Raw genomic sequence first — 227,256 nt, forward strand, 5'->3', positions numbered from 1 at the left:
CTCCGCTGCGTCCGCCGGCCCGGTGGGCGCCGCCGGGGTGGTCGCCCTCGACGGTTTCCGCGCGCACCCGGACGTCCCGCTGCGGGCGGCGGCGAGCGGCCCCCGGACCGGGCGGCGCGGGACGGGCTCGGACGGCGGCTCGTCGTTCTTCGCGGCCGGGGCGGTCGGGTCGTCGTGCGGCAGCGGCAGCGGCGGGTGCGGCAGCGGGTCGTCGTGCGGCGGCGGTGGCGGGGGTTGTGGCGGTGGCGGCGGTTCCTAGGCCGGCGGGCGGCGCGCTCCTACGCTGACCGGCATGGCGTTCCTGTGGTGGTACGGACCGGCGCTCGTGCTCGCGGTCCTGCTGGGCCTGGTGCTCAAGCGGGTCACCGGCGCGGACCCGGGGCGAGCGCTGACCTTCGAGGAGGTCGGCTACCTCGGCGGCGGGCCGGTGCGGGCGGCGGAGGTCGCGGTCGCGGCGCTGGTGGCGGAGAACCGGGCCAGGGTGTCCGGCGCGACCGCCGCCGCGGTGCCCGGAACCGGGACGGCGCCGTCGACCGACCTCCAGGCGTTCCTGCTGGCCCGGCTGGGCGAGCCGCGCGACCTCGACGGGCTGCTGGCCGCCGCCGCGACGAGCCCGCCCGCGCGGCGGCTGGGCCGGGACCTGGTCGCGAGCGGTCTGCTGGTGGCCCCGCGACGGCGGCTGCGGCGGGCGGTGCTGGCCGTGCTGCCGGTGGCGGCCCTCGCGGTCGTCGCCGCGCCGACCGCTCCGGGCGGCTGGGTGGCGGCCACCGCCCTGTCGGCCGCGGGGCTGTGCGCGGTGCTGCTGCTGCTGGGTCCGCCGCCGGTGCTCACCCGGCGCGGCGCGCGGGCCCACGCCGCGGCGACCGCGGGGCTGGCCCCGGTCGACCCGGCCGAGGTGACGGCCCGCTACGGGCTGGTCCGCGACGCGGCCCGGCCGCAGCCGCGACCGGGCCCGGCGCGGGCGCAGACGGCGGTGTTCGACGGCGTCGCGATGGAACCGATCGGCCACCCCGAGCGGTCCGAAGGGGCAGCCCCGCGACGTCGGCGGCGGGTGGCGGCCGTGGAACCGCGACGATGGAGCAGGCGCAACGGGTGGCTGGTCGCCGGCGGGTGGCTCGCCGGCGGGTGGCTGGCTTCGCAGTGGTTGGAGGGGGATGACGGTGGCGACTTCGCGGACGCCGACTTCGGCGGGTTCGGCGGCTGACCCGCGGCCCGAGGAGCACGGGTTCCTGGTGGCCGGGCCGGGGCGGGCCGCCGAGGTGGCGATCGTCTCGCTGGTCGAGGCGGGCGCGGTGCGCATCTCCCGCGAGGGCAAGGTGAGCGCCGTGCGCGCGGTCGGGCGGGCGTGGTCGCCGCTGCAGTCCTTCGTGCTGCGCGCCGCGCCCCGGTCGCTGGGCGACCTCGTGGTGGCGGCGGCGGACAGCCCGGAGGCCGGGGCGATGCGGCAGGACCTGGTCGAGCGCGGGTTCGCGCGGCCCCTGCGCCGCCGCCGGCTGCTGCGCTGGGCGTCACTGGCGGTGTTCGCGACCGTGTTCGGCGTGCTGTTCACCGTGGGCGACCGCCTGCGCTTCGAGCACGCCGCGGGCGCGTTCCTGGCGGGCCTGCTGCTGGTCGTGGTGATCAGCCGCGCGGGACGGCCGCTGACCGGGGCGGGGCGCGCGGCGGTGAAGCGGCTCGGGGCGGTCGCCACCACCGCGGACCGGGTGGCGCTGGTCGCCCACCACGGCCTGCTGGGCAAGGTGGGCCGCCTGCGGGTGTGGCAGGTGCTGGGCATGGCCCCCGCCGCCGCGGCGACGCTCAGGCGCCGGTCCCAGGGCGGCGGTGGCTCGTCCTGCGGCAGCTGTTCCGGCTCCTCGTGCGGCGGTGACGGCGGCGGCGGTGACGGTGGTGGCGGGTGCGGCGGCGGTGGCGGCGGCGACTGACGGGCGCCGCGGTGGTCGGTGAACCGGTGGTGGAGAGGGGTGGCTGGGCGGTGGACGGGCTCGGTGTGGGCATCGGCTGGCGGCCGGAGATCGACCTGACGGTGGAGCGGCTCGACGTGGACTTCGTCGAGGTGGTGGCGGAGAACCTGCACGTCGACCACCTGCCGGAGTCGGTGCTGCTGCTCAGGGAGCGGGGCGTGCCGGTGCTGCCGCACGCCGTGTCGCTGTCGCTGGGCGGCGCGGAGCCGGTGGACCGCGAGCGGGTGGCCCACCTCGGGGCGCTGGCGCAGGCCCTGGGCGCGCCGCTGGTCAGCGACCACGTGTGCTTCGTGCGCGCCGGCGGGCTGGACTCGGGGCACCTGATGCCGGTGCCCCGCACCCGGGAGGCGCTGGACGTGCTGGTGGCCAACGTGCGGGTGGCGCAGGCGGACCTGCCGGTGCCGCTGGCGCTGGAGAACGTGGCCGCGCTGCTGGAGTGGCCGGGCGGCGAGCTGACCGAGGGGCGCTTCCTGGCGGAGCTGGTCGAGCGGACCGGCTGCCTGCTGCTGGTGGACGTGGCGAACCTGTACGCCAACGCCCGCAACCTGGGCACCGACGTCGGCCGGTTCCTCGACGAGATCCCCTTGGAGCGCCTGGCCTACGTGCACGTGGCGGGCGGTGTCGAGCACCAGGGCCTCTACCACGACACGCACGCCCACGCGGTGCCGCCGGAGGTGCTCGACGTCCTGGCCCGGCTCAGGGAGCGGGTCGACCCGCCGGGCGTGCTGCTGGAGCGCGACGACGACTACCCGGCCGACGCCGAGCTGGCCGGCGAGCTGGCCGCGATCCGGGCGGTGCTGGCGTGACGCGGCCGCAGCGCGACCGGCTCGCGGCGGCGCAGGCGGAGCTGCTGCGCGCGCTGCTGGGCGACGGCGAGCCGCCGGCGGGCTTCGACCCGGACCGGCTGCGGGTGGAGGCGCGGGCGCTGCTGAACAAGCGGCGCGGCATCGTGGCGGCCCTGCGGCCGGAGGTGGCGGACGCGCTGGGCGAGCGGTTCCGCCCGCTGTTCGACGGCTACGCCCGCGCGCACCCGCGCCGGGCGGGCAGCCGGGCCCGGGAGGACGCCGCCGCGTTCGCCGAGTGGGCCGTGGCGCGGGGCGAGCTGCCGCCGCCGCGCAAGCCCCGCTGGTGGCGGCGGCGGCCGGGCGCGTGAGGCGGCCGGGCGCGTGAGGCGACCGGGCGCGTGAGGCGACCGACGCGCTCGGCCCGGGGGGCGCGCGCACGGGCCGCCGACCGCGGGAGGAGCCCCGGAACACCGTCCGCCTTCCGTACCAACGACAAACGCAGCGTTACTCCGTCGTGACTCGAACGGGCGGTAAACAACCCTCAATGAGATGCTGCCCTCACTCGGAGGGGTGGATAGCGTCGAAGCCATCGGGGGGCTTCGTCACTTCCGGTTAACCGCTGCCGCCGCGAGTCCCGACCTGCCTTCCGCCTGCGCGATCCACAGCGCGCACCACCGGAATTGGGGAGGAACCTGTGCTGACACCCGGACGACGCGGCGCGTGGGTAGCGGCCGCGTCAGCCGTCGGGCTGGTCGTCTCGGTGGCCGGCGGCGCCACCGCCGAGCCCCGGTCACCCGACGACCGCACCACCGCCGGCCCGCCGAGGACGGTCACGCTGATCACCGGCGACCGCGTCCACCTCGACGGCGACCGCCTCGGCTCGGTGACCGGGGCGCCGGGCCGCGACCGCGGCGCCTTCCAGACCTTCCGGCGGGACGGCCGGCTGCACGTCGTCCCGCGCGACGCGGTGCGCCCGCTCGCGGAGGGCAGGCTCGACCTGCGGCTGTTCGACGTGACCGGCCTGGTCGAGGCCGGCTACGACGACGCCCGCCGGGACAGCGTGCCGCTGATCGTCACCGGGACCGGCGCGCGCGCCGCGGCCGGCGCCCTGGCCACCCGGGACCTGCCCGCGGTCGACGCGGTCGCCGCGCGGGTGCCCAAGACCGGGGCGTCCGGGGTGTTCGACACCCTGGTCGCCGACCCGGGCGTGGCGAAGGTCTGGCTCGACGGCGTGCGCCGGACCAGCCTGGACCGCAGCACCGCGCAGATCGGCGCGCCCGCCGCGTGGTCGGCCGGCTACACCGGCGAGGGCGTCGAGGTCGCCGTGCTCGACGGCGGCGTGGACGGCGAGCACCCCGACCTCGCGGGCCGGGAGGTCGCGGAGCGGAACTTCACCGAGGACCCCGACGCCTCCGACCTCGACGGCCACGGCACGCACGTGGCCGCGACCATCGCGAGCGGGCACCCCCGCTACCGGGGCGTCGCGCCGGGCGCGCGGATCCTGGACGGCAAGGTGTGCGTGCAGGGCGGCTGCGCCGAGTCCTGGATCCTGGCCGGGATGCAGTGGGCCGCCGACCAGGGCGCCGACATCGTCAACCTCAGCCTCGGCGGCAGCGACCAGCCCGAGGTCGACCCGCTGGAGGCGGCGGTCGACCGGCTCTCCGCCGAGACCGGCGTGCTGTTCGTCGTCGCGGCGGGCAACTCCGGCCGCCCCGGCACGGTCAACTCGCCCAGCACCGCCGACGCCGCGCTGAGCGTCGGCGCGGTCGAGCGGGACGACCGGATCGCGCCGTTCTCCAGCCGCGGCCCGCGCGCCGGGGACGGCGGCGTCAAGCCTGACGTGACCGCGCCGGGCGTGGGCATCGCCGCGGCGAAGGCGAGCAAGGGCACCATCGGCGAGCCGGTGGACCCGACGCACGTGGCGCTGTCGGGCACCTCCATGGCCACCCCGCACGTGGCCGGCGCGGCGGCGCTGCTCGCCCAGCAGCACCCGGACTGGACCGGCGCGCAGCTCAAGGCGGCGCTGGTCGCCTCGGCCCGCCCCAACCCCGACCTGACCGCGCTGGACCAGGGCGCGGGGCGGGTGGACCTGGCCAGGGCCGTCACCACCACCCTGACCACCGACCCGGTGAGCGTCGCGCTGGGCACCCAGGCGTGGCCGCACGACGACGACCTGCCGGTGACCGGGAAGCTCACCTACCGCAACACGGGCGCGCAGGCGCAGGCGCTGGAGCTGTCGGCGCAGGCGCAGGGCCCGGACGGCAGGCCCGCGCCGGCCGGCCTGCTCACCGTGGCGCCGAGCCGGATCACCGTCCCGGCGGGCGGCACGGCCGAGGTCACCGTCACCGGCGACACCAGGGCGGGCACGCTCGACGGCGTGTACCCGGGCGCCGTCGTGGCCTCGAACGGGCTGCGCACGCCCGTCAGCATCGGCCGCGAGGTGGAGAGCTACGACACCTCGTTCAAGTACACCGACTTCGGCGGCCGGCCGGCGCAGCGGGCGTCCACGCTGGTGATCGGCCTGAGCAACGACGTGATCGCCTTCCCCCGCATCACCGGCGGCGCCGCGACGCAGCGGCTGCCCAAGGGGGACTACCTGGTGCTCAACAGCGTGGACGGCGGCGACGGCCGGACCGCCCTGCTGCCGCAGCCGCTGCTGAGGGTCGACGCCGCGACCGTCGTGGACGCCGACGCTCGGGCCGCGAAACCGGTGCGGGTCACCTTCCCCGACCCGGACGCGGTGGAGACCTCCGGCGACATCACGCTGAGCCTGACCCGCGGCGACCGGCGGATCAGCGCGGGCAACGTGTTCCTCGGCGGGTTCGGCGACCGGGTGGCGACCGCGCACCTGGGCCCGGCGCTGCCCGCCGGGGAGCTGAGCACGCTGGTGCACGCCCACGCCACCGGCGCGCCGATCGGCCGGACCCCGGTGAACTACCGGGTGGCCTGGGTCGGGCACCGCGAGGTGCCCACCGGTTTCACCCGCGCGCCCGGCCGGGACGAGCTGGCCGAGGTGCGCACCTCGATCGGTCCCCGCGCGGCCGGGCGGACCTACCGCTACGGCGGCCTGCCGATACCGCCCGACGGCGGCGGCAGCTCCACCCTGCTGACCCCCGTCGGCCCGGACGGCGACGCGGTCGACCGCGTCCTGGCCGAGGGCCTGGCGTGGAGCTGGGTGGTCCTGGTGTTCGACGCCGAGGGCAGGCCGGAGGGCATGCTGCGCTCCCCCGACCGCACCTACCGCGCGGGACGGGAGCACCTGCAGCGCTTCGGCCGGCCGGTGCTCGGCCCCTCCCTGCCGCGGCAGGAGCAGCCGTACGTGACCAGGCTGGGTGACGAGATCGGCTTCTACGTGCCGCTGTGGGGCGACGCGGACGGCAACCGCGGCGACTCCGGCACCGAGACCGCCCGCACCACGCTGCACCGCGACGGCGTGCAGGTCGGCGAGACCCCCTACGCCGGGAGCGGCCGGTTCGAGGTCCCGGCGGGCCCGGGGGACTTCGCGGTCGCCACCGAGGCGGTCCGGCTGGCCGGCTCGTCGGAGTTCAGCACGCGGGTCGCGGCCAGGTGGACCTTCCGCTCGGACACCGTCCCCGGCGCCGAGCCCGCGCCGGTGGCGCTGACCGTCGTGCGGTTCGCGCCGGAGCTGGACGCCGCGGGCAGCGCACCGGCGGGCCGGGTGCTGCGGGTGCCCCTGGACGTGCAGCGGCAGCGGGGCGCGCCGGACGGCGAGGTGCGCGAGCTGCGGGTCGAGGCGTCCTTCGACGACGGCAGGACGTGGTCGAAGGTCCCGGTGGCCGGCCGCACCGCCCTGGTGCGCAACGCCGCCGGCGGGTTTGCCTCGCTGCGGGTCACCGGCTCCGACAGCCGGGGCAACACCTTCGAGCACACCGTGGTCCGGGCGTACAAGATCCGGGGGTGAGCCGGCGGGGGGCGTCCGCGCGGTCGCGGGCGCCCCTCCGCGCGGGCCGGGGTCAGGGCAGGTTGGTGACCAGCTCGGCCGGCGCGACGCGGGTGCCGGTGTAGAACGGGACCTCCTCGCGCACGTGCAGCCGGGCCTCGGTGCCGCGCAGGTGCCGCATCAGGTCCACGATGCGGTGCAGCTCGTCGGCCTCGAACGCCAGGATCCACTCGTAGTCGCCCAGCGCGAACGACGCCACGGTGTTCGCCCGCACGTCCGGGTAGTCGCGGGCCTCCTTGCCGTGGTCGGCGAGCATCCGGCGCCGGTCCTCGTCGGGCAGCAGGTACCACTCGTAGGACCGCACGAACGGGTACACGCAGACGTACTTGCGCGGGTCCTCGCCGGCCAGGAACGCCGGGATGTGGCTGCGGTTGAACTCCGCCGGGCGGTGCAGCGCGACCTGGCTCCACACCGGGGCGGACGCGCGGCCCAGGGCGGTGCGCCGGAACCCGGTGTAGGCGGCCTGGACCTGCTCGATCTCCTCGGAGTGCCACCAGATCATGAAGTCGGCGTCGGCGCGCAGGCCCGCCACGTCGTACACGCCGCGCACCACGGTGCCCTTGGCCGCCAGGCCGTCCAGGTACTCCTGGGCCTCGGCGGCGGCGGGACCGCGGTCGTCGGGCAGGCGACCGGGCTCGACCCGGAAGACCGACCACATGGTGTAGCGGATGGTGTCGTTGAGCTCGTTGTAGTTCAGGCGGGCCATGTCCCCATCCTCTCACCCGGCCGCGGGGCGGACGCGGCCGAGCACGTGCGCCGCGACGCCGGCCGCCGCCGCGTCCCCGGTGGCGATGCACGCGGGGATGCCGACGCCGTGCAGCGTCGCGCCCGCGACGGCCAGCCCCGGCACGTCGGCGACGGCCTGCTCGATGCCGCGCACGACGTCCAGGTGCCCCACGCCGTACTGCGGCAGGCCGCCGCCCCAGCGGGTCACCGCGACGTCGACCGGCGCGGCGGTGATCCCGGTCAGCTCGGCCAGGTCGGCGCGGACCGCCGCGACCAGCTCCGCGTCGTCCCGCTGCAGCACCGCCACCTCGCCGAACCGCCCGACGCTGCCCCGCACCAGCACCGGGCCGCGGTCCAGGTGCGCCCACTTGCGGCTGGAGAAGGTGAAGGCTTTGGCGGTGAACGGCGTGCCGCCGGCGTGCCGCTCGCCCTCGGCCAGCAGCACGCCCGAGCGCTCCGGCAGCCGCGTGCCCGGCGGCAGCGCCAGCGCCACCACGGCCATCGACGCCAGCTCGACCTTGGCGTACTCCTTCGCCGCGGCGGGCGCCACGTCGGCCAGCAGCCGGCGCGCCGCCGGCGCGGGCACCGCCAGCACGACCCCGTCGACGTCCAGGTGCGCGGGGTCGGCGGCGGACCCGATCTCCAGCCGCCAGCCGCGCGCGCGGCGCAGCAGCCCGCGCACCGGCAGGCCCAGCCGGACCTCCGGCGCGGCGACCGCCACCAGCCGGTCGACCAGCGCCGACAGCCCGCCGGTCAGCGTGCCGAACACCGGCGGCCGGGGACCGCGCGGCTGGGGCGGCGCGGGCATCGTCGTGGCCGCCGCGGCCAGCAGCGAGCCGATCCCGGAGTCCAGCGCGCCGGCCAGCCGCGGCATCGTCGCCCGCAGCCCCAGCGAGTCCGCCCGGCCCGCGTACACCCCGCCCAGCAGCGGCCCGACCAGCCGGTCGGCGACCTCGGGCCCGAACCGCTCGCGCAGCAGGGCGCCGACGGCGACGTCCGCGCCGGCCAGCTCGATCGGCGGCAGGCCCGGCTCGGCGGCGACCCGGCGCAGCCCCTCGGCGCTGAGCACGTGCCGGACGGCCTCCACCGAGGCGGGCACGCCCAGCAGCGTGTGCGCCGGGACCGACCGCACCTCGCCGCCGGCGCGGATGCTCGCCGACACCGCCGTCGGGTGCGCCACGGCCGGCCCGAGGCCCAGCTCGGCGACCAGCTCGGCCGCCTCCGGCCGCCGGTGCAGGAAAGCCTCGGCGCCGACGTCGTAGGCCACGCCGCCGACCTCGGCGGTGCGCAGCTTGCCGCCCAGCCGGTCCGACTGCTCCAGCAGCGTGATGCGGGCGGTCGGCCCGAGCAGGCGGCGCAGCCGGTGCGCGGCGGCCAGGCCGGAGATCCCGCCGCCGACCACCGCGACGTGGTGCCCGCTCACCGGGCCCGGTGCACCCACTCGACCGCCTTGGTGATCATGTCCGGATCGGTGTCCGGCAGCACTCCGTGCCCCAGGTTGAAGATGTGCCCGGCGGCGGCGCGGCCCTCGGCCACGATCCGGTCGACCTCGCGCCGCAGCGCGGTCTCGCCGGCGAACAGCAGCGCCGGGTCCAGGTTGCCCTGCACCACCGGCGGCGGCAGCTCCGGCGCGGCCTCCCGCAGCCGGCGGACCGCGACGTCGAGCGGGGTGCGCCAGTCGACCCCGACCACGTCCGCGCCCGCCTCGCGCATGGCCGGCAGCAGCTCGCCGGTGCCCACGCCGAAGTGGATGCGCGGCACCGAGTCGACCGTCGCCAGCACGCGCGCCGAGTGCGGCAGCACGAACTCGCGGTAGTCCCGCTCGGACAGCGCGCCCGCCCACGAGTCGAACAGCTGCACGGCCTTGACCCCGGCGGCCACCTGCACGCGCAGGAACTCGGCGGTGATGTCGGCGATCCGGTCCAGCAGCGCGTGCCACAGCTCGGGGTCGGCGTGCATGAGCGCCTTGGTCCGCTCGTGGTGCTTGCTGGGGCCGCCCTCGACCAGGTAGGAGGCCAGCGTGAAGGGCGCGCCGGCGAACCCGATCAGCGGCACGTCGCCCAGCTCGGCGTTGAGCAGCCCGATGGCGTCGACCACCGGCTGCACCTGGTGCTCCTCCAGGAGCGGCAGCGCGTCGACGTCGCCGCGGGTGACGATCGGCTTGGCGACCACGGGGCCGGTGCCGGGCACGATGTCCAGGTCGACACCGGCGGCCTTGAGCGGCACCACGATGTCGGAGAACAGGATCGCGCCGTCGACGTCGTGCCGGCGGACCGGCTGGAGGGTGATCTCGCAGACCATCTCCGGGTCCAGGCACGCGTCGAGCATCGCCGTGCCCTTGCGCAGCTCGCGGTACTCGGGCAGCGAGCGCCCGGCCTGCCGCATGAACCAGACCGGCGTGCGCGAGGGGACGCCGCCGCGCGCGGCGACCAGCAGTGGTGCGGTGGTGTTGTCGCTCATCTCGCACCCATGCTCCCACGGCCCGCGAACCGCGCGCCGCCAGGTCCCGGCGCGCCGCGCTCACCTGACGGCGTCGGGGGGCATACAGTCCGTGGTGTGACCGGACTGGCGGCGGAGCCCGAACTGTTCCGGCGGGCGGTGGCGACGCTCAAGTCGGTGCGAACCCGACCCGAGCTGGAGCTGACCGAGGTGCGCCCGCCTCAGCGCCTGGCCCCCTGGGCCTTCGCCCTGACGGCGGAGGCGACGGGACCGGGCGACGAGCTGTCGACCGGCCGCCTGGTCCTGCTGCACGACCCGGAGGGCGTCGAGGCGTGGTCCGGCGTCTTCCGCCTGGTGGCCTACGTGCGGGTGGAGCTGGACCCGGAGCTGGCCGCCGACCCGCTGCTGCCCGAGGTGGGCTGGTCCTGGCTGGTGGAGGCGCTGGAGACGGCCGAGGCGGGCTTCCTGGCCCTGGGCGGCACGGTGACGCAGACCTCGTCGGCCCGGTTCGGCGACATAGCGGGGCCGGCCCGCACCGACGACCTGGAGCTGCGGGCCTCCTGGACGGCGCGGGACGCCGAGCTGGCCGCCCACGGCGCGGCCTTCTACGACGTGATGGCCACGGCGGTGGGGCTGCCGCCGGTGGGCGTGACGACCCTGCGCTGACGCCTCCCCGACCGCCCCTCCCGCCGCCCGCGGGCGCGCCTCACTCGTTGTCGCGCAGCACCCGCAGCGCGTTCGCCCCGGCGAGCTTGGCGCACTCGTCCTCGCTCCACCCGCGCTCCAGCAGCGCGCCGATCAGCCCCGGGTACCCGGACACGTCGGCCAGCCCCTCGGGCTGCTCCCGCACCCCGTCGTAGTCGCCGCCGAGCCCGATGTGGTCGATCCCGGCGACCTCGCGCGCGTGCTCGACGTGCGCGACCACGTCGGCCAGCCCCACCGCGGGCGGCCGCGGGCCGTCCCACGAGGCCAGGAACGCCTCCCGGGCCTCCAGGTCGTTGTGCCGCGCCCCGGCCGCGGCCATGGCCTCCCGCAGCCGCGCGTCCCACTCCGCGTAGGCCCGCGAGACGAACGCGGGCACGAAGGTCACCATGCACACCCCGCCGTTGGCCGCCAGCCGCTCCAGCACGGCGTCGGGCACGTTGCGCGGGTGGTCGGCCACCGCGCGGCAGGAGGAGTGGCTGAACACCACCGGCCGGGTCGAGGCGTCCAGCGCCGCGTTCATCGTCGTCTCGGCCACGTGGGAGAGGTCGACGAGCATCCCGACGCGGTTCATCTCCCGGACGACCTCGACGCCGAACGGGGTCAGGCCGCCGTGCTCGGGGGTGTCGGTGGCCGAGTCCGCCCACGGGGTGTTCTCGTTGTGGGTGAGCGTCATGTACCGCACGCCCGCGCGCCGCAGCGCCCGCAGGACGCCCAGCGAGGAGTTGATGCTGTGCCCGCCCTCGGCGCCCAGCAGCGACGCGATCCGCCCCTCGGCGAACACCCGCTCGGCCTCGTCGGCGGTGGTCGCGAAGCCCAGCACGTCCGGGTAGGCCGCGCACAGCTCCCGGACCAGCTCCACCTGCTCCAGCACGGCGGTGACGGCCGCGTCGCCCGCGAGGCGGCACGGGACCCACACCGACCAGAACTGCATCCCCAGCCGGCCCCGGCGGGACCGCAGGAAGTCGGTCTGGAAACGGGGCTGCAGGGCCCTCAGGTCCACCTGTCGGACAGCTGAAGACGCGCCGGGGGGCGTTGACTTTTCACCGATATGCCCCTCCTCCCAAGCCGCGCGCAGGGCCCACGGGAGGTCGTTGTGCCCGTCGACGAGGGGCACCCGGGACAGCAGTTCCTCGGCCCGGCCTCGCGCTGCGGTGCTCGCCACCGGCAACTCCTCTGTGTCGTCGTGAGAGGAACTCGCGTTACGCGCTCTGACGAGTTGTCAGCCGATCGTGTGACAGCGGGGGCGATCAGTCACAACTCATTCGGGATAGATACCCGATTGATCGTCCCGTAGACCCGCTTGGGCGGCTACGCTGCCCCAGACGACACCACTTTCGGTCGATCAGTGGCGCGGCTGATTGGACGAAAGTCCCGGTGCCGGTCGGGGGGCACGACCGACTCCAGGGAGGTAGTGACGTGGCTGCCGTCGGCTTAGGTCAGGCCGTTCGTACCACGCCAGCCGGCTCGTTGCCGGCGAACATGGTCCCGCACCCGCGGGAGGAGCTTTTTTCAGTGCTGGTGGTCGACGACCACCCACTGCTGAGGGAGGCGATATCGGCTCGGCTCACCCAGATGGGAGCCGGGACAGTGCATGAGGCGGCTTCGGTCGCGGAGGCTCGGGCGCGGGCACTCGCAACCGGACCGTGCGACCTCGCGATCCTCGATCTGGGTCTGCCGGACGGCACCGGCATCGACCTGGTCACGGAACTCCGTGCCCAGGGCTGGCCCCGCATCGTGGTCCTCGCGTCCTCCGACGACCCCTACGCGGTCAGGTCGGCCTTCCAGGCGGGCGCCCAGGCGTACCTCCTGAAGTCCGCCTCGCCGATGGTGGTCACCGACGGGGTGCGCAGGGTCCTCGACGGCGGCGTCTACGCAGACCCGAGCGTCGCGCCCGTGCTCGCTGCGGGCACCCGGGTCCCGGGCACCGACAACACGCCGCGGGAGCTGTCCGCGCGTGAGGTCGAGGTCCTCCAGCTGGTCGCCGATGGCCAGAGCAACAAGGAGATCGGCGAAGCGCTCAGCCTGTCCGCGCTCACGGTGAAGTCCCACCTGTCGCGGATCGGGCGCAAGCTGGGCACCGGGGACCGGGCTCAGATGGTCGCGCTGGCCATGCGTGCCGGCGTGATCCGCTGACCGGGTCGCCACACTGAACGGGCCGAACACACCCGCGGGTGGTGCGTTCGTCGTAGGGTCTTCCGCCGTGGACGTACCCTCCGACGAGCCGACCGAACCAACCGGGGCTGATCCGGTGCCGCTGACGGAACCCGCTGATGGGGTCCCGCCCGTGGTGGCCGACGCCCAGGCGCTCCGGCGAGCCGCTGACGCGCTCGCCGGGGCGACCGGTCCGGTCGCGGTGGACACCGAGCGAGCCTCGGGATACCGCTACTCGCAACGCGCTTACCTGGTGCAACTGCGCCGGGCGGGCGCCGGGACCGTGCTGGTCGACCCGATCGCCCTCGGCGGTCGGCTCGACCCGCTGGTCGCGGCGCTGGACGGGACCGAGTGGGTGTTGCACGCGGCGTCCCAGGACCTGCCGTGCCTCGCCGAGCTGGGCCTGCGTCCGAGCGCGCTGTTCGACACCGAGCTGGCGGGCAGGCTGGCCGGGTTCGAACGGGTGGCGCTGGGCACGCTCGTGGAGCGGTTGCTCGGCTATCGGCTGGAGAAGGGGCACGGCGCGGCCGACTGGTCGCGCCGGCCCCTTCCCCCGGACTGGCTCAACTACGCGGCGCTGGACGTGGAGCTGCTGGTCGAGCTGCGCGACGTGCTCGAGCGGGAGCTCGAACGCCAGGGCAAGCTGGCGTGGGCGCTGGAGGAGTTCGAGGCCGCCAGGACCGCCCCGCTGCCCAGGCCGAGGTCCGAGCCGTGGCGGCGGACCTCGGGCATCCACCGCATCCGCAGCCCCCGCCAACTGGCCGCCGTGCGCTCGCTGTGGGAGACCCGCGACGCGCTGGCCCGGGAGCGCGACATCGCGCCCGGCCGCGTCCTGCCGGACAGCGCGCTGGTCGAGGCCGCGGTGCGCAACCCGCCCGACGAGGCGAGCCTGCTGGCGCTGCCGGTGTTCCGGGGTCGGGCCCAGCGGCGGCTGGTCGCCGTCTGGCTGGGCGCCCTGCACCGCGCCGCCGCACTCCCCCGCGCCGAGCTGCCCGACGCCGCGCAGCAGCACGACGGGCCGCCGCCGGCCAACCGCTGGGCGGACAAGGACCCGGCCGCCGCCGCGCGACTGGCCGCCGCCCGGGTCGCCCTGACCGCCGTGGCCGAGGCCAACACGCTGCCGGTGGAGAACCTGCTGCTGCCGGACCTGGTGCGGCGCACCTGCTGGCAACCCCCGGCGGACACCTCGCCGGAGGGCGTGGCGGCGGTGCTGCGCGCGGGCGGCGCGCGGAACTGGCAGGTCGGGCTGACCGCCGAGGCGCTCTCCGGCGCGCTCGGGGCGCAGCCGCCGGGCTCCGGGGCGGCCTGAGGCCGCCGCACGGACCCGCGCACCGCTCGGACCCCGGGACCCGGCTCCGCCCTTCGCGAGCCCCGCGCGAGACCTGCGCGCGTCCTCCGCGAGCCCTGCGCGCGCTTCGGCCCGCGCGGGGCTCGACGGGGTGCGCGCGGGCCGCGCCGGCTCCCAGGCGCCCGCTCCCAGGTGTCGGCTCCCAGGCGCCCACTCCCGGGTGTCGGCTCCTGGGTGTCGGCGGCCCGAGTCGGACCGGTCGCGGCGGCCCGAAGTCGCCCGCCGCGCAGGCGGGCGGGGCGTCGCCGCGCCGGCCGTGGTGGCGCGCCCCGGCGCGCCCGCCCCGCGGAACCCGCCGCCGGTGCGGCCGTCGCCTGCTCCGCCCGTCATGCTGTGCCCGTCATGCTGTGCCCGCCCGGGTTCGCCGCGCTCCCGGCGACCGGGGCGCCCTGTGACGGAGCCGACAGGGCCGCCACGGTGGTTACCGGTCAGTAACAGGGGCTAGAGTTGTGTTACCGATCGGTAGGAGCAGCGTCCGCCCGATCCCGGACCCACCGCAGGAACAGGTTCGTCACCACAAGTGGAGGAGACGCCGTGGCCGCACCAGCAGCGCCGGCACGCGTTCGGAACGTGGTCTTCGTGGACGGCGTGCGCACGCCGTTCGGCAAGGCCGGCCCCAAGGGGATCTTCGCGGAGACCCGTGCCGACGACCTGGTGGTCAAGGTGATCCGCGAGCTGCTGCGGCGCCACCCCGAGCTGCCGCCCGAGCGCGTGGACGAGGTCGCCATCGCGGCCACCACGCAGACCGGCGACCAGGGGCTGACCATCGGCCGCACCGCCGCGCTGCTGGCGGGCCTGCCGAAGTCGGTGCCCGGCTACGCCGTCGACCGTATGTGCGCGGGCGCGATGACCGCCGTGACCACGGCCGCCAGCGGCATCGCGTTCGGCGCCTACGACGTGGTGATCGCCGGTGGCGTCGAGCACATGGGCCACCACCCGATGGGCGAGGGCGTCGACCCCAACCCGCGCTTCCTGTCCGACCGGATCGTCGACCCCTCGGCGCTGGTCATGGGCTCGACGGCGGAGAACCTGCACGACCGGTTCCCGGCCATCACCAAGGAGCGCGCCGACGCCTACGCCGCCGCCTCGCAGGCCAAGTACGCCGCCGCGGTGCGCGAGGGCCGGATCGGCCCCGAGCTGGTGCCGGTCGCGACCCGCTCCGCCGAGCACGGCTGGGGCCTGGCCACCGCCGACGAGCCGCCGCGCCCCGGCACCACCGTCGAGGACCTGGCGAAGCTCAAGACGCCGTTCCGCCCGCACGGCCGGGTCACCGCGGGCAACGCCGCCGGCCTCAACGACGGCGCGACCGGCTGCATCCTGGCCGACGAGGAGACCGCCGCCGAGCTGGGCCTGCCGGTGGGGATGCGGCTGGTCGGCTACTCGTTCCTGGGCGTCGAGCCCGAGGTCATGGGCATCGGCCCGGTGCCCGCGACGGAGAAGGCGCTCAAGCGCGCCGGCCTGACCGTCGACGACATCGGCCTGTTCGAGATCAACGAGGCGTTCGCCGTGCAGGTGCTCGCCTTCCTCGACCACTTCGGCATCGCCGACGACGACCCGCGGGTCAACCGGTGGGGCGGCGCGATCGCGACCGGCCACCCGCTGGCCTCGTCCGGCGTGCGGCTGATGACGCAGCTGTCGCGCCAGTTCGCCGAGCGCCCGGACGTGCGCTACGGCATCACCACCATGTGCATCGGCATCGGCATGGGCGGCACCGTGATCTGGGAGAACCCGAAGTGGGACGGAACGCAGCGGAACGGGGAGGGCAAGTGAGCGGGCTGACCGCCGAGCAGGCCGAGGAGCTGTTCCCCGACGAGGTCGTCACCACCGCGCGCACCCGGCTGGTCTCCGTGCCCGGCCTGCCCGGCCGGGTGGCGCTGATCACGCTGGACAACGGCCACGACCACACCCGCCCCTCCACCTTCGGCCCGCAGTCGCTGGTGAGCCTGGCCGCGGCGTTCGACGAGGCCGCGGCGGCGTCCCCGGTCGCGATCGCCGTGACCGGCAAGCCGTTCGTGTTCGCCGTGGGCGCCGACCTGACCGCGGTGGAGGGCGCGTCGGCCCGCGAGCAGGCCCTGGTCATCGGCCGGCTCGGGCACGAGGTGTTCCGCCGGTTCACCGACTCGCCGGTCCCGACCTTCGCCTTCGTCAACGGCGCGGTCATGGGCGGCGGCCTGGAGCTGGCGCTGTCCTGCCACTACCGGACGCTGGCGTCGAACGCGGCGGCCATCGCGCTGCCCGAGGTGTTCCTCGGCCTGTTCCCGGGCTGGGGCGGCACGCAGCTGCTGCCCAACCTGATCGGCCCGGACGCCGCGGTCACCGTGATCTTCGAGAACGCGCTGAACCAGAACCGGATGCTCAAGCCGGCGCAGGCGCTGGAGCTGGGCATCGCCGACGTGCTGCTCGACTCGGCCGACTACCTGGAGCAGTCGCTGCTGTGGCTGGCCTCGGTGGTGCGCGGCGAGGTCGTGCCGGCCCGCCGGGAGATCGACCGCGGCCCGGCCTGGGACGCCGCGGTGGCCCGGGCCCGCGCCATCGTGGAGGGCCGGACCAAGGGCGCCTCCCCCGGCGCGCTCAAGGCGCTGGAGCTGCTGGAGCTGGCGCGCTCCGGCGACCTGGACGCCGGGTACGCCGCCGAGACCGAGGCGCTGGCCGACGTCGTGATGAGCGACGAGCTGCGGGCCGGGCTGTACTCGTTCAACCTCGTGCAGAAGCGGGCCAAGCGGCCGGCCGGCGCGCCGGACCGGTCGCTGGCGCGCAAGGTCACCAAGGTCGGCGTCGTCGGCGCGGGGCTGATGGCGTCGCAGATGGCGCTGCTGTTCGCGCGGCGGCTGGAGGTGCCGGTGGTGCTCACCGACGTCGACCAGGCGCGGCTGGACAAGGGCGTCGGCTACGTGCACGGCGAGGTCGACAAGCTGCTGGGCAAGCGCCGGGTGTCGCCCGACCAGGCGAACCGGCTCAAGGCGCTGGTCACCGGGTCGCTGGACAAGGCGGCGTTCGCCGACGCGGACTTCGTCATCGAGGCCGTGTTCGAGGACCTCGACGTCAAGCGCGGGGTGTTCGCCGAGGTCGAGCGGTTCGTCTCGCCGGAGGCGGTGCTGGCGACCAACACCTCGTCGCTGTCGGTCACGGACATGGCGGCGGGCCTGCGGCACCCCGAGCGGGTCGTGGGCTTCCACTTCTTCAACCCGGTCGCGGTGATGCCGCTGCTGGAGGTCGTGCGCGCCGAGCGGACCGACGACGCGACCCTGGCGACGGCGTTCGCGGTGGGCAAGCAGCTCAAGAAGTCCGCGGTGCTGGTCAAGGACGCCCCGGCGTTCGTGGTGAACCGGCTGCTGACCCGGTTCATGGGCGAGGTCGTGAAGTCCATCGACGAGGGCACCCCCTTCGAGGTGGCGGACAGGGCGACCGAGTCGCTGGGCCTGCCCATGTCGCCGCTGGTGCTGCTGCAGCTCGTCGGCGCGCCGGTGGCCCTGCACGTGGCGGAGACCATGCACGGCGCGTTCCCCGACCGCTTCGGCGTCTCGGAGAACATGAAGGCGTTCGTGGCGGCGGGCAAGAACGCCGTGTGGCAGTGGGACTCGTCGGGCCGGCAGACCGTGGACCCGGAGGTCCAGCGGCTGTGGCGGTTCGGCGACCAGCCGCTGACCGGCGAGGAGGTCAGGGCGCGCGCCCTGGAGGCGCTGGCCGAGGAGATCCGCCTGATGCTGGACGAGGGCGTGGTCGCCGAGGCGCAGGACATCGACCTGTGCATGATCCTGGGCGCGGGCTGGCCGTTCTGGCTGGGCGGCATCACCCCGTACCTGGACCGCTCGGGCGTCTCCGAGAAGGTGACCGGCAAGCGGTTCCTGGCTCCCGGCGTGGCCTCGCTGCCCGCCTGACCCGCCCGGCCCGCCGCCGCGCCCGGCTCCCCGCGGGGAGCCGGGCGCGCTGCGTCACCGGGGTGTTGCTGCGGGCGTGTGCTCCTGCTCGGGCAGCCGGGTGAGGATCGCTCACCCCCGCGCGGTGTGGACGATCTTGTGGGGATGACCCCGCACCGCCGCCGGGCGCGCGCCCGGCTGCCCCGGCCGGACCCCGTGCACGTGCAGGAGCTGGTCGAGCACCTGCGCGCCGACCGCTCCTGGCGCGACGAGGTGGCCCGCCGCCTGGTCGCCCGGCTGGACCAGCGGCTGGTCCGCTCGGCCAAGGCCGGCGGCTGCCGCCCCCTGGCGCAGGTGGCCGAGCAGCTGGACAGCCAGCCCTGCGTGGACCTGGGCCCCGGCGCGCCCCACCAGCTGGCCAAGGCCGTGTACGAGCAGGTCCCGCTGCGCGGCGCCGCGCGGCTGCGGCACACCGCCCGCAGCCTGCGCGTGCTGGGCGTGTACCTGTGCGGCGAGGACCTCGCCCGGTGCCCCTGCGCCGCCGCCCTGGCGCGCGACCCGCGGCAGGCGAGCGTCGACCGGGTGGTGCCGGGGGCGCTGGACGGGGCCGGGTTCTAGTGGGCAGGTCCCGGCGGTCGACCACGATGGGCGGACGCGGCCGGCGCGACGTTTCGGCGTCCGGCGGCCGGGGCACAGGTGACTACCATGGGTGAGATCAGGATCGGCACCTCGGGGTGGCGCTACCCGCAGTGGCGCGGCGACTTCTACCCGCGGGGCCTCCAACAGCGGCTGGAGCTGGAGTTCCTGTCGCGCACGATGAACACCGTCGAGGTCAACGGCTCCTTCTACGGCCTGCGCAAGCCCTCGGACTACCACTCGTGGCACGCCAGGACGCCGGACGACTTCCTGTTCGCCGTCAAGGGGCACAAGGAGATCACCCACCTGCGGCGGCTGCGGGACGTCGGGGGCGCGGTGGCGGAGTTCTTCGCCTCCGGCGTGCTCGACCTGGGCCACAAGCTCGGCCCCGTCCTGTGGCAGCTGCCGCCGACCCTGCCCTACCGCCCCGAGCGGCTGGCGGCGTTCCTCGACCACCTGCCCGGCCCGCCCGTGCGGCACGCCCTGGAGGTCCGGCACGCCGGCTACCTGGTGCCCGAGCTGGTCGAGCTGCTGACCGCGCGCGGCGTGGCGCTGGTGGTGGCGGAGTCCGCGGGCCGCTTCCCCCAGCCCGAGGTGCTGACCGCCGACTTCGCCTACGTGCGGCTGCACGGCGACGAGGAGCTGTACGTCAGCGGGTACTCCGACGAGGCGCTGGACCGCTGGGCGGCGAAGGTCCGGGCGTGGTCGCGGGAGCGCGACGTGTACGTCTACTTCGACAACACGATGCACGGGGCCGCCCCGCACGACGCCCGCGCCCTCGCCGCGCGCCTGGCCTGAGGCGCGGCGGCGGCCGGGGGTCCGGGTGCCCGGGCCGGCGGAGTGCCCGGGCACAGGTGGAGCCGTGGTCACCAGCGGAGTCGGTTACAAGCGGGGTCGGTTACAAGCGGGGTCCGCGGTCGCAGGCGGGCACGCGGTCGCGGGTCGGGTGCCCGTTGCCGTTGCCGTTGCCGGTGCCGTTGGCCGGTCGCAGGCGGGGCACGCGGTCCAGCTCGACGCCGAAGTACCGGGCGTGCGCCTCGATGATCCCCGCGTCGTCCAGCTCCTCCTCCCGCCGGACGCCGTCCTTGGTGACGATCAGCCTGCTGCCCGCGACCGTCACCCGCCCGTCCGGCGTGGGCAGCGAGCACGTCGCGCCGCGCCGGAAGATCGAGTCCGGCCAGGTCTGCTGGTACCAGCAGGTGGCGCGGAACTCCTCCAACCGGCGCGGGCGCAGCTCCAGCCGGTACTGCGCCTCGCCGTCGAACTGCACGTCGATGTCGCCCTCGGGGGTGTCGACCAGCCGGAACACCCCGGCGGGGTCGTGCTGGTCCTCCCGGCTGAGCAGGTCGAGCGGCCGGAACGAGAACCGCCCGAAGCCGACGTCGACCAGCAGGTCGCCGACCCGCAGCGCCATGTGGTCGAACGGCGGCCCGAGCACCCCGTCCATGAACACCTTGGCCGACAGCATCTGGACGTCGTGCCCGAGCGCGGTCAGCAGCGCCGCGAACGCCCCGTTGAGCTCGTAGCAGAACCCGCCCCGCCGGCGGCGGACGATCTTGTCGACGAGCACGTCCTCGGTGAGCGTGATGGTCTCGCCGAGGTGGATGCTCAGGTTCTCGTAGGGCACCGCGGACACGTGCCGCGCGTGCAACTCGTGCAGCGTGCTGTCGCGGGAGGCGCCGATCCGGTCCAGGTACTTGTCAACGATCTGTGAATCCATGAGGACAAACTTGCACGGTCCACCGCCCTGGAGGTCAATGGGAATGTGACCCGTATCGGCACGTCGGGCAGGTCGTACCACCCGCAGAGGCACTTTTCCTGCCCGAAAGGGCTACATCGGAAGCACGAGGCAGGGTGCCCGTCTCGCTTGGTCTGCTCGGCGGAGGGCGGCCACCGGCAGCCGTCCCCGCGCCGGCGGCGGGCCCCGGGCGGCGCCGACCGGTCCCCGGCCGACCGCCCGCGCGATGCGTAGCGCCTCGCCGGACCGGGCGGCGCGCCTGGCGCTGGTGCTGCTGCGCGACGGCGACCGCTGCGCCTGGTGCCGCCGGGCGTTCACCGGGCAGGTCACGCCGACCAGCGACCACCTCGTGCCCAAGGTGAAGGGCGGGCCGTCGTGGCTGGAGAACGAGGTCGCCGCGTGCCGCCGCTGCAACCGCGAGCGCGGCCACCGCGGCCCGGCGGACTGGCTGGCCGAGTGCGAGCGCCGCGGCTGGTCCCCGGACCGCGGCCGGGTGACGGACCTGCTGGTCGGCCTGCGCGAGGCCATCGCCCACCGCGGCGGCCAGCGCCGCGCCCGCCCGTACGTCGAGGCCCAACTGCGCCGCCTGCGCCGCTGACCACACCTTCAGGTGAAACCCGCCTCCCCACCCACCCGAACCGGACCGCCCACCACGACCCTGTCCGGGTGGAGGTGGGCCCATGTCGAAGCGAGCCCTGCTGACCGCGCTGACCGCCGCGGCGGCCACCCTCGCGCCCGCCGGCAGCGCGACGGCGACCCCGGTCTGCGACCGGGGCGAGTTCTGCGCGTGGTCGGGCACGGACTACCAGGGCGCGGTGCAACGCCTCGACCTGGAAACCGCCAACCCGGGCGAGTGCATCCCGTTCGCGGACGACCTGGTGGCCCGGTCGTTCGTGAACAACCTGACGCGCGACACGTCGGTGTTCCAGGGCGCCACCTGCTCGACCGAGGCGGAGTTCACCACCTACCCGGGCAAGGGCACCTACGTCCCCGACGCGCCGTTCGTCGTGCGGGCGATCCAGGTCTGGGGGCCTTGAGCCGGGGCGCCCTCGCCCCCGGGCCGCGACCTCACACAGCGGACCCCCGCCATCCGCCTGTTCGCGGTCGCCCACACGTCCCCTGCCTCAGCGCACGGGTGAAATGAACCGGGCTCGCATCCATAGCTACGTCATCAGGGTGAACTCGCACCAGGAACTGATCGTTGTGCGCCCACCCGTGCCTTCCCTCGGGATACTGCACTGGCAAGCAGGCCGACTATCGCGTGTCTCCAACACGCGGCATGCGCATGTCGCGAGTCCACTACGTACGGCAATGTCTGATCAGCTGAACGTGACAGCGGTGCGAGAAGGGAATCCGATGCCTTTCCTGGCGGACGGCAGCGGTGGCGGCGCCGGCACCGTCGCTCCGGTGGCCATGCAGGTGGAGCCCGGGCAGATCCTCGCCCTCAAAGCCCGGTACGAGGCTGTGCGGGACATGGTCCAGGACTTCCTCCACGGAAGCCGGGAGGACCTGCGGGGAAGAGCACTCGCCGACGACGACGTGTCGAAGGACGCGGCGGACGCGTTCCGCCGGAACGCCGGGATGGCCCTGGACGTCACCGTGCGGTTCCTGGACGAGCTGAACCTCAACATCGACCAGCTCGACCAAGCCGCGAAGACATACCGCTCGGTCGAGGACCGCAACACGACCGACCTGCAGCAGAACAGGGGTATCTGACGGTCATGCGACGCCTCCTGCCGACCTCGGTCGCGGCTCTCGGCCTCGTGCTGACAGCTTGCGCGCCCGGCACCACCGGCTCCCCGACGCCGGGGAGCACCCCGCCGGCGCCGGAGTCGACCTCCACCCCGACGTCGCCGCAGCGTCCGCGGGAGATCAAGCTCGACGGCAAGGACGCGTGCCAACTGCTGAGCTCCGACCAGCTGCCGGCGCTGAGGATCGACCGGCCCGGCAAACCGCGCGAAAGCGACCTGTACCAGGCCACCGGGTGCAGCTGGACCGTGACCGGCGCGGGCAACAGCCTGGTCCCGGTGACGAAGGAGGGCATCGAGGTCTGGACCGCCGGCAAGCGCGAGGGCCGATCCGCGGTGATAGAACCCGTTCTCGGGTTCCCGGCGATAAGCGTCACGCTGCCGACCGATGAACTCCGGTGCGATGTCATGGTCGACACCTCCGAAGGCCAATACCTGACAGCCGGGTTCGACGTCACACCCAGTTATCGGGACAAGTTCCCCGAGCCCTGCGACGGAGCCCGCCGATTGGCCGAGGCCGCGATGCAGAACCTGCTGAAGTGAGGGGCATCCAGTGACGGAGATCGGCAACCACAACTTCGACGCCCAGTCGCACCGGCAGCTCTACGACCGCATCCACGGCGGTCCCGGCTACGCCGCCGCCCAGCCCGTGGACGACGCGTGGAACAGCTTCCGCGCGGTCATGGGCAACGCCAAGGCCGAACTGGAGTCCGCGATCAAGGACGCCGGGGCCGTCTGGATCGGCGCGGCGGGCGAGCGGTTCGGCAGCGGTTCCGCGCCACTGGTGCAGTGGGCCGAGGACGCCCGCACGGCCGGGGTGGAGACGCACGACGCCTTCTCGGCGCAAGCCTCCCACTACATCGGGGCCAGGACGACCATGCCCGAGCCGGTGCAGGTGACCTCCACGGCCAACGACGACTACTTCGGCATCCCTGCCGGCTTCACGCACCTCGTCGGCGGGCAGACCGACCAGGACGTCCAGGAGCAGCAGGCGAACGAGGCCAAGCGCGAAGCGGTCCGCGTGATGAACGGCTACCGCGACGGCGCGTCCTCCGCGGTCGGCGCGCTCGGCACGTTCGTCCCGCCACCGCAGGTGGTCACGCAGGTCGTGGAGCCGAAGTTCGAGCAGCCCCAGGCCCACGAGCAGTACACGCCGCAGCTGTCCGACCACCGGTCCGTCGGCACGAGGTCGCTCCAGCAGCACCAGACCGCCCAGCCGCCGGTCGCGCCGCCCCCGGTGCTCCCGCCGGACGGGGGCGTCCCGGACGGGAGGGACACGGGCAGGGGTGACACGGGCAGGGGCGACACGGACCTCTCCGACGCCCGGCCGCCCGTGGACGTCGCACCGCGGCCCAACCCCGCACCGCTCCCGCCGCCCACCCAGGCGCCCCCGCCGATCACCGGCCCGTACCCGCCGCCGTTGCTCAAGCCGGGCCCGCCGAACCACCGGGACCGGGCGACCGCCCGCCCCGGCCCGCCGCCCCGACCGATCGACGACACCCGGAACACGCGACCGCCCAGGGGTTCCGGCGGACCGCCCACCGGCGGCGGTTCGGCCGCGGGTGGCTCGCCGACCGGTGGCGCCCCGAGGTTCGGCGGCGGACCGCCCGGCGCCCAGGGCCCGACCGGCCAACCACCCGGCCCCGGCGGCTCGTCGGGCGTCGCCCAGGACGGACCGGCCAACCGCCCCGGCGCCGCGGCCAACCCGGTCCGGGGCGCGGCGGGCGCGACGCCGATGGGCGGCGGCGTGATGGGCGCTCCGCAGCGCGGCCGGGGCGAGGACGACCTCGAGCACAGGACCGCCCCGTACCTGGAAGAGCTGTCCGACGTCTGGGGCGAGGACGACTCCCCGCGCGTCGCGCCGCCGGTGATCGGAGAAGACGACAGGTGAGATCCGCTCTGTCCCGGCTGGAGTTCGACCTGTGCTGGGACCACCTGAAACTGGGCGAGTACCCCACGATCCTGTCGATCCCCTCGCACGGCGCGACCCTGGACGAACGCCGGGCGCTGTTCGACGGCGCCTGGCGCGCGCTGGCCGCCCGCGGCCTGGTCGAGCGCGGCGCGCTGGACGCCCGCCTGGCGGGGTGGCTGGAACTGCTGGCCCGCCCCGACCGGGAGGTCGACGCCCGGTTGCGCCCGACCGACGGCCCCCGGACGAGGGCGGTGGCGGCGGCGCGGCGCGGACGGGCCGTGCTGGCCGTGCTGGCCGTGCTGACGGCGGAAAACCTCGTCCTGGAACCGATCCACGAGACGATGCTGGCCGACGCCGTGGTGTCCCTGCTGCCACCGCACCAGGCGCCCCGCTCGCGGTCGATCAGCCTGCCCGCCGCGGACCTGGAGAGGGCCGCCGCGGCGGCGGGCGAGTCGGCCTCCCGGCTGGAGGTGGCGTTGCGGGACACCGGCCTGCCGCGGCCGGACGCGCAGAAGGTCGCCTCGGTGCTGGGCGGCGTCGTGCGGATGGGCCAGTTCGGCACGGCGGTCCGCCCGGCGCGCAACGGCGTGCCGGGATCGCGGCGACGCGGCGCGTACGCCGTGTCGTTCTACGACACGGCGGAAGGCCGGTGGCAGTTCACCCGCCGCCCCTCCGGCGACGGCCGCGAGTGGTCGACCCTGAGCCCGGCCGACCACGGGCGCCTCGTCCACGCGGTGTCGGAACTGCTGGCGGCCACCGGCTGAGTCGACCACCGCCGAAGCCGCCGGCGCCGACCGGGCGGGCCGGCGTCGACCTCCGTTGTGCATCCGTCCGGCGGAGTGCACGCTGTGCGGAAGACCCGACCCACCCGGAGGTATGACGAAGTGGAACGAGCCCTCACCGCCGCCGAGCTGTTCGACGCCGTCGGTCGTGGTTACGAGGAGGCTTTCGGGCGGCCGCCGGCCGTCGACGCCGCCGTCCGGCTGCTCCTCGACCGCCTCCCGGACAGCGCCCGCGTCCTGGACATCGGCAGCGGCACGGGGCGGCCGGTCGCGGCGGAGCTGGCGGCTGCCGGGCACCGGGTGCTCGGGGTGGACGTGTCGAAGGAGATGGTGGCGATCGCGCGGGACCAGGTGCCCGACGCCGACTTCGTCCACGCCGACATCCGCGAGTGGGACTCGGCCGCCGGGTCGTGGGACGCCGTGTGCGCGTTCTTCCCGTTCCTCCAGATGACCCGGGACGAGACCGTCCGCGTGCTGGAGGGCGTCGCGCGGTGGTTGAAGCCCGGCGGGGTGCTGGCGATGATCACCGTGCCGATGGACGTCGAAGGGCTCGAAGTGCCGTTCCTCGGCCACACCGTGCGCATCACCAGCTTCGCCGAACCCGACCTGCTCCGGCTCGTGGAACGCGTCGGGCTCGACGTGGTGGAGAAGACCAGCGTGGTGTTCTCCCCCGACCGGGAGGGCCAGCCGGACGAGGAGCACCTGCTGGTCGTCGCCACCCGCGGCACCACTCCACCGCAGCCCTGACGCGCCCCCGCGAACGGGCACGGGGCGTCGTGCGCACGGCGCCCCGACGGGGTGCGGTGCGCGACCGGGCGACCACCGTGTGGTAGCGATGCAGGCATGACCAACAGCCTGGAAGACCTGCGCGACGCCCTGCGCCGGTTCGCCGCCGCCCGCGACTGGGACGACTACCACACGCCCAAGAACCTGGTGATGGCGCTGTCGGCGGAAGTCGGCGAGCTGACCGACCTGTTCCAGTGGCTCACCCCCGAGCAGGCCGCCAAGGCCATGGAGGACCCGGAACTCGCCTGGAACGTCCGCGACGAGCTCGCCGACGTGGTGCACTACCTCGTGCGCCTCGCGGACAAGCTCGACGTCGACCTCGTCGACGCCGCGTTCGCCAAGATCGACCGCAACGAGCGGCGCTTCCCGACCGGAGACCTCCGGCCGGTCGAATGAGTCGAATGAGTCGAATGAGGGGGCCATGGACCTGCAGTCCCTGGACACGCTGCACCTGCACCAGAAGATCACCATGATGGTGAACCGATACGAGGCGTTCGCCGACGACGGCGCCGGCGGACCCGGGCAGCTCGTCGGGTTCGTCGAGCAGAAGCGCCTGGCGTTCAAGGAGGAGGTGACCATCTACACCGACTCCGGCAAGCACTCCGTCCTCGCCGGGTTCAAGGCCCGCAAGGTCATCGACCTCGGCAGCGGCTACGACGTCACCGACGGCGACGGCCGGCCCATCGGGTCGTTCCGCAAGGACTTCGGCAAGTCGCTGGTGAACTCGACGTGGCACCTCGACGCGTCGGGCGCGGGCGCCGCCACCGGCCGGGAGCGCAACCAGGGCATCGCCGTGCTGCGCCGGATCTGGGGCTTCCTGCCGTTCGTCAACGACCTGCCCTTCCCGTTCCGCTACCACTTCGACTTCGTCCGCGACGGTGCGCCGGTGTTCAGCGTGGACAAGAAGACCTGGCTGCGCGACCACTACCTGATCCGCGTCCAGGACCCGGCGGTCGACCGCCGCCTGGTCATCGCCCAGGCCGTCGCCGTCGACGCGCTGCAGTCCCGCTAGACGTAGGTCAGCAGCAGCAGGAGCAGGGACACCAGCAGAACCATCCCGAGCAGAGCGGACACCCACGCGGGCGAGGCCGCCGGGGGCCTCGCCCTCGCGTGCCTGCCCTGCCGCCTACGCGGTAGCCAGCACACCGCAGCCTCCCCCGCGCCCCATCCCCGGTCGTTCATGCGCCCCACGCTAGGAACGCGGGCGCGGTGCCGCGGGCGCGTCACCCGGACGCCCCACCGGGATCGCTCGGGCAGCGGTACGGACCACGAAATCGGTGACAGGGGCCAGGAGGACGGATTCGTGCAGGTGACAGTGGTCGGCGCCGGTATCGCCGGAGTGGCGTGCGCGCGAGCGCTCCACACCGCCGGGGTGACGGTCCGTGTTCTCGAACGGGGGCGCGTGTGCGGCGGGCGGATGGCGACGAAGCAGTACGGCGGCCGCCGGGCCGACATCGGCGCGGGGTACTTCACCGCGTCCTCGCCGCGGTTCGCCGCCGTGGTCGAGGGGTGGCGCGACGCGGGGCTGGCGCGCGAGTGGACCGACACGTTCGCCGTCCACTCGGCCGGCGGGCGCGGCACGACCACCGGCCCGGTGCGGTGGGCCGCGCCGGGCGGGCTGCGCTCGCTGGTCGAGCGGCTGGCGGTCGGGCTCGACGTGCGCACCGGGCACCAGGTCGAGTGGGTGGAGCCCGGCCCGCGCGTCGACGGGACCGCCGCGGACGCCGTCGTGCTGGCCATGCCGGGGCCGCAGGCGGCACGGCTGCTGGACCCGCGGCTGGGCGGCACGCGGCACGCCGCCCAGCGCCAGGACTGGCTGCCGACGCTCGTCGCCACGCTGCGGCACGAGGAGCGGCAGTGGGACTTCCGCGGGGCGTTCGTCAACGACCACCCGGTGCTCTCCACGGTGTTCGACGACGGCACCCGGCGCGGGGACGGCGCTCCCGTGCTGGTGGCCCACACCACCGCCGAGTTCGCCGAGCCGTTCTCGGCCGACCCCGGGGCCGCGGCCGGCGAGGTGGAGGAGGCCGTGCGACGACTGCTCGGCCTGCCACGCCCGGCGGTGCGGGTCGACGTGCACCGGTGGACGTTCGCCCGACCCAGCGCGCCCGGTTCGGCGCCGTTCCACTTCGGCGCGGACCGCATCGGGATCGCCGGTGACGCGTGGGGCACGCCGAAGGTCGAGACCGCGTGGCTGTCCGGCACCCTGCTCGGCGAGGAGATCGTCGCCGAGCTCGGCTGAGAAGGCGATCCCGCCGAGAACGGCCGGTGGGAACGCCGAAAGCCCGCAGGGGGCACCCGGAACCGGGTGCCCCCTACGGGGAAGGAATGTTCGGCGGCGTCCTACTCTCCCACACCCTCACGAGTGCAGTACCATCGGCGCTGGAAGGCTTAACTACCGGGTTCGGAATGGGACCGGGTGTTCCCCCTCCGCCATGACCACCGAAACACTATGAAATTACCACCACAGCCACCCCACAACCCACACCCGACACCAACCGTGTCAGGGGGTCGCCCGGGGTGGGCCCGGTGGTTCTTTCAGAACCGCACAGTGGATGCGTAGCGTCTTCGTAGCAAGTCCTCGGCCTATTAGTACCGGTCAACTCCAGCCGTTACCGACCTTCCATCTCCGGCCTATCAACCCAATAGTCTCTTGGGGGCCTTACCCCACAAAGGGTGGGATACCTCATCTAGGAACGAGCTTCCCGCTTAGATGCTTTCAGCGGTTATCCCTTCCGAACGTAGCCAACCAGCAATGCCCTTGGCAGGACAACTGGCACACCAGAGGTCCGTCCGTCCCGGTCCTCTCGTACTAGGGACAGCCTTCCGCAAGTATCCTACGCGCGCGGCGGATAGGGACCGAACTGTCTCACGACGTTCTAAACCCAGCTCGCGTACCGCTTTAATGGGCGAACAGCCCAACCCTTGGGACCTACTCCAGCCCCAGGATGCGACGAGCCGACATCGAGGTGCCAAACCATGCCGTCGATATGGACTCTTGGGCAAGATCAGCCTGTTATCCCCGGGGTACCTTTTATCCGTTGAGCGACCACGCTTCCACAAGCCATGGCCGGATCACTAGTTCCGACTTTCGTCCCTGCTCGACCCGTCGGTCTCACAGTCAAGCCCCCTTGTGCACTTGCACTCGACACCTGATTGCCAACCAGGCTGAGGGAACCTTTGAGCGCCTCCGTTACCCTTTGGGAGGCAACCGCCCCAGTTAAACTACCCACCAGGCACTGTCCCTGATCCGGATCACGGACCGAGGTTAGACATCCAGTACGACCAGAGTGGTATTTCAACGACGACTCCACAACCACTGGCGTGGCCGCTTCACAGTCTCCCACCTATCCTACACAAGCCGAACCGAACACCAATACCAAGCTATAGTAAAGGTCCCGGGGTCTTTCCGTCCTGCCGCGCGTAACGAGCATCTTTACTCGTAATGCAATTTCGCCGGGCCTGTGGTTGAGACAGTCGAGAAGTCGTTACGCCATTCGTGCAGGTCGGAACTTACCCGACAAGGAATTTCGCTACCTTAGGATGGTTATAGTTACCACCGCCGTTTACTGGCGCTTAAGTTCTCAGCTTCGCCCCGAAGAGCTAACCGGTCCCCTTAACGTTCCAGCACCGGGCAGGCGTCAGTCCGTATACATCGTCTTGCGACTTCGCACGGACCTGTGTTTTTAGTAAACAGTCGCTTCTCGCTGGTCTCTGCGGCCGAAAAATCCTAGCCCGCAAGGGGCTTCAAATCCCTCGGCCCCCCTTCTCCCGAAGTTACGGGGGCATTTTGCCGAGTTCCTTAACCACAGTTCGCCCGATCGCCTCGGTATTCTCTACCTGACCACCTGTGTCGGTTTGGGGTACGGGCCGCATGAACACTCACTAGAGGCTTTTCTCGACAGCATGGGATCACCCTACTTCGCCTCAATCGGCTATGCATCACGTCTCAGCCTCGATGCCTGGCGGATTTGCCTACCAGACGGCCTACACGCTTACACCAGTACTACCACTCACTGGCGGAGCTACCCTCCTGCGTCACCCCATCGCTTGACTACTACAAGTTCAGGTCCCGCGCTCCACAACCACTCCTCGTCCGAAGACTCGGAGCGGGCTTCGGGCGGTTAGTATCACAAGGTTCGCCATGGGCGCGTTCACACGGGTACGGGAATATCAACCCGTTGTCCATCGACTACGCCTGTCGGCCTCGCCTTAGGTCCCGACTTACCCTGGGCGGATTAGCCTGGCCCAGGAACCCTTGGTCATCCGGCGGCAGAGTTTCCCACTCTGCTTTCGCTACTCATGCCTGCATTCTCACTCGTCCAGCCTCCACACCTGGATCACTCCGGCGCTTCCACGGCTGAACGACGCTCCCCTACCCATCCAACATCACTGCTGAATGACACGGCTTCGGCGGTGTGCTTAAGCCCCGCTACATTGTCGGCGCAGGACCACTTGACCAGTGAGCTATTACGCACTCTTTAAAGGGTGGCTGCTTCTAAGCCAACCTCCTGGTTGTCTGGGCGACCCCACATCCTTTCCCACTTAGCACACACTTAGGGGCCTTAGCCGGCGTTCTGGGCTGTTTCCCTCTCGACTACGAAGCTTATCCCCCGCAGTCTCACTGCCGCGCTCTCACGTACCGGCATTCGGAGTTTGGTTGATTTCGGTAAGCTTGTGGGCCCCCTAGACCATCCAGTGCTCTACCTCCGGCACGAAACACACGACGCTGCACCTAAATGCATTTCGGGGAGAACCAGCTATCACGGAGTTTGATTGGCCTTTCACCCCTAACCACAGCTCATCCCCCAGGTTTTCAACCCTGGTGGGTTCGGGCCTCCACGCAGTCTTACCCACGCTTCACCCTGGCCATGGCTAGATCACCCCGCTTCGGGTCTAGACCACGCGACTGAAGGCGCCCTATTCGGACTCGCTTTCGCTACGGCTACCCCACACGGGTTAACCTCGCCACGCAGCACTAACTCGCAGGCTCATTCTTCAAAAGGCACGCCGTCACCCCGAAAGGCTCCGACGGATTGTAGGCACACGGTTTCAGGTACTATTTCACTCCCCTCCCGGGGTACTTTTCACCTTTCCCTCACGGTACTAGTCCGCTATCGGTCACCAGGGAGTATTCAGGCTTAGCGGGTGGTCCCGCCAGATTCACAGCAAATTCCACGAGCTCGCTGCTACTTGGGAACACCACTGAGAGGAGACAGGTTTTCGCGTACGGGACTCTCACCCTCTACGGCCGCGCTTTCCAGACACGTTCCGCTAACCACATCTCTTTATGACTCTCTGTCGGTCCGGCAGAACCGACCAGTAGGTCCCACGACCCCGCACACGCAACCCCTGCCGGGTATCACACGAATACGGTTTAGCCTCTTCCGCTTTCGCTCGCCACTACTCACGGAATCACGGTTGTTTTCTCTTCCTGCGGGTACTGAGATGTTTCACTTCCCCGCGTTCCCTCCACACACCCTATGTGTTCAGGCGTGGGTGACCCCACATGACTGGGGCCGGGTTTCCCCATTCGGAAATCCTTGGATCTCAGCTCGGTTGACAACTCCCCAAGGCTTATCGCAGTCTCCTACGTCCTTCATCGGCTCCTGGTGCCAAGGCATCCACCGTATGCCCTTAATAACTTGCCACAAAGATGCTCGCATCCACTGTGCAGTTCTCAAAGAACAACCAGACACTCCCCCACCACCGCCAACGCCTACCAGTCCATGACCAGCGGTTCGAAGACCGAGGAAGCCTGTATCGCCTCACACCGAGAGAAACACTCACGTGTTCCCTCAGGACCCAACAGCGTACCGAACACTCACCCCAACCCCCCGACGACCCTTCCACGCTCCCCGAAAGAAGCAGTACTAACTCGCCGGGCAATCCAGGATCGCGCATTAGCCAGCATCCACATCATCGAGCCCCACCCGACGATCACTCGCCGCCGGCGTGGTCTCCACCACGATCGAGACCGCGGTGAGAGGTGCTCCTTAGAAAGGAGGTGATCCAGCCGCACCTTCCGGTACGGCTACCTTGTTACGACTTCGTCCCAATCGCCAGTCCCACCTTCGACCGCTCCCCCCCTTACGGGTTGGGCCACGGGCTTCGGGTGTTACCGACTTTCGTGACGTGACGGGCGGTGTGTACAAGGCCCGGGAACGTATTCACCGCAGCGTTGCTGATCTGCGATTACTAGCGACTCCGACTTCACGGGGTCGAGTTGCAGACCCCGATCCGAACTGAGACCGGCTTTGTGGGATTCGCTCCACCTCACGGCTTAGCAGCCCTCTGTACCGGCCATTGTAGCATGTGTGAAGCCCTGGACATAAGGGGCATGATGACTTGACGTCATCCCCACCTTCCTCCGAGTTGACCCCGGCAGTCTCCCATGAGTCCCCAACTTTACTTGCTGGCAACATGGAACGAGGGTTGCGCTCGTTGCGGGACTTAACCCAACATCTCACGACACGAGCTGACGACAGCCATGCACCACCTGTACACCAGTCCGAAGAGGCCCACATCTCTGTGGGTTTCCGGTGCATGTCAAGCCCAGGTAAGGTTCTTCGCGTTGCATCGAATTAATCCACATGCTCCGCCGCTTGTGCGGGCCCCCGTCAATTCCTTTGAGTTTTAGCCTTGCGGCCGTACTCCCCAGGCGGGGTGCTTAATGCGTTAGCTGCGGCACGGAGGACGTGGAAGCCCCCCACACCTAGCACCCACCGTTTACGGCGTGGACTACCAGGGTATCTAATCCTGTTCGCTCCCCACGCTTTCGCTCCTCAGCGTCAGTATCGGCCCAGAGACCCGCCTTCGCCACCGGTGTTCCTCCTGATATCTGCGCATTTCACCGCTACACCAGGAATTCCAGTCTCCCCTGCCGAACTCAAGTCTGCCCGTATCGACCGCAGGCTCCACGTTAAGCGTGAAGTTTTCACGGCCGACGCAACAAACCGCCTACGAGCTCTTTACGCCCAATAATTCCGGACAACGCTCGCACCCTACGTATTACCGCGGCTGCTGGCACGTAGTTAGCCGGTGCTTCTTCTGCAGGTACCGTCACTCGCGCTTCGTCCCTGCTGAAAGAGGTTTACAACCCGAAGGCCGTCATCCCTCACGCGGCGTCGCTGCATCAGGCTTTCGCCCATTGTGCAATATTCCCCACTGCTGCCTCCCGTAGGAGTCTGGGCCGTGTCTCAGTCCCAGTGTGGCCGGTCACCCTCTCAGGCCGGCTACCCGTCGTCGCCTTGGTAGGCCATCACCCCACCAACAAGCTGATAGGCCGCGGGTCCATCCCGTACCGCCGGAACTTTCCACCCCCCACCATGCGATGGAGGGTCGTATCCGGTATTAGACCTAGTTTCCCAGGCTTATCCCGGAGTACAGGGCAGGTTACCCACGTGTTACTCACCCGTTCGCCGCTCGTGTACCCCGAAGGGCCTTACCGCTCGACTTGCATGTGTTAAGCACGCCGCCAGCGTTCGTCCTGAGCCAGGATCAAACTCTCCAATAAGGAATGAGTTGATCGCTCGAACAACACTGACACACGAACCGGAATATGGTCCGTGACATCGCCAGCTGTCCAGTCAATCTCAAAGGAAAACCTCTTGACGAGGTTCATACAATTTACTGGCTATTCGGCACGCTGTTGAGTTCTCAAGGAACACGCGCTCACCATCGCAACCCACTCGAACCGAGTGACTTCCTCCGGGGCTTGTGCGCCGCGCTCCGTTCCGGTCTCTCTCCGGCCCGTTCCGCGCTGGCAGAGAGAAAGTTACACCCCGCCCAACGCAGAGACAAATCAGGGGTCCGGAGCATCGTTTCCGCAGGTAGTACCCGGTGCGGACGCCCCGAAACCCGATCAAGTGTGACCGGGGCCACGTCGAGGAGTTTTCAGTGCGGCGCGGACGGCAGCAGGACGACCACCGAGAGACCCCCGCCGGGGATGGCCGAGGCGTGCACGCGCCCCTCGTGAGCTGCGACGGCGGCCCGCACGATGGACAGCCCCAGACCGGTGCCGGTGCGCGCGGTCCGGTCGGTGCCGCCCCGGCGGAACGGCTCGAACAGCTCGTCCACCCGGTCGGGCGCGATGACCGGACCGGACGAGGACACCCGCAGCGACGTCCACTCCGGGCCGCCCTCGGTGCGCACCTCGATCCACCCGCCGGGCAGGTTGTGCCGCACGCCGTTCTCTAGCAGGTTGCCCGCGATCCGCTCCAGCAGCGCGGGGTCGCCCACGGCGGGCGCCGGCGCCGTCACGAACGACGACCGCACCCGGCGCTCGGCGGCTTCCGCCCGCACGGCCCGCCACGCGGACTCCACCACGGCGTTCAGGTCGACGGGCTCGCGCACCGCCAGCCCCAGGCCGTCGGTCCTGGCCAGCAGCAGCAGGGCGCTGACCAGCTGCTCGGCCCGCTCGGTCGCCGAGCGCACCACGGCGGCCATCCGCCGCAGCTCGGCCTCGTCGGCGTCGGGATCCGACAGCGTCACGTCCAGCTCGGTGCGGATCACCGACAGCGGGGTGCGCAGCTCGTGCGAGGCATTGGCGACGAAGCGCCGCTGCGAGTCGAACGCCGCCTGGAGGCGGTCGAGCATCTCGTCGAAGGTGTCGGCCAGCTCGGCGACCTCGTCACGGGGGCCGGCCAGCCGCAGCCGCTCCCCCAGCGACTCGGCGGAGAGCTTGCGCGCCGCCTCGGTCACGTCGTGCACGGGTTGCAGCACGCGCCCGGTGATGGTCCACGCCAGCAGCGCCGCCGCCGCGACCACGCACAGGAACGCGATCGACCCGGACCTGAGCACGTCGTCGCGCGCCTGCTGGCCGAGCACCTCGGCGAGCACCCCGGCGTCCACGTCGACGCCGTCCACCCGCACGGTGCTGCCGTCGGGGAACTTCGGCGACGACCCGACCACCCGCCCGACGAGCATCCACCCCAGCAGCAGGAGCAGGGCGCTGACGAACGCCACCAACCCGGTGGCGAGCAGCGTCAGCCGGACCCGGAGTCCCGGCCCGCGCCGGCGCAGCCCAGCGTTCAGCGCGCGCCTTCCCGGGGCAGGGTCGCCGTGGGCACCCGGTAGCCGGAGCCCACCACGGTGTCGATGATGCCCGGTTCGCCCAGCTTCTTGCGCAGGGTCATCACGGTGACCCGGACGGTCGTGGTGAACGGGTCGGCGTTCTCGTCCCACACGCGTTCCAGCAGCTCTTCGCTGCTGACCACGGAGCCCTTGGCGGCGAGCAGCACCTCCAGCACGCCGAACTCCTTGCGGGTCAGCTCCACCGGCCGCCCACCGCGCCGCACGGTGCGCCGGGCCGGGTCCAGCTCCACGTCGTGCGCGGTGAGCAGCGGCGGGGTGGCCGGGGTGGCGCGCCGGGCCAGCGCCCGGACGCGGGCGACCAGCTCGGGGAACGCGAAGGGCTTGGCCAGGTAGTCGTCGGCGCCCAGGGACAGGCCGGCCACGCGGTCGTCCAGGCCCGCGCTGGCGGTGAGCATCATGACCCTGGTGAGGGCCCCGGAGCAGAGGATCTCCTTGCACAGCTCGTCGCCGGACATGCCGGGCAGGTCGCGGTCGAGCACCACCACGTCGTACCGGGTGACGGTCGACTTCTCGTGGCCCGTCTCGCCGTCGTAGGCGACGTCCACGGCCATGCCCTCGCGCCGCAGGCCGCGCGCGATCGCGTCGGCCAGCGGCACCTCGTCCTCGACTACCAGGATCCGCACCACACAAAGGTGCCACACATCCCTGAGAAGTCGCTTAATGCGACCCGCGGACCAGCGCGATCGGTCCGCCGGGGCGCTCTGCGGCCGGGCGGCCGACGGGCCCGTGGTCCCGGCGCCGGCCGGAGTGGCGACGGGGGCGCCGCCCACGCGGGCGCGGCCCGGAAGGGGCGCCGGCCGGCGGCGCGTCCCGGGCGCCGGTCCGAGGCCCGACGCGAGTCCGGAACGACGCGAGCCCGGAACGACGCGAGCCCCGGCGGCAGCGCCGCCCGGACCGCTCATCGACGGCGGAGGGGCCGGCCGGTCACTTCCGCGCGGTCGCGCCGATGCCGGCGGGCTCGGCCGCGGCGACCCACTCGGTGACCCGGCGGGCCACGTCCTGCGCGGTCAGCCCGAGGTCGGCCAGCACCTCGGCGCGTTCGCCGTGCTCGTGGAACGCCTGCGGGATGGCCAGGTCGCGCAGCGGGACCTCCACGTCCGCGTCGCGCAGCGCCGCCGCCAGCGCCCAGCCGAAGCCGCCGTGCCGGCCGCCGTCCTCGACGGTCACCACCAGCCGGTGCCGGGCGGCCAGGGCGACCAGGTCCGCCGACACCGGGAACACCCAGCGCGGGTCCACCACGGTGACGCCGATGCCCTGGTCGGCCAGCCGCTGCCCGGCGGCCACGCCCAGCGCGCCGAACGCGCCCACCGCGACCAGCAGCACGTCGGAACCGGAGCGGCTGAGCACGTCGACCGCGCCGACGCGGTCGACCGCGGGCAGGTCCTCGCCGACCGAGGCTTTCGGGTAGCGCACGACGGTCGGCGCGTCGGAGACCGCGACGGCCTCGCGCAGCTCCTCGCGCAGCGTCGCCGCGTCGCGGGGCGCGGCGACGCGGATGCCGGGGACGAGGCCGCAGATCGACAGGTCCCACATGCCGTGGTGGGACGCGCCGTCCGGGCCGGTGATGCCGGAGCGGTCGAGCACGACGGTGACGCCCTGCCGGTGCATCGCCACGTCCATCAGCAGCTGGTCGAACGCCCGGTTCAGGAACGTCGCGTAGACCGCCACCACGGGGTGCAGGCCGCCCATCGCGAGGCCGGCCGCCGAGGTCATCGCGTGCTGCTCGGCGATGCCGACGTCGAAGCACCGGTCGGGGAAGCGGCCGGCGAACTTGTCCAGGCCCGTCGGGCCGCGCATGGCCGCCGTGATGGCCACCAGGTCGGGCCGCTCGCCGCCCAGCTCCGCCAGCTCGTCGGCGAACACGTGGGTCCAGGTGCGCTTGGCCGGGGTCAGGTTCTCGCCGGTGATCGGGTCGATGACGCCGGTGGCGTGCATCTGGTCGGCCTCGTGGTTCTCGGCCGGGGCGAAGCCGTTGCCCTTGCGGGTCACGGTGTGGACGATGACCGGCCCGCCGAAGGACTTGGCGCGGCGCAGCGCCGACTCCAGCGCCGGCACGTCGTGGCCGTCGACCGGGCCGATGTACTTCAGGCCCAGGTCCTCGAACAGCGCCTGCGGGCTCAGCGCGTCCTTGATGCCGCGCTTGGCCGCGTGCAGGGCCGCGTAGACGGGCTTGCCGACGAACGGGGCCGACTGGAGGGCGTTGCGGCCCCGCTCCAGCGCGCGCTCGTAGCCGGGCTGCAGGCGCAGCGACGCCAGGTGGTCGGCCAGGCCGCCGATGGTCGGCGAGTAGGACCGGCCGTTGTCGTTGACGACGATCACCACCGACCGGTCGCGGCCGGCGGCGATGTTGTTCAGCGCCTCCCAGCACATGCCGCCGGTCAGCGCGCCGTCGCCGACCACGGCGACGACGTGGCCGGGGCGGCCGGTCAGCTGGAACGCCTTGGCCAGGCCGTCGGCGTAGGACAGGGCGGTGGAGGCGTGGCTGTTCTCCTCGACGTCGTGCTCGCTCTCGGCCCGCGACGGGTAGCCGGACAGGCCGCCCCGCTGCCGCAGCGTGTCGAACTCGGCGCGCCGGCCGGTGAGGATCTTGTGCACGTAGCTCTGGTGCCCGGTGTCGAACACCACCGGGTCGCGCGGCGAGTCGAACACCCGGTGCACGGCCATCGTCAGCTCGACGACGCCCAGGTTGGGGCCGAGGTGCCCGCCGGTGCGGGAGACCTTGTCGACCAGGAACCGCCGGATCTCCTCGGCCAGCCGCTCCAGCTCGGCGTGCTCCAGCCGTTTCAGGTCCGCCGGTCCGTGCACGGATTCCAGCAGCGTCACCGCTCCACCTCGCCCCTGTGGTAGGCCCCCGATCGTCCGGCCAGTCTACGGACCACTGGCTGAGACGGCGCTCAGCGAGCCGGCCCGCGCGGGGCCGCGCCCGCGGGCCGCAGCAGGGCGACGCATTCGACGTGGTGCGTCATCGGGAACGCGTCGAACGCCCTGAGCTGGGTCAACTCGTAGCCGTGCTCGGCGAACCAGGCGACGTCGCGCGCGAGCGCCGCGGGGTCGCACGCGACGTAGACCACACGCGCGGGCGCGGACCGGGCGATCGCGCCCACCACCGCCCGGCCGGCGCCCTTGCGGGGCGGGTCGAGCACCACCGCGTCCGGCGCCCGGTCGGCGAAGCCGGGGGCGGCCAGCACCGCCTCGGTGCGGCCCGCGTGCCAGCTGACCTGCGGCAGGTCGGCCAGGTTGGCGCGGCCGTCGGCGACCGCCCCGGTGGCGGACTCGACCACGGCCACCGACCCGGTCGGGCCGACCTGCTCGGCGAGCACGGCCGCGAACAGCCCCACGCCGCCGTAGAGGTCCCAGGCGCGGTCGCCGGGCCGGCAGTCCGCCCACTGCCCGACGACGGTCGCCAGCGCGTCCGCGGCGGCGGGGTGGACCTGCCAGAACCCGTCGGCGCGCAGCTCCCAGCGGCGGCGGGCGGCGCGCTCGGCGGCCGTGCCGCTGCCCCGGCGGCGGCGGGCGGGACCGGGCACGCGCCGCCCGCGCCGCACCACCGGCGGGCCGATCTCGGTCAGGTGGACCCGGCCGGCCGCGTCGCTGGTCACCACCAGCTCGGACGACGGCGGCCACGTGCGGTCGACCACGCCGTCCAGGGCGCCGGGCACGGCGATGACGCAGTGGTCCACCGGGACCACGCGGTGGCTGCGGTGGGCGCGGAACCCGGCCCGGCCGTCCGGCCCGACCGCCACCCGCATCCGGGTGCGCCAGTCCACCGGCCCGCCGGGCAGGGCCTCGACGACGACCTCCCGGTCCAGCTTCGCCAGCCGGCTGAGCTGCTCGGCGACCACGGCCGCCTTCAGCTCCCGCTGGGCGGGCCAGGAGGCGTGCTGCCAGTCGCAGCCGCCGCAGCGGCCGGGCCCGGCGAACGGGCACGGCGGTTCGACCCGGTCGGGCGAGGCGCGCAGGACCTCCACGGCGTCGCCGCGGCAGAACGACCCGCCGGCGTCCTCGGTGACCAGCACCCGGACGCGCTCGCCGGGCAGCGCGTGCCGGACGAAGACCACGCGGCCCTCGTGCCGGGCGACGCAGTGCCCGCCGTGCGCGACGGCGCCGACCTCGACCTCGATCAGCCGCTGCTCCCAGGTTGCCGTCACTTGCGATCCCACTTCTCCCTGCCGCGCTTGTCCAGGCCGCGGCGGACCGCGCCGGGCGCGACCACGTCGCGGTGCGTCACGTTCTTGGACGACGCCAGCTGCCACGGCACGCTGGTCACCATCACACCCGGTTGGTACAGCAGCCTGCCCTTCAGGCGCAGCGCGCTCTGGTTGTGCAGGATCTGCTCCCACCAGTGGCCGACGACGTACTCGGGGATGAACACGGTGACCACGTCGCGCGGGTTGTCGGTGCGGATGCGCTTGACGTAGTCCAGCACCGGTTTGGTGATCTCCCGGTAAGGCGACTCGATCACCTTCAGCGGGACCTTGAAGTTCTCCTGCTCCCACTCCTTGACCAGCTGGCGGGTGTCGGAGTCGTCGACGTTCACGGTGACCGCCTCCAGCACGTCCGGCCGGGTGGCCTTGGCGTAGGCCAGGGCGCGCAGGGTCGGCATGTGCAGCTTGGAGACCAGCACGACGGCGTGGTTGCGGGCGGGCAGCAGGCGCTGGCGCTCCTGCTGGCGCAGCTCCTCGGCCACCCGGTCGTAGTGCCGGCGGATCGCGGTCATCAGGGCGTAGATCGCGGCCATCACGGCGATGGCGATCCACGCGCCCTTGGTGAACTTGGTGATCAGCACGACGACGAGCACCGAGCCGGTCATCAGCAGGCCGAACGCGTTGATCGCCTGGGAGCGGCGCATCCGGTTGCGCTCGGCCGGGTCGGTCTCGGCGGCCAGCAGCCGGTTCCAGTGCCGGATCATGCCGGTCTGGCTCATCGTGAACGACACGAACACGCCCACGATGTAGAGCTGGATGAGCCTGGTGACCTCGGCGTCGAACGCCACCACCAGGACGACCGCGCCGCCGGCCAGGAACAGGATGCCGTTGCTGAACGCCAGCCGGTCGCCGCGGGTGTGCAGCTGGCGGGGCAGGTAGCGGTCCTGGGCGAGGATCGAGCCGAGCACCGGGAAGCCGTTGAAGGCGGTGTTCGCGGCCAGCACGAGGATCAGCGCGGTGACGGCGGTGATGAAGAAGAAGCCGACCGGGAAGCCGTCGAACACCGCGCCCGCGATCTGGGCGACCATGGTCTTCTGCTCGTAGCCGGCGGGCGCGCCGACCAGCTGGTGCGCCGGGTCCTCGGCCATCCGCACGCCGGTCAGCTGGGCCAGCACGATCAGGCCCATCAGCATCACGACCGCGATCAGGCCCATCATCAGCAGGGTGGTGGCGGCGTTGCGGGACTTCGGCTTGCGGAACGCGGGCACGCCGTTGCTGATCGCCTCCACGCCGGTCAGCGCGGCGCAGCCGGAGGAGAAGGCGCGCAGGACCAGGAACACGAACGCCAGGCCCACCAGGTGGTCGTCCTCGGCGCGCAGCTCCAGCCCGGCGCTCTCGGCGCGCAGCTCGTCGCCCAGGACCAGGGCCCGGACCAGGCCGTAGCCGATCATGAGCACGATGCCCGCCATGAACGCGTAGGTCGGGATGGCGAACGCCGAGCCGGACTCGCGGATGCCGCGCAGGTTGATCGCGGTGAGGACGACGATCGCCGCGACCGCGAACTCGACCTTGTGGGTGGCGATGAACGGGATGGCCGACCCGATGTTGGCCGCCGCCGACGAGATGGACACGGCCACGGTGAGGATGTAGTCCACCAGCAGGGCGCTGGCGACCGTGAGGCCCGCCCGCGGGCCGAGGTTGACCGTCGCCACCTCGTAGTCGCCGCCCCCGGAGGGGTAGGCGCGCACGTTCTGCCGGTAGCTCGCCACCACCGTCAGCATGACGACCACCACGACGACGCCGACCCAGGGTGCGATCGTGTAGGCGCTCAACCCGGCGACCGACAGCACGAGGAAGATCTCCTCCGGCGCGTACGCGACCGACGACATGGCGTCGGAGGCGAACACCGGCAGGGCGATCCGCTTGGGCAGGAGGGTGTGCGCCAGCCGGTCGCTCCGGAAGGGGCGGCCGACCAGGAGGCGCTTGGCCGCGGTTGCGAGCTTGGACACGGGTGGAAAGCGTAAGGGGTCAGGTCCCCTGGTCGGAGTAATCGTGGGTAGGTTCTCCCCAGGCGTCGTTCAGGAGGCTCTCGTGCACGTGGTGATCATGGGGTGCGGCCGGGTGGGTTCGTCCCTGGCCAAGGCCCTCGAACGCCTGGACCACCAGGTCACGGTGATCGACAAGGACGTGCAGTCCTTCCGCCGGTTGGGCGCCGACTTCCACGGCAGGCAGGTGGTCGGCAACGGGTTCGACCAGAAGGTGCTGATCGAGGCGGGCATCGAGCGGGCGGGCGCGTTCGCGGCGGTGTCCAGCGGCGACAACTCCAACATCATCTCGGCGCGGGTGGCGCGGGAGACCTACGGCGTGGAGGCCGTGGTCGCCCGCATCTACGACGAGAAGCGCGCGGCGGTGTACGAGCGGCTGGGCATCCCGACGGTGGCCACCGTGCCGTGGTCGACCGACCGCTTCCTGCGGATGCTGCTGCCCGAGGGCGCCGCGACGGCGTGGCGCGACCCGTCCGGGTCGGTGGCGGTGCTGCCGCTGGACCTGCACGAGGACTGGGTGGGCCGGTCGGTCCGGGACCTCCAGGAGGCCACCGGGTCCCGGGTGGCGTTCGTGATGCGGTTCGGGACCGGCGTGCTGCCGGACTCCCGGACGCTGTTGCAGGCCGACGACGTGGTCTACGTGGCCGCGCTGTCGGGGACCGTGACCGACGTGGCCGCCGCGGCGGCCCAGGCGCCCGAGGAGGGCTGAGGTGCGGATCGCCATTGCGGGTGCCGGTGCGGTCGGGCGGTCCATCGCGGCCGAGCTGGTCGCCGACGGGCACCAGGTCATGCTGATCGAACGGGACCGCGCGCACTTCGAGCCGCACACCGTCGAGCAGGCCGAGTGGGTGCAGGCCGACGCGTGCGAGCTGTCCTCGCTGGAGGACGCGGGGATGCAGCTGTGCGACGTGGTCATCGCGGCGACCGGCGACGACAAGGTCAACCTGGTGGTGTCCCTGCTGGCCAAGACCGAGTTCGCGGTGCGCCGGGTGGTCGCGCGGGTCAACAACCCGGCCAACGAGTGGCTGTTCACCGGGTCGTGGGGCGTGGACGTGGCGGTGTCGACGCCGCGGATCCTGTCGGCGCTGGTCGAGGAGGCCGTGACGGTCGGCGACGTGGTCCGGCTGATGACCTTGCGGCAGGGCCAGGCGAACCTGGTGGAAATCACCCTGCCGGAGGACACCCCGCTGGGTGGTTCGCCGGTGAACTCGCTGGCGCTGCCCCGGGACGCCGCGCTGGTGACCATCCTGCGGGGCGGTCGGGTCATCGTGCCCACGCCCGAGGACACGCTGGAGGGCGGGGACGAGCTGCTGTTCGTGGCGGCGGCGGACGTGGAGCGCGAGATCCGGTCCGCACTGGGGTACTGAGCCGGGCGCCCGCCCGTCGGGGTTCCCGGGGCGGGCGGCGGCCCGCCGTCGGCGCTCCGGGGCCGGTCGACGTTCCGGGACCGGTCAGCGCTCCGGGGCGGTGTCGGGGTCGTACCGACCCCGCAGGCGCTCCTCGGCCTCGCGGTCGGCCTGCTCCTCCCGCTCCTGGGCGGCCTTGAGCCGCTTGTCCGACCGCCGCACCGCCCACACCGTCGCCACCAGGGCCACGGCCATCAGCGGGTAGCCCATGGCGAGCTTCGCCGTCGCCAGCCAGCCGACCGACGCCTCGTCGTACAGCCACCGCTGCACCACGAACCGGGAGCCGAAGACCAGCGCCCACACCAGGGTCGCGATGTCGTAGTCGCGGACCGACGCGCGGTCGCGCCGCCACGCCGAGCCCTGGCCGTTGAGGAAGCTCCAGATCACGCCCGCCAGCGGCCAGCGGACCAGGATGGAGCCCAGGAACACGCCGCCGTAGACCAGGCTCTGCCAGATGCCGAACAGGAAGAAGCCCTTGGCGTCCCCCGTCCGGTAGGCGATGAAGGCCGCGATGCCCACGCCGAACACCGCCGACACCGCGGGCTGCACCGAGCCCTTGCGCAGGGCGAGCACGATCCCGATGACCACGGCCGAGCCCAGGGCGCCCCAGATCGCGGGCATCAGCCCCGCGAAGGCGTTCACCAGGACGAACACCACCACCGGCAGGGACGAGAGCAGCAGCCCGCTGACCCCGCCCATCTGCTCCAGCAGGGTGGGCTGCTTCTCTGATCCGGTTGTCGTCATGAAGCGTTCTGCAGTTCGTAGTAGGGGTTGTAGAGCACCTTGCGGCCGTCCCGGACGGCGATCCGGCCGCGCGCCTTGAGGGTGCGGCCCGGCTCGATGCCCGCGATGCGCCGGCGGCCCAGCCAGACCAGTGTGACGCCCTCGGTGCCGTCGTACAGCTCCGCCTCCAGCGTGGCGGCGGCGTCCCGGGGGCACAGCTCGACGCTGCGCAACCTGCCGAGCACCGTCACCTCCTGACCGGATTTGCAGTCGCACGCGCGGACGGCCCCGACCTCCACGGCTTTCCGCGACAGGTCGTCGGCGTCCAGCTCGCTGACGTCGGTGGTGAGCCGACGCACGAGGCGGCGCCAGTAGCCGCCCCCAGTATTAGCCATCCCCGACTCCTGGGTGCCTCCGCAGGGCTCCGACCGTGGAGCCCGTCCTGGATCCAGCGTAACCGGGTGCACCCGACCGGGTATCCGACTGGGGGAGGATGCGGGAACCATGGCTGCTCCCCTCACCGCGACCACCGCCGTCCTGCTGCCCGGCACCGCCTCCGACGAGGTGTTCGTCCGCTCCGCCTTCGCCCGGCCGCTGGCCCGCGCGGGGTTCGCGCTGGTGGCGCCGTCGTCGCGGTCGGTGCGCGCGCACCTCGCCGCGCTGGACGCCGCCTGGACCGGGAAACCGCTGCTCGTGGGGGGTGTGTCGCTGGGCGCGCAGATCGCCGCGGCGTGGGCGGCGCGCCACCCGCGGCGGTGCGCCGGCGTGCTGGCCGCGCTGCCGGCGTGGGTCGGCCGCCCGGACGGGGCGCCCGCCGCGCTGGCCGCCCTCGCGAGCGCGTCCGCCGTTGACAGTGAAGGATTGGCCGCGGCCCTGACCGGGGTCGACGGCTGGCTGGGGGCTGAGCTGCGGCGCGCCTGGCCCCGGTACGGGGAGCGACTGCCCGCCGTGCTGCGCGAGGCCGCCACGACTGACGCCCCCTCTTCGGGTGAATTGCGCGGATTGCGCGTCCCGGTGGGGGTCGTCGCCTGCACCGACGACCCGATCCACCCGTTGGAGGTAGCCCGGCAGTGGGCCGACGCCCTCCCCCGCGCCGCGCTGCGCACGACGACGCTGGCGGCGCTGGGCGCGGACCGGGAAGCCCTGGGCCGCGCCGCGCTCGACGCCTACCTGGCCGCGGCGGCCCTCGCCTAGCCCTGCCGCCGCCGGCCCTGCCGCCGCCGGCCCTGCTGCTGCCGGTCCTGCTGTTGCCGGCCCTGCTGCCGCTAGCCCTGCTGCTGGGCCGCGATGTGCCGGGCGATGGCCTCCGGCAGCTCGATCGGCAGCGGGGTGCGCACCGGCATGGGCTGCGGGCCGCGCACCACGACGGTGTTGCGCATCAGCTCGTACAGCGCCTCCACGGCCTGCGCCGCCTGCTGCTCGGACGGGGCCGCCGCGACACCGCGCAGCATCCACCGCGGGCCGTCCACGCCCACGAACCGCAGGTGCACCTCGTTGTTGCGGGCGCTGATCTCCTCGCCCCAGTCGCCGTTCTCCCGGTTGATGCGGAACCCGTCGCCCTTGAGCTGCCCGATCAGCTCCGCGCCGACCTCCGGCCACAGCCGGTCCGACTTCGGGGCCGCGAAGGCGCTGACCGTGAGCTGGCCGACCGTCGTCAGCAGGTGCACCGCGCGCACCGCGCCCGCCGGGTCCATCTCGACCTGCAGCTGCGCGCCGTCGGGCACGGGCAGCCGGATCGAACCCAGGTCGAGCCTGGTCAGGCCGTCGTCGGGGGCCTGCGACTCGTCGTGGGGGCCGTCGCCGGGGTGCCCCTCGGCGGCCTCGACCTCCGGTTGCGCCGTCCCCCGGTCCGCGGAGTGCCTACCGCGCTTGCGGCGCTTTCCGAACATCGCCTTTACCCCTCCGTCCGGGCGAGCACCTCGTGCCCGCCTGTAGAGCCGTAGCCGCCCGCGCCCCGCTCGGAGCCGGGCAGCTCCTCGACCTCGCGGAACACCGCGTGCTCCACCTTCTGCACGACCAGCTGGGCGATCCGGTCACCGCGGGAGAGCGCGATCGGGGCGCGCGGGTCGTGGTTGACCAGACATACCTTGATCTCGCCGCGAAAGCCGGCGTCGATCGTGCCCGGGGTGTTCACCACGCTCAACCCGACCCTGGCCGCCAGCCCGCTGCGCGGGTGCACGAACGCCGCGTAGCCCTCGGGCAGGGCGATCGCGATGCCGGTGCCCACCACGGCGCGCTCACCCGGGTCGATCACCACGTCGGTGGTCGTCACCAGGTCCGCGCCCGCGTCGCCGAGTCTGGCGTACGACGGGGGCGGGAGGGACGGATCGAGCCGGGACAGCAGGACCTCGACGCTGGGCACGGCGCGCGAGACTACCCTGGTCGTGTGAGCGAGAGTGCTGTGACCGCCCCGACCGCGTTCCGCGAGCGGCTGTACGTGCCGTGGTGGGGCTGGCCGCTGCCGCTGGCCGCGGCGGTGCTGCTGGCCGCCGAGATCCACATGGGCTTCCAGGGGGTCCGGTCGTGGCTGCCCTACGCCGTGACGGTGCCGCTGGCGCTGCTGCTGCTGTGGCGGCTGGGCTCGCTCAAGGTGGAGGTGGCGGGCGGCGAGCTGCGGGTCGGGCAGGCCCACGTGCCGCTGGCGCTCCTCGGCGAGGTCGAGGTGTTCGACGCGAAGACCAAGCGCAAGGCGATGGGGCCGCACCTGGACCCGATGGCGTTCGTCGCGCACCGCGGGTGGATCGGACCCATGGTGAAGGTCGCGCTGGAGGACCCGGCCGACCCGACGCCGTACTGGCAGTTCAGCGTCCGGTCGCCGGAGAAGCTGGTCGCCGCCCTCCGCGCGGAGGGCGTCGGGGGCGGGGATCCGTCGGGTGAGGGTCGAGCGCCCGCCGGGCGGTGACCGACCGGAGCGGCGCCCGGGGGTTCGGCGTCCCGGGGTCGGCGGGTTCGGCGTCCCGGGGGTTCGGCGCCGGCGGGACGCGGCCGGGTCGGCGTCCCGATCGGGACAAGCCGAAGGGGTGAAGCCGAAAGGTGTGATCGCCCGCGGCGGCCTCCCGGAGTCGTCCCCCGCGGGGGAGTCCTGCCGGAGGCGCCGGGGAGCCGGGTGGGGGGAGCCGGCCGTGGCGGCGGCGCGACGTCACCCGGCAACGCGACCGGGCGGCCACCCCGGGCGGTGGGGTGGACGACCGGGAACGGGGTCGTCGGTGCTGGTCGTCGGTGCTGGTCGTCGGTGCTGGTCGTCGGTGCTGGCCGGACCGGTCGGCCGGTGCTGTCCGCGCTGCTCAGGCGCAGTCGCGGCAGATGTACTGGCCGTGGTCCTCCTCGGCGAGGCGGCTGCGGTGGTGCACGAGGAAGCACTTCGAGCACGTGAACTCGTCCGCCTGCTTGGGCAGGACCTTGAACGTCAGTTCCTCACCGGACAGGTCGGCGCCCGGCAGCTCGAAGTTCTCGGCAGACGCGTCCTCGTCGATGTCGACGACCCCGGACTGCGTTTCATTGCGCCGCGCCTTCAACTCCTCGAGGGAGTCCTCAGCGAGTTCATCGGCCTCGCTGCGACGCGGAGCGTCGTAGTCGGTCGCCATCTTCTTTCACCCCTGCGGTCAACGGAGACTGTTCGTGTCGCTGGTTAACGCACCAGCGCCCCTGTTTGTGCCCTCCGTCCCCAGTGACGGAGGTCTCGCCCGCGCGGCCGGGCGCCAACCCCCTGTACGTCGACGCATCAGGCTGTCCGGGAGCGCGCGGAGCGCCGAGAGGGTAGCTCATCGTTCGGGCCCCTGTGCACCGGGTTCCCCCTAATTGAGCAGACGGGTGACAGGACCTCCGCACGCTGGCCCGATAGGCTTCGGACGGGCCCCGTCCACCCGGCCCGGCCGCGTCGCGCCGCCCCACGGTGGCACGACCGTCCGCGACCGGCTGGTCGCGGACCGCTACCCGGGACCCGGAACGCGGGATCGCGGGGCGCGGCCTAGCCTGATCACAACAGCACTGCGCCAAAAGGGGAGGTCGGCGGACGTGAGGCCCGGGTCGGGGAGCAGCGGGTCGTCGCGGTACCGGAAGCGGCGCCCGGTGCCGGCGCTGGTGCTGTTCCTGGTGCTCGCCGTGACGGCCGTCGTGGTGTGGAACCAGGTGCTGTCGGAAGCGGGCGACGTGGACGCGGCGATCCGGTGCAACCCGCCCGGTGGCGTGCCGGCGTCCTCCTCCGTCGTGCCGCCCGAGGGCGGTGGCGCGCAGTCGGCCCCGGCGCCCTCGGCGGGCACCGTGCTCAGCCACGACGCCCTGGACCGCACCGACCCGGTGCCGGTGGGCGAGGTGCAGTTCCGCGTGTTCAATGCGAGCACGCAGCGCAACCAGGCCCGGTTCGTCGCGACGACGCTGACCGAGCTGGGCATGAAGCAGGCGGCCGAGCCGGGCAACGACCCGGTCTACCCGGCGCAGGACATGGCCTGCCGCGGCCAGATCCGCTTCGGCGCGCCGGGCGCGGGCGCGGCGCGGACGCTGAGCCTGGTCGAGCCGTGCCTGGAGCTGGTGCGCGACGAGCGCCAGGACGCGACCGTGGACGTGGCGGTCGGCAAGAAGTTCACCGAGGTCAAGGCCAACCACAACGCGCGCAGGGTGCTGGACCGGCTCACCGACTGGGCCGACCAGCAGCCCGACCAGCAGGGCGGCCAGGTCGCCGATCGCGGCGCGCCGACCCTGGACCCGGACACCCTCCAGGCCGCCCGCGACGTGCACTGCTGACCCCGCGCCACTGGACCCGAGCCGCAGACCACTGACCTGCGCCGCGCGCCGCTGGACCCGCACCGCGCACCGCTGACCTGCGCCGTACGCCGCTGACCTGCGCCGTACGCCGCTGACCTGCGTCGTACGCCGCTGACCTGCGTCGTACGCCGCTGACCTGCGTCGTACGCCGCTGACCTGCGTCGTACGCCGCTGACCTGCGACATCACCGCGATTGTCGGTGGTGCGCGGGACAATGGAACCGGGGGCCGGAGGCCGCGCCCCGACCTCCGGCAGATCGCGCTCCGACCCCCCGAGGCCGCCCCTGGCCCCGGCGGGCCACACCGCGCCCGGCGAGTCGCACCCGACCCCCTGCAAGTCCGTCCCGAACCTCGGCGAACCACCCCCTGGCAGGCCACGCCCCAACCCCGCGAGCCCGCCCGCAACCCCGGCAAGCCGCGCCGCGCCCCGGCAAGCCGCGCGACCGCGGACTGCCCGCGGACCGCCCCGATCCGCCCCCGCGCGGGAGCGTGCCTGCGAAGCCCCTGCGGACCCCCGCAGGCCGCTGCCCGGGACTTCCGCCGGCCCCTCAGACCTTCCCGAACCCGTGCTCCACCAGCACCCCGCGCAACGCATCCGCGATGCCCGGCGCGGCGGCGAACGTGGCATCCTCCCCCAGCTCCGGCGCCTCGCCCGGCAGGTGCACCACCGCACCCGCCTCCCGCGCCAGCAGCGCGCCCGCGGCCCAGTCCCAGCGCCCGAGGCCGTGCTCGGCGTAGGCGTCCAGCCACCCCGCCGCCACATAGCACAGGTCCAGGGACGCCGCGCCGGCCCGCCGCATGTCCCGCACCAGCGGCGCGACCCCGGCCCACGCCTCGGCCTGCCGCCGCCGCCGCTCGGCCCGGTAGGCGAAGCCGTAGCCGAGCAGCGAGACACCCAGACGGGTCGCGCCCGACGCGGTGAGCCGCCGCCCGTCCAGCCAGGCCCCTCCCCCGGCCGAGGCCGTCCACACCCGCCCGGTGGCGGGCTCCACCACGGCGCCGGCCACCGACACGCCGTCCACCTGCGCCGCGACGGACACCGCGTAGTGCGGGATGCCGTACAGGTAGTTCACGGTGCCGTCGATCGGGTCCACGACCCAGGTCAGGCCCTCCACCACCGAGCCGCCCTCCTCCTCGCCGAGCACCGGCTCGCCGGGGCGCAGCTCGGCCAACCGCCGGCGCACCAGCCGCTCTGAGGCGCGGTCGGCCGCGGTGACGACGTCGGTGGCGGTGCTCTTGGTGTCGACCTCCGACACCGCCGAGGCCCGCGTGGCCAGCACGAGCTCACCCGCTTCGCGGCCCACCCGGACCGCGACGTCGACCAGGGCGCGTGGATCGAACGGCAACTGTTCCTCCTGGGTCACTCTCACGGGACTATCGGGGAACCGCAGGCTAGTGTCTGCGGCCACGGTCACCTGAATCGAGTAGGAAGGGCCACGGGGATGGGCACAACCCGCGGGTTCGGCGTGGACATCGGCGGCTCGGGCATCAAGGGCGGACTGGTGGACCTGGAGGCGGGCGCGCTGGACGGCGAGCGCCTGCGCATCCCGACGCCGCAGCCGTCGACGCCGGCCGCGGTCGCCGACGTGGTCGCCGAGATCGTCGAGAAGTTCGGCTGGGACGGTCCACTCGGCGTCACGCTGCCCTGCGTGGTCAAGCGCGGCGTCGCGCACACCGCGGCCAACGTCGACAAGGGCTGGATCGGCACCGACGCCGCGGCGCTGTTCGCCCGGCGGCTGGGCAGGCCGGTGGAGGACGTCGTCGTGCTCAACGACGCCGACGCCGCCGGCATCGCCGAGATGCGCTTCGGCTCCGGCCGCGGCCGGGACGGGCTGGTCGTGCTGCTGACCTTCGGCACCGGCATCGGCAGCGCCGTCTTCCTGGACGGCCGGCTGGTGCCCAACACCGAGTTCGGCCACCTGGAGGTCGACGGGCACGACGCCGAGTCCCGCGCCGCCGCCTCCGTGAAGGAGGACAAGGGCCTGAGCTGGGCGGAGTGGGCGCCGCGCGTGTCGCGCTACCTGGGCGTGCTGGAGGACCTGGTGTGGCCGGACCTGGTCATCGCGGGCGGCGGGGTCAGCAAGAAGGCGGAGAAGTGGCTGCCGCTGCTGGAGGTGCGCACCGAGGTGGTCGCCGCCGCCCTGAAGAACGACGCGGGCATCGTCGGGGCCGCCGTGGCCGCGGCGCACGGTTTGCGGCACTGAAATTCACGAGCCCGCTAGCTGCGCAAACACCTGGTGGCGCAGATCTTGACCGGGTGATGCGCATCGGCGCGCGTTCCTCGTCGTTACAATGGAACGGTGCCCCGCCGGCGAGCGATCCGGCGGGCTCCCCCCGTACTCCGGCGACCGAGGTTCGCGCCCTTCGGTTTGCCTTGATCGACAGTCGCGAAAGGGCGTACGTGGCAGCCGCGAAGACGACTCAGGCAGCTAAGGCTGACGCCGAGGAGACGCCCAAGGCCACCTCGGCGAGGAAGGCCCCGGCCAAGAAGCCGGCGGCGAAGACCGCCGCGGCGGGCAAGACGGTCACGCGGTCGCCGCGCAAGACGGCCGCCAAGGCCGCCCCCGCCGGCGGCCCGGTGAAGGCCAAGAAGGCCGGCGAGGGCGACGAGCCCGAGGACATCGAGGGCGTTCCCGGTGACGAGGACCTGGTCGACGACGTCGAACTGATCGACGAGCCGGTCGAGGAAGAGCCCGCCGAGGAGGAGGCCAAGCCCGGCGAGGGCGACTTCGTCTGGGACGAGGAGGAGTCCGAGGCGCTGCGGCAGGCCCGCAAGGACGCCGAGCTGACCGCGTCCGCCGACTCGGTCCGCGCCTACCTCAAGCAGATCGGCAAGGTCGCCCTGCTCAACGCGGAGGAGGAGGTCGAGCTCGCCAAGCGGATCGAGGCCGGCCTCTACGCCGCCGAGCGGGTCCGCCGCGCCGAGGAGGAGAGCGAGAAGCTCACCCCGCAGCTGCGGCGCGACCTGCGGTGGATCGTGCGCGACGGCGAGCGCGCCAAGAACCACCTGCTGGAGGCGAACCTCCGCCTGGTCGTGTCGCTGGCCAAGCGCTACACCGGCCGCGGCATGGCGTTCCTGGACCTGATCCAGGAGGGCAACCTGGGCCTGATCCGCGCGGTGGAGAAGTTCGACTACACCAAGGGCTACAAGTTCTCGACCTACGCGACGTGGTGGATCCGCCAGGCGATCACCCGCGCGATGGCCGACCAGGCCCGCACCATCCGCATCCCGGTGCACATGGTCGAGGTCATCAACAAGCTCGGCCGCATCCAGCGCGAGCTGCTCCAGGACCTGGGCCGCGAGCCCACCCCGGAGGAGCTGGCCAAGGAGATGGACATCACGCCGGAGAAGGTGCTGGAGATCCAGCAGTACGCGCGTGAGCCCATCTCGCTGGACCAGACCATCGGCGACGAGGGCGACAGCCAGCTCGGTGACTTCATCGAGGACTCGGAGGCCGTGGTGGCCGTGGACGCGGTGTCGTTCACGCTGCTGCAGGACCAGCTCCAGTCCGTGCTGGCGACGCTGTCCGAGCGCGAGGCGGGTGTCGTGCGGCTGCGCTTCGGCCTGACCGACGGCCAGCCGCGGACGCTGGACGAGATCGGCCAGGTCTACGGCGTGACGCGGGAGCGCATCCGCCAGATCGAGTCGAAGACGATGTCGAAGCTGCGCCACCCGTCGCGGTCGCAGGTGCTGCGCGACTACCTGGACTGAGCGCGAGTCGGACCGGGTAGGACCCGGAACGGTGCCGGTGGCCCCGCGCGGGGCCACCGGCACCGTTCCGTCCACGGCCGTGGACGATCCCGTCGCGCTCACGGTCCGCGCCTCCGTTGTCACCAAAGGTGATCGCCGGCGGGCGGGTCGAGTGAGGACGGTGTGAGTTGCCGGCCGGTGAACCGGGCGTGTCCCGCCCGCATCGTGGAAAGCGGGGGCGTGTTCGCTCTGGGCTGACCAAAGTGTTACCGGTCACAGCCCGGCCCACCGGCGACCCACCGTTCGGAGCAGCGGCGGTGGGCACGGCGCCGTATCCGCAGGTCTGAAAGCCTTGACACGACAGCGGAACGTGAGCGCCGGCGCGGCGAACCGGGGCAACCGCCAGGTTCGAACGCCCTGTGGCGCGGGTAAATGACCAGTGACGCGGGTCGCCACGGCCCAGGGAACACTGACTTACGCCCGTGCGTCTGCAAGAGTGGAGCCAGCGAACACGACGCACCAGCCAGTTGTGGAGTGGTCGCAGCTAGGTGTGAGGGCACCGATCCCCGGTGCCGGGACGGAGGGAGATTTCCATGACTACCACGCTCACCCGCCCCGAGTTGACCGCTGCCGACCGCTGCGACCGCTGCGGGGCTGCTGCCCAGGTACGCGCCGTCCTCCCCTCGGGGGGCGAGTTGCTGTTCTGCGGGCACCACGCCCGCGAGCACAGCACGAAGCTGCGCGAACTCGCTGCCGAACTGCAGCAGGGCTGAACACGAGCGGGCCGCGAGGCCCGCGAGCACCCTGGCCGTCCGGGGCGGGGACCCACCGGGTCCCCGCCCCCCTGCACGTCCGGGCCCGGTCCGGTCGGCCGCCGAGGGGTCAGAGCAGGGCCAGCACCGGCTCGAAGGCCAGCTCGGCCGCCCCGACGAGCTTCGCGTCCCGCCCCAGCGGCGAGGACACGATGCGCGTGCCCCCGATCGCCCGGCTGACCAGGCTGCGCTGCCGCACGGTGGCGCGCACCCGGTCCACCAGCACCTCCGGCAGCGCCGTGAACAGGTCGCCGAGCACCACCTGCTCCGGCCCGAGCACGTTGACCACCGTGACCAGCCCCGTCGCCAGCCACTCGGCGAACTCCCCCAGCCGGTGCGCCACCGCCTCCGGCGAGGCCGCCAGCGAGCGCAGCTCGGCCACCACCGCGCCGCGCGGCGCGCCCTCGGGCAGCGCCAGCGCCCGGCACAGCGCCGCCTCCCCCACCTCGGTCTCCCAGCAGCCGCGGCACCCGCAGTAGCAGGGCCGGCCGCCGGGGCGCACGACCATGTGGCCCAGCTCCCCCACGTAGCCGCCGGCGCCGCGCAGCGGGGCGCCGGACGAGACGACCCCGCCCCCGACGCCGACGTCGGCGGAGACGTAGACGACGTCCGACGCCCCGCGCGCGGCCCCGCGCACGTGCTCGGCCAGCGCCCCCAGCTCGGCGTCGTTGCCGACCCGGACGGGCGCCCTCAGCACCGCCGCCAGCCGCTCGCCCAGCGCCACGTCGGTCCAGTGCAGGTTGGGCGCCTCGTGCACCAGGCCGTCCGAGCGCCGCACGACGCCCGGCACGGACACCCCGACGCCGACCGCCCGGACGTCCAGCTCGTCGGCCAGCAGCTTCGCCGAGTCGGCGACGCGGGTGATCACCTCGCCCGGTTCGCGCGACCGGTGGTGCAGCTTCCACGAGTCGCGGCCCAGGATGTCGCCGCCCAGGCCGACGAAGGCCACCGCCACCTGCTCCACGCGGACGTCGACCGCCAGCACCACGGCGGCCTGCGGCTGCGGCAGCACCAGCAGGGACGGCCGGCCCGCGCCGGAGCGCTGGGCGGGCACGCGCTCGACCACCACGCCCGACTCCGCCAGGCCGTCCACCAGCGCCTTGATGGTGCTGCGGTTGAGCCCCAACTCGGTCGCGAGCGAGGCCCTGGTGGCCGGGCCGTCCACGTGCAGCCGGCGCAGCAGTGCCGTGCGGTTGTGCCGGCGGACCTCGTCGGGCCGCGCGCCGGCGGTGGGGGGTGTGGTCACGTCAGCGCGCGGGGACCGCCGCGCGGCGCCGGGACAGCGCGTCGACACCGGCGGCCAGCAGCAGGACCAGGCCGGTCACGATGAACACGGCGGCGGCCGGCAGGTCGAGCAGGCCCATGCCGTTGTCGATGGTGGCGAGCACGGCCGCGCCGATCACCGCGTCGCGCAGCCTGCCCCGGCCGCCGAACAGCGACGTGCCGCCGATGACCGCCGCGCCCACCGACAGCAGCAGCGTGTTGTCGCCGCCGGCGTTCGGGTCGACCGAGCCGACCTTGGAGGAGTAGACGATCGCGCCGACCGCCGCGGCCGAGGAGCAGATCACGAACACGCTCATCCGGATCCGCTCGACGTCGACGCCCGCGCGCCGGGCCGCCTCCCGGTTGCCGCCCACCGCGTACACGTGCCGGCCGTACCGGGTGCGCTCCAGCACGAACGTGCCCACGACCAGCAGCGCCAGCACGATCGGCACCACGTGGGGCACGCCCTCGATCACCACGGCGTCCGACACCGCCCGGTCCAGCGCCAGCAGGTGCGTGCCCACCGCGGCGAGCACGACGACCGCGCCGACCTTGGTCAGCACCAGCGGCGTGGGTGGGGCCACCAGACCCTTGCGCAGCCTGGAGAAATGCCTGCCGAGCACGACGGCAGCATAACCGCCGGCGGCGACCGCGCAGAGGACCCAGGAGCCGGCGGTCGACAGGTTGCCGTTGGCCACCGCGAACAGCACCTCGTCGTCCAGGCCCAGCGTGCCGCCCTGGCCGACGAGCTGGAGCACCACGCCGCCCCACGCGAGGAACAGCGCCAGCGTCACCACGAACGACGGGATGCCGACCTTGGCGACCAGGAAGCCGGTGACGCAGCCGATGGCGGAGCCGACGCAGACCGCCAGCAGCATCTCCACCCACGGGTTCGGCGGCACGCCGACCAGCGCGATGACCAGCGCCGCGGCGGAGAGCGCCGCGCCCGGCCAGATCCGCATCACCGCCGCCAGCACGACGGCCAGCAGCAGCAGGCCGCAGAACAGGGCGAAGACCACCACCCCCATGCCGCCCAGCAGGTTGCCGCCCTTGACCAGGTGCAGCGCCATGACGGCCGCGGTGACGCCGGACGCGGTGCCCGCGGACAGGTCGATCTCGCCGAGCAGCAGCACGAACACCAGGCCCATCGCGATGATCGTGATGCTCGCGCCCTGGGCGAGCAGGTTGGCGATGTTGCCCAGCGTCAGGAACGTGTCGGCGATCGCGCTGAACGCGACCAGCAGCACGACCAGGCCGAGCAGGGCGGGCAGCGGGCCCAGCTCGCCGCCGCGCAGGCGGGCGCCGTAGTCGCGCAGCGCCTCGCCGGTGGAGCGCGACGTGGTGTCGATGCCGAAGTCGGAGAGCGCGGCGGCGGGCGGCGGGGTCTGACTGGTGGTGTCGGTCATGCCGGGATCCCTCAGGTGGTGGCGGGTTCGGGGCGGGCGGTGCCGAGGTCGCCGGAGCGGCCCGCGGTGATCAGCTCGACCACCTGGCCGCGGGTGACGTGCCCGGTGCGCACCTCGGCGGCCATCCGGCCGAGGTACAGGCACGCGACGCGGTCCGCGACCTCGAACACGTCGTTCATGTTGTGGCTGATCAGGACCACGCCCAGGCCCTGCTCGGCGAGCCTGCGCACCAGGTCGAGCACCTGGCGGGTCTGCGCGACGCCCAGCGCGGCGGTCGGCTCGTCCAGCAGCACGACCCTGCTGTTCCACAGCACGGCCTTGGCGATGGCGACGGTCTGCCGCTGGCCGCCGGACAGCGACGCGACCTGCGTGCGCACGGACTTGACCGTGCGGACCGACAGCGAGGCGAGGGCCCGGCGGGCGGCCTGCTCCATGCCCGCCTCGTCCAGCAGCCCGAACCGGCCGCGCTCCCGGCCCAGGAACATGTTCTGGACGATGTCGAGGTTGTCGGCCAGCGCGAGGTCCTGGTAGACGACCTCGATGCCGAGGGCCGCGGCGTCGCGCGGCCCGCCGAAGCGCACCGGCCTGCCCTCGAACCGGATCTCGCCGGAGTCCGTCGAGTGGCTGCCCGCGATGCACTTGACCAGCGTGGACTTGCCCGCGCCGTTGTCACCGACCAGCGCGGTCACCTCACCGGCGTGGACGGTGAAGTCGACGTCGTGCAGGACGCGCACGGGGCCGAAGCTCTTGTTGACACCGCGCAGCTCGAGGATCGGCTCGCTCACTGCTCGCTCCTGTGTTGGATGGCGTCGCCTTCGGCGCCGCGGCGAGGCCGCCTGGTAGTCGGCTCATCGCGGCGCGTTTCCCTCCGATCGAAAAGCGTGATCGGAGGGAAAGGCGTCGCGACAAGCCGACGCGGCCTCGCAGGGGGGCGGGTGGGTGGGGGAGGTGGAGGGAAGGGGGGTGGAGGGAGAGGGAAGGGGAGGCGGAGGGAAAGAGGGTGGGGTGGGAAAGGGTGGGGCGGGAAAGAGGGAGGTGGAGGGAGAGAGGGAGGGAGAGAAGGGAGGGGAGGGGTTAGTTGATGCCTTGTTGGGTGCAGGCGGGTTGGGTGTCGGGGACGCAGATGTCGGAGACCTCCACGAAGCCGGCGTCCACGACGGCCTTGACGTTGTCCTTGGTGATCAGCTGGGCGGTGAGCAGCACCGACTTGACCTCGCGACCGCCCTCGGGGTCCTTCGAGACGTCTTTCGCCAGGGCGTCGGCGGCGGCGGTGTCGCCCCTGGCCAGCGCGCCCGCCAGCTTCGCGGCGGCCCGCGCCTCTTCCTCGATCGGCTTGAACACGGTCATGTACTGGTCGCCGCGCAGGACGGCCTGGAGGCCCTCCGGCGTGGCGTCCTGGCCGGTGACCGGCACCTTGCCGTTGAGGCCGTACTTCTTCAGCACGGTGATCACCGCGCCGGCGAGGCCGTCGTTGGCGGCGACGACGCCGTCGACCCGCTGGCCGTTGCCGGTGAGGATCTGCTCGAAGGTCGTGCCGCCCTTCTGGTTGTCCCAGCCGTCGATGGGCTGCGACCGGACGAGTTCGTAGTCGCCCGCGTCGTACCTGGGCTGGAGGACCTTCCGCTGCCCCTCGGTGAACAGGGTGGCGTTGTTGTCGGTGGGCGCGCCCTGGATCTCGACGACCTCGGCGGGCCGCTTGCCCGGCGCGAGTTCGGCCAGCCCCCGGACCAGGCCCTCGCCCTGCAGCTCGCCGACCGCGACGTTGTCGAACGAGACGTGGTACTCCGAGCTGCCGCCCAGGTTGAGGCGGTCGTAGTCGATGACCTCGATGCCCTGCGCCTGGGCCTTCTTCGCGACCGAGGCGCCGACCTCGCTGTTGGGGGCGGCGATGATGAGCACCTCGACACCGGCGTTGATCATGCCGTCGGCGAGGGTGGTGAACTTCTGGACGTTGCCCTGGGCGTTCTGGATGTCGGGGTCGAGCCCCTCGGCTTCGAGCGCCTTCTCCAGCAGGGGCTTGTCGAAGCTCTCCCAGCGGGCGGAGGTGGCGGTCTCGGGGAGGATGACGCCGACCTTCGCGCCGCCCGCCGGACCGCCGCCCGCGGTGGACCCCGGGGCGCTGCCACCACCGGACGAGTTGGCGCCGCACGCCGTCATGGCCACGGCCAGGCCGGTGCCGAGGGCGATCAGGGCGAGGCTGTTGCTGCGCATCCGCCATCCCTTCAGAACGAGTCCAGGGAAATGTTGTGGCGCACAACGTATGCCGGGCGACGCGGTGACCGGAAGCACACTGGAACGATCAACTCTTCACCATGCGCTAACGAGACAGTAACCGGGAGGTACCACCACTGCCCCGAACAGGCCAGCGCACTACGCCTGGGCGTGTGAGGGGAGGCGGGTCACCAGGACCGCAGGGTGGCGATGCGCTCCTCCAGCTGCTCGATGCTGGCCATCGCCGTGGGCGGGCCGCCGCAGTACTCGCGCAGCTGGTTGTGGATCTTGCCGTGCGGCTTCTTGGTCCGGTGGTGGTGCATGGCCACCAGCGTGTTCAGCTCCTTGCGGAGCTGACCGAGGCGCTCCTGCACGCTCGCGGGCCGGGTCGGCTGCGGCGGCGGGGGCGTGACCGGGGCCGGCTTCCGGCTCGCCTCGACGAGCTGCTTCTCCTGGCGCTGGCGCAGCAGGGCGCGCACCTGGTCGGGCTCCAGCAGGCCGGGCAGGCCCAGGTACTCCTGCTCCTCCTCGCTGCCCGCGAACGCGGCCGTGCCGAACGACGAGCCGTCGTAGATCACCTGGTCCAGCTCGGCGGACGCGCCCAGCGCCGTGAACGCCCGCTCCTCCTCGCCCGGCTCGTCCTGGACCTGGTTGGCCTGCGCCAGCAGCTCGTCGTCCCAGCCGTCCTTCTCCCGGTGCGGCTTGCCCAGCACGTGGTCGCGCTGCTGCTCCAGCTCGCTGGCGAGCCCGAGCAGCACGGGGACGCTGGGCAGGAACACGCTGGCCGTCTCGCCCTTGGCGCGCTGCCGCACGAACCGGCCGATGGCCTGGGCGAAGAACAGCGGGGTGGACGAGCTGGTCGCGTACACGCCGACGGCCAGGCGCGGGACGTCCACGCCCTCGGACACCATGCGGACCGCGATCAGCCAGCGCTCGGTGGACCGGGAGAACTCCGCGATCCGGCCGGAGGCCCGGGGGTCGTCGGACAGCACGAGCGTGGCCTCGTGGCCGGTGACGCGCCGCAGGATCTCGGCGTAAGCCTTGGCCACGGTCTGGTCGGTGGCGATCACCAGGCCGCCGGCGTCGGGCATCCCGCCGTTGCGCAGCTGGGTCAGCCGCAGGTCGGCGGCCTTGAGCACCGACGGCATCCACTCGCCGGTCGGGTCCAGGGCGACCCGCCACGCCCGCGCCGTCTGCTCCTGGGTCAGCGGCTCGCCGAGGCGGGCGGAGAACTCCTCACCCGCGCTGGTCCGCCAGCTCGCCTCGCCGGAGTAGGCGAGGAAGATGACCGGGCGGACGACGCCGTCCTTGAGCGCGTCGGAGTAGCCGTAGGCGTGGTCGGCCTTGCTGCGCTGCGCGCCGTCCGGGCCGGGCTCGTAGCTGACGAACGGGATCGGCGAGTCGTCGCTGCGGAACGGCGTGCCGGTGAGGCACAGCCGCCGCACGGCGGGCGTGAACGCCTCGCGGATGGCGTCGCCCCAGGACTTCGCGTCGCCGCCGTGGTGGATCTCGTCGAGCAGGACCAGGGTCTTGCGCTGCTCGGTGCGCACTCGGTGCAGCGTCGGGTGCGCCGCCACCTGGGCGTAGGTCAGCGCGACGCCGTGGTAGTCGCGGGAGGTCACGGCGTTGGTGTTGCGGAAGTTCGAGTCGATCGCGATGCCCGCCTCGGCCGCCGCCTGCGCCCACTGGTGCTTGAGGTGCTCGGTCGGCGTGACGACCGTGACGGCCTCCACCGTGCGGTCGGCCAGCAGCTCGGCGGCGACCCGGAGGCCGAACGTGGTCTTGCCCGCGCCCGGCGTGGCGACCGCCAGGAAGTCCTTCGGCTTGGCCGCCAGGTACTTGGTCAGCGCGCGGCGCTGCCAGGCGCGCAGGGGACGGGTCGTGGCGACTTGCGGTTGCGACAAACCTCGAACCCCTTCTCTCCAGCTCAACCGTGGTGGGGCATGGCCGCCGCGGCGCCCGGCGGCGCGGCCCGGCGGCGTTGGGACATGCGAATGCCCTCGTGGTGGTGACCGGCGAGGGCAGCGACAGCCTACCCGCTGCGCCCGCGACACCCGGGCTCCGATGCCGCGAAATGACCCGCGATGCACCATGCTTGGCGTTGCGATGGGTCCGCCGGGTGAGGGAGCAGCGCGCAGCACGGCCCGGAAGGGGCCGCTGCGCCTGTTGGCGCGCACGCTGTCCAAGGCGTGGGAGGGCAGCATCTTCTCCGAGGCCGCCGAGGCGGCGTTCTGGCAGACGCTGTCGTTCCCGCCGCTGCTGCTGGGCCTGCTGGGCTCGATGGGCTACCTCGGGGACTGGCTGGGCCCCGAGGTGGTCAGCGCGGTCAAGGACCGGATCATCTCGTTCTGCCAGACGATCTTCAGCCGGGACGTGGTCAACGACGTGATCACCCCCACCGTCGACCAGATCCTGACCACCGGCAAGGGCGAGATCGTCTCGGTGGGCTTCCTGATCTCGCTGTGGGCGGGCTCGTCGGCCATGTCGTCCTTTGTGGACGCGATCACCGCGGCGCACGACCAGTACGGCGTGCGCAACGAGGTGTGGCAGCGGATCTTCGCGCTGCTGCTCTACGTGGCGAGCCTGGTGCTGCTGATCGTCGGGCTGCCGGTGCTGGCGCTGGGGCCGGACCTGCTGCTGCTGGTGTTCCCGACCGGGTGGCGGCCGACGATCGAGTTCTGGCTGAGCGCCTTCTACTACCCGGGCATCGCGGTCCTGCTGGTGCTGGCGCTGGCGGGCCTGTACAAGCTGTCGCTGCCGAACAAGCTGCCCTGGCACCGGCTGGTCCCGGGGGCCGTGCTGGCGATGGCGGTGTTCGTGCTCTCCTCGATCGGGCTGCGGCTCTACATCCAGTGGATCACCACGACCGGGTACACCTACGGCGCGCTGGCCACGCCCATCGCGTTCCTGCTGTTCGCCTTCTTCATCGGGTTGGCCATCACCATCGGGGCCTACTTCAACAGCGCCGTGCAGGAGATGTGGCCGGCCCGGATGACCCGCCGGCAGCGGCGGCGGTGGCGGCGGCTGGAACTGGAGCGGGCCGCCGAGCGCATTCGGGCCGACGAGGGCAGGGCCGCCTGGGCGTTGCGCGGGAACGCGGCCGGCCGGCGGGAGGCGAACGGCGGCACCCCGGTCGCCGGGAAGTCCGCCGACGACGATTCCGCCGCCGGGAGATCCACCGACGAAAAATCCGCCGACGAAAAATCCACGGCCGCCGAAAGGACTGCGGATCGGGCGCCCGGAATCGGGGAACCCGCCGCCGGAGAACTCCCCGCCGACCGGCCCGCGACCGGCGGCGCGCCGCCGGGAGAGGGCGGCGGGGCGGCCCGGGGCGCGTCGGCGGCGCGGGACGAGAGGCGCGGCGCGGCGCGCACCTGGCCGTTCGGGACCGACCGCAGGCGCTGATCACCGGGCACGGGCGCGCCCGGCCGCGCGGCGGCGGGGGTGGTCAGCCTCGGGCCCCGGCGCCTGGTCGGGGAGCCGGGGCGTGGGGGGTGCGGCGGGTCAGCTCACTGGCCGCCGCCGCCCTTGGGCAGGCCGTCGTAGATCTTCTTGCACTCCGGGCAGACGGGGGATCCGGGCTTCGGCGACTTGGTCACCGGGAAGACCTCGCCGCAGAGGGCCACCACGTGCGTGCCCATGACCGCGCTCTCCGCGATCTTGGCCTTGCGCACGTAGTGGAACATCTTCGGGGTGTCGTCCCCGGTGTGGTCCGTGCCTTCCGGCCGGGTCTCGACGTCGGGGAGGGTCTGCGTGCTCACGCGCCCAGCTTACCTGGGATGATGGCCCCTCGTGACTACGCCGAGCATCACCGAAGAGGTGCGCACCGCCCTGGCCGAGGACCGGCCCGTCGTCGCGCTGGAGTCCACCATCCTGTCGCACGGGCTGCCGCCGGGGCGCAACCGCGAGGTCGCCGCGCGCCTGGAGCGGGTGGTGCGGGAGGCGGGCGCGGTGCCCGCGACGATCGCCGTGCTCGGCGGCGTGGCCAGGGTCGGGCTGTCCGCCGCCGAGCTGGACCACGTCTGCGACCCGGCCAACGACCTGGTCAAGCTCTCCCGGCGGGACCTCGGGCCCGCGTTCGCGCTGCGGCGCGACGGCGCGACGACGGTCGCGGCCACCGCCGCGCTCGCCCACGCCGCCGGGATCGGGGTGTTCGCCACCGGCGGGCTGGGCGGTGTGCACCGCGGCGCCCGCGAGAGCTGGGACGTGTCCGCCGACCTGGGCGTGCTGGCCACCACGCCGGTGCTGGTGGTCTGCTCGGGGGTGAAGTCGGTCCTCGACGTCGGCGCCACGCTGGAGCTGCTGGAGACCGGGTCGGTGCCGGTCCTCGGGTACCGGACGGACGCGTTCCCCGCGTTCTACCGGCGCGAGTCCGGTTTCGGCGTGCCGTGGCGGGTGGACTCGGCGGCCGAGGCGGCGGCGGTCGTGGCCGCGCACCGGGCGGCCGTGCCGGGCACGGCCGGGGTGCTGCTGGCCAACCCGGTCCCGCACGCGTCCGAGATGCCCGCCGACCTGCACGACCGGCTGCTGGCCGAGGGCCTGGAGCTGACCCGCGACGTGCGCGGCAAGGACGTCACGCCCGCGCTGCTGGAGCACTTCCACGGGGCCAGCGGCGGCGCGAGCCTGGACGCCAACGAGGCGCTCGTGCTGTCCAACGCCGCGCTGGCCGCGGAGGTGGCCGTGGAGCTGGCCCGGTGACCGCGGTCGTCGTGGTCGGGGACGCCGGGCTGGACGTGGTCGCCCGGCACCGCGGGCCGATCGTGCACGGCGGCGACTCGCGGGCCTCGGTGACGATCGGGCCCGGCGGGGCCGGGGCGAACACGGCCGCCTGGCTGGCCGCGTGCGGCGCGTCGCCGACGCTGGTCGCGCGGGTGGGCGCGGACGCGGCGGGGCGGCAGGTGCGCGCCGAGCTGACCGCGGCGGGCGTGCGGTGCGCGTTCGCCGTCGACCCCGAGCGGGCCACCTGCTGCGTGGTGGTGCTGGTCGACGGGACCGGTCAGCGCAGCATGCTGCCCGACCGCGGGGCCAACGCCCGGTTCTCCCCCGAGGACCTCGACCCGGGGCTGCTCGCCGGCGCGCGCCACCTGCACCTGTCGGGGTACGTGCTGCTGGACGCGACCTCGCGGCCCGCCGGGCTGGCCGTGCTGGCCGCGGCGCGGCGGGCGGGGCTGACGACGTCGGTGGACCCGCAGTCGGCCGCGCTGGTCCACGACGGGTTCCTGGACGACGTGCGGGGCGTGGACCTGCTGCTGCCCAACGCCGAGGAGCTGGCCGCGCTCACCGGTTCCACCGCGCCGTCGGCGGCGTCCGCGCTGCTCGGCGCGGTGGGCGCGGTGGCGCTGACGTCGGGGGCGGGCGGGGCCTCCTGGGTCGACCGGGACGGGGTCGTCTCGGTGCCCGCGCTGCCGGTCGGGTGCGTCGACTCGACGGGCGCCGGTGACGCGTTCGACGCCGGTCTGCTGGCCGCGTGGCTGGCGGGGGCGTCCCGGCGCGACGCCCTGCTCGGCGGCGTGCGCGCGGCGGCGCGCGCCGTCTCCGCCGCAGGGGCTCAGCCCTCGATCACCTGATGGCCGCGGGCTTCGAGGGCCCGGTGCTCCTTGACGAAGCGGTTGGCCCTCTCCGCCTTGCGGGGCGGGCGGTCGTTCGCGATCAGCACCGCCATCCACGGCAGCGGCACCGACAGCACGAGGAAGGCCAGGGCCAGCCACCAGGTCTGGTAGAACACCATCGCCAGGACGAGGCACGGGATGCGCGCGCCCATCATGATCGCGTACTTGCGCTTGCGCGCGGCGTGCTGGTCTTCGTAGGAGGGTGCCGCTTCGGTGATGAGCACCGGTGTGCCGTCGCGCTCGTGGTCGGCCATGCCTCCATCGTCCCACTTCGCGGTACCGGCCGACACCTGTCGGCATGGGATTTCGGGCACTCGTGGCAGCGGGCGGGCGCCCCGGCGCGCCCGCACCGGGAGCCGGTGGGGCGCCCCGGCCCGGCGCGGGGCCCGTGACCTGGCCGGACCACGCGATCGGCGGCTACCCGCCCGCACCGGACCCGGACTGACCGTACGATCCGACCGTGGTGGCCCTTGATCGCCTCGTGGACGTGCTCGGCAGCCTGGGCACGCACCTGAGCTGCGCGCCCCGGGGCCGCGAGGTGGAGCTGCGGGGCGTCGCCCTGCACGACCCGACCGAGCCCGCCACCGTCGCGCCGGACGACGTGCTGCTCGGCCTCGGCGTCCCCTCCCCCGCCGCCGCGGCCCGGCTGGTCGCGTCGACGACCGCGGCGGCGGTCGTGCTGCACGGCGCGCCGCCGCTGGACGAGCGGGTGGTCGCGGCGGCGAGGCGGTCGGGCGCCGCGGTGCTGCTGGTCGACCCGTCGGTGCCGTGGGGCCAGCTGGCCAACGTGGCGCAGACGCTGGTGCTCAGCGGGCAGCGCAAGGGCTCGGGCGACCTGTTCGCCGTGGCCGACGCCATCGCGGCGGTCGTCGGCGGCCCGGTGACCATCGAGGACCAGCAGTCGCGCGTGCTGGCCTACTCCTACCGGCAGCAGGGCGTCGACCAGGTCCGGGTGCAGACCATCCTCGGCCGGCGGGTGCCCGAGGAGGCCCGGCAGGCGCTGGACGACTACGGCGTGTTCACCCACCTCGCCCGGTCCGACGAGCCGCTGTTCGTGCCCAAGCTCACCGACCAGCTCGGCGGGCGGCTGGTGGCCGCCGTCCGGGCGGGCCGGGAGCTGCTCGGCTCGGTGTGGGTGGAGGTCGACGCCGACGTGGGCGCCGGCCGGCACGCGGCGCTGCAGGACGGCGCGCGCACGGCCGCCCTGCACCTGCTGCGCGCGCGGGCGGGCGCGGACCTGGAGCGCCAGGCGGAGGCGGACCTGGTGATCGGCGCGCTGGACGGCGGCGAGCCCGCGAACCTGGCGCGGCTCGGGCTGCCGGCCGGCGACCTGCGGGTGATCGCCGTGCAGGCGCACGCGGGCGAGGGCGAGCACGGCGCGGCGCTGCTCGCGTTCGAGCGGGCCACCGCGGGGTTCGGCTGGTCGCGGCCGGGGCGCAGCGCGCTGTTCGGCAACGTCCTGTACACGGTGCTGCCGTGCGGCGAGGACCCGGCGGCGGCCGTCGACTGGGTGCGGGCGCTGACCCGCGAGCTGCCCGCCGAGGCGGTGGTCGAGGCGGGCATCGGGGGGCGCGCGGACGCCGCCCAGCTGCGCGCGTCGCGCGACGAGGCCGACGAGTGCCTGGCCCTGTCGCGGGGCGAGGCGGTCGTCTACGACCAGGCGTGGGCGCAGGTGCTGCTGCGCCGGCTGGCGACGGTGGCGGAGGCCGGGCGGCTGCCCGCGCGCGGGCCGGTGGCCGACCTGGTGGCGCACGACCGGGTGTTCGGCACCCAGTACGCGATGACGCTGCGGGCCTGGCTGGCGGCGCAGGGCGACGCGCGGGAGGCGGCCCGCGCGCTGTCGGTGCACCCGAACACGCTGCGGTACCGGATGCAGCGGATGGCCGAGGTCACCCCGCTGCCGCTGGACGACCCGGACCAGCGGCTGGCCATGGCGATCGCGCTGGCCGTCGGCGCGCGCCGCGACTGACCGGGCCGCCCGGCCCCGGCCGCCGGTCCGCCCCGCGACCGGCCACCCGCGCGGGCGGCGGGCGCGCGGGCGCGGGAGTATGGGCTGTGCTTCCCGATCTCTCCACTGAGCTGACCGCGCGGCTGCGCGGCGCATTCCGCAACGCCGGGTACGACGCCGACGGGGTGGTGGGCGCGCTCGGCCCGCAGGCGCACGCCGCCCTGGGCCGCGGCGAGCCGGAGGCCGCCCGCCGGGCCGCGCGCGACGCGGGCCCGCTGGGCACGCTGATCCGGCTGTTCCTGCTCGGCGACGCCGAGGACCCCGCCGACGTGGCCGGGGCCCTGGCCGGGCTGGACGTGGAGCAGGCGCTCGAGGCGCAGGTCCTGCGGCCCTGCGGCGACCGGCTGCGGGCCGGGCTGGACATCCGCCCGTACGGCGACGAGGACGGCTCCTGGTGGGTCGTCGCGGACCTGGACGCCGACCAGCGCGGCGGACCGGTGCCCGCCGACCACGTGCTGGGGGTGGGCCACGCGTCGATCAGCCTGGCCAGGGCCACGTCCCGCCGCCCGGTGGGCGCCCTGCTCGACCTGGGCACGGGCTGCGGCGTCCAGGCCCTGCACGCGAGCCGGCACGCGGAGCGGATCACCGCCACCGACGTGTCCGAGCGCGCGCTGCGGCTGGCCCGGGCCACCTTCCGGCTCAACGAGGTCGACGTGGAGCTGCGGCGGGGCGAGTGGTTCGCGCCCCTGCGCAACCGCAGGTTCGACCAGGTGGTGTGCAACCCGCCGTTCGTGGTCGGGCCGCCGCGGGTGGACTACGTCTACCGCGACTCCGGCCTGGCCGGAGACGACGCGAGCGCGCTGGTGGTCCGGCAGCTGCCCGCGTTCCTGGCGGAGGGCGGCGTCGGCCAGCTGCTGGCGTCCTGGCTGCACCGCAGGGGCGAGGACTGGGCCGACCGGGTCTCCGGTTGGCTGCCCGGGAACGTCGACGCGTGGTTCGTGCAGCGGGACGTGGCCGACCCTGCGCTGTACGTGGGCACCTGGCTGCGCGACGCGGGCGTGGACCCCCGGTCGGACGAGGGGCGGGCCAAGGCCGGCGCGTGGCTGGACTGGTTCGCCGAGAACGACGTCGAGGGCGTCGGTTTCGGCTTCGTCACGCTGCGCCGCACCGACGCCGCGCACCCCGACGTGGTGTGCGAGGACCTGCGCCACGCCTACGACGACCCGCTGGGCCCGGAGTCGGCGGCCTGGCTGGACCGCGTCCGGTGGCTGCGCGAGCACGACGACGACGAGCTGCTGGCCACCCGCTTCACCGTGCCCGGCTCCGTCGTGCTGGAGGAGGTCTCGGCGCCGGCGGACGAGGGCTGGGCGGCGGTCGTGCGCCGCCTGCACCGCACCGACGGCCCCGGCTGGCAGCACGAGCTGGACGAGACCGCCGCGCGCCTGCTGGCGGGTATGCGGGGCGTGCTGCCGCTGCGGGACCTGGTGGCGCTGCTGGCCTACGCCGAGGGCCTGGACGCCGACGCGCTCGCCGGGGCGGCGCTGCCGGTCGTGCGGGAGCTGGTGCGGCACGGCATGGTGGCGCCGGCGTGAGGGCGGTCGTGGCGCGCGTCACCGAGGCGGAGGTGGCGGTCGACGGCGTCCGCGTCGGGGCGATCGCGGAGCCGGGCCTCCTGGTGCTGCTGGGCGTCCACGTCGACGACACCGCCGACAAGGCCCCGCTGATGGCCCGCAAGCTGCACGAGCTGCGGGTCCTGCGGGACGAGGGGTCGTGCGCCACGACCGGCGCGCCGCTGCTGGTCGTGAGCCAGTTCACGCTCTACGGCGAGACGCGCCGGGGCAGGCGGCCGTCGTGGTCGGCCGCCGCCCGCCCGGAGGACGCGGAGCCGTTGGTCGACGCGGTGGTGCGGGAACTGCGCCACCGGGGCGCCCGAGTGGAAACCGGGCGGTTCGGCGCGATGATGTCCGTGCGCAGTGCGAACGACGGCCCGTTCACCGTGCTGGTCGAACTCTAGCCGCTTCTCAGGCAATCCTCAGGATTCGCGGCGCAACCGCTGTGACGGCAGTGACGTCTCCAGATCGGGGACACGGGAACCATTTCGCTCCGGTCGACGTTTCCCCCAGTGACACAGGCCGAAAGGCGACGCCGCGCAGCGCAGCGCGGGATGCGTGACCGCACTGCCAGCCCGCGACAAGGGGGAGGGAAGCTCCATGACCGTCCCGAAGTTGCTCGACCGCGAGGTCGGGAACGAGACGACCACCACGAGCGCCGAGTTGGACCTCGACGCCCAGGGACCGGCCGCCGACCTGGTTCGGGTCTACCTGAACGGCATCGGCAAGACAGCGCTGCTGACGGCGGCCGAGGAAGTGGAACTCGCGAAGCGCATCGAGGCGGGGGTCTTCGCGCAGCACGTGCTGGAGACGGGGGCCGGGCTGTCCGCGACGCGCCGCGGGGAACTGCGCGCGCTGGTGCGCGACGGCCACGTGGCGAAGAACCACCTCCTCGAAGCGAATCTGCGGTTGGTCGTTTCGCTCGCGAAGCGGTACACCGGCCGTGGAATGCCGCTGCTGGACCTGATCCAGGAAGGCAACCTGGGCCTGATCCGCGCGGTGGAGAAGTTCGACTACACCAAGGGCTTCAAGTTCTCGACCTACGCGACGTGGTGGATCCGCCAGGCGATCACCCGCGGAATGGCCGACCAGGGTCGCACCATTCGCCTCCCGGTCCACCTGGTGGAGCAGGTGAACAAGCTCGCGCGGATCAAGCGGGACCTGCACCAGCAACTCGGGCGGGAAGCGACCAACGAGGAATTGGCGCGCGAATCGGGGCTGTCCCCGGAGAAGGTTTCCGACCTGCTCGACCACGCGCGCGACCCGGTGAGCCTGGACATGCCGGTCGGCGCCGAGGAGGACGCCCCGCTGGGCGACTTCATCGAGGACTCCGACGCGACCGACGCCGAGAGCGCCGTGATCTCCGGGCTGCTGCAGGACGACCTGCGCCGGGTGCTGGCGACGCTGGAGCAGCGGGAGCAGGCGGTGATCCGGCTGCGCTACGGCCTGGAGGACGGCCAGCCGCGCACGCTGGACCAGATCGGCAAGCGGTTCGGGCTGTCCCGGGAGCGGGTGCGCCAGATCGAGCGCGAGGTCATGTCCAAGCTGCGCCAGGGCGATCGCGCGGCCAAGCTGCGGGCCTACGCCAGCTGATCGCGCATCACCCGTTCGGCCGGGTTGACCGGTGACCGCGGTCACGGCACGGTCGCGTGGTACACGAGCTTTGCGACCTCCCCCGCCCCATCGCGCGGGGGTCGTCGCACGCCGAGGAAGGTCGGGGCGGTCGGGGGCCGGCCCGGCCTTCCGCGTTTCCGCCGGTCCCCGGCGGCCGTGCGGGGCCGGGGTCCCCGCGGCGCGCGACCGGGGGTCGCCGGCGCGCGGGCGGGTCGCACGACGCGAATCACACCGCGGCGGGCGCACCGGACCGGGCCGCGGGGTATAGGTTCGTCCGAACCCGAACGCCCGCAAGGGAGCCCGCGACGTGCCCGCCACCTTCCAGCACACCGATGTCCTTCCCCTCGCCGTGGACAGCAGCACGGAGTACCGCCTGGTCACGCCCGGCGGCGTGACGGCGGTCGAGGCCGCCGGCCGGACTTTCCTCCAGGTCGAGCCGGCCGCGCTGACCCTGCTCGCCAAGGAGGCGATCCGGGACATCCAGCACCTGCTGCGACCCTCGCACCTGGCGCAGCTGCGCGCGATCGTCGACGACCCGGAGGCCAGCGGCAACGACCGGTTCGTGGCCATGGACCTGCTGCGCAACGCGTGCATCTCGGCCGGCGGCGTGCTGCCGATGTGCCAGGACACCGGCACCGCGATCGTGATGGGCAAGCGCACCGAGTCGGTGCTGACCGGCGGCACGGACGAGGAAGCGCTCTCGCGCGGCATCTTCGAGGCGTACCAGGAGCTGAACCTGCGCTACTCGCAGATGGCGCCGGTGTCGTTCTGGGACGAGAAGAACACCGGCACCAACCTGCCCGCGCAGGTCGACCTGTTCGCCGCGCCCGGCACCGAGCCCCGCTACGAGTTCCTGTTCATGGCCAAGGGCGGCGGCTCGGCCAACAAGACGTTCCTGTACCAGGAGACCAAGGCGCTGCTGAACCCGGCGCGGCTGGCCCGGTTCCTGGACGAGAAGCTGCGCTCGCTGGGCACGGCGGCGTGCCCGCCCTACCACCTGGCCGTGGTGGTCGGCGGGCTGTCGGCGGAGCAGAACCTGAAGGTCGCGAAGCTGGCGTCCGCGCGCTACCTGGACGGCCTGCCGACCGCGGGCTCGGCGGCGGGCCACGCGTTCCGCGACGTCGACCTGGAGCAGCAGGTGCTGGAGCTGACCCGGAACTTCGGCATCGGCGCGCAGTTCGGCGGCAAGTACTTCTGCCACGACGTGCGCGTGGTCCGCCTGCCCCGGCACGGCGCGTCCTGCCCGGTCGGCATCGCCGTGTCGTGCTCGGCCGACCGGCAGGCCAAGGCGAAGATCACGCCGGAGGGCGTCTTCCTGGAGCAGCTGGAGCGCGACCCGGCGCGGTTCCTGCCCGAGGTGACCGGCGAGGACCTGTCCGACGAGGTCGTGCGCGTCGACCTGACCCGGCCGATGGCGGAGATCCGCGCGACGCTGGCCCGGCTGCCGGTCAAGACGCGCGTGTCGCTGACCGGCCCGCTGGTGGTGGCGCGCGACATCGCGCACGCGAAGATCAAGGAGCGCCTGGACGCGGGCGAGCCGGTGCCGCAGTACCTGAAGGACCACCCGGTGTACTACGCCGGGCCGGCCAAGACGCCGGAGGGCTACGCGTCCGGCTCGTTCGGGCCGACCACGGCCGGGCGCATGGACTCCTACGTGGAGCAGTTCCAGGCGGCGGGCGGCTCGCTGGTGATGCTGGCCAAGGGCAACCGGTCCCGGCAGGTGACCGACGCGTGCCGGACCCACGGCGGGTTCTACCTCGGCTCCATCGGCGGGCCGGCGGCTCGGCTGGCGCAGGACTGCATCCGCAAGGTCGAGGTCCTGGAGTACCCGGAGCTGGGCATGGAGGCGGTCTGGCGGATCGAGGTGGAGGACTTCCCGGCGTTCGTCGTGGTGGACGACAAGGGCAACGACTTCTTCGCCGAGACCTCCGCGCCGACGCTGCAGATCTCGTTCCGCAAGTAGCCCCGCGCGGGGTGCTCAGGCGGTGCGCTCCCGGGCCTCCAGCACGATCCGTCGGTCGCCCAGGGGCGCGTCCAGGGTGACGTCGACCGGCACCGGGAACAGCTCCTCGGTGCACACCCCGCCCTCCGGGCGGTGGTACGTCGTCACCAGCGTGATCAGCACCTGGTCGGCGGACTGGGCCTCGACCTCCGCCGAGGCGCGCTTGCAGCCGCCCGCGAGGCCGGCCACCTGCACCGTGCGCCCGTCCGGCGAGACCCACGCCTCGCGCCGGTAGGCGTCGGGCAGCGCGCTGCCGTCGACCTGCTCCGCCGGCACGGCCGTCGCGCCGGGCAGCGGCGGCGCGCTGGACTGCGGCGGCGGCCCGACCGGCGTCGACGCGGGCGGCGACGCCGTGACCGACGGGGTGGCCGACGCCGTGACCGACGCCGACGACGGTTCGGTCGACGGGGTGAACGGGGGCGACCCCGAGGGCGACCCGTCCCCACCGCACCCGGCCGCGATGAGCACCGCGAGGACGACCACGACTTTGACGTTCCTCATAACGCCAGGACGGTACCGGCGCGCGCCGGGTCGCACCGGGGGCGGCGCCCGGTCGGCGGAGGGGTGGGCCGACCGGGCGCCGGGGACGGGACGGCTACTTCTGGTCCTGCCGGGTGCTGAGCACCACGGTGCGGTCGCCCAGCGGCGCGTCCAGCTCGACGGCCAGCGGTGGGTACCGGATGTCCATGGTGCACACCTGCGCGTCCGCCGGGACGGTCTCGACCACGACCAGCTCGACGGTCTGCGGCCCCTGCCCGGCGATCTCGACGCTCGCCTTGCCGCAGCCGCCCTCCTGGCCGATCAGCCCCACCTTGCGGCCGTCGCCCTCCGTCCACACGGTGCGCGGCATGCCCTCGGGCACGGCGGTGGCGTCGAGCTTGGCCGGCGGCACTTCCGTGCCGCCCGGCGGCACCGGGCTCTCGGACTCCGGCCCGGTCGAGGGCGGTGGTTCGGACGGTGCGGTGGTCAGCGTCGGACCGCCGCCGCTGCCCGCGTCCTGCGAGGGCTGGGACGAGGCGCAGCCGGCCAGCACGACGAGCAGCAGCGCTCCGGCGCCGATCGCGGTTCCTGTGCTTCTCATGTGCAGAGGACGGAGCCGACCGGGGGTGCGGTTGCTCCGCCCTTTTGACAGTTACCCGATCAGGGGAACACCGCTGCGGGGCCGCGCGGGCGACCTGCGGCCGGTCGCGGCCCGCGCGCACCGGGGCCACCCGCGCCGCGCCGCCCGGCGACAGCGGCTCGGCGGAACCGGGGCCGCACCCGGCGACCGGCGGCGACCGACCGGCTCCGGGGCCCCGACCGGCTCCGGAGCCCCGGGCGGCCCGGCGCCCGCGCGGCGGGCCGCCAGTCGCCTAGTCCACTGTGGACGATCAGGGGAGGGCGGAACCGCCGGTGCGCTGAATCGATCAGCCCCGGGCGCGGCGCGGACGGCCCGGCCCCCGCGCGGATCCCGACCGGACGCGTTCGCCGCGCACGTGCCGCGGCGGTCCGGGGCCGGCGCCGCGGTCGGTTCGAGGTCCTGCGGGAACTCGAACCGACCGCGGTCGCCGGCGGCCCGGAACCGCTGGAGCGCAACCCCGTCGACGACACCGCCGGGCACGGCCACGCGGGAGGCCGGCCGGAGGTGCGGTCGCGGGACGGGGCGCCGGTGGTGACCGACGCCCCGTCCCTACCGGGTCGAGGGGCTGTTCCGCCCGCTCCGCGGGATCGACCGGGTGCGGGCCGCGCACGAGCGCGGGTCGGGGCTCGGACCGTCCACTGTGCGCGCAGTCGCCGCTGCCCGCGGGGACGCGGTGACCGCGACCCCGCGGGCGGGCGGCGGGTTGGGAGTGACCGTCACGTTTGCCGGAGCGCGATGAGGAAGGCCCGGAATGGACGGTCCGCGAAGATCAATTCGGGGCCGGGGTGCTTGCTGTCGCGCACAACTGTGGCCGCGCGGGCGACGGCCAGCTCCACGCAGTTGTTCCCCGCGCCTGAATGCGAACTCCTACGCCACGTCTTCGTCGTGTTCATGTTTCCTTCAGTGCGGTTGCCAGTTTCCTGATCAGTGAAGCCGACTCCTTGGGCGACAGAGCGACCTCTCGTGCCATGTCCTCGAAGTGAAGCAGGTACTTCTCGACATCGGCGGGATTGTCCACCCACTTGCCTCCACCGGCGTACTCCAGGTACACGGAGGAGGGATCGCCGGCGTCGAAGCGGAGTGCGGTGGCCCCGCCACCCGACATCGTGCCGTAAGCCCCGGCGCCGAAGGGGATCACCTGGATGGTGACGTTGGTCTGCTTCGCCGTCTCCAGCAGGTGCGATAACTGGGCGAGCATGACCTCCCGCCCGCCCACGACCCGGTGCAGCGCGGCTTCGTCGATCACCGCGTGCAGCCGGAGGCCCGGCAGCCGGCGCTGCCGGCTCGCCAGCGCCGCGACCGCCTGGTCCACCGGTACCGACGGGTCCAGGAAGCGCTGCCCCGCCAGGCGCACGGCGGAGGCGTACGCGGCGGTCTGGAGCAGGCCCGGGATCACGATCATCTCGATGGTGAGCACCTCCGTCGCGTCCGCCTCCTGGCGCGCGTAGGTGCGCGCTTCGGGGGTGTACGCGGCGGCGTTGGCCAACCTGGTGCTGTCCTGCTTGGCGTCCTCCCACAGGGCTTCCGCTTCGCGCCGCTCGACGTCGGTCGCGCCGTACAGCCCGAGCAGCGCGCCCAGCTCGGTCCAACTGGGACTGATGTACCCGTTCTCCATCCGGGACAGCGTCGACTGCGTCTTGCGGGTGAGCGCGTGGTAGTCGATCTCGGTCTTGCCGGCCCGCTTGCGCAGCGCGTTGAGGAACTGCCCGAGCTTGCGCTTGCGTCGGGTTTGGACAGCTGCCATTCGGATCGCTCCTCGCTGAAAAGAACTGCGAACACCCTAGTCGGCCCACCGGCTGCCTCGAGTTCACTCGATGGAATGCTTATACGGTGCATAAGCACCCATTAAGATGAACCCCGCCGGTGGGGTTGCGCGGTCGCGGGTTGGGCGCTCGCGACGCACGCCACGCAGCACAGCCCCACCGGCCCGCGTCACCCCGTCGTCACCCCCCTCGCGACCGCAGTCGGTCCCCTGTACATCTCGCAGGTCCGGCCGCGGGACATCAAGGGATTTCACGACTCGCGCGAGGTGGGTCCGGCCTTCACCGCCCCCGGCCGGCGGTTGCGCAACCGCGCGACCGGGGCCGCGCGGTTGCGCAACCGCGCGACCGGTCACCGGTCCGACAGCACGCGGCTCATCCAGGTGGACGACTCGGCCTCGAAGCCGTGCCGCCGGTAGAAGCGGCGGGCCGCGTCGTTGGGCGCCTCGGTCTCCAGGAACACCTTGTGCACGCCCGCCTCCCGGCAGGCCGCCACGAGCGCGTCGACGACCCGGCCGCCCACGCCGCCGCCCCGGTTGCGCACGAAGAACTCGTCGAGCAGCGCGTCCCGGCCGCCGGACTCCAGGGAGTAGCCCCACGTCAGCACGGCGTAGCCGGTGTCGAACAACCAGACCTGCCCGTACCGGTCGTCGGCGAGCAGCGGTCCGAGGGCGGCCGTCAGGCGGTCTTCGTCGTACTCGTGCCCGTCCACGGCGTAGAACTCCCGCACCAGGGGCAGGATGTTCGGAAGGTCCGATGTGGAGGCTCGTCGGATCGTCACACCACGCAGCGCACACCGTTTCGGCGATCGACGCAACTCATTGGGCTGCCACCGGTCCACCCGAGGGACGCTCGTCTTGTGAATGCGTCACTGAACGCGCAGGTGGCGGTCGAATTTGGACCGTTCGAGTGAAAAATGCCCCGCAATTGTCGTACCCAGGGTTCATCATGGCCCCCATGGCAGACGCAATCGTGGCCGAAGGGCTGGTCAAGCGGTACGGGTCGGTGGTCGCCTTGGACGGCCTCGACCTCGTGGTCCCCGAGGGCACCGTCATGGGACTGCTCGGCCCCAACGGCGCGGGCAAGACGACTACGGTCCGCGTGCTCACCACGCTGCTGGAGCACGACGAGGGCCGGGCGAGGGTGGCGGGGCTGGACGTGGTGTCCGACGCCGCGGAGCTGCGCCGCCGCATCGGGCTGTCCGGCCAGTACGCGGCGGTCGACGAGAACCTGACCGGGTTCGAGAACCTCGACATGGTCGGGCGGCTCTACCACCTGGGCAAGAGGAGCAGCCGGGAGCGGGCGCGCGAGCTGCTGGAGCGGTTCGACCTGGTCGACGCCGCGGACCGCCCGGTGAAGGGCTACTCCGGCGGCATGCGCCGCCGGCTGGACCTGGCGGGCGCGCTGGTGGCGAAGCCGAGCGTGCTGTTCCTGGACGAGCCGACCACGGGCCTGGACCCGCGCAGCCGGCTGGGCATGTGGGACGTGATCGAGGAGCTGGTCGCGGGCGGCACCACGCTGCTGCTGACCACGCAGTACCTGGAGGAGGCCGACCGCCTGGCCGACGAGATCGCGGTCATCGACCACGGCCGCGTCATCGCGCTGGGCACCGCCGACGAGCTGAAGGCGCAGGTCGGCGGCGAGCGGCTGGAGCTGTCGGTGGGCTCGGCGCAGGACGCGGCCAAGGCCCGCGAGGTGCTCGCGCCGCTGGCGATCGGCGAGGTGGCGGTCGACGAGCGCGGCCACCGGCTGACCGTGCCGGTCGCGGGCGGCGCGGAGGTGCTGGTGGACGGCATCCGCCGGCTGGACGCCGAAGCGATCAAGGTGCTCGACATCGGGCTGCGCAGGCCGACGCTGGACGACGTGTTCCTGTCGCTGACCGGGCACGCCGCCGAGGAGGAGCAGGGGGAGCAGGGGGAATGAGCACCATCGTGCAGGCGCTGGGTGACGGCGCGGTCGTCGCCAAGCGAAATCTCATCAAGGTCAAGCGGGTGCCCGACCTGCTGGTCGCCTCGACGCTGGCGCCCATCATGTTCGTGCTGCTGTTCTCGTACGTGTTCGGCGGGTCGATCGACATCCCCGGCATGGACTACCGCGAGTTCCTGATGGCCGGGATCTTCGCGCAGACCATGGTGTTCGGCGCGACCATCACCGGCAGCGGCCTGGCCGACGACATGCAGAAGGGCGTCATCGACCGCTTCCGCTCGCTGCCGATGGCGCGCTCGGCGGTGCTGATCGGGCGGACGACGTCGGACCTGGCGAACAACGTCATCGTCATCACCGTGATGTCGGTCACCGGCCTGCTGGTGGGGTGGCGCATCCACTCGTCGTTCTTCGAGGCGCTGGCCGGTTTCGCGCTGCTGCTGCTGTTCGCCTACGCGGTGTCGTGGGGCATGGCGATCGTGGGCCTGATGGTGCGCAGCCCGGAGGTGTTCAACAACGCCAGCTTCATCGTGATCTTCCCGCTGACGTTCATCGCCAACACCTTCGTGCAGGAGAGCAGGCTGCCCGGCGTCCTGAAGGTCTTCGCCGAGTGGAACCCGGTCTCGGCGGTCACCCAGGCGGCCCGGGAGCTGTTCGGGAACACGAACCCCGCGTTCCCGCCGCCGGACGTCTGGTCGCTGCGGCACCCGGTCCTGATGACCCTGATCTGGGTGGTGGTCTTCCTGGCCGTCTTCGTGCCCCTGGCCACCCGCCAGTACCGCAAGGCGGTCAGCCGCTAGCCGGTCCCGGGCGCCCTCCCCGGGGGGCGCCCGGGACAGCCGGTTCACCGGGCGGCGGCCCGCCCCGGGTGGTGCACAGCGCGTCGGTCGGCGTGGGCGCCGGGTCGCCCTGCGCGACAGGTCCATTCGGGTGCAGCACGGCACGGGACGACCGGGGCGGAATGGGAAAGGGGGCGATGTGTTGCAGGTTGGAGAAAAGCGCTCCCGCTGATCGAGAGGTCGGGCCGGGATCGGCGGTGGGACGCGCGTCGCGCGGTCCGGGCGGCCGGTGCGCGCGGGTGCGGGCGTGCCGCGGCGAGGACGAGTGGCGGGGCGGGCCTACGCTTCGTGCCATGGCTGCGACCACGGTCCCCGGTGGGGTTGTCGACATCCGGCTCTGGGCCGACCCGGCCGAGGTCGAGGAACAGGCGCTGCGGCAGCTGCGCAACATCGCCTCGCTGCCCTGGGCGGTCAAGCACGTCGCCGTGATGCCGGACGTGCACTACGGCCTCGGCGCCACCGTCGGGTCCGTCATCGCGCTGAAGGACGCCGTGTCACCGGCGGCGGTCGGCGTGGACATCGGGTGCGGCATGACTGCGGTCCGGACGTCGCTGGGCGCCGACGACCTGCCGGCGAGCCTGCACCCGCTGCGCACCGCGCTGGAGGCGGCGGTGCCGGTCGGGTTCGCCGTGCACGACGAGCCGGTCGTCGCGCCCGACGCGTTCTGGGACGGGTTCGAGCGGCTGACCCCGTCCGTGCGGTTGGACCGGGCGCTGCGGCAGGTCGGCACGCTGGGCGGCGGCAACCACTTCCTGGAGGTCTGCCTGGACACCGACGACCGGGTCTGGGTCATGCTGCACTCCGGGTCCCGGGGCATCGGCAACGAGCTGGCCAAGCACCACATCTCGGTCGCCCGGAAGCTGGCGCACAACGCCGAGCTGCCCGACCCGGACCTCGCCGTGTTCCTCGCCGGCACGCCGGAGATGGCCGCCTACCGGCACGACCTGTACTGGGCGCAGGAGTACGCGCGGCGCAACCGGGCCGCGATGCTGGGGCTGGTCCGCGACGTGCTGCGGCGGTGGTTCCCCCGCATCGGCTTCGACGAGCCGATCAGCGCGCACCACAACTACGTCTCCGAGGAGCACCACTTCGGGGAGGACGTCCTGGTGACGCGCAAGGGCGCGATCCGGGCCCGCAAGGGCGAGCTGGGGATCATCCCGGGTTCGATGGGCACCGGCTCGTACATCGTGCGGGGCCTGGGCAACCCGGACTCCTTCGAGTCCGCCTCGCACGGCGCCGGGCGGCGGATGTCGCGGACGAAGGCCCGCAAGACGTTCACCGCCGCCGACCTCGCGGCGCAGACGGCCGGGGTCGAGTGCCGCAAGGACGCGGGCGTGGTGGACGAGATCCCGGCCGCCTACAAGGACTTGGACTCGGTCATCGCGCGGCAGAGCGATCTCGTGGAGGTCGTGACCCGGCTCAAGCAGGTGGTGTGCATCAAGGGCTAGACGAGGTTTGCCCCTGTACCGCAACGGAAACCCGGTGGGCATCGAGAGCCCTAGGAGGCAAAGATGTCCACCGGCACCATCATCGGCGTGGTCGTCGTCGTGCTGGTCGTCGTGGCGGCGATCGCCGTGCTGTCGCGGTTCTTCTTGCAGCGCAAGAGGTTGCGCACGAAATTCGGCCCCGAGTACGAGCGGGCGCTGGCGCGCAACGACAACCGGATGGCGGCGGAGCGGGAGCTGGTCGAGCGGGAGCGCGAGCACTCGAAGCTCGAACTGCGCCCGCTGACCCCGGTGACGCGCGAGAGCTACGCGCGCAACTGGACGCGCATCCAGGAGCAGTTCGTGGACGCGCCGTCCACCGCGGTGACCCAGGCGGACCGGCTGGTGACCGACCTGATGGCCGAACGCGGTTACCCCACCGAGGGGTACGAGCGGCAGGCTTCGCTGCTCTCCGTGGAGCACGCCGACACCCTCGACCACTACCACGAGGCGCACGCCATCTCCGAGCGGCAGGGCCGCGGTAAAGCGTCCACAGAGGACCTCCGGACGGCGATGGTGCACTACCGCACGTTGTTCCAGGACCTGCTGGAGGACGGATCGAAGGGCGGCGCCGAAGGCCGGGCCGCCGACCGGGCCGCTGACCACCGGACCCGCACGGAAGGAGCGCGGTGATGACCGAACGCCTCACGACCGAGGACCTCGTCCCGCACGGGAAGCGGGAGGACCGCGTTCCCGGGCACGAGCAGGGCGGCCAGGTCGCGTACGGCGGGCCGGAGGACGGCTACGACCACCGGGCCGACGACCACCGCGCCGACGACCGGCGGGTCGACGCCGCTCCGGTGGACTACGACCGGATCAGTGACGACCGGGTCGACGACGGCCGGGTCGACGACAGCCGAATTCACGACGGCGGGATCCACGACAACGGGATCCACGACAGCGGGATCCGCGACGGCGAGGTCCACGACAACGGGATCGACGGCCGCGGTCACGACGGCGGTCAGGTCGACGGCCACGTGGACGGCGACCGCGTGGACGGCGACCGGTTCGCGGCGGACGACCGCTTCGACGGCGAGCCGGCGCGCGAGCCCGCCGAGGGGCAGGCGGACGTCGAGCGGGGCGAGGGCGAAGCCCTCTTCACCACCGACGAGGCGGGCGGCTACCGGAGCGAGTGGCGTGCCCTGCAAGCGGACTTCGTGGACGACCCGCGTGACGCCGTGCGCCGGGCGGACGAGCTGGTCGCGCAGGTGATCCAGAGCCTGGCGACCACGTTTGCCGAGCACAAGCGCTCGCTGGAGGGGCAGTGGCAGGAAGGCGGGCAGGCCGACACGGAGGAGTTGCGGCTCGCGCTGCGGCGCTACCGCTCGTTCTTCGACCGCCTGCTGTCGGTGTGAGCCACCCCGTGGTGCGTCCGGCGACCCGGGCGCACCACGGGTGACGTCGCCCCTCAGCCGGGCAGCTCCCGGATCTCCATCTCCAGCACGTCGATCTCGTCGGTGATCGCCTCGTCCAGCATCCGGTCGAGCAGCTCCGAGCAGTCGTGCGCGTCCACGCCGAACCGCGGCACCTGCTCCCACCACACGGCGGGGTTGTTCCAGAACGACCCGGAACCCTGGTCGACGCCCGCGAGGCAGCGCAGCCGCAGGTCGTCCTCGGGCAACCGCCGGACGTAGTCGATGAACCGCGCGAGCGCCCGCGGGTCCCGGACCGGCACGGCGCCGTAGCCCCGCAGGCAGTCCTCCAGCTCCGCCAGGAACTCCTCTTTGAACGTCAAGGCACACCCCCCGCTTCCCCCGCGCCGTTGCGGGTGAGGAGCACTCACTTCCCGAGCACCAACGGTACTACCGCAGGGGCACGCCGCAGTGCCTGCCAATGGGCGCTATCAGCTCACGCTTGGCTAACGTTCGGCGGCGCGCGGGCGAACGGCGCCCAACGCCACCAGGCCGGCCAGCGTGATCCCCAGCAGCAGCACGGTCGACGCGGACGCGGCGAACACCTGGCCCCGGTCGGTCAGCGCGAAGACGCTCACCGGCAGCGTCCGCCAGTCCGGCGGGTACAGCATGATCGTCGCGCCCACCTCCCCCATCGACAGCGCCAGCCCCAGCGACGCCGACGCCGACATCGCGGGCAGCAGCACGGGCACCCGGACGCGCCACAGCACGCGCGGCGGAGCCGCGCCCAGGCTCGCCGCCACCGCCGCCAGCAGGGGGTCGGCCCGGCGCTGGGCCGCCGACACGACGCTGAACGCGAAGGGCAGCAGGATCACCAGGTGCGCCACCAGGACGATCCACCGCGTCCCGTTGAGCGGCAGCGGCGGCCGGCTGAAGGCGACCAGCAGCCCCAGGCCCACCACCACGGACGGCACGGCCAGCGGCAGGTGCGCCGCCGCGTCGAGGACCCGCCGCACCGCGCGGGGCGCCCGCGCCGAGCCCAGCGCGAGCCACGTCCCGAGCACGACCGCGGCCAGCGCCGCGATCACCGCCGTCTGGGCGCTCACCAGCGCGCTGGCCACCGCCTCGCCGCGGACCGCCTCCGCCAGGTGCTCCCCGGTCAGGTCGGACGGCAGCACGCCGTTCCACGACCCGGCGACCGACGCCAGCGCGATCATCGCCAGCGGCGCCACCACGACGACCGCGAACAGCACCGCGAACAGCGCGATGGCGACAGCGCGGCTACGCCGCGTCCACAGCAGCACGGCCCTCCCCCTTCGCGAACACCTTCCGGTGCAGGGCGTACAGCACGCCGGAGAACGCCACGTTCACCACCGCGACCACGCACGCGGCCGGGTAGTCGAACGTCACGATCGCCTTGGTGTAGACCAGCATCGGCAGGGTGACGACGTCCTTGGCCCCGACGAACAGCACGATCCCGAACTCGTTCATGCACAGCAGCAGCGTCAGGCAGGCCCCGGACGCCAGCGCGGGCAGCGCGTCGGGCAGCACGACCCGGCGCAGCACCCGCCACGGCGAGGCGCCCAGGCTGGCGGCCACGTCCAGCTGCGCACCCGGCACCTGGCTGAACGCCGCGAGCGCCGGCCGCATCACGAACGGCGTGTAGAACGTGATCTCGGCGAGCAGCACGCCCCACGGCGAGTAGAGGAAGTCGACCGACCCGCCGCCCAGCGCGGCGTTGAGCACGCCCGCGCTGCCGTAGAGGAACGTGAACGCCAGCGCGATCAGGAACGACGGGAACGCGAGCACCACGTCCACCAGCCGCGACACCGCCCGCACGCCCGGGAACGGCGCGAAGGCGATCACCAGGGCCAGGAACACGCCCAGCACCAGGCACCCGGCCGTCGCCGCGAGCGCCAGCAGGGCCGTGCGGACCAGCGCGTGCCGGAACTCCGGCGACGCCAGCACGCCCTGCCAGTTCGCCAGGCCGAACGCGCCGTCGTCGGTGAGGAACGACTGGTGCAGCACCAGCGCCAGGGGGTAGCCGAAGAACGCCACCAGCACGGCGACCGGCGGCAGCAGCCAGAGCAGCCCGCGCATCACGCCACCCGCACCAGCGGACAACCGTCCGGGATGGACACCTCGACCCGCGACCCGACCGCCAGCCCGGCCACCTCGGGCACCTCGGGCACCTCGGCCCGCAGCCGGTGGCCCAGCTCCAGCTCCAGGTCCAGCCGGAAACCCGTGCCGCGCCACTGCACGGCCAGCAGGCGGGCCGCCAGGCCGGCGCCGGAGAACTCCCGCACGCCGACCCGGTGCGGCCGGACGCCCAGCGCGACGGCCCGGCCCGGCGGCAGCCCGGCGGAGGACGCGGCCAGCCGCAGGTCGCCCAGCCGCACCGTGGCCTCGTCCACGACCTCGACCGGCAGCAGGTTCGACGCGCCCAGGAACGACGCGGTGAACGACTCCGCCGGCCGGTGGTACAGCTCGGCGGTCGGCCCCACCTCGACCAGGCGGGCGTCGCGCATCACCGCGATCCGGTCGGCCAGCGCCAGCGCCTCGCCCTGGTCGTGGGTGACGTGGACGATCGCGGTGTCGGGCAGCTCCGAGCGCAGCCGCAGCAGCTCCGCCACCATCTCCTCGCGCAGGGCGGCGTCCAGCGCCGACAGCGGCTCGTCCAGCAGCAGCACGGGCGGCCGGATCGCCAGCGCCCGCGCGATGGCGACCCGCTGCTGCTGCCCGCCGGACAGCTGGCGCGGGTAGCGGTCGCGGAAGTCCGCCATGCCCACCAGCGCCAGCACCTCCGCCACCCGCTCGGCCACCAGCCGGCGCGGCGCGCGGCGGGCCCGCAGCCCGAAGGCGACGTTGTCGGCCACCTTCATGTGCGGGAACAGCGCGTAGCTCTGCACCACGACGCCCAGGCCGCGCCGGTTGGGCGGGAGGTCGGTCACGTCCCGCCCGCCCAGCAGCACCCGGCCGGTGGTGGGTCGCAGGAACCCGGCCACGGCCTTGAGCGCGGTCGACTTGCCCGAGCCGGACGGGCCGAGCAGCGCCAGGGTCTCCCCCGGCGCCACCGACAGGTCGAGCCCGCGCAGCGCGACCGTCCGTCCGAAGTGGACGGACACGTCGCGCAGCTCGACGGCCGGTGTCACCGCCCGACCGCCTTGGTGTAGGCGGCGATGTCGGCGTCCAGCGTCGCGACCACGGCGGTCCAGTCCGGCCGCCACACCTCGACGCCCGCCAGCAGCTCGGCGATCGGGCCCTGCGCCGGCACGTCCGACCGGGTGGCCTGGCCCAGCGCGTCGGTCGCGACGGTCCGCTGCACCTCCTCCGACAGCAGGAAGTCCAGGAACCTGCGGCCGTTGTCGGCGTGCGGCGCGCCGGCGGCCAGCCCGGCGAAGTAGGGGATGGCGAAGGTGGAGCGCACACCCCTGTCGTCGGCCGGGAAGAACACCTCGAACTCGGACCTGTCGTCGCGGATCGAGGTCAGGTTCATCTGCAGGTCGCCGTTGGCGACCCAGATCTCGCCCTTGGACACCTTGGGCTGGAGCTTGCCGGTGGACGACGACGGCCCGACGTTGTTGGCCTCCAGCCGGGCCAGGTAGTCCAGCGCGCCCTGGTCGCCGTAGACGTGCTTGAGCTGCAGCAGCACGGCGGTGCCGTCACCGGCCTGGCCGGGCGTGGAGTACTGGAGCCTGCCCTTGAACCGCGGGTCGAGCAGGTCCTGCCACGACGTGGGCGCGGGCGTGGCGAGCTTCGGGTTGCGGATGAAGTTCAGGTAGTTGTTGACGATCGCGGTGTAGCGGCCGGTGCGGTCGGCGACCTTGTCGGAGCCGGCCGGCGCGTAGTCGGCCAGCAGCCCCGCGTCCGAGGCGCGCTGGATGAACGGCGGCAGCGTCACCAGCACGTCGGCCTGGGGGTTGGCCCGCTCCCGCTCGGCGCGGGTGACCACCTCGCCGGACCCGCTCTCCACCAGCCGCACGGTGATGCCGGTCTTGGCCTGGAACTCCTCGGCCCGCTTGCCGTACCAGCCGGCGAGCCCGTCGACGGTGTAGACGGTGACCGTCCGGTCGCCGTCGGCGCTGCCGCCCGCCGTGCCGCCGCAGGCGGCGGTGAGCAGCAGCAGTCCGACGGCCGAAACCTTGCGCAGCATTGTCGTCACAGCCCTTCCAGGACGGCGGGGAGGTCGCGGATCGAGTCGAGGACGTGCGTCGCGCCCGCGTCGGCCAGCTCGGCGCGGGAACCGGCGCCGGTCAGCACGCCCGCCACGACGCGGGCGCCCGAGCGCAGGCCGGCCAGGACGTCGGAGGGCGTGTCGCCGACGACCGCGACCTCGCGGACGTCGGCCAGGCCCAGCCCGAGCACGGCGGCGAGCACCATGTCCGGGTACGGCCTGCCCCGACCGGCCTCGGCCGGGGTGGTCGTGAAGTCGGCCAGGTCGGTCCAGCCGAGCGCGGACAGGACGACGTGCTGGGTGGCGCGGGAGAAGCCGGTGCTGAAGGCGATCCGGGCGCCGTCCGCGCGCAGGCCCGCGATGACCTCGGCCGCGCCGGGGACCGGCGCGCAGTGCCCGTCGGCGACCAGCGCCGCGTAGGCGTCCTCGAACGCCGCGTTGGCGCGCTGCGCCGCCGCCTCGTCGCGCAGCAGCTCGCGGAACACCACGATCTTGGACTGCCCCATGGTCGCGCGGACGTGGTCCACCATCGCGGGCGTCGCGTCCGGCAGCGCCCGCCGGAACGCCCGCTCCACCAGGCCGTCGTCCAGCACGGTCGTGCCGGCCATGTCGAACACCACCAGGGGGATCACAGCCCCGCCTCCTCTGCCGTGTCGTGCGCGATGGCGGGTGAGCACGTCATGCCGCGCCCGCCGGGTCCGGTCACCAGCCACACGCCCGGGTCGACCTGCTCGCGGTGCGCGACCCGCCCGGTGTCGCGGCACTGCGCGTAGACACCGGCCCAGCGGCGCGCGATCCGCGGCAGCGGCCGGCCGAGGACCTGCTCGGCCACCGCCGCCAGGTGCTCGTAGGGCGCGTCCTCGGTGTCGAACGGGAACGGCTCGTCGTAGCCGTGGGTGTCGCCGATGGTCAGCCCGCCGTCCCGGCGCTGCACCACCAGCAACTGCATGGCGTGCTCGCGGGCCACTCCCGGCTGCGGCTGCTCGCGGTTGAGCGCGTCCAGCGCGGCGCCCCGGTAAGCCGGGTAGTAGCGCAGGCTGTCACCGTCCGCCACGGACGTGGTCAGCGGCTCGCCCAGCGGCTCGGTCTGCATCATCTGCAACCGCACGCGGCGCACCGGCACGTCGCCCGCCAGCTCGCGGACCAGGCCGCCGAGCCACGCGCCCGTGCACAGCACCACCACGTCACCCCGGTGCTCCTCGCCCCGGTCGTCGCGCACGACCCCGGTGGCCACCGACCGCACCTCGCGGCCGGGCAGCCACGTGTAGCGGCCGGTGGCCGCCAGGGCGGCCCGCAGCGCCGGCTGCGCCGTGCGGGGCTCCACGGCGGCGTCCCGCTCGCACCGCAGCGCGCCGAGGAAGTCGCCGCGCAGCGCGGGGTTCACCGCTCGCGCCGCGCCGGCGTCCAGCAGTTCCAGACCGCGCTCCCGCGCATCGGCCCGCGCGACGGTCTCCTGCGCCACGGCCAGTTCCAGCGGCGTGCGCAGCACGGTCAGCGAACCGTTGGCCCGGAACCCCAGCCCCGGCGCCCGTTCACCGATCCGCTCCCACAGCTCGCGGGCGCGCAGGGCGGCGTCCAGCTCCGCGCCCGCCGCGCGCCCGCCGACCCAGATCAGGCCGAAGTTGCGCACCGAGGCCCCTCGCGCCTCGGGTTCCCGTTCCAGTTGGACCACTTCGTGGCCGCGTTCCACGGCTTGCCAGGCGTGCATGGTCCCCAGCACGCCGCCACCAACGATGAGCACTCGCACGCCGCGAACGGTGCGTGGCCGGAACGAACCGGCCATGTCCCCACCGCTACGGCGAGGTGAACTCGAGATGTGGACTAGATGAGTTATCCGTTCGTTACGGAAACGGCCCGCCGTTGGACCGAAAGCAGGAAGCTAGACCTCCGCGCGGAGGCGTGCGACGAAGCTGAACCGGTCGCCCCGGTACAGCGACCGCACCCGCTCGATGGGCACGCCATCGTTGTCATGCGACACGCGGTGCAGCAGCAGCATCGGCAGCGCGGGGTTCGTGCCGATCAGCAACGCCTCGCGCGGCGTCGCCAGCACGGTCTCCACCCGCTCCTCCGCCTCGGTGAACACGACGCCGAGCCGGTCGGTCAGGCACGCGTACAGGGAGGTGGTCGGGTCGAAGACCTCCAGCAGCGTCGGGAAGCGCGCCTCGGACAGGTAGGTCGACTCCAGGCCCACCCGCTCGTCGTCGGCGAGCAGCACCCGCTCCAGGTGGACCACCGTGTCGCCGCGCGCGATGCGCAGGTCGCGCGCCAGCACGTCGTCGGCGGGCAGGTGCTCCACGGTGATCACGCTGCGCGCCGGGTCCACGCCCTGCCGCCGCATCCCCTCGGTGTAGCTGACCAGGGACAGCGGCTGCACCAGCTTGGGCGGCGCGACGTAGGTGCCGCTGCCCTGCCGGCGCTGGAGCTTGCCCTCCAGCACCAGTTCGCCCACCGCCTGCCGCAGCGTCACGCGCGAGACCGAGAACCGCTCGGCCAGCTCGCGCTCGGACGGCAGGGCGGCGCCCTCCCCCAGCGCTTCGATGAGCCACAGCAGCTCGGTCTTGACCGCGTAGTAGCGCGGGATCCGACCGTGCTCGGGGATACCGGCGCGGACCGGTCCGTCCGCGCGGTACTGGGGGACGAAATGAGAAGCGGGCACCCGGCGAGCCTACGACCTCGAACGCCCCGGTCAGACCGCTATCGGAGTGGGTCCCAGGTCACGGGACGAGCTCGGGCGGCTGCGGGATGGCGTAACCGGACTGGCCCACGTTGGCCTCCAGTGACCTGCGCCACTCGCCGGAGTCCATCATCTTCTGGACGGCGGCGGCCACCTTCGCCTTCCCGGCCGCGTCGCCGCGCCGCAGCCCGATGCCGTACTCCTCCTTGCTGAACGGCTTCCCGACGACCCGCAGCAGCTCCGGGTTCTGCGCCGCGTAGCCCGCGAGGATCACGTCGTCGGTCGTCATCGCGTCCACCTGCTCGGCCAGCAGGGCGGTGACGCAGTCGCTGAAGTTCGGGAAGTTCACCAGTTCCACGGCCTGGGCGAACTGGTCTTTGACGTACTGCGCGGAGGTGGTGTTGTCCACCGAGCAGAGCCGGACGCCGGCGGTGAGCGACTCGGGGCCGGCGATCTGCGTGTCGGTCAGCCGCACCAGCAGGTCCTGGCCCGCCACGAAGTAGGGCCCGACGAAGTCGATCACCTCCTTGCGCTTGTCGGTGATCGAGTAGGTGGACACCACCAGGTCGGCCTTGCCCTCGGTGAGCAGCTTCTCCCGCTGGGAGGGGGTCGCCTCGATGAAGGTGACGTTCTCCGTGCCCAGTTCCTTCGCCACGTACCGCGCCACGTCGACGTCGAAGCCCTTGTGGACGCCGTCCAGCCGGCGCACGCCGAGACCGGGTTGGTCGTAGCCGACGGCGATCACCAGCTTGTTGGCGCCCGCCCTGCCGATGACGGTCATGTCGTCGTCACCGGAGGAGCACGAGGCGAGGACCAGCGCGGCGACGCACGCCAGGGCGAGGGCGCGCAGCGATGCCAGTGCCATTCTTCCCCTTTTCGGGTCCTCGTAAGATGTCGGAAACCTAAGCGCCGAAAGGGTTTGCGTCCATAGGCAAAGCGCAGAAAGGGGCATCGGGATCGGTTAAGGGCAACGGTTGCGCATCAACCTCGCCGCGCCGGCTAACGCAGCGCGCTCAGCGGGGCGCGCCAGGTGACCGCAACCGGCGCGGACCGGTGTCGTGCCGGGACGGCGGCCGGCCCAGGGTCAGCCGGGCGCTGCTGACGTACGCGCCCGCCGCGCTGGCCAGCACCGGCTCCAGCGCCAGCTCCCGCACCTCCGGCAGGTCCTCGGCGAGCGCGGCCAGGCGCAGCACCAGGTCCTCCAGCGCCGGCAGGTCGGCCGACTCGCCGCCGCGGTAGCCGGCCAGCAGCGGGGCCGCCTTCGGCGCGCGGACCAGGGCCTTGGCGTCGTTCTCGGTCAGCGGCACGGCGCGGTACGCGCGGTCGCCCAGCAGGTCGCTGACGACACCGGAGAGCCCGAAGGAGACCAGCGTGCCGAACGACGGGTCGTCCTGCAGGCCCAGCACGCAGGAGATCCCCTTGGGCGCCATCCGCTGCACGTACACGTCGGGCCGCTCGGAGACCTCGGCGAGCATCTCGTAGGCCATGCGGACGGCGTCGTCGCCGGTGAGGTCCAGCCGCACGCCCACCAGGTCGGTGCGGTGGCGCAGCCGCTCGTCGGTGGACTTCATCGCCACCGGGTAGCCCAGCGCCACCGCGGCGGCCACCGCCTCCCGCGCCGACCGGACCACCCGGAACGGCACCACCTCCACGCCGTAGCAGGCCAGCAGCCGCACGGCGGTGTCGTCGTCGGCGTGCAGCTCGCCGCTGTCGAGGTCCAGCGACGCCACCAGGTCGTGCGCGGCGGCGGTGTCGATCCCGGCGGGCCGGGTGAAGCGCCCCTGCGGAGCGGAGCGCCACCGCGCGTACCGGGTCGCGCGCGCCAGCGCGAGCACCGCCCGCTCCGGGCTCGGGTAGGACGGCACGGAACCGCGCCCCGGCGCGCCGCCCGGCCCCGGCACGGCCAGCTCGTCCGGCACGCCCTCCACCGCGAGGAAGGTGGACACGACCGGCTTGGTCCCGGCCACGTCCCGCAGCGCCCGCGCGAACGCCGCGCCCGGCACGGCCAGCGGCGGCACGAACACCACCACCAGCGCGTCGGTGCCCGGGTCGCGCAACGCCTCCTGCACCGCCTCGGCGAACACCTCCGGCCCGGCCTGCGCGCCCACGTCCACCGGGTCGCCCGCCAGCTCCAGCCCCTGCGCCAGCGCCGTGTCGGCCGCCAGCAGCCCGATCGCCGTGGAGTTGCCCACCACCGCCACCCGCGGCCCGGCCGGCAGCGGCTGGTGCGCCAGCAGCAGCGCGGTGTCGAACAGCTGCGCCAGCGACTCCACCCGGATCACGCCCGCCTGCTCGAACAGCGCCTGCACGCTCGACTCGTCCACCGGCACCGACGTGGCCGCCAGCGCGGGCGTCACCGCGTGCCGCCCGGACTTCACCGCGACGATCGGCTTGGTGCGGCCCAGCCGGCGCGCCAGGCGGGCGAACTTGCGCGGGTTGCCGAACGACTCCAGGTACAGCAGCACGACGTCGGTCGCCGGGTCGGTCTCCCAGTACTGCAGCAGGTCGTTGCCCGACACGTCCGCCCGGTTGCCCGCCGAGACGAACGTCGACAGGCCCAGGCCGCGCGACGCCGCCGCGGCCAGGATCGCGGTGCCCAGCGCGCCGGACTGGCAGAAGAAGCCGGTGCGCCCGCGCGCGGGCAGCTGCGGCGCGAGGGTCGCGTTGAGGCGGACCGCGGCGTCGGTGTTCAGCACGCCCAGCGCGTTCGGCCCGACCACCCGCATCCCGTGCGCCCGCGCCTCGGCCGCGAGCCGGCGCTCGGCGGTCAGCCCGCCCGGCCCGGTCTCGCCGAACCCGGACGTCACCACCACCAGCGCCTTGACGCCCTTGGCCAGGCAGGCGTCCATCACCTCGTCCACGCTCGCCGCCGGCACCGCGACCACCGCGAGGTCCACGTCGTCGGGGATCCCCAGCACCGACGGGTAGGCCCGCACCCCGCGCACCGACCGGTGCTCGGCGTTGACCGGGTAGACCGGCCCGTGGAAGTCGGCGGCCAGCAGGTTGGTCAGCACCGCGTGGCCGATCTTGGTCTGGTCGGTGGACGCGCCGATCACCGCGATCGACCTCGGGTGCAGCAGGTTGTGCACGCTGCGCGCCTCGGCGGCCTGCTCGCGGGCGCGCGCCACCGCCACCGACTCCTCGGTGGGGTCGATGTCGAACTCCAGGTGCAGCACGCCCTCCTCGAACGCCCGGCTCACCGAGTAGCCCGCGTCCCGGAACACCCGCACCATCTGGCCGTTCTCGGCCAGCACCTCGGCGGTGAACCGGCTCAGCCCGCGCTCCCGGGCCGCCGCCGCCAGGTGCTCCAGCAGGATCGAGCCCAGCCCGCGCCCCTGGTGGGCGTCCTCCACGACGAAGGCCACCTCCGCCGAACCGCCGCCGCCCAGCCGGTCGTAGCGGCCGACCGCCACGATGTCGTCGCCCAGCAGCGCGGTGAACGCCACCCGGTCGGCGTGGTCGACGGTGCTGAAGCGCTCGAGGTCCCGCCGGGGCATCCGCGGGTAGGGGCCGAAGTAGCGGAAGTAGCGGGTGCGCTCGGAGAGCCTGCCGTGGAAGGCGAGCAGCTTCTCGGCGTCGTCGGGCGTGATCGGGCGCAGGTGGACCGTGCCGCCGTCGCTGAGCACGACGTCGGCCTCCCAGTGCCGGGGGTAGTCGTAGGGGTCCACCGCTAGTCCCTCGGGTCCTCGGGGTCCAGGCCGTGCAGGGGGAACACCGCCCGGCGGGCGTCGCGCACCGCGAGGTCCAGCGGCGTCTGCGCGTCGCCGCCCCACGGCTCGAACGCCACGTCCGCGCCGTCGGACATCGTGGTGGGCAGCGGCCGGCCCGGCGCGAGGGTCGACGCGTGGGCCACCCAGTCCGCGGGCAGCGGCGCGCGCGGGTCGACGTCGCGGTCCAGCACGGTCGCCAGCAGGTGCGTCCAGGACCGCGGCACCACGCGCAGCAGCTCGTACCCGCCGCCGCCCAGGGCGAGCCACCGGCCCTCGGCGACCTCCTCGGCCAGCGACCGCAGCGCCCGGTAGACCTCCCGGTGCCCGTCCACCGTCAGCGCCAGGTCGGCCAGCGGGTCCTCCCGGTGCGTGTCGGCGCCGCACTGGGTGACCAGGACCTGGGGCCGGAACGCGCGCAGCAGCGACGGCACCACCGCGTGGAAGGCCCGCAGCCAGCCCGCGTCGCGCGTGACCGGCGGCAGGGCCACGTTGACCGCCGTGCCCTCCGCGCCCCGCCCGCCCAGCTCCGCCGGCCACCCCGTGCCCGGCCACAGGCTCAGCGGGCTCTGGTGCAGGGAGACGGTCAGCACGCGGGGGTCGTCGTAGAACGCGTCCTGCACCCCGTCGCCGTGGTGCACGTCGGTGTCGACGTAGGCGATCCGGTCGAAACCGTTGTCCAGCAGCCACGAGATCGCCACCGAGCAGTCGTTGTAGACGCAGAACCCCGCCGCTCGGTCGCGCATGGCGTGGTGCAGCCCGCCTGCGATGTTCACCGCACGCCGGGCACCACCCGAGGCGATCGCGCGCGCCGCGGCCAGCGACCCGCCCACGACCAGCGCCGACGCCTCGTGCATCCGCTCGAACACCGGGTTGTCGGCGGTGCCCAGCCCGTGCCCGACGTCCCACCCCGCCATCGGCGCGGCCTGCACGGCCGACAGGTACTCCGGCTCGTGGACGCGCTCGATCTCCGAGTCCGCCGCCGGCTGCGGCGCGAGCAGTTCCACGCCGTCCAGCACGCCCAGCGAGCGGGCCAGCCGGATCGTCAGGTCCAGGCGGACCGGGTTCAGCGGGTGGTCCCCGCCCAGGTCGTAGCCGAGGAACGACTCGTCCCAGACGACAGCGGCTGCCCCACCGGTCTCCACGCCCATGCCGGCAACCTAACCCACCGGGCACCCCGGCGTGTGATCACAGGTTGGTGGACGCGCGCATAAGCCCGGCGCGGCAGGTCTTACAGTTTCCCGCGACGAGGCGGGCCAGATTGCGGCCATCGAGGATGGAACCCCGCACGTCGGAACGGGGTCACACAGACATGCACCTGCGACGAGCCTCCACCCTGACTGCCGTGCTGGCGCTGGCCGCCACCCTGGGCCTCTCCGCTTGCGCCACGACGGTGAGCGGCTCGGCGGTGCCGGTCGCGGGCGGCGCGCAGACCAGCGAGAAGAGCACCGCGGCCAAGCCCACGTCGTCCAAGTCCCAGACCAGCGGCAAGAAGGAGACCTCGACCACCGGCGCACCGACCTCCGGCACCAAGCCGGCGGGCAAGGTCAAGATCACCACCAAGAAGAAGACCGAGGGCTACGAGGACTGCGACGTCCTGAGCCCGGAGGACGTGGTGGCCGCGCTCGGCGCCAAGAAGGCCGGCGAGAAGGGCTGCGTGCAGAGCACCGAGGACCCGTTCGCCGTGGTGCTGTTCATGGTGACGTTCGCCGAGTACGAGGGCGAGGCCCGGGAGATCGAGGTGGGCGGCAACACGGCCTACGAGGTGAAGGAGAAGGGCGGCGACTGCACCGTCCTCGTCATGCTGACCGACGACCCGGACGAGATCACCCCGGCCTTCATGGCCACCGTCACGCCGATCGACTCGTTCGAACCCTGCGCGGTGGCCCTGAAGCTCGCCACGAAGGGCTTCGAGAAGATCCCCAACGCCTGAGCGACTGCACACCGCGAACCGCCCCAAAGCGCTCCAGCCGTTCGCGCGCCCGCGCAGAAGCCTGCCTTCGTGTTCTCCCCGTATGGCCTGCCCGGAGGGCTACCATGCTTTTCCTGGGGGTGCAAGCACGCTTTTCGCTTGCACCCCCAGGAAAAGCATGGTCGTCTTTAGACAGGCCATGCGGGGAGAACACGACCGCAGTTTCTTTTCATTCTCCTTGGCGGCCTGCCTGTCCGGCGAGGACTCTTTTTCTTTTCAGCCTCGGGCGGTACAGCACCGAATCTCACCCGGATCCGTGCGGGACAGAAGTAAGAAGAGCGGCCGAGAGGCCGCCAAGGATGACACAAAGACCAAGCTCAGGGCGTCGTGCCATCCCCGTATGGCCTGGTCAAAGACAACCACATGTGTCAAGGGGAGATCGAACCGGGGGTGGTTCCACCGGGTGTCTCGATCTCCCCTTGACACATGCGGTTCGCTGCGCGCAGGCCATACGGGGATGACACGCAGCCCACACCGGGGTGCGCGCTGCGCGCGGCTTCAAGCCGGTTTCGGGGCGGTTCGGTGTGGTTTTTGAGTTGGTGCGGCGCGCGGGGTCGGGGTTGGCGGGTACCGGTTGTGGAATCAGGTCGTGGAATTAGGTTGCGGAATCAGGTCGTGGGATCAGGGGTTGGGGCCGGTGGCTGCTTCGCGGGTCGGGTCGACGCACCAGTGGGACCACGAGCCCGCGTAGAGGTCGGCGGGTTCGTCGGGGCTGGTGATGCCGGCGACCTCCAGCGCGAGCACGACCGACGAGGCCGTGACGCCCGAGCCGCAGTAGGCCCCGACCCTGGCGCCCGGGTCGACGCCGATGGAGCGGAAGCGCTCGGCCAGCGCCGTCGGGCCCAGCCAGCGGCCGTCGGCGGACACGTGCCCGGCGGACGGGGCGTTGAGGGCGCCCGGGATGTGGCCGGCGCGCGGGTCGACCGGCTCGGTCTCGCCGCGGTAGCGCTGGGGGGCACGGGCGTCGAGCAGGACGCCGTCGCGGGCCAGCGCGGCGGCCTCGTCCGCGTCGATCACCGGCATCGCGCCGGGGGTCACCACGACGTCGCCGGGCTCGGGCCGCGGCGTGTCGGTGACCACCGGGCGGCCCTCGGCCACCCAGGCCGCGTAGCCGCCGTCGAGCACCGCGACCTCGGTGTGGCCGGCCCAGCGCAGCAGCCACCACAGGCGCGCCGCGACCGAGCCGTCACCTCCGTCGTATGCCACGACCGGGTGAGCTTTTCGGATTCCTGCGGAGCGCAGCGCGCGCTCCAGGTCCGCCGGGGCGGGCAGCGGGTGGCGCCCGCCGGCGCCCGGCGCCGAGGACAGGTCGGCGTCCAGGTCGAGGTAGCGCGCACCCGGGAGGTGCCCTACCTCGTAGTCTTGTCGTCCCGGGGGTCCGCCCAGGCGCCAGCGGACGTCCACCACCACCGGGGGAGCGGCGCCGGCCAGCGCGTCGGCCAGGGCTTCGGTGCTGATCAATGGATGCACGGCACCATCCTGCACCCGTCACCGGCCGACTAGCATTGGCACCATACGTAAGGGGAGCGGGTGTGAACGACCTCATCGACACCACTGAGATGTACCTCCGCACGATCTACGAGCTCGAAGAAGAGGGCGTCGTGCCTCTGCGCGCCCGCATCGCCGAGCGCCTCGGCCAGAGCGGCCCCACGGTGAGCCAGACGGTGGGCCGGATGGAGCGCGACGGGCTGGTCGTCGTCGCCGACGACCGCCACCTGGAGCTGACCGAGCAGGGCCGCGGCCTGGCCATCGCCGTCATGCGCAAGCACCGGCTCGCCGAGCGCCTCCTGGTCGACGTCATCGGCCTGGAGTGGGAGCACGTGCACAGCGAGGCGTGCCGGTGGGAGCACGTCATGAGCGAGGCCGTCGAGCGCAAGCTGGTCAAGCTGCTGGGCAACCCCACCACCTCCCCCTACGGCAACCCCATCCCCGGTCTGGACAAGCTCGGCGACGGCGAGCCCGCGCCGCCCGCCGAGGCGGGCCTCGTGCGCGTGGACGAGGTGGCGCGGCGGGGCGGTGGCCCGGTCGAGGTGCGGCGGATCGCCGAGCACGTGCAGCTGGACCCGACCCTGATGGCGGAGTTGAAGGCGGCCGGCGTGGTGCCCGGCGGCACGGTGCACGTCCTCTCCCTCGCCGGGGCCAGGGTGGTGCAGGTGCGCGGGGGCAACGGGGCGACCGCCGAGCTGGAGCCGGCGGTCGCGCACGCGGTCCTGGTGCAGGCCAGGTGAGCCTGGCCCACCGGAACCAGGCGGAGCGGGCCGCGGGCGCGTTCCGCGAACTGCACGCCGCGCCGCCGCGCGGCGTGTGGTCGGCGCCCGGTCGGGTCAACCTGATCGGGGAGCACACCGACTACAACGACGGCTTCGTGCTGCCGTTCGCCCTGCCGCACCGGACGGCGGTGGCCGCCGCGGCGCGCGACGACGGCCTGCTGACCGCGGCGACGCTCGGCGAGGACGGCGCCGTGCTGCGGGCCGAGCCGGTCGCGGTCGCCGACCTCGAACCCGGTCTGGTGAGCGGCTGGGCCGCGTACCCGGCCGGTGTGGCGTGGGTACTGCGCGAGCGGGGGCTGACGGGCGGCGCGGACCTGGTGATCGCGGGCGACGTGCCCTCGGGCGCCGGGCTGTCCTCCTCGCACGCGCTGGAGTGCGCGGTGGCGCTGGCGCTGCTGGGCCTGGCCGGCGCGCCGGAGAACCGCCCGGAGATCGCCCGCTGGGTCCAGCGGGCGGAGAACGACTTCGTGGGCGCCCCGACCGGCCTGCTCGACCAGACCGCGTCCCTGCTGTGCACCGAGGCGCACGCGCTGTTCCTGGACGTGCGGTCGGGCCGGGCCGAGCAGGTGCCCTTCGACGCCGCGGCGCAGGGCCTGGAAGTGCTGGTGATCGACACGCGGGCGAGCCACTCCAACGCCGACGGCGGCTACGGCGCGCGCCGGGCGGGCTGCGAGCGGGCCGCCGCGCTGCTGGGCGTGCCGGCGCTGCGCGACGTGCCGGCGGCGGACCTCGCCGACGCGCTGGCCCGCCTGCCCGAGGACCTCCGGCCGCTGGTCCGGCACGTGGTGACGGAGAACGACCGGGTGCTGCGCGCGGTCGGCGCGCTGCGCGCGGGCTCGCCCGCCGACCTGGGCCCGCTGCTGGTCGCCTCCCACGAGAGCCTGCGCGACGACTACCGGGTGTCGAGCCCGGAGCTGGACGTGGCGGTGGCCGCGGCGCTGGCCGAGGGCGCGCTCGGCGCGCGGATGGTCGGCGGCGGGTTCGGCGGCTCGGCCATCGCGCTCACGCCCGTCGAGCGGCACGACGCGGTGGTGCGCCGGGTCACCGCCGACTACGCGGCGCGCGGCTGGACCGCGCCCAGGACCTTCCCGGCGGCGCCCTCGGCGGGCGCGCGGCGGGACGGCTGAGGGAAGACGACCGACAACAAGCAGGCACGACGAAAGCGGGGATCAGGGTGAAGCTGCTCGTCACGGGCGGTGCGGGGTACGTCGGCAGCGTGTGCGCGGCTCGGCTGGTCGAGTCGGGTCACGAGGTGGTCGTGCTCGACGACCTGTCCACCGGGCACGCGGACGCGGTCCCCGACGGCGCCCGGCTGGTCGACGCGAACATCGACGACGTGATCGGCTCGGTGCTCGCCGAGGGCTTCGACGGCGTGCTGCACTTCGCGGCCAAGTCGCTGGTCGGCGAGTCGCAGCAGGAACCGGCGAAGTACTGGCAGGGCAACGTGGTCACCTCGCTGCGGCTGCTGGACGCGATGCGCGAGCACGGCACGCCCCGCCTGGTGTTCTCCTCCACCGCGGCGACCTACGGCGAGCCGGAGCAGGTGCCGATCGTGGAGACCGCGCCGACCCGGCCGACCAACACCTACGGCGCGACCAAGCTCGCGATCGACCACGCCATCACCGGCTACGCCACCGCGCACGGCCTGGCGGCGGTGAGCCTGCGGTACTTCAACGTCGCGGGCGCGTACGGGCGGTTCGGCGAGCGGCACACCACCGAGACGCACCTGATCCCGATCGTGCTCCAGGTGGCGGCGGGCGAGCGGGCGGAGGTCGCGGTGTACGGCGACGACTACCCGACCGAGGACGGCACCTGCGTGCGCGACTACATCCACGTCGCGGACCTGGCCGACGCGCACCTGAAGGCGCTGGCCCACGCGGCCGCCGGCGAGCACCGGATCTACAACCTGGGCAACGGCCTGGGCTTCTCCGTCCGCCAGGTGATCGACGCGTGCCGCGAGGTCACCGGGCACCCGATCCCGGCGGAGGTCTCGCCGCGCCGGTCGGGCGACCCGGCGGTGCTGGTGGCGTCGAGCGAGCGCGCGCGGACCGAGCTGGGCTGGAAGCCGGAGCGGGTGGACCTGACCGGCATCGTGCGCGACGCGTGGGACTTCGCCCGGGGCCGGTCGGGGCGGGGCGCCCGATGAGCGGCGCGATCCGCGCGGAGGACTTCGCCGACCTGTCCGCGTTCGCCGCGCTGCCCCGGCTGGGGTCGCTCGCCCTGTCCCCCGACGGCACGCGCCTGGTGACGGTGGTCGCGGAGCTGTCGCCGGACGGCAAGGCGTGGCAGGGCGCGCTGTGGGAGGTCGACCCGGCGGGCGAGCGCCCGGCGCGCCGCCTGACCCGCGGGGCGAAGGGCGAGTCGAGCCCGGTGTTCACCCCGGACGGCTCGCTGCTGTTCCTGTCGGCCCGGCCCGACCCGGCGGCCAAGCCCGCCGACGGCAAGGCGCGGGACCGCACGGCGCTGTGGCTGCTGCCGCCGGTCGGCGAGGCCCGCGAACTGCTGCGCCCGGCCGGTGGCGTGGAGCGGGTGGCGGTGGCCCGCGACGCGGGGACGCTGCTGCTGACGGCGGGCGCGCACCCCACCGCGGAGTTCGGCGAGGCCGACGAGGCCCTGCGCAAGTCCCGCGAGGACGCGGGCGTCACCGCGATCCTGCACGAGTCCTACCCGATCCGGTACTGGGACGCCGACCTGGGCCCCGGCTACCCGAGGCTGCTCACCACCGCGCTCGACCCGGCGGCCGACCGCCTGGACCCGGCGGGGCTGGTCGACCTCACGCCGCGGGCGCGCGCCCGGCTGGACGACTCGGCCGCCATCAGCCCCGACGGCCGGTGGGTGGTGCACACCGAGCGGGTCGCCGTGAGCGCCTCCTACGGGTCGCGGGTGCGGCTGCGGCTGGCGGCGGCGGACGGCTCGTCGAGCCGGGTGCTGGCGGACGTGGAGGGTCACTCCTTCGGGCAGGCGGTGTTCCTGCCGGACTCCTCGGGCGTGATCGCGGTCCGCGCGCTGGACTCGACCCCGGACGCGCCGTGGCACAACGCGCTGGTGCGGATCTCCCTGGACGGCGCGGTCACCGACCTCGCGCCGGACTTCCCCGAGGAGCCCGAGCACCCGGTCGTCAGCCCGGACGGCGCGGCGGTGTACTTCACCAGCTCGCACCGGGGCCACCAGCCGATCTGGCGGCTGGACCTGGCGTCGGGCGCGCTGGTGCGGCTGACGGCGTCCGGCGCCTACACCGACGTGCAGGTCGGCGCGGAGCACGTCTACGCGCTGCGCAACGCCCTCGACCAGCCGGCGCAGCCGGTGCGCCTGGCGCCGGCCGAGCCGGAGCAGGAGGCCGTGCCGCTGCCCGCGCCGGGCCGGGTCGAGTCCCTGCCGGGCACCCTGACCGAGGTCGAGACGGTGGTGGCCGACGGCCGCACCGTCCGCGCGTGGCTGGTCCTGCCGCCGGGCTGCTCGCCGGAGCGGCCCGCGCCGCTGCTGCTGTGGGTGCACGGCGGCCCGGTGATGAGCTGGAGCGGCTGGAGCTGGCGCTGGAACCCGTGGCTGATGGCCGCGCGCGGCTACGCGGTCCTGCTCCCGGACCCGGCCCTGTCGACGGGGTACGGCCAGGAGTTCATCCGGGCCGGGTGGGGCAGCTGGGGCGCGAAGCCGTACACGGACCTGATGGCGATCACGGACGTGGCGGTGCGGCGGGAGGACGTCGACGAGAGCCGGACGGCCGCGATGGGCGGTTCGTTCGGCGGGTACATGGCGAACTGGATCGCCACCCGGACCGACCGCTTCAAGGCCATCGTCACGCACGCGTCGCTGTGGCACCTGGACTCGTTCACCGGGACGACGGACGACTCGTACTACTGGATCCGCGAGATGGGCGACCCGCTGCGGCAGCAGGAGCAGGTGCGGGCGAACTCGCCGCACCTCGGGGTGGCCGACATCAAGACGCCGATGCTGGTGATCCACGGCGACAAGGACTACCGGGTCCCGATCGGCGAGGGGCAGCGCCTGTACTTCGACCTGGTGCGCCACGGCGTGCCGGCGAAGTTCCTGTACTACCCGACGGAGAACCACTGGATCCTGACCCCGGGCAACTCCGCGGTCTGGTACGAGACGATCTTCGCCTTCCTGGCGGAGAACGTCCTGGGCGAACCCTGGCGCCGCCCGGACCTGCTCTGAGCCCGGACCTGCTCCGAGCCCGGCGCGGCGGTGATCGCGGACCCGGGGGCGGCGAACGGCGTTCGCCGCCCCCGCCCCGGTGACCGGCGCCGGGCGTCAGCCGCCGACCAGGTGGCGGTGGGCGCGGCTCCACTCGGCGCGCTGCCGCAGGGTGGTCAGCACGCCGGACTCCACCCAGGAGCGCTGGGGTTCGACACCGCGGGCGGCCAACGCCGCCACGTCCCGGACCGTCCGCTCCTGCCGCCGGATCACCGCGTCGACCAGGCCGTCGGTGTCCGCGAGGCCGTAGGCCCCGGCGAAGGTCTCGATCCGCGCCCGCCGGTCGGGCGGGGTGGTGAAGCGGTGCCAGTGCAGGGCTTCCGCATCGGCGCGGAAGGGCGCGACGTACTCCAGCGCGTAGGCGACGTCGTCCACCGGATCACCCGGCCGCGCGAAGTCGAAGTCCAGCAACCCCACCGGCGTCGACCCGTCCCACACGACGTTCCACGGCCCGAAGTCCCCGTGGCACACCACGCCGCTCGCCTCGTCGGGGGGAAGCGCCCACTCGGCGCCCTCCGGCGCCACGAAGCCCCGCGACGCCTCGTGGAAGTCCCGCAACAGCCGCGCGAACCCCCGCAGCCCCTCCTCGGGCACGACCCGGCTCCACCCCTCGGCGCCGGAGTCACCGGAGATGTGCGTCAGCACCTCCCGGTCGCCGTCGAACCCCAACGGCCTGGGCGCCCGGTCGAAGCCGACACCGCGCAGGTGCTCCAGGAACGCGTGGACCACGGGGCTCCACCACCCGGCCGGCCGCGACACCCGCCCGTCGGCGACGACGATCTCCCGCTCCCCCACCCGCCGACCCTATCCGCGCCCCGGCCCGCCCACCTACTGGAAAACCGCGGCTGCCGGACGGCGGTTCTGGGATGCTTCGCGCATGTCCCCCCTCCCGCCGGCATCCGCCGAAGGCGTCACCGACCAGCCGGTCCGGGTCCAGTTCGAGGCGTTCCTCGACGAGCACCGGGCGGCGCTCAACGGCTGCCTGGACGGCCTGACCGAGGAGCAGGCGCGCCGATCGCTGGTGCCCTCCCGGACCACGCTGCTGGGCCTGGTGAAGCACGCGACCTTCGTCGAGGAGGTCTGGTTCGACGAAGCCGTCACGTGCCGGTCGCGCGCGGAGATCGGCATTCCCGCGACACCGGACGAGTCGTTCGTCCTCGACGACCGGGACACCATCGCCACCGTCCGGCAAGCCCACCGCGAGGCGTGTGAAGCCTCGCGCCGCGCGACTGCGCCCCTGGGGCTGGACGACGTGGTCCACGGCAACCGGCGCGGTCCGCTCCCGCTGCGCTGGGTGTACCTCCACGTGCTGCGCGAGCTGGCCCAGCACTGCGGGCACGCGGACATCCTGCGCGAGCAGCTCATCGGCGAGTGACGCGCCGGCCCCCGCCCGCGATCCGGCGGCCTGGCGGGAACGCGCTCGTGCCGGTGACGCGCGCGCCGGCCAGCGTGCGCGTCACCGGCCGAGCAGGAACTCCAGGATCGGCCGGGTCTGGCCGGTGATCGAGTGCGCGACCTCGGGCAGCAGGGTCACGTCGGCGTGCGGCACGGCGCGGTTCACGCGTTCGGCCGTGTCGTAGGAGTCGAACATCGCGTCGCGCCCGCCGACGACCACCAGCACCGGCATGGTCAGCCTCCGCAGGGCCTCGTCGGGGAACACCGGCAGCCGGTCCCGGCGGGGCAGGAAGTGCGTGAACGTCAGCGCGAGGTACTCGACGACCTCCGGCGCCACCCGGGCGTCGACGCCCGCGACCGCCTTGATCGACCGGCGCACGCCCCACTGCCCGAACGGTTTGCACAGCAGGGCCTTGAGGAGGAACCCGACCTTCTGGCGCCCGATGCCGCCGGGGCACAGCAGTGCGAGCTTCCCGACCCGGTCCGGTCGCCGCGTCGCGTAGTCGAGCGCCAGCCACCCGCCGAGCGACACCCCGGTGATCGCGACGCGTTCGAGCCCGAGGTGGTCGAGGACGTCGTCCAACCACAGCGCGTGGGCCGGGGAGTCCAGCGGCGGGCGCGAGGGCGCGGAGAACCCCGGCTCGCCGATCACGTCGACGGCGTGGACGCGGAAGTGCCCCGCCCACGCCGCGACGTCACCCAGCCACATCGCCGCGTTGGAGCCCGATCCGTGGAGCAGCAGGAGGGGCGGCGCGTCGTCGGGGCCGCACACGAGGACGAAGGTGTCGCCCTCCCGTGTCGGCACCCGCCGGTGCTCGGCCGGGACGGGCCACTTCGCGAGGGCCTGCTCGTAGCGGCGCAGGATCTCCCGCTCGCCGGCCTCGGTCTTGTAGATCACGACTCGAGCACCGCCTGCAGGTACTCGAGGATGTGCCTGGTGTCGGCCAACCCGCCGAGGACGACGACCTTCATGCGCGCCCTTCCTTCGTCGTAGGTGGTCTCCACTCGCAGCGGTTGGTCGGCGGCGTGCGTGCGCATGGCCGTGAGCAGGGTGCTGACCCGGTGGGCCGTCTCCGGGCCGACCGCGTCGATCTCGACGATGCTCGACACGTCGACGTGCCGGTGTTGCCCGCTTTCGGGCTGGTCCACCACCGGCGCACCGATGAACGCATCGAGGTCCTCCCGCGTGATGCGGTACTGCTTCCCGATGCGGACCGCCCGCAGCCGCCCGTCGCGGAGGTAGCCGCGCACCGTGCGCACGTGCAGCCCGAGCCGCTCGGCCACCTCCTCCGCCGAGTAGAGACGCTTGTCCATGCCGTTACCTTAACATCCCTATCTGGATGAACTACAGGGTTGTTTAGGTAATGGGAGGCTGGATCACTTTAGGTGTCGTCGGGCCGCTCCACGGCAGCACCTGCCAGCAGGCCGGGGGAAGCACCATGATCACGTCCTGGGTCGCGACGGGAGCGGCTTGCCCTCCTGGTCGCTCTCGCCCTGCGTGAGTTCCTGGTCCCTCCGGTAGGCGTCCTCGGCCCTGTCCACGAGGTTGGCCAGGTCCGTCTTGAGCTGTTCCCAGGTCTTGCGCCTGCCCCCGAGCCTGCGGATCTCCATGGGCACCATGACCGACCCGTGCTCGTCGTGAGGCGCGATCGTGTTCATGCCACCGAACACCTCCTCCTGGGTCACGCCACCGCCTTCCGGCCCGGAGCCGGCGCGTTTGAAGGCGGAGTACGCGTAGTTCTCGAACGACACCACCCGGGAGGCTTCGTCGATCTGACTGCTGTCCTCCGGGTTGTAGCCCTCCCCTTCCTCACCCGAGAAGGTCTGCTTCTGCATCTCGTCGAACAGGTCGGAAAAAACGTTGTCCCCCTCGTTGACGTCGAAGGTGTCGAGGAAGTCCTGCACGATCTCGGGGAGCCTGGCCCGGATCGAGCCGAGGTAGAACTGCTCCTGGACCACCCGCATCTCGTCGGCGATGCGGTGCAGCCGCGCGGCGCCCGTCTCGTGCTCCGGCCCCACCACGGACACCGCGCCGGTGACGAACTCCGTGTTCGAGTACGGGCCCGCCCTGTTCAGGCTCCGCTTGTCGGTGACCACGTCGAAAGCCCGGTCCTGCCCGCCCTCGACCAGCGACATGGTGCTGTCGCCGAGCTTGGTGTCCCCGACCTCGAACATCCGCCCGTTGCCCTTGGTCACGGGCAGGTCGATCTCCGCCTCGAACCCCACCTTGCGCTGCACGTGACCCGTCACGGCCCCGCTCGGCGCCCCCTCGGTGTGGCCGAGCGCGGGCGCGTCGCCGGACACCACCTGCTCCGCAACCTCCTCGGCTTCGCGCTCGTACCGGTCACCGGGGTCGCCGACCCGCAGTCCACCGCCCGCGTCCGTGCCCGCGACGGGCCCCTGCCGCTGCCGGACGACGTAGGCCAGCTCGTGCACCGGGGTTTCGCGGTCGAGGCCACCCGGCCCCGAGACGATGTGGCTGCCCGAGGAGCAGGCGTGCGCGCCGAGCCCGACGGCGGAGCGCTGGGCGGCGGTGTCGGTGTGCAGGCGCACGTCGGAGAAGTCCGCGCCCAGGCTCCCCTCCACGTCCTGGCGCGCGGGCGGCGCCGGCGGCGCACCGGGCGTGCTCAGGACGTCGTGCACGGCGGAGCGCTGGGCGGTGACCATCCGGCTCGTCGCGGCGTTGCCGATCAAGCGCTGCAAGGCCACGACCCGTTGCGGTGACAGCGGGTGGCGCGCGCACCCCCCGGAAACGTGTTCGTGCTCGTGAGGGCGGTTCTCGTGCCGGACGAGCGCCGCGACCTGCGCCCGGCCGTCCTCCCGTTCATGTGCGTGCACGAACCCCTCCCGCTGTCGACCGTCGCCCCCGGGGTGGCCTGGGCGTCATCTCCCGAGGAGGGGCGAAAGGGCAATGTCGGGGACAAGGTCGTCGCCGGTGATCATGCCGTCGGTCGCTCCCACAGCGGGCCCGCCACGAGGCTCCGCCTCGCCTGCGCCGGCTGCGGCCGGCCCCTGTCGGTGGTGTCGACCGGCGGCGACGTCGACCACTGCACGGTGTTCACCTGGGCCATGACCGGTTCCCGGTTCCACCGACCAGCGGGCCGGCCGCAAGCGCACCGGGCGGGCCGGTGGCCGCCCACCGGGGACCTCGCCACGTCCCGGCCACCGACACGCCGCCGGATCGGCTCAAGTACGACCCGATCACGCCGGTCTGGCGGCAGGTCGGCCGTGGCACCGCTCGCTGACCCAGCACCGCTCGCTGACCCGGGCACGGGCACGGAGGAATCACCGGACAGGACAGCGTGATGACCTGTGACACCTAGGTGGAGCCCTCCCCTCCCGGCCGGTTGTCGGGCGGGGCCCCCGCCGGTGCGGGGCCGCCCCCGGGCGGGTGGTCGGCGGCCTCCGGGGCGAGGTCGGCCTCGGTGGGGAGCCAAGGGGCCGCGGCGGCTCGTTCCGCCAGGTTGCGCACGGTGGACGGGGGCATTCCGCTGTCCAGTGCCGCCCGCAGCAGCACGGACAGGCGGTGGCCCGGTTGGGCTTCCTGGGCTCGGTCCAGCGCTATCCGGGTCAGCACCCCGTCACCCCGGACGTAGGCCGTGAACGCCAGCAGGGTCGCCGGCTCCGCCATCTCCGGGTGCGGGGTCGCCCTGGTCAGCTCGGTCCACAGGCGTTCCGCGCCCACGGCGTGCGGGCCTATCGCGTCGCCCATGCTGGCGTCCCGCACCCACAGGTCGGACAGCGCGTAGGCCAGATCCGCCACCTCCGGGTCGGTCAGCGGCGCCGTCCGGTGCTGCGCCTTCGCCACCTGCGCCCGCACCAGCTCCCGCCGGCGGAACATCGTCGCCGGGTCGTCGTGGTCGTGCTCCCCCGCCGCCGACACCAGCTGGTCGAGCAGGGCCGACCGGCGGGACAGCGCCTCCTCCGGGTCCGGGGCGAGGGTGGCCGCCAGCGCCGCCCGGTCCCGGTGGGTGACGAAGCCCCGGACCACCGCCTCGGCGGCGACGGCCGTGGTCGTCGGGTCCGGCACGGAGCCGGAGTCGCCCAGGTCGCGGTAGCTCAGCCACGGCGAGCCCTTCGCCGTGGCCGGCGACCACACCGCGCACGTCACCGGCACGCCCGCGTGCGCCAGCGACGCCTCCAGGCACGCGACGAGGTGCTCGCGCGGCAGCTCCTCGGGCGGGTCGCCCCGGCCGCCGCCGATGACCAGGACCACCACCCGCAGGCCCGGCCGGCCGCGCAGCGGCAGGGCCAGCTCGTCGGCGGCCCGGCGGTCGTTGCGCGCGGCAGGCAGGTCGACGCGCAGGGTCCGGGCGATCGCGCCCGCCTCGAGCTGGACCAGCACGAGCGAGTCGACCGGGTGGAAACCGAGCAGGTACGGCAGGGCGGCGACCAGGTCTCCCGGGGTGTGCAGGCGACCGGTGGGCACGGTGAGGGGTGTCATGGGGTCGATCGTGGCGGCGGACCGGGGGTCGGGCCAGGACGGGGGAGGAATCTGTGGACAACTCGGCGGCATCACCCATTCGGGTTTGCCCGTATACGGGAATGCGCTCCCTTGCGGAATCCGCAAGGGAGCGCATAGGGGAAATCAGCAGGAGGGCGCTACGCGGCCATCGGAGCCCGTGTACACGTAAGCGTCGGAGATGTACCCGGAACCGATCCGGTCCCACAGGTTGGTGGTGCCGTACTTACCGGTCACCGAGCTGCCCACGGCCTGGCAGCGGATCGTCACCGACGAACCGTCGGCCACGGAGCCCACGGCCGGGTGATTCGTCCCCGGCCCCGACCGCACCGTCACCGCCGCCCCGCTGTCGGTCCCCACGGTCCCCGTGACGCCGCTGCACGAATTGCGGCTGGTGTAGCTGCGAGTGCCCCAGTAATACGCCTGCGAACCGTTGAAGACGGCCTTCCGGTCGACGCCGTTGAGCCGCTGCTCGTAGTGCAGGTGCGGGCCGGTGGACCCGCCCGTGGTGCCGACGTTGCCGATCTGCTGGCCGAGCCGCACCGACTGCCCCACGCTCACGCGTTGCGCGGACAGGTGCGCGTACCGGGTCCGCCAGCCGCCGCCGTGGTCGATCTCGACCCACCGGCCGTAGCTGGTGGCGCCTTCGTTCGCGACCCTGGACACGGTGCCCGCGGCGGAGGCGACGACCGGGTCTCCGTCGTCGTTCGCGCGGTTGAAGTCGACCGAGTTCGCGGGGCTGTGGTTGGTCCGCGTCTGGCCGTCCCACACCTGGTTGCACGGGAAGGGGAGTTGGAAGTTGGGCGCCGCCGACGCCTCGCCCGCGGTGAGGGCGAGGCCGACCAGCGGCGCGACGAGGACCGTGACGAGCGCTCGGCGCATCTGCCGACCTCCTTGACGACCGGGTGTGGTGATCGGACCACGCCCGGTCGTCGAGGCGGAAGGCTCTTCAGGTGGTCAAACGGTGAACTGACGCCTAACCGACCGCACCGCGCAGCGCCTGCTTCCCGCCGACCACGGGCAGCTCCACCACCGTGGACGTCAGGTCGATCGACAGCCCCGCGCCCGGCTTCGGCCGCAGCGTGTAGTCGTGGTCGCTGGAGATCAGCACGAACTCCAGCGAGTGCCCGGCGGGCACGACGTAGTCCTGCGGCTGCAGCTCGACCTCGACGCGGTAGGTCTCACCGGGCTTGATCGGCTTGGTCCTCGCCGGGTCGACGCGGTTCTGCGGGTCGGTCCACCCGCGCGTGATCACGTGGCCGGCCCCGTCCGGCGCGCGGTCGACCAGCAGGGCCGTCACGTTCGCCGCGGGCCGGTCGAACGACGCCGCCAGCTCGACACGGGGGGTGCCCGACAGCCGCAGCGGCGTGGTCGTCGCCCGGGTCGCGTAGGACAGCCGGTTGCCGGAGCTGGGCAGGTCGGCCAGGTCCTCGGCAAGCTTGGACGAGTCGTCGCGCAGCGATTCCACCACGGGCCGGCCGGGCACGGCCGACGGCTTCAGCGCGCCCTTGGCCGAACCGCCCGCCCACGGGTGCAGCCGGGCCTTCGCGGCGCCGGGGGCGGGCCAGTCCGCCTCGTCCACCCACGTGGTGCGGTCCTCGCGCTGGATGGTCGACTTCGGCTCCTTCTCGATGCCGTTGTCGATGCCGTACAGGTAGTGGCTGAACCACCGGTTGATGGTGCGCCGCCACTCCGCGGACCGCAGCGTGTCCGGGTCGGTGTGCCCCGACTGGTGCAGCCAGATCTTGTGCTCGACGCCGTTGCGCCGCAGCGCCTCGTACCACTGCGCGACGTGCTTGGTCTTGACGTTCCAGTCGCCCAGGCCGTGCACGGCGAGCACCGCCGCGCGCACCTTGGACGCGTCCTTGACGTAGTTCCGCTCGTCCCAGAAAGCGCTGTAGTCACCCGTCACCCGGTCCTGCTGGGCCGCGACCTCCGCGATGACCGGCTTGCAGATCTCCCGGTCCGCCCGCGTGTAGACGTACTCGGCGAGCACGTCCAGGTCCTCGCCCTGGAACGTGCCGGGCGCGACCACGGCGCCGTCGGCGCGGTAGTAGTCGTACCAGCTGGAGATGGCCGCGATCGGCACGATCGCCTCCAGGCCGCGCACCCCGGTGGCCGCCACGGCGTTGGGCAGGGTGCCGTTGTAGGACACGCCCATCATGCCGACCTTGCCGGTGGACCAGGTGGCCTTGACGCGCGCGCCGGACGCGTCGCGCGCCGTCGCCCGGCCGTTGAGCCAGTCGACGACCGACTTCGACCCGATGGTCTCGTTGCGCCCGCCCGAGGTGGGACAGCCGGAGGACTTGCCGGTGCCCAGCGACTCCGCGTACACCACGGCGAAGCCCCGCTGGATGAAGTAAGCCTCGTACCGCGCGGACGTGATGGGGCCGGCGTTCGGCCCGACGGCCGCCGCGATCCGCTCGTCGGCCTCGGCCTTGAGCACCGAGCCGTCGCGCTTGGCGTGGCCGCCGCGCCGGTCGGGCACGTACAGCTCGACGTCGACGTCGTGGTTGGCCACGTCGTTGCCGCCGGAGAAGTACGGGCTGTTGAAGAACACCACCGGCACCTTGAGGCCCCGGTCGGTCGCGGTCTGCCGCACGACCTCCGCGTAGACCTCGTCGTCCCGGCCGTCGCGGTCGCTGTCGACCGGCGCGCGCACCCAGACGCTCTGCCTCACCACGTCCTTCGCGTCGAAGACGGGTTGCGCCTCGCCGTCCTCGAACACCGGGCCTCCCGGCGCGGCCGAGGCCACCGCGGGCAGCAGGCCCAGCGGCAGCGTTGCCAGAGCCGCCAGCACCGCGGCTCTCCGAACACCCTTCACGGCTGTTCCCCCATCATGTGCAGGACAGGTTTGTGCAGACCTTTCCCCCACCCCGCAAGACGTGTCAAGGGCCGCTCACGTCCACTGTGGATGGACCGGGAACACCCGACGATCGGCCCTTGACCAGCGGCGACCCGGGGTGCAGACTCCTCCGCTCCCTCTTCCGGGGCCACGCGCGCGGCACCGCCGCCGGGCCGACGTGGTCGGCGCGGCCCGCCGGGCGGGTCCGGCGGCGCCGCGCCGCGGCCCGAACCGGCCGCGCTGCCACGAGGGCCCCGATCCGCTGACGTCGGCCTTCACCGGGCCGCTCGCCGGGGCAGGATGGGGCGCATGAGGCTGGTCATCCTGGGCGGCGGCGGGTTCCGCGTGCCGCTGGTGCACAAGGCGCTGGTCGCCGACGGGCGCGTGGACGAACTCGTGCTGCACGACGTCGACCCGGCGCGGCTCGCGCGCATCCGGGCGGTGCTGCGGGGCGGGCCGCGCGTTCGCGTCACCACGGACCTGGACGACGCGCTGCGCGACGCGGACTTCGTGTTCTCCGCGATCCGGGTCGGCGGACTGGCCGGGCGCGCGATCGACGAGCAGGTGGCGCACGCGCACGGCGTGCTGGGGCAGGAAACCGTCGGCGCGGGCGGCATCGCGTACGGGCTGCGCACCGCCCCCGTCGCCCGGGACATCGCCCGGCGGGTCGCCCGGCTCGCGCCGCGCGCCTGGGTCATCAACTTCACCAACCCCGCCGGCCTGGTCACCGAGGTCATGGCCGAGCACCTGGGCCCGCGGGTGATCGGCATCTGCGACTCGCCGGTGGGGCTGTGCCGCCGGGTGGCGCACGCGCTGGGCGTCGAGGGCGCGACGTTCGACTACGCCGGGCTGAACCACCTGGGGTGGCTGCAGGGCGTCCACCTCGACGGGGAGGACCTGCTGCCCCGGCTGCTCGCCGACGCGGAGGCGTTGCGGTCCTTCGAGGAAGGCAGGCTGTTCGGCGCGGAGTGGTTGCAGGCCCTCGGCGTCATCCCCAACGAGTACCTGCACTACTACTACGACACGCGGGACGCGATGGGCGACGACCGGGGTGCGTTCCTGCTGCGGCAGCAGGAGCGCTTCTACGACGGCGAGGTGGACTGGGAGACCACCCGGCTGGAGCGCGAGGCGACGTACATGAAGCAGGACCGGGACACGTTGGAGGGCGGCGGGTACGAGCACGTGGCGCTGCGGCTCATGCGCGCGATCGCCGATGACGAGCGCACGACCCTCATCCTCAACGTCCGCAACGGCTCCACCCTGTCCACTCTGGACGCCGAAGCGGTCGTGGAGGTGCCGTGCGCGGTCGACGCGAACGGCGCCGAGCCGTTGCCGGTGAGCCGGCTGCCCGACCACGCCGCCGGGCTCGTCCTGTCGGTCAAGGCCGTGGACCGGCTGGTCGTGGAGGGCACGCGGGCGGCGGCGCTGAAGGCGTTCGCGCTGCACCCCCTGGTCGACTCGCTCTCGGCGGCCGAGGGCCTGCTGGACGCCTACGCCCGGCGGCACCCGGAGCTGGCCCACCTCAGCTGAGCGCGCCCCAGCGCGTCCGCGCGGCGGGTCGTCTCCGGCAGCCGCGTGACGCACAGCCGCAGCACTTCGGCACACGCCCGGTCCAGGTCGACGCGGTGCCCGACGGACACGAACACCGGTTTCACCCCGACCCGGGTCCGCAGCGCGCGCCCGACGACCTCGCCGTCCTGCACGAGGTCCGCGGTCGCGCCCCGCTCGTCGGGGGGCTGCTCGAACCGCCCCATCGGCGTCTTGGCCACCCCGACGCTGGGCAGGTCGACCAGCACCCCGAGGTGGCAGGCGAGCCCGAACCGCCTGGGGTGGGCCAACCCCTGCCCGTCGCACACCAGCAGGTCGGGCGTGACGGTGAGCCGGCCCAGGGCCTCCAGCAGCGGCGGCAGCTCGCGGAACGCGAAGAGCCCCGGCAGGTACGGGAACCGCGCCCTGCCGCGGACGACCGCCGAGTCCACGGTCTCCAGCGTCGCCGCGTCCAGCACCACGACCGCGCCGACGAGCCGGTCGTCGTCGGCGTAGGAGACGTCCAGGCCGGCCACGTGCGCCACGTCCAGCCCGGGGTCGGTCGACGTCCGGACCAGCGGGCGCAGCCGTTCCTGCTCGGCGACGGCTTCCTCGGGGGTCACCCGCGCCCCACCGGGGCCGCGCGCCGCCGCTCGCCGGGAAGGCCCGGCAGGTCGCGCGCGGCCCCGGTGATCTCCTGTGGCATCACTCGAACTTATACGCCTTCAGGTCGCGCAGCAGCAGGTGGCAGTTCCGCAGCGCGCCGGAGGTGTCGCCGAGCGAGCGGTAGATGCCCCACTTCGGCCGCAGCCGGTCGCCGAGGAAGGTGTCGACGCCGGACCTCGTCCTGTCCAGGACTTCGGTGTCGCCGTCGCGCAGGACCCAGCGGACGCGCCCGGACTTGCCGTCGCCGACGGTGATCTCGACGTCGGTGTGGATCCAGCGGTCCTGGAGCGGGGCCAGCGGGGTGGCGCCGACGAGGACGTCGCCCTCGAAGACCTTGAACTCGATCGTCGGCACGCCGCCGGTGCGGCGCAACGACATGACGGTGACCGGCGAGGTGCCGGGGCCCGGTTTCTTGGTCTGCATGACGTGGGTGAACGTCTTGGTGGCCATGAGGGTCGACGGGATGAACATGGAGTAGCCGAAGCGCCAGCGCTCGCCCTCGCGGAGGATGACGTCCTTCCCGTCGGACCTCATGCCCGCGACCTCGTTGCGCTGCCGGTCGGTGTGCGTGTCGCGGTCCTGCGTGTGCATGTCGAACCGGTAGGCCCCGCCCTGCACGCGGATGTGCTTGACGCCGGGGTGCGAGCCGGCCCGGTCGTCCTCGACGCTCTCGAACGCGCCGAGGCCGTCGGTGTCCGGGCGGGGGCTCCACTTGAGCCGCCACGAGGCGGCCGAGGCCACTCCCCCTCCCGCGATGAGCAGCGGCGTGATCGCCGCACCTGTCAGGACCGATCGGCGGGTGATGCCCACGTCTGCTCCTCCTCGGTCTTCGGTGGTCGGTCGAGGGCGGCGGCAATTCGGAAAGACGTTTACCGAATGCCTCGCATCAGACCACCGCGCCGCGAGGGCTGTCAACGACCGGTCGGGATGTCGGCGTGGACCCCGCCTCCGGGCCGCCGACGCGGTCCCCCGACCGGCGCCCGCGTGACGACCCCGGCGCCCGGCGGGGTCGAGGGGCTGCCCGCACCCGGGTCCCGGCCTGACATGCTGGCCCGATGTGGAACGGTGAACTCCTCGACCTCGACGCGTACCTGGCCCGGGTCGGCTTCCGGGTCGACCCGGAGGCCGACCCGGCGACCACCCTGCGCGGGCTGCACCGCGCGCACCTGGCCGCGATCCCGTTCGAGAACGCGGACATCGGCGCGGGCGTGCCGATCGCGCTGGACGTGCCCTCGTTGCAGGACAAGATGGTGCGCCGCAGGCGCGGCGGCTACTGCTACGAGCAGAACCTGCTGTTCGCGGCGGTGCTGGACCGGCTGGGCCACGAGGTGACCGGCCTCGCCGCGCGGGTGGTGCTGGGCCGCGAGGGCGACGTGCCCCGCACCCACGCCCTGCTGCGCGTCGACCGCAAGTGGCTGGTGGACGTGGGTTTCGGCGGCGGCGGGCTGCTGACGCCGATGCCGCTGGCGCAGGGCGCATTCGAGCAGCAGGGCGACTGGACGTTCCGGCTCGACCGCGACGACGACGGGTGGCGGTTGCAGTCCCTGCAGGGCGGCACGTGGGTGCCGCTGTACGACTTCACCGAGGACCCCACCACACCCGCCGACTTCGCGGTCCTCAACCACTACATGTCGACCAGCCCGAAGAGCCCGTTCGTCGGCAGGTTGCTGGTGCAGCGCACCGACGAGCGGACCCGCCGGGCCATCACCGGCGACGTGCTCACCGTCGCGACCCCCGACGGCGGTCCGGAGAAGCGGACCCTGTCCCCCGAGGAGCTGGTCACCGCGCTGCGCGACGACTTCGGGCTGGAGCTGCCTACGGCCACGGGTTGAGCGCGGGCCGCCGCCCCGACAGCGCGCCCGCGGGTTCGCGGCCGGCGAGCCAGGCCACCAGGTCGTGCAGGTTCCCCGTCAGCTCGGCGGGTTCGCCGGAGCCGATCGTCCACCGGCGGCTGTCGTCCACCGGCGCCAGGGTCAGCCGGACGCCGTCCGGGACGCGCTGCCGGAGGAAGTCCACGGCGTGGCCGCAGAACTCCGGCGACCACCGGACCGGCGTGAGGTCGAGGTCGAACGCGTGGATCTCCACCTCCCGCCACAGCGCGTGCGCCGTGTCCAGGAGCGTGCCGTCGCGGAAGGCGACCCGGGAGGACCAGTCGCGCACGCCCGACCACGCCTGCGCCAGCCGGGCGACGGCGGCCTCGACCGCCGCGCGGTGCCCGGAGGCCGAACGCCCGGCCCCCGCCTCGATGGCGGCGTCCCTGGCCGGGCGCCCGCCGGGGTACACCTCGACCTCCACGCCCTCGTTCTCGGCCTGGACCGCCATCGCCGTGGTGACGTTCGCGACGTGCGACAGCACGTGGCCGCGCGTCCAGCCGGGCAGCGCGGACGGCTCGCCGACCTGCGCGTCGGTCAGCCCCGCGATGATCGTCGCGAACCTGCGGTGCGCCCGGAGCGCGGCGGCGGGCACGGCGTCGTCGATCGGCACAACTCCCCCTAATGGTGTCAATCCGGTAAGCCATTAGGGACGATAGCGGGGCGCAACCGTGAAGTCCATTAGGATGCCGGGATGAACCGGGCGCTGGAGTTCGCGAGCACGGTCCGCCACGACGGGCGCGGCGGGCTGGCCGACGACCTCGCCACGACCGCGGGGCTGGCCGCGTGGGCCCACCTCGACGCCGCGGACGAGGAGCTGCGGCTGGAGGTCGTGCGGCTGCGATGGGCCGTCCGGTCGCTGTTCGCGCACGCGGTCGGCGCCGGGGAGCGGATGGACTCGCCGCACCTGGTGCCGCTCGCCGACGCGGTGCGCGCGGTCAACGACGCGGCGGCGCGGGCGCCGAGGGCGGCGCGGCTGGAGTGGGGGCCGCCGCCGCTGCTGCGCTACGCGGACTCCGCGACGGAGGGCGACCGGCTGCTGGCGGACCTGGCGACGGCCGCGATCGCGTTCCTGGCCGGCGAGGAGCGCGCGGACCTGCGCGCCTGCCCCGCTCCCCGGTGCATCAGGTACTTCGTCAAGGCCCACCCGCAGCAGCAGTGGTGCAAGCCCTCGTGCGGCAACCGCGCCAGGGTCAGCAAGCACTACCACCGGACCCGGGCCTGACGACCCGGGCGCCGCGGACCACCGCGAGCCGGCCCGCTACCCCTGGGCGATGTAGGCCGTGAGCTGGTCGCGGCCCTGCTCGAGCTGGCTGATGCGGCTCTTCACCACGTCGCCGATGCTGACGATGCCCACCAGCCGCCCGCCCGACACCACCGGCACGTGGCGGACCCGCCGGTCGGTCATCAGGACCGACAGGCCGTCCACCGGGTCACCGGGCGAGCAGGTGAGCAGGTCGGTCGTCATGATCTCCGCGACCGGCGCCGCGAGCAGGTCCGCGCCCCGGTCGCGCAGACCGCGGACCACGTCCCGCTCCGAGGCGATCCCCGCGACGCCGTCGGGGCCCAGGACGACCATCGCGCCCACGTTGTGCTCCGCCAACGCGGCGGCCAACTCCGCCACCGACGCCTTCGCGTCGACCGTCGCCACGGCCGACCCCTTGCTCCGCAACACGTCGGCGATCCTCACGCGGCGCCTCCTGGTCCCGGCCGGATCCGGTGCTACCCGATCCAGGCTAGTTCGCGCGCGTCCGCGCCGGCAGACCGCACGCCCGAAAGGACCAGGAAACGGGCGCGACAGCAATCACCGCCGGCGCCGCGAAACGGTTCGCGGCACCGGCGGTGCGGGCAGGCCGGCCCGGGGTGCGGGCGCGTTCCACGCGCCCGGCGCCGCGGACTGCCGCGACGCCGGACCACGTGGTGGAATCAGCCGCCGGTGCGGCGGAACACCCTGCGCCCGACGAAATCCGCCTGGTGCGGCCGGCCGGGGGGCACGTGAACGCCCCCGTTCTTGCGTGCGTGACCGCGGCGATCGCGGCGATTGGGGACGACGCCGGCCTCGGGCTCGGGCAGCTCGTCGTCACCGGGGACGTTCTTCTGATCGGTCATGGGACCCTCCTGGGGTGAAGGCGAAGTCGCTGGTCAGCGACGCCGCATGGCGTACTGGCGCGGGTTGACGACGACGCGGCCGCCGGAGCGCGGCCGATCGGCGCCGCGCGAGCGCCGGGCGCGCCGGTTGGTCGGCTGGCCGTCGTCGGGTTGTTCTGCGCGCATGGTGGGCATACGACCGCCTCCTGGGAAGAATTCGAGGCGTGCAAAGGCGTACGACCCCGGAGAAGAAGCGCGGGGGTCGTCGAAGAGCCGCTAGGGCCACCAGGGAATCGGCGCTCGGCACCGGCTCAGCGGCCGGGTGCGGCGCGAAGGAGGAAATCCTCAGGAGTAGATCTGGAAGAACATGGGGAAGACGTTAGCGCGTTCCTCCCCGCGCTGCCAAGGGCTTTTTTCGGCGACCGGGGGCGCACCCGCGGGGAATTCCACTCAGGACGATGCCGCGTCCGGGTGACGGGACCGGCGGACGGCGGGTCCCGGCGCGGCTGCCGCTGCGCCGTCCACAGTGGAACGACAGGGGCTGGCGGCAGCGCGTCCCGCGAGCGCGGCGCCGAGGCGGGCGCGCCGTCACCCGCCCGAGCGACCACGAGCCACCCCGCGCGCCCGGCCCGGGAGCCGGTTCGGCCCACCGCGGGAGCCGGGCCGGCGCCGGACCGCGGGTCGGTCAGTCGTGCTCGGTGATGTCCACGACCTCGCCCTCGAGCACCTCGGGCTCCACCACCCGGCCGTCGACCACCAGCGGGCTCTCCGGGGCGGACGCGAAGAAGCGGCGCGCGAAGCCCCCGACCGCCCGCGTGGTCACCGCGTCGAACCCGCCGCCGATCACACCGCCCACCAGCGGCACGCCCTTGGCCAGCGTGATGCCCGCCCGCGACGTCCCGTACTTGGCCAGCAGCGTGAAGCCCACCCGCTTGTTGACCTCCCGGATGAGCTGCGCCGGGATGCGCTCGATCAGGCTCATGGTGAGCTTCGAGCCCACCTTGATGCCCGCCTTCTTCAGCAGCTCGGCCCCCGCGTTGCCCAGCAGGCACACCATGATCGCCGTGCGCACCTCGTCGCTCTCCAGGTCGTGCCCCTGCACGGCCGCGATGGACGCGATCAGGTGGGTCTGCACGAGGTACGCGGCGGCCACGTTGGCGGGCAGCGCCACGGGCAGGGTGATCAGGCCGCCGAGGTTCATCGCGAAGCCCTGGACGCCCGCCGCGGTCACGTGCGTGCGGATCAGGCTGCGGATCGCCTCGTCCCTGGTCAGACCGCCGGCCAGCAGGTCGCGAGCGGCCTGCTGGGCGCCCTTGAACGGCCCGAACCCGTCGATGCCGACCTTGAGGAGCTGGTCCACCGCGCCTTGCTGCGCCTTCACCAGGGCACCGGGTTCCTCGACCATGGCTCCGAGGTTACGCGGCGTCCTGGCGGGTAGCCGTGTCCCATGGACATGTCCACCTTGGGAGAGATCGTCCGGGACCGCGGCCCCTTCGCCTCGGTCTACCTGGACGCCTCGCACGACACTGAGGACGCGGCCAAGGCGCTGGAGCTGCGCTGGCGCGGGCTGCGCGAGGACCTGGCGCGGCAGGGCGCCGACGAGGAGACCCTGGGCGCCCTGGACGCGGCGGCGCTGGAGCCGGCGGTGGGCAAGGCCGGCCGGGCGCTCATCGCCGCGCACGGGCAACTGCTGCTCAACCGGGCGCTGCCGCGCCCGCCCGCGGCCGACACGGCCCGCTGGTCGCGGCTGCCGCACCTGCTCCCGCTGGCCAACCTGGCCGGCACGGCGCTGCCGCACGTCGTGGTCGTCACCGACCGCGCGGGCGCGGACCTGCACGGCTACGACGGGCACGGCGAGCAGACCACCGAGGTGCAGGGCGACACGCACCCCCTGCACAAGGCGCGCGGCGGCGGGTGGTCGCACCGGCGGATGCAGAACAAGGTCGAGGAGACCGCCCAGCGCAACGCCGCGCTCATCGCCGAGGCCGCCGACCGCATGGTGACCGGGCTCAACGCCCGGCTGCTGGTGCTCGGCGGCGAGGTCCAGGCCCGCACCGCCGTGCGCGAGGAGCTGAGCCCGCGCTGCCGCGACGTCCTGATCGAGGTCGACGGCGGCAGCCTGGCCGACGGCGCCGACGACGAGGCGTTCGACGCGTCCGTGCGGTCGCTGGTCGCGCAGTACCAGCACGACCTGGACAACGACGTGGTGGAGGAGTTCACCGCCGAGTCGGGCCGCGACCAGGGCCGCGCGGTGCAGGGCATGGAGCGCGTCGTGGCCGCGCTGCGCGAGGCGAACGTCGCCACGCTGCTGGTGTCCGACCAGGCGCTGGGCCGCCGCACGGTGTGGGCCTCGGACGACCCGGCGCTGGTGGCGGTGCGGGAGGGCGACCTGCGGGCGCTGGGCGTCGACCGGATCGACGAGCTGCCCGCCGACGAGGCGCTGGCCGGCGCGGCGACGGCGACCGGCGCGCAGGTGGTGATCACCGACGACACCAAGCTGTGGGAGGGCGTCGGGGCGCTGCTGCGCCACTGAGGGAGTGCGACGAAGGGGGAGCACCCGGTGGCGGGTGCTCCCCCTTGGTCGAGCGCTCCGGCGGCTAGACGCCGGACGCGTTGGTCAGCACCACCTGCTCGGCGGCCTTGCCCTCCGGCGCCACGACCCTCTTGTTGCGCCGGTTGCGCTTCTCCAGCCACGTGGCCAACCAGGTGAGCAGCAGGCACATCGTGATGTAGATGGCGGCGACCACCAGCGTGAGCGGCACCAGCGGCCGGCCGAACTGGCCCAGGCCGCCGAGGTACTTCGCGTAGTCCAGCAGCTCCGGGTAGGTGATGATGAAGCCGAGCGCCGTGTCCTTGAGCAGCACGACGAGCTGGCTGACGATCGTCGGCAGCATCGCCCGCAGCGCCTGCGGCAGCAGCACCAGCACCATGACCTGCGTCTTGTTCATGCCCAGCGCGTAGGCGGCCTCGGCCTGGCCGCGCGGCAGGGACAGCACGCCGGCGCGGAACACCTCCGCCAGCACGGACCCGTTGTAGAGCGTCAGGCCCACCACCACGGCCGTGAACGGCGAGACCTTCACCCCGAACGCCGACGGGCCGAAGTAGAACAGGAAGATCAGGATGAGCAGCGGGATGGCGCGGAAGACCTCCACCACGGCGGTGGCGGGGATCCGCCAGGCCACGTGGTCGGACAGCCGGCCCGCCGCCAGGAGCGCCCCGAACAGCACCGCCAGCACGGCGGCCACCGCGAACGCCTTGAGCGTGTTGCCCAGCCGGCCGAGCAGCTCCAGCTGCACCGCCTGCCACTGCAGCCAGCTCCACAGCCGCGGCTCGAACTGGCCGCTGTCGTAGAAGCGGTAGCCGACGTAGCCGAGCAGGGCGAGCACCCCGACCAGCCCCACCGCGGCCAGGATCCGGTGCCGCACCCGCGCCCTCGGGCCGGGCACGTCGAACAGGACGGAGCTCATCGGGCCACGCTCCAGCGCTTTTCAAGGGCGCGTTGCACCAGGGTCAACGGAACCACCAGGAGGACGAAGAAGAAGGCCACCCAGGACAGGCCCACCAGCATGTTCGCGCCCTCGTCGGACAGCACGTAGCTGATGGAGCCGGCGTCGGACACCGAGAAGCCGGCCGCGACGGTGGTGTTCTTCAGCAGCGCGATCAGCGTGCTCACCAGCGGCGGCACCACCGAGCGCACGGCCTGCGGCAGCACCACGTTGACCAGCATCTGGCCGAACGTCAGGCCCAGCGCGCGGGACGCCTCGGCCTGGCCCACCGGCACCGTGTTGATGCCCGAGCGGACCACCTCGCAGATGAACGCCGAGGTGTAGAGGCTCAGGGCGACCACCGCGCCCTGGAACGGGTCCAGCCGCAGCATCTTGAGCAGCGGGTAGGCGAAGGTGAAGAAGAAGAACACCAGGGTCAGCGGGGTGTTGCGGACCAGGGTGACGTAGACCGCGCCCACCAGGCGGAACACCGGGACCGGGCTGACCCGCAGCATCGCCAGGAACGTGCCCAGCACCAGCGACCCGACCGCGGAGAGCAGGAAGAGCTGGATCGTCGTGCCGAAGGCCCTGAGGAACAGGTCGGAGAAGGTGGTAAGGACGCTCATGGGACTTCCTCGCCGGGGACGTCATGGGAGCGGCCGGCGCCCCGCCGCCGCGGCGGGGTCACCGGCCACCATCAGTGCTGATCAGTGGCGCCCAGGTCGATCGGGACGCGCGCCGCGCCGTCAGTAGCGCTCGATCACGGGCTTCTGCGCCGCGGAGCCGGACTTGCCCAGCGTGGCGTCGTAGATCTTCTGCCAGTCGCCGCCGGTGATCGCGCCCTCCAGGATGTCGTTGATCTTGTCCCGGATCGGCTTGTCGTCCTTGGCCAGGCCGACGCCGTAGGGCTCGACGGAGAACGGCTTGCCCACGACCTTGAACTTGTCCGGCTCGTCGGCCGCGTAGCCCTTGAGGATCGCGTCGTCCGTGGTCACCGCGTCGATCGCGCCCTCGGCGAGCTTGGCGACGCACTGCGAGTAGGTCTGGTACTCCGAGATGTTCTCCGCCTCGGTGTACCCGCCCTCCTTGATCTTCTTGATCGGGGTGGAGCCGGTGACCGAGCAGACCTTCTTGCCCTTGAGGGACTCCGGGCCGGTGATGGAGTCGTCGTCCTTGCGCACCAGCAGGTCCTGGCCGGCGGTGAAGTACGGGCCGGCGAAGGCGATCTTCTCCTTGCGGCCGGCGTTGATCGTGTACGTGCCGACGTAGTAGTCCACGTCGCCGTTGATCAGCGCCTGCTCGCGGCCGGCGGAGGGGATCGACTTGTACTGGATCTTGCTCTCGTCGAAGCCGAGCTGCGCCGCGATGAGCTTCGCGATCTCGATGTCGAAGCCGCTGTACTTGTTGGTCGTCGCGTCCTTGAGCCCGAGGCCCGGCTGGTCGTCCTTGACGCCGATGACCACCTTGCCGCGCTGGGTCATGCTGTCGAACGTCTTGGAGCCCTCGACCCGGACGCCGCTGGCGACCTCCTGCGAAGGGGCCGGGTTCGACTCGCCGGGGCTACCCTCCTTGCCGCACGCGGTCAGGGCGAGGCCGCCCGCCAGCAGCACCACCGCAAGGGTGCGAACCCTCATCGTCCTTCTCCTGCTCTTTCGGGGTCTTGCGGCGCCAGGCCCAGCGCCGCGGTCACGAGGCTTCAGTGGGTCAGGATCTTGCCGAGGAAGTCCTTCGCGCGGTTGGACTTCGGCGCGGAGAAGAACTGCTCCGGCGTCGAGTCCTCGACGACCTCGCCGTCGGCCATGAAGAGCACGCGGTCGGCGGCCTTGCGGGCGAAGCCCATCTCATGGGTCACCACGACCATGGTCATGCCCTCCTTGGCCAGCGTGGTCATCACGTCCAGCACCTCCTGGACCATCTCCGGGTCCAGCGCGGAGGTCGGCTCGTCGAACAGCATCACCTTGGGGCGCATCGCCAGGGCGCGGGCGATCGCCGCCCGCTGCTGCTGCCCGCCCGACAGCTGGGCCGGGAACTTCTCCGCCTGGTTCGCGATGCCGACCCGCTCCAGCAGCTCCATGGCCGTCCTGCGGGCCTGGGCCGCGGGCGTCTTGCGGACCTTGACCGGTGCGAGCATCACGTTGTCCACGATGCTCTTGTGGGCGAACAGGTTGAACGACTGGAAGACCATCCCGACGTCGGCGCGCAGCCGCGCCAGCTCCTTGCCCTCGGCGGGCAGCGGCCGGCCGTCGACCTCGATGGAGCCGGCGTCGACCGGCTCCAGGCGGTTGATCGTGCGGCAGAGGGTCGACTTGCCGGAGCCCGAGGGCCCCAGCACCACGACGACCTGGCCCCGGGGCACCTCCAGCGTGATCTGCTTGAGCACGTGGAGCGGCCCGAAGAACTTGTCCACGCCCGCCATCCGGATCATCGGCGGGGCAGGTGTGGGGCCGGACATCGGATCCTCCAGAAGGGGTACTCGGCGATGGCGGGAAACCTAGGTGCGCGTCACCACACCAGTCCAGGCGGTTGAGCAAGACTTAGGGTCTCAACTCTGTCACAGGCAGGCGACAATAACTCGGGAGGCCGCCGGTGCGCGTGCTGTTGGTCGAAGACGACGACCGGGTCGCGGAAGCGCTGGTCCCGGCGCTGGCGCGGCGCGGGTTCACCGTGGACCGCCAGGCGACCGGCCGGGGGACGCTCGACCGGCTCACCGGGGTCGACGTGGTGCTGCTCGACCTCGGCCTGCCCGACGTCGACGGGGTGACGCTGTGCCGGCAGATCCGGGCCGCGAGCGACGTGGCGATCATCGTCGTGTCGGCGCGCGGCGAGATCGACGACCGGATCCTCGGGCTGCACGCCGGCGCGGACGACTACCTGGTCAAGCCCTACGACGTGGGCGAGCTGGTGGCCCGGGTGCACGCGGTGCGGCGGCGGCGCGGCGACCCGGTGGGCGTCGGCGGCACCGGCACCGAGGTGTTCGAGGCGGCCGACGTGCGGGTCGACCTCGCGCGGCACCAGGTCACCGTCGCGGGTGAACCGGTGGCGCTGTCCCGCAAGGAGTTCCAGGTGCTGGCGCTGGTGATGGCGGCGGGCGGGGCGGTGTGCACGCGCGAGCGCATCCTCGCCGAGGTCTGGGGCCGCACGTGGGCCGGCGCGAACCGGACCCTGGACGTGCACGTGGCCACCCTGCGCACCAAGCTGGGGCGGCCCGCGCTGCTGGAGACCGTGCGCGGGGTCGGTTACCGGCTGAGTTCGGACGGGGGCTAGGTGCGGTCGAGGCTGCTGGGCGCCGTGGTCACCCTGGTGGTGCTGGTGCTGGTCGGGCTGGGCGTGCCGCTCGGGCGCGGGGTCGCCGCCGCCGAGCAGCAGGAGATGTTCCTCGACCGGCTGACCGACACCGCGCGCTTCGCGTCGGTGGCGCAGCGCCCGCTGATCGACGACCAGCCGGCGGTGCTGGAGCGGGAGCTGGCCCGCTACCAGGACCTGTACGGGATCAAGGTGGCGCTGCTGGACCGCTCCGGGCTGGTGGTCGCCGCGTCCGGGCCGGGGATCGACGTCACCCCGGCGTCCGTGGCCGACCTGGTGCGGGGCGCGCTGGCGGGGCGGCAGCCGGTGGCGCCCGACCTGCTCATGCCGTGGGACCCGACCGAGCTGGTGCTGGCGGAGCCGGTGCTGGCCGACGGCGAGGTGCGCGGCGCGGTCGTCACCTTCTCCCCCACCGGCAAGACCCGGTCCGAGGTGCTGCTGTGGTGGCTGGTGCTGCTCGGCGCGAGCCTGCTGGTGCTGTCGCTGGCCGTGCTGGCCGCGCTGCCGCTGGTGCGGTGGATGCTGCGGCCCGTGCAGCGGCTGGACGACGCGACCGGCGCGCTGCTGGCCTCGGTGGTGTCCGGCCGGCCGGTGCAGCCGGTGGGCTCGTCGTCGGGCCCGCCCGAGCTGCGGCAGCTGTCGCGCTCCTTCGACCAGATGGCCGCCAACGTCGCCGACGTGCTGGCGGCGCAGCGGGCGTTCGTCGCCGACGCGTCCCACCAGCTGCGCAACCCGCTGACCGCGCTCAAGCTGCGGCTGTCCAACCTGGAGGGCCACGTCTCCGGCGACGCGGTGGTGCACCAGGTCGCGGCGCTGGACGAGGCCGACCGGCTCAACCGCATCCTGGACGAGCTGCTGTCCATGGCGCGCGCCGGCTCGTCGTCGGTCGACCCGGTCGCCGTCGACGTGGACCGGGCCGTGGCCGGGCGGCTGTCCGCGTGGCAGCCCGCCGCCGCGGCCCGCTCGGTGCACCTGGTGCTGGACGGCGAGCCCGGCGGGACGGTGCTCGCGCCGCCGCGCGGGGTGGAGACCGTGCTGGACGCGCTGCTGGACAACGCGCTCAAGTTCGCGCCCGACGACACCCTGGTCCGCGTGGACGTCCGGCGGCGCCCGCCGCTGGTGCACCTGACGGTGCAGGACGAGGGGCCGGGCCTGGCGCCGGAGGAGCTGGACCGCGCCACCGACCGGTTCTGGCGCTCGCCCGCCCACCAGAACATCCAGGGCTCCGGGCTGGGGCTGGCGCTGGTGCGGCAGGTCGTGGAGCGCGTCGACGGGACCGTGCGGCTGGCGCTGCCCGAGGCGGGCGGGCTGCGGGTCACCGTGACCTTCCCCGCCGTCTAGGCCGCCGTCAGACCTTCACGTCGCGGTAGTAGTTCTTCGCGCCGGGGTGCAGCGGCAGCGGTGTCGTCTCGATCGCCGACCTCACCTCTATGGACCTGGCCACCGGGCTGGCCGCCACCAGGTCGGGCTGCGCCCGGAACAGCCCGCGCAGCAGCGCCTCCGCCACGTCGTCCGGCATCGCGTCGGTGACCAGCAGGAAGTTGCGCACCACCAGCGTCGTGACGGGGGTGGTGACCGGGCCGCCGGGCAGCTCGTAGGCCGAGGCGGGCAGCGTCGCCGACCCGTACACCGGGTACTGGCCGCGCAGGCCGGGCAGCACGTCCTCCAGGTCCAGCATCCGGATGCGCACCGTGGAGGCCAGCGTCGTCACACCGGCCGTCGGCACGCCGCCGGACCAGAAGAACGCGTCCAGCTCGCCGGCCCGCATCGCGTCGGTGGTCGCGTTCAGGTCCAGGTACCGGACCTTCAGCTCGTCGGGCGGGATGTCCGCCGAGCGCAGCAGCCGCTCGGCGATGAGCCTCACGCCGGAGTCCGGCGCGCCCACCGACACCCGCAGGCCCCTCAGGTCGGCCAGCTTCGTGGCCGGGACGTCGGCGCGCACCGCCACCTGCAGGTAGTCGTCGTGCATCCGGGCCAGCGCGTACAGCCGGTGACCGCCGGGCGCGGCCTGCCCGTCCTCGGCCGCGTCCGCCGCCGAGAACCCGACCTGGGCCTGCCCGGTCCGCAGCCGCTCCAGGTTGTCCACCGACCCGGCGGTGGACACCACCTGCGGCCGGGGGATGCCCGGGTCGCGGGTCCAGCCGTCGGCCAGCGCGGTGGACAGCTTGTAGTAGACGCCGGTGTCGCTCCCCGCCGCCATGGTGAGCTTGACGTGGTCGAACCCGGCGCCGCAGCCCGTCATGGCGAGCGCGGCCAGGGCCAGCACGGCCCCCGCGGCGTGCACTCGCAGCAGCGTTCCCGACACCCGCGCATCGTCCCACGACCAGCCTCTACCCTGGACCCGACGGAAGGATTAGGTGCAGTGACCCGCAGTTACCAGATCCGCACGTTCGGGTGTCAGATGAACGTGCACGATTCCGAGCGCCTCGCGGGGATGCTCGAAGAGGCGGGCTACACGCCCGCCGAAGGCGACGCACCGCCCGACGTGGTGGTGTTCAACACCTGCGCCGTCCGGGAGAACGCCGACAACAAGCTCTACGGCACGCTGGGCCACCTCGCGCCCGCCAAGAGCGCGAACCCGGACATGCAGATCGCCGTCGGCGGCTGCCTGGCCCAGAAGGACCAGGGCGAGATCGTCAACCGCGCGCCGTGGGTCGACGTCGTCTTCGGCACCCACAACATCGGGTCGCTGCCGGTGCTGCTGGAGCGCGCCCGCCACAACCGCGAGGCCCAGGTCGAGATCCTGGACTCGCTGGAGACCTTCCCGTCGACCCTGCCCGCCCGCCGCGACTCCGCCTACTCCGGCTGGGTGTCGGTGTCGGTCGGGTGCAACAACACGTGCACGTTCTGCATCGTCCCGTCGCTGCGCGGCAAGGAGAAGGACCGCCGCCCCGGCGAGGTCCTGGCCGAGGTGCGGGCCCTGGTCGACGAGGGCGTGCTGGAGGTGACCCTGCTCGGGCAGAACGTCAACTCCTACGGCGTCGAGTTCGGCGACCGGTACGCCTTCGGCAAGCTGCTGCGCGCCACGGGCGGCATCGAGGGGCTGGAGCGGGTCCGGTTCACCTCGCCGCACCCGAAGGACTTCACCGACGACGTCATCGCGGCCATGGCCGAGACGCCGAACGTGTGCCACCAGCTGCACATGCCGCTCCAGTCCGGGTCCGACCGCGTGCTCAAGGCGATGCGCCGCTCCTACCGGTCCGGCAGGTACCTGGCCATCCTGGAGGACGTCCGCCGGGCCATGCCCGACGCGGCGATCACGACCGACATCATCGTCGGCTTCCCCGGCGAGACCGAGGAGGACTTCCAGGCCACCCTGGACGTGGTGCGGGAGGCCCGGTTCGCCGGCGCGTTCACCTTCCAGTACTCCAAGCGCCCCGGCACGCCGGCCGCCGAGCTGCCCGACCAGCTGCCCAAGCGGGTCGTGCAGGAGCGGTACGACCGGCTCGTGGCGCTGCAGAACGAGCTGTCCTGGGAGCAGAACAAGCTGCAGGTCGGGCGCACCGTCGAGGTGCTGGTGTCGCACGGCGAGGGCCGCAAGGACGCCGAGACCCACCGCCTGTCCGGCCGCGCGCGCGACGGCCGACTGGTGCACTTCGCCCCCGGCGACGCCGCCGTCCGCCCCGGCGACGTGGTGGAGACCGCGATCACCTACGCCGCGCCGCACAACCTCATCGCGGACGGCGGGCTGATCAGCCACCGCCGCACCAGGGCGGGCGACCGCTCGGAGGCGGGCATCAAGCCGAAGACCGCCGGCGTGACCCTGGGCCTGCCGAAGTTCGGCGCGCCCGAGCCCCTGCCGGCCGCCGTGGGCGGGTGCTCGGCCGGATGAACGCCGAACCCGACGACCTGGCCGGCCTGCGCGACGAGATCGACCGCGTGGGCCGCTCGGCCGCGCGCCGGTTCGACCCCGGCACCGGCGCGCTGACCATCGCGGTGGCCGTGCTGGCCATCCTGGTGTCCCTGGTCCTGCCCTGGGTGGGCGGCGACACCGGCCTGCGGGTGCTGCTGGGCGAGGCCCCGGCGATGCCCAAGTTCTTCTCCTTCGCCGCCCTCGTCGCGGGCGTGCTGCTGCCCGCCGTCACGCTGGTGGTGCGGCAGTGGGCCCTGGCCTGGGTCTGCGCGCTGGCGTCGTTCGCGGCCTCGGTCAGCGGCGTCCTGTCGATCTGGACCACCCAGACCACGACGGGCCACCACCCCGGCCCGGGACCGGGCCTGGGCCTCATCCTGGCCGTGGTGGCGATCGCCGTCCTGCTGGTGAAGTGGCTCCGCATCGCCGCCTCCCGAGCCGACATCACCTGACCCCCTCACCTCCGACCCCCCTCCGAACCGCCCCCAAACCCCCACCCCGAACCGCCCCCAAAGCGCTCTTAGTCGTTCGCGCGCCCGCACAGAAGCCGGCCTTTGTGTTCTCCCCGTATGGCCTGCCCGGAGGGCTACCATGCTTTCTTGGGGGGTGCAAGCACGCTTTTCGCTTGCACCCCCCAAGAAAGCATGGTCGTCTTTGACAGGCCATACGGGGAGAACACGACCGCTGTTTCTTTTCCTCCTCCTTGGCGGCCTGCCTGTCCGGCGAGGACTCTTTTTCTTTTCAGCCTCGGGCTGCACGGCCCCGAATCTCACCCGGATCGGTGCGGGGTACAAGTAGGAAGAGCGGCCGAGAGGCCGCCAAGGATGACACAAAGACCAAGCTCAGGGCGTCGTGCCATCCCCGTATGGCCTGGTCAAAGACAACCACATGTGTCAAGGGGAGATCGAACCGGGTGTGCGGTGGTCGGGTGTCCCGATCTCCCCTTGACACATGCGGTTCGCTGCGCGCAGGCCATACGGGGATGACACGCAGCCCGGGGCGGGGTGCGCGCTGCGCGCGGCTTTAAACCGATTCCAGGGCGGCGCGGCGCGGCTTCAAAACGATTTCAGGGCGGCGCGGCGCGGTGTCAAGCCGGTTTCGAGCGGCGCGGGGTGTGTCCAAAGCGGTTCCGGGCGGTGTCCGGCGTTGCCCGGAATGGGGCGGGGTGTCGCCGGCCAAAAGGACGGGCTCCCCCTCCGCGCGTGGAGGGGGAGCCCGGTCCTCGGTGTGCGGTGGTCAGCGGGTGGCCACTGCCTGTTCCGCGGCGGCGAGCCACTCGCGCCACTGCTTGGCCTGCGCCTCGGCCTGCTCGGCGCGGCGCTTGTCGCCGGCCGAGCGGGCCTTCGCCGCCTGGGCCTCGAACTGCTCCACCCGCTCGCGGAACTGGGCCACGCGGGCCTCGGCCTCCGGGTCGGAGCGCCGCCACTGGGCGTCGACCGCGCCGCGCACCTTCTCCTCGATCGCGCGCAGCTTGCCCTCCAGCTCGCGGACCCGCTCGCGGGGCACCTTGCCGATCGCGTCCCAGCGCTCCTGGATCCGGTACAGCTGCTGGCGGGCGGTTTCCAGGTCGTGCGACGGGTCGATGTGCTCGGCCTCGGCCAGCAGCTCCTCCTTGAGCTTGGCGTTGGCCGCGAACTCCGCGTCACGCTCGGAGAACGCCTCCGAGCGCTTGGCGAAGAACGCGTCCTGGGCGGCCCGGAAGCGCTGCCAGAGGGCGTCGTCGGCCTCCTTGGGCGCGCGCCCGGCGGCCTTCCACTCGACCATCAGCTCCTTGTAGCGGCCGGCGGTGGGGCCCCAGTCGTCGGAGTCGACGAGCTTCTCCGCCTCCTCGACCAGCTCCTGCTTGCGCGTCTTGGCCACGCCGCGCTGGCGGTCCAGGTCGGCGAAGTGCGAGCCGCGCCTGCGGTTGAACGCGTCGCGCGCCTTGGAGAACCGCCGCCACAGCTGCTCGTCGGTCTTGCGGTCGACGCCGCGGATGGTCTTCCACTCGTCCAGGATCGCCCGCAGCCGGTCGCCGGCCGCCTTCCACTGGGTGGACTCGTTGGCCAGGACCTCGGCCTCCTCGACCAGCTGGAGCTTGCGGGCCCCGGCCTGGGCGCGGGCCTCGTCCTTGGCCGCCTTGGCCGCCTCCATGCCCTCCTCGGCCTTGGCGAGCACGTGCTCGACCCGCGCCGCCAGGGCCGCGAGGTCGCCGACCACGGCCGCGTCCGCCAGGCTCTCCTGGACGTGCTTGGCGCTGGTCAGCGCGTGCTTCGGGTCACCGGCGCCGGACGACAGCCTGGTCACCAGCAGCTCGACCTCGGTCCGGATGTCGTCGAACCGGCGCGCGAAGTGCGCCAAGCCCTCGGCGGGCTCCCCCGCCTGCCAGGAACCGACGACCCGCTCACCGTCGGCCGTCTTGACGTAGACGGTGCCGTCCGCGTCCACGCGCCCCCAGCGGTCAGGGTGGTCCGACGCCACGGGGACCGGCGGGGGCGTGCTCGCCGCCCGCGTCTCCTCGACCACCGCCCCCGTGCCACTGTCGCCAGTGGCTTCCGGTGTCGTCTCGTGCTCCGTCATCGCCGGCTTCCTCCTCGCCTGCCCACTTCGTGGTGCCCGTGCCGACCACGGGCGCCCCGCCGATGGCGGGGCCCAGCACCCGGGTACCTGGGGCGGCAGCTCGACCCTGCGTACAGGTCTCGCGGACTCCTCTGCCGTCCCCAGTACCCCGCGCGCATTCAAACAGGTCAAGGCTCGCATCGGTACTGGTGGTGGCCGATGAGTAGCGTGCGTTGCCATGATCTCGCGTGTCGCCGTGGTGCCGCACCCCCCGCTGCTGGTGCCCGAACTGGTCGGTGGTGCGGTGGGGGAAACCGCACCGGTGCGGGCCGCCTGCCTTGCCGCGGCACGGGAACTCGCCGCCCACGACCCGGACTGGACGGCGGTCGCGGTCGACCCGACCGGTCCCCGAACGGTGGAAAACGTTGCCGGATCGTTTCACGGCTACGGCGTCGACGTGCCCGTGTCGCTGTCCGGGTCGCTGTCCGGGTCGCTGTCCGGGTCGCTCTCCGGGTCGCTCTCGGGGCGGCCGTCCTCCGCGGAGCCGGACCTGCCGCTGCCCGTCCTGGTGGCGGCGTGGCTGCGGGAGCACGCCGGGGCGCGCAGCGTGCGCGTGCACCTCGTGCCGCCGGACCTGCCGGTGGCCGAGTGCGTCTCGCTCGGGTCCCGGCTGGCGGGCCGGGCGCTGCTCGTGCTGGGCGACGGCTCGCACCGGCACGGCGAGCAGGCGGTGGGCCGGCCGGACGAGCGGGCGGGGCCGTTCGACGAGGCCGTCCGCGCGGCGCTGGCCGCGGCGGACCCGGCGGCGCTGGCGGCCCTCGACCCGGTGCTGGCCGACGAGCTGGGCGCGCGGGGGCGGGCCGCGTGGCAGGTGCTGGCGGGTGTGCCGGGGCCGTGGCGGTGCACGCGGTCGGAGTTCCTGGCGCCGTTCGGCGTCGGGTACCACGTGGCCGTCTGGGAGGCTTGACGGCGTGAACGCCCCCGTCGCCGTCGTCGGCCCCACCGCCACCGGCAAGTCCGACCTCGCCGTGCGGCTCGCCCTCGCCCTGGGCGGCGAGGTGGTCAACGCCGACTCGATGCAGCTGTACCGGGGCATGGACATCGGCACCGCGAAGGTCACGCCCGAGGAGCGGCGGGGCGTGCCGCACCACCTGCTGGACGTGCTGGACGTGGCGCAGACCGCTTCGGTGGCCGCCTACCAGCGCCGGGCCCGCGCGGTGGTGGAGTCGGTGCTGGCCGCGGGGCGGGTGCCGGTCCTGGTGGGCGGGTCCGGCCTGTACGTGCAGGCGGTGCTGGACGACCTGGTGTTCCCCGGCACGGACGACCGCGTCCGGGCCCGGCTGGAGGGCGAGCTGGCCGCGTTCGGGGCGGAGGCGCTGCACGCGCGGCTGGCCGGGGTGGACCCGGCGGCGGCGCTGGCCATCCTGCCGAGCAACGGGCGGCGCGTGGTGCGGGCGCTGGAGGTCGTGGAGCTGACCGGGCGGCCGTTCTCGGCGAGCCTGCCCAAGCCCGGCCCGGCCCGCTACGGCGCGGTGCTGGTGGGGCTGGACCGCGCGGCGCCCGAACTGGACGAGCGGGTCGACCGGCGGGTGGACCGGATGTTCGCCGACGGGCTGGTGGACGAGGTGCGCGCGCTGGAGGCGGCCGGCCTGCGGGACGGGCGGACGGCGTCGCGGGCGCTGGGCTACCAGCAGGTGCTGGCGGCCTTCGACGGCGCGCACGACCTCGCGACCGCCGCCCGGGAGACCGCGCAGGCCACCCGCCGGTTCGTGCGCAGGCAGCGGTCCTGGTTCCGGCGCGACCGGCGGGTCACCTGGTTCGACGCGGGCTCCGCCGGGCTGGTCGACGACGTGCTCGAACTGGTCGCGAAGTAGCCTGGTGGGCGTGGGAGTCGAGTTCTTGAAGGGTCACGGCACCGAGAACGACTTCGTGGTGCTGCCCGATCCCGAAGGTCTGCTGGACCTGACCGTCGCGCGCGTGCGGGCGCTGTGCGACCGGCGGCGCGGGCTGGGGGCGGACGGCGTGCTGCGGGTCGTGCGGCCCGACCTCGGCCCCTGGTTCATGGACTACCGCAACGCCGACGGCTCCATCGCCGAGATGTGCGGCAACGGCCTGCGGGTGTTCGCCCGGTACCTGGTGGAGGCGGACCTGGCGCCGCTCGGCTCGTTCACCGTGGGCACGCGGGCCGGGCAGCGGGACGTGGTGGCGCACGAGGACGGCTCCGTAACGCTCGACATGGGGCCCGTGCGGGTCACCGGCGCCTCGGCGGCCGAGGTGGGCGGGCAGGTGTTCGAGGGCGTGGCCGTGGACGTGGGCAACCCGCACCTGGCGTGCGTGACGACGACCCCCGTCGCGGCGCTGGACCTGCGCGAGCAGCCCGGCTACGACCGCGGGGTGTTCCCCGAGGGCGTGAACGTGGAGTTCGTCAACGTGCTGGACGAGGGCGCGCTGCGGATGCGGGTCCACGAGCGCGGCGTGGGCGAGACGAGGTCGTGCGGCACCGGAACGGTCGCGGCGGTGGCCTCCTGGCTGCACGGGACCGGCCGGCGCACCGGGAAGGCCACTGTGGACGTCCCCGGTGGACGGGTGTCGGTCGTGGTCGAGCAGGACGCGGCCACCCTGACCGGCCCGGCCGTGCTGTTGGCCCGCGGGGAGCTCGACCGGGCCTGGTGGGACGCCCTCTAGAGCTCGCGCACCTCCAGCCGGCCCAGCCGGGCGCCGGCGACCGCCTCGGGCTGCGAGGTGGGCGCGGTGCAGCAGACGAGCCGGTCGCCCACCAGCGCGACCGCGAAGCAGTTCTGGCTGGTTTCCACCTTGTGGGTGACCCGGCCGCCCTCGACCACGCGGAACGCGCAGGGCTGCAGGGCCGGGGCGACCCAGACGCCGCCCTCGTCGTCGGTGGCGACGCCGTCGGGCGCGATGAGGTGCTCCCGCAGGCCGGCCCAGAGGCGCCGGCCGGACAGCGAGCCGTCCTCGGCGACGTCGAACGCGGTCAGCGCGAACGCGAGCGTCTCGGCGACGACGAGGGTGCGCGGCCCGTCCTGCCGGTTGGCCAGGAAGCCCATGCCGTTGGGGAACTTCAGGTCCTCGGCGGCCACCGACACCGCGCCGTCGGGCTGGACGAGCGCCAGCGACGCCCCCGGCATCACCCGGTCGGGCTCCATCAGCGGGGCTTCGCCGCCGGCCGCGATCGCCGCGTGCAGGTCGAAGCCGAAGTTGCCCGCGTACGCCCGGCCTTCGCGGTCGACGAGCAGGTCGTTGGCGTGGAAGGTGGCGACGCCGCTCAGGTCGGCGTGCAGGACCAGCTCGTCGCCCTCCAGCCGGCGCACGGTGCGGTCGGTCATCGACACCACCAGCAGCCGCCCGTCCGGCAGCCACCCCAGGCCGGACGGCTGGCCGGGCACCGCGCAGACGACGGTCTCGGCGCCGGTGTCGAGGTCGAGCGCGCGGACCTCGTGGTCGTAGAAGTCGGAGTAGTAGAGCCTGCCGTCGGGGCCGTGCCGAGGGGACTCGCCGAACCGGAGGCCCTCGCGCAGCACGGTGGTGTCGACCATGGCGTTCGACGCTAGTGAGCGCCGGGGGTCGCCCGCATCGCCCGCAGCGGTGACGCGAGCACCCACCCGGCGGTGGGCACCACCCCCGCCGACGCGACCCGCAGCGCGCCCCGCGCGCCGACCTGCCCGGCCGGCGCCGTCGCCGGCCTGGGGCAGCCGGAGGTCACGCCGGGACGCCGTCGCGCGTCCGCAGCGGCGAGAACACCACCCACAGCACCGACAGCGCCCGGCCGACCGCGGCCACCCACAGCGTCGCGACGACGCCCACCGCGCCGCCGAGCAGCCCGCCCACCAGGCCGCCCAGCGGCACCGCGCCCCACACGACGAACCGGATGGAGGCGTTCATCCGCCCCAGCAGGTGGTCCGGGCAGATCGCCTGCCGGTAGCTGACCTGGGTGATGTTGTAGACGATCGCGCCGTAGGCCAGCACCAGGTCCGCGACGACCACGAACACCAGCCGCCAGTCGGCCCCCGCCAGCGGCAGCAGCAGCCCGAACGGCTGGGTGAGCAGCATCGACAGCCAGATCGCCCGCTCCTGCCCGAACCGGGCGCCCCACCGGTTCGCGGTCAGCGCGCCCAGCACCCCGCCGACGCCGGCCGCGCTGAACAGCAGGCCGATCACGCCCTCGGACAGCCCCAGCCCGCGCGCCAGGAACAGCACCATCACCGCCATCCCGACGCCGTCGAAGAAGTTCGCCGTCCCGGTGGTCCCGACGACGGCCCGCAGCGACCGGTTGCCGAACACGAACCGCAGGCCCTCGGCGATCTCCGCGGCCAGGCCCCGCCGGTCGGCGACGCGCGGCGGGGGCTCCTCGGTCCGGATGCGCAGCAGGAACAGCGCCGAGCCCAGGTAGCCCAGGCCGGTGGCCAGGACGCCGTTGGCCGCGCCGACGGCCTGCGCGACGCCGCCCGCCATCGCGGGCCCGGACACCGAGGCGACCGAGTGGCTGGCGGTGAGCTTCGAGTTGCCCTCCACCAACTGGTCCCGCCCGACCAGGGCGGGCAGGTAGGACTGGTAGGCGACGTCGAACAGCACGGTGGCCGCGCCCACCAGCAGGGCGACCACGACGAGGTGCCCGAAGGTCAGCGCCCCCAGCCACCACGCCACCGGGACGGTCAGCACCAGGGCGGCCCGCGCGAAGTCGGCGGCCAGCATCACCGGGCGGCGGCGCAGCCGGTCCACCCACACCCCGGCCGGCAGGCCGATGAGCAGGAACGCGGCCGTGTTCGCCGCGGTCAGCACCCCCATCTGCAACGGGGTGGCCGCCAGGGCGCCGGCGGCGAGCAGGGGCAGCACGGTCCGCCCGACCGTGGAGCCGAACTGGCTGATGGTGTCGCCCACCCACAGCAGGCGGAAATCGCGGTGCGACCAGAGGGACACGGCACGGGAGTCTCACGAAGTGATTGGAAAGTGTCAATCACTTATCCTGGACCGATGCACCGACGCCCGCCCACCGAGGCGGAAGCCGCGGCCCTCGCCTCCGCCGTGCGGCTGCGCATCATCCGCCTGACCCACGACCGCGCCCTGACCAACAAGGAGATCGCGCAACGGCTCGGCAAGGACCCCGCCACGACGCTGCACCACGTGCGCAAGCTCGTGGCCGCGGGCTTCCTGGAGCCGCAACCGGCGCGCACCGGCAACCGGGGGGCGCGGGAAATCCCGTACCGGTCCACCGGCCTGTCGTGGAAGATAGCCGCCGGGCACGCCCGGGAGACCCGCGAGGCGATGGTCGAGGCGTTCCTCGGCGAGATCGCCGAGCTGGCGCCCGGGCAGCTCGACCAGAGCCGGCTCGTCGTCCGGGCGGACCGCGCGGAACTAAAACGGCGCCTCCGTTCGTTGTTGGATGAGCTGGAGGCCGCACCGGACGACCCGGGAGGGGAGCGCGTGGCGATCTACCTGGCGATCTACCCGGGCGATTGACCACCCGACCCCGGCCACGGCACCTGCGACGATAAGAGGCAAATGACGGAAAACACGCACATCGGCAACGAGTGGCTCGACCAGGACGAGCTGTCCACCGGGGAGTTGGCCCTCGCCGACCGCGCCGCGCTGCGCCGCGTCTCCGGGTTGTCCACCGAGCTCCAGGACGTCACCGAGGTCGAGTACCGGCAGCTCCGGCTGGAGCGCGTCGTGCTGGTCGGCGTGTGGACCGAGGGCACGGCGGCCGACTCCGAGGCGTCGCTGGCGGAGCTGGCGCTGCTCGCCGAGACGGCGGGCTCCGAGGTGCTCGAGGGCCTCGTGCAGCGCCGCGACCGGCCCGACCCGGCCACCTACATCGGCTCCGGCAAGGTCGGCGAGCTGCGCGACGTCGTGATCTCGACCGGCGCGGACACGGTGATCTGCGACGGCGAGCTGTCCCCCGGCCAGCTGCGGCAGCTGGAGGAGAAGCTCAAGGTCAAGGTGGTCGACCGGACCGCCCTGATCCTGGACATCTTCGCCCAGCACGCCTCCTCCAAGGAGGGCAAGGCGCAGGTCGAGCTGGCCCAGCTCCAGTACCTCCTGCCGCGCCTGCGCGGGTGGGGCGAGTCGCTGTCCCGGCAGGCCGGTGGCCGCGCCGGCGGCGGCAACGGCGGCGTGGGCCTGCGCGGTCCCGGTGAGACGAAGCTGGAGACCGACCGGCGGCGCATCCGGGCGCGCATCGCGAAGCTGCGCAGGCAGATCGCCGCGATGGGCGTCATCCGGGACACCAAGCGCGGCGCGCGGGTCGCCAACGCGGTGCCGAACGTGGCCATCGCCGGCTACACCAACGCGGGCAAGTCCAGCCTGCTCAACGCCCTGACCGGGGCGGGTGTGCTGGTGGAGGACGCGCTGTTCGCCACCCTGGACCCGACGACCAGGCGCGCGCAGACCCCCGAGGGCCTGCCCTACACGCTGACCGACACCGTCGGCTTCGTCCGGCACCTGCCCCACCAGCTGGTGGAGGCGTTCCGGTCGACGCTGGAGGAGGTCGCCGACGCGGACCTGCTGGTCCACGTGGTCGACGGCTCGGACGGGATGCCGGAGAAGCAGGTCACGGCGGTGCGCGAGGTGATCTCGGAGATCAGCGAGCGCCGGGACGACCCGATGCCGCAGGAGCTGCTGGTCGTGAACAAGGTCGACGCGGTGGGCGAGCTGGGCCTGGCGCGCCTGCGCCACCTGTTCCCGACGGCGGTCCTGGTGTCCGCGCGGACCGGCGAGGGCATCGCGGAGCTGAGGGAGCGCATCGCGACCCTCATCCCGCGCCCGCAGGTCGTCGTGGAGGCGCTGGTGCCGTACGCGCGGGGCGAGATCGTGGCCCGCGTGCACCGCGAGGGCGAGGTGCTCCGGGAGCACCACACCGAGGAGGGCACCGAGCTCAGCGCCCGGGTCCGCCCGGACCTGGCCGGCGTCCTGGAGCAGTTCGCCGCGAACGCGAGCCGCGCCTAGGCCCTTGCTCGCGGCGCTGACAGCACTGGCCCTGACGGCCGGTTCCGCCCTCGCGGAGCCGGCCGTCGTCGACGTCTGCCGGATCACCGACCAGCGGCTGGCGGAGCTGTCCGGCCTGGCCTCCAGCGGTGACGAGTGGTTCGCGGTCAACGACAGCGACAACGGCCGCGTCGAGGTCCAGGTGCTGGACCGCACGTGCCGGATCACCCGGACCATCCGGGCGGCGACCAACCCGTTCGACGTGGAGGACCTCGCCCTCGCGCCGGACGGCACGCTGTGGCTGGCCGACACCGGCGACAACGGCAGGTCGCGCGAGACGGTCGCCCTGCACGCGGTCTCCCCCGACGGCGCGGTGCGGCTCTACCGGCTGACCTACCCCGACGGCGAGCACGACGCCGAGGCCCTGCTGCTGGACGCGGCGGGCGTGCCGCACGTCGTGACCAAGGAGACCTTGGGCTCGCCCCTGGTCTACCGCCCGGTGCGCGAGCTGGACGAAGCCGCGCCGACACCGATGGAGCAGGTCGCGAAGGTCGGCATCAGCGGCTCGGACACACCGGGGGGGCCGGTGCGCAGCTCCGTGGTGACCAGGGTCGTGACCGGCGGCGCGATGTCGGCCGACGGCGCGGTGGCGGCCCTGCGCACCTACACCGACGCCTACCTGTTCCCGGTGACCGGCGGCGACCTGGCGAAGGCCCTGGGGTCCGACCCGGTCCGCGTCCCGCTGCCCGACGAGGCCCAGGGCGAGGCCATCGCCTTCGAGCCGGACGGCACCCTGCTGTCGGCGTCGGAGTTCGGCGAGCGGGGCGTCGACTCGGCGGTGCGCGCGGTGGCCGGGGCGACCGCCCTGGCCGAGCCCGCGCCCACGACGACGACGCCCGCGCCGACGACCCGGGACGAGGACGACCCGGTGGGCGACCCGGCCGCCGCGGCGCCGGCGGACGGGGACCGGCCCCTGTGGCCGGTGGTCGGGGCGGGCGCGGCGGCGCTGGCCCTGATGGGGCTGCTGGTCCGCCGCTCCCGCCGACGCCGGGCCTGACGGCGCCGGCTCAGAGCCTGCGCAGGACCGCGACGACCTTGCCCAGGATCGACGCCTCGTCGCCCAGGATGGGCTGGTAGGCGGGGTTGTGCGGCAGCAGCCACACGTGGCCGTCCCGCCGCTTGAAGGTCTTCACCGTCGCCTCGCCGTCGATCATGGCCGCGACGACGTCGCCGTTCTCGGCGGTCGGCTGCTGCCGCACCACGACCCAGTCACCGTCGGTGATGGCGGCATCCACCATCGAGTCACCCACGACCTTGAGCAGGAAGACCTCCCCCTCGCCCACGATCTCGCGCGGCAGCGGGAAGACGTCCTCGATGGACTCCTCGGCCAGGATCGGCCCGCCGGCCGCGATGCGGCCCAGCATCGGCACGTAGGCGGGCGTCGGGCGGGAGGCCGGGTCGAGCCCGGTGACGATCTCGGTCGGCAACACCCCCACCGCGCGCGGCCGGTTCGGGTCGCGCCGCAGGAAGCCCTTGCGCTCCAGCGCGCGCAGCTGGTGCGCGACGGAGGAGGTGGACGTGAGGCCCACCGCCTCGCCGATCTCGCGGACGCTGGGCGGGTAGCCGAAGCGGTCCAGCCAGTCGCGGATCACGTCGAGCACCTTGCGCTGCCGCAGCGTCAACCCGGCGTTGCCCGCGACGTCCACGGGGCCGGGCGCGGAGGGCGCCTCGGCGGCGACGCGCGGGTCGTCCTCGGTCTTGCGAGCCACGGTGCTTCCCTCCTCACCGGTCCCGATCGCGCAGGCCGGCTGTACGTCGATCTTCAGCTGTCGAAGGTAGCCGCACTCTACGCCCAGATCAAACACCTGTTCGAAGTAAGCGTCGGCGTGTCCTTCGCATTTCGCCGGTTCCGGTGGTAGACATTCGCACGGACGTTCGATCGAACACCAGTTCGATCATGATGGGTCGGCCGGCGAAGTGGAGGACGTCATGGCGGTGGTGATTGGCAGGCGGACCGGCTTCGAACTGGTCGACGGCGCCGTGGCGGAGGACGTGCGCCGGGGCGAGCCCCTCCGCCCCGGGCCCCGGGTCCTGCGCAGCTTCGCGGACACCCGCCGCCCCCACACCCCCCGCCCGAGGCCCGCGACCGCCCCCGCGACGCCGGGGGCCGCGGCCTGCCGGGTCCGCGGCAGCGACCGCCACCCGGTCCTCCGGTTCGCCCTCCACGCGGCGCTGGCGGCCGCGGCGGCGGTGTCCCTGAGCCTGCTCTACCTGTTCGGCTCGGGCGCGACGACGGTCCCCGAACGCACCAGCGTGGTCCACGTCCAGGTGGGCGAGAGCCTGTGGGACGTCGCGGTCCGCTCGGCCCCCGACCACGACCCGGAAGCGGTGGTCGAGCGCATCAAGCAGCTCAACGGCCTGGACTCGCCCGCCGTGACGCCCGGCCTGCCCCTGGTGGTGCCGGACGGCCGCACCGGCTGACCCCCGCCCCGCCCGCGCGCGCCGGACCCGACGGGCGCGCCCCGCCGCCGCACCGGGCTCGACCGGAGCACGCCCCACCGCCGCACCAGGTCCGGCCGGAGCACGCCTCCGCCCGTCGCACCGAGCACGACCGGAGCGCGACCCCGCCGTCGCACCGGGTCCCACCGGAGCGCGACCCCGCCACCGCTGCGACCTCCGCGCACGCCGCCTCCCCCGGCGCGTGCCGCCTCCCCGCGCCGGCCGGACGAGCCCTCCCCCGGCCCCGCGCGCCCTCCCGCGCACGCGCGGACCGACACCGCGCGCGCCCCTCGCCGGCGGTCCTCTCCCCCCGCTTCGCCACACCGTCCCACGACACGCCGGACACGCCGGACCAATTTGCACCCGATGGGCCACGGGCATAGGTTGACCCCCACATCTAGTGGTTACACCGTTGCCGTTAGTCCACAGGTTGGGGTATTCCCCGCCGCGGGGCTAACGCGACGAGTGCTGCGCCGGGGAGGGGTGACCAGTCGTGCGCTGTCCGTTCTGCCGCAACTCCGACTCCCGCGTCGTCGACTCGCGCGAGGTGGACGAGGGCCAGGTGATCCGCCGGCGCAGGTCGTGCTCCAGCTGCGGCCGCCGCTTCACCACCGTCGAGGAGGCGGTGCTCGCGGTGGTCAAGCGGTCCGGCGTCACCGAGCCGTTCAGCCGCGACAAGGTCGTCACCGGCGTCCGCCGCGCCTGCCAGGGCAGGCCCGTCGACGAGGACGCCTTCCACCTGCTCGCCCAGCGCGTCGAGGAGTCCATCCGCTCGACGGGGTGCGCGGAGATCCCCAGCCACGAGGTCGGCCTGGCCATCCTGGGCCCGTTAAGGGAGCTCGACGAGGTGGCCTACCTCCGGTTCGCGAGCGTCTACCGGTCGTTCTCCTCGGTCGAGGACTTCGAGCGCGAGATCGCCGACCTCCGCAACGCGCAGCGCGACTAGGCCACAGGACCCACGAACTCGGCAGCAGCCTGCCGCGACCGCCTCGGACGGGAGCCCGGACGTCGGTCGCACACCGGAATTTCGACAACGCGCGGAAAGAGGAACGGGGAATGACGGAGACCGTTGGTGGCTCCAGCAAGAAGACGGCCGCCCGCAGCGGTGCGGGGGACAAGCGCCTCGCGGTGAACCGGGTCTACACCACCGAGGGCGTGCACCCGTACGACGAGGTGACCTGGGAGCGCCGCGACGTCGTCATGACGAACTGGCGCGACGGCTCGATCAACTTCGAGCAGCGCGGCGTCGAGTTCCCCGACTTCTGGTCGGTCAACGCGACGAACATCGTGACCAGCAAGTACTTCCGCGGCGCGGTGGGCACCCCGCAGCGCGAGCACAGCCTGCGCCAGCTGATCGACCGCGTGGTGAAGACCTACACCGAGGCCGGTGTCAAGCACGGCTACTTCGGCGCCGACGCCGACGCGGTGGTCTTCGAGCACGAGCTGACCTGGATGCTGCTGCACCAGGTGTTCAGCTTCAACTCCCCGGTGTGGTTCAACGTCGGCACCAACTCCCCGCAGCAGGTGAGCGCCTGCTTCATCCTCGCGGTCGACGACACCATGGAGTCGATCCTCAACTGGTACCGCGAGGAGGGCCTGATCTTCAAGGGCGGCTCCGGCGCGGGCCTGAACCTCTCGCGCATCCGCTCCTCCAAGGAGCTGCTGTCCTCCGGCGGCACGGCGTCCGGCCCGGTCTCCTTCATGCGCGGCGCGGACGCGTCCGCGGGCACCATCAAGTCCGGCGGCGCGACCCGCCGGGCCGCCAAGATGGTCGTCCTGGACGTCGACCACCCCGACGTCGAGGAGTTCATCGAGACCAAGGCGCGCGAGGAGGACAAGGTCCGCGCGCTGCGCGACGCCGGGTTCGACATGGACCTGGGCGGCCGGGACATCGTGTCCGTGCAGTACCAGAACGCGAACAACTCGGTCCGCGTCTCGGACGAGTTCATGCACGCCTACGAGAACGGCGGCCGGTTCGGCCTGCGCGCGCGGCAGACCGGCGAGGTCATCGAGACCGTCGACGCCAAGGACCTGTTCCGCAAGCTCGCGCAGGCCGCGTGGGAGTGCGCCGACCCGGGCATCCAGTACGACGGCACCATCAACGACTGGCACACCACGCCGGAGTCGGGCCGGATCACCGCCTCGAACCCGTGCTCGGAGTACATGCACCTGGACAACTCCAGCTGCAACCTGGCGTCGCTGAACCTGATGAAGTTCCTCCGGGACGACGGCCGGTTCGACGCGGACCTGTTCGCGAAGTCCGTCGAGCTGGTGATCACCGCGATGGAGATCTCGATCAGCTTCGCGGACTTCCCGACCGAGCCGATCGCGGAGACCACCCGCAAGTTCCGCCAGCTCGGCATCGGCTACGCCAACCTCGGCGCCCTGCTGATGGCCACCGGCCACGCGTACGACTCGGAGGGCGGCCGGGCGCTGGCCGCGTCCATCACCTCGCTGATGCAGGCGGTGGCGTACAAGCGCTCCGCCGAGCTGGCCGGCATCGTCGGCCCGTACGAGGGCTACGCGCGCAACGCCGAGGCGCACCAGCGCGTCATCCGCAAGCACGCGGCGGCCAACGACCTGATCCGCACCTACCACGCGAACGACGCGGCGGTGCAGAAGGTCGCGACCCGCGCGTGGCAGGACGGCATCCGGATCGGCGCCCGCAACGGCTGGCGCAACGCGCAGGCTTCCGTGCTCGCGCCCACCGGCACCATCGGCCTGATGATGGACTGCGACACGACCGGCATCGAGCCGGACCTCGCGCTGGTGAAGTTCAAGAAGCTGGTCGGCGGCGGCTCGATGCAGATCGTCAACCAGACGGTGCCGCGCGCGCTGAAGGCGCTGGGCTACCAGACCGAGCAGGTCGAGGCCATCGTCGAGTTCATCGGCGAGCACGGCCACGTGGTCGACGCGCCCGGCCTGCGCCCGGAGCACTACGAGGTGTTCGACTGCGCCATGGGCGACCGCTCGATCGCGCCGATGGGCCACGTCCGCATGATGGCCGCGGTGCAGCCGTTCATCTCCGGCGCGATCTCCAAGACGGTGAACATGCCCGAGGCGGCGACCGTCGAGGACGTCGAGGAGATCTACTACCAGGGCTGGAAGCTGGGCCTGAAGGCGCTGGCGATCTACCGCGACAACTGCAAGGTCGGCCAGCCGCTGTCGGCGGGCAAGTCGGCGAAGTCGTCGTCGGAGACCAAGCCCGACACGGTCGTCGAGTACCGCCCGGTCCGCAAGCGCCTGCCGAAGAAGCGCCCCTCGCAGACCGTCTCGTTCACCGTCGGCGGCGCGGAGGGCTACCTGCACGCCGGCTCCTACCCGGACGACGGCCTGGGCGAGATCTTCGTCAAGCTGGGCAAGCAGGGCTCGACCCTGGCGGGCGTGATGGACGCGTTCTCCATGTCGATCTCCGTCGGCCTCCAGTACGGCATCCCGCTGGAGTTCTACGTCTCGAAGTTCCAGAACCTCCGCTTCGAGCCGGCCGGCATGACCGACGACCCGGACGTGCGCATCGCGACCAGCGTCCTGGACTACCTGTTCCGCCGCCTGGCCCTGGACTACCTGCCGTTCGAGAAGCGCGCGCAGCTGGGCATCTTCACCGCCGACGAGCGCACCGCGCAGGTGGCGCAGGACTACGGCAGCGGCGACGTGGACCTGGAGGGCCTGCGGACGACCGTGGACGCCACCCCCGTCAAGGCTTCGGCCGAGGTGGCGGAGCAGGCTCCGGACGTGAAGGTCGGCAGCTCCACGGAACTGCTCGAACTGCACCTCGGGACGACCGCCGACGCGCCGCTGTGCATGACCTGCGGCACCAAGATGCGCCCGGCGGGCTCCTGCTACCTGTGCGAGGGCTGCGGCTCGACCTCCGGTTGCAGCTGAGCCCCCGGCGCTTCCAGGGGCGGGTTTTCCGGCAGGGGCCGGGGCGGCGGTCGTCGCCCCGGCCCCTGCCGCGTTCGCGGCGCCCCCTCGGTGGTGGACAGCACCGCTGTGCCCTGTCCGAGTACGTCGCGCACTTAGCGGCGGGTGGGGCGCGGCGAGTTCAGCCAGTACGTGACCGAAGCGGTCGCCCGGCAGCTGGAGCTGCTGGGCGAGCTCGCCGCCCTGCTCCACGCGGAGCACGGCCCCGTCCCGCAGGAGTACCTCGCGGAAGCCGGTGCAGCGTGGCCGGACGTCGAGTAGCGGCCGGCGGCGCGCTGGTGCTGGACGGCGAGGGCCTGTCCGAGCTCGCCGCCGGGGACCCGCGGGCCAGGGCGTACCCGGAGACCGCCGGAGCCAGCAGCCGGTGGCGTCGGGCCGCTCGCGCGAGCGGCCCGACGCCGGTGGACCGCTACCTCACGACCGGCGGAACAGCTTGTCGCCCAGCCAGACGATGGGGTCGTAGCGGCGGTCCGCCACGCGCTCCTTCATCGGGATCAGGGCGTTGTCGGTGATCCTGATGTGCTCGGGGCAGACCTCCGTGCAGCACTTGGTGATGTTGCACAGCCCGAGGCCGTGCTCGGACTGCGCGGCCGACACGCGGTCCGCCTCGTCCAGCGGGTGCATCTCCAGCTCGGCCACGCGCATCAGGAACCGCGGGCCGGAGAACGCCGTCTTGTTCTCCTCGTGGTCGCGGATGACGTGGCAGGTGTTCTGGCACAGGAAGCACTCGATGCACTTGCGGAACTCCTGCGAGCGCTCGACGTCCACCTGGGACATCCGGTAGTCGCCCGGCGCGACGCCCTTGGGCGGGCTGAACGCCGGCACCTCCCTGGCCTTGACGTAGTTGTACGACACGTCGGTCACCAGGTCCCGGATCACCGGGAACGTCCGCATCGGCGTCACCGTCACCGTCTCGTCCTCGGCGAAGACCGACATCCGGGTCATGCACAGCAGCCGGGGCCTGCCGTTCACCTCCGCCGAGCACGAGCCGCACTTGCCCGCCTTGCAGTTCCACCGCACGGCCAGGTCCGCCGCCTGCGTCGCCTGGAGGCGGTGGATCACGTCGAGGACGACCTCGCCCTCGTTGACCTCCACGGTGAAGTCCTCCAGACCTCCCCCGTCCGCATCACCGCGCCACACCCTGAAGTGCCCCTGGTACCCCATGTCAGCCCTCCAGCTCGTCGGCGGTCAGGTACTTCTGCAACTCGGTGGGCTCGAACAGCGCGAGCAGGTCCGCGCGGATCGGGACCTGCGGCTCCTCGGTGACCTCGACCCCGTCGCCGGACGCCCGGCACACCAGCAGCCTGCGCCGCCAGTCGGCCTCCATCCGCGGGTGGTCGTCGCGCGTGTGGCCGCCGCGGGACTCGGTCCGCAGCAGCGCCGCGCGGGCGACGCACTCGCTGACCAGCAGCATGTTCCGCAGGTCGAGCGCGAGGTGCCAGCCGGGGTTGAACTGGCGGTGGCCCTCGACGGTCAGCGACCGCGCGCGCCGCCCGAGGTCCGCCAGGCGGTCGAGCGCCCGCTCCATCTCCTCGGCCCGGCGGATGATCCCCACCAGGTCGTTCATCGTCTGCTGCAACTCCACGTGCAGCGCGTAGGGGTTCTCGCCGCCCTCGCCGGAGAACGGCGCCAGGGCGACGTGCTGCGCCCGCGCCACCGCCTCGTCCGGGCAGCGCGGGCGCTCGGACAGGCTCGCCACGTAGGCCGCGGCGCCCTCGCCCGCGCGCCGGCCGAACACCAGCAGGTCGGACAGCGAGTTGCCGCCCAGGCGGTTCGAGCCGTGCATGCCGCCGGACACCTCGCCCGCCGCGAACAGGCCCGGCACCGACGAGGCCCCGGTGTCGGGGTCGACCTGCACGCCGCCCATGACGTAGTGGCAGGTCGGCCCGACCTCCATCGGCTGCGCCGTGATGTCGACGTCCGCCAGCTCCTTGAACTGGTGGTGCATCGACGGCAGCCGGCGCTTGATCTCCTCGGCCGGCAGCCGGGTCGACACGTCGAGGAACACGCCGCCGTGCTCGGACCCCCGGCCCGCCTTGACCTCGGAGTTGATCGCGCGGGCCACCTCGTCGCGCGGCAGCAGCTCCGGCGGGCGGCGGTTGCCGTCCGGGTCGCGGTACCAGCGGTCGGCCTCGGCCTCGTTGTCGGCGTACTTGTCCTTGAACACCTCGGGGATGTAGTCGAACATGAACCGCTTGCCCTCGGAGTTGCGCAGCACCCCGCCGTCGCCGCGGACCGACTCGGTGACCAGGATCCCCTTCACCGACGGCGGCCAGACCATGCCGGTCGGGTGGAACTGGACGAACTCCATGTTGATCAGCGACGCGCCCGCCCGCAGCGCGAGCGCGTGGCCGTCGCCGGTGTACTCCCAGGAGTTCGACGTCACCTTGAACGACTTGCCGATGCCGCCGGTCGCCAGCACCACCGCCGGCGCCTCGAACAGCGCGAACCGGCCGGACTCGCGCCAGTAGCCGAACGCGCCGGCGACCTTCCCGCGGTGGTCGGGCCCGTCCTCGGGGCCGGTGCTCTGCACCAGGTCGGTGACGGTGAACTCCTGGAACACCTTCAGCCGCGACTCGTGGTCGCCGGTCGCCGCGAAGTCGTCCTGCTGCAGGGAGACGACCTTCTGCTGCAGCGACCGGATCAGCTCCAGCCCCGTGCGGTCGCCGACGTGCGCCAGCCGCGGGTACTCGTGGCCGCCGAAGTTGCGCTGGCTGATCCGGCCGTCCCCGGTCCGGTCGAACAGCGCGCCGTAGGTCTCCAGCTCCCACACGCGGTCGGGGGCCTCGCGGGCGTGCAGCTCGGCCATCCGCCAGTTGTTCAGGAACTTCCCGCCGCGCATCGTGTCCCGGAAGTGCACCTGCCAGCCGTCGTTGGGGTTGGCGTTGCCCATGGCCGCGGCGATGCCGCCCTCGGCCATCACCGTGTGGGCCTTGCCGAACAACGACTTGCACAGCACCGCCGTGCGCATCCCGTGCTCCCTGGCCTCGATCGCCGCACGCAGGCCGGCGCCACCCGCGCCGATCACCAGCACGTCGAACGAATGCCGTTCCACCTCGGGCAAAACAGCTCCTCAGTTGATGATCCGGAGGTCGGTGACCGCCCCGGAGGCGACCAGCGCGACGTAGAGGTCGGTGACGCAGACGAAGATCAGCGACGCCCAGGCCAGCTGCATGTGGCGGGCGTTCAGCTTCGAGATGAACGTCCACATCCGGTAGCGCACGGGGTGCTTGGAGAAGTGCTTCAGCCGCCCGCCCGCGATGTGCCGGCACGAGTGGCAGGACAGCGTGTACGCGCCCAGCAGCGCCACGTTCACCAGCAGCACGAGGTTGCCCAGCCCGAGGCCGGTGCTGAACGCGTACAGCGCGTCGTAAATGTTGATCAGCAGCAGGACGGAGGCCGCGTAGAAGAAGTAGCGGTGCAGGTTCTGCGCGATCAACGGGAAGCGCGTCTCACCGGTGTACTTGGCGTGCGGTTCGGCGACCGCGCAGGCGGGCGGGGAGAGCCACGCCGCCCGGTAGTACGCCTTGCGGTAGTAGTAGCAGGTGACCCGGAACCCGAGCAGGAACGGGATGATCACCACCGGCGGGGTGAGGAACCCCGGCAGTTCCGGCAGCGGCCGGCCGAAGTGCGCCGCCGCGGGCAGGCACTCCTCGCTCAGGCACGGTGAGTACATGGGCGTCAGGTAGCGGTACTCGTCCACCCAGTAGTAATCGCCCATGAACGTGCGCACCGCCGCGTAGATCGAGATCACCAGCAGGCCCGCGAACGTGGCCAGCGGCGGGAGCCACCACCGGTCCGTGCGCAACGTGCGCCGGGCGATCTGCGCCCTCATACCTCACCTCGGTTCCACTTCGTTGTGGCGGGACGGTCCGATTTCCACTCGGTGTGGATTTCGCCGTGACAGGGGTCGGTCTTGTGGCAGTCGTGCGATTGTCCTGCTGTGCAGTTGTGGGACCGGTCGGCCATTCGGCCATTCGGCCGTCCGGTCGTTCCGCGGTGGCCGCGCCCGGCCTTTTCCGGGATTCGACTCCGGCAGGGGTTCGACTCTGGCAGGGGTCGGGCCGGAGGGGAATCGCCCGGCGGCGGTGGAGCGGTCGCGCTGCGGAAAACCGAAACCGGCCCCCGCGGCGAGTCGCGGGGGCCGGTCTGCGGCGGTTCAGGTGTGGCGGTGGCCGCCCAGACCCTCGTCGTCGGCGTCGTGCCAGAGCTTGGGGTCGTAGGGCGTGTCGGGCACGACGACCACCTCGCGCTCCACCCTGGGCGCCTCGCGCTGCCGGGGTGTGCGGTCCAGCTCGACCAGCTCGGTGGCGTCGATGTCCATCCGCTCGATGTCGTTGGCCAGCCGCTGGACGGCGGCGACGTCGCCGTAGCGCGACCGGAGCGAACCGACGCACTGGCGGAGCCGGCCGAGCGCGCGACGCAGTTCCACGATCTCCGGGGCCGTCATGGCAGCACCTCCCTTGGGGTCCGTGTGCCGACTCTGCTCCTTCGGAGCCGCTGTGACAAGCACCACAGCGGGCCGCGTCGCGTCTCAACCTCTGAATCGTTTTTGTGGCGACCCGGCCTCGTGACATAGTGTGGGTGCTGTCACGTCCGTCCGTGCGACGCCAGCGCTGTCGTCCCACCGGGCCCACCACGGCCCGTGATCACCACCGGAGACAGCGAATCATGAGCGCGCATCCCGTCGTCGCCGAGGTGACGGCCCGCATCGCCGCCCGCAGCGCCGCCACCCGGTCCGCCTACCTGGAACGACTCGCCGCCGCCCACGCCGAGGGCCCGGTCCGCAAGGACCTCGCGTGCAGCAACCTCGCGCACGGCTTCGCGGGGATCACGGGCGGTGACAAGGAAGCGCTGCGCGCGCTCCGTCGCCCGAACGTGGCGATCGTCTCCGCCTACAACGACATGCTCTCCGCCCACCAGCCCCTGAACGAGTACCCGGCGTGGATCAAGGACGCCGCGCGGGCGGTGGGCGGCGTCGCCCAGTTCGCGGGCGGCGTGCCCGCGATGTGCGACGGCATCACGCAGGGCCGCGCGGGCATGGAGCTGTCGCTGTTCAGCCGGGACGTCATCGCGATGGCCACCGGCGTCGCGCTCTCGCACGACATGTTCGACTCGGCCCTGCTGCTCGGCGTGTGCGACAAGATCGTGCCGGGGCTGCTGATCGGCGCGCTGTCGTTCGGGCACCTGCCCGCGCTGCTGGTGCCCGCCGGCCCCATGCACTCGGGCCTGCCGAACTCGGAGAAGTCCCGCGTGCGGCAGCTGTTCGCCGAGGGCAAGGCGACGCGGGAGGACCTGCTGGAGGCCGAGGCCGCCTCCTACCACAGCCCCGGCACCTGCACGTTCTACGGCACGGCCAACTCCAACCAGCTCGTGGTGGAGGTGATGGGCCTGCACCTGCCCGGCGCGAGCTTCGTCCCGCCGGGCACGAAGCTGCGGCGGGCGCTGACCGAGGAGGCCGCGCGCCGGGCGGTGGAGATCAGCCGGGGCGAGGAGTACACCCCGGTCGGGCGGGTCGTGGACGAGAAGTCGATCGTGAACGGCGTCGTCGCGCTGCTCGCGACCGGCGGCTCGACCAACCACACGATGCACCTGGTGGCGATCGCGTCGGCCGCCGGCATCGAGCTGACCTGGGACGACTTCGCCGACCTGTCCTCGGTGGTCCCGCTGCTGGCCCGCGTCTACCCCAACGGCGGCGCCGACATCAACCACTTCCAGGCCGCCGGCGGCGTGCAGTTCCTGGTCGACACGCTGCTCGACGCGGGGCTGCTGCACGCCGACGTGCAGACCGTCGCCGGTCCCGGGCTGGACCGCTACCGGCGCGAGCCGGTGCTCATCGAGGGCGTGCTGACCTGGCGCGACGGCCCCGGCCGCTCGCTGGACACCGACGTGCTGCGGCCGGCGTCCGACCCGTTCGCGGCCGACGGCGGGCTGCGGATGCTGTCCGGCAACCTGGGCCGCGCGGTGATCAAGGTGTCGGCGGTCGGGCCCGAGCACCGGGTCGTGGAGGCGCCGGCGCGGGTGTTCACCTCGCAGGAGGCGTTCGGCGCCGCGTTCAAGGCGGGCGAGCTGGAGCGGGACGTCGTGGTGGTGGTGCGCCAGCAGGGGCCGCAGGCCAACGGGATGCCCGAGCTGCACAAGCTGATCCCCGCGCTGGGCGTGCTGATGGACCGGGGCTTCCGGGTCGCGCTGGTCACCGACGGCCGGATGTCGGGCGCGTCGGGCAAGATCCCGGCCGCCATCCAGCTCACCCCCGAGGCCGCCGTGGGCGGTCCGCTGGCCCGCGTGCGCGACGGCGACGTGCTGCGGGTCGACGCGGAGACCGGGACGCTGGAGGCGCTGGTGGACCCGGCCGAGCTGGCCGCCCGCGACCTGGTGGACTTCCCCCCGGACGCGCAGGCGTGGACGGGCACCGGACGTGAGCTGTTCGCCGCGCTGCGCCGGTCGGTCGGGCCCGCCGACCGGGGCGCGAGCGTGTTCGGCCCCATCGCGGCGTCGCACTTCGCGGGCCGCGCGAACCAGGAGGTAACCCGGTGACCACCAGCGCGGAACTGCTGGAGCTGTCCCCCGTCATCCCGGTCGTCGTGCTCGACGACGCCGACCAGGCCGTGCCGCTGGCGCGGGCGCTGCTGCGCGGGGGTATCCGCGTCATCGAGCTGACCCTGCGCACGCCCGCGGCGCTGGCCGCGATCGAGCGGATCGCCGCCGAGGTGCCCGACATCGTGCTCGGGGCGGGCACCGTGACCGCGCCGGAGCACGCCGAGCGGGCCGCCGAGGCCGGGGCGGCGTTCCTGGTCACGCCGGGGACGACGGAGCGGGTGCTGGCCGCGGTGGAGGGCACCGGGCTGCCGTTCCTGCCGGGCGCGGCGACCGCGTCGGAGGCGATGCGGCTGGCCGAGCGCGGTCTGACGGCGCTGAAGTTCTTCCCGGCCGAGGCGGCGGGCGGCGCGGACTTCCTGAAGTCGGTGGCCGGGCCGCTGCCGGGGCTGCGCTTCTGCCCGACCGGCGGCATCTCGGCCGAGACCGCGCCGCGCTACCTGGCGCTGCCGAACGTGGGCTGCGTGGGCGGGTCCTGGCTGACGCCGAAGGACGCGCTGGCGGCGGGCGACTTCGACCGGATCGAGGCGCTGGCGCGGGCGGCGGCGGCGCTGTGAGACCGGCCGCGACCGCCGCTCACCGGGCGGCGGTCGCGGCCGACGCCGGGACGCGCCGCCGCCCCGGCCGCGCTGGTCGGGCGCACCGGACCCGCCCGCTCATCGCGCCGGACGTGCCCGCAGGCCGCGCCGGACGTCTCCAGCAGGCGGTGCTGAACACCTCCGCAGGCCGCGACAGACGTCTCCGCGGACGGCGCTGAACACCTCCGCGGACGGTGTCGGACGCCTCCGCCGGCCGCGCCGGACGTCTCCGCGGACGGCGCTGAACACCTCTGCGGACGGCGCCGGGCGTGCCCGCCCGGAGGTCTCCGCCGGCCGTCCGGGCGGGGCGCCCGGCTCACCCGAGCCGGGCGAGGGCCTCGGGGATCGAGTCGACCACGGGCGCGCCGGTCGCTTCGAGCCGGGCCCGGTCGACCACGCCCGTGGTCACCAGGACTGCCCGGGCGCCGACGTGCCGGGCGGCCTCGGCGTCGTCCGCCACGTCCCCGATCACGACGACGTCGGCGGGGTCGAGGCCCTGGTGGTGCAGGTGCTCGGCGAGGTGCTCGGCCTTGGAACCGCCGCCGGTGGCCAGGCGCAGGCCGTCGACCCGGGTGAACAGCCCGGCCAGGCCGTAGGTCGTGATCAGCGGCACCAGCTCGTCGTGGAACCACATCGACAGCAGCGACTGGGTGCCGGGCCAGTCGTGCAGGTGGTCCGGGACGCCCGTCGCCAGCCGGCACGTGTCCAGCAGCGCGCGGTACTCCTCGTGGTAGAGCAGGTCGATCTCCGCCCAGTCCCGGGTGGACAGCGGGCGGCCGAGGAGGCGTTCGTAGCAGGCGAGCAGCGGTCGGCTGAACATCGCGCGCCACTCGGCCAGCGACACCTCCTCGCGGCCGAAGTGCAGGCAGACCCGGTTCACGGACTTCAGCACGGCGTGCGTGTCGTCCAGCAGCGTGCCGTTCCAGTCCCAGACCACGTGGCGCGCGGCTTTCCCCACGACGTCCCCCCTCGGTGGATCGGTCCCGCCAAGATAGCCGGCCGGGTGCGGTAGGTTGTGCCCGCACTGGGGGAGGGTGTCGGGGATGAACGCGCGTCGGACCTCGGTGGTGACCGAGCCGAGCTGGCAGGTCGGCCTGGTGTGGGTCGGGTTCCCGCTGCTGGGCGCGGCCGCGCTGTGGGGTGTGCAGGCCATCGCCGACTGGGTGGTGTCGCTGCCGTGGGCGCCGCTGCGGGGACCGTTCCGGTTGGTCGCCTCGATCCCCGAGCCGCAGGCGACGTTCGGCTCGCTCGGCGCGGGTGCGCTGGTCGGCCTGGTGGTGGCGTTCCTCGCCGCGGCGGAGCGGCTGACGGTCGAGGTGGCCGACGAGTTCGTGGTGTTCAACCGGGGCGGCACCGAGCGCGCGGTCGACCGGACGCAGGTGTCCGGGGTCTTCCTGGACGGCAAGAAGCTGGTGGTCCTCGGCCTGGACACGGGGGAACTGGCCCGGGAGAACTCCGACCTGCGCGACGCCGACCTGGCCGACGCCTTCCAGCGCCACGGCTACCCCTGGCTGCCCGAAGACCCGTACCGGGACGAGTACCGGCGGTGGGTGGAGGACATGCCCGGTCTGCCGCCCGGTGCGAACGCCCTGCTGCGGGCGCGCGGCAAGGCGTTGAAGAAGAGCGACGCCGACGACGTCAAGCAGTTGCGCACCGAACTGGCGCGGCTGGGCGTGGTCGTGCGCGAGGACGGCAAGCGCCGCCAGTTCTGGCGGCTCAGCGCACAGGACTGAACTCCCGGTCCGCCCGCCTCCGCCCCCTTCGGGCCCGCTCGAACCCGACAGGACCCAGCCGAACCGAGCGCGGTGCAGGCCGAGCGGATCGAGCCGAGAGGGTCAGGCCGAGAGGGTCAGGTCGAGCGGATCGAGCCGGGCGAATCAAGCCGAGCGGACCGAACCAGGCCGCGACGGGCCGGGACGGCAAGCCGGCTCGCGTTGCGGTTCACCGGCCGAGCGCGAGGTGAGCCGGGCGTGGGGTGGGCGCGACGCGAGGCTGTACGGGCACACGACAAGCCGGGCGCGAGACAAGCCGGGCACGGGACGGGTGCAGCGCGAATTGAGCCGGGCGCGTGGTGAGCCGGGCGCGGGTTCAGTCGGGTAGGTGGTCGTCCAGCGGGGATTCGGCCTCCGCGTCGCGCAGCTCGTCGCGCACCACCCGGTAGGCCATGCCCTCGGCGTAGCCCTTGCGCGCCAGCGCACCGACCAGGCGGCGGATCTTCACCTGGTTCTCCAGGCCGGACATCGTGCGCAGCTTCTTGCGCACCAGTTCCCGGGCGCGCTCCTCCTCCGCCTCGTCGTCCACCGCGGCCACGGCTTCGGCGGCCACCTCGTCGGCGACGCCCTTGCGCCGCAGTTCCCTGGCCAGCGCCCGCCGCCCCAGCCCCTGGTACGTGTGCCGGGACCGGACCCACACCTCGGCGAACGCGGCGTCGTCGATCAGGCCCGCGCGGTCGAACTTGCCGAGGACCAGTTCGGCGGTCTGGTCGCTGATGCCCTTGCGCAGCAGCGCGTCCTTCAGCTCGACCCTGGTCCGGGCGCGCGCGGTCAGCAGCGCGTAGCAGAGGTCGGTGGCCTTGCGCTGCTCCTTGACCGGGTCGACCGGCCGCGCCGCCGCCTCGGCGTCCGGGTCGGCGGCACGGGCAGCGCCCCGCCTCCGCCCGGGAGCCCGGCGGAAACCGCCCTCCGCACCGCGGGCACGCCCGCGCCGCCCCGCCTCCTCGAACGGATCGGTCGCCCCAGGACGCTCCACCTCGAACAGGCTCGCGGCCTCGGACCGGAGCGGTGCCCGCGACGAACGCCCGCCCTCGGACCGACCCCCGGACCGCGACCGGCGCCCGGTGGTGGACCGGTGCCCGTGCTCGGCGTCGGCCGCAGCACCGGCCCCTGCCTCGCGCCCAGCGCCAGCCCCGACCTCGGTCTCCGCCCCGGCCCCGGCCTCGGCCTCGACCTCGGCGCCGACTCCGGCTCCGCCGTCGAACGGGTCGGCTGCCGGAGGGGTCCCGCCGCGCCGGCCGGCCACGGGGACCGCCTCACCGGAAGCGCTCCGGCGGCGGCCCAGCGACTCGAACGGATCGTCCTCGCCGGCCCGGACACCCGCGGAGCCACCCGCGGGCACCACCCGGAGCGCCTCACCCGAGGCACTGCGCCGCCCGCCCCACACCTCGAACGGGTCGTCGGACTCGGATGCGGACGAGCGAGCCGACCCGGACGGATCAGCACTCCCGGGTCCCGACGAGCCGGCACCCCCAGGCCGGGACAGCCCCCCGATCCCGGGCTCGCTCGACTCAGCGCCCCCAGGCCGGGGCGACCCCGCGACCCCAGGCTCGCTCGGCTCAGCCACCCCGGGCCGGGACGACCCCGCAGCCTCGGGTTTCATCGACTCGGCAGCCCCGGGCCGGGGCGACCGCGCGGACCCGGGCTCGCTCGGCTCGGCGATCCGGGGCCGGGACGGCTCCGCGGTCTCGGGCTCGGACCCGGGCGAGTCGGCGGGTTCGTGCTCGGAGGACTCGGTCGCGGGGTCGCGGGGCGCCCCGCGACCACGACCGCCGTGCTCCGCCACCGCTAGAAGTCGACCGGCGCGGGTGCGGTCTCGTCAGCGTCGAGGGTGGCCCCGATGCCGAGCTTGTCCTTGATCCGCTTCTCGATCTCGTTGGCCACGTCCGGGTTCTCGCGCAGGAACTTCCGCGCGTTCTCCTTGCCCTGGCCCAGCTGGTCGCCCTCGTAGGTGTACCAGGCGCCCGACTTGCGCAGGATGGCCTGGTCGACGCCCATGTCGATGAGCGAGCCCTCGCGGCTGATGCCCTGGCCGTAGAGGATGTCGAACTCGGCCTGCTTGAACGGCGGGGCCACCTTGTTCTTCACGACCTTGACGCGCGTGCGGTTGCCTACCGGCTCGCCGCCGTCCTTCAGCGTCTCGATCCGCCGCACGTCCAGGCGCACCGACGCGTAGAACTTCAGCGCCTTGCCGCCCGTCGTGGTCTCCGGCGAGCCGAACATCACGCCGATCTTCTCGCGCAGCTGGTTGATGAAGATCGCGGTCGTGCCGGAGGAGTTCAGCGCGCCGGTGATCTTCCGCAGCGCCTGGCTCATCAGCCGCGCCTGGAGGCCGACGTGGTTGTCGCCCATCTCGCCCTCGATCTCGGCCCGGGGCACCAGCGCGGCCACCGAGTCGATCACCAGGATGTCCAGCGCGCCGGAGCGGACCAGCATGTCCGCGATCTCCAGCGCCTGCTCGCCGGTGTCCGGCTGGGACACCAGCAGCGCGTCGGTGTCGACGCCCAGCTTGCGCGCGTACTCCGGGTCCAGCGCGTGCTCGGCGTCGATGAACGCCGCGATGCCGCCGTTGCGCTGGGCGTTGGCCACGGCGTGCAGCGCCACCGTCGTCTTACCGGACGACTCCGGGCCGTAGATCTCCACGACGCGGCCCCGCGGCAGGCCGCCGATGCCCAGCGCGACGTCGAGCGCGATCGCGCCGGTGGGGATCACCTCGATCGGGGCGCGGCCTTCCTCGCCGAGCCGCATGACCGAGCCCTTGCCGAACTGCTTGTCGATCTGGGCCAGGGCCAGCTCGAGGGCCTTGTCCCGGTCGGGTGCCTGTGGTGCCATCTGGAGTCCACCTCGGTTTGTCTTCGGGGTCGCTGAGCGATGTCGGGACCGACGTTACGGGCGGGGTACGACATTTCCCGGCGGGGACCGGGCCACCAGCGGGGGTTCATCACCCGGTCGTGTCGGCGACTATAGCCGAACAGGTGTTCGACCGCCCGGTCGCCGCGCTGGTCACCGCCGGTGTTCCGGCACGTCGAACGCGTCGCACACGGCGAGCCAGACCTCCTTGGGCGGCACGCCCTCCTCCAGCGCCTGGTCGGCGGTGCGCCCGCCGAGGGCGGACATCACGTGGTCCCTGGCCATCATCTCCGACCGGACCGGACCGAACTCGTTCGCCATCAACTTGCGGAACACCGTGTTGCGCACCCGCCCCAGGCTAGCGCGCGGCCTCCCAGACCGGGCTGTCGACGTAGTGGTTGTCGTAGCGGTCCTGCGAGGCGCGGATCTCCGCCGGGTCGGCCAGGCCGCGCTGCACCCGGTCCAGCAGGCGGTAGTAGTCGAAGCGGCCGATGCCGGGCGTGAAGACGAACAGGACGTCCGCGTCCGCGCCCTCCAACGCGCCGAACGCGTGCGGGACGCGGGGCGGCACCACGAGGAAGTCCCCGCGCTCCAGTGTCACCACGTCCTGGTCGAGCAGCACCTGGAGCGCCCCGTCGAGCACGAAGAACAGCTCGGACGCACGGGTGTGGAAGTGCGGCGGGGCGCCGTTCGCGCCGTCCAGGAACGTGGAGCGGTTGCCGGTCAACCCCTCAAGGTCGGCGAGCAGGGTGACGACGGCGGCGGGGTCCGCGGTGAGCTTCTCGGCCTTCCCGGCCCGGACGAGCAGCGTGTTCTCCATGGGACGACGATCTCCCGGCCGGCGCCCGCCATCAACGACGGGAACCGCATCGAACGATAACCTGCGCATTATGGAACGGCGGGACATCGAGGTCTTCCTGACCCTGGCGGAGGAGTTGCACTTCACCCGCACCGCCGAGCGCCTGCGCGTCTCCCAGGCCCGCGTCAGCCAGACCGTCAAGCTGCTGGAGCGCCGCATCGGCGCGCCCCTGTTCGAGCGCACCAGCCGGCGCGTCGCGCTGACGCCCATCGGGCGGCGGCTGCGCGACGAGGTCGCCCCCGCCTACCGGAGCATCGCGGAGGCCGTGGAGCGGGCCGTCGCCGCGGGCCGGGGCACGGACCTGCTGCGCGTCGGCTTCCAGGCCCCGGCCGTCGCGGACCTCGTCGCGGACGTCCTGGCCCGCTACCGGTCCCGCCACCCCGGCAGCGAGGTGCGCATCCGGGAGGCCGGTTTCGCGGACCCGTTCGCGCTGCTGCGGGACGACGAGGTGGACGTGCTGGTGGCGCTGCTCCCGGTGGGCGAGCCCGACCTGACGGCCGGTCCGGTCGTGCTCCGCGAGCCGGTGGTGCTGGCCGTGGCCGACTCGCACCCGTTCACCGGGCAGGGGCGCGTGACGGTGGAGGACCTCGCCCGCGACACGGTCTTCCGCGCCGCGTACTGGCGGGACCGCACGCCCCTGGGCCGGCCGATCCGGCGCGGGCGGTCCCTCACGACGTTCCAGGAGCTGATGGCGGCGGTCGCGGACGGCGAGGGCGTGTGCCCCCTGGGCGCGCACGCGACCGGCTACTTCGCCCGCCCGCGGGTCGCGTTCCTGCCGCTGGTGGGGGCGCCCGAACTCGAATGGGGGCTCGTCTGGCGCACGGCGGGCGAAACGGGCAAGGTGCGCGAACTCGCCGCCGCCGCGCGCTAACCTCGGACCATGGATGACCCAACGGGCCTGTCGTCGCCGCTCGGCCAGGTCGTGATCATCGCCGGGCTGGTCGCCGCCCTCGTGGTCGGCGTCCGCGCCTGGTGGCACCACCACCGCAGGCGCTGATCAGCGCGCCCGCTGCAACGCCGTGAACAGGCACGCCACCAGCAGCGGCAGCGCCGTGAACCCCACGAGCAGCCCCAGCGCGGCGTAGGACCACGCCGTCACCACGACGCCGGCCACGACGCCGCCGACCGCGCCGCCGATGTTCATGCTCAGGTCCGACAGGCCCTGCGCGGCCGGCCGGTGCTCCACCGCGACCGACTCGGTGAGCAGCGCGGACCCGGCCACCAGGCCCGCCGACCAGCCGAACCCCAGCAGCGCCAGGCCGACGGCCAGCTGCGGCGCGTCGTGCGAGGGCGCCATGCCCGCGACCCCGGCCGCGGCCACCACCAGCGCGGCGCCGACGGCCAGCACGGGCACCCGGCCCACCCGGTCGGCCAGCCACCCGAACAGCGGGCTCGCGGCGTACATGGCGGCCACGTGCAGGCTGATGACGACCCCGACGACCCGCAGCGACGACCCGGCGTGGTCCATGTGCACGGGCGTCATCGACATGAGCCCCACCATCGCCGTGTGGCACAGCGTGACACCGCCCAGCGCGAGCTTCCCCGCGGCGGGCAGCGCGCGCCACACCGCGCCGGAGCCGCGCGCGTCGCCCACCCCGCCTGCGCAGTGCGCCGGCGTGACCGGGCCGGCCGACCGCGCGACGGTCAGCGGGTCCGGCCGCAGGAAGCGCAGCACGACCAGCGCCGACACCCCGAGCAGCAGCGCCGCCAGCAGGTAGGGCCCCGCGCCCACCGGCAGGCCGGACCGGGCGGCGGCCCGCCCGGCCGGGTCGGCCAGGTTGGGCCCGGCCACCGCGCCCAGGGTCGCCGCCCACACCACGACGGCCAGCGAACGGGCCCGCCTGGCCGGGTGCGCCAGGTCCGTCCCGGCGTAGCGGGCGGCCAGGTTCGCGCTGCCGGCGGCCCCGAACAGGACCAGCGCGACCAGCAGCACCGGCCAGGAGCCGAGCACCACGCCGACCGCCGCGGCCAGCGCGCCGACCGCGCCCGCCCCGTACCCGAGGGCCAGCGCCGGGCGGCGGCCCCGGCGGGTGGCCAGCCGGGCGGTCGGCAGCGCGAACAGCCCCGCGCCCAGCACCGCGGCGGTCTGCGCGAGGCCGCCCACCGCGTCCGAGCCGGACAGCGCCGCCGCGATCAGGGTGGACACGGTGAGGCCGATGCCCACGCCCGCCGCGCCCAGCACCTGGGTCGCGATGAGCACGCGCAGCACCCTGCGCTGCACCACCGCCACGGCGTTCATGATCATCATCGTCCCAGTGCGCTCCGACGGGCACGGCCCCCGCCCGGGTCAGGTGCCCGGCTGGACCGCGTTCTCGAAGAAGTCCGCGACCGCGTCGGCGGTCAGGTCCCCGCCGCCGCTCTTCATCACGATGCCCAGCAGCGGTCGCTCCTCGGCGGTGAACGCGAGCAGGCCCAGGCCCCCGTCGGCCGCCGCCCGGTACTTGCCCTTGAGGCCGTTGCCCGCCCACTCGGCCTCGACCATGTCCGACTTGAGCGACTGGGTGACCGAGTCCGCGCCCTGCTGCGCGCCGGTGACCGTCTCGGTGAGGATGTAGAGCACCGAGTAGCCGTCCTTGACCGAGCAGCTCACCGCGGTGCCCTTGATGGCGCTGATGGTGGACACGCCGGCCGAGCCGCCCGCCTTGCACGTGTTGCCGTCGGGGATGCCGCCCGCGAGCTGGCGCAGGCACCGCGTGAAGCCCTGGGCGTCCTTCTCGGTATCGTTCTTGCACTCCTGCGGGCTGGGCACGCCCGAACCGCTGAACGCGACGAGACCGCCCACCACGGCCAGCACCACCACGACGGCGGCGCCGACCGCGATGAGGACGTTCCTGCGCGGCTTCCCGCCCGCCGGCTGCTTCGACCGGGGGGTGACGCTGGGGAAGTTGAACTGCTGCGGCCCGGTCTGCGGGTAGTTCACCTGGTAGGGGCCGCTGACCGCCGGGTTGCCCACCGGGTACGGCCCGCTCACCGCCGGGTTGACCTGGTAGGGACCGCTGACGGCCGGGTTCACCCGGGTCGGGCCGCTCACGGCGGGGCCCTGCGGCACGGGGGTCGGCCCGGTCACCGGCGCGGTGACCACCGTCGGCGGCTCGTGGGCGGCCTTCACCGGGTCCTTGGCGCGCGGCGTCACGCCGTCCTTGGGCACGTGGTGCGCGCCCAGCGCCACCGCCGTCTCCGGCTGGTCCAGGCTCGTCGGCACCACCCGCACCTGCTCGGCGATCATGGTCGCCACCAGCGGGATCCGGCTCGACCCGCCGACCAGGTAGATGCCCGCGAGCTGGGTGGGCGCCAGGCCGGTGGAGCGGATGGTGGCGGCCAGCAGCTCCACGCTGCGCAACATGCTCGGGCGGACCAGCGCCTCCAGGTCGGAGCGGTTGACCAGCACGTCCTCGAACGGCTCCGGCATCGGCACCTCGGTGTGCGCGTGCCGCGACAGCGACTCCTTGGCCGCCCGCACGTCCTCCTGCAGCGCGCGCCGGGCGCGGCGGTCGGCCGTGGACTCGGGGCGCAGCAGCCGCTGCCAGGCCGCCGGGTCGCGGTGCGAGACCTGGCGGCCGACGTGCTCCAGCAGCGCCTGGTCCACGTCCAGCCCGCCCAGGTCGGGCAGGCCGTCCTCGGCGAGCACGGTGAAGCCGCTCTGGGTCGCGCCGACGATGGCCACGTCGAACGTGCCCGCGCCCAGGTCGTACACGGCCAGCGCCTGGCCGACCGACAGCGACGCGTAGTGCGACGCCGCCGCGACCGGCTCGGGGACGAGCACGACCTCCGAGGTCACGCCCGCGAGCCGGGCGGCGGACAGCAGCACGTTGCGGCGGGTCGGGCCCCACTGGGCGGGGTGGGTCAGGCGGACCTCGTCCAGCGGCTCGCCGCCCAGCTGGCGGGTGGTCTCCTCCAGCACGCGGCGCAGCACGGCGGCCAGCGCGTCGGTGACCGGGACGACGTTGGAGCCCAGCAGCAGCGTGCCGTCGTCCACGCGGCGCTTGGGGTTGGGCTCGAACCGCGACGGGTCCAGGCGGGCGCGGCGCTCGGCGTCCCGCCCGACGACCAGCGTGCCGTCCTCTTCGCAGTACACGGCCGAGGGCATGGTGGCGGACCCGTCCACCTCGACGACCCTGGGCGGCCTGCCGTGCGCGGCGAGCACCGCGACGGTGTTGGAAGTGCCCAGGTCAACGGACAGGACGCGCACAGTCACCCCTTAGTCTGCGAACCGGGGTGATCCTGTCACAGGCAGCCGCCCCACGAGGTCCCCTCCGCAGTTCGCGACCCATCTCACCCCTCCCCCTCCCCCTCCCCTCCTACCTCCCTCTCCCCCCTCTCCCTCTCCCCCACCCCTCTTTCCCCCTCCCTCCCCCTCCCCACCCCCACTCGCGGGCGAAGCCCCGCGAGGCCGCGTCGGTAGGTCGCGCCCGATTTTCGGCGATCACGCTCTTCGATCGCCGAAAATCGGGCGTGAACTGCCGACTACCAGGCGGCCGAGCCGCCGCGACGGAGTCGCGGCAATCCAACACGGAGTCGCAGCCATCACTATGGGGGCATGGACGCGCTGACCGACTTCTCCCCCGCGACCCGGCAGTGGTTCGCCGGGGCCTTCGCCGCGCCCACCGCGGCCCAAGCGGGCGCGTGGGCCGCCGCGGCGGCGGGTGAGCACGCCCTGGTGATCGCGCCCACCGGGTCGGGCAAGACGCTGGCCGCGTTCCTGTGGGCGTTGGACCGGCTGGCCTCGACGCCCCCGCCCGAGGACCCGAAGCGCCGCTGCCGCGTGCTCTACGTCTCACCGCTGAAGGCCCTGGCGGTGGACGTGGAGCGCAACCTCCGCGCGCCGCTGGCGGGCATCCGGCAGGCCGCGCACCGGCTGTCGCTGCCCGAGCCGGAGATCACGGTCGGGATGCGCACCGGCGACACCCCGGCCGAGGAGCGGCGCGCCTTCGCCCGCCGGCCACCGGACGTGCTGGTCACCACCCCGGAGTCGCTGTTCCTGATCCTCACGTCGTCGGCGCGCGAGTCGCTGCGCGGCGTGGAGACGGTGATCGTCGACGAGGTGCACGCGGTCGCGGGGGCCAAGCGCGGCGCGCACCTCGCGCTGTCCCTCGAACGGCTGGACGCGCTGCTGGCGGAGCCGGCCCAGCGGATCGGGCTGTCGGCGACGGTGCGGCCGGTGGAGGAGGTCGGCTCGTTCCTGGCGGGCGGGCGGCCGGTGCGGGTGGTGCAGCCGGCGACCGCGAAGACCATCGAGGTGCGGGTCGAGGTGCCGGTGGAGGACCTGTCCCAGCTGGGCGAGCCGACCGGGGAGGTGTCGGGACCGGCGTCCGGCGCGGAGCGGCGGACGTCGATCTGGCCGGCGGTGGAGCAGCGGGTGCTGGAGCTGGTCCGGCAGCACCGGTCCACGATCGTGTTCGCCAACTCGCGGCGGCTGGCCGAGCGGCTCACCGCGCGGCTCAACGAGCTCGCCGAGGAGGAGGGCGCCGGAGAAGGGGGCGCCGGCGGGGGGACGGCCGCGGCGCGGGGAACGGCGGTGGAGCGCTTCCCGGCGGAGGCGGTCGGCCAGTCCGGGGTGACCGCGCAGCGCTCGGCGGCGGTCGCCCGCGCCCACCACGGCTCGATGTCGCGCGAGCAGCGCAGCGCGGTGGAGGAGGAGCTGAAGTCGGGTCGGCTGCCGTGCGTGGTGGCCACGTCCTCGCTGGAGCTGGGCATCGACATGGGCGCGGTCGACCTGGTGGTGCAGGTGGAGGCGCCGCCGACGGTGGCCTCCGGGCTCCAGCGCGTCGGCCGGGCGGGGCACCAGGTGGGCGCGGTGTCGCGCGGGGTGGTGTTCCCCAAGTTCCGGGGCGACCTGGTGTCGTGCGCGGTGGTGGCGGAGCGGATGCGGGACGGCGCGATCGAGGCCGTGCGGTACCCGCGCAACCCGCTGGACGTGCTGGCGCAGCACGTCGTGGCGATGGTGGCGATGGAGCCGTGGCCGGTGGAGGCGCTGGCCGGGCTGGTGCGCCGCGCCGCGCCGTTCGCCGCGCTGCCGGAGTCGGCGCTGCTGGCGGTGCTGGACATGTTGTCGGGCCGGTACCCGAGCGAGGAGTTCGGCGAGCTGCGGCCCCGGATCACCTGGGACCGGGTCAACGGCGAGCTGCGCGGCCGGCCGGGGTCGCAGCGGCTGGCGGTGACCTCCGGCGGCACGATCCCCGACCGCGGCCTGTTCGCGGTGATGACGCCGCCCTCCGAGCGCGGCCCCGGCTCGCGGGTGGGCGAGCTGGACGAGGAGATGGTCTACGAGTCGCGGGTGGGCGACACGTTCCTGCTGGGCACCTCGTCGTGGCGGGTGGAGGACATCACGCACGACCGGGTGATCGTGGTGCCCGCGCCCGGCCGGCCGGCGCGGATGCCGTTCTGGAAGGGCGACGCGCAGGGCCGCCCGCTGGAGCTGGGCCGCGCGCTGGGCCGGTTCCTGCGCGAGGTGTCCACGATGGGCCCGGCCGAGGCGGCGGAGCGGGCCGCGAGCGCCGGGCTGGACGCGTGGGCGACGTCGAACCTGCTGGCGTACCTGGCCGAGCAGCGGGAGGCGACCCGGCACGTGCCCACCGACCGGACGGTCCTGGTGGAGCGGTTCCGGGACGAGCTGGGCGACTGGCGGCTGGTGGTGCACTCGCCGTTCGGCGCGCAGGTGAACGCGCCGTGGGCGCTGGCGATCGCGGCCCGGCTGCGGGAGCGGCGCGGCGTCGAGGTGCAGGTGGCGCACTCCGACGACGGCGTCGTGGTGCGGCTGCCGGACGCGGTGGACGCGGACGGCGCGCAGGTCGTGGTGGGCGCGGAGGACGTGCTGCTCGACCCGGAGGAGGTCGAGCAGGTCGTCGTCGCCGAGGTGAGCGGGTCGGCGCTGTTCGCGGCCCGGTTCCGGGAGTGCGCGGCCCGGTCCCTGCTGCTGCCCCGGCGCGACCCGAAGCGCCGCACGCCGCTGTGGCAGCAGCGGCAGCGGGCGGCGCAGCTGCTGTCCGTGGCGGCGAAGTACGAGAGCTTCCCGGTGGTCCTGGAGGCGATGCGGGAGGTCCTCCAGGACGTGTACGACGTGCCCGGCCTGCGCGAGCTGATGGCGGACGTGCGCGCCCGCCGGGTGCGGGTCGTGGAGGTGGAGACCCCGGCGCCGTCGCCGTTCGCGCGCAGCCTGCTGTTCGGGTACGTCGGGATGTTCCTCTACGAGGCGGACGCGCCGCTGGCGGAGCGGCGGGCGGCGGCGCTGTCGCTGGACTCGGCGCTGCTGGCGGAGCTGCTCGGGTCGGAGGCGATCCGGGAGCTGCTCGACCCGGAGGTGGTGGCGGAGGTCGAGCGCACCCTCCAGCGCCTGGCGCCGGACCGGCACGCGCGCGACGCCGAGGGCGCGGCCGACCTGCTGCGGTTCCTCGGGGACCTGTCCGAGGCGGAGGCGCTGGAGCGCGGTGTCCGGCCGGAGTGGCTGGCCGACCTGGTGGCGCAGCGGCGGGCGCTGCGGGTGCGGGTCGCGGGCGAGGACCGGGTGATCGCGATCGAGGACGCGGGCCGGGTGCGCGACGCGCTGGGCGTCGCGCTGCCGGTGGGCGTGCCGGAGGTGTTCACCGAGCCGGTGGCCGACCCGCTGGGCGACCTGCTGTCCCGGTACGCGCGGACGCACGGGCCGTTCGCGGCCGGCGAGGCGGCGGAGCGGTTCGGGCTGGGCGTCGCGGTCGTGACGGGGGTGCTGGAGCGCCTGGCGGGCGCCGGGCGGCTGGTGCGCGGCGAGCTGCGGCCCCTGGCGGCGCACCCGCACCCGCACCGGGCGGGCGGGCACACCGAGTACTGCGACGCCGACGTGCTGCGGCGGCTGCGGCGGGCGTCGCTGGCGCGGCTGCGCGCCGAGGTGGAGCCGGTCGAGCCGGCGGCGCTGGGCCGGTTCCTGCCGAGCTGGCACGGCGTGGGCCGCCGGTTGCGCGGCGCGCCCACCGCGGACGACGTGTACTCGGTGGTGGAGCAGCTGGCGGGGGCGCCGCTGCCCGCGAGCGCCGTGGAGTCGCTGGTGCTGCCCGCCCGGCTGCCCGGCTACCGCCCGGCGCTGCTGGACGAGCTGACCGCGGCCGGCGAGGTGACGTGGACCGGGTGCGGCGCGCTGGCGGGCGGTGACGGCTGGATCGCGCTGGCGCCGGCGGACGTGGCGGACCTGCTGCTGCCCGACCTGGTGCCGGAGGCGATGCCGGACTCGGCGCTGCACACCGCGGTGGTGGCGGCGCTGGGCGGCGGGGCGCTGTTCTTCCGGCAGGTGGTGGACCGGGTGTCGGCGCAGGGCCCGGCGACCGACGCCGAGGTGGTGGGCGCGCTGTGGGACCTGGTGTGGGCGGGTGTCGTCACGAACGACACGCTGTCGCCGCTGCGGGCGCTGGTCTCCGGCGGCGGGGCCGCGCACAAACCGCGCCCCACCGCGCCCCGCGGCCGGTACGCGCGAATGCGGACGGGCCGGCCGGACCTGCCCGGCCGCACCGGCCCGCCGACGGCGGCCGGCCGCTGGTCGCTGGCGGTGGCGCCGGCGGTGGACCCGACCCGGCGCGCGCACGCCCGCGCGGAGGCGTTCCTGGAGCGGCACGGGGTGCTCACCAGGGGCGCGCTGGACACCGAGCGGGTGACCGGCGGGTTCAGCGGCGTGTACCGGGTGCTGCGGGCGATGGAGGAGTCCGGCCAGGTCGTGCGCGGCTACGTGGTGGAGGGGCTGGGCGCGGCGCAGTTCGCGGCGCGCGGGGCGGTGGACCGGCTGCGCGCGCTGTCCCGCCCGCCCGGCCAGGACCGCGACGGCGCGCCGGAGGCCGTGGTGCTGGCCGCCGCCGACCCGGCGCAGCCGTACGGGGCGGCCCTGCCCTGGCCCGAGCCGGTCGGCGGGGGGAAGCACCGGCCGGGGCGCAAGTCCGGGGCGCTGGCGGTGCTGGTCGACGGCGTGGCGGCGTTGTACGTGGAGCGCGGCGGGCGTTCGCTGCTGTCGTTCAGCGAGGAGGAGGACGTCCTGCGCGCCGCCGCCGAGGCCCTGGGCCGCGCGGTGCGCGACGGGTGGCTGGGCCGGCTCTCCGTGCAGCGGGCGGACGGGGAGGTGGCGCTGGGCTCGCGGCTGGCGGGCGTCCTCCAGGAGGCGGGTTTCCGCGCCACGCCGAAGGGGTTGCGCCTGCGGGCCTGACTCGCCGACGAACGCCCGGGACCACAGTGGACACTCGTCGGCCGTCTCGGCGCTCGTCGTTCGCCGGCGGGGGTTCCGGCGGGGAGCCCTCCGACCGGGCGCGGGGCCCGGAGCCGCCACCTCACGTGGTGCTCGCCGAACGGCGATCCCCGCGCCGCCGACGGGGCAGTCCACTGTGGACCGACGAGGGCCGGCGCGCGGGGCCCGGCACGTGCGGCGGGCGCCGGTTCAGCGCGGGGTCGTGACGCAGAACTCGTTGCCCTCCGGGTCCGCCAGCACCGCCCACGCCACGGCGCCCTGGCCCACGTCCGCCCGCACGGCCCCCTGCGCCTCCAGGCGCGCCACCTCGGTGGGCAGGTCGCCGTCCGGGGGCGGCGCGAGGTCCAGGTGCACCCGGTTCTTGACCACCTTCGGCTCGTCGACCCGGACGAACTCCAGCCGGAGACCCGCCGCCCGGCCCAGCGCCGCGAACCCCCGGTCCGCGCGGACCACCGGCCGCCCCGTCGCCTGCGACCAGAACGCCGCCAGCGCCGGCGGGTCCGCCGCGTCGACCACCACCGCCGCCACCGGGTCGTCGCCCGGGTACTCGTCGCGGGGCTCCAGGACGCAGAACTCGTTGCCCTCCGGGTCCGCCAGCACCTCCCACGGCACCGCCCCCTGGCCGAGGTCGACCGGTCGCGCGCCCAGCTCCCGCGCCCGCGCCACCACGGCCGCCTGGTGCCGCGGCGACGTCGAGGCCAGGTCCAGGTGCAGGCGGTTCTTGGCGGTCTTCGGGTCGCGCACCGGCACGAACGCCAGCGCCACCCCCAGTCCCAGCCCGACGTCCACGCCGTCGGCGCCCTCGGCGATGACCGGCCGGTCCAGCAGCCGCGCCCAGAACCGGCCCAGCCGGACCGGGTCGGCGGCGTCCACGACCACCTCGCGCAACCTGGTTGCCATGCAACGAAGGTAACGTCTGCACCCATGGCGGACTTGGTGCTCGGACCGGTGCTGAGGCACGTCGACCCCACCTCGGCCACGGTCTGGGTCGAGACGGACACGGCCTGTGAGGTGGAGGTCGCGGGTCACCGCGCGTCGACGTTCCGCGTGGGCGACCAGCACTTCGCGCTGTTGGTCGTGGAGGGGCTGGAACCCGGCACCACCACGCCGTACGACGTGCGGCTGGACGGCCGGGTGGCCTGGCCGGAGCCGGGGTCCTCGTTCCCGGAGCCGCGGATCCGCACCGGGCCGGTCCGGCGGCTGGTGTTCGGCTCCTGCCGGGCCGCCAAGGAGGGCGGGCCGGACCAGCGCGCGGCGGACAAGCGGGGTTCCGACGCGCTGGACGCGTTCGCGCTGCGCATGAAGGACTGGCCCGAGGAGCGGTGGCCCGACGCGCTGCTGCTGCTCGGCGACCAGGTCTACGCGGACGAGCCGACGGAGCGGGTCAAGCGGTGGCTGGCCGAGCGCAGGCCCGAGCCGGAGGGCGAGGTGGTGTCCTTCCGCGAGTACGCCGAGCTGTACCACGAGTCGTGGGCGGACCCGGAGATCCGCTGGCTGATGTCCGTCCTGCCGACGTCGATGATCTTCGACGACCACGACATCCGGGACGACTGGAACACCTCGCGGGCGTGGCGGGCGCAGATGGCGGAGAAGCCGTGGTGGCGCAAGCGCATCCGGGCCGGGCTCGCGTCGTACTGGGTGTACCAGCACCTGGGCAACCTCGCGCCCGAGGACCTGGCGCAGGACGAGCTCTACGGGCAGGTGCTGGCCGCCGGGGGCGACGTGCAGGGGCTGCTGGAGGACTTCGCCGAGCGGGCCGACCAGGAGGCGGACGGCCGCAAGCCGACCCGGTGGAGCTACCGGCGCGACTTCGGCCGGGTGCGGCTGCTGGTCGTGGACACCCGCAGCGGGCGCATCCTGGACGGCCCGGAGCGGCTGATGGTCGGCGACGAGGAGTTCGACTGGATCGAGCGCAACGCCGAGGGCGACGTCGACCACCTGCTGATCGGGTCGTCGCTGCCGTGGCTGATGCCGCACGCCCTGAGCCACCTGCAGTCCATCGTCGAGCGCGGCGCCGAGCGCCCGGGGCGGCGCGGCCGGCTGGCCGAGCAGGTGCGCCAGGTGGGCGACCTGGAGCACTGGCCGGCGTTCCGGGCGTCGTTCGAGCGCCTGGCCCGCTTCCTCCACCGCGTCGGCTCGGGCCCGGCCGCGCCGGGCACGATCTGCGTGCTCTCCGGTGACGTGCACCACAGCTACGCGGCCCGCGCCGACTTCGCCGACCCGACCGCGTCGCGGGTGCTGCAACTGGTCTGCTCGCCGGTGCACAACGACCCGCCGTGGATCTTCCGGCCGGTGTTCCGCCTGTCCTGGTCCCGGCCGCTGGCCCGGCTGCTGCGCCGCTGGGCCGACCGCGCGGGCGTGCCCGCCGACCCGGTCTCGTGGACCAAGATCAGCGGACCGCACTTCGGCAACTCGGTGGCGGTGCTGGAGATCGCCGGTCGCGAGGCCCGCTACCGCCTGGAGACCGCCGGGCCCGACGGCCTGGCGCACAGCGCCGACCTGACGCTGTAGCGGGGCCGGCCGCCGCTCACCGCGCGGCCCCGCCGGGCCGGGCCAGCTCCTCCAGCTGCCGGACGACCTGCTCGACCGGGGCGCGGGCGTCGATCTCGGCGGTCGCGGTGGCGCGCAGCAGCGGCTCCACGGCGGCGAGGTCGCCCAGGATCGCGGCCCGCTCCCCCGGCCGCTTGCCGTACGGGTTGTCGGTGCGCGCCGCGACGCGGGCGAGCAGCACCTCGGCGGGCGCGCTCAGCAGGACGACGTGGTCGAACAGCGGGTAGAACCGGCCCTGGTTGCTCTTGCAGCCGGCGACGAAGAGGCTGCCGCCGCGGTGGCCGGTCAGCAGGTCGGTCACGGCCTGCTCGCGCCACACCCAGTCCGGTGACCCGTCGTCCAGGGTGACCCAGTGGCTCCACCGGTCGGTGTCCGTGTCGACCACGCGGTGCCCGCGCGCCCCCAGGGCGCGCAGGGCGGTCGACTTGCCGGTGCCCGACATCCCGGTGATCAGGACCTTCCGCACGCGATCAGGCTATGCGGTCCGCCCCGGCCCCCGGGCGGGCGGACCGCCGCGGCGGGTCACTTCGTCGCCAGCCGCAGGAGCGCCCACAGCTGGGCGATGGCGTCGTGGTCGCCGTTGGTCTCCACGTCGCGGTCCGGGATGCGGCCCCACAGCCAGCGGTACACGCGCATCGGCGAGCCCGTGACGTCGGCGTCGGCGGACTCCGCCTCCGCCGGCGACGCCCGCCACACCGCCGAGGGCTCCGGACCGGTGCGGACGAGCCACACCCTGCGGGCGGTGCGGATCGCCACCGTGGCGTCCCGGGCGCCGCGCACGCCCAGCACGTCGAGCCGGTGGCCGAGCCACAGCGACAGCACCTCGTCCGCGCCGTCCTCCGCGATGTCGTCGGGCACCGGGTCCAGCGGCAGGCCGGCCGCCGACTGCACGTCCATCCGGTGCACGGTCGCCTCGTGCGCGAGCCGCCGGGCCCAGAAGCCGCACGTGCGGTCGGCCGGCCACCACGTCTCGCACGGGTCGTCGGCCGCGCGCTCGGACAGCGCGTCGACCAGCGGCCCGACGCCCTCCCGCAGGTAGTCCGGCAGCGCCTGCCCGTGCGCCGGGTCCTGCTGCCAGGTGGCGGGTCGCCGCCCCGAGCGCAGCCACCGCTCGACCATCCGGCACGTGCTGCCCACGTGGCGGACGGTCTCGCCCAGGTTCAGCCCCGGGCACGCGGGCACCTGGCGCTCCGGGCGCTGCCCCTCCGCCGACGCCGCCAGCAGCTCGGCCTCCGCCGCCGCGGTCCCCACCAGCCGGTCGTAGTCGACCAGTGCCCTGCTCACGCCCCGCCCTCGTGGGTGATCCCGTCGACCGGTTCGGCAGACCGCGCCGCCCGGCGCGCCGGGTCGTCGGCGCCCCGCGGGTCCGCGTGCCGGGCGGCGCCCGCCCGCACCGCCGCGCGGGTCGCCGGGCAGGGCGCGGGCAGGGGTGCCCGTCGGGTGCTGGGGAAGTCGGTCGAAGTCGACATCGGCGGCCTCCTCGCGGCGTCGGGACGGCGACGACCGCCGCGGGGAGACGGCGGCACTTGGCGGTGGGGCGCTTCCCCCGCCCCACCGCCAAGGCATAGCTCGAACAAACGTTCGAGCCTGATCAGCGTAACCCGTGAACCCGGCACTCCTCAACCCGGCCGCGCGTGGTCTCATGAACGGGTGAGCGCACTTGACCACCCCGGCATCCGCAAGGTGGCGGCGGCCCTGTCCGAGGCGGGCCACCACGAGGCGGCCGACGGCATCCGCGTGCTGGCCGACGCCGTCCGCACCGCCGCCGAGGCCGCCCGGGCGGTGGGCGTGCCGGTCGGGGCCATCGCCAACAGCCTCGTGTTCGCCGCCGTCCGGGACGGGGTGGCCCGCCCGCTGCTGGTGCTCACCTCCGGCGCGCACCGCGCGGACACCGACCTGCTGGCCGCGCTCGCCGACGTCGACCGGGTCGAGCGGGCGAAGCCGGAGTTCGTGCGGGAGCACACCGGCCAGGTGATCGGCGGCGTCTCGCCGCTCGGGCACCCCGCGCCGATCCGGACCTTCGTGGACGTCGACCTGGCGCAGCACGAGGTGGTGTGGGCCGCCGCCGGGCACCCGCACGCGGTGTTCCCCACCGACTACGCCGGGCTGGTCGACCTGTCCGGCGGCGTCCCGGCGAAGGTCGCGCGATGACCGCCGCGCCCGCCCAGCGGCTGGTGGAGCTGTCCGCCGAGGAGCTGAACGCCCGGCTCGGCGAGGCGCTGGCGCTCTACGTCAGCGCGATGGCCTACCCGCCGGGCACGGCCGAGCAGCGCGCGCCGATGTGGCTGGCGCACGTGCTGCGGGAGGGCTGGCGCTGCGTGGCGGCGCTGGGCGGGGACGACGAGCTGGTCGGCATCGGCTACGGCTACCGCGGCTCGGTGGGCCAGTGGTGGCACGAGCAGGTGCGGCACGGCCTGACCCTGGTCTCCGGGCCGAACGCGGTCGAGGAGTGGATGCAGGACTACTTCGAGCTGACCGAGCTGCACGTGCTGCCGCGCGCGCAGGGCCGGGGCATCGGCGAGGGCCTGCTGCGCAGCCTGCTGGCGGGCGTGCCCACGTCGCGCGTGCTGCTGTCCACGCCGGAGGGCCCGAGCAAGGCGTGGCGGCTGTACCGGCGGCTGGGGTTCGCCGACGTGCTGCGGCACTACCAGTTCACCGGCGACCCGCGGCCGTTCGCCGTGCTCGGCCGCACCCTGCCGCTGGACTGACGGCGACGGGCGGCCGTCCGCGACGACCGCCCGCTGCCCCGCGCCCGCGTCAGAACGGCGACACGAACCCCGAGACCTTCAGGCCCGTGCCCGCGTTCAGCTCCGACAGCTTGCGCCACTTCGTGTAGACGACGCGGTCGCCGACGTTGCCCTCCACGGTCCGCACGTGGGTCGCGTGGCGGCCGGTGCGGTCGTAGGCGACCTCCACCACGACGCCGACGTGCGCCATCATCGACGGGTAGTTGCCGTAGACGATGGCGTCGCCCGTCTCCACGTCCCGGTCCGCCAGCGGCTTCCAGCGACCGTTCTCCCGGCCCCACTTCTGCCAGTAGGTCGCCCAGTGCCCCTGGTCGACGGCGGGCGCGCCGGGCGCGGCCTGCATCGACGGGCGCTGCGGCACGCCGGCCTTCGTCCACGCCCAGTTCACGAACACCCCGCACCACTCGACGGGCCGGCGCACCGCCGGGTCGACCGCCTGGTAGCGCTGCGGGTAGCCGTTGGGGCCGTTCTCCTTCGCCCCGACCTGGCTGAACGCGTGGTCCACGATCTCCTGCCGGACCCGCCACTCGGCCGGGTCGGCGACCTCCTCCTGCGCCTGCGCCGGAACCGCGCCGCACAGCAGCGCGCCGGCCGCGACGACCGCGGCCGCGGACCTCGCGAGACGTCTGGCCATCCCGTCCCCCTCCCCTGAAGTGCCCGTGGCACAGACAACACGAACCCCGGTGACGACGCCGTGAAGGGCGGCCACCGGGGGGTTCGCGGGCAGTCCTCCCGTCACAGCCGCGCGAGGCGCTCCCGCAGCGTGTCCAGGCCCATCGCGCCCATCTCCAGCGCGTCCCGGTGGAAGGTCTTCAGGTCGAACGCCGACCCGTGCCGGGCCTTGGCCTCGTCCCGCGCCGCCAGCCACAGCCGCTCGCCGAGCTTGTACGACGGCGCCTGGCCGGGCCAGCCCAGGTAGCGGTCGATCTCGTCGCGCACGTGCGCCGGGTCGGTGATGGTGCGGGTCAGCATGAACTCCAGGCCCAGCTCCGGCGTCCAGCGCTCGCCCTCGTGGAAGCCGGTCCCCCGGGGGATCTCCAGCTCCAGGTGCATCCCGATGTCGATGATCACGCGGGCCGCGCGGAACAGGTGCGCGTCGAGCATCCCGAGCAGGTCGCCGTCGTCCTCCAGGTAGCCCAGCTCGCGCATCAGCCGCTCGGCGTACAGCGCCCAGCCCTCGCCGTGGCCGGAGACCCAGCACATCATGCGCTGGAAGTCGTTCAGCTTCTCCGCCTGGTAGACGGCGGTGGCGACCTGGAGGTGGTGGCCCGGCACGCCCTCGTGGTAGACGGTCGTGACCTCGCGCCAGGTGGAGAACTCGGTCTTGTCGGCGGGCACCGACCACCACATGCGGCCGGGGCGGGAGAAGTCCGGGGTCGGGCCGGTGTAGTAGGCGCCGACGCCGCCGCCGGGCGGCGCGATGCGGCACTCCAGCCTCATCAGCTCGTCGGGCAACTCGAAGTGCACGCCGCGGACGTCCAGCAGGGCCTTGTCCGACAGCTGCTGCATCCACTCCCGCAGCCCGTCCTGGCCGTGGACCAGGTAGCGCGGGTCGGCGTCCAGCGCGGCGGCGGCCTCGGCCAGCGTCGCGCCCGGCTTGATCCGGTCGGCCACCCGCTTCATCTCGGCCTCGACGCGGGTGAACTCGGCCCAGCCCCACTCGTAGGCTTCGGCCAGGTCCAGCCGCGCGCCGGTGAAGTACCGCGACCACAGCCGGTAGGCGTCCGCGCCGACCGCGTCCTCGCGCGGCGCCTTCGGCGCGAGGTCCGCGCGCAGGAACGCGGCCAGGTCGGCGTAGGCGCCGGCGGCGGCCCGCGCGCCCGCCTCCAGGTCGGCGCGCAGCGCGTCGCCCACCGGCGCGCCCTCGACCAGCGACGCGAAGTAGGACTTGCCACCGGACCGGCCCGACCAGGTGTCGCACTGCTCGGCGACCCGGCTGACCTGCCGCAGCGCGGCCACCCTGCCCCGGTCGGCGGAGTGGGCCAGGCCCGCGCGCAGGTTCGCCACCGCCTCCGGCATCGCCGCGAGCCGCTTGGCGATGGTCGCCCACTGCTCCGGGGTCTCGGTCGGCATCAGGTCGAACACCTCGCGCAGGTTCTGCACGGGGCCCGCGATGACGTTCAGCTCCCCCTCCCACAGGCCCGCCTCGTGGATCTCCACGTCGAGGCCGACGCGCTCCAGGAACACGGACCTGGCGGCGGCCTCGGCGGCGTCGGCGGGCTCCGCGGCGGCGACCTCGGCGAGGGCGCGCGCGGACAGCTCCCGGCGCGCCCGGTGGCCCTCGGGCGAGTAGTCGGTCAGCCGGTCGTCGTGGCCGGGGGTGCCGATGAAGGTGGCCGTCAGGGGGTCGGCGGCCGCGTAGTCGGCGACGAACTGGTTGCTGATGCCGTGCACGCCGGCCGGAGATGGTGACATGAGCCGCACGTTACCGCCGGGTCAGGTCCCTCCAACAGGTATTTAGCCAAGCTCACGACCCCGCTCGGCCGGTCAACTTTTGACCCGGCCGGCAGGATGACCTGGTGCCCAGGACCTCCGCGCTCCTCCTGCCGGTGTTCCTCCTCGCGGCGTTCTCGCTGACGGGGTGCGTCAGAGTGCACGCCGCCATGGCGGTGTCGCAGGACGACCGGGTCTCCGGCGAGATAGTCGCCGCCACGCCGTCGGTCGAGGAGAGCGACCCCGGCCCGCAGCTGAGCGTGCCCAAGGAGCTGACGGACCGGGTCAGCACCAAGCCGTACCGGGCCGACGCCTACAACGGCACGCAGCTGACGTTCAGCAACCTGACCTTCGACGAGGTCCGCGCGCTGTCGACGGCGACCAGCGCCTCGCACAGCCGCTACCAGCTCGGCTTCCGGCGCTCCGGCGAGCTGGTGACGCTGTCCGGCTCGGTGGACCTCACCCAGGTGCCGATCGACCGGGCGGACATCCAGGTCAAGATCAGCTTCCCGGGCGAGGTCGTCGACACCAACGGCCGGGAGGAGGACCGCTCCACCATCTCGTGGTCGCCCCAGCCCGGCCAGGCGTCGATGCTCACCGCCACGATCCGGTACTCCGGCGAGAACTCGCCGTCGTACTTCGGGTGGACCATGCTGGTGGCCGGCCTGACCGGCGGCGCGGCGCTGGTCGTGCTGGTGCTGGCGATCGTCGCGCACCGCCGCGGCCAGGTCGCCTGACGCGGGCGCGCCTCAGCCGGGGCCGGTCCTGGCCGGGACCAGGCCGAGCCGGTTGACCACCTCGCGGGTCGCCTTGGAGCGGTTGAACGTGTAGAAGTGCAGGCCCGGCACGCCCTCCGCGAGCAGCCGCTCCCCCGTCTCGGTCACCAGGTCGATCCCGGCCCGCCGGAACGCCGCCGGGTCGTCCAGGTGCGGCTCCAGCCGGCGCGCCACCTCCGGCGGCACGGGCGCGCCGGACAGCTCCACGGTCTTGGCCAGGGTGCGCGGCGTGGTCAGCGGCATCAGGCCGGGCAGCAGCGCGGTGTCGCAGCCGGCCGCCGCCACCCGGTCGCGCAGCCGCAGGAAGTCGTCCGGCCGGAAGAACAGCTGGGCGATCGCGAAGTCCGCGCCGGCCCGCAGCTTCGCCACCAGGTGCCGGGTGTCGGCGTCGAGGTCGGCCGAGCGCGGGTGCCCGTAGGGGAACGCCGCCACGCCCACGCAGAAGTCGCCCAGCTCGCGGCACAGCCGCACCAGCTCCTCGGCGTAGGTCAGGCCGGCGGGGTGGGGCACCCACTCGCCGTTGGGGTCGCCGGAGGGGTCGCCGCGCACCGCCAGGATGTTGCGCACGCCGACCGCCGCGTACCAGCCGATCACGTTGCGCAGCTCCGCCACCGAGTGCTCCACGGCGGTCAGGTGCGCCATCGGCACCAGGGTCGTCTCCTGGACCACCCGGGCGGTGGTGCGGATGGTGCGGTCCCGCGACGAGCCGCCCGCGCCGTAGGTGATCGACACGAACGCCGGGTCCAGCGCCTCCAGCTCGCGGATCGCGCGCCACAGGACCAACTCGTCGGCCGCGTCCCGCGGCGGGAAGAACTCCACGGAGAACACGGGACGGCTCCCGCTGAGGCGTTCGACGACCGAAGTCATGCCACCAGCGTAGTGCCCGTGCCGGCAGGTGGGAGAACCCGTTCACTGGATGGGACCAGCCCCCCGGTTGGGCGGACTCGCGGCGCAGAGGTGACCATAGACGGGTGCCGCCCCACCCCTTGGACCTGGAACTGCCCAAGCACGTCGACGCAGCGCTCGCAGGCTACCTGGCCGATCGCAGGTCACTGGGCGCGCGGATGGAGGAGAACTTCGGCGGCGCCGTCGACGCCCTGGCCGACTTCGTCCTCGGCGGCGGCAAGCGGGTGCGCCCGACGTTCGCCTGGTGGGGGTGGCGCGCGGCGGGCGGCGACCCGGACGGCCCGCTCGCCGACGCCGTCCTCACCGCGGTCAGCTCGCTGGAGCTGATCCAGGCGTGCGCGCTGATCCACGACGACCTGATGGACGCCTCGGAGACCCGGCGCGGGATGCCGACCGTGCACGTCCGGTTCGCCCGGCGGCACCGGGAGCAGGGCTGGCTCGGCGAGCCCGAGCGCTTCGGCCTGGCCGCCTCGGTGCTGATCGGGGACGTGGCGCTGGCCTGGGCGGACGACATGCTGTTCGCCGCCGGCCTGCCGAACGACGCGCTGCGCCGGCTGAGCCTGCCGTGGCGCGACATGCGCACCGAGATGCTCGCGGGCCAGTACCTGGACGTGCTCACCCAGGCGCGCGGCGACTCCTCGGCGGACGCCGCGCTGCGCATCGACCGGCTCAAGACCGCCGCCTACACCGTCGAGCGACCGCTGCACATGGGCGCGGCGATCGGCGACGCGCCGCCGGGGCTGGTCGACGGGCTGCGGACCTTCGGCGCCGACATCGGGGTGGCGTTCCAGCTCCGGGACGACCTGCTCGGCGTGTTCGGCGACCCGGCGGTCACCGGCAAGCCCGCGGGCGACGACCTGCGCGAGGGCAAGCGGACCCTGCTGGTGGCGCTCGGCATGCGGTACGGCGCGGACCTGCTGCACGACGCGCTGGGCCGCCCCGACCTGGACGCGGCCACCGTCGACGCGGTGCGGGCCGGGCTGGTGGAGGTCGGCGCGGTGGCGGCGGTGGAGGAGCGCATCGCCGCGCTCACCGCGTCGGCGCTGGCCGCGCTGGACCGGGCGCCGGTCGTCGAGCCCGTCGCCGCCGAACGCCTCGCCGAACTCGCCGTCAGCGCGACGAAACGGACTCACTGACATGCGCATGGTGACCGGCCGCACGGACCACGTCGTCGTGGTGGGAGCGGGACTGGCAGGGCTGTCCACCGCGCTGCACCTGCTCGGCGCGGGGCGGCGCGTGACGGTGGTGGAGCGCGACGACGTGCCCGGCGGGCGGGCCGGCCGGCTGGACCTGGGCGGCTACCGGTTCGACACCGGGCCGACCGTGCTGACCATGCCGGACCTGGTCGACGAGGCTTTCGCCGCGGTCGGCGAGAGCCTGCGGGACCGGCTGGACCTGATGCCGCTGGAACCCGCCTACCGGGCGCGCTTCGCCGACGGCGAGGTGCTCGACGTGCACGCCGACGCCGACGCGATGGAGGCCGAGGTGCGGCGGTTCGCGGGCCCGGCCGAGGCCGCCGGGTACCGGGCGCTGCGGGCGTGGCTGACCGACCTGTACCGGACCGAGAAGGACACCTTCATCGGCGCGAACTTCGACTCGCCGCTGAACCTGCTCACCCCGCACCTGGCGCGGCTGGCGGCGCTGGGCGGCTTCGCGCGGCTGGGCCCGTCGGTGGCCCGGTTCCTCAAGGACGAGCGGTTGCAGCGGGTGTTCTCGTTCCAGTCGCTCTACGCGGGCCTGCCGCCGCGCAAGGCGCTCGCCGCGTACGCCGTGATCGCGTACATGGACACCATCGCGGGCGTCTACTACCCGCGCGGCGGGATGCGCGCCCTGCCCGACGCCCTGGCCGCGGCGGCCCGGGACGCGGGCGCGGACCTGCGCTACCGCACCAAGGTCGCGTGGCTGGAGCGGATCGGCGGCCGGGTCACCGCCGTGCGGACGGCGCAGGGCGAGCGCATCCCGTGCGACGCCGTGGTGCTCACGCCGGACCTGCCGGTGGCCTACCGGCTGCTGGGCCACCGCCCGCGCCGCCCGGTGCCGATGACGTGGTCGCCCTCGGCGGTGGTGCTGCACGCCGGCGTCGACCGGACGTGGCCGGAGCTGGCCCACCACACGCTGCTGTTCGGCCGCGCGTGGGACCGGACGTTCGACGAGCTGACCCGCTTGGGCACGCTGATGAGCGACCCGTCGCTGCTGGTCACCAGCCCGCCGGGGCGCGGGATGTTCGTGCTGGCGCCGGCGCCGAACCTGAGCGTGGGCCCGATCGACTGGCCGCGCGTCGGGCCCGCCTACCGCGACGAGCTGGTGCGGGTGCTGGAGGACCGCGGCCTGACCGGCTTCGGCGACTCCGTCGAGGTGGAGTCACTGGTCACACCGCGGGACTGGGCGGGCATGGGCCTGGCGGCCGGCACGCCGTTCTCCGCCGCGCACACCTTCGCCCAGACCGGGCCGTTCCGGCCGCGCAACCTGGTGCTGGACAACGTGGTGCTGGCCGGCTGCGGCACGACGCCGGGCGTGGGCGTGCCACCGGTGCTGATCTCCGGGAAGCTCGCGGCGCAGCGGATCACGGGGGGCGTCGGGGCGCGGTGGCGGCGGCCGGCGGCGGTGTCGCGGGCGCAGCACCCCGGCTGATCGGGCGCCGGGCGGCCCGCCCCGAGCGGCGCTCCCGGCGATCACTCGACCGGGTGATCTGCGCCCGCGGGGATCACCCGAGGCGGCACAAGCGCGCTCCCGGGCCGGCCACAGCGGGCCCGCGCTGTGCGACGATGTTGCCGCGATGGCCGCGACACCGTCCCTCCCCAGACCGAGCGCCGCACCAGTCGAACCGGTGCGGTCCGGTGCTACCCGGGTCCCGGAGCCCGGCGGCATCCCCCTCCGCACGATCCTGCTGGGCGTGGCGGGCGTCATGCTCGTCGCGCTCGGCGGCACGGGCGCGGGCGCGACCCTCAAGCGCGACCCGCTGCTGGCCGACTCGTCGCTGAGCTGGATCCGCTACGGCCACGGCCAGGACCTGGCCGCCGCCGTGCTCTACCTCGGCCTGGGCATGGTGATCTGGGCGTGGGTCCGGCTCGGGCGCATGGTCCTCGACGGGCACGTGGGCAGCAGGGCCGTGCGCACCGCCATCGCGGCGTGGACGCTGCCGCTGCTGTTCGCGCCGCCGCTGTTCAGCAAGGACATCTACAGCTACCTCGCCCAGGGCCAGCTGGCGCTGGTCGGGCTGGACCCGTACCGGGTCGGGCCGGCGGCGCTGCAGAGCCCGCTGTCGGAGAACGTCAGCTGGGTGTGGCAGAACACGCCCGCGCCGTACGGGCCGTTCTTCATGCTGCTCGCGATGGGCGTCGTGCAGGCGACCGGCGCGGGCGTGATCGGCGGCGTCGTGCTGATGCGGCTGGTGCTCGCCGCCGGGCTCGCGCTGCTGTGCTGGGCGCTGCCCGGCCTGGCGCGGCACCTGGGCGGGCGGCCCGCGGTCGCGCTGTGGCTGGCCGCGGCGAGCCCCCTGATGCTGGTGCACCTCATCGGCGGCGCGCACAACGACATGCTGATGGTCGGCCTGCTCGCGGCGGGCTGCCTGTTCGTGCTGGAGCGCAGGCACGTCCTGGGCATCGCGGTGGTGACGCTGGCGTTCGCCGTGAAGGCCACGGCCGTCGTCGCCCTGCCGTTCCTGGTGCTGGTGTGGGCGCGGCGGCTGCCCGGCTCGCGCGCCGCGCAGCTGGGCAAGGCGATCGCGGGCGGGGTGGCGGTGTTCGCCGCCGTGTTCGCCGGGACGACCCTGGTGTCCGGGCTGGACCTGGGGTGGATACCGGCGCTGAGCTCGTCGTCGGCCATCGTCAACTGGCTGTCGCTGCCCAGCGCGGTCGGCGACTTCGCGCACACCGCGGTCAGCGCGTTCGCGCACGTCGACTCCGCCCCGTTCATGGCGGTCGCGCGCGGCCTCGGCTCGCTGCTGCTGGTCTTCATCGCGTGGCGGCAGTGGCGGGCGGCCGAGGGCGGCGGGCCGGACGCCGTGCGGCGGGCCGCGATCACCATGCTGGCCGTGGCGCTGCTGTCCCCCGCGACGCTGCCCTGGTACTTCAGCTGGGCGCTGGTGCTCGGCGCGGGGCTGGCGTGGACGGCGGACGGGCTCCGGGCCGCGGCGTTCTTCTCCACGTGGCTGCTGCTGGTGACCTTCCCCGACGGCGACACGGCGCTGTACTCGTGGGGTTACCTGGTGCTGACCGTGGCGGTCTCGGCGCTGGCCTGCGCGTCGCTGACCAGGCCCGACCCGCTGAAGCTGTCGAGCAGGTACGGGTGACCGGGCCGGCCCCGGAGCGGCGGGCGCGCTGACGGCCCCACCGCGACGGCCCCTGTCACGGCGGCCCCTGTCACGGCGGCCCCTGTCACGGCGGCCTCCGGCGCGACGGTCCGCGCCACGGCGGTCCGGACGGCGTCGGTCCGCACTGCTGCGGTCCGGACGGCGTCGGTCGGGACCGCGTCCGGGCGGCTCGTCGGGAACCACCCGGACGGGGTCCGGTCGGGACTAGAAGCCCATCGCCTGCGCGCGCCGCTTCACCTCGCGCCCGCGGTCGCCCCGCAGCGCCTCGATGGGCGTGCCGGGCAGCGTGTCGTCCTCGGTGAACAGCCAGCGAAGGATCTCATCGGTCGAGTAGCCGGAATCGCGCAGCACCGTGATGGTGCCGGGCAGCCCCTTCACCACGCCTCCGGCGGCGAGGAACTGGGCGGGGACGACGAGGGCGCCGTTCCGGCGCTCCGCGAGCAGTTGACCGTCGCGCAGCAACTGGTGGACACGGTTGACCGGCAAGCCAAGACGCTCGCCGACCTCGGGCAGGTCCAGGACCTCCAGGTCGGGAGCCAGCACATCCGCAGCGGCAGGAATCGCACTCACGTGCGCCACGATGCCACAACGCCGGGAGCAACGCCCTGCGCCAACCGGGTGGTGGCGGTACACCCACGGGTCGACTGCCGTACACCCCCGGTTTCATGGGACTTTGACGCGGATCCCACGCGCGGGCCGGGATGCTCCCGGCGCGCGGGACCGGTCGGCACCGCCCCACCGTACGATCCACGGCTGTGGAAAGGTCGGCGACGAACGTGATCGGCGGGCTGCTCGAACAGCGCTACCGGGTGGGGACCCTGGTGGCGCGCGGTGGCATGTCCACCGTGTACCGGGGCGTCGACACGCGCCTGGAGCGCCCGGTGGCGATCAAGGTCATGGACCCGCGGTTCTCCTCCGACCCGCAGTTCGTGGCCCGGTTCGAGCGCGAGGCGCGGGCGGCGGCCGGGCTGCACCACCCCGGCGTCGTAGCGGTGCACGACCAGGGCGTCGACGAGGACCGGGTCTACCTGGTGATGGAGCTGGTCGAGGGCGGCACGCTGCGCGACCTGCTCGACGCGCGGGGCCGGCTGGACGTGCCGCTGGCGCTGACCGTGCTGGAGAAGGTGCTCTCGCCGCTGGCCGCCGCGCACCGCGCCGGGCTCGTGCACCGGGACGTGAAGCCGGAGAACGTGCTGATCGGGCGCGGCGGCGTGGTGAAGGTCGCGGACTTCGGGCTGGTCCGGGCGGTGTCGACGCCGGGGATCACGAGCGACACCACGATCCTGGGCACGGTCGCGTACCTGTCGCCCGAGCAGGTCGCCAACGGGTCGTCGGACGCGCGCAGCGACGTGTACGCGGCCGGGGTGCTGCTGTACGAGATGCTGACCGGCGCGCCGCCCTACGTCGGCGACACGGCCATCTCGGTGGCCTACCGGCACGTGAACGAGGACGTGCCGCCGGTGGCCGACGTGCCCCCCGAGGTGGCCGAGCTGGTGCGGCGCTCGACGCGGCGCGAGCCGTTCCTGCGGCCGGCGGACGCGGAGGCGTTCCTGTCGGAGGTGGAGACGGCGCGGGCCCGGCTCGGGCTGGCGGCCGTGGACGTGCCCGTCGTGCACCCCTCCGGCGCGGGACTCCCCGACGCGGACTTCCCCGGCGGGCGCCCCGTCGCCGCGGGCACCGTCGCCGCGGGAGCGGTCGCCGCGGGGGCCACCGCCGGCGGCACGGTCGCGCTGGGCGCGGCCGAGGAGCCGCAGACCGAGCGCGTGCTGCCGCGGGGGGTGGGCGCCGCGGCGCACGCCGAGGCCACCGTGCCGGTGCGCAGGCCCGCCCACACCGGGCCGCAGGGCACGCAGGCGCTGCCGCGCCCGCTCGTCGCCGACCCGGTGAACAGCCCCGCTCCGGAGCAGCAGGCCGCGCCCCGGCCGCGACCGGCGCGCCCCAGGCGCCCGCCGAAGAAGAAGACGCCCGAGCAGCTCTACGCGGAGATGCGGGCGCGCAGCAAGAAGCAGTTCATCACCTGGATCAGCATCGTGGCGGTCGCCGCGGTCCTCATCGGCCTGGTGAGCTGGTGGCTGTCGATCGGCCGGTTCGCCTCGGTGCCCGACGTGATCGGCAAGGAGCGGGAAGCCGCCGTCGCGATCATCGAAGCCGAGTCCCTGATGACCACGGTGTCCACCGAGCACAGCGACAGCGTGCCCAGCGGGCAGGTGCTGCGCACCGAGCCGGCGGCCGGGGTGGAGGCCACCCGGGGCGACCTGGTGCGGGTGGTCGTGTCGCGCGGCAAGCCCGTGGTGCCGCAGGTGCAGCCCGGCGTCGAGGTGGCCGCCGCCGAGCGGGAGCTGGCCTCGGTGGGGCTGAAGCCGCGGCTCGACGCGAACGAGGACGCGTTCAGCGACCGGGTGCCCAAGGGCAAGGTGGTGACGCTGAAGCCCGCGCCCGGCACGGCGGTGGACATCGGCAGCGCGGTCACCATCGTGATCAGCAAGGGCGTGGAGCCCAAGCCCGTGCCGAACGTGAAGGGCAGGACGAAGGACGAGGCGTTCGCGGAGCTGTCGGCGGCGGGCTTCGAGCCGGTCGAGGGCCCGAAGGAGCAGTCGGGCGAGGTCGACAGCGGCCGGGTGGTCCGCACCGACCCGGCGGCGGGCACCACGCTGGGCGCCGACAAGCGGGTCACCGTGGTCATCGCGGAGGACCGGGACGTGACCGTGCCCAACGTGGAGGGCAAGCGGGTCAAGGAGGCGAAGGAGATCCTGGAGAAGGCCGGGCTCCAGGTGGACGTCCAGTTCAACAACCGCGAACGGGCGAAGGTCATCAACCAGTCGATCAGGGGCGGGGAACGCGTCCCGAAGGGCACCCGGATCGTCATCATCGGCGTCTGACCCCCGTCCGGGCGCCTTGCCGACCCGATCCGTGGCCGGCCCTTCCCCGGCGCCCGGTCACGGGCCACCACGCGCCCGAACCGCGCCACCACGGGGCGGGGCCGCGCCGTCATGCGACCGGGCCGCGCCACCGCGGGGCCGGGGCCGCGCCCACCACGGGCGGGCAGGCGGCACGACGAAGCCCCGGCGGTCGAGGACGAGTCGACCGCCGGGGCTTCGTCGGGGTGGTCAGCTGCGGAGCATCTCCGCGACCAGGAAGGCCAGCTCCAGCGACTGCTGGGTGTTCAGCCGCGGGTCGCAGGCGGTCTCGTAGCGGCCGGCCAGGTCGGTGTCCGAGATCTCCTGGGCGCCGCCCAGGCACTCGGTGACGTCCTCGCCGGTCAGCTCGATGTGGATGCCGCCGGGGTGCGTGCCGAGCCTGCGGTGCACCTCGAAGAAGCCCTGGACCTCGTCCACGACCCGGTCGAAGTGCCGCGTCTTGTACCCGGTGGAGGACTCGTGGGTGTTGCCGTGCATCGGGTCGCACTGCCAGATGACCTGGTGGCCGGACGCGGTGACCTTCTCCACGATCGCCGGGAGGACGTCGCGCACCTTGCCGTTGCCCATGCGGCTGATCAGGGTCAGCCGGCCGGGCTGGTTGCGCGGGTCGAGCCGCTCGACGTACTCGACCGCCAGCTCCGGCGTGGTGCTCGGGCCGATCTTGAGGCCGATCGGGTTGGCGAGCAGCTCGGCGAACGCGATGTGCGCGCCGTCCAGCTGCCGCGTCCGCTCGCCGATCCACAGGAAGTGCGACGACAGGTCGTAGAGCTTCGGCTGCTCGTCGTTGGCGTCCAGGCGCAGCAGCGCGCGCTCGTAGTCCAGCAGGAGCGCCTCGTGCGAGGCGAAGATCTCCGTGGTGTGGAGGGAGGAGTCGTCGACGCCGCAGGCCGACATGAACCGCAGGCCCCGGTCGATCTCGGCGGCCAGCGCCTCGTACCGCTCGCCGGCGGGCGAGGTGCGGACGAAGTCCTTGTTCCACTCGTGCAGCCGGTGCAGGTCCGCCATGCCGGCGGTGGTCATCGCGCGCAGCAGGTTCATCGCCGCGCCCGCGTTCGCGTAGGCCCGGATCATCCGCGACGGGTCCGGGACGCGCGCCTCGGGCGTGGTGACCAGCGAGTTGACGATGTCGCCCCGGTAGGACGGCAGGCCGAGCGCGTCGATGTTCGACGAGCGCGGCTTGGCGTACTGGCCCGCGATGCGGCCGATCTTGACCACCGGCAGGCTCGCGCCGTAGGTCAGCACGACCGCCATCTGCAGCAGCGTCCGGACGTTGGCGCGGATGTGGGGCTCGGTGTTGTCCGCGAAGGTCTCGGCGCAGTCGCCGCCCTGGAGGAGGAACGCCTCGCCGCGGGCCACCTCGGCGAGGTTGCCGCGCAGCCGGTCGATCTCGGCGGGCACGGTGATGGGCGGCACGCTCTCCAGCACGGCGCGCACGCGGCGCACCTGCTCCGCGTCCGGCCACTCGGGCTGCTGCGCGGCCGGCCTGCTCAGCGCCTCGTCCAGCCGCTTGCGGAGCTCGGGCGGGAGGGGCGGGAGCTCGGGAAGCGTGTCGACGGGCACGTCCACGGTCCAGTTCACGTGTCAAGGGTAGGGGGTCCACGCTGAGAGACGGGCACGGGTCGGCCCGAGCGCTGCGCGCGCCACGTCACGCACCCCGGCGGGCGGCCCCGGACCCGGCGTCGCGGCGGCTGCCCGACGCGGTGGCGAACGCCCGGCGCGCCGGTCGCGCGCGACCACCGGGAACGGCGAAGGCGCTCCCGGGCGGACACGCGGTCCACCCGGGAGCGCCTTCGCCACCCGTGCCCGGACCGGGGTGCGGTCCGGGGGTCGGTCAGCCGAAGAAGACCTCGGCCTCGGCGTAGCGCTCCAGCGGCACGGTCTTCAGCTCCGCCGTCGCCTCGGACAGCTTGACCCGCACGATGTCGGTGCCGCGCAGGGCGACCATCACGCCGAAGTCGCCCTCGGCAACCGCGTCGACCGCGTGCAGGCCGAAGCGGGTGGCCAGGACGCGGTCGTAGGCCGTCGGGATGCCGCCGCGCTGCGTGTGGCCCAGCACGACCGCCCGGGACTCCTTGCCGGTCCGCTGGGCGATCTCCTCGGCCAGCCAGGTGCCGACGCCGCCCAGGCGGACGTGGCCGAACGCGTCCTTCTCCCCGGAGTGCAGCACCTCGGCGCCGCCCTCGGGGACGGCGCCCTCCGCGACGACGATGATCGGGGCGTACTGCTTCTCGAAGCGCCGCTCCACCCACTCGACGACCTTCGCGACGCTGAACTCGCGCTCGGGCACGAGGATCACGTTCGCGCCGCCGGCCAGGCCCGAGTGCAGCGCGATCCAGCCCGCGTGCCGGCCCATGACCTCGACCACCAGGGCGCGGTGGTGGGACTCGGCGGTGGTGCGCAGGCGGTCGATCGCCTCCGTCGCGATGTGCACGGCGGTGTCGAAGCCGAAGGTGTAGTCCGTCGCGCCGAGGTCGTTGTCGATGGTCTTCGGCACGCCGACGACGCCGATGCCGTCGTCGGTCAGGCGCTTGGCGACGCCGAGGGTGTCCTCGCCGCCGATCGCGATGAGGGCGTCCACCCCCTCGTCGGCCAGCACCTTGCGGATCCGGTCGACGCCGCCCTCGACCTTGTACGGGTTGGTGCGCGACGAGCCGAGGATCGTGCCGCCCTTGGTCAGGATGTCCTCGACCTCGGGCAGCCCGATGGGCTTGGTGAGACCTTCGAGCGGGCCCTGCCAGCCGTTGCGGAATCCCACGATCTCCCAGCCGTGGAGTTCGACGCCCTTGCGGACCACGGCGCGGATCACCGCGTTGAGGCCGGGGCAGTCACCACCGCCGGTGAGCACACCAATACGCATCTGCTTAGCCAATCTCCTCGTGGCGTGGGTCACCCAAGACTGTCACGACCTGGATCGGTGCAGCAAGCACGGGTCCACCTAGCGGACGGTGAACCCGCGGCGCAGGCGCTCGGTCTCGATCACCTTCCACCGCGCCAGGTTGTGCCGGGCGTCGGCGAGGGCGTCGTGCGCGTCGGCGGGCGGCGCGGGCAGGCGGGGCTTGCCCACGTCCTCCCAGCGCTGCCGGAGGTCGCGGGTGAAGCGGGGCAGGCTGCGCGGCAGGGCGGGCATCGGGCCCCACAGCTGCGCGAGCGCCACGTGGTCGTAGGCGGCGAACCACGCCCACAGCTCGACGTCGTCCCGGTTGGCCTTCGGGCCGCCGAGGAAGTCGAGCAGGTCGTCGCGGATGCGCTCGCGGCTGCGCCACGCCCGGTCGGCGGGCGGCGGGAGCTGGTTGAGCACGTTGGCCCGCACCCACGGCCCCGCCCGGTCCGGGTCGAACTCGGTCGACACGGCGTAGAACTCGCGGCCCTCCTCGTCCACCACCCCGATGGAGACGAGGTCGATCGTCACCCCGTCCTCGATGAACTCACAGTCGTAGAAGAACCGCACCGCGCCAACCTTAAGGTGCCGTTCACCCGGCCTTCGTGCCGGGCAGCCGATCGACGTCCTCCGCCGACCGCCCGGGGTCGCCCTGCTCCTGCTTGGCCTTGGCCGCGTAGACGTCGACGTACTCCTGGCCGGACAGCTCCATCAGCGCGTACATGATCTCGTCGGTGATCGAGCGCAGCACGAACCGGTCGCCGGACAGCCCGGCGTACCGGGAGAAGTCCAGCGGCTTGCCGATCTTGATGCGGATGGGGTGGGGCCGCCACACCTTCGAGCCGATCGGGTTGGCCTTGTCGGTGCCGAACATCGCGACCGGGATGACCGGCGCGCCGGACTCCAGCGCGATCCACGCGACGCCGACCTTGCCCTTGTAGAGCCGCCCGTCGGGCGAGCGGGTGCCCTCCGGGTAGATGCCGAGCAGCTTGCCCTCCCGGACGATGCGCACGCCGGTGTCCAGCGCGGCCTGGGCGGCCGACGCCGAGGACCGGTCGATCGGCACCTGCCCGACGCCGGAGAAGAACCAGCGCTGGAACGCGCCCTTGACCCCCTTGCCGGTGAAGTACTCGATCTTGGCCGGGAAGGTGACCCGCCGGGACAGCTTGAGCGGGAGGAAGAACGAGTCGGAGACCGCGAGGTGGTTGGACGCCAGGATCGCGCCGCCCTCCCGGGGGATGTTCTCCGCGCCCTCGATGATCCGGGGTCGGAAGAACAGCTTCAGGATCGGCCCGAGAAAGATGTGTTTCATCATCCAGTAGAGCACCGCTGGGAGCGCCTCCTCGACGTGCTTGATCCCCGGGCGTCAGCGTACGGAGCCGGCTGCGCGGTGCACAACGAAGCCCCTCGCCCGGGCGGTACGGTCGCAAGTGCCACCGGCTGCCGTAATCCGCGACACAGCGGCCCCGTGCGACGATGATGCCTGGCAGAAGGTTCGCCTTCACGACCGGAGGGCTGGAGCACGCCGATGAACTCCCGACGCGACCCGACCGACGGCCCGGAGGACGTGGACGCCACCTTCGCCGAGATCGTGGCCGGTCTCGAACGCGAAGGCGTCGGCAGGACCTGGCCGGGCGATGGGGCCGACGACCCGGACGAGGAGGAGGCGGAACCGGTCAAGCCGACCCGCCCGGAGGGCGGGCCCGCCGTCGCGACGGCCGAGGAGGACCCGGGCGACGACCGCGACGACGACCGCGACGACGACCCGGACGACCACTTCGTCCCCCCGGACCCGCCACCGCTGCCCGCCCTGCGCGCGGGCACGGTCGCCGCGCTGCTGCTGATCGTGCTGGGCGTGGTCCTGCTGCTGGTGCCGGGCCTGTTCGGCCTGACGTCGAAGGTGGGCACCCCGCTGGCCCTGGCCGTGCTGTGCGCGGGCGTCGGCTGGCTGATCCTGCGCATCCGCAACGGCCCGCCCCCCGACTCCGGCTGGGACGACGGCGCGGTCCTCTGACCCCCGCGGCCGGGTGCGGGCGCCGCCCGGACCGGTCAGCGGCGGCCGTTGCAGGTCCGGCGCCGGGCCGCCGGCTCGCGGGCCAGGGTGGCCACGCCGACGATGCCCGCGTCGTCGCCGAGCTGGGCCGTGCGGATGCGGGACAGGGGCCGGTGGCCCGCCCCGGTGACCACGGCCGCGTAGCGCTCCCGCGCCTCGTCCAGGAACAGCGGCGCGGAATCCGCGACGCCGCCGCCGATGACCACCACTTCCGGGTCGTACACGTCGGCGACCAGGGCCAACCCCTCCCCCAGCCACCGCGCGAGGTCGGACATGGCGAGCTGGGCCAGCGGGTCGCCGTCGCGGGCCGCGGCGGCGACCCGGCGGCCCGTCACGGCGCGGGAGTCGCCGGCCGCCTCGCGGGCCAGCAGGCCCGACGCGCCGGGGTGGCTGGCCAGCAGCTCCACGGCGGTCGCGGTCAGGGCCGTGCCGCTGCAGTACCGCTCCCAGCAGCCGTGCTTGCCGCACGGGCAGGGCCGGCCCTCCGGCACCAGGCGCAGGTGGCCCAGCTCGGGCGCCACGCCGTGCGCGCCGCGGAAGACCTCGCCGTCGAGGAGCAGCGCGCCGCCGATGCCGGTGCCGATGGCGACCAGGGTCGCGACGCGCGCGCCGCGGGCCGCCCCGAAGCGGTGCTCGGCCAGGGCCGCCGCGTTGGCGTCGTGCTCCAGCACCACGGGCAGCCCGACGCGCTGCGCGATGCGCTCGGCGACCGGCGCGCGCCGCCACGCCAGGTGCGGCGCGAACAGCACCGTCCGGCGGTCGGTCGCGACGAAGCCCGCCACGGCCAGGCCGACCGCCGCCACCCGGTGCCGGGCGGCCAGTTCGGCCACGACCGCGCCGATGGCCTCCTCCAGCGACCCCTCCCCGGACGGGGTCGCGACGCGCGCCGTGTCCAGGACGGCGCCGTCGGCGTCCACCACGCCGGCCCGCACGCTGGTGCCGCCGACGTCGACGCCGACAGTCAGCACGGCGCCTGCTTCGCGCGCGGCAACCGCACCACCGGGATGTGCTGCACGCGCGGTTCGGCGGGCGGGGGCTCCGGAGCCGGCCCCGGCGCGGGCGCGGGCGGTTCGGCGAGCGCCGACCGCAGCACGGCGATCAGCCCGGTCACGTGCTCGGCGGCGCGGGCGGCGAGCTCCGAGCGGTCGCCGCGGGCCAGGGCCACCGCGTTGCACAGCGGGCACCAGCCGCACGACCCGGTGTCGTGCCCGCCGTCGGCGGCGGCGGCCAGCCGGTGCAGCCACGGCTGGGCGCGCTCGGCGGCGGCGTCGAGCAGCAGGCGCAGTTCCTCGGCGAGCTTGGCGTCCATCACCGCATCCACAGGTCGGGGTCGGGGCGGAAGCGCACCGCCAACCCGGTGTCGTCCAGTTCCGCGCCGACCACCGCGCACCGCCGCAGCAGCGACGGCAGGGCGATCAGCCGGCGCCGGCCGTCCACGGTCACGGCCAGGTCGTCGCCGACCCGAGCCAGGTCCAGGTCCGAGTCGCCGACCCGCAGCGCCAGCCGCAGCCGGTACTCGTCGCCGACCGGCTCGACCTCCAGCAGCGGACCGCCCGGCGCGCCGCCCGCGAGCGGGTCGGCGCCGGCGTAGAGGCGCTCCGCCACGTCCAGCAGCGCGGCCAGGCCGACCGGCTCACCGGCCAGGTGCTCGACGGTCCGCACCGGGCCGAGGTCGGCCAGCGACGCGAGCACCGCCTCCTGCTCGGCCCGCCGGGTGCGCAGCCACCGCGCCGCCGGCCCGGGGTCCGCGCCGGGGTCGGGCACCAGCCGGTTGGCCACCACCCCGTCGACCCGGACGCCCAGCAGCGCGAGCGCGGCCACCGTCCGGCGCGTCTCGGCCGCGACCACCCGCTCCGGGGTGAGCACCAGCCGGACGGCCGTGTCGGGCGAGGTCAGCAGCTCCCGCAGCCGGCCGAGGTCCTCCGCGAGCCGGCCCAGCGCGTCGGCGGTGGCGTCCCACCGCTCGGCCGACGAGCCGGGGCCCGCCAGCCCGGCCAGCAGCCCGCGCACCACCCGGCGGTGGGTGGGGAACAGCCGCTCCAGGTAGCCCGCGACCGCCTCGGGCAGGGCCAGCAGCCGCAGCGTCTCCGCGGTCGGCCCGCAGTCGACCACCACCACGTCCCACGGGCCGGTCCGCGCCAGGCGCTGCACCTCGGCCAGCGCCAGCAGCTCCTCCACGCCCGGCAGCACGGTCAGCTCCTCGGCCGCCAACTCGTCCACGCCCGCGCCCGCGAGCACGGTCCGCAGGTGCCCGCGCAGCTCCCGCCACGACCGGTCGACCAGCGCGCGGGGGTCGACCTGCGCGGCGTGCAGGCCCGCGTCGACCTCGGTGACCGCGGCGCCGAGGGCGGCGCCGAACGCGTCGCCCAGCGAGTGGGCCGGGTCGGTGGACACGACCAGCGCCTTGCGCCCGCCGGCCGCCAGCGCGGCCGAGGTGGCGGCGGCCAGGGTCGTCTTGCCGACCCCGCCCTTACCGGTGAACAGCAGCAGGCGCGCGCTCATCCAGCGTTTTCCACCCGGCGCTTGAGCTCCTTCAGCGCCGTGTCCATGATCATCTTCTCGGCCTTGCGCCGGAACAGGCCGATCATCGGCACGACCAGCTGCACCGACAGCGTGTAGGTCACCTCGGTCGAGCCGCCCCGCGCGGTGAGCGCGTAGCTGCCCTCCTGGGACTTCTGCATCTGGCCCTTGACCAGGCGCCACGAGATCCGCCGCGGCGACCACTCGTCGTAGGCGAGCACGTACTCGTCCTTGATCGGGCCCTGGTCGATGTTGAACCTGACCTGGGCCGGGTAGCCGTCCGAGCCGGTCTCCAGCACCTCGGTGCGCTTCACCCCGTTGGCCCACTCGGGGTAGGCGGCGAAGTCGGCGATCACCGCCACGATCCGCGAGGGCTCCGCGTCGATGACGATGGACTGGGTGGACTCGTCGGCCATGCCGGGGAGGCTACCCGGTTGGCCTGGTCACCAGCGCAGCACGTGCGGCGTGCCGCTGCGCTGGAAGTGGCCGACGTTCACGCACTCGGTCCACCCCACGCGCACCCGGCGCGCCATGGGCTGGTGCACGTGGCCGAACACCGACCAGCGGGGGCGGTCCCGGCGGATGACCCCCAGCAGCGACGTGGAGCCCAGCTCGGGCCGCCGCGCCACGACGTCGTAGGTCAGCTCGGGCACGGCGGGCGGGATGTGCGTGCACAGCACGTCCACCGGGCCCAGCCCGGCCAGCGCCGCGCCGAACTCCTCCTCGGTGCGCAGGTAGGGGTACCAGGGCGCGCCGGGCCGCCGCGCGAAGCCCGGCGACCGCAGCGCGCCGCCGGCGAAGCCGAACCGCAGCCCGCCGATCTCGGCCGTCCCGCCGTCGAGCACGTGCACGCCGTCGTGGGCGAACCGCGGCCACAGCTCGGGGCTGTCCACGTTGCCCGGTGTCGCGTAGGTCGGGGCGCTCATCGCGGCGAACAGCTCGGCGTACTGCTCCAGGACCGCTTCGCGGACCACCGACGCGGCGTCGTCCAGGCCGTCCCACAGCGACCGGACGTAGCGCACGGACTCCGCGCTCATCCGCTCGCGCCGCATCCGGGCGAACACCCCGACCTTCTCCGCGCCGAAGACCCGGCCGAGGATGCCCCGGCCGTGGTCGTGGTAGTCGACGAAGTCGACCAGGTCCCCCAGGACCACCAGTGCGTCGGCGCCGTCGCCCGCGCGGGCGAGGGCCTCGGCGTTGCCGTGGACATCCGAGACGACGTGAACCCGCACCCCCTGGAATCTACGGCAGCGCCGGGGGCAGCCCGGGGGCGCGCCCGCCCTCCAGGGTCGCCTTCAGCCCCAGCGACACCCGCTTGGCGGCCAACTGGCGCCGGCGCACCTCCCGGCGCACCCGCCGGGGGGACTGCTCGCCGGGGAGGTCGGCGCGCAGGAAGTAGTGCAGCAGGGTGCCGTCGAGCACCGGCTCCAGCCACACCTCCATCGTCCCGACCAACGCGCCCGCCACCGTCCAGCGCAGCCCCTTGGCGCCGCGGTCGAGGTAGGCGGACAGGACGAGGTCGGGCCAGTACCGCGCCCACGCCGCCGGCTCCGCGAAGGCCGCGGCCACCGCCTCCGGGGGCACCGCGAGAAATGTCTCGTCCACCACGTCCACGCTCGGCACGGGTGGGAAGAGTGCCACGACACGGTCACGGAACCACCCACCGGCCTGGTGTATAGCCGGAATCACAAGCTAGGTTTCCGCACCGGTAACAAACAACCGTCCGGAGGTTGACGTGCGCGAGTTCAGCGTCCCCGCCACCGCCACTGTGGCTGCCGAGGAGAACCTCACCGACATGGTGTGGGCGAACGCGGAGCGCTTCGGCAACGCCGTCAGCTTCCGCCGCCGCGTCGACGGCACCTGGGTGGACGTGACCGCGCGCGACTTCGCCGCCCAGGTGATCGCGGTGGCCAAGGGCCTGATGGCGGCCGGCATCGCGCCCGGCGACCGGGTCGGCCTGATGTCCAGGACCCGCTACGAGTGGACGCTGCTGGACTTCGCCATCTGGCACGCGGGCGCCGTGGTCGTGCCGATCTACGAGACGTCCTCGGCCGACCAGGTCGAGTGGATCCTGGCCGACTCGTCGGCCAAGGCGGTGTTCGTGGAGAACGCGGGGCACCGCACGACCGTCGACTCGGTGGTGGCGGGCCTGCCCGAGGTGCGCGACGTCTGGCAGATCGACGGCCCGAGCGGGGACGCGGCGGGCGCGATCGACGAGCTGACCGCCCTGGGCGCGGGCGTGGCCGACGAGGACGCGCGGGCCCGGCGCAAGGAGGTCGGCGCGGACGACACCGCGACCATCGTCTACACCTCCGGCACCACCGGCCGCCCCAAGGGCTGCGAGCTGACCCACCGCAGCCTGCTGGCCGAGGTCCGGGCGGACTACTCGGCGTTCCCGCAGCTCATGCAGGCCGGCAACTCGCTGCTGGTGTTCCTGCCGCTGGCGCACATCCTGGCCCGCGCGATCGCCCTGTGCGGCGTCTACGCCCGCGTCACCCTGGGCCACACGCCGGACGTGAGGAACCTGGTCGACGACCTCCAGTCGTTCCGGCCGACGTTCGTGGTGGCCGTGCCGCGCGTGTTCGAGAAGGTCTACAACGGGGCCAAGCAGAAGGCCCACGCGGCGGGCAAGGGCCGGATCTTCGACGCCGCCGAGGCCACCGCCGTCGCCTACAGCGAGGCGGTGGACACCGGCGGCCCCGGCCTGGGCCTCAAGCTCCGGCACATGCTGTTCGGCAAGCTCGTCTACGCCAAGCTCCAGGCGGCGCTGGGCGGGCGGTGCATCGCGGCCGTGTCCGGTGGCGCGCCGCTGGGCACGCGGCTGGCGCACTTCTTCCGGGGCGTGGGCGTGCCGGTGTTCGAGGGCTACGGCCTGACCGAGACCTGCGCGGCGGCGTGCGTGAACACCGAGTCGGCGTTCCGGGTGGGCACGGTCGGGCGGCCGGTGGCCGGCACCTCGGCCCGCATCGCCGAGGACGGCGAGGTCCTGCTCAAGGGCGACGTGGTGTTCCGCAGCTACTGGAACAACGCGAAGGCCACCGAGGAGGCGCTGGAGGACGGCTGGTTCCACACCGGCGACATCGGCGAGCTGGACGACGACGGCTTTCTGCGGATCACCGGCCGCAAGAAGGAGATCATCGTCACGGCGGGCGGCAAGAACGTCTCGCCCGCGGTGCTGGAGGACCGGCTGCGGGTGCACCCGCTGATCAGCCAGTGCATGGTGGTGGGCGACGCGCAGCCGTTCATCGGCGCGCTGATCACCATCGACCCGGAGTTCTTCCCGGCGTGGAAGCGGCAGAACGGCAAGCCCGAGTCGGCGACCGTGGCGGACCTCGTCGAGGACGAGACGCTGCGCGGCGTCATCCAGGCGGCCGTGGACGACGCCAACCGGGTGGTCTCGCAGGCCGAGTCGATCAAGCGGTTCCGCATCCTGCCGATCGACTTCACCGAGGCGGGCGGCGAGATCACCCCGAGCCTCAAGCTCCGCCGCTCAGTGGTGGCCACCACCTACAAGCAGGACATCGAAGCCCTCTACCACTGACTCCCCTCCCCCACCCCAGCCCCAGTTCCCCACTCCCCCGTCCCCACTCCCCCACCCCCACTCCCCCCGCCCCCGCCCACCCCCGCGAGGCCGCGTCGGCCTGTCGCCCCGCATTCTCCGGCGATCACGCTTTTCGATCGCCGGAGAATCCGGGTCGACGGGCCGACTACCAGGCGGCCGAGCCGCGACGCCGGAGGCGGCGCAATCCAACACAGACGGGTGGCCCGCACCGAACCCGGTGCGGGCCACCCGACCCCCAGTGATCGTCAACCGCTGACGCGGTTTCGAGAAGTTCTGTTGTCCCGGTCCCCCAACCGGGACGTCCCCAAGACTGCCGCAGCGCGCTGTCGTATCGCTGACGCGGCGATGACTCGCGCCGTCAGCGGCGCCCGCCGGCCGCGCCCGCGCCGCCGACCGGCCCCGCCGGCCCTCACCCGGTCGGGCCGGCCGCGTGGACGGGCCGGCCGTCGACCAGGCCGGCCAGCCGCGCGGCCAGGTCCTCCCAGCGCCACTCGCGCGAGACCCACTCCCGCCCGGCGCGGCCCATCTTCGCCGCCAGGTCCGGGTCGGCGAGCAGGCCGGCCACCTCGTCGGCCACGGCCGCCACCGACCGGCCGTCCACCACCGCGCCGGTGATCCCGTCGCGCACGGTCTCCGGCGCGCCCCCGGACCGGCCGGCGACGACGGGCAGGCCGGTCGCCGAAGCCTCCAGGTAGACGATCCCCAGCCCCTCGACGTCCAGGCCGTGCCCCCGGGTCCGGCACGGCATGGCGAACACGTCGCCGGCGTTGTAGTGCGCGGGCAGCTCCGACCACGGCACGGAGCCGGTCAGCACCACGTGGTCGGCCACGCCGACCGCGGAGGCCAGCCGCGCCAGCGCCCCGTGGTGGGGGCCGCCGCCGACCAGCAGCAGCGCCGCGCCGGGCACCCGCCGCCGGATCTCCGGCAGCGCGCGGACCAGCACGTCCTGCCCCTTGCGCGGCACCAGGCGCGACACGCACACCACCACCGGGCGGTCGCCGAGGCCGTACCGGGCGCGGATCTCCTGCCGCGCGGCCGGGTCGGGCGCGAACACCGACGCGTCCACCCCGGACGGCAGGTGCTCCAGGGCCGCCATCGGGCCGAACGCGGCGGCGAAGCGCGACCGCGTGTACCGGCTGACGAACGTCACCACGTCCACCGCGGAACCGATGGCGCGCAGCGACCGGCGCGCCGCCGGCAGCATCGACCAGCCCACCTCGTGCCCGTGGGTGCACGCCACCACGCGCTGCGCGCCCGCGTCCCGCAGCCACGGCGTGAGCAGCGCCAGCGGCGCCGCCGCGCCGAACCACACCGCCTCGCACCGCTCGGCCCGCACGATCTGCGCCGCGCGGCGCAGCACGCCCGGCGTCGGCAGCATCAGCGTCCCGGGGTGGCGCACCACCTGGAACGGCTGCGCGGCGTCGAACTCCGGGTGCGACCCCGACGGCGACTCCCACGACGGCGCGTAGACCACCAGGTCGGGCAGCCGGGTCGCCAGCGCGTGCAGGTAGGACTGGATGCCACCGGGCCGGGGCGGGAAGTCATTGGTCACCAGGAGGGTCCGACGCACCCGCTCCACGTTACGGGAAGCCCTCCCGCAGGAACCCCTGCCAGCCCCGGACCAGTTCCGCCACCTCCACCCCGGTCGCCTCCCGCACCAGCGCGTCCCGCGCGGGGTCGGTCGGCCGACCCTCCCGCGCGATCCGCCGGTAGGCGGCCACCAGCCCCGGTTCGCCGAGCCGGCTCGCCAGGTACAGGTTCAGCGACCACGACTCCTGGTAGGCCAGTTCCGCGTCGGCGCCCCGGAACCGCGCGTCCGCGGGCAGCGCGGTGGGCGGCGCGGCGCGCACCGCGGCGGCCAGCGCGGGCGCGGCCCCCGCCGGCGGCAGGCCGCTGCCCCGGAAGGCCACGTAGTCGGCGAAGCCCTCCAGCAGCCACAGCGGCGACCCGTCGGCGGTGTCGCCGCGGGTGGCGACGTGGGTGATCTCGTGCCGCAGCAGCACGCGCAGCGACAGCGGCGACAGCACGCCCGCGCCGGTCGGGTGCAGCACCACCCGCTGCCCCCGGGCGGTGCGCGTGGCCGGGTCCACCGGGTCGGCCACCGCGACGCCGGCGACGGACCCGTCCGCGAACCCCGGGCCCACCAGGGCCTGCAGCTCGCGCACGTCGCCGGGGATCAGCACGGCGACCTGCCGCGCCCAGCCCGGGCCCCAGACCTCGGTCACGGCGGCCACCGCGGCGCCCAGCTCGGCCAGCACCCGCGCGGCCAGCGGCTCGCCGCCGGGGTGGCTGAGCACGAGCCCGCCGGGGCCGGTGAGCACGTGGCACGGCCCGAAGTCCCAGGGCCCGCGCCAGGTGCGCCCGCCGACCGGTTCCAGGGCGGTGTCGGAGTTGAGGTACCAGCGGTCGCCGCGGCGGGTGAACAGGTAGGCCATGGGCTGCGCGCTGGGGGCCGCGTCGACACCGCGCAGCCGGTAGGCGAGCCGGACGCCGGGCGCCCACGACTCGTCGGCGGCGGGCAGCCGGACGCCGGCGAGGTCCGTCGCGCCCTCCAGCCGGTAGGACCACTCGTCCAGCGGCACGGCCGCGAGGTTGCGGAACAGGTCGCGCTGGCGCTGCCGGAACCCCTCGTCGGCGGCCGGGTCCAGGTCGGCGGTGAACGCGGCCTCGTCGCGCTCCAGCACCGCGCGGGCCCGGCGGTCCAGCAGGTCGCGGACGCCGCGCTCGCGGGGGTCCGCCGCGAGCGCCGACGACGCCGGCGGGTCGGCCGGCGACACCGCCAGGGCCAACCCGCACGCGGACGCCGCGGCCACCAGCACGGCCAGCAGGACCCGGAAGCGGCTCACCGGCGGGCAGGTGGTCGGCGGGGCCGCGCCCGGCCGGGGCGGCCCCGCCGACACCGGTCAGCCGTCGATGCGGCGCATCGCGAAGATCGAGCCGGGGCTCTCCAGCGGCACGATCTTCACCGGCACGCCGTCGGTGGAGGCGTGGACGACGTTGGCGTTGTCCACCGCCATGCCGACGTGGTTGCCGCCGTTGTAGATGATCAGGTCGCCGGGCCCGACCTCGCCGCGGCTCACCGCGCGCCCCGCGCCGGCCTGGCCGTTGCTGGTGCGCGGGATGGTGACGCCCGCCGACGCGTAAGCCTTCGACGTCAGCCCGGAGCAGTCCCACAGGTCCGGGCCGGTCGCGCCGTACTGGTACATGTCGCCGCGCTGGTTGAGCGCGAAGGCCAGCGCCTTGCCCGCCGTGCCGTTGGGCACCGGGATGTTCGACCGGTCGCCGGGGTCGGCCAGCTTGGTGCGCTCGGGCGCGGACAGCCGGTTGAGCTGCGTGCGCACCTCTTCGATCTGGCCGTTCAGCTCGTCCTGGCGCTTGCGGATGTCCTCGGCGATCTTCACCGACTCGTCGGAAGCCTTCTGCGCGCGGCCCTGGGCGTCGGCCGCCGACGCCTTCGCCGACTCGGCCGCGTTCACCGCGCCGGCCAGCCGGTCCAGCGCCTCGCCGTTGTCCGCCGCCAGCACGCCCAGCGCCGACATGCGGTTGAGGAAGTCCTGCTGGGAGTCGCTCACCAGCAGCGCCGACAGCTGGTTGAACCGCGCGCCCTCGAACGAAGCTTCGGTCAGCCGGTCGACCTGGACGCGGAAGTCCTCCTCGTCCTGCCGGGCCTGGTCGCCCGCCGCGGTGGCCTGCGCCAGGTCGGCGTTGGCCTGGTCGAGCAGCACCTGGTTGTTGTCGCGCTGCTCCTCCGCGCGCAGGAGCTCCTCGTTGAGCTTGGTGGCCTGCTCGGCCAGCTCGTTGTACTTCTTCAGCGCATCGGAAGCCGTGTTCGGCTGGGCGCCGGCGGGCACGGGCATGACGCCCACCGCAGCGGCGGCCACCGCCGTGGCCGCGATCGCCCCGCGCACACCGTGCTTGAGTCGTTGCGACGTCACGGTCGCGTGTCACTCCTCACGTCTGGACCGCCTGCCGGTCGGGCGCGCGCGTGTCCGCACCTGCCCGACAGCTCTGGCTGGGTAGTTCCGGCTCGGCACCCCGATAGGCCGATTCGGCGGTGAACTCGCGTCGCCGGCCAGGGTGGCCGGCTGCCCCCACGAGATCTCGGCCAGGTTACGAAAGGTGAGCCCCGGAGTCCACCCACAGCAGGCGTAAAACCTTTCAGGTTGACAACGATCCACTATCGGGGGATTTCTGACCTCGGTGTGTGACCAGAAGTAGTGTGAAGAACACGGCGCGTGTCACACCCGCACCAAGCGCGCCAGCAGCACCGCCGAGGGCACCGGGTGCGCCCCGCGCCGGCGGACGGAGTCGGCCACCGCCCGGTCGGAGGTCACGACCACCACCGGGCGGCCCTCCGGCTCGGCGGTCACCAGGGCGCGGATCACGTCGTCGGCCAGCACGCCCGGATCGCTGAACAGGACCCGGACGCCCCGGGGCGCGCTGGCCGGCACCGCCACCACCCCGGCGCCGTCGAACACCAGCGTCACCTCCGCGCCGGTCCGCGCCGCCAGCACCGCCAGCTGGTGGACCAGCCGGTCGCGCTGGTCGGACAGCGACAGCTCGGGGTAGCCGGTCTTGGTGACGTTGTAGCCGTCCACGATCAGGTGCACGGCGGGCAGCGCCAGCAGCCGGTCCAGCGCCGCCGGGTCCTCCACCCGGCCCACCGCGCCCTGCGCCGCGCTCGCGCCGCGCACCAGGTCCGCCGGCCGCGGGCCCGCGCCGCCCAGCGCCAGCTCCCGCCGCAGGCCGTTCACCGCGCCGTCGAGGGTGTCGACCAGCAGCGCCAGGCGGACCTCGTCGGCCTGGCGGGCCTCCCTGGCCGACTGCCGGGCCACCTCCGCGTCGGCCACCGCCCGCTGCGCCTTGGCGCGCTCGTGCTCGGCCCGCTCGCGCTCGCGGTCCCGCTCGGCGGTGATCCGGCGGACCTCCGCCTCGGCCCCGGCGCGCGCCCGCTCGGCCTCCGCCTGCGCCGACTCGGCGCGGTCCTTGGCCTCGCGCAGGCGCACGCCCTGCTCGCGCAGCCGCTTGCGCAGCCGCTCCAGCTCCACCTCGGCCTCTTCGCGGATCCTGTCGGTGACCGTGGTGGACTCCGCCCGCTCCGCCCGGAGCCGCTCCAGCTCCTGCTCCAGGCGCTCGGCGCGCTGCACGGCGGTGTCGCGCTCCACCCGCAGCGCCGCCTCGGCGCCGCGCCGGGTCACCAGCTCGACGAAGTGGACCGCGACCTCCTCGCCCAGCAGCACCGCGGCGGCGCCCGCCGCCACCGGGTCCGGCGAGGTCACCTCCAGCGCGCCGGGCCGGTTGCGCCGCAGCCACTCCACCACCGCCGCCCGGAAGTTCGACGAGCCGCGCAGGCCGCCGACCAGCACCGGGGCGCCGAGCCGGGCGCGCTTGGCCGGCGCGAACCGCGCCACCGCCCGCAGCTGCTGCGGGACGTCGACCTTCGCCAGGTCGCCCAGGGCGTCCGCGCTCAGCTCGGCCAGGCGGGCGCGCAGCGGGTCCGGCAGCGCACCCCAGTCCACAGTGGACTCGACGGGCGCGGCCGGCTCCCCGGGCTCGGGCTCGTCGGCGGGTGCTGTCGGGTCTTGCACCCGTACAGGCTACGGCCCCCGCGTCGCCGACACCGACCGCGTTGCCGGGTCGTTGTCGGGCCGTCCGGCCTGCGGGAATCGAAGATTGTCGTACCCGGCGGCTACCGTGCCCGGCGATGACTACCCCGACAGCCCCCCAGCTGTCGTTCGACGAGCTGGGCACCCCCTTGCGGGACACCACCTTCGTCGTGTTCGACCTGGAGACGACGGGCGGCAGCGCGGCCGAGGACGCGATCACCGAGATCGGCGCGGTGAAGGTGCGCGGCGGCCAGGTGCTCGGCACGTTCGCCACGCTGGTCGACCCGGAGCGCGGTATTCCACCGCAGGTGGTCGCCTTGACGGGGATCACCCAGCTGATGGTCACCGGCGCGCCGCGGCTGTCCGCCGTGCTGCCCGCGTTCCTGGAGTTCGCCGCCGGCGCGGTGCTGGTGGCGCACAACTCCGGGTTCGACGTGGGGTTCGTCAAGGCCGCCTGCGAGCGGCACGGCCACCCCTGGCCCCGGCCGACCGTGCTGTGCACGGTGAAGCTGGCGCGCCGGGTGCTGTCGCGCGACGAGGCGCCGAGCTGCCGGCTGTCCGCGCTGGCCGCGCTGTTCCGCGTCGCCACCACGCCCAACCACCGCGCCCTCACCGACGCCCGGGCGACGGTGGAGGTGCTGCACCGGCTGCTGGAGCGGGTCGGCTCGGTCGGCGTGCACTCGCTGGAGGAGCTGATCGCCTACCTGCCCGAGGTGACGCCCGCCCAGCGGCGCAAGCGCGAGCTGGCCGCGCACCTGCCGTCGGCGCCGGGCGTCTACCTGTTCCGCGGCCCGGGCGAGGAGGTGCTCTACGTCGGCACCTCCGCCGACCTGCGCAGGCGGGTCCGGCAGTACTTCACCGCCTCCGAGGGCAGGCAGCGGCTGCGCGAGATGGTCGCCCTGGCCGTCCGGGTGGACGCCGTGGTGTGCGCGCACCCGCTGGAGGCGGAGGTGCGGGAGCTGCGGCTGATCACCGCGCACAAGCCCGCCTACAACCGCCGCTCCAAGAACCAGGGCGGCTGGTGGTGGCTGGTGCTCACCGACGAGCCGTTCCCCCGCCTGTCCCTGGTCCGCGTGCCGCGCGAGGGGGCCGTCGGCCCGTTCCGCTCCCGGCGGGTCGCCGAGGCGGCCCGGGAGGCCCTGCAGGACGCCGTGCCGCTGCGCGCGTGCTCCCAGCGCATCCCGGCGCGCGACCCGAGGGGCACGCCGTGCGCGCTGCACGAGCTGGGGCGCTGCAAGGCGCCCTGCGCGGGCCGGCAGTCCACCGACGACTACGCGCCCGCCGTCGACGCGCTCCGGTCGCTGGTCGCCGGTCGGGACGCGGCGCCGCTGCGCTCGGCGGCCGAGCTCCTGGAGACCCTGTCCGGGGCGCACCGCTTCGAGGCCGCCGCCGCCCACCGCGACCGGCTGGCGGGCCTGGTCCGCGCCCTGGACCGCGGCCAGCGCCTCGCCGGGCTGGCCGCCCTGCCCGAGCTGGTGGCCGCCCGCCCGGACGGCTCCGGCGGCTGGGAGTTCGCCGTGGTCCGGCACGGGCGGCTGGCCGCGGCGGGCGTGGCGCGGCGCGGCGTGCCGCCGATGCCCGTGGTGGACGACCTGGTGGCCGCCGCCGAGACGGTCCTGCCCGGCGCCGGCCCGCTGCTCGGCGCGCCGCCGGAGGAGGCGTCGGTGGTCCTGCGGTGGCTGGAGCGGCCGGGCACCCGGCTGGTGCGCTGCGACCGGCCCTGGACCTCCCCCGCGCACGCCGCCGGGGCGTGGCGGGAGTGGGCGCGCCGCGCGGAAGCCGGCCGCGACCAGTACCGGGAGGCCGGCCACTAGCATGTGGGCACCACGACCTTGACCTAGGAGGACGCCGTGATCACCGCGATCGTGTTGATCCAGGCCGCCGCCGAGACCATCCCGGACACGGCGCAGGCGATCGCCGACATCACCGGGGTCACGGAGGTGTACTCGTGCGCGGGCGACGTCGACCTGATCGCCCTGGTGAAGGTCGCGCGGCACGAGGAGCTGGCCGAACTCGTCCCCGGTCACATCTCGAAGGTCCCCGGCGTGCTGAACACCGACACCCACATCTCGTTCCGGTCCTACTCCAAGCGGGACACGGAGGCGGCGTTCTCGGTCGGGCTCGACCAGGGCTGACCGCCCCGCGGGCTGACCGCGGCGGGCCCCGGGGCACGCGAAAGGCCCCGCACCGATCGGTGCGGGGCCTTTGCGCGCGCGATCAGGACTCCGGCTGCGCCGGCTTCCCGGACAGCTCGGCCGCCGAGGCGTTCTCGCCGGTCAGGGAGTCGTCCCCGGAGACGCCCCGGGCCTGGCGGGCCCGCGCCAGCGCCGCGGTCTCCTCCGGCGCGTCCGGCGACAGGAAGCTGCCGGGCACCGGGTGGCCGGCCGAGCCGAGCTTGTTCATCTTCTTCGGCACCGGCGCCGCCTGGTAGGCCAGGGGCAGCGGGTGGCCGTGCTCGTCCACCGGGCCCAGGGGCTGGTGGACCTCGATGAACTCGCCGTGCGGCAGGCGCTTGATGATGCCGGTCTCCACGCCGTGCTCCAGCACCTCGCGGTCGCTGCGCTGGAGGCCGATGCAGATGCGGTAGGTCAGGAAGTAGGCGATCGGCGGGATCACCAGCAGCCCGATCCGACCCATCCACGTCGTCGCGTTCAGCGAGACGTCGAACTTGAACGCGAAGATGTCGTTCGCGCCCATGACCAGCAGGACCATGAAGTACGAGATGGCCATGACGCCCAGCGACGTGCGGACCGGCGTGTCGCGCGGGCGCTGGAGCAGGTTGTGGTGCGCGTAGTCCTTGGTCAGCTTCCGCTCGATCCACGGGTACACCGCCGCGACGCCGGTCAGCAGCGGCAGGCCGAGCATGAACGGCAGGAACGGCTCGGGCACCGTGTAGTCGCCCAGGTACAGCTCCCACGCGGGCCACAGGCGGACCAGGCCGTCGGTCCAGCCCATGTACCAGTCGGGCTGCGAGCCGGCCGAGATCTGCCCCGCGTTGTACGGCCCGAGGTTCCAGATCGGGTTGATCTGGAACACGCCGCCCATGATGGCGGTGACCGCCACGACGATGGCGAAGAAGCCGCCGCCCTTGGCCGCGAACACCGGCATGATGCGCACGCCGACGACGTTGGTCTCCTTGCGGCCCACGCCCGGGAACTGCGTGTGCTTCTGGTACCAGACCAGCGCCAGGTGCGCCGCCACCAGCGCCAGGATGATGGCCGGGATGACCAGGATGTGCAGCGTGTAGAACCGCGGGATGATCTCCGTGCCGGGGAACTCGCCGCCGAAGGCCAGCCAGTTCAGCCAGGTGCCGATGACCGGGATGGACAGCAGCAGGCCCGCCATCACCCGCAGGCCGGTGCCCGAGAGCAGGTCGTCGGGCAGCGAGTAGCCGAGGAAGCCCTCGATCGCGCCGAGCATGAACAGCACGATGCCGATGACCCAGTTGATCTCACGCGGGCGGCGGAACGCGCCCGTGAAGAAGATCCGGAACATGTGGACGACGATCGCGCCCATGAACAGCAGCGCCGCCCAGTGGTGCACCTGCCGCACGAACAGGCCGCCGCGGAAGTCGAACGAGATCTCCAGCGTCGACTCGTAGGCGCGCGACATCGGCACGCCGTGCAGGTTGGCGAAGGTGCCGTCGTAGATGACCTCCTCCATGGAGGGGTCGAAGAACAGCGCCAGGTAGGTGCCGGACAGCAGCAGGATGATGAAGCTGTACAGCGCGATCTCGCCGAGCAGGAACGACCAGTGGGTCGGGAACACCTTGTTCAGCTGTTTCCGCATGCCACCGGCCATGTGGAACCGGTCGTCCGCCCACTTCGCGGCGCCACCCGCCATCCTGGCGGCGGCGTTCTGCCGCTTCGTCGGCGTGGTGATGCCGCTCATGACTTACGCTCCCAGAAGGCCGGACCCACAGCCTCGATGAAATCGCTGCGGGCAATCAAGTATCCGTCCTCGTCCACCGTGATCGGAAGCTGCGGCAGCGCGCGGGTCGCGGGACCGAACCTCGGCTTGCCGTAGTGGAAGACGTCGAACTGCGACTGGTGGCAGGGGCACAGCAGCAGGCCGGTCTGCTGCTCGTACAGCGACGCGGGGCAGCCCAGGTGGGTGCAGATCTTGGAGAACGCGTACAGGTCGCCGTAGTTGAAGTCCTCCTGGCCGGCGCGCTTGACGATCTGCTGCCCCGGGCGGAACTTCAGCAGCAGGACCGGGTTGTCCACCCGCTTGGTCGCCATGATCAGCGCGTGCTCGTCGTCCCGCTCGGACTCCCGGAACGGGAAGACGGTCATGTAACCGCCCGCGTCCAGGTCCTCCGGGCGCACCAGCTGCACGTCGTGCGGCTTGCCGGTGTAGTTGCGCAGGTAGACCTTCTCGCCGTTCTCCGACTTCCAGCCGGTGTGCCACAGCGAGTCCTTGCTGTCGCTGTCGGCCCACGGGTCGCGCACCAGGCTGCCCAGCGGCAGCGCCACCACGCCGAGGCCGAACACGCCGGCGCCCAGGCCCGCGGTCCGCTTGATCAGCGACCGGCGGCCGATGGTGGAGCGGGCGCCCGCGTCGGCCAGCTCGGCGAGCACGGTGGCCTTGTCGACCTCCGTGGAACCGCCGTCGTGGCGCTGCTGGACGGCCAGCTCCTCCGGGATGAACTTCTTCGTGTACAGCAGCGCGCCCACGCCCAGGGCGAGGATCGACAGGCCGAGCGTGAAGCCGATGACCGGCGTGTACAGGCTGTAGACGAAGTGGTCGGGCGTGTTCGGCGCGTGGTACTTCCACGGCCAGAACAGGAATGCGGCGAGGAACGCCAGACCGGACAGGGCGGCGATGGCGAACCACAGGGCGACGGTGCGCTCGGCCCGCCGCTCGGCGCGGGTGCCCTTGACCGGCCACCGCTCCTCGTAGTGCACCAGTTCGACACCGTCGAGGTTGGTGCCGAGCTTGACCAGCTCGTCCCTGCTCATCCCGGCGAGGGCTGCCTCGTCGGGCAGGTCGTTCGGCTTCTCGCCGCTCATGCCTTGGCTCCGATCCAGAGGGTCACGCCGACCAGGGCGGCGATGCCCACGATGAACGCGATCAGACCCTCCGATACCGGCCCGAGGCCGCCGAGGGGGGCGCCGCCGGGGTTGTTCTTCCCGTCGGTCACCGACTTGATGTAAGCGATGATGTCCTGCTTCTCCTCCGGCGTGAGCTGCCGGTCGGAGAACTTCGGCATGTTCTGCGGGCCGGTGAGCATCGCGGTGTAGATCTGCTCCTCGGTCACGCCGTCCAGCTCGGGTGCGAACTTGCCGGACGACAGCGCCCCGCCGCGACCGGTGAAGTTGTGGCACGCCGCGCAGTTGAGCCGGAACAGCTCGCCACCGCGGGCCGGGTCCTCGCCGCGCAGCGCCTCGCCCCGCTCCTCGGGGGTCTGCGGGCCGCCGCCGCGGGACTGGATGAACGCGCCGAGCGCGTCGATCTCCTCCGGCGTGAACACGGCGGGCTTGCGCTGGGCCTGGGCCTCCTGGCGGGCCATCGGCATCCGCCCGGAGGAGACCTGGAAGTAGACCGCCGCCTCGCCGACGCCGATCAGGCTGGGCCCGCGGTCCTGGACACCGTCCAGGTTCTTGCCGTGGCAGGAGATGCAGGTGTTGTTGTAGAGCTGCTCACCCAGTCGCACCTGGGCCGGGTCGTCCTGCGCCTGCGCGGTCTGCGGCTGCGGCGCGAGGGCGCTGAACAGGAAGCCCGCGGCCAGCAGGGCGAAGCCCAGCGCGAGCAGGCCCGAGATCCGCCTGCGCAGCTTGGTGCTGCGCTTCCGGGCCCGTGTGGTGTTGGTGGTCATGTGTGCGGCAACCCTTGCTGGTGTGAGTTCGGGGTTCGTGCTGGTCGTCAGGGCACGATGTAGATGACGGCGAACAAGCCGATCCAGACGACGTCGACGAAGTGCCAGTAGTACGACACGACGATCGCCGAGGTCGCCTGCGCGGGGGTGAACTTGCTCAGCTTCGTCCGGACCAGCAGGTAGCCGAACGCGATCAGACCACCGATCACGTGCAGGCCGTGGAAGCCGGTCGTGAGGTAGAAGACGGTCCCGTAGGCCGACCCGGGGATGGTGGTGCCCTCCTGGACCAGGGTGACGTACTCCCCCGCCTGCCCGGCGACGAAGATCGCTCCCATGATCAGCGTCACGAGGTACCAGCGGCGCAGGCCGAACACGTCGCCGCGCTCGGCGGCGAACACGCCCCACTGGCAGGTGAACGACGAGGCCACCAGGATGATGGTGAAGAACAGTGCGTAGGGCACGTTCAGGTGCGTCGGTGCCGGGGGCCACGGTCCCTCGTTCTGGGCCTTCACCGTGAAGAACATGGCGAAGAGCCCCGCGAAGAACATGAGCTCACTGGACAGCCAGACGATCGTGCCGACGCTGACCATGTTCGGGCGGTTCAGCGAGTGCACGCGCTGGCCGATGGAGGGCGCTGCCGTTGTCACACGACGCATTATTGCTTGCAGGTTTTCGCCCCGCCCATCGGGTCCGGGGCTGGTCGGCCGGTCATCCTGGTCACACGGGGCGGTGAGGGCGTCATGGGGCTGCTGAGCCGGCTGCGCGGGTGGCGCGCGCGGCGGGGCGAACCCGCACTTGGGATTGATTCACCCGGCCTGGAGGTGGTGGTCGAGGCGTTCGACCACGCCGAGGCCGACTCGGCGGCGCTGGCGCGGTCGCCGCACTGGCGCGCGACCGCGCCAGCCGTGCTGCGCCACCACCTCGTCCTACCCCCTGACCAGGCAGAACGCGCCCGTGAGCTGCTCGCGCCGGACGGCTGGGAGCTGCGCGACGGTGACGTTTCTTACGCCTTGCGGGTCCAGGTGCTCACCGCCCTGTCCTGCGCGCAGGAGCGGTCGCGGATGGCGGGCCTGGCGCAGCGGCTGGGCGGCGACTGGATCGGCTGGGACGCTCTGCAGGTCCGGCAGGGGTCCGACTAGGTGGGCCGGATAACATCACCGGCACCTGGCACCCGACCCGCCGGAGGATCACGCAGATGAGCACGCAGACGACCAGGATCCTGGTGTTCAGCCACCGCCCCGAGGTGCGTGAGACGATCATCACTGCGGTGGGCCGGCGCCCCGCGCCGGACCTGGGCCGGGTGGAGTACGTCGAGGCGGGCGCGATCGCCGACGTCCTGTACGAGATGGACGGCGGCGGCGTCGACCTGGCCATCCTGGACGGCGAGGCGCAGCCCACCGGCGGCATGGGCCTGTCCCGGCAGCTGAAGAACGAGATCGCCGACTGCCCCCCGATCGTGGTGGCGGTGCGCCGCCGGGACGACCGGTGGCTGGCCACGTGGTCGCAGGCCGACGCGGTGCTCGTGCACCCCCTGGACCCGCTGGCCGCCGCCGAGACCGTGGCCGAGGTGCTGCGCTCGACAGCAGTGCCCTCAGTGCGGGGGTGAGCGCGATGACGGAGCGCACCTGGCCGCTGCTGCTCAACCGGCTCATCGACCGCGTGGACCTCACCGAGGAGGACACGGCCTGGGCGATGGACCAGATCATGTCCGGCGCCGCCACCCCGGCGCAGGTCGGCGGCTTCGCGGTGGCGCTGCGGGCGAAGGGCGAGACCCCCGCGGAGGTCGACGGCCTGGCCGCGGTGATGCTGCGGTACGGCCGGCGGTTCACGGTGGAGGCGCGCGCGGCGGACATCGTCGGCACCGGCGGCGACAACTCGCAGTCGGTGAACATCTCCACGATGGCGACCCTGGTCGCGGCGTCGGCCGGGGTGCCGGTCGTGAAGCACGGCAACCGCGCGGCGTCGTCCAAGTGCGGCACCGCCGACGTGCTCGAGGCGCTCGGCGTGGCGATCGACCTGCCCCCGCTGGGCGTGCAGGCGACGGTGGAGGAGCTGGGCATCGGCTTCTGCTTCGCCCCCGTCTTCCACCCGGCGTTCCGCCACACCCTCGGCCCGCGGCGGGAGCTGGGCATCCCGACCTCGTTCAACCTGCTCGGCCCGCTGACCAACCCGGCCCAGCCGCGGGTCGGCCTGATCGGCTGCGCCCGCGCCGCCGCCGCGCCCCTGATCGCCGGCGTCTTCGCGCGCCGCGGCAACACGGCGCTGGTGGTGCGCGGCGACGACGGCCTGGACGAGATCACCACGACGACCACGACGTCGGTCTGGGTGGCCGACGGCGGGACCGTGCGCACCGACCGGATCGACCCGTCCGCCCTGGGCCTCGCCCCGGCGCTGCCGGACGACCTGCGGGGCGGTGACGCGGCGGTCAACGCCGAGGTGGTGCGCGACCTGGTGGCCGGCAAGCCTGGTGCCGTGCGGGATGCCGTACTGCTCAACGCGGCGGGCGCGATCGCGGCGCACAGCGGCCTCGGCGACGACCTGCACGCCGACCTGGCGGCCGCGATGGGCCGGGCCGGCGCGGCCGTCGACTCCGGCGCGACAGCCGACCTCCTGCGCCGCTGGGCCGCCCGCTCCACCGAGCTGAAAGCCCAGCTCACCGACTCCTGACCCCGCGCACGACGCCCGCGCGCAGCGCAGACCCCACCTCCTGCTTCTCATCCCCGTATGGCCTGCCCGCAGGGGACCACGCTTGTCCGGGGAGCGCAAGCACGCTTTTCGCTTGCGCTCCCCGGACAAGCGTGGTGGTCTTCGACCAGGCCATACGGGGATGGGACGCAGCGCCCTTCCCTCATCCTTGGCGGCCTGCCCGTCCGGCGAGGACTCTTTCGCCCTTCAACCCCTCCCTCACCGCCCCTCGCTCTTCGGCTCTTGAAGCTCCTCCGGGGGCTCCTCCTGAGGCGTCAGCCACCTTTTTACTGATCGGTAACAGGTTCAGGGGATGCTTGTCCCCATGCTCTACACGGTGATGAAGCGGGTGGTCGCGCCGACGGCGCGGCTGGTGTGGCGGCCCACGGTCGAGGGCTTGGCGAACGTGCCGGCGGAGGGCCCCGTCATCCTGGCCCCGAACCACCTGTCGTTCATCGACAGCATCGTGATCCCGATGGTGGTGCCGCGGCGCGTCTCGTTCCTCGCCAAGGCCGAGTACTTCGAGGGCTCCGGCCTCAGGGGAGCCCTCTCCCGGTACTTCTTCGGCTCGCTGGGCCACGTCCCGGTGCGCCGGGGCGTCGGGAGGGCCGCCCGCGCCTCCCTGGACACCGCGGCCGACATCCTGGCCTCCGGCGGCGCGTTCGCCATCTACCCCGAGGGCACGCGCTCGCTGGACGGCCGCCTGCACCGGGGGCGCACGGGGGTGGCGCGGATGGCGCTGGAGTCCGGCGCGCCGGTCGTCCCGGTCGGGCTGATCGGCACCGACGAGGTCCAGCCGGTGGACGCGAAACTGCCTCGCATCCGGCCGGTGACCATCCGGTTCGGCCGCCCGCTCGACTTCTCCCGCTACGCCGGGATGCACGAGTCGCTGCCCGTGCTGCGCTCGGTCACCGACGAGGTCGTCTACCGCATCCTCGAACTGACCGGCCAGGAGTACGTCGACCGCTACCAGGGCTCCGACAAGGCCGCCTGAGCCAGGCAGCGGGGACCACCCTCCCAGAACCCCCCAGAGCCCCCACCGGCCCCCGAGAACCCCCTGGAACGCCGAACGGGCCGCCCTCCCGTCACCGGGAGGGCGGCCCGCCGAGAGCGAGGACCGGGGTAACGCGGCTCAGCTGTGGTTCGGACCCGTGTGGTACTCGAACACCAGCCCGCCGACCGCGATCAGGACCAGCACCGCGCCGATCACCAGCAGCCACACGTGCCAGAACGCGAGCCCCAGGCCCGCGACCGCCGCCGCCGCCGCCAGGCCGATCGGCCAGTACGAGCCGGGGCTGAAGAAGCCCAGCTCACCGGCGCCGTCGGAGACCTCGGCGTCCGCGTTGTCCTCCGGGCGCACCTCGATGCGCCGGGCGACGAACCGGAAGTACGTGCCGACGATCAGGGCCAGGCCGCCGGTCAGGGCCAGCGCCACCGTGCCGGTCGGCTCGACCGCGCCCGAGGAGTCCCACGTCCAGTAGCCGTACACCACGGCCACCACGAACGAGAACGCCATCACCAAGTCGAAAATGCGGGCTTCGACCTTCATCGCAGCGTCCTCCTACTTCCCGCCGCCGGACGCCTCGCGGACGGTCCGGTCGGTGTCGAAGGGCTTGGTCGTGACCGCGTACGGCGTGCACAGCTCACCGCAGTCCAGCTCGGTCAGCGCTTCCGCGGCGGTGTACGGCAGCCCCGTCTGGGGGTTGTTCTTCTCGCGCAGCGACATGTACCGGTCGAACACGGCCGGCTCCAGCGCCCGGACCTCGAAGTTCATCACCGCGTGGTACACGCCGCACAGCTCGGCGCAGCGGCCGACGAACGAGCCGGTCCGGTCGATCTGGCTGATCTCGAACGAGTCGTCCTGGTTGTTCTTCTTCGCCGCGGGGAAGACGTCCCGCTTGAAGTGGAACTCCGGCACGTAGAACGAGTGGATGACGTCGGTGGACGCCAGCTTGAACTCGATCGACCGGCCCTGGGGCAGCACCAGCAGCGGGATCTCGCCCGACGAGCCGACCGTGCTCACCGGCTGGTCGTCCCGGTCGGTCTTGTACTCGGGGTACTTGAACTCCCAGTTCCACTGGAACGCGATCACGTCGACCCGCACGTCCGGGTTGCCGGACTTCTTGATGACGTAGTTCTGCGTGACCGCGGTGAAGTAGAACAGCACCGCGACGATGATCGTCGGCACGACGATGAGGACGAGCTCCAGCGGCAGGTTGTAGGCCACCTGGCGGGGCAGCTCCTCGCTCTTCTTCCGGTGGAAGGCCACCGACCAGAGGATCAGCCCCCAGACGATCACGCCCACCGCGAGCGCGGCGACGACCGACCAGGTCCACAGCTCGCGCATCCGCTCGGCCTGCGGCGTCACGGCCACCGGCCAGCCGAAGCGCAGCACCTCATCCGTGGAGCAACCGGTGGCCCCGACGCCGACCAGGCCGACCAGCCCGGCGACCTTCGCCAGCCGCGCTGCCCTGGTGCCCTCCTTCAGGCCCACTGCTCGCCGCCTCCTCGTTGAAAGCTCGCAGGCAAGGGCGATAGCGAGCCCTTGCCGGATCATGCGGGAGCGTAGCTCAGGCGACGGGTGAACACCCCTCGGGGGCAGCACCAGCGCGGTGCAGTTTCGGTCACACGAAGGGGTCCCGGCATACTGGGTACTTCTCCACACCCCACGAAAGGTGCAACGGCGTGTGCGGCCTGGTTGGACTGGTTTGCCCTGGCGAGAACGAAGCCGAGCAGGGTCGCTCGGCGGTGGCCGCCGCGATGCGCTGCCAGCGGCACCGCGGCCCCGACGAGACGGGCACCTGGCAGGGCGGCCAGGTGGTGTTCGGCTTCAACCGGCTGGCCATCATCGACATCGAGCACTCGCACCAGCCGCTGCACTGGGGCCCGCCGGAGCTGCCCGGCCGGTACACCATCAACTTCAACGGTGAGATCTACAACTACCTGGAGCTGCGGGCCGAGCTGACCAAGCAGTTCGGGGCGGTGTTCGCCACCGACGGCGACACCGAGACCATCGTCGCGGCCTACCACTACTGGGGCCCGGCGGCGGTGGCCAAGCTGCGAGGGATGTTCGCGTTCCTCATCTGGGACTCCGAGCGCAAGGTCGTCTTCGGCGCGCGCGACCCGTTCGGCATCAAGCCGCTGTACTACGCCGCCGGCCCCGGCGGGGTGGCGTTCTCCAGCGAGAAGAAGTCGGTGCTGGAGCTGGCGCCGACCCTGGGCATCCGCCCCGAGCTGGACCGCAAGGCGCTCCAGCACTACCTGATCCTGCAGTACGTGCCCGAGCCGGAGTCGCTGCACGGAGGGGTCCACCGGATCGAGTCCGGCACGTCGTTCACCGTGGCCCCGGGCGGCCGGCCGGTGGTCGAGCGGTACTTCCCGGCGACGTTCCGGCCGCGCGCGGTGCACGGCGAGGCCGACGCCAACCGGCTCTACGACGAGATCACCGAGGCCCTGCGGGACTCGGTGGCCAAGCACATGCGGGCGGACGTGACGGTCGGCTCGTTCCTGTCCGGCGGCATCGACTCGACGGTGGTCGCGGCGCTGGCCAAGGAGCACAACCCGGACCTGATCACCTTCACCACCGGGTTCGAGCGGTCCGGCTACTCGGAGATCGACGTGGCGGCCGAGTCGGCGGCGGCGATCGGCGTGAAGCACGTGGTCCGGGCGGTGACGGCGCAGGAGATGATGGACGCCCTGCCGCTGATCACCTGGTACCTGGACGACCCGGTGGCCGACCCGGCACTGGTGCCGCTGTGGTTCATCGCCCGCGAGGCGCGCGAGCACGTGAAGGTCGTGCTGTCCGGCGAGGGCGCCGACGAGCTGTTCGGCGGCTACACCATCTACCGCGAGCCGCTGTCGCTGGCGCCGTTCGAGAAGGTGCCGGGCGCGCTGCGCAAGGCCATGGGCCGGGTGTCCACGAAGATCCCGCAGGGCGTGCGCGGCAAGGACCTGCTGCGGCGGGGCGCGCTGACCCTGGAGGAGCGCTACTACGGCAACGCCCGGATCTTCCTCGACGACCAGCTGCGGCAGGTGCTGCGCACCTACGACCCGGCGGTGTCGCACCAGGACGTGACGGCCGGCCCCTACCGGGAGTCGCAGGGCTGGGACCCGGTGACCCGGATGCAGCACGTGGACCTGTTCACCTGGCTGCGCGGCGACATCCTGGTCAAGGCCGACAAGATGACGATGGCGAACTCGCTGGAGCTGCGGGTGCCGTTCCTGGACCCCGAGGTGTTCCGGATCGCCTCCCAGGTGCCGTCGGAGCTGAAGCTGACCAAGGAGACGACCAAGCACGCGCTGCGCCGGGCGATCCGCGACATCGTGCCCGCGCACGTGCTCAACCGGCGCAAGCTGGGCTTCCCGGTGCCGATCCGGCACTGGCTCAAGGACGAGATGCACGAGTGGGCGATCGACATCGTGCGCAAGTCGCAGACCGAGCAGTACATCGACAAGGGCGCCGTGCTGCGGGTCATCGAGGAGCACCGGTCGGGCGTGGCGGACAACAGCCGCCGCATCTGGGCGCTGCTGGTGTTCATGATCTGGCACGGCATCTTCGTGGAGGGCCGCATCCGCCCGCAGGTGCCCGAGCCGCACTACCCGGTCAAGCTCTGACCGGCCGGCCGCGTCCCGCGGGACCCGGCCGACGTGCTCGACGAGAGGCCCCCGGCGCACCGCCGGGGGCCTCTCCGGCATCCGGGGCCCCACCGGATGCCCTCCGGCATCCGGTGGGCATCCGGGCCCTACAGCCCGGCGGGCTCGGCGGCGCGCCGGGGCCCCTGCGGCCCGCGCCTGAGCGGGCGGCAGCCCCACCGGCGACTACCGCCCGGTAGGGCTGTCGCCGGGGCGACGGCCCGCCTAACGTCGCCCGACGTGAGGAACCCGGAAGCGGACACGCTGGACGAGCTGATCGAGGACTGCGCCGCGATGCCCGCGGAACTGCGCCCGCGGGGCGGGTCGCTGCCCGAACCGGGCGCGGCGGAGCCCTGGCAGGTCACCGACGCGTGCGCGGCGCAGGTGGCCGGCCTGGAGATCTACGTCTGAGTCGCGCCGAGCCCGGGGGTCGCGCCGAAGCCCCGGCCCCCTCTGACCGCTGAAGCCCCGGCGCCCGCCGACCACGAGCAGCCCCGCCGGCCGCGGCCCCGCAGCGGCAGGGCGCCCGAGGCCCCGGAAGCGCGAAGGGCCCCCGCCTCGACCGGCAGGGGCCCTTCCGCGGAGCTGTCCGAACTCAGTGGAACGAGTCGCCGCAGGCGCAGGAGCCGCCCGCGTTCGGGTTGTCGATCGTGAAGCCCTGCTTCTCGATCGTGTCCACGAAGTCGATCACCGCGCCCTCGACGTACGGGGCGCTCATGCGGTCCACGGCCACCTTGAGGCCGCCGAAGTCCCGCAGGGCGTCGCCGTCGAGCGTGCGCTCGTCGAAGAACAGCTGGTAACGCAGGCCGGCGCAGCCACCGGGCTGGACGGCGATGCGCAGGTGCATGTCGTCGCGGCCCTCCTGGTCGAGCAGCGCCTTCGCCTTCACGGCCGCCGCGTCGGTCAGCGTCACGCCGTGGGTGGGCGGTGCGTCAGGAGTCGGAGTCGCTGCATCCTGAGCAGTCGTCATGGCTCTCCCTAAGAGGTCCTTTGCGGGCATCTTTCCCTGCAAACACGGGCGGTACCCGCTTTGTTCCTCCCACCATCGTCCCACAACCGTCACGAGCCGCGCTGTGACCACCGACTCGCCACGTCCCGGGCCAGCGCGGCCAGCGTCCCGGCGGGGTCGCGGAGCGAGGCCGCCACCGAGCCGGCGTGCTCGGCGACCGAGTGCGCCTCCTGGACCCCGGCCGCCGCCGCCTCGCGCCGCCCCACCGAGACCTGGCCGGCGAGCACCACGCAGGGCAGCCCGCGCTCGGCGGCGGCGCCCGCCACCGCCGTGACCAGCTTCCCGCGCAGCGACTGCCAGTCGAACGAGCCCTCGCCGGTGACCGCCAGGTCGGCGCGGTCCAGCGCGTCGTCCAGCCGGGTCAGCCGCCGGACCAGCCCCGCGCCGGAGGTCGCGCGGGCGCCCAGCGCCAGCAGGGCCGCGCCCAGCCCGCCCGCCGCGCCCGCCCCCGGCAGGTCGCGCACCGCCGCCAGCTCCGCCATCCCGGCGAGCCGCGCCTCCAGGCGGGCCACGGCCTCCGGCGAAGCGCCCTTCTGCGGTCCGAACGCGCGCGCCGCGCCGTGCGGCCCGAGCAGCGGGTTCGCCACGTCGGAGGCCACGACCAGCTCGACGCCCGCCACGGCGGCCGGGTCGGCCAGCACCTCCCGCAGCCCGGCGCCGCCGTCGGTGGTCGCGGAGCCGCCGAGCCCCACCACGACGGTCCGGGCGCCGCGGGCGAGGGCGGCGGCGACCAGCTCGCCCACGCCCCTGGTGCCGGCGGTCTCCGCCGCGGCCGCCCGCTCGTCCGCCGGCACCAGGTGCAGGCCGCAGGCTTGGGCCGACTCGACGTAGCCGGTCCCGTCGTGCTCCAGCCACCGCGCCTCGACGGGCTCCCCGCGCGGGCCGGTGACCGCCTCCCGGCGCACCTCGCCGCCCAGCGCGGCGTGCAGCACGTCGACGAACCCGGGCCCGCCGTCGGCGAGCGGGCGCAGCAGCAGCTCGTCCCCCGGCGCGGCCCGCCGCCAGCCGGCGGCGACGGCCCCGGCGGCCTCCCGCGCGCTCAGCGTTCCGCCGAAGCAGTCCGGCGCGATGACGACCCGCACCTCGCGAAGGGTACGCAACCGGGCATCTCCTACTCTTGGGGAGTGAGGTTCCTGCGCCGCAACCCCGACGAAGCCGCCCCGCCCGCCGAAGACACCCCGGTGGAGGCGTCGGCCACCGACCCGGCGCGCACCCCCGGCAAGGGCAAGCCCACCCCGAAGCGCCGCGAGGCGGAGAACCGGCGCCGGGGCCCGGTACCGCCGCCGCCGCGCACCCAGCGCGAGGCGCTCAAGCGGATGCGCGGCAACAAGGTGTCGAAGGAGGAGCGCCGCGCCGCGGCCGTGGAGCGCCGCCAGCGGATGATGGCCGGCGAGGACAAGTACCTGCTCCCCCGCGACCGCGGGCCGGTCAAGGCTTACATCCGGGACCTGGTGGACTCCCGCCGCAACCTCATGGGCCTGTTCATGCCGCTGGCGATCCTGGTCTTCGTGGCCCTGCTGGTCCCCGCGCCCGCCGTGCAGCAGTACGCGACCCTGCTGACGACGTTCATGCTGCTGGCGATGGTCGTGGAGGGCGTCGTCCTGGGCCGCCTGGTCACCAAGCGCGTGCGGCGGAAGTTCCCGCAGGACGCCTCCCGCGGCCTGTCCATCGGCTGGTACGCGTTCATCCGGGCCAGCCAGCTGCGCCGCCTGCGCGTCCCGAAGCCGCGGGTGACCTACGGCGCGCAGGTCTGACCCGGCCCGCGTCACCCGGACTTCATTAGCAACCCGAACGACCACCTCACTAGACTCGCCGCCATGGAGTTCCGACGCCTGGGCCGCAGCGGCCTCAACATCAGCGAGATCTCGTACGGCAACTGGCTCACCCACGGTTCCCAGGTGGAGGAGGAACAGGCCACCGCCTGCGTCCACGCCGCGCTGGACGTCGGGATCACGACGTTCGACACGGCCGACGTCTACGCCAACACCGCCGCCGAGTCGGTGCTCGGCCGGGCGCTCAAGGGGCAGCGGCGCGCCTCGTACGAGCTGTTCACGAAGGTCTTCTGGCCGACCGGTCCCGGCGGCCCGAACGACAAGGGCCTGGGCCGCAAGCACATCATGGAGTCGGCGCACGCCTCGCTGGAGCGCCTCCAGACCGACTACGTCGACCTCTACCAGGCGCACCGCTACGACCGGACGGTGCCGCTGGAGGAGACCATGCTGGCCTTCGCGGACCTGGTCCGCCAGGGCAAGGTGCTCTACATCGGCGTGTCGGAGTGGAACGCCGAGCAGATCGCCCGCGGCGCGGAGCTGGCGCGCGAGCTGAACGTGCCGTTCATCTCCAACCAGCCCCAGTACTCGATGCTGTGGCGGGTCATCGAGTCGCAGGTCGTGCCGACCTCCGAGCGGGAGGGCGTCAGCCAGATCGTCTGGTCGCCCATCGCGCAGGGCGTGCTCACCGGCAAGTACCTGCCGGGTCAGCCGGTGCCCGCCGGGTCCCGCGCCACCGACGAGAGCGGCTCGAAGTTCATCTCCCGGTTCCTGCGCGACGAGGTGCTGGAGAAGGTCCAGCAGCTCAAGCCGCTGGCCGAGGAGGCGGGCCTGTCCCTGGCGCAGCTCGCGGTCGCCTGGGTGCTGCAGAACCCGAACGTCGCCTCCGCCATCATCGGCGCGTCCCGGCCCGAGCAGGTGCACGAGAACGTCAAGGCCGCCGGCGTGAAGCTGGAGGCCGAGCTGCTGGAGAAGATCGACGCCGTCCTGGAGGGCGTCGTGGAGACCGACCCGAGGCTCACGGTCACCCCGTGAGCGCGCGGTGTCCCGGCCCCGCCGCGGGGCCGGGACGCCCCGGTCCGCCCGGCGCGGGCCTAGTCGGCGGGCGCCAGCGACATCGGGCCGTAGACCTCGGACTCGCTGCGCAGCAGCGTCACCTGCGCGACCCCGACCTCCCGCAGGGAGGGCCACACCGCGCTGAACCAGTCCTCGGCGGCGGTCTGGTCGGCGAACCGCTCCGCCGGCCCGTCGACCTCACGGCCCTGCTCGTCCTGATACCGCCAGCGGTACTCCATGACGGCCTCCTCGGCGACGTCCTCCGGGTAGCGTTCCCGGACGGGCTCCTGTGCCCGAACAGGCTATGGCCCGAGCCGACCGGAACCGGATGGAGTGCGGTGTGACGCATCGGACACTCGTACTGGGCGGCGCCCGCTCCGGGAAGTCGGCGCACGCCGAGGGCGTCCTGCGCGACGACGTGGTGACCTACGTGGCCACCGCCCGCCGCTACCCGGACGACGCCGACTGGGACCTGCGCATCGAGCGGCACGTGGCGCGCCGCCCCGCCACCTGGCACACCGTGGAGGCGCCCGCGCCCGACGACCTCGTCGCGCTGCTCACCGCGACGGCCGCGACCGACCCCCCGATCCTGGTGGACGACGTGGCGACGTGGCTGGTGGGCGCGCTGGACGACGCCGGCGCGTGGGAGGGCGGCGACGCCGGCGCGGTGGAGCGGCAGTGCGCCGCGCTGGTCGGGGCGGTGTCCCGGACCCGGGCCCGCCTGGTGCTGGTCAGCGCGGAGGTCGGGCTGGGCGTGGTGCCGGGCACCCGCTCTGGCAGGCTCTTCCGCGACCACCTCGGCTCGCTCAACGCGCGGCTGGCCGAGGTCTGCGACGAGGTGCTGCTGGTCGTCGCCGGGATCCCACTGCGACTGCGCGAGGCCGGAGGTAGTCGGTGACCATCGAGTTCCCGCCCGTCAAGGCGCCCGACGAGGGCGCGCGCCGCCGGGCCGTCGCCCGGCAGGCGACGCTGACGAAGCCCGCGGGTTCGCTGGGCAAGCTGGAGGAGCTGGGCGTCTGGGTGGCCTCCTGCCAGGGCGAGTGCCCGCCCCGGCCGTTCACCCGGCCGCGCGTCGTGGTGTTCGCGGGCGACCACGGCGTGGCGCAGCACGGCGTGTCGGCCTACCCGAGCGAGGTCACCGGCCAGATGGTCGCGAACTTCCTGGCGGGCGGCGCGGCGGTGAACGTGCTCGCCACCGTGGCGGGCGCGACCGTGCGCGTGGTGGACGTCGCGGTCGACTCCGAGACCGCCGTGGGCGACCACAAGGTCCGCCGCGGCTCCGGGTCGATCGACCGCGAGGACGCGCTGACCCTCGAGGAGGCCGAGCGCGCGGTCGAGCTGGGCCGCCGGCTGGCCGACGAGGAGGTCGACGGCGGCGCGGACATCCTGGTTGCCGGCGACATGGGCATCGGCAACACCACGCCCTCGGCCGTGCTGGTGGCCGCCCTGACCGGTTCGGAGCCGGTCGCGGTGGTCGGCCGCGGCACGGGCGTGGACGACCGGGGCTGGATGCGCAAGACGGCGGCGATCCGCGACGCCCTGCGCCGCGCCCGCCCGGTGATCGGCGACCCGGTGCGGCTGCTGGCGACCGCCGCGGGCGCCGACCTGGCCGCGATCGCGGGCTTCCTGGCGCAGGCGGCGGTGCGCCGCACGCCGGTGGTCCTGGACGGCGTCGTGGTCGGCGCGGCGGCGATCGTGGCCGAGGAGCTGGCCCCCGGCGCCCGCGAGTGGTGGGTCGCGGGGCACCTGTCCGCGGAGCCCGCGCACGCCCTGGCCCTCAACCACCTGGCCCTGGAGCCGCTGCTGGACTTCGGCCTGCGCCTGGGCGAGGGCTCCGGCGCGGTGGCCGCGCTGCCCCTGGTGGCGATGGCGACCAAGGTGCTGGCGGAGATGGCGACCTTCGACGGCGCGGGCGTCTCCGGGCCCGCCTGATGCGGCTGGCGCTGTCCTGGCTGACCGTGCTGCCGATCCGGGTGGACGCGGTCGACACCGGGGCGGCCCGCCGGGCGATCGCCTGCGCGCCGCTGGTCGGCGCGCTGCTCGGGCTGGCCGCCGCGGGCGCGGTGCAGGGCCTGTCCCGGCTGGGCGCGCCCGCGCTGCTGGTCGGGTTCCTCACCGTCGGCGGCCTGGCGCTGGCCACCCGCGGGATGCACCTGGACGGGCTGGCCGACACCGCCGACGGCCTGGGCTGCTACGGGCCGCCGGAGCGGGCGCTGGCGGTGATGAAGGACGGCGGCGCGGGCCCGTTCGCGGTGGTCGCGCTGATCGTCGTGCTCGGCGGGCAGGCCGCCGCGCTGCCGGCCGCGCCGTGGGCGGCGGTGGTGCTGGCCCTGGCCACCGGCCGGGCCACGTTCGTCCTGTGCTGCCTGCGCGGCGTGGCGCCCGCGCGGCCGGACGGGCTGGGCGCCCTGGTGGCCGGCACCCAGTCCCCGCTGGTCGCCGCGGCCTGGTGGATCGCACTGGCCGCGGCGGGGTTCCTCGTCGCGCCCTGGCACGGCCCGATCGCCGTGGCCCTGGCCGGGGCGCTGGTGCTGCTGCTGGTCCGGCACACCCGCCGGCGCTTCGGCGGGATCACTGGCGACGTCCTGGGCGCGGCGTGCGAGACGGCGAGCCTGGTCGTGCTCGCCGTCTGCTCGTCGGTCTGACGGTCGGTCTGACGGTCGCCGGCCCGGGTCAGCCCAGGGTCGTCATCCAGCCGTGGCGGTCCTCGACCAGGCCCTGCTGGACGCCGGTCAGCCGCTCGCGCAGCCGCATCGTCACCTCGCCGGTCGCGCCGCCGGAGACGCTGAACTCGCCGCCGGCGTGCTTGACGTGCCCGACGGGGGTGATGACGGCCGCCGTGCCGCACGCGAACACCTCGGTCAGCTCGCCCGACTCGGCCTTCTTCTCCCACTCCTCGGTGGAGAAGCGGCGCTCCTCGACCCCGTAGCCGAAGTCGGCGGCCAGGCGCAGCAGCGAGTCCCGGGTGATGCCGGGCAGCAGCGCGCCGGACAGCTCCGGCGTGACGACGCGCGCGTCCTCGCCCGACCCGAGGACGAAGAACAGGTTCATCCCGCCCATCTCCTCGACCCAGCGGCGCTCCACCGCGTCCAGCCAGACCACCTGGTCGCAGCCCTGCTCGGCGGCCTGCGCCTGCGCGACCAGCGACGCCGCGTAGTTGCCCGCGAACTTGGCCGCCCCCGTGCCACCGGGCGCCGCGCGCACGTACTCGGTGGACAACCACACCGTCACCGGCTTGAGGCCGCCCGCGAAGTAGGAGCCCGCGGGCGAGGCGATGAGCATGTAGAGGTACTCGGACGAGGGCCGCACGCCCAGGCCCTTCTCCGTCGCGTAGATGAACGGGCGCAGGTAGAGCGACTCCTCGGCGGCCGAGGGCACCCACCGGCCGTCCACGGCGAGCAGCTCGCGCACCGAGCCGAGGAACAGCTCGTCGGGCAGCTCGGGCATGGCGAGGCGGCGGGCCGAGGCGCGCAGGCGCTCGGCGTTGGCCTCGGGGCGGAAGGAGGCGATCGAGCCGTCGGCCCGGCGGTAAGCCTTGAGCCCCTCGAAGATCGCCTGGCCGTAGTGCAGCACCATTGCCGCCGGGTCCAGCTCCAGCGAGTGGTAGGGCTCGACTGCGGCGTCGTGCCAGCCCTGTTCGCGGTTCCAGCGGATCGTCACCATGTGGTCGGTGAAGTGCTGCCCGAAGCCCGGCTTGGCAAGTACCTCCGCGACCCGTTCCGGGGTCGCCGGCTGCGGGTTGGGGGTCCGGGTGAAAGGCAACGCGGTCGTCATGCCAGCACACTAGCTCGCAGTGCGACTTCGGAAAATCGCTGTCCCGACGCTCGGACGTCCGAGGGTGCGGCGCGCGGCGCGGAAGCGCCCTGCGGCCGACGCCGGTCGGCACCGACCCGGGCGGCAGCTGGGGACGAGCAGGCCACCCACAAGCGGCGCTCGGCGCGGCGGCGCTCCAACTCCCGTAGGCCGCGCCCCGCGCGGCGGCACTTCAACTCTCGCCGCAGGCCGCGCTTCGCGCGGCGGCGCTTCAGCGCAGCCGTGTGCCTCGTGTTCTCCCCGTACGGCCTGGGCGCAGCCCAATCATCTTTGTCGGGGGGTGTCAAGCACGCTCTTCGCTTGACACCCCCCGACAAAGATGATTGCCTCCGGCAGGCCGTACGGGGAGAACACGACGCACTTCCCTCCTCCTTGGGGGCCTCTCGGCCGCTCTTCATACTTAGGTCGCGCACCGATCCGGGTAAGATTTGGTGCTGTACCGCCCAAGGCTGAAAAGCTTTAAAGAGTCCTCGCCGGACAGGCAGGCCGCCAAGGAGAATGAAAAGAAACAGCGGTCGTGTTCCCCCCGCATGACCTGTCAAAGACGACCATGCTTTCTTGGGGGGTGCAAGCGAAAAGCGTGCTTGCACCCCCCAAGAAAGCATGGTAGCCCTCCGGGCAGGCCATACGGGGAGAACACGAGGCCACCGGTCTGCACGGGGGCGTGCCGTGGACCCGCAGGCTACAGGTAGAGCGCAAGTTGCAAGTCGTGGGTGGTGGGGTGTTGGCGGTGTGGGCTGCCGGGGTTTTCCGGGCTGGTGGTCAGGGGTGGTGTTGGTGGTCGACCGGTTGTTGCCGCACGCGGTGGAGGCCCAGCAAGCCGGTTCCGATCGCCAAGCCCACGCCGGTGATGAGCAATGCGTCGACAGGCGCGTTCATCGCCAGCAGCACCGACAGGCCGAGGCCCAGACAGGCCGTGCGCATGGACCACGTGCGGTCCTCCTGGAGCAGTATCCGGGCCGAAGCGTTGGTGAAGCCGTAGTAGAAAGCGGTGCCGCACGCGCCGACGGCCAAGGCCGTGGTCGGCGTCAGCAGCAGGAAAGCGGTGAGGGCGAATACCGCCGTGAGGACGTCGAGCGGCCACTGCGCGCGCAGCGCGGGCAGGTCGCCGTTCTCGACCAGGCCCGCCAGCGTGCGCCGGGCGCCGGCCAGCACGAAGACCAGCGTGGTCACCCCGGCGACGGCGGCGCCGACGGCGAGGACCGGGACCAGGGCGCGGCCGTCGGCGGCGATCAGGGCGTCCCTCAGCGGGGCCGGCGACAGCGCGAGGCGGGCCGCGCCCAGCTGGTGCAGCACGGCCGCGCCGACCGCGAGCACGACCACCAGCACGACCCCGACCAGCACGGGCAGGGCGACGTGCAGCGCGCGGGTGGTGAAGGGCTGGTCGCCCGGCAGCGGCGCGGTGACGCGCTCGAAGCCGGTGAACACGACGAACATCAGCCCGGCCGCGCTCATCAGCCCGTCCAGGCCGCCGCCCCGCGCCGGGTCCGCCGGCGGCACGGGGTCGCCCGGCGGCGCGACGGAGAAGCAGACCAGCACGACCAGCGCCAGCACGACCAGCACGACCAGCACCGGCGCCCAGCCGATCCGGGTCCGCAGGCGCGGGCCGACCACCGCGGTGAGGGCGATCAGCAGCGCTCCGCCGAGCACCCGGTCGTCGGGGAACGCGTACGCGCCGACCACCCCGGCGAGCGCCGCGGCCAGGCCGGATCGCCCGATCAGGTGAGCACTGGCGGCGAGCCGGCCCGGCCACGGGCCGAGTTGGTTGCGGGTGTAGCCGTAGCCGCCCGGCGCGTCCGGGTAGGCGCGGCGCTGGTCGGCGGTGGAGAACGCGCTGCACAGCGCGGCGACGGCGGCCAGGGCGGCAGCCAGGGGGAACCAGGGGCCGGCTGCGGCGGCGGCGGGGGCGGGCCCGAGGAGGATCCCGGCTCCCAGCGTCGCGCCGAGGCCGAGGACCACGGCCCGGGCACGGGGCGTGACTGTCACCGCTCCACGGTGGCATACGGGCCGGGTGACTGCGAACGCCCGGCAGGACGATTCGCGACCTTGTTAATTGTTACTCCCCGTTGTCGAGAGTGCGGCGGTCACCTTGGTCAACGAGACCTTTAGCATTCTTCACGATCCATCAACGTTCCCGCCGCACAACCAGGAAGTGCCGGGAGGACCACGTCAAGGAGCCGCCGTGACCGCGCCCAAGCTGGCCATCACCGACAGTGACCCGAGCACTACCACCGCCGACGTCGTCGTGGTGGGCACCACCCAGGGCCCGGACGGCCTCGCCCTCGCGGGCGCCGCGGACGCGGTCGACGCCGCGTTCGACGGCGGCCTGCTCGACGTCCTCCGCACCGTCGGGGCCACCGGCAAGGCGGAAGAGGTCGTCACGCTGCCCACCTTCGGCAAGCTCGGCGCGCCGGTCCTGCTCGCCGTGGGCCTGGGCAAGCCCGCCGACGGCGCGATCGGCGAGGAGCAGGTGCGCCGCGCGTCCGGCGCCGCCGCCCGCGCGCTGACCGGCCGCAAGCGCGCCGTGACCACGCTGTCCGCGCTGCACCTCGGCGCCGCGGTGGAGGGCACCGTCATGGGCGCCTACCAGTTCACCGCCTACAAGTCCGCGGCCGGCGACGAGCCGGTGGCGCGCGTGGACCTCGTCGTGCCCGCCGGGGGCACGGCCAAGGCCCACCGCGCGACGGTGAAGGCCGCGACCGCCGTCGCCGAGGCCGTCACCGCGACCCGCGACCTGATCAACACCCCGCCCAACGACCTGTTCCCGGCCTCCTTCGCCGAGCGCGCCGCCGCCCTGGCCAAGGGCGTGGACGGCGTCGAGGTCGAGGTGCTGGACGAGAAGGCGCTGCGCAAGCAGGGCTTCGGCGGCATCCTCGGCGTCGGCGGCGGCTCGTCCCGGCCGCCCCGCCTGGTCCGGGTGACCTACCGGGGGCCGAAGGCGGCCAGGAAGGTCGCGCTGGTCGGCAAGGGCATCACGTTCGACACCGGCGGCATCTCGATCAAGCCCGCCGCCGGGATGGACGAGATGACCTCCGACATGAGCGGCGCGGCGGCCGTGGTCGCCACCGTCGTGCTGGCGGCGAAGCTCAAGGTGCCGCTGGAGGTGACGGCGTGGGCCGCGCTGGCGGAGAACATGCCCTCCGGCACGGCGTACCGGCCCGGTGACGTGCTGACCATGTACGGCGGCAAGACCGTCGAGGTGCTCAACACCGACGCCGAGGGCCGGATCGTGCTGGCCGACGCGATCGTGCGGGCGTGCGAGGAGAACCCCGACTACCTGGTCGAGACCTCCACGCTGACCGGCGCGCAGGTGGTGGCGCTGGGCAAGCGCACGGCCGGCGTCATGGGCACCGAGGAGTTCCGGGACCGGGTCGCCGCGCTGGGCCGCGCGGTGGGCGAGCACGCCTGGGCCATGCCGCTGCCCGACGAGCTGCGGGGCGACCTGGACTCGCGCCTGGCCGACATCGCCAACGTGGCGGGCCACCGCTTCGGCGGGATGCTGGCCGCCGGCGTGTTCCTGCGCGAGTTCGTGGCCGAGGGCGTGCCGTGGGCGCACGTCGACATCGCCGGGCCGTCGTTCCACAGCGGCGGCCCCTACGGGTACACCACCAAGGGCGGCACGGGCGTCCCCGTCCGGACCCTGGCGGCCCTGCTGGCGGACATCGCCGCCAACGGCTGACGGTGACCGGCCGGTCGCGGTCGGTCGACCGGAGCCGGTCGGCGGTGGCGGGTCCCCAGGCGTCGCCCGGGGACCCGCCACCGGCTTCGCGGGGGTGCCGCGACACCCCCGCGAAGCGTGCCCGGACGCGGGCGATCAAGTGGAAACCGTTGCGGCGCAACGAGTTCCGGGACAGCGCCGGCCCGCCCCGGCGGTCCGGCCTCAGCCGTCCCGGTTCTTGCGGCGCGTGTACTCGCGCATCCGCTTGGGGTAGCCGACGATGCCCGCGTCGTAGATCGGGATGCCCAGCTTCTTCGCCAGCTTCTTCGCGCCCTCCGCGCCGTCGATGCGCCGCCGCGTCCACTCCCCGTCGTGCGCGACCAGCACGACCGTGGTCTCCGTCACGGTCGTCCTGGGCTCGACGTACGCCTCGACACCCCGCCGCGCCGCCGCCCACTGCTCCAGGTGGCCGGTGTCCGTGGACGTGGCCATTCGCAGCACGCCCGGGCGCTGCTTCCTGCGGAAACGGTCGAACAGACCCACCGGGCCACCTCCTGTGGGGATGCGTGGCGACCATGGTGCCGGCGCGCGCGTGAAGGCAGGGCCAAATCCTCCCAAGAGGACACCGCGTCGCCGCCGTCCCCGAAGTAGTGACAAGATGGCAATCACCCGCGCGCACCCGCGCGAAGTAAGGCATCAAGCTCTCCAGGGAGATCCCGTGACCGACACCTCCGCCGACCTCGTGATCCTCGGTGGCGGCTCGGGCGGCTACGCCTGCGCCTTCCGCGCGGCGGAGCTCGGCCTGTCCGTCGTCCTGGTCGAGAAGGACAAGCTGGGTGGCACCTGCCTGCACCGCGGCTGCATCCCCACCAAGGCGCTGCTGCACGCGGCGGAGGTCGCGGACAACGCCCGCGAGGGCGACCAGTTCGGCGTGAAGTCGTCGCTGGAGGGCATCGACATCGCCGGGGTCAACTCCTACAAGGACGGCGTGGTCGGCCGCCTGTACAAGGGGCTCCAGGGCCTCGCGAAGGCCAACAAGGTCACCCTGGTCGAGGGCGCGGGCACGTTCGTCGGACCGACCACGGTGGAGGTGAACGGCGACCGATACACCGGGAAGAACGTCGTGCTGGCCACCGGCTCCTACGCGCGCAGCCTGCCGGGCCTGGAGATCGGCGGCCGGGTCGTCACCAGCGACCAGGCGCTGAACCTGGACTTCATCCCGGAGAAGGTCGTCGTGCTCGGCGGCGGCGTGATCGGCGTCGAGTTCGCCAGCGTGTGGGCCTCCTTCGGCGCGGACGTGACCATCGTGGAGGCGCTGCCCCGCCTGGTGCCCGCCGAGGACGAGTACGCGTCCAAGCAGCTGGAGCGGGCCTTCCGCCGCCGGGGCATCAAGTTCAAGACCGGCGTGAAGTTCACCGGCGCGAAGCAGACCGACGAGGGCGTCTCGGTGACCCTGGAGTCCGGCGACGTGCTCGACGCGGACCTCCTGCTGGTCGCCGTCGGCCGCGGCCCCAACACCGCCGGCCACGGCTACGAGGAGGCCGGCGTCCGGATCGAGCGCGGTTTCGTCGTCACCGACGAGCGCCTGCGCACCTCGCTGCCGAACGTCTACGCCGTCGGCGACGTGGTGGCGGGCCTGCAGCTCGCGCACCGCGGCTTCCAGCAGGGCATCTTCGTCGCGGAGGAGATCGCCGGGCAGGACCCGAAGGTCATCGACGAGGCGGGCATCCCGCGCGTCACCTACTGCAAGCCGGAGGTCGCCTCGGTCGGCCTCTCCGAGGCCGCGGCCAAGGAGAAGTACGGTTCGGTCGAGACGTTCGTCTACGACCTGGCGGGCAACGGCAAGTCCCAGATCCTGAAGACCGCCGGCGGTGTGAAGCTGGTCAAGGCGCCCGACGGCCCGGTGGTCGGCGTCACCATGGTCGGCGAGCGGGTCGGCGAGCTGATCGGCGAGGCCCAGCTGATCTACAGCTGGGAGGCTTACCCCGAGGACGTGGCCCCGCTGGTCCACGCCCACCCGACCCAGACAGAAGCCCTCGGCGAGGCTTTCCTCGCCCTGGCCGGCAAGCCGCTGCACGTGCACGGCTGACCGTCGCACCCCAGTCAGCCGATCACCGACCCACGCACGAGGAGTCAGCGAACGATGGCCTTCTCCGTCCAAATGCCCGCACTCGGCGAGAGCGTCACCGAGGGCACGGTCACCCGCTGGTTGAAGCAGGAGGGTGACCGCGTCGAGGTCGACGAGCCGTTGCTGGAGGTCTCGACCGACAAGGTCGACACCGAGATCCCCTCGCCGGCGGCAGGCGTCCTCCAGAAGATCGTCGCCCAGGAGGACGAGACCGTCGAGGTCGGCGCCGAACTCGCCGTCATCGGCGACGGCGCCGGCGACAGCGGGGCCGACTCGACCTCCGGCGGTGGCGCCGCCCCCGCCGAGGAGGCCCAGCCCGAACCGCAGTCCGCCCCCGAGCCCGAGCCCGAGCCGCAGGCCGAGGCGCCCGCGCAGCAGCAGGCGCCCGCCCGGTCCGGCGGCTCCGCCGAGGGCACGTCCGGCGGCTCCGCCGAGGGCACCCCGGTGACCATGCCGGCGCTCGGCGAGAGCGTCACCGAGGGCACCGTCACCCGCTGGCTCAAGCAGGTCGGCGACTCCGTCGAGGTCGACGAGCCGCTGCTGGAGGTCTCGACCGACAAGGTCGACACCGAGATCCCCTCGCCGGTCGCGGGCACCCTGCTGGAGATCAGCGCGGGCGAGGACGAGACCGTCGAGGTCGGCGGCAAGCTCGCCATGATCGGCTCCGGCTCCCCGGCGGCCTCCGCCCCCGAGCCCGAGCCCGAGCCGGAGCCCGAAGCGCCCAAGCCCGCCGCGGAGGCCCCGAAGCCGGCTCCGGCCCGAGAGGAGCCCCGGGAAGAGGCGCCGAACCCCGCCCCCGCCCCGAAGCCCGCGCCGGCGCAGCAGCCCGCCCCGGCGCAGCAGCAGCAGCAGCAGTCGGCCCCGGCCCGGTCCGACGAGGACGGCGCCAACGGCACGCCGTACGTGACGCCGCTGGTGCGCAAGCTGGCCTCGGAGAACGGCGTCGACCTCGCCTCGCTCAAGGGCACGGGCGTCGGCGGTCGGATCCGCAAGCAGGACGTGCTGGCCGCCGTCGAGGCCGCCAAGGCCCCGGCCCCGGCTCCGGCCGCTCCCGCCCAGGCCCCGTCGGCGCCGGCGCAGCGGGTGGCGAGCGCCCCCGCCGCCGACACCAGCGGCAAGCGCGGGACGGTGCAGAAGCTGCCGCGCTTGCGCCAGATCGTCGCGCAGCGCACCCGCGAGTCGCTGCAGGTCTCGGCGCAGCTCACCCAGGTGTTCGAGGTGGACGTCACCAAGGTCGCCCGGCTGCGCAACCGCGCCAAGGCGGCGTTCGAGCAGCGCGAGGGCGTGAAGCTGACGTTCCTGCCGTTCTTCGCGAAGGCGGCCGTCGAGGCGCTCAAGCAGCACCCGGTGCTCAACGCGTCCATCGACGAGGAGAAGAAGGAGGTCGTCTACCACGGCGCCGAGCACCTGGGCATCGCGATCGACACCGAGCGCGGCCTGCTCAACGCGGTGATCTCGAACGCGGGCGACCTCAACCTGGCGGGCCTGTCGCACAAGATCGGCGACCTGGCGGCGCGCGCCCGCGCGAACAAGCTCACCCCGGACGAGCTGACCGGCGGCACGTTCTCGCTGACCAACCTCGGCAGCAACGGCGCGCTGTTCGACACCCCGATCATCCAGCAGCCGCAGGTCGGCATCCTGGGCGTCGGCGTGGTCAAGAAGCGCGCCGTGGTGATCACCGACGACAACGGCGACGACACCATCGCGATCCGGTCCATGGCCTACCTCGCGCTGACCTACGACCACCGCCTGGTCGACGGCGCGGACGCGGGCCGGTTCCTCACCGCGGTGAAGAACCGCCTGGAGGAGGGCTCGTTCGAGGCCGACCTCGGCCTGTAGGGCTCGACCCCCGAAGGGGCCGCTGCCGGGCGCCACCGCCCGGTAGCGGCCCCTTCGGCGCGAAGCGGGCGCCGGCGGCCCGCGTGGCGCGACCGCCGCTGTGCGGCGGCCCGCGCGCTGCGAGACGATCAACCCATGCGGGTAGTGGTCGCGGGTTCCTCCGGCTTCATCGGCACCAGCCTGGTGGCCGCCTTGCGCGCGGCGGGGCACGAGGTGGTGCGCCTGGTCCGCCGCCGCCCCACCGCGCCCGACGAGCGGGACTGGGACCCGCCGGCCGGGCGGATCGCGCCGGGCGCGCTGGCGGGCGCGGACGCGGTGGTCAACCTGTGCGGCGCCGGGGTGGCCGACAAGCGCTGGAACCACGCCCGCAAGCAGGTGCTGCTGGACAGTCGCACCATCCCGACCGAGGTGCTGGCCGCGGCCGTGGCCGAGCACGGCGTGCCGGTCCTGGTCAACGCGAGCGCGGTCGGCTACTACGGCGACACCGGGGACGTGGTCGTGGACGAGTCGGCGCCCTCGGGCGCGGGCTTCCTGGCCGAGCTGTGCCGCCGGTGGGAGGCCGCGACCGCGCCGGCGGGGTCGCAGCGCGTCGTCCGGCTGCGCACCGGGCTGGTGATCAGCCCGTCGGGCGGGCTGTTCGGCAAGGTCAAGCCGCTGTTCCAGGGCTTCCTCGGCGGGCGCCTGGGCGACGGCCGCCAGTACATGCCGTGGATCTCGCTGGACGACGTGACCGCCGCGATCGGGCACGTCCTGGCGCACGACGAGGTGCGCGGCCCGGTGAACCTGACCGCGCCCGCCCCGGTCACCAACGCCGAGTTCACCCGCACCCTCGGCCGCGCCCTGCACCGGCCGACGCCCTGGGTGGTGCCCGCGTTCGCGCTGCGGGCGGTCCTGGGCGAGATCGCCGGGGAGGGCGTCCTGGCGGGCCAGCGCGCGGTGCCCAAGGCCCTGGAGCGCAGCGGCTTCCGGTTCCTGCACCCGAACCTGGGCGCGGCGGTGGCGGCGGCCCTGCACCGATGACGAGGCCGGCGCTGGGCTCCGTCGGCGCGGTGCTCGTGCTGGCGTCGGTGGTGCTGGGCTGCTCGGTGCACCGCGAGGTCCCGGGGCTGGACGCCGCGCTGCGCGGCGCCGCCGGCGCGCTCGGCCCGGAGCTGGTGGCCGCGGCGGCGGTGGTCAGCTTCCTGCTCAGCCCCGGCCTGGCCGTGGTCGCCGTGGTCTCGCTGGGCCTGCGCGCGCTGCTGGCGCGGGAGCCGCTGGTCCTCAGGGCCGCGGTGCTGCTGTCGGTGGCCTGGTCGACGGTCCTGGCCCGCTTCGCCTACGACCGGGTGCGGCCGGTGGAGCACCACCTGCCCTCCTACCCCAGCGGGCACGTCACGGCGGTCACGGCGGTGGTGTTCACCGGCGTGGTGCTGTGCGCGCACCTGGCCCGCCGGCACCTGCGCAAGGCCGTCGCCCTGGCGGTCGTCGCGGTGGCCCTCACCGCCGCCAGCCGGGTCGTGCTGGACGTGCACTGGTTCACCGACACGGTGGGCGCGGCGCTGGCCACGACGGGGGTCGGGCTGCTCGCGACCCTGCCCCTGCGGCTGCTCCCCGTGGGCGTAGGGTCGGGGCGTGAGCAGCCTTGAACTCTCCTGCCGCACCTCGACGGACCCGATCGACGTGCGCGAGCTGGGCACCACGGACTACCTGGCCGCGTGGGAGCTGCAGCGCGAACTCGCCGAGGCCCGCGCCGACGGCGCCATCGGCGACACGATGCTCCTGCTGGAGCACCCGCCCGTCTACACCTGCGGCCGGCGCACCGAGCCCGAGGAGCGCCCGCGCGGCGGCGACATCCCGGTCCTCGACGTCGACCGCGGCGGCAAGATCACCTGGCACGGCCCCGGCCAGCTGGTCGGCTACCCCGTCGTCGGGCTGGCCGAGCCGCTGGACGTGGTGCAGTACGTGCGGCGGCTGGAGCAGGCGCTGATCCACGTGTGCGACCAGCTCGGCGTGCGCACCGGCCGCGTGGAGGGCCGCAGCGGGGTGTGGATCCCGGCCGACGACCGGGGCGTCGAGCGCAAGGTCGCCGCCATCGGCATCCGGGTGCAGCGCGGGGTGACGATGCACGGCTTCGAGATCAACTGCAACGCCGACCTCAGCGGGTTCGGCGCGATCATCCCGTGCGGCATCCGGGACGCGGGCGTCGCGTCGCTGTCCCACGAGCTGGACCGGGACGTCACGGTGGCCGAGGTGCTGCCGCTGGCCCGGCAGGCCGTGATCGACGCGCTCGACGGTGTCCTGCCGTTGACCGACCGCACGCTCATCCGTGAACAACCGGTGGCCGCCGGCGTGACGTTCGCGGTGCGCACGGGCTGACAAGCGGCTCGCCTCCCCTCTAGTTTCCGGAACCACGGACTACCGAGGGGAGATTCGTCGTGCTCCTGACCCGACGGCACCTGCTCTCCGCCTGCGGCGCGGCGGGCGGCGCCCTGCTGCTGCCCGCGCCGCCCGCGGCGGCCCGGGAGGACCGCCCGGACGGCTGGCCGGCCTGGCTGCGCGCGCACCGCGGGCACGTCGCCGCGGTGGTGGACGACGGCCGGGGCGGCCGGGTCGCCCACCGGCCGCACGCGCGCCAGCCGCTGGCGTCCGCCGTGCAGGTGGTGCACCTGGCCGCCTACGGGCTCGCGGTCGACCGGGGCCTGGTCCGGCCCGACGAGCGGGTGGCCGCCGGCGACTGGGACGCCCACCACCTGGACCTGGGCGACGACGCGCACCGCGCCGCGCTCCGGGCGCTGGGCCTGGCGTCCGGCACCGGCCGCGCCGCCGACGACCCGCACGCCACCGTCGCCCTGGACGACCTGGTCGCGGCGATGGTCCGGCACGGCGACGACGCCGCCGCCGACTACCTGCGGCGCCGGCTGGACGCGGTGATCCGCCCGGCCGCGGTCCGGGCGGGCTGGCCGGACGCCCCGGCGCCGTCCGCGCTGGGCGAGCGGCTGCGGCTGGTCCTGGGCCGGCCGGTCGACGCCGAGCGCTACCTGACCGACCCGCGGCTGCAGCTGGAGGTCATCGGCCGCGCCCGGGACGTGCCCGGCGCCTACGAGGGCCGGCGCCCGTGGGCCCGCGGCACCTGGCGCGGCAGCGCGGCCGGCCTGCACCGGCTGCTGCGCGGCCTGGACCGCTTCCCTCGCGCCGTGGACCACCTGGAGCGCGGCCACCCCGTCCCCGACGGCGTGGCCGGCGTCGGGGTCAAGGGCGGCTCGCTGGCCGGCGTCGTCACCGTCGGGGTGCGGGTGCGGTGGCGGGACGGCCGGGTGGGCACGGCGGCCGTGCTCGCCGAGGAGGTCGACGAGCCGCGGTCCCGGGCCTCGGGCGAGCTGGTCGACCTCGTGCGGCGGGCCCTGCTCGACCCCGCCGCGCTGCGGCGGTTGCGGGACAGCCTCTCCTAGGGCGCGAGCGGGGCCCGCCGGTCAGCCGCGCAGCTGCGGCGCGACCTGCGCCGCCACCAGCTCCAGGTGGTCGAGGTCGGACAGGTCGAGCACCTGGAGGTACACCCGGCTGACGCCGGTGTCCTCCCGCCACCGCGCGAGCCGGTCGACGACCTCCGCGGGCGTGCCCGCGAGCCCGTTCTCCTTCAGCTCGGCCACCTCCCGGCCGATCGCCGCCGCCCGCCGCGCCACCTCGGCGTCATCGCGGCCCACGCACGCCACCAGGGCGGCCGACCGGGTCATGGTGGCGGGGTCGCGGCCGATCTCCCGGCAGGCCGCGTCGACCCGCTCGAACTGCCGCGCGGCGACCTCGGCCGAGGTGAACGGCAGGTTGAACTCGGTGGCGTGCCGGGCGGCCAGGGCGGGCGTGCGCTTCGCGCCCGTGCCGCCCACCAGCACCGGCACCGGCGACTGCACGGGCTTGGGCAGCGCGGGCGAGTCGGTCAGCGCGTAGTGCTTGCCCCGGAACGAGTACTTCTCCCCCACCGGCGTGCCCCACAGGCCGGTGATGATCTCCAGCTGCTCCTCCAGCAGCTCGAACCGCTCGCCCAGCGGCGGGAACCGCAGCCCGTAGGCCCCGTGCTCCGCCTCGAACCAGCCCGACCCGAGCCCGAACTCGACCCGCCCGCCGGACATCCGGTCCACCTGCGCGACCGCGATCGCGAGCGGGCCGGGGTGGCGGAACGTCGCGGCGGTGACCAGCGTGCCCAACCGGATGCCCGTGGTCTCCCGGGCGAGGCCGGCGAGCGTGATCCAGGCGTCGGTGGGGCCGGGCAACCCGTCGCCCGAGCCCATCGAGAGGTAGTGGTCGGACCGGAAGAACGCGCCGTAGCCCGCGTCCTCGGCGGCGCGCGCGACGCGCAGCAGGTCGTCGTAGGTGGCCCCCTGCTGGGGCTCGGTGAAGATGCGAAGGTCCACGGGGACAAGCTAATCGCCCCCGCGGTCGGGCACCGGGCGGGTGCGGCGCGGCCGGGGCCGCGTCCCGCCGCCTGGGGCGGGGTCCCGGGCGCCCGCGGCCCCGCCACCACCCCGCGCGGGCGCCCGCCCCCGACCCCCCGGTCGACGGGCGTCGTGCCCGCTCCCCCGTGACGTAGGGTTGGGACGTGACCGTCGTACCTGAGGGTCGGAAGCTGCTGCGGCTGGAAGTGCGCAACAGTCAAACGCCCATCGAGAAGAAGCCCTCGTGGATCAAGACCAAGGCGAAGATGGGCCCCGAGTACCGGGAGCTCAAGGGCCTGGTCAAACGCGAGGGCCTGCACACGGTGTGCGAAGAGGCCGGCTGCCCCAACATCTACGAGTGCTGGGAGGACCGGGAGGCCACCTTCCTGATCGGTGGCGAGCAGTGCACCCGGCGCTGCGACTTCTGCCAGATCGACACGGGCAAGCCCGCCGACCTCGACCGCGACGAGCCGCGGCGGGTCGCCGAGTCGGTCCAGGCGATGGGCCTGCGCTACTCGACCGTGACCGGCGTGGCGCGCGACGACCTGGCCGACGGCGGCGCGTGGCTCTACGCC

At 73.7% G+C, this 227,256-nt stretch carries 215 protein-coding genes and 3 rRNA genes (2 of these 218 only partly in view); 104 read left to right on the plus strand and 114 right to left on the minus strand.

The genetic code is table 11. The annotated features are described in order from the left end of the window. The 6 genes from JOE68_RS07210 to JOE68_RS07235 form a co-directional block, all read left to right on the plus strand. Nucleotides 1-259: the end of a TIGR04222 domain-containing membrane protein gene (locus JOE68_RS07210; protein WP_204841551.1), read on the plus strand. 635 nt of this gene lie to the left of the window's left edge; the window shows 259 of its 894 coding nt (coding positions 636-894); its start codon lies beyond the left edge, outside the window; the stop codon is at nt 257-259. A 33-nt stretch (nt 260-292) separates the two neighbouring features. Next, complete coding sequence (locus JOE68_RS07215) at nt 293-1,204, plus strand: TIGR04222 domain-containing membrane protein (RefSeq protein ID WP_204841552.1); 912 nt, start codon at nt 293-295, stop codon at nt 1,202-1,204. Further along, a complete protein-coding gene (locus JOE68_RS07220; protein WP_204841553.1) occupies nt 1,155-1,922 on the plus strand; it encodes a TIGR04222 domain-containing membrane protein in 768 nt (255 codons plus the stop codon). The genes JOE68_RS07215 and JOE68_RS07220 overlap by 50 nt, the downstream gene beginning before the upstream one ends. A gap of 50 nt (nt 1,923-1,972) precedes the next feature. After that, nucleotides 1,973-2,767, plus strand: a complete 795-nt coding sequence (locus tag JOE68_RS07225) for an MbnB/TglH/ChrH family RiPP precursor modification enzyme (RefSeq protein WP_204845971.1) — start codon at nt 1,973-1,975, stop codon at nt 2,765-2,767. Then, nucleotides 2,764-3,114, plus strand: coding sequence for an SCO6045 C-terminal-like domain-containing protein (locus JOE68_RS07230; RefSeq protein ID WP_204841554.1), 351 nt, complete (start codon nt 2,764-2,766; stop codon nt 3,112-3,114). The genes JOE68_RS07225 and JOE68_RS07230 overlap by 4 nt, the downstream gene beginning before the upstream one ends. A 326-nt stretch (nt 3,115-3,440) precedes the next feature. Then, nucleotides 3,441-6,668, plus strand: coding sequence for a S8 family serine peptidase (locus JOE68_RS07235; RefSeq protein ID WP_204841555.1), 3,228 nt, complete (start codon nt 3,441-3,443; stop codon nt 6,666-6,668). 52 nt (nt 6,669-6,720) lie between these two features. On the opposite strand, the gene hemQ is transcribed toward JOE68_RS07235, so the two are convergent. The 3 genes from hemQ to hemE are packed head-to-tail and all read right to left on the minus strand — an operon-like array spanning nt 6,721 to nt 9,893. Continuing rightward, entirely contained in the window at nt 6,721-7,413 is a 693-nt protein-coding gene (gene hemQ, locus JOE68_RS07240) for a hydrogen peroxide-dependent heme synthase (protein WP_204841556.1), read from the minus strand. A gap of 12 nt (nt 7,414-7,425) precedes the next feature. Continuing rightward, the gene (hemG, locus tag JOE68_RS07245; protein ID WP_204841557.1) at nt 7,426-8,856 is read right to left on the minus strand and encodes a protoporphyrinogen oxidase; all 1,431 of its coding nucleotides are present in this window, start codon (nt 8,854-8,856) and stop codon (nt 7,426-7,428) included. After that, on the minus strand, nt 8,853-9,893 hold the full coding sequence (gene hemE, locus JOE68_RS07250) for a uroporphyrinogen decarboxylase (protein ID WP_204841558.1): 1,041 nt from the start codon (nt 9,891-9,893) through the stop codon (nt 8,853-8,855). Before hemE ends, hemG begins: the two co-directional genes overlap by 4 nt. 96 nt (nt 9,894-9,989) lie before the next feature. On the opposite strand from hemE, the gene JOE68_RS07255 reads away from it, so the two are divergent. After that, complete coding sequence (locus JOE68_RS07255; protein WP_204841559.1) at nt 9,990-10,538, plus strand: DUF3000 domain-containing protein; 549 nt, start codon at nt 9,990-9,992, stop codon at nt 10,536-10,538. 40 nt (nt 10,539-10,578) lie between these two features. Here JOE68_RS07255 and JOE68_RS07260 read toward each other — a convergent pair whose 3' ends face one another. Further along, nucleotides 10,579-11,739, minus strand: a complete 1,161-nt coding sequence (locus tag JOE68_RS07260) for a dipeptidase (protein WP_204841560.1) — start codon at nt 11,737-11,739, stop codon at nt 10,579-10,581. 254 nt (nt 11,740-11,993) lie between these two features. On the opposite strand from JOE68_RS07260, the gene JOE68_RS07265 reads away from it, so the two are divergent. The 6 genes from JOE68_RS07265 to JOE68_RS07290 all read left to right on the plus strand — a co-directional run bounded on the left by JOE68_RS07265 (nt 11,994) and on the right by JOE68_RS07290 (nt 19,367). Further along, nucleotides 11,994-12,710, plus strand: coding sequence for a response regulator (locus JOE68_RS07265; protein WP_015099292.1), 717 nt, complete (start codon nt 11,994-11,996; stop codon nt 12,708-12,710). A 67-nt stretch (nt 12,711-12,777) separates the two neighbouring features. Next, nucleotides 12,778-14,037: a ribonuclease D gene (locus tag JOE68_RS07270; RefSeq protein ID WP_204841561.1), complete on the plus strand. Its 1,260-nt coding sequence runs from the start codon at nt 12,778-12,780 to the stop codon at nt 14,035-14,037. A gap of 573 nt (nt 14,038-14,610) precedes the next feature. After that, a complete protein-coding gene (locus tag JOE68_RS07275; RefSeq protein WP_204841562.1) occupies nt 14,611-15,846 on the plus strand; it encodes a thiolase family protein in 1,236 nt (411 codons plus the stop codon). Then, nucleotides 15,843-17,954: a 3-hydroxyacyl-CoA dehydrogenase NAD-binding domain-containing protein gene (locus JOE68_RS07280; protein WP_204841563.1), complete on the plus strand. Its 2,112-nt coding sequence runs from the start codon at nt 15,843-15,845 to the stop codon at nt 17,952-17,954. Before JOE68_RS07275 ends, JOE68_RS07280 begins: the two co-directional genes overlap by 4 nt. A 144-nt stretch (nt 17,955-18,098) precedes the next feature. After that, a complete protein-coding gene (locus JOE68_RS07285; RefSeq protein WP_204841564.1) occupies nt 18,099-18,551 on the plus strand; it encodes a hypothetical protein in 453 nt (150 codons plus the stop codon). A 78-nt stretch (nt 18,552-18,629) separates the two neighbouring features. Next, entirely contained in the window at nt 18,630-19,367 is a 738-nt protein-coding gene (locus JOE68_RS07290; protein ID WP_204841565.1) for a DUF72 domain-containing protein, read from the plus strand. Between the two features lie 100 nt (nt 19,368-19,467). On the opposite strand, the gene JOE68_RS07295 is transcribed toward JOE68_RS07290, so the two are convergent. After that, complete coding sequence (locus tag JOE68_RS07295; protein WP_204841566.1) at nt 19,468-20,289, minus strand: arylamine N-acetyltransferase family protein; 822 nt, start codon at nt 20,287-20,289, stop codon at nt 19,468-19,470. A gap of 244 nt (nt 20,290-20,533) precedes the next feature. Here JOE68_RS07295 and JOE68_RS07300 point away from each other — a divergent pair, with 244 nt between their 5' ends. The 9 genes from JOE68_RS07300 (at nt 20,534) to JOE68_RS07340 (ending at nt 26,547) form a co-directional block, all read left to right on the plus strand. After that, nucleotides 20,534-20,905, plus strand: a complete 372-nt coding sequence (locus JOE68_RS07300) for an HNH endonuclease (RefSeq protein WP_204841567.1) — start codon at nt 20,534-20,536, stop codon at nt 20,903-20,905. Nucleotides 20,906-20,987: 82 nt separating this feature from the next. Beyond that, a complete protein-coding gene (locus tag JOE68_RS07305; RefSeq protein WP_204841568.1) occupies nt 20,988-21,344 on the plus strand; it encodes a peptidase inhibitor family I36 protein in 357 nt (118 codons plus the stop codon). A gap of 319 nt (nt 21,345-21,663) precedes the next feature. Next, entirely contained in the window at nt 21,664-22,023 is a 360-nt protein-coding gene (locus JOE68_RS07310; RefSeq protein WP_204841569.1) for a PE domain-containing protein, read from the plus strand. 5 nt (nt 22,024-22,028) lie between these two features. Then, nucleotides 22,029-22,598 carry a DUF3558 domain-containing protein gene (locus tag JOE68_RS07315; protein WP_204841570.1) on the plus strand — a complete coding sequence of 190 codons (570 nt, stop codon included), beginning with the start codon at nt 22,029-22,031 and terminating at the stop codon, nt 22,596-22,598. A 10-nt stretch (nt 22,599-22,608) separates the two neighbouring features. After that, nucleotides 22,609-23,946 (plus strand): PPE family protein, encoded by a 1,338-nt coding sequence (locus JOE68_RS07320; RefSeq protein WP_204841571.1) that lies wholly within the window; start codon nt 22,609-22,611, stop codon nt 23,944-23,946. Beyond that, the gene (locus JOE68_RS07325; RefSeq protein WP_204841572.1) at nt 23,943-24,731 is read left to right on the plus strand and encodes an ESX secretion-associated protein EspG; all 789 of its coding nucleotides are present in this window, start codon (nt 23,943-23,945) and stop codon (nt 24,729-24,731) included. The genes JOE68_RS07320 and JOE68_RS07325 overlap by 4 nt, the downstream gene beginning before the upstream one ends. 120 nt (nt 24,732-24,851) lie before the next feature. Continuing rightward, on the plus strand, nt 24,852-25,496 hold the full coding sequence (locus JOE68_RS07330; protein WP_204841573.1) for a class I SAM-dependent methyltransferase: 645 nt from the start codon (nt 24,852-24,854) through the stop codon (nt 25,494-25,496). Between the two features lie 96 nt (nt 25,497-25,592). Continuing rightward, complete coding sequence (locus JOE68_RS07335; RefSeq protein WP_204841574.1) at nt 25,593-25,931, plus strand: nucleotide pyrophosphohydrolase; 339 nt, start codon at nt 25,593-25,595, stop codon at nt 25,929-25,931. Nucleotides 25,932-25,956: 25 nt separating this feature from the next. Then, nucleotides 25,957-26,547 carry an LURP-one-related family protein gene (locus tag JOE68_RS07340; protein WP_204841575.1) on the plus strand — a complete coding sequence of 197 codons (591 nt, stop codon included), beginning with the start codon at nt 25,957-25,959 and terminating at the stop codon, nt 26,545-26,547. On the opposite strand, the gene JOE68_RS07345 is transcribed toward JOE68_RS07340, so the two are convergent. Next, a complete protein-coding gene (locus tag JOE68_RS07345) occupies nt 26,544-26,717 on the minus strand; it encodes a hypothetical protein (protein ID WP_204841576.1) in 174 nt (57 codons plus the stop codon). The two genes, JOE68_RS07340 and JOE68_RS07345, sit on opposite strands and share 4 nt — an antisense overlap. A 133-nt stretch (nt 26,718-26,850) precedes the next feature. Between JOE68_RS07345 and JOE68_RS07350 the strand changes: the two genes are divergently transcribed. After that, a complete protein-coding gene (locus JOE68_RS07350) occupies nt 26,851-27,777 on the plus strand; it encodes an NAD(P)/FAD-dependent oxidoreductase (RefSeq protein WP_307820022.1) in 927 nt (308 codons plus the stop codon). A gap of 88 nt (nt 27,778-27,865) precedes the next feature. Here JOE68_RS07350 and rrf read toward each other — a convergent pair. The 8 genes from rrf to JOE68_RS07390 form a co-directional block, all read right to left on the minus strand. Then, nucleotides 27,866-27,982, minus strand: a 5S ribosomal RNA gene (gene rrf, locus JOE68_RS07355). Between the two features lie 122 nt (nt 27,983-28,104). Beyond that, nucleotides 28,105-31,186 (minus strand): 23S ribosomal RNA (locus JOE68_RS07360). A gap of 349 nt (nt 31,187-31,535) precedes the next feature. Beyond that, nucleotides 31,536-33,051 (minus strand): 16S ribosomal RNA (locus tag JOE68_RS07365). Together the 16S, 23S and 5S rRNA genes form the textbook arrangement of a ribosomal RNA operon. A gap of 380 nt (nt 33,052-33,431) precedes the next feature. Further along, nucleotides 33,432-34,559, minus strand: a complete 1,128-nt coding sequence (locus JOE68_RS07370; protein WP_204845972.1) for a HAMP domain-containing sensor histidine kinase — start codon at nt 34,557-34,559, stop codon at nt 33,432-33,434. A gap of 8 nt (nt 34,560-34,567) precedes the next feature. After that, nucleotides 34,568-35,254 (minus strand): response regulator transcription factor, encoded by a 687-nt coding sequence (locus tag JOE68_RS07375; protein WP_204841578.1) that lies wholly within the window; start codon nt 35,252-35,254, stop codon nt 34,568-34,570. 301 nt (nt 35,255-35,555) lie between these two features. After that, nucleotides 35,556-37,454 (minus strand): 1-deoxy-D-xylulose-5-phosphate synthase, encoded by a 1,899-nt coding sequence (gene dxs, locus JOE68_RS07380; RefSeq protein WP_204841579.1) that lies wholly within the window; start codon nt 37,452-37,454, stop codon nt 35,556-35,558. A gap of 71 nt (nt 37,455-37,525) precedes the next feature. Beyond that, the gene (locus tag JOE68_RS07385; protein ID WP_204841580.1) at nt 37,526-38,779 is read right to left on the minus strand and encodes a class I SAM-dependent RNA methyltransferase; all 1,254 of its coding nucleotides are present in this window, start codon (nt 38,777-38,779) and stop codon (nt 37,526-37,528) included. Continuing rightward, nucleotides 38,776-40,785: an APC family permease gene (locus JOE68_RS07390; protein WP_204841581.1), complete on the minus strand. Its 2,010-nt coding sequence runs from the start codon at nt 40,783-40,785 to the stop codon at nt 38,776-38,778. Before JOE68_RS07390 ends, JOE68_RS07385 begins: the two co-directional genes overlap by 4 nt. A gap of 82 nt (nt 40,786-40,867) precedes the next feature. Here JOE68_RS07390 and JOE68_RS07395 point away from each other — a divergent pair, with 82 nt between their 5' ends. Together JOE68_RS07395 and JOE68_RS07400 are read left to right on the plus strand one after the other, a co-directional pair. After that, complete coding sequence (locus JOE68_RS07395) at nt 40,868-41,530, plus strand: potassium channel family protein (RefSeq protein ID WP_204841582.1); 663 nt, start codon at nt 40,868-40,870, stop codon at nt 41,528-41,530. Nucleotide 41,531: 1 nt separating this feature from the next. Next, a complete protein-coding gene (locus tag JOE68_RS07400) occupies nt 41,532-42,188 on the plus strand; it encodes a potassium channel family protein (RefSeq protein WP_204841583.1) in 657 nt (218 codons plus the stop codon). 84 nt (nt 42,189-42,272) lie between these two features. Here the strand turns inward: JOE68_RS07400 and JOE68_RS07405 are convergent, their stop codons facing one another. Beyond that, entirely contained in the window at nt 42,273-42,971 is a 699-nt protein-coding gene (locus JOE68_RS07405) for a DUF3159 domain-containing protein (protein ID WP_204841584.1), read from the minus strand. Next, complete coding sequence (locus JOE68_RS07410) at nt 42,968-43,345, minus strand: OB-fold nucleic acid binding domain-containing protein (RefSeq protein ID WP_204841585.1); 378 nt, start codon at nt 43,343-43,345, stop codon at nt 42,968-42,970. The genes JOE68_RS07405 and JOE68_RS07410 overlap by 4 nt, the downstream gene beginning before the upstream one ends. A 109-nt stretch (nt 43,346-43,454) precedes the next feature. Between JOE68_RS07410 and JOE68_RS07415 the strand changes: the two genes are divergently transcribed. Continuing rightward, the gene (locus JOE68_RS07415) at nt 43,455-44,144 is read left to right on the plus strand and encodes an alpha/beta fold hydrolase (protein WP_204841586.1); all 690 of its coding nucleotides are present in this window, start codon (nt 43,455-43,457) and stop codon (nt 44,142-44,144) included. Nucleotides 44,145-44,215: 71 nt separating this feature from the next. Here the strand turns inward: JOE68_RS07415 and JOE68_RS07420 are convergent, their stop codons facing one another. Both JOE68_RS07420 and dut read right to left on the minus strand, forming a co-directional pair. Continuing rightward, nucleotides 44,216-44,839, minus strand: coding sequence for a DUF3710 domain-containing protein (locus tag JOE68_RS07420; RefSeq protein ID WP_204841587.1), 624 nt, complete (start codon nt 44,837-44,839; stop codon nt 44,216-44,218). Nucleotides 44,840-44,844: 5 nt separating this feature from the next. After that, nucleotides 44,845-45,312, minus strand: coding sequence for a dUTP diphosphatase (gene dut / locus JOE68_RS07425; RefSeq protein ID WP_204841588.1), 468 nt, complete (start codon nt 45,310-45,312; stop codon nt 44,845-44,847). A 24-nt stretch (nt 45,313-45,336) separates the two neighbouring features. Between dut and JOE68_RS07430 the strand changes: the two genes are divergently transcribed. Next, the gene (locus JOE68_RS07430; RefSeq protein WP_307819564.1) at nt 45,337-45,852 is read left to right on the plus strand and encodes a DUF3093 domain-containing protein; all 516 of its coding nucleotides are present in this window, start codon (nt 45,337-45,339) and stop codon (nt 45,850-45,852) included. A 382-nt stretch (nt 45,853-46,234) separates the two neighbouring features. Here JOE68_RS07430 and JOE68_RS07435 read toward each other — a convergent pair whose 3' ends face one another. After that, nucleotides 46,235-46,534: a DUF4193 domain-containing protein gene (locus JOE68_RS07435; RefSeq protein ID WP_204841589.1), complete on the minus strand. Its 300-nt coding sequence runs from the start codon at nt 46,532-46,534 to the stop codon at nt 46,235-46,237. Between the two features lie 430 nt (nt 46,535-46,964). Between JOE68_RS07435 and cei the strand changes: the two genes are divergently transcribed. Further along, nucleotides 46,965-47,690, plus strand: coding sequence for an envelope integrity protein Cei (gene cei, locus JOE68_RS07440; RefSeq protein ID WP_204841590.1), 726 nt, complete (start codon nt 46,965-46,967; stop codon nt 47,688-47,690). 568 nt (nt 47,691-48,258) lie between these two features. Here cei and JOE68_RS07445 read toward each other — a convergent pair. Continuing rightward, the gene (locus JOE68_RS07445; protein WP_204841591.1) at nt 48,259-49,056 is read right to left on the minus strand and encodes an inositol monophosphatase family protein; all 798 of its coding nucleotides are present in this window, start codon (nt 49,054-49,056) and stop codon (nt 48,259-48,261) included. Nucleotides 49,057-49,152: 96 nt separating this feature from the next. Between JOE68_RS07445 and ppgK the strand changes: the two genes are divergently transcribed. The 3 genes from ppgK to JOE68_RS07460 all read left to right on the plus strand — a co-directional run bounded on the left by ppgK (nt 49,153) and on the right by JOE68_RS07460 (nt 52,174). Continuing rightward, nucleotides 49,153-49,914, plus strand: coding sequence for a polyphosphate--glucose phosphotransferase (gene ppgK / locus JOE68_RS07450; RefSeq protein ID WP_204841592.1), 762 nt, complete (start codon nt 49,153-49,155; stop codon nt 49,912-49,914). 197 nt (nt 49,915-50,111) lie between these two features. Beyond that, nucleotides 50,112-51,422: an RNA polymerase sigma factor gene (locus JOE68_RS07455; protein ID WP_346039000.1), complete on the plus strand. Its 1,311-nt coding sequence runs from the start codon at nt 50,112-50,114 to the stop codon at nt 51,420-51,422. 572 nt (nt 51,423-51,994) lie between these two features. Further along, a complete protein-coding gene (locus JOE68_RS07460; protein WP_121011206.1) occupies nt 51,995-52,174 on the plus strand; it encodes a DUF7455 domain-containing protein in 180 nt (59 codons plus the stop codon). 109 nt (nt 52,175-52,283) lie between these two features. Here the strand turns inward: JOE68_RS07460 and JOE68_RS07465 are convergent, their stop codons facing one another. The 5 genes from JOE68_RS07465 to JOE68_RS07485 form a co-directional block, all read right to left on the minus strand. Beyond that, the gene (locus JOE68_RS07465; RefSeq protein ID WP_204841594.1) at nt 52,284-53,459 is read right to left on the minus strand and encodes an ROK family transcriptional regulator; all 1,176 of its coding nucleotides are present in this window, start codon (nt 53,457-53,459) and stop codon (nt 52,284-52,286) included. Between the two features lies 1 nt (nt 53,460). Continuing rightward, nucleotides 53,461-54,882 (minus strand): sugar ABC transporter permease, encoded by a 1,422-nt coding sequence (locus JOE68_RS07470; protein ID WP_204841595.1) that lies wholly within the window; start codon nt 54,880-54,882, stop codon nt 53,461-53,463. A gap of 11 nt (nt 54,883-54,893) precedes the next feature. Further along, nucleotides 54,894-55,667 carry an ATP-binding cassette domain-containing protein gene (locus JOE68_RS07475; RefSeq protein WP_204841596.1) on the minus strand — a complete coding sequence of 258 codons (774 nt, stop codon included), beginning with the start codon at nt 55,665-55,667 and terminating at the stop codon, nt 54,894-54,896. Nucleotides 55,668-55,956: 289 nt separating this feature from the next. Further along, nucleotides 55,957-57,093, minus strand: coding sequence for a sugar ABC transporter substrate-binding protein (locus tag JOE68_RS07480; RefSeq protein WP_204841597.1), 1,137 nt, complete (start codon nt 57,091-57,093; stop codon nt 55,957-55,959). 188 nt (nt 57,094-57,281) lie between these two features. Further along, nucleotides 57,282-58,997 (minus strand): DEAD/DEAH box helicase, encoded by a 1,716-nt coding sequence (locus tag JOE68_RS07485; protein ID WP_204841598.1) that lies wholly within the window; start codon nt 58,995-58,997, stop codon nt 57,282-57,284. A 187-nt stretch (nt 58,998-59,184) separates the two neighbouring features. Between JOE68_RS07485 and JOE68_RS07490 the strand changes: the two genes are divergently transcribed. Further along, nucleotides 59,185-60,498 (plus strand): YihY/virulence factor BrkB family protein, encoded by a 1,314-nt coding sequence (locus JOE68_RS07490; RefSeq protein ID WP_372443274.1) that lies wholly within the window; start codon nt 59,185-59,187, stop codon nt 60,496-60,498. 104 nt (nt 60,499-60,602) lie between these two features. On the opposite strand, the gene JOE68_RS07495 is transcribed toward JOE68_RS07490, so the two are convergent. After that, a complete protein-coding gene (locus JOE68_RS07495) occupies nt 60,603-60,854 on the minus strand; it encodes a DUF3039 domain-containing protein (RefSeq protein WP_204841599.1) in 252 nt (83 codons plus the stop codon). A 31-nt stretch (nt 60,855-60,885) separates the two neighbouring features. Here JOE68_RS07495 and JOE68_RS07500 point away from each other — a divergent pair, with 31 nt between their 5' ends. Further along, nucleotides 60,886-61,791: a pseudouridine-5'-phosphate glycosidase gene (locus tag JOE68_RS07500; protein ID WP_204841600.1), complete on the plus strand. Its 906-nt coding sequence runs from the start codon at nt 60,886-60,888 to the stop codon at nt 61,789-61,791. Further along, on the plus strand, nt 61,788-62,660 hold the full coding sequence (locus JOE68_RS07505; protein ID WP_204841601.1) for a PfkB family carbohydrate kinase: 873 nt from the start codon (nt 61,788-61,790) through the stop codon (nt 62,658-62,660). Before JOE68_RS07500 ends, JOE68_RS07505 begins: the two co-directional genes overlap by 4 nt. Here the strand turns inward: JOE68_RS07505 and JOE68_RS07510 are convergent. Continuing rightward, nucleotides 62,642-62,956 carry a DUF3099 domain-containing protein gene (locus JOE68_RS07510; RefSeq protein WP_204841602.1) on the minus strand — a complete coding sequence of 105 codons (315 nt, stop codon included), beginning with the start codon at nt 62,954-62,956 and terminating at the stop codon, nt 62,642-62,644. The two genes, JOE68_RS07505 and JOE68_RS07510, sit on opposite strands and share 19 nt — an antisense overlap. Nucleotides 62,957-63,162: 206 nt before the next feature. On the opposite strand from JOE68_RS07510, the gene JOE68_RS07515 reads away from it, so the two are divergent. The 5 genes from JOE68_RS07515 to JOE68_RS07535 all read left to right on the plus strand — a co-directional run bounded on the left by JOE68_RS07515 (nt 63,163) and on the right by JOE68_RS07535 (nt 69,837). After that, the gene (locus JOE68_RS07515; RefSeq protein ID WP_204841603.1) at nt 63,163-64,671 is read left to right on the plus strand and encodes a PucR family transcriptional regulator; all 1,509 of its coding nucleotides are present in this window, start codon (nt 63,163-63,165) and stop codon (nt 64,669-64,671) included. An 86-nt stretch (nt 64,672-64,757) separates the two neighbouring features. Further along, nucleotides 64,758-66,242: a DUF7782 domain-containing protein gene (locus JOE68_RS07520; RefSeq protein ID WP_204841604.1), complete on the plus strand. Its 1,485-nt coding sequence runs from the start codon at nt 64,758-64,760 to the stop codon at nt 66,240-66,242. Further along, nucleotides 66,239-66,664 carry a D-aminoacyl-tRNA deacylase gene (gene dtd, locus JOE68_RS07525; RefSeq protein WP_204841605.1) on the plus strand — a complete coding sequence of 142 codons (426 nt, stop codon included), beginning with the start codon at nt 66,239-66,241 and terminating at the stop codon, nt 66,662-66,664. The genes JOE68_RS07520 and dtd overlap by 4 nt, the downstream gene beginning before the upstream one ends. 196 nt (nt 66,665-66,860) lie before the next feature. After that, nucleotides 66,861-67,853, plus strand: a complete 993-nt coding sequence (locus tag JOE68_RS07530; RefSeq protein WP_204841606.1) for a sigma-70 family RNA polymerase sigma factor — start codon at nt 66,861-66,863, stop codon at nt 67,851-67,853. Nucleotides 67,854-68,181: 328 nt separating this feature from the next. Beyond that, entirely contained in the window at nt 68,182-69,837 is a 1,656-nt protein-coding gene (locus JOE68_RS07535; protein WP_204841607.1) for a fumarate hydratase, read from the plus strand. Between the two features lie 15 nt (nt 69,838-69,852). On the opposite strand, the gene JOE68_RS07540 is transcribed toward JOE68_RS07535, so the two are convergent. From JOE68_RS07540 to JOE68_RS07560, 5 genes are all read right to left on the minus strand, one after another. Further along, a complete protein-coding gene (locus JOE68_RS07540) occupies nt 69,853-70,377 on the minus strand; it encodes a hypothetical protein (protein ID WP_204841608.1) in 525 nt (174 codons plus the stop codon). Between the two features lie 94 nt (nt 70,378-70,471). Further along, the gene (locus tag JOE68_RS07545; protein ID WP_204841609.1) at nt 70,472-70,957 is read right to left on the minus strand and encodes a hypothetical protein; all 486 of its coding nucleotides are present in this window, start codon (nt 70,955-70,957) and stop codon (nt 70,472-70,474) included. Between the two features lie 755 nt (nt 70,958-71,712). Next, nucleotides 71,713-71,889 carry a DUF397 domain-containing protein gene (locus tag JOE68_RS07550; RefSeq protein ID WP_204841610.1) on the minus strand — a complete coding sequence of 59 codons (177 nt, stop codon included), beginning with the start codon at nt 71,887-71,889 and terminating at the stop codon, nt 71,713-71,715. Then, a complete protein-coding gene (locus JOE68_RS07555) occupies nt 71,886-72,740 on the minus strand; it encodes a helix-turn-helix domain-containing protein (protein ID WP_204841611.1) in 855 nt (284 codons plus the stop codon). The genes JOE68_RS07550 and JOE68_RS07555 overlap by 4 nt, the downstream gene beginning before the upstream one ends. A 368-nt stretch (nt 72,741-73,108) precedes the next feature. Then, complete coding sequence (locus JOE68_RS07560) at nt 73,109-73,537, minus strand: GNAT family N-acetyltransferase (protein WP_307819567.1); 429 nt, start codon at nt 73,535-73,537, stop codon at nt 73,109-73,111. A gap of 176 nt (nt 73,538-73,713) precedes the next feature. On the opposite strand from JOE68_RS07560, the gene JOE68_RS07565 reads away from it, so the two are divergent. The 5 genes from JOE68_RS07565 (at nt 73,714) to JOE68_RS07585 (ending at nt 78,357) form a co-directional block, all read left to right on the plus strand. Continuing rightward, nucleotides 73,714-74,679 carry an ATP-binding cassette domain-containing protein gene (locus tag JOE68_RS07565; protein ID WP_204841612.1) on the plus strand — a complete coding sequence of 322 codons (966 nt, stop codon included), beginning with the start codon at nt 73,714-73,716 and terminating at the stop codon, nt 74,677-74,679. After that, nucleotides 74,676-75,479, plus strand: coding sequence for an ABC transporter permease (locus tag JOE68_RS07570; RefSeq protein WP_204841613.1), 804 nt, complete (start codon nt 74,676-74,678; stop codon nt 75,477-75,479). The genes JOE68_RS07565 and JOE68_RS07570 overlap by 4 nt, the downstream gene beginning before the upstream one ends. A gap of 332 nt (nt 75,480-75,811) precedes the next feature. Beyond that, complete coding sequence (locus tag JOE68_RS07575) at nt 75,812-76,966, plus strand: RtcB family protein (protein WP_204841614.1); 1,155 nt, start codon at nt 75,812-75,814, stop codon at nt 76,964-76,966. A gap of 63 nt (nt 76,967-77,029) precedes the next feature. Next, the gene (locus JOE68_RS07580) at nt 77,030-77,635 is read left to right on the plus strand and encodes a hypothetical protein (RefSeq protein ID WP_204841615.1); all 606 of its coding nucleotides are present in this window, start codon (nt 77,030-77,032) and stop codon (nt 77,633-77,635) included. Beyond that, complete coding sequence (locus tag JOE68_RS07585; protein ID WP_204841616.1) at nt 77,635-78,357, plus strand: hypothetical protein; 723 nt, start codon at nt 77,635-77,637, stop codon at nt 78,355-78,357. The genes JOE68_RS07580 and JOE68_RS07585 overlap by 1 nt, the downstream gene beginning before the upstream one ends. Before the next feature lie 53 nt (nt 78,358-78,410). Here the strand turns inward: JOE68_RS07585 and JOE68_RS07590 are convergent, their stop codons facing one another. The 11 genes from JOE68_RS07590 to JOE68_RS07640 all read right to left on the minus strand — a co-directional run bounded on the left by JOE68_RS07590 (nt 78,411) and on the right by JOE68_RS07640 (nt 90,060). Further along, nucleotides 78,411-78,737: a hypothetical protein gene (locus JOE68_RS07590; RefSeq protein ID WP_204841617.1), complete on the minus strand. Its 327-nt coding sequence runs from the start codon at nt 78,735-78,737 to the stop codon at nt 78,411-78,413. 123 nt (nt 78,738-78,860) lie between these two features. Then, on the minus strand, nt 78,861-79,658 hold the full coding sequence (locus tag JOE68_RS07595) for an ABC transporter permease (protein ID WP_204841618.1): 798 nt from the start codon (nt 79,656-79,658) through the stop codon (nt 78,861-78,863). Then, nucleotides 79,636-80,454: a 2-aminoethylphosphonate ABC transporter permease subunit gene (locus JOE68_RS07600; protein ID WP_204841619.1), complete on the minus strand. Its 819-nt coding sequence runs from the start codon at nt 80,452-80,454 to the stop codon at nt 79,636-79,638. The genes JOE68_RS07595 and JOE68_RS07600 overlap by 23 nt, the downstream gene beginning before the upstream one ends. Then, nucleotides 80,454-81,506, minus strand: coding sequence for an ABC transporter ATP-binding protein (locus JOE68_RS07605; protein ID WP_204841620.1), 1,053 nt, complete (start codon nt 81,504-81,506; stop codon nt 80,454-80,456). Before JOE68_RS07605 ends, JOE68_RS07600 begins: the two co-directional genes overlap by 1 nt. Continuing rightward, nucleotides 81,503-82,507, minus strand: a complete 1,005-nt coding sequence (locus JOE68_RS07610) for a 2-aminoethylphosphonate ABC transporter substrate-binding protein (protein ID WP_239563112.1) — start codon at nt 82,505-82,507, stop codon at nt 81,503-81,505. Before JOE68_RS07610 ends, JOE68_RS07605 begins: the two co-directional genes overlap by 4 nt. Nucleotides 82,508-82,512: 5 nt before the next feature. Next, complete coding sequence (locus JOE68_RS07615; protein WP_204841621.1) at nt 82,513-83,160, minus strand: phosphonatase-like hydrolase; 648 nt, start codon at nt 83,158-83,160, stop codon at nt 82,513-82,515. Beyond that, a complete protein-coding gene (locus JOE68_RS07620) occupies nt 83,157-84,275 on the minus strand; it encodes a TIGR03364 family FAD-dependent oxidoreductase (RefSeq protein WP_204841622.1) in 1,119 nt (372 codons plus the stop codon). The genes JOE68_RS07615 and JOE68_RS07620 overlap by 4 nt, the downstream gene beginning before the upstream one ends. A 132-nt stretch (nt 84,276-84,407) precedes the next feature. Next, nucleotides 84,408-85,184 (minus strand): GntR family transcriptional regulator, encoded by a 777-nt coding sequence (locus JOE68_RS07625; RefSeq protein ID WP_204841623.1) that lies wholly within the window; start codon nt 85,182-85,184, stop codon nt 84,408-84,410. Nucleotides 85,185-85,242: 58 nt separating this feature from the next. Further along, complete coding sequence (locus tag JOE68_RS07630) at nt 85,243-86,067, minus strand: glutamate ABC transporter substrate-binding protein (RefSeq protein ID WP_204841624.1); 825 nt, start codon at nt 86,065-86,067, stop codon at nt 85,243-85,245. A 148-nt stretch (nt 86,068-86,215) separates the two neighbouring features. Then, complete coding sequence (locus JOE68_RS07635) at nt 86,216-88,870, minus strand: bifunctional acetate--CoA ligase family protein/GNAT family N-acetyltransferase (protein WP_204841625.1); 2,655 nt, start codon at nt 88,868-88,870, stop codon at nt 86,216-86,218. Nucleotides 88,871-88,872: 2 nt separating this feature from the next. Beyond that, entirely contained in the window at nt 88,873-90,060 is a 1,188-nt protein-coding gene (locus tag JOE68_RS07640; RefSeq protein ID WP_204841626.1) for an acetoin utilization protein AcuC, read from the minus strand. Between the two features lie 161 nt (nt 90,061-90,221). Between JOE68_RS07640 and JOE68_RS07645 the strand changes: the two genes are divergently transcribed. Next, on the plus strand, nt 90,222-90,842 hold the full coding sequence (locus JOE68_RS07645; protein ID WP_204841627.1) for a DUF3558 domain-containing protein: 621 nt from the start codon (nt 90,222-90,224) through the stop codon (nt 90,840-90,842). 660 nt (nt 90,843-91,502) lie between these two features. Here JOE68_RS07645 and JOE68_RS07650 read toward each other — a convergent pair. Next, a complete protein-coding gene (locus JOE68_RS07650) occupies nt 91,503-92,351 on the minus strand; it encodes a sulfurtransferase (protein ID WP_204841628.1) in 849 nt (282 codons plus the stop codon). 62 nt (nt 92,352-92,413) lie between these two features. Between JOE68_RS07650 and JOE68_RS07655 the strand changes: the two genes are divergently transcribed. The 4 genes from JOE68_RS07655 to JOE68_RS07670 are packed head-to-tail and all read left to right on the plus strand — an operon-like array spanning nt 92,414 to nt 97,327. Next, entirely contained in the window at nt 92,414-93,109 is a 696-nt protein-coding gene (locus JOE68_RS07655) for an iron-dependent transcriptional repressor DtxR (RefSeq protein ID WP_204841629.1), read from the plus strand. Continuing rightward, nucleotides 93,106-94,278 carry a galactokinase gene (gene galK / locus JOE68_RS07660; protein ID WP_307819568.1) on the plus strand — a complete coding sequence of 391 codons (1,173 nt, stop codon included), beginning with the start codon at nt 93,106-93,108 and terminating at the stop codon, nt 94,276-94,278. Before JOE68_RS07655 ends, galK begins: the two co-directional genes overlap by 4 nt. A 47-nt stretch (nt 94,279-94,325) precedes the next feature. Beyond that, nucleotides 94,326-95,297, plus strand: coding sequence for a UDP-glucose 4-epimerase GalE (gene galE, locus JOE68_RS07665; protein WP_204841630.1), 972 nt, complete (start codon nt 94,326-94,328; stop codon nt 95,295-95,297). Further along, nucleotides 95,294-97,327: a S9 family peptidase gene (locus JOE68_RS07670; protein ID WP_204841631.1), complete on the plus strand. Its 2,034-nt coding sequence runs from the start codon at nt 95,294-95,296 to the stop codon at nt 97,325-97,327. The genes galE and JOE68_RS07670 overlap by 4 nt, the downstream gene beginning before the upstream one ends. A gap of 96 nt (nt 97,328-97,423) precedes the next feature. Here JOE68_RS07670 and JOE68_RS07675 read toward each other — a convergent pair whose 3' ends face one another. Then, on the minus strand, nt 97,424-98,161 hold the full coding sequence (locus tag JOE68_RS07675; protein WP_307819569.1) for an aminoglycoside phosphotransferase family protein: 738 nt from the start codon (nt 98,159-98,161) through the stop codon (nt 97,424-97,426). 82 nt (nt 98,162-98,243) lie between these two features. On the opposite strand from JOE68_RS07675, the gene JOE68_RS07680 reads away from it, so the two are divergent. Then, nucleotides 98,244-98,741 carry a DinB family protein gene (locus JOE68_RS07680; protein WP_204841632.1) on the plus strand — a complete coding sequence of 166 codons (498 nt, stop codon included), beginning with the start codon at nt 98,244-98,246 and terminating at the stop codon, nt 98,739-98,741. A gap of 81 nt (nt 98,742-98,822) precedes the next feature. Here the strand turns inward: JOE68_RS07680 and JOE68_RS07685 are convergent, their stop codons facing one another. The 6 genes from JOE68_RS07685 to JOE68_RS07710 form a co-directional block, all read right to left on the minus strand. Beyond that, nucleotides 98,823-99,659: an alpha/beta fold hydrolase gene (locus JOE68_RS07685; RefSeq protein WP_204841633.1), complete on the minus strand. Its 837-nt coding sequence runs from the start codon at nt 99,657-99,659 to the stop codon at nt 98,823-98,825. Continuing rightward, a complete protein-coding gene (locus tag JOE68_RS07690; protein WP_204841634.1) occupies nt 99,656-100,075 on the minus strand; it encodes a helix-turn-helix domain-containing protein in 420 nt (139 codons plus the stop codon). The genes JOE68_RS07685 and JOE68_RS07690 overlap by 4 nt, the downstream gene beginning before the upstream one ends. 129 nt (nt 100,076-100,204) lie before the next feature. Then, nucleotides 100,205-101,470: an eCIS core domain-containing protein gene (locus JOE68_RS07695; protein ID WP_204841635.1), complete on the minus strand. Its 1,266-nt coding sequence runs from the start codon at nt 101,468-101,470 to the stop codon at nt 100,205-100,207. Between the two features lie 610 nt (nt 101,471-102,080). Continuing rightward, nucleotides 102,081-103,205, minus strand: a complete 1,125-nt coding sequence (locus tag JOE68_RS07700; RefSeq protein ID WP_204841636.1) for a DUF4192 domain-containing protein — start codon at nt 103,203-103,205, stop codon at nt 102,081-102,083. Nucleotides 103,206-103,349: 144 nt separating this feature from the next. Continuing rightward, nucleotides 103,350-104,105 carry a M23 family metallopeptidase gene (locus JOE68_RS07705; RefSeq protein ID WP_204841637.1) on the minus strand — a complete coding sequence of 252 codons (756 nt, stop codon included), beginning with the start codon at nt 104,103-104,105 and terminating at the stop codon, nt 103,350-103,352. A 94-nt stretch (nt 104,106-104,199) separates the two neighbouring features. After that, entirely contained in the window at nt 104,200-106,047 is a 1,848-nt protein-coding gene (locus JOE68_RS07710; protein ID WP_204841638.1) for a Xaa-Pro dipeptidyl-peptidase, read from the minus strand. 330 nt (nt 106,048-106,377) lie between these two features. Here JOE68_RS07710 and JOE68_RS07715 point away from each other — a divergent pair, with 330 nt between their 5' ends. Further along, on the plus strand, nt 106,378-107,598 hold the full coding sequence (locus JOE68_RS07715; protein ID WP_204841639.1) for a family 4 glycosyl hydrolase: 1,221 nt from the start codon (nt 106,378-106,380) through the stop codon (nt 107,596-107,598). Here JOE68_RS07715 and JOE68_RS07720 read toward each other — a convergent pair. Together JOE68_RS07720 and JOE68_RS07725 are read right to left on the minus strand one after the other, a co-directional pair. Next, a complete protein-coding gene (locus JOE68_RS07720) occupies nt 107,559-108,218 on the minus strand; it encodes an endonuclease V (RefSeq protein WP_204841640.1) in 660 nt (219 codons plus the stop codon). The two genes, JOE68_RS07715 and JOE68_RS07720, sit on opposite strands and share 40 nt — an antisense overlap. A gap of 82 nt (nt 108,219-108,300) precedes the next feature. Then, the gene (locus JOE68_RS07725; protein WP_204841641.1) at nt 108,301-109,071 is read right to left on the minus strand and encodes a polysaccharide lyase family protein; all 771 of its coding nucleotides are present in this window, start codon (nt 109,069-109,071) and stop codon (nt 108,301-108,303) included. Between the two features lie 245 nt (nt 109,072-109,316). Between JOE68_RS07725 and JOE68_RS07730 the strand changes: the two genes are divergently transcribed. After that, nucleotides 109,317-110,093: an arylamine N-acetyltransferase family protein gene (locus tag JOE68_RS07730; protein ID WP_204841642.1), complete on the plus strand. Its 777-nt coding sequence runs from the start codon at nt 109,317-109,319 to the stop codon at nt 110,091-110,093. Here the strand turns inward: JOE68_RS07730 and JOE68_RS07735 are convergent. Next, complete coding sequence (locus JOE68_RS07735) at nt 110,077-110,745, minus strand: maleylpyruvate isomerase family mycothiol-dependent enzyme (RefSeq protein ID WP_204841643.1); 669 nt, start codon at nt 110,743-110,745, stop codon at nt 110,077-110,079. The genes JOE68_RS07730 and JOE68_RS07735 overlap by 17 nt on opposite strands. A gap of 81 nt (nt 110,746-110,826) precedes the next feature. Here JOE68_RS07735 and JOE68_RS07740 point away from each other — a divergent pair, with 81 nt between their 5' ends. Beyond that, nucleotides 110,827-111,357 carry a CGNR zinc finger domain-containing protein gene (locus tag JOE68_RS07740; protein ID WP_204841644.1) on the plus strand — a complete coding sequence of 177 codons (531 nt, stop codon included), beginning with the start codon at nt 110,827-110,829 and terminating at the stop codon, nt 111,355-111,357. A gap of 36 nt (nt 111,358-111,393) precedes the next feature. Here the strand turns inward: JOE68_RS07740 and JOE68_RS07745 are convergent, their stop codons facing one another. The 4 genes from JOE68_RS07745 to JOE68_RS07755 form a co-directional block, all read right to left on the minus strand. Beyond that, the gene (locus JOE68_RS07745; RefSeq protein ID WP_204841645.1) at nt 111,394-111,822 is read right to left on the minus strand and encodes a CBS domain-containing protein; all 429 of its coding nucleotides are present in this window, start codon (nt 111,820-111,822) and stop codon (nt 111,394-111,396) included. Nucleotides 111,823-112,058: 236 nt separating this feature from the next. Further along, nucleotides 112,059-112,241, minus strand: a complete 183-nt coding sequence (locus JOE68_RS07750) for a hypothetical protein (RefSeq protein WP_204841646.1) — start codon at nt 112,239-112,241, stop codon at nt 112,059-112,061. Nucleotides 112,242-112,274: 33 nt separating this feature from the next. After that, nucleotides 112,275-112,406, minus strand: a complete 132-nt coding sequence (locus tag JOE68_RS31745; protein ID WP_275584708.1) for a hypothetical protein — start codon at nt 112,404-112,406, stop codon at nt 112,275-112,277. 499 nt (nt 112,407-112,905) lie between these two features. After that, nucleotides 112,906-113,625 (minus strand): EcsC family protein, encoded by a 720-nt coding sequence (locus JOE68_RS07755; RefSeq protein ID WP_204841647.1) that lies wholly within the window; start codon nt 113,623-113,625, stop codon nt 112,906-112,908. Nucleotides 113,626-113,673: 48 nt separating this feature from the next. On the opposite strand from JOE68_RS07755, the gene JOE68_RS07760 reads away from it, so the two are divergent. Beyond that, nucleotides 113,674-114,753 (plus strand): Rv2629 family ribosome hibernation factor, encoded by a 1,080-nt coding sequence (locus JOE68_RS07760; protein WP_204841648.1) that lies wholly within the window; start codon nt 113,674-113,676, stop codon nt 114,751-114,753. A gap of 64 nt (nt 114,754-114,817) precedes the next feature. Here JOE68_RS07760 and JOE68_RS07765 read toward each other — a convergent pair whose 3' ends face one another. The 4 genes from JOE68_RS07765 to JOE68_RS07780 form a co-directional block, all read right to left on the minus strand. After that, on the minus strand, nt 114,818-115,687 hold the full coding sequence (locus JOE68_RS07765) for an amino acid ABC transporter permease (protein ID WP_204841649.1): 870 nt from the start codon (nt 115,685-115,687) through the stop codon (nt 114,818-114,820). Next, a complete protein-coding gene (locus JOE68_RS07770; RefSeq protein ID WP_204841650.1) occupies nt 115,684-116,331 on the minus strand; it encodes an amino acid ABC transporter permease in 648 nt (215 codons plus the stop codon). The genes JOE68_RS07765 and JOE68_RS07770 overlap by 4 nt, the downstream gene beginning before the upstream one ends. A 120-nt stretch (nt 116,332-116,451) precedes the next feature. Then, nucleotides 116,452-117,339: a glutamate ABC transporter substrate-binding protein gene (locus JOE68_RS07775; RefSeq protein WP_204841651.1), complete on the minus strand. Its 888-nt coding sequence runs from the start codon at nt 117,337-117,339 to the stop codon at nt 116,452-116,454. Between the two features lie 62 nt (nt 117,340-117,401). After that, nucleotides 117,402-118,130: an amino acid ABC transporter ATP-binding protein gene (locus tag JOE68_RS07780; protein ID WP_204845978.1), complete on the minus strand. Its 729-nt coding sequence runs from the start codon at nt 118,128-118,130 to the stop codon at nt 117,402-117,404. A 161-nt stretch (nt 118,131-118,291) separates the two neighbouring features. Between JOE68_RS07780 and JOE68_RS07785 the strand changes: the two genes are divergently transcribed. Both JOE68_RS07785 and JOE68_RS07790 read left to right on the plus strand, forming a co-directional pair. Further along, nucleotides 118,292-118,969: a response regulator transcription factor gene (locus JOE68_RS07785; protein ID WP_204841652.1), complete on the plus strand. Its 678-nt coding sequence runs from the start codon at nt 118,292-118,294 to the stop codon at nt 118,967-118,969. Further along, nucleotides 118,970-120,349 carry a sensor histidine kinase gene (locus JOE68_RS07790; protein WP_204841653.1) on the plus strand — a complete coding sequence of 460 codons (1,380 nt, stop codon included), beginning with the start codon at nt 118,970-118,972 and terminating at the stop codon, nt 120,347-120,349. It begins immediately after the preceding gene. A 7-nt stretch (nt 120,350-120,356) separates the two neighbouring features. On the opposite strand, the gene JOE68_RS07795 is transcribed toward JOE68_RS07790, so the two are convergent. Then, nucleotides 120,357-121,313, minus strand: a complete 957-nt coding sequence (locus JOE68_RS07795; RefSeq protein WP_307819570.1) for a TAXI family TRAP transporter solute-binding subunit — start codon at nt 121,311-121,313, stop codon at nt 120,357-120,359. 57 nt (nt 121,314-121,370) lie between these two features. Here JOE68_RS07795 and miaB point away from each other — a divergent pair, with 57 nt between their 5' ends. After that, nucleotides 121,371-122,840 carry a tRNA (N6-isopentenyl adenosine(37)-C2)-methylthiotransferase MiaB gene (gene miaB, locus JOE68_RS07800; protein WP_204841654.1) on the plus strand — a complete coding sequence of 490 codons (1,470 nt, stop codon included), beginning with the start codon at nt 121,371-121,373 and terminating at the stop codon, nt 122,838-122,840. After that, entirely contained in the window at nt 122,837-123,310 is a 474-nt protein-coding gene (locus JOE68_RS07805; RefSeq protein ID WP_204841655.1) for an Rv2732c family membrane protein, read from the plus strand. The genes miaB and JOE68_RS07805 overlap by 4 nt, the downstream gene beginning before the upstream one ends. A gap of 784 nt (nt 123,311-124,094) precedes the next feature. Here JOE68_RS07805 and JOE68_RS07810 read toward each other — a convergent pair. Then, entirely contained in the window at nt 124,095-125,417 is a 1,323-nt protein-coding gene (locus JOE68_RS07810) for a DUF349 domain-containing protein (RefSeq protein ID WP_204841656.1), read from the minus strand. Nucleotides 125,418-125,634: 217 nt separating this feature from the next. On the opposite strand from JOE68_RS07810, the gene JOE68_RS07815 reads away from it, so the two are divergent. Genes JOE68_RS07815 through dapF form a run of 3 tightly spaced genes read left to right on the plus strand, consistent with a single transcriptional unit; the run spans nt 125,635 to nt 128,081 of the window. Next, complete coding sequence (locus JOE68_RS07815; protein WP_204841657.1) at nt 125,635-126,363, plus strand: class III extradiol ring-cleavage dioxygenase family protein; 729 nt, start codon at nt 125,635-125,637, stop codon at nt 126,361-126,363. A 4-nt stretch (nt 126,364-126,367) separates the two neighbouring features. Continuing rightward, complete coding sequence (gene miaA, locus JOE68_RS07820; protein WP_204841658.1) at nt 126,368-127,270, plus strand: tRNA (adenosine(37)-N6)-dimethylallyltransferase MiaA; 903 nt, start codon at nt 126,368-126,370, stop codon at nt 127,268-127,270. A gap of 10 nt (nt 127,271-127,280) precedes the next feature. Beyond that, nucleotides 127,281-128,081: a diaminopimelate epimerase gene (gene dapF, locus JOE68_RS07825; RefSeq protein ID WP_372443277.1), complete on the plus strand. Its 801-nt coding sequence runs from the start codon at nt 127,281-127,283 to the stop codon at nt 128,079-128,081. Here the strand turns inward: dapF and JOE68_RS07830 are convergent. From JOE68_RS07830 to JOE68_RS07840, 3 genes are read right to left on the minus strand one after another with little or no spacing between them, the layout of a single operon-like run. Further along, nucleotides 128,078-128,950: an SMP-30/gluconolactonase/LRE family protein gene (locus tag JOE68_RS07830; protein WP_204841660.1), complete on the minus strand. Its 873-nt coding sequence runs from the start codon at nt 128,948-128,950 to the stop codon at nt 128,078-128,080. The genes dapF and JOE68_RS07830 overlap by 4 nt on opposite strands. An 11-nt stretch (nt 128,951-128,961) precedes the next feature. Next, a complete protein-coding gene (locus tag JOE68_RS07835; protein WP_204841661.1) occupies nt 128,962-129,117 on the minus strand; it encodes a hypothetical protein in 156 nt (51 codons plus the stop codon). Beyond that, complete coding sequence (locus JOE68_RS07840; RefSeq protein ID WP_204841662.1) at nt 129,114-130,331, minus strand: MFS transporter; 1,218 nt, start codon at nt 130,329-130,331, stop codon at nt 129,114-129,116. The genes JOE68_RS07835 and JOE68_RS07840 overlap by 4 nt, the downstream gene beginning before the upstream one ends. A gap of 54 nt (nt 130,332-130,385) precedes the next feature. Here JOE68_RS07840 and JOE68_RS07845 point away from each other — a divergent pair, with 54 nt between their 5' ends. The 3 genes from JOE68_RS07845 to JOE68_RS07855 are packed head-to-tail and all read left to right on the plus strand — an operon-like array spanning nt 130,386 to nt 133,392. Beyond that, the gene (locus JOE68_RS07845) at nt 130,386-130,871 is read left to right on the plus strand and encodes an ArsR/SmtB family transcription factor (RefSeq protein WP_204841663.1); all 486 of its coding nucleotides are present in this window, start codon (nt 130,386-130,388) and stop codon (nt 130,869-130,871) included. Between the two features lie 42 nt (nt 130,872-130,913). Beyond that, complete coding sequence (gene hflX, locus JOE68_RS07850) at nt 130,914-132,356, plus strand: GTPase HflX (RefSeq protein WP_204841664.1); 1,443 nt, start codon at nt 130,914-130,916, stop codon at nt 132,354-132,356. Nucleotides 132,357-132,360: 4 nt separating this feature from the next. Then, a complete protein-coding gene (locus tag JOE68_RS07855; RefSeq protein ID WP_204841665.1) occupies nt 132,361-133,392 on the plus strand; it encodes an NHL repeat-containing protein in 1,032 nt (343 codons plus the stop codon). 10 nt (nt 133,393-133,402) lie between these two features. Here the strand turns inward: JOE68_RS07855 and lexA are convergent, their stop codons facing one another. After that, nucleotides 133,403-134,104 carry a transcriptional repressor LexA gene (gene lexA / locus JOE68_RS07860; protein ID WP_372443278.1) on the minus strand — a complete coding sequence of 234 codons (702 nt, stop codon included), beginning with the start codon at nt 134,102-134,104 and terminating at the stop codon, nt 133,403-133,405. A gap of 220 nt (nt 134,105-134,324) precedes the next feature. Between lexA and JOE68_RS07865 the strand changes: the two genes are divergently transcribed. From JOE68_RS07865 to JOE68_RS07880, 4 genes are all read left to right on the plus strand, one after another. After that, on the plus strand, nt 134,325-134,816 hold the full coding sequence (locus JOE68_RS07865) for a LysM peptidoglycan-binding domain-containing protein (protein ID WP_204841666.1): 492 nt from the start codon (nt 134,325-134,327) through the stop codon (nt 134,814-134,816). A gap of 511 nt (nt 134,817-135,327) precedes the next feature. Further along, entirely contained in the window at nt 135,328-135,780 is a 453-nt protein-coding gene (gene nrdR, locus JOE68_RS07870; RefSeq protein WP_204841667.1) for a transcriptional regulator NrdR, read from the plus strand. 110 nt (nt 135,781-135,890) lie between these two features. After that, nucleotides 135,891-138,716 carry a vitamin B12-dependent ribonucleotide reductase gene (locus tag JOE68_RS07875; protein ID WP_204841668.1) on the plus strand — a complete coding sequence of 942 codons (2,826 nt, stop codon included), beginning with the start codon at nt 135,891-135,893 and terminating at the stop codon, nt 138,714-138,716. A 144-nt stretch (nt 138,717-138,860) separates the two neighbouring features. Next, on the plus strand, nt 138,861-139,016 hold the full coding sequence (locus tag JOE68_RS07880; protein WP_204841669.1) for a hypothetical protein: 156 nt from the start codon (nt 138,861-138,863) through the stop codon (nt 139,014-139,016). A gap of 153 nt (nt 139,017-139,169) precedes the next feature. Here the strand turns inward: JOE68_RS07880 and JOE68_RS07885 are convergent, their stop codons facing one another. The 4 genes from JOE68_RS07885 to JOE68_RS07900 all read right to left on the minus strand — a co-directional run bounded on the left by JOE68_RS07885 (nt 139,170) and on the right by JOE68_RS07900 (nt 143,205). Next, nucleotides 139,170-139,919 (minus strand): succinate dehydrogenase/fumarate reductase iron-sulfur subunit, encoded by a 750-nt coding sequence (locus JOE68_RS07885; protein WP_204841670.1) that lies wholly within the window; start codon nt 139,917-139,919, stop codon nt 139,170-139,172. A gap of 1 nt (nt 139,920) precedes the next feature. Continuing rightward, nucleotides 139,921-141,819 carry a fumarate reductase/succinate dehydrogenase flavoprotein subunit gene (locus JOE68_RS07890; RefSeq protein ID WP_204841671.1) on the minus strand — a complete coding sequence of 633 codons (1,899 nt, stop codon included), beginning with the start codon at nt 141,817-141,819 and terminating at the stop codon, nt 139,921-139,923. A gap of 9 nt (nt 141,820-141,828) precedes the next feature. Beyond that, complete coding sequence (gene sdhC / locus JOE68_RS07895) at nt 141,829-142,590, minus strand: succinate dehydrogenase subunit SdhC (RefSeq protein ID WP_204841672.1); 762 nt, start codon at nt 142,588-142,590, stop codon at nt 141,829-141,831. A 324-nt stretch (nt 142,591-142,914) separates the two neighbouring features. After that, a complete protein-coding gene (locus tag JOE68_RS07900; RefSeq protein WP_204841673.1) occupies nt 142,915-143,205 on the minus strand; it encodes an Rv0250c family protein in 291 nt (96 codons plus the stop codon). A 221-nt stretch (nt 143,206-143,426) separates the two neighbouring features. On the opposite strand from JOE68_RS07900, the gene edd reads away from it, so the two are divergent. Together edd and eda are read left to right on the plus strand one after the other, a co-directional pair. Continuing rightward, entirely contained in the window at nt 143,427-145,292 is a 1,866-nt protein-coding gene (edd, locus tag JOE68_RS07905) for a phosphogluconate dehydratase (RefSeq protein WP_204841674.1), read from the plus strand. Beyond that, complete coding sequence (eda, locus tag JOE68_RS07910) at nt 145,289-145,909, plus strand: bifunctional 4-hydroxy-2-oxoglutarate aldolase/2-dehydro-3-deoxy-phosphogluconate aldolase (RefSeq protein WP_204841675.1); 621 nt, start codon at nt 145,289-145,291, stop codon at nt 145,907-145,909. The genes edd and eda overlap by 4 nt, the downstream gene beginning before the upstream one ends. Nucleotides 145,910-146,246: 337 nt before the next feature. Here eda and JOE68_RS07915 read toward each other — a convergent pair whose 3' ends face one another. Beyond that, the gene (locus JOE68_RS07915; protein ID WP_307819572.1) at nt 146,247-146,888 is read right to left on the minus strand and encodes an HAD family hydrolase; all 642 of its coding nucleotides are present in this window, start codon (nt 146,886-146,888) and stop codon (nt 146,247-146,249) included. A gap of 85 nt (nt 146,889-146,973) precedes the next feature. On the opposite strand from JOE68_RS07915, the gene JOE68_RS07920 reads away from it, so the two are divergent. Then, nucleotides 146,974-147,663 (plus strand): YqeB family protein, encoded by a 690-nt coding sequence (locus JOE68_RS07920; protein WP_204846392.1) that lies wholly within the window; start codon nt 146,974-146,976, stop codon nt 147,661-147,663. 355 nt (nt 147,664-148,018) lie between these two features. Here the strand turns inward: JOE68_RS07920 and JOE68_RS07925 are convergent, their stop codons facing one another. The 4 genes from JOE68_RS07925 to JOE68_RS07940 form a co-directional block, all read right to left on the minus strand. Further along, nucleotides 148,019-148,678: a regulatory protein RecX gene (locus tag JOE68_RS07925; RefSeq protein WP_346039150.1), complete on the minus strand. Its 660-nt coding sequence runs from the start codon at nt 148,676-148,678 to the stop codon at nt 148,019-148,021. 812 nt (nt 148,679-149,490) lie between these two features. Further along, nucleotides 149,491-150,534: a recombinase RecA gene (gene recA, locus JOE68_RS07930; protein WP_204841677.1), complete on the minus strand. Its 1,044-nt coding sequence runs from the start codon at nt 150,532-150,534 to the stop codon at nt 149,491-149,493. 171 nt (nt 150,535-150,705) lie between these two features. Continuing rightward, entirely contained in the window at nt 150,706-150,900 is a 195-nt protein-coding gene (locus JOE68_RS07935; RefSeq protein ID WP_204841678.1) for a DUF3046 domain-containing protein, read from the minus strand. 10 nt (nt 150,901-150,910) lie between these two features. Further along, nucleotides 150,911-151,372, minus strand: coding sequence for a cupin domain-containing protein (locus JOE68_RS07940; RefSeq protein ID WP_204841679.1), 462 nt, complete (start codon nt 151,370-151,372; stop codon nt 150,911-150,913). Nucleotides 151,373-151,442: 70 nt separating this feature from the next. On the opposite strand from JOE68_RS07940, the gene JOE68_RS07945 reads away from it, so the two are divergent. Next, entirely contained in the window at nt 151,443-152,282 is an 840-nt protein-coding gene (locus tag JOE68_RS07945) for a LysR family transcriptional regulator (RefSeq protein ID WP_204841680.1), read from the plus strand. 126 nt (nt 152,283-152,408) lie between these two features. Here the strand turns inward: JOE68_RS07945 and JOE68_RS07950 are convergent, their stop codons facing one another. Both JOE68_RS07950 and JOE68_RS07955 read right to left on the minus strand, forming a co-directional pair. Continuing rightward, nucleotides 152,409-153,650: an MFS transporter gene (locus tag JOE68_RS07950; RefSeq protein WP_239562170.1), complete on the minus strand. Its 1,242-nt coding sequence runs from the start codon at nt 153,648-153,650 to the stop codon at nt 152,409-152,411. Nucleotides 153,651-153,698: 48 nt separating this feature from the next. Continuing rightward, the gene (locus JOE68_RS07955) at nt 153,699-155,600 is read right to left on the minus strand and encodes an Hsp70 family protein (RefSeq protein WP_204841682.1); all 1,902 of its coding nucleotides are present in this window, start codon (nt 155,598-155,600) and stop codon (nt 153,699-153,701) included. Between the two features lie 348 nt (nt 155,601-155,948). Between JOE68_RS07955 and JOE68_RS07960 the strand changes: the two genes are divergently transcribed. Continuing rightward, the gene (locus JOE68_RS07960; protein WP_204841683.1) at nt 155,949-160,568 is read left to right on the plus strand and encodes an ATP-dependent helicase; all 4,620 of its coding nucleotides are present in this window, start codon (nt 155,949-155,951) and stop codon (nt 160,566-160,568) included. Between the two features lie 228 nt (nt 160,569-160,796). On the opposite strand, the gene JOE68_RS07965 is transcribed toward JOE68_RS07960, so the two are convergent. Then, nucleotides 160,797-161,507 carry a VOC family protein gene (locus JOE68_RS07965; protein WP_204841684.1) on the minus strand — a complete coding sequence of 237 codons (711 nt, stop codon included), beginning with the start codon at nt 161,505-161,507 and terminating at the stop codon, nt 160,797-160,799. A 24-nt stretch (nt 161,508-161,531) separates the two neighbouring features. Between JOE68_RS07965 and JOE68_RS07970 the strand changes: the two genes are divergently transcribed. Continuing rightward, nucleotides 161,532-163,118, plus strand: coding sequence for an alkaline phosphatase D family protein (locus JOE68_RS07970; protein ID WP_204841685.1), 1,587 nt, complete (start codon nt 161,532-161,534; stop codon nt 163,116-163,118). Nucleotides 163,119-163,134: 16 nt separating this feature from the next. Here JOE68_RS07970 and JOE68_RS07975 read toward each other — a convergent pair whose 3' ends face one another. Genes JOE68_RS07975 through JOE68_RS07985 form a run of 3 tightly spaced genes read right to left on the minus strand, consistent with a single transcriptional unit; the run spans nt 163,135 to nt 164,626 of the window. Beyond that, nucleotides 163,135-163,623, minus strand: coding sequence for an ATP-binding protein (locus JOE68_RS07975; RefSeq protein ID WP_307819573.1), 489 nt, complete (start codon nt 163,621-163,623; stop codon nt 163,135-163,137). A 56-nt stretch (nt 163,624-163,679) separates the two neighbouring features. Then, on the minus strand, nt 163,680-164,441 hold the full coding sequence (locus JOE68_RS07980; RefSeq protein WP_204841686.1) for a maleylpyruvate isomerase family mycothiol-dependent enzyme: 762 nt from the start codon (nt 164,439-164,441) through the stop codon (nt 163,680-163,682). Next, nucleotides 164,438-164,626 (minus strand): hypothetical protein, encoded by a 189-nt coding sequence (locus tag JOE68_RS07985; protein ID WP_204841687.1) that lies wholly within the window; start codon nt 164,624-164,626, stop codon nt 164,438-164,440. The genes JOE68_RS07980 and JOE68_RS07985 overlap by 4 nt, the downstream gene beginning before the upstream one ends. A gap of 181 nt (nt 164,627-164,807) precedes the next feature. Here JOE68_RS07985 and JOE68_RS07990 point away from each other — a divergent pair, with 181 nt between their 5' ends. Then, complete coding sequence (locus JOE68_RS07990; RefSeq protein WP_204841688.1) at nt 164,808-165,308, plus strand: YbaK/EbsC family protein; 501 nt, start codon at nt 164,808-164,810, stop codon at nt 165,306-165,308. Beyond that, on the plus strand, nt 165,305-165,865 hold the full coding sequence (locus tag JOE68_RS07995; RefSeq protein ID WP_204841689.1) for a GNAT family N-acetyltransferase: 561 nt from the start codon (nt 165,305-165,307) through the stop codon (nt 165,863-165,865). The genes JOE68_RS07990 and JOE68_RS07995 overlap by 4 nt, the downstream gene beginning before the upstream one ends. Nucleotides 165,866-165,914: 49 nt before the next feature. Here JOE68_RS07995 and JOE68_RS08000 read toward each other — a convergent pair whose 3' ends face one another. Further along, nucleotides 165,915-166,538, minus strand: a complete 624-nt coding sequence (locus JOE68_RS08000) for a CHAP domain-containing protein (RefSeq protein WP_204841690.1) — start codon at nt 166,536-166,538, stop codon at nt 165,915-165,917. Nucleotides 166,539-166,639: 101 nt separating this feature from the next. Continuing rightward, a complete protein-coding gene (locus tag JOE68_RS08005; protein WP_204841691.1) occupies nt 166,640-168,319 on the minus strand; it encodes a DUF885 domain-containing protein in 1,680 nt (559 codons plus the stop codon). 104 nt (nt 168,320-168,423) lie between these two features. Here JOE68_RS08005 and JOE68_RS08010 point away from each other — a divergent pair, with 104 nt between their 5' ends. Further along, nucleotides 168,424-169,074, plus strand: a complete 651-nt coding sequence (locus JOE68_RS08010; protein ID WP_204841692.1) for a DUF3153 domain-containing protein — start codon at nt 168,424-168,426, stop codon at nt 169,072-169,074. A gap of 12 nt (nt 169,075-169,086) precedes the next feature. On the opposite strand, the gene JOE68_RS08015 is transcribed toward JOE68_RS08010, so the two are convergent. Continuing rightward, nucleotides 169,087-169,980, minus strand: a complete 894-nt coding sequence (locus JOE68_RS08015; protein WP_204841693.1) for a methylenetetrahydrofolate reductase — start codon at nt 169,978-169,980, stop codon at nt 169,087-169,089. Nucleotides 169,981-170,084: 104 nt separating this feature from the next. Here JOE68_RS08015 and JOE68_RS08020 point away from each other — a divergent pair, with 104 nt between their 5' ends. The 3 genes from JOE68_RS08020 (at nt 170,085) to mptB (ending at nt 174,310) form a co-directional block, all read left to right on the plus strand. Beyond that, nucleotides 170,085-171,155, plus strand: a complete 1,071-nt coding sequence (locus tag JOE68_RS08020) for a polyprenyl synthetase family protein (protein WP_204841694.1) — start codon at nt 170,085-170,087, stop codon at nt 171,153-171,155. A 1-nt stretch (nt 171,156) separates the two neighbouring features. After that, nucleotides 171,157-172,650 carry a phytoene desaturase family protein gene (crtI, locus tag JOE68_RS08025; RefSeq protein ID WP_204841695.1) on the plus strand — a complete coding sequence of 498 codons (1,494 nt, stop codon included), beginning with the start codon at nt 171,157-171,159 and terminating at the stop codon, nt 172,648-172,650. 196 nt (nt 172,651-172,846) lie between these two features. Further along, a complete protein-coding gene (mptB, locus tag JOE68_RS08030) occupies nt 172,847-174,310 on the plus strand; it encodes a polyprenol phosphomannose-dependent alpha 1,6 mannosyltransferase MptB (RefSeq protein WP_204841696.1) in 1,464 nt (487 codons plus the stop codon). A gap of 225 nt (nt 174,311-174,535) precedes the next feature. Here mptB and JOE68_RS08035 read toward each other — a convergent pair whose 3' ends face one another. Then, nucleotides 174,536-174,901, minus strand: a complete 366-nt coding sequence (locus JOE68_RS08035; RefSeq protein WP_204841697.1) for an Rv2175c family DNA-binding protein — start codon at nt 174,899-174,901, stop codon at nt 174,536-174,538. Between the two features lie 185 nt (nt 174,902-175,086). Between JOE68_RS08035 and JOE68_RS08040 the strand changes: the two genes are divergently transcribed. Further along, the gene (locus JOE68_RS08040) at nt 175,087-177,210 is read left to right on the plus strand and encodes a Stk1 family PASTA domain-containing Ser/Thr kinase (RefSeq protein WP_204841698.1); all 2,124 of its coding nucleotides are present in this window, start codon (nt 175,087-175,089) and stop codon (nt 177,208-177,210) included. A gap of 228 nt (nt 177,211-177,438) precedes the next feature. Here JOE68_RS08040 and JOE68_RS08045 read toward each other — a convergent pair whose 3' ends face one another. The 4 genes from JOE68_RS08045 to JOE68_RS08060 form a co-directional block, all read right to left on the minus strand. Then, complete coding sequence (locus JOE68_RS08045) at nt 177,439-178,827, minus strand: class II 3-deoxy-7-phosphoheptulonate synthase (protein ID WP_204841699.1); 1,389 nt, start codon at nt 178,825-178,827, stop codon at nt 177,439-177,441. A gap of 253 nt (nt 178,828-179,080) precedes the next feature. Continuing rightward, nucleotides 179,081-180,106 carry a 6-phosphofructokinase gene (locus JOE68_RS08050; protein WP_204841700.1) on the minus strand — a complete coding sequence of 342 codons (1,026 nt, stop codon included), beginning with the start codon at nt 180,104-180,106 and terminating at the stop codon, nt 179,081-179,083. Nucleotides 180,107-180,184: 78 nt separating this feature from the next. Continuing rightward, the gene (locus tag JOE68_RS08055; protein ID WP_204841701.1) at nt 180,185-180,697 is read right to left on the minus strand and encodes a polyadenylate-specific 3'-exoribonuclease AS; all 513 of its coding nucleotides are present in this window, start codon (nt 180,695-180,697) and stop codon (nt 180,185-180,187) included. A gap of 22 nt (nt 180,698-180,719) precedes the next feature. Then, nucleotides 180,720-181,454: a lysophospholipid acyltransferase family protein gene (locus tag JOE68_RS08060; RefSeq protein ID WP_204841702.1), complete on the minus strand. Its 735-nt coding sequence runs from the start codon at nt 181,452-181,454 to the stop codon at nt 180,720-180,722. A gap of 201 nt (nt 181,455-181,655) precedes the next feature. Between JOE68_RS08060 and JOE68_RS08065 the strand changes: the two genes are divergently transcribed. Beyond that, entirely contained in the window at nt 181,656-182,141 is a 486-nt protein-coding gene (locus tag JOE68_RS08065) for a hypothetical protein (RefSeq protein ID WP_204841703.1), read from the plus strand. 35 nt (nt 182,142-182,176) lie between these two features. Here the strand turns inward: JOE68_RS08065 and JOE68_RS08070 are convergent, their stop codons facing one another. Genes JOE68_RS08070 through JOE68_RS08095 form a run of 6 tightly spaced genes read right to left on the minus strand, consistent with a single transcriptional unit; the run spans nt 182,177 to nt 186,323 of the window. After that, a complete protein-coding gene (locus JOE68_RS08070; RefSeq protein ID WP_204841704.1) occupies nt 182,177-183,148 on the minus strand; it encodes an ROK family protein in 972 nt (323 codons plus the stop codon). Then, complete coding sequence (locus JOE68_RS08075) at nt 183,142-183,489, minus strand: hypothetical protein (RefSeq protein ID WP_204841705.1); 348 nt, start codon at nt 183,487-183,489, stop codon at nt 183,142-183,144. Before JOE68_RS08075 ends, JOE68_RS08070 begins: the two co-directional genes overlap by 7 nt. Further along, nucleotides 183,489-184,682: an ArsA family ATPase gene (locus JOE68_RS08080; RefSeq protein WP_204841706.1), complete on the minus strand. Its 1,194-nt coding sequence runs from the start codon at nt 184,680-184,682 to the stop codon at nt 183,489-183,491. The genes JOE68_RS08075 and JOE68_RS08080 overlap by 1 nt, the downstream gene beginning before the upstream one ends. Then, nucleotides 184,679-185,116 (minus strand): SRPBCC family protein, encoded by a 438-nt coding sequence (locus JOE68_RS08085; protein WP_204841707.1) that lies wholly within the window; start codon nt 185,114-185,116, stop codon nt 184,679-184,681. Before JOE68_RS08085 ends, JOE68_RS08080 begins: the two co-directional genes overlap by 4 nt. A 27-nt stretch (nt 185,117-185,143) precedes the next feature. Further along, nucleotides 185,144-185,932, minus strand: coding sequence for a metallophosphoesterase family protein (locus JOE68_RS08090; protein WP_204841708.1), 789 nt, complete (start codon nt 185,930-185,932; stop codon nt 185,144-185,146). A 10-nt stretch (nt 185,933-185,942) separates the two neighbouring features. Beyond that, nucleotides 185,943-186,323, minus strand: a complete 381-nt coding sequence (locus JOE68_RS08095) for a polyketide cyclase / dehydrase and lipid transport (RefSeq protein ID WP_204841709.1) — start codon at nt 186,321-186,323, stop codon at nt 185,943-185,945. A 112-nt stretch (nt 186,324-186,435) separates the two neighbouring features. Here JOE68_RS08095 and JOE68_RS08100 point away from each other — a divergent pair, with 112 nt between their 5' ends. Further along, complete coding sequence (locus tag JOE68_RS08100) at nt 186,436-188,241, plus strand: AMP-dependent synthetase/ligase (RefSeq protein ID WP_204841710.1); 1,806 nt, start codon at nt 186,436-186,438, stop codon at nt 188,239-188,241. A 430-nt stretch (nt 188,242-188,671) separates the two neighbouring features. Here the strand turns inward: JOE68_RS08100 and JOE68_RS08105 are convergent, their stop codons facing one another. The 4 genes from JOE68_RS08105 to JOE68_RS08120 all read right to left on the minus strand — a co-directional run bounded on the left by JOE68_RS08105 (nt 188,672) and on the right by JOE68_RS08120 (nt 193,850). Continuing rightward, complete coding sequence (locus tag JOE68_RS08105) at nt 188,672-189,832, minus strand: glycosyltransferase family 4 protein (protein WP_204841711.1); 1,161 nt, start codon at nt 189,830-189,832, stop codon at nt 188,672-188,674. 10 nt (nt 189,833-189,842) lie between these two features. After that, nucleotides 189,843-191,108, minus strand: a complete 1,266-nt coding sequence (locus JOE68_RS08110) for a hypothetical protein (protein ID WP_204841712.1) — start codon at nt 191,106-191,108, stop codon at nt 189,843-189,845. Between the two features lie 57 nt (nt 191,109-191,165). Further along, complete coding sequence (locus JOE68_RS32180) at nt 191,166-192,197, minus strand: C40 family peptidase (protein ID WP_204841713.1); 1,032 nt, start codon at nt 192,195-192,197, stop codon at nt 191,166-191,168. A 303-nt stretch (nt 192,198-192,500) separates the two neighbouring features. After that, complete coding sequence (locus JOE68_RS08120) at nt 192,501-193,850, minus strand: NYN domain-containing protein (protein ID WP_346038951.1); 1,350 nt, start codon at nt 193,848-193,850, stop codon at nt 192,501-192,503. A gap of 116 nt (nt 193,851-193,966) precedes the next feature. Between JOE68_RS08120 and JOE68_RS08125 the strand changes: the two genes are divergently transcribed. Then, on the plus strand, nt 193,967-195,682 hold the full coding sequence (locus JOE68_RS08125; protein ID WP_204841714.1) for a DEDD exonuclease domain-containing protein: 1,716 nt from the start codon (nt 193,967-193,969) through the stop codon (nt 195,680-195,682). A 36-nt stretch (nt 195,683-195,718) separates the two neighbouring features. Further along, nucleotides 195,719-196,003: an Lrp/AsnC family transcriptional regulator gene (locus JOE68_RS08130; RefSeq protein ID WP_204841715.1), complete on the plus strand. Its 285-nt coding sequence runs from the start codon at nt 195,719-195,721 to the stop codon at nt 196,001-196,003. Between the two features lie 82 nt (nt 196,004-196,085). Here JOE68_RS08130 and qcrB read toward each other — a convergent pair whose 3' ends face one another. Genes qcrB through ctaE form a run of 4 tightly spaced genes read right to left on the minus strand, consistent with a single transcriptional unit; the run spans nt 196,086 to nt 200,342 of the window. Beyond that, nucleotides 196,086-197,759: a cytochrome bc1 complex cytochrome b subunit gene (qcrB, locus tag JOE68_RS08135; RefSeq protein WP_204841716.1), complete on the minus strand. Its 1,674-nt coding sequence runs from the start codon at nt 197,757-197,759 to the stop codon at nt 196,086-196,088. Further along, nucleotides 197,756-198,880 carry a cytochrome bc1 complex Rieske iron-sulfur subunit gene (gene qcrA / locus JOE68_RS08140; protein ID WP_204841717.1) on the minus strand — a complete coding sequence of 375 codons (1,125 nt, stop codon included), beginning with the start codon at nt 198,878-198,880 and terminating at the stop codon, nt 197,756-197,758. The genes qcrB and qcrA overlap by 4 nt, the downstream gene beginning before the upstream one ends. Next, entirely contained in the window at nt 198,877-199,686 is an 810-nt protein-coding gene (gene qcrC, locus JOE68_RS08145) for a cytochrome bc1 complex diheme cytochrome c subunit (RefSeq protein WP_204841718.1), read from the minus strand. Before qcrC ends, qcrA begins: the two co-directional genes overlap by 4 nt. Before the next feature lie 47 nt (nt 199,687-199,733). Next, nucleotides 199,734-200,342 carry an aa3-type cytochrome oxidase subunit III gene (gene ctaE / locus JOE68_RS08150; protein WP_204841719.1) on the minus strand — a complete coding sequence of 203 codons (609 nt, stop codon included), beginning with the start codon at nt 200,340-200,342 and terminating at the stop codon, nt 199,734-199,736. A gap of 84 nt (nt 200,343-200,426) precedes the next feature. Here ctaE and JOE68_RS08155 point away from each other — a divergent pair, with 84 nt between their 5' ends. The 4 genes from JOE68_RS08155 (at nt 200,427) to JOE68_RS08170 (ending at nt 203,365) form a co-directional block, all read left to right on the plus strand. Next, entirely contained in the window at nt 200,427-200,825 is a 399-nt protein-coding gene (locus JOE68_RS08155) for a hypothetical protein (protein WP_204841720.1), read from the plus strand. 56 nt (nt 200,826-200,881) lie between these two features. After that, on the plus strand, nt 200,882-201,292 hold the full coding sequence (locus tag JOE68_RS08160; protein ID WP_204841721.1) for a hypothetical protein: 411 nt from the start codon (nt 200,882-200,884) through the stop codon (nt 201,290-201,292). 5 nt (nt 201,293-201,297) lie between these two features. Further along, nucleotides 201,298-202,353 (plus strand): anthranilate phosphoribosyltransferase, encoded by a 1,056-nt coding sequence (trpD, locus tag JOE68_RS08165; RefSeq protein ID WP_204841722.1) that lies wholly within the window; start codon nt 201,298-201,300, stop codon nt 202,351-202,353. Between the two features lie 343 nt (nt 202,354-202,696). Next, nucleotides 202,697-203,365 (plus strand): lysophospholipid acyltransferase family protein, encoded by a 669-nt coding sequence (locus tag JOE68_RS08170; protein ID WP_204845984.1) that lies wholly within the window; start codon nt 202,697-202,699, stop codon nt 203,363-203,365. 138 nt (nt 203,366-203,503) lie between these two features. Here the strand turns inward: JOE68_RS08170 and JOE68_RS08175 are convergent, their stop codons facing one another. Both JOE68_RS08175 and ctaC read right to left on the minus strand, forming a co-directional pair. Next, a complete protein-coding gene (locus JOE68_RS08175) occupies nt 203,504-203,920 on the minus strand; it encodes a cytochrome c oxidase subunit 4 (RefSeq protein WP_204841723.1) in 417 nt (138 codons plus the stop codon). 12 nt (nt 203,921-203,932) lie between these two features. Further along, nucleotides 203,933-204,865, minus strand: coding sequence for an aa3-type cytochrome oxidase subunit II (gene ctaC / locus JOE68_RS08180; RefSeq protein ID WP_204841724.1), 933 nt, complete (start codon nt 204,863-204,865; stop codon nt 203,933-203,935). Nucleotides 204,866-205,056: 191 nt separating this feature from the next. On the opposite strand from ctaC, the gene asnB reads away from it, so the two are divergent. Further along, nucleotides 205,057-206,985, plus strand: coding sequence for an asparagine synthase (glutamine-hydrolyzing) (gene asnB, locus JOE68_RS08185; RefSeq protein WP_204841725.1), 1,929 nt, complete (start codon nt 205,057-205,059; stop codon nt 206,983-206,985). A 258-nt stretch (nt 206,986-207,243) separates the two neighbouring features. Next, nucleotides 207,244-207,414: a hypothetical protein gene (locus tag JOE68_RS08190; protein WP_204841726.1), complete on the plus strand. Its 171-nt coding sequence runs from the start codon at nt 207,244-207,246 to the stop codon at nt 207,412-207,414. Nucleotides 207,415-207,598: 184 nt separating this feature from the next. Here JOE68_RS08190 and JOE68_RS08195 read toward each other — a convergent pair whose 3' ends face one another. Both JOE68_RS08195 and JOE68_RS08200 read right to left on the minus strand, forming a co-directional pair. Further along, the gene (locus JOE68_RS08195) at nt 207,599-207,973 is read right to left on the minus strand and encodes a HesB/IscA family protein (protein ID WP_121003418.1); all 375 of its coding nucleotides are present in this window, start codon (nt 207,971-207,973) and stop codon (nt 207,599-207,601) included. An 89-nt stretch (nt 207,974-208,062) separates the two neighbouring features. Then, entirely contained in the window at nt 208,063-209,094 is a 1,032-nt protein-coding gene (locus JOE68_RS08200) for a glycerate kinase family protein (protein WP_204841727.1), read from the minus strand. 42 nt (nt 209,095-209,136) lie between these two features. Here JOE68_RS08200 and JOE68_RS08205 point away from each other — a divergent pair, with 42 nt between their 5' ends. Both JOE68_RS08205 and JOE68_RS08210 read left to right on the plus strand, forming a co-directional pair. Next, the gene (locus JOE68_RS08205) at nt 209,137-209,766 is read left to right on the plus strand and encodes a DUF3043 domain-containing protein (protein WP_204841728.1); all 630 of its coding nucleotides are present in this window, start codon (nt 209,137-209,139) and stop codon (nt 209,764-209,766) included. A 63-nt stretch (nt 209,767-209,829) separates the two neighbouring features. Beyond that, nucleotides 209,830-210,816: an aldo/keto reductase family protein gene (locus tag JOE68_RS08210; RefSeq protein ID WP_204841729.1), complete on the plus strand. Its 987-nt coding sequence runs from the start codon at nt 209,830-209,832 to the stop codon at nt 210,814-210,816. Nucleotides 210,817-210,875: 59 nt separating this feature from the next. Here the strand turns inward: JOE68_RS08210 and JOE68_RS08215 are convergent, their stop codons facing one another. Beyond that, complete coding sequence (locus tag JOE68_RS08215) at nt 210,876-211,076, minus strand: hypothetical protein (RefSeq protein WP_204841730.1); 201 nt, start codon at nt 211,074-211,076, stop codon at nt 210,876-210,878. A gap of 101 nt (nt 211,077-211,177) precedes the next feature. Here JOE68_RS08215 and cobU point away from each other — a divergent pair, with 101 nt between their 5' ends. Genes cobU through cobS form a run of 3 tightly spaced genes read left to right on the plus strand, consistent with a single transcriptional unit; the run spans nt 211,178 to nt 213,482 of the window. After that, a complete protein-coding gene (gene cobU / locus JOE68_RS08220; protein ID WP_204841731.1) occupies nt 211,178-211,735 on the plus strand; it encodes a bifunctional adenosylcobinamide kinase/adenosylcobinamide-phosphate guanylyltransferase in 558 nt (185 codons plus the stop codon). Continuing rightward, nucleotides 211,732-212,769: a nicotinate-nucleotide--dimethylbenzimidazole phosphoribosyltransferase gene (cobT, locus tag JOE68_RS08225; protein ID WP_204841732.1), complete on the plus strand. Its 1,038-nt coding sequence runs from the start codon at nt 211,732-211,734 to the stop codon at nt 212,767-212,769. Before cobU ends, cobT begins: the two co-directional genes overlap by 4 nt. Further along, on the plus strand, nt 212,769-213,482 hold the full coding sequence (cobS, locus tag JOE68_RS08230) for an adenosylcobinamide-GDP ribazoletransferase (protein ID WP_204841733.1): 714 nt from the start codon (nt 212,769-212,771) through the stop codon (nt 213,480-213,482). Before cobT ends, cobS begins: the two co-directional genes overlap by 1 nt. A 28-nt stretch (nt 213,483-213,510) precedes the next feature. Here cobS and JOE68_RS08235 read toward each other — a convergent pair whose 3' ends face one another. Both JOE68_RS08235 and JOE68_RS08240 read right to left on the minus strand, forming a co-directional pair. Then, a complete protein-coding gene (locus JOE68_RS08235; RefSeq protein WP_204841734.1) occupies nt 213,511-214,611 on the minus strand; it encodes a branched-chain amino acid aminotransferase in 1,101 nt (366 codons plus the stop codon). Nucleotides 214,612-215,412: 801 nt separating this feature from the next. Continuing rightward, nucleotides 215,413-216,636 carry an amino acid permease gene (locus JOE68_RS08240; RefSeq protein WP_204841735.1) on the minus strand — a complete coding sequence of 408 codons (1,224 nt, stop codon included), beginning with the start codon at nt 216,634-216,636 and terminating at the stop codon, nt 215,413-215,415. 196 nt (nt 216,637-216,832) lie between these two features. Between JOE68_RS08240 and JOE68_RS08245 the strand changes: the two genes are divergently transcribed. Next, nucleotides 216,833-218,329 carry a leucyl aminopeptidase gene (locus JOE68_RS08245; protein ID WP_204841736.1) on the plus strand — a complete coding sequence of 499 codons (1,497 nt, stop codon included), beginning with the start codon at nt 216,833-216,835 and terminating at the stop codon, nt 218,327-218,329. Nucleotides 218,330-218,530: 201 nt separating this feature from the next. On the opposite strand, the gene JOE68_RS08250 is transcribed toward JOE68_RS08245, so the two are convergent. Then, nucleotides 218,531-218,800, minus strand: a complete 270-nt coding sequence (locus tag JOE68_RS08250; RefSeq protein ID WP_239562173.1) for an oxidoreductase — start codon at nt 218,798-218,800, stop codon at nt 218,531-218,533. A 226-nt stretch (nt 218,801-219,026) separates the two neighbouring features. Here JOE68_RS08250 and lpdA point away from each other — a divergent pair, with 226 nt between their 5' ends. The 6 genes from lpdA to JOE68_RS08280 all read left to right on the plus strand — a co-directional run bounded on the left by lpdA (nt 219,027) and on the right by JOE68_RS08280 (nt 225,703). Further along, entirely contained in the window at nt 219,027-220,397 is a 1,371-nt protein-coding gene (lpdA, locus tag JOE68_RS08255) for a dihydrolipoyl dehydrogenase (RefSeq protein WP_204841738.1), read from the plus strand. A 54-nt stretch (nt 220,398-220,451) separates the two neighbouring features. Then, the gene (sucB, locus tag JOE68_RS08260; RefSeq protein WP_204841739.1) at nt 220,452-222,275 is read left to right on the plus strand and encodes a 2-oxoglutarate dehydrogenase, E2 component, dihydrolipoamide succinyltransferase; all 1,824 of its coding nucleotides are present in this window, start codon (nt 220,452-220,454) and stop codon (nt 222,273-222,275) included. A 135-nt stretch (nt 222,276-222,410) separates the two neighbouring features. Next, the gene (locus tag JOE68_RS08265; RefSeq protein ID WP_204841740.1) at nt 222,411-223,295 is read left to right on the plus strand and encodes a TIGR01777 family oxidoreductase; all 885 of its coding nucleotides are present in this window, start codon (nt 222,411-222,413) and stop codon (nt 223,293-223,295) included. Further along, complete coding sequence (locus JOE68_RS08270; protein ID WP_204841741.1) at nt 223,292-223,900, plus strand: phosphatase PAP2 family protein; 609 nt, start codon at nt 223,292-223,294, stop codon at nt 223,898-223,900. Before JOE68_RS08265 ends, JOE68_RS08270 begins: the two co-directional genes overlap by 4 nt. Next, nucleotides 223,887-224,630 (plus strand): lipoyl(octanoyl) transferase LipB, encoded by a 744-nt coding sequence (gene lipB / locus JOE68_RS08275; RefSeq protein ID WP_204841742.1) that lies wholly within the window; start codon nt 223,887-223,889, stop codon nt 224,628-224,630. The genes JOE68_RS08270 and lipB overlap by 14 nt, the downstream gene beginning before the upstream one ends. Nucleotides 224,631-224,689: 59 nt before the next feature. Further along, nucleotides 224,690-225,703: a serine hydrolase family protein gene (locus JOE68_RS08280; protein ID WP_204841743.1), complete on the plus strand. Its 1,014-nt coding sequence runs from the start codon at nt 224,690-224,692 to the stop codon at nt 225,701-225,703. A 21-nt stretch (nt 225,704-225,724) separates the two neighbouring features. On the opposite strand, the gene JOE68_RS08285 is transcribed toward JOE68_RS08280, so the two are convergent. Then, nucleotides 225,725-226,660: an LLM class F420-dependent oxidoreductase gene (locus tag JOE68_RS08285; protein ID WP_204841744.1), complete on the minus strand. Its 936-nt coding sequence runs from the start codon at nt 226,658-226,660 to the stop codon at nt 225,725-225,727. Between the two features lie 185 nt (nt 226,661-226,845). On the opposite strand from JOE68_RS08285, the gene lipA reads away from it, so the two are divergent. Next, a protein-coding gene (lipA, locus tag JOE68_RS08290; protein ID WP_204841745.1) for a lipoyl synthase crosses the window boundary here: on the plus strand, nt 226,846-227,256 show its 5' portion. It continues 591 nt past the right edge of the window; the window shows 411 of its 1,002 coding nt (coding positions 1-411); the start codon lies at nt 226,846-226,848; the stop codon falls past the right edge of the window.

Source organism: Saccharothrix algeriensis, assembly GCF_016907655.1.
Taxonomy (GTDB): Bacteria; Actinomycetota; Actinomycetes; order Mycobacteriales; family Pseudonocardiaceae; genus Actinosynnema; species Actinosynnema algeriense.

Bases quoted from the DNA above. Each gene is read 5' to 3' on its own strand.
- JOE68_RS07215 (WP_204841552.1), top strand. From the start codon at position 293: ATGGCGTTCCTGTGGTGGTACGGACCGGCGCTCGTGCTCGCGGTCCTG.
- JOE68_RS07220 (WP_204841553.1), top strand. From the start codon at position 1,155: ATGACGGTGGCGACTTCGCGGACGCCGACTTCGGCGGGTTCGGCGGCT.
- hemQ (WP_204841556.1), bottom strand. From the start codon at position 7,413: ATGGCCCGCCTGAACTACAACGAGCTCAACGACACCATCCGCTACACC.
- hemE (WP_204841558.1), bottom strand. From the start codon at position 9,893: ATGAGCGACAACACCACCGCACCACTGCTGGTCGCCGCGCGCGGCGGC.
- JOE68_RS07285 (WP_204841564.1), top strand. From the start codon at position 18,099: ATGACCCCGCACCGCCGCCGGGCGCGCGCCCGGCTGCCCCGGCCGGAC.
- JOE68_RS07295 (WP_204841566.1), bottom strand. From the start codon at position 20,289: ATGGATTCACAGATCGTTGACAAGTACCTGGACCGGATCGGCGCCTCC.
- JOE68_RS07300 (WP_204841567.1), top strand. From the start codon at position 20,534: ATGCGTAGCGCCTCGCCGGACCGGGCGGCGCGCCTGGCGCTGGTGCTG.
- JOE68_RS07305 (WP_204841568.1), top strand. From the start codon at position 20,988: ATGTCGAAGCGAGCCCTGCTGACCGCGCTGACCGCCGCGGCGGCCACC.
- JOE68_RS07310 (WP_204841569.1), top strand. From the start codon at position 21,664: ATGCCTTTCCTGGCGGACGGCAGCGGTGGCGGCGCCGGCACCGTCGCT.
- JOE68_RS07315 (WP_204841570.1), top strand. From the start codon at position 22,029: ATGCGACGCCTCCTGCCGACCTCGGTCGCGGCTCTCGGCCTCGTGCTG.
- JOE68_RS07335 (WP_204841574.1), top strand. From the start codon at position 25,593: ATGACCAACAGCCTGGAAGACCTGCGCGACGCCCTGCGCCGGTTCGCC.
- JOE68_RS07340 (WP_204841575.1), top strand. From the start codon at position 25,957: ATGGACCTGCAGTCCCTGGACACGCTGCACCTGCACCAGAAGATCACC.
- JOE68_RS07345 (WP_204841576.1), bottom strand. From the start codon at position 26,717: ATGAACGACCGGGGATGGGGCGCGGGGGAGGCTGCGGTGTGCTGGCTA.
- JOE68_RS07405 (WP_204841584.1), bottom strand. From the start codon at position 42,971: ATGACGACAACCGGATCAGAGAAGCAGCCCACCCTGCTGGAGCAGATG.
- JOE68_RS07410 (WP_204841585.1), bottom strand. From the start codon at position 43,345: ATGGCTAATACTGGGGGCGGCTACTGGCGCCGCCTCGTGCGTCGGCTC.
- JOE68_RS07415 (WP_204841586.1), top strand. From the start codon at position 43,455: ATGGCTGCTCCCCTCACCGCGACCACCGCCGTCCTGCTGCCCGGCACC.
- JOE68_RS07420 (WP_204841587.1), bottom strand. From the start codon at position 44,839: ATGTTCGGAAAGCGCCGCAAGCGCGGTAGGCACTCCGCGGACCGGGGG.
- JOE68_RS07435 (WP_204841589.1), bottom strand. From the start codon at position 46,534: ATGGCGACCGACTACGACGCTCCGCGTCGCAGCGAGGCCGATGAACTC.
- ppgK (WP_204841592.1), top strand. From the start codon at position 49,153: ATGGGCACAACCCGCGGGTTCGGCGTGGACATCGGCGGCTCGGGCATC.
- JOE68_RS07460 (WP_121011206.1), top strand. From the start codon at position 51,995: ATGACTACCACGCTCACCCGCCCCGAGTTGACCGCTGCCGACCGCTGC.
- JOE68_RS07470 (WP_204841595.1), bottom strand. From the start codon at position 54,882: ATGACCGACACCACCAGTCAGACCCCGCCGCCCGCCGCCGCGCTCTCC.
- JOE68_RS07480 (WP_204841597.1), bottom strand. From the start codon at position 57,093: ATGCGCAGCAACAGCCTCGCCCTGATCGCCCTCGGCACCGGCCTGGCC.
- JOE68_RS07490 (WP_372443274.1), top strand. From the start codon at position 59,185: ATGCTTGGCGTTGCGATGGGTCCGCCGGGTGAGGGAGCAGCGCGCAGC.
- JOE68_RS07510 (WP_204841602.1), bottom strand. From the start codon at position 62,956: ATGGCCGACCACGAGCGCGACGGCACACCGGTGCTCATCACCGAAGCG.
- JOE68_RS07530 (WP_204841606.1), top strand. From the start codon at position 66,861: ATGACCGTCCCGAAGTTGCTCGACCGCGAGGTCGGGAACGAGACGACC.
- JOE68_RS07540 (WP_204841608.1), bottom strand. From the start codon at position 70,377: ATGAGGAACGTCAAAGTCGTGGTCGTCCTCGCGGTGCTCATCGCGGCC.
- JOE68_RS07545 (WP_204841609.1), bottom strand. From the start codon at position 70,957: ATGAGAAGCACAGGAACCGCGATCGGCGCCGGAGCGCTGCTGCTCGTC.
- JOE68_RS07550 (WP_204841610.1), bottom strand. From the start codon at position 71,889: ATGAACACGACGAAGACGTGGCGTAGGAGTTCGCATTCAGGCGCGGGG.
- JOE68_RS07555 (WP_204841611.1), bottom strand. From the start codon at position 72,740: ATGGCAGCTGTCCAAACCCGACGCAAGCGCAAGCTCGGGCAGTTCCTC.
- JOE68_RS07565 (WP_204841612.1), top strand. From the start codon at position 73,714: ATGGCAGACGCAATCGTGGCCGAAGGGCTGGTCAAGCGGTACGGGTCG.
- JOE68_RS07570 (WP_204841613.1), top strand. From the start codon at position 74,676: ATGAGCACCATCGTGCAGGCGCTGGGTGACGGCGCGGTCGTCGCCAAG.
- JOE68_RS07575 (WP_204841614.1), top strand. From the start codon at position 75,812: ATGGCTGCGACCACGGTCCCCGGTGGGGTTGTCGACATCCGGCTCTGG.
- JOE68_RS07580 (WP_204841615.1), top strand. From the start codon at position 77,030: ATGTCCACCGGCACCATCATCGGCGTGGTCGTCGTCGTGCTGGTCGTC.
- JOE68_RS07585 (WP_204841616.1), top strand. From the start codon at position 77,635: ATGACCGAACGCCTCACGACCGAGGACCTCGTCCCGCACGGGAAGCGG.
- JOE68_RS07600 (WP_204841619.1), bottom strand. From the start codon at position 80,454: ATGCGCGGGCTGCTCTGGCTGCTGCCGCCGGTCGCCGTGCTGGTGGCG.
- JOE68_RS07610 (WP_239563112.1), bottom strand. From the start codon at position 82,507: ATGCTGCGCAAGGTTTCGGCCGTCGGACTGCTGCTGCTCACCGCCGCC.
- JOE68_RS07630 (WP_204841624.1), bottom strand. From the start codon at position 86,067: ATGGCACTGGCATCGCTGCGCGCCCTCGCCCTGGCGTGCGTCGCCGCG.
- JOE68_RS07640 (WP_204841626.1), bottom strand. From the start codon at position 90,060: ATGGGCGTGGAGACCGGTGGGGCAGCCGCTGTCGTCTGGGACGAGTCG.
- JOE68_RS07645 (WP_204841627.1), top strand. From the start codon at position 90,222: ATGCACCTGCGACGAGCCTCCACCCTGACTGCCGTGCTGGCGCTGGCC.
- JOE68_RS07670 (WP_204841631.1), top strand. From the start codon at position 95,294: ATGAGCGGCGCGATCCGCGCGGAGGACTTCGCCGACCTGTCCGCGTTC.
- JOE68_RS07680 (WP_204841632.1), top strand. From the start codon at position 98,244: ATGTCCCCCCTCCCGCCGGCATCCGCCGAAGGCGTCACCGACCAGCCG.
- JOE68_RS07690 (WP_204841634.1), bottom strand. From the start codon at position 100,075: ATGGACAAGCGTCTCTACTCGGCGGAGGAGGTGGCCGAGCGGCTCGGG.
- JOE68_RS07700 (WP_204841636.1), bottom strand. From the start codon at position 103,205: ATGACACCCCTCACCGTGCCCACCGGTCGCCTGCACACCCCGGGAGAC.
- JOE68_RS07705 (WP_204841637.1), bottom strand. From the start codon at position 104,105: ATGCGCCGAGCGCTCGTCACGGTCCTCGTCGCGCCGCTGGTCGGCCTC.
- JOE68_RS07715 (WP_204841639.1), top strand. From the start codon at position 106,378: ATGAGGCTGGTCATCCTGGGCGGCGGCGGGTTCCGCGTGCCGCTGGTG.
- JOE68_RS07730 (WP_204841642.1), top strand. From the start codon at position 109,317: ATGTGGAACGGTGAACTCCTCGACCTCGACGCGTACCTGGCCCGGGTC.
- JOE68_RS07740 (WP_204841644.1), top strand. From the start codon at position 110,827: ATGAACCGGGCGCTGGAGTTCGCGAGCACGGTCCGCCACGACGGGCGC.
- JOE68_RS07750 (WP_204841646.1), bottom strand. From the start codon at position 112,241: ATGACCGATCAGAAGAACGTCCCCGGTGACGACGAGCTGCCCGAGCCC.
- JOE68_RS31745 (WP_275584708.1), bottom strand. From the start codon at position 112,406: ATGCGCGCAGAACAACCCGACGACGGCCAGCCGACCAACCGGCGCGCC.
- JOE68_RS07755 (WP_204841647.1), bottom strand. From the start codon at position 113,625: ATGGTCGAGGAACCCGGTGCCCTGGTGAAGGCGCAGCAAGGCGCGGTG.
- JOE68_RS07760 (WP_204841648.1), top strand. From the start codon at position 113,674: ATGTCCACCTTGGGAGAGATCGTCCGGGACCGCGGCCCCTTCGCCTCG.
- JOE68_RS07765 (WP_204841649.1), bottom strand. From the start codon at position 115,687: ATGAGCTCCGTCCTGTTCGACGTGCCCGGCCCGAGGGCGCGGGTGCGG.
- JOE68_RS07770 (WP_204841650.1), bottom strand. From the start codon at position 116,331: ATGAGCGTCCTTACCACCTTCTCCGACCTGTTCCTCAGGGCCTTCGGC.
- JOE68_RS07775 (WP_204841651.1), bottom strand. From the start codon at position 117,339: ATGAGGGTTCGCACCCTTGCGGTGGTGCTGCTGGCGGGCGGCCTCGCC.
- JOE68_RS07780 (WP_204845978.1), bottom strand. From the start codon at position 118,130: ATGATCCGGATGGCGGGCGTGGACAAGTTCTTCGGGCCGCTCCACGTG.
- JOE68_RS07805 (WP_204841655.1), top strand. From the start codon at position 122,837: ATGAACGCCGAACCCGACGACCTGGCCGGCCTGCGCGACGAGATCGAC.
- JOE68_RS07810 (WP_204841656.1), bottom strand. From the start codon at position 125,417: ATGACGGAGCACGAGACGACACCGGAAGCCACTGGCGACAGTGGCACG.
- JOE68_RS07815 (WP_204841657.1), top strand. From the start codon at position 125,635: ATGATCTCGCGTGTCGCCGTGGTGCCGCACCCCCCGCTGCTGGTGCCC.
- JOE68_RS07830 (WP_204841660.1), bottom strand. From the start codon at position 128,950: ATGGTCGACACCACCGTGCTGCGCGAGGGCCTCCGGTTCGGCGAGTCC.
- JOE68_RS07845 (WP_204841663.1), top strand. From the start codon at position 130,386: ATGCACCGACGCCCGCCCACCGAGGCGGAAGCCGCGGCCCTCGCCTCC.
- hflX (WP_204841664.1), top strand. From the start codon at position 130,914: ATGACGGAAAACACGCACATCGGCAACGAGTGGCTCGACCAGGACGAG.
- JOE68_RS07865 (WP_204841666.1), top strand. From the start codon at position 134,325: ATGGCGGTGGTGATTGGCAGGCGGACCGGCTTCGAACTGGTCGACGGC.
- JOE68_RS07875 (WP_204841668.1), top strand. From the start codon at position 135,891: ATGACGGAGACCGTTGGTGGCTCCAGCAAGAAGACGGCCGCCCGCAGC.
- JOE68_RS07885 (WP_204841670.1), bottom strand. From the start codon at position 139,919: ATGGGGTACCAGGGGCACTTCAGGGTGTGGCGCGGTGATGCGGACGGG.
- sdhC (WP_204841672.1), bottom strand. From the start codon at position 142,590: ATGAGGGCGCAGATCGCCCGGCGCACGTTGCGCACGGACCGGTGGTGG.
- JOE68_RS07900 (WP_204841673.1), bottom strand. From the start codon at position 143,205: ATGACGGCCCCGGAGATCGTGGAACTGCGTCGCGCGCTCGGCCGGCTC.
- edd (WP_204841674.1), top strand. From the start codon at position 143,427: ATGAGCGCGCATCCCGTCGTCGCCGAGGTGACGGCCCGCATCGCCGCC.
- JOE68_RS07920 (WP_204846392.1), top strand. From the start codon at position 146,974: ATGAACGCGCGTCGGACCTCGGTGGTGACCGAGCCGAGCTGGCAGGTC.
- recA (WP_204841677.1), bottom strand. From the start codon at position 150,534: ATGGCACCACAGGCACCCGACCGGGACAAGGCCCTCGAGCTGGCCCTG.
- JOE68_RS07940 (WP_204841679.1), bottom strand. From the start codon at position 151,372: ATGGAGAACACGCTGCTCGTCCGGGCCGGGAAGGCCGAGAAGCTCACC.
- JOE68_RS07945 (WP_204841680.1), top strand. From the start codon at position 151,443: ATGGAACGGCGGGACATCGAGGTCTTCCTGACCCTGGCGGAGGAGTTG.
- JOE68_RS07950 (WP_239562170.1), bottom strand. From the start codon at position 153,650: ATGAACGCCGTGGCGGTGGTGCAGCGCAGGGTGCTGCGCGTGCTCATC.
- JOE68_RS07960 (WP_204841683.1), top strand. From the start codon at position 155,949: ATGGACGCGCTGACCGACTTCTCCCCCGCGACCCGGCAGTGGTTCGCC.
- JOE68_RS07965 (WP_204841684.1), bottom strand. From the start codon at position 161,507: ATGGCAACCAGGTTGCGCGAGGTGGTCGTGGACGCCGCCGACCCGGTC.
- JOE68_RS07970 (WP_204841685.1), top strand. From the start codon at position 161,532: ATGGCGGACTTGGTGCTCGGACCGGTGCTGAGGCACGTCGACCCCACC.
- JOE68_RS07985 (WP_204841687.1), bottom strand. From the start codon at position 164,626: ATGTCGACTTCGACCGACTTCCCCAGCACCCGACGGGCACCCCTGCCC.
- JOE68_RS07995 (WP_204841689.1), top strand. From the start codon at position 165,305: ATGACCGCCGCGCCCGCCCAGCGGCTGGTGGAGCTGTCCGCCGAGGAG.
- JOE68_RS08000 (WP_204841690.1), bottom strand. From the start codon at position 166,538: ATGGCCAGACGTCTCGCGAGGTCCGCGGCCGCGGTCGTCGCGGCCGGC.
- JOE68_RS08005 (WP_204841691.1), bottom strand. From the start codon at position 168,319: ATGTCACCATCTCCGGCCGGCGTGCACGGCATCAGCAACCAGTTCGTC.
- JOE68_RS08015 (WP_204841693.1), bottom strand. From the start codon at position 169,980: ATGACTTCGGTCGTCGAACGCCTCAGCGGGAGCCGTCCCGTGTTCTCC.
- crtI (WP_204841695.1), top strand. From the start codon at position 171,157: ATGCGCATGGTGACCGGCCGCACGGACCACGTCGTCGTGGTGGGAGCG.
- JOE68_RS08050 (WP_204841700.1), bottom strand. From the start codon at position 180,106: ATGCGTATTGGTGTGCTCACCGGCGGTGGTGACTGCCCCGGCCTCAAC.
- JOE68_RS08065 (WP_204841703.1), top strand. From the start codon at position 181,656: ATGAACTCCCGACGCGACCCGACCGACGGCCCGGAGGACGTGGACGCC.
- JOE68_RS08075 (WP_204841705.1), bottom strand. From the start codon at position 183,489: ATGGACGCCAAGCTCGCCGAGGAACTGCGCCTGCTGCTCGACGCCGCC.
- JOE68_RS08080 (WP_204841706.1), bottom strand. From the start codon at position 184,682: ATGAGCGCGCGCCTGCTGCTGTTCACCGGTAAGGGCGGGGTCGGCAAG.
- JOE68_RS08085 (WP_204841707.1), bottom strand. From the start codon at position 185,116: ATGGCCGACGAGTCCACCCAGTCCATCGTCATCGACGCGGAGCCCTCG.
- JOE68_RS08125 (WP_204841714.1), top strand. From the start codon at position 193,967: ATGACTACCCCGACAGCCCCCCAGCTGTCGTTCGACGAGCTGGGCACC.
- qcrB (WP_204841716.1), bottom strand. From the start codon at position 197,759: ATGAGCGGCATCACCACGCCGACGAAGCGGCAGAACGCCGCCGCCAGG.
- qcrA (WP_204841717.1), bottom strand. From the start codon at position 198,880: ATGAGCGGCGAGAAGCCGAACGACCTGCCCGACGAGGCAGCCCTCGCC.
- qcrC (WP_204841718.1), bottom strand. From the start codon at position 199,686: ATGACCACCAACACCACACGGGCCCGGAAGCGCAGCACCAAGCTGCGC.
- ctaE (WP_204841719.1), bottom strand. From the start codon at position 200,342: ATGCGTCGTGTGACAACGGCAGCGCCCTCCATCGGCCAGCGCGTGCAC.
- JOE68_RS08155 (WP_204841720.1), top strand. From the start codon at position 200,427: ATGGGGCTGCTGAGCCGGCTGCGCGGGTGGCGCGCGCGGCGGGGCGAA.
- JOE68_RS08160 (WP_204841721.1), top strand. From the start codon at position 200,882: ATGAGCACGCAGACGACCAGGATCCTGGTGTTCAGCCACCGCCCCGAG.
- trpD (WP_204841722.1), top strand. From the start codon at position 201,298: ATGACGGAGCGCACCTGGCCGCTGCTGCTCAACCGGCTCATCGACCGC.
- JOE68_RS08170 (WP_204845984.1), top strand. From the start codon at position 202,697: ATGCTCTACACGGTGATGAAGCGGGTGGTCGCGCCGACGGCGCGGCTG.
- JOE68_RS08175 (WP_204841723.1), bottom strand. From the start codon at position 203,920: ATGAAGGTCGAAGCCCGCATTTTCGACTTGGTGATGGCGTTCTCGTTC.
- JOE68_RS08195 (WP_121003418.1), bottom strand. From the start codon at position 207,973: ATGACGACTGCTCAGGATGCAGCGACTCCGACTCCTGACGCACCGCCC.
- JOE68_RS08210 (WP_204841729.1), top strand. From the start codon at position 209,830: ATGGAGTTCCGACGCCTGGGCCGCAGCGGCCTCAACATCAGCGAGATC.
- JOE68_RS08215 (WP_204841730.1), bottom strand. From the start codon at position 211,076: ATGGAGTACCGCTGGCGGTATCAGGACGAGCAGGGCCGTGAGGTCGAC.
- cobS (WP_204841733.1), top strand. From the start codon at position 212,769: ATGCGGCTGGCGCTGTCCTGGCTGACCGTGCTGCCGATCCGGGTGGAC.
- JOE68_RS08235 (WP_204841734.1), bottom strand. From the start codon at position 214,611: ATGACGACCGCGTTGCCTTTCACCCGGACCCCCAACCCGCAGCCGGCG.
- JOE68_RS08250 (WP_239562173.1), bottom strand. From the start codon at position 218,800: ATGGCCACGTCCACGGACACCGGCCACCTGGAGCAGTGGGCGGCGGCG.
- sucB (WP_204841739.1), top strand. From the start codon at position 220,452: ATGGCCTTCTCCGTCCAAATGCCCGCACTCGGCGAGAGCGTCACCGAG.
- JOE68_RS08265 (WP_204841740.1), top strand. From the start codon at position 222,411: ATGCGGGTAGTGGTCGCGGGTTCCTCCGGCTTCATCGGCACCAGCCTG.
- JOE68_RS08270 (WP_204841741.1), top strand. From the start codon at position 223,292: ATGACGAGGCCGGCGCTGGGCTCCGTCGGCGCGGTGCTCGTGCTGGCG.